Below are 228,618 nucleotides of genomic sequence, written 5' to 3' on the forward strand. Positions count from 1 at the left end.
GCAGCAATGGAGTTGATGCGGTCCAAGACTGTCGCGGATGGCATCGCGGCGGCGGAGCTTTTCATTGCCCCCTCCCAGAACCTGACGCTTGTCGATGGTGACAACATCGCGCTCAAAACGATCGGTCGGGCGCCAAAACGCGACCCCTTGCACCAAAGCCGGGGACGTATGCCAAGCCCGGGATGGATCGCCGCAAACCGGTGGCAAGGAACGCTTCCATTCTCGGCCAATCCCGGTTTCGTAGCCCCGTCCGGCGGTATTCTGGGCAACACGAACAACAAAACGGTGGACCGGCCCTTTCCCAATCACGTGTCCTACGTCTGGGGCGACACTCAGCGGGTGCAGCGCTGGCAGCGATTGATGCAAGGCAGGCAGGTCCACACCCGCGACAGCTTTATCGAGGCGCAGCTGGACACCGTCAGCTTCACCGCGCGGTCCCTGTTACCCCTGATCGGCGCGGAACTTTGGTTCACCGGAGAAGCCGCGCCAGACGGCACACCGGAGCGCCAGCGCCAGCGCGCGCTTCAGCTTCTTGCCGACTGGTCCGGTAAAATGAACGAACATCTGCCGGAGCCGCTCATCTACTCCGCATGGCTTCGCAAATTGCAGGACCGGCTGATCCGGGACGAACTGGGCCCTCTGACCAATGAATTTACCCATGTCGAACCGTTGTTCATCGAACGGGTGTTTCGCGATGTCGAAGGTGCGGCGGCATGGTGCGATGTGTTCCAGTCGGCGCCTGTGGAGACATGCGCGGACATGGCGCGGCTCGCGCTTGATGACGCGCTCGTGGAAATTGACGAACAGTACGGCACAGCCCTTGAGGCCCTGCGCTGGGGCGATGCCCATCAGGCGACCCATGACCATCCGGTTCTGGGCGACGTGCCACTGCTGCGGTATTTCGTGAATATCAGGCAATCGACTTCGGGCGGCGATCAGACATTGCTGCGCGGCCGTATCAAGGGGTCAGGGCCCAATCCATACCAGAACGTGCACGGTGCCGGATATCGTGGGGTTTACGACTTCGCCGATCCTGACAGTTCCGTTTTTGTGACATCGACCGGACAGTCGGGCCATTTCCTGTCGCGCCACTACGACGATATGGCAACCCTGTGGCGACGTGGCGAATATATTCCGATGTCGCTTGACGAAGAACTCGCGCGCGCGGCTTCGGTCGGTGTGACGTTGCTGATCCCGGCCCCCTGATATGGCGAGCGGAAAGGGCCAGCGCGTCATCGTGTTCAACAAACCCTACGGTGTGTTGTCGCAATTCACCGACAAGGGAACCGAAGGCTCCCCGCGCCCGACCCTGTCCGCATATATTGACGAGCCGGGATTTTATCCCGCCGGTCGTTTGGACCGGGACAGCGAGGGGCTGATGGTGCTGACAGACCACGGCCCGCTGCAGGCCCGTATCAGCAATCCGAAGTACAAACTCGCCAAGACCTATCTCGTCCAAGTAGAGGGCGCGGTAGACGACACGGCGCTGGAGGCGTTGCGCAAGGGTGTGATGCTGAAGGACGGGATGACGAAACCTGCGAAAGCAGAGAAGGTCGCTGCTCCGGATGATCTGTGGCCACGCGATCCACCCGTCCGCTTCCGCAAAACGGTTCCTGACCGCTGGCTGCGCATCACGATTTCGGAAGGCCGCAACCGGCAAGTCCGTCGGATGACCGCCCACGTGGGCCTGCCCACACTGCGGCTGATCCGTGTTCAGGTCGGCGATTGGCAGCTGAACCAATTGCGCCCCGGCGCGTGGCGGTTTGCCAGCGCATCGGGTGCCTAGGCAACGGCGCGCGTTATGGCGACACCCGCCGTGGTCGCGACCGCGGTCAGCAAGGTTCCCCACACCAGATCCGTCACCACCATTGACGTCGTCCAGTCCTTGAGGATCGCAAGGTTTGTGAATTCATAGGTGCCATATGCCACGCCGCCCATCAGCAACGCATTGCCGAACACCCACCACAGGCTGTGATTGGCGGTGATTGCGGGCCATGAAACGAACCAAAGAAGCACGCCCACAAAGAATGCGTAAAAGACGAAGGCGGGCAGCACTTTGAAATTGTCCCGCATCAAGGGCCCGATATCGCGCTCGAATATGGGTTTGACGATGTAGCTGAGGCCGACAAAATCGATCGCCAGAAAGACCGCAAAGGTCGACAGATACAGGATAGGAAGCGTCATGTGCCGGGCCTCGCGTGCGTTGCTAGCTTATGTGTCGGGCGTTTTGCCGCCCCCGGATCAGAGCCGTTGAAACGCGGCTTCCTGTTCCGATGACCACCGTACAGTGAGGGCAAATCCGCTCTCTGTCTGCTCTTCGCGCAAGACGATATCCTGCTCGAACAACCAGGCGCGTTTGCGCCCATCGGCAAAGTCCAGTTCTAGATCCGCTTCACGCAAGGCCCCCTGCAACGCGGCCGCAACCGTCTGCTGCAGAACGTCCAGACCCTCACCGGTGATCGCGGAAATGGCCATCACATCATCTTCGCGTGCCGCACGTTCGCGCAAGGCTTTTGCCCGCTCGTCTGGAACAAGGTCGAGTTTGTTCCAGACCTCGAAGCTGCGGGTGTCCTCAGGCACGCCCAGTGACGTCAGGATTTCGCGGACATCGCGGGCTTGTTCTTCGGTTTCCTCGTGGCTGATGTCGCGGACATGCAGGATAATATCAGCGGCAAGCACTTCCTCGAGTGTGGCGCGAAAGGCAGCCACCAATTCTGTCGGCAGATCCGAGATGAACCCCACCGTATCGCTCAGAATGATCTCGGGACCATACGGCAGCTCCAGACTGCGCATCGTGGGATCGAGTGTCGCAAAAAGCATGTCCTTCGCCATCACTTCCGCACCGGTCAGGCGGTTGAACAGCGTCGATTTGCCGGCGTTGGTATAGCCGACCAGCGCCACGATCGGAAACGGCACTTTCGCCCTTGCCGCACGGTGAAGCGCACGTGTTTTGACCACTTTCTCGAGCTGGCGGCGCAGGCGAACAAGCTGTTCGTCAATGGCACGGCGGTCCGCCTCGATCTGGGTTTCGCCGGGGCCGCCCACAAAGCCCAAACCACCGCGCTGCCGCTCGAGGTGGGTCCACGCACGCACCAAACGTGTGCGTTGATAATTGAGGGCCGCCATTTCGACTTGCAGCACGCCCTCACGGGTGGCGGCACGGTCGCTGAAAATTTCCAGGATCAATCCCGTTCGGTCGAGAAGTTTCACCTTCCAGATTTTTTCGAGATTGCGCTGTTGAACAGGTGTCACCGGGCCGTCGACCAACACCAGTTCGATCTCCTGATCCTCGATCAGCTGGCGCGTGTCCTCGATCTTGCCCTTGCCGAACAACTGGCCTGCACTGACCTGGCGCAGTTGTACGACATTGCCGCCAATGACCTCGAGACCGGGCAGCGCTTCTGCAAGCGCCATCGCTTCGGCCAGAGCCGGTTCCGCATCCCGCCGGTCGGGATCAGTACGGATATCTGGATGCAGTACCCACGCCCGCGTCGTGCGCGGACCGTCGGTTTCATCAATCTGGAATTGCGCTTTGCTCAAGAAGCGTCTTCGCCCTCATACAAGCTGATCGGCTGGCTTGGCATGATGGTCGAAATCGCGTGCTTGTAGACAAGTTGCGATTGGCCGTCGCGGCGCAGCAGAACGCAGAAATTATCGAACCAGGTGATCACGCCTTGCAGCTTGACCCCGTTGATCAGGAAAATCGTGACCGGAACCTTGGTCTTACGTACGTGGTTCAGGAACGCATCCTGAAGATTCTGTCTGTCAGACGCCATAGTTTGTTCTTTCCATTTTTATCGGCCCGGGCAGTACCGCCCGGTTGAAATCCGACTATGCAGACGGGAATTAAAAGATTCCAGCCCCTATTTCAGGGCGGTACCGATTCAAAAGGCGATCACGTGTCACGCGCGCCACAGGTCGGGCGTCAGCAGTGCGATGATGGCCAAAGTTTCCAGTCTGCCGACCACCATAGCGCCGCAAAGGATCATTTTGGCCCATGTGCCCAGTTCGATCAGCGCAACGGGTGCTTCGCCGGCGACCTGCGTCAGCGGACCTGTTGTCGACAACATGGCGATGGAAAGAATGATCGCTTCTTCGAAACTTGATCCTGTTGCCGCCAGTGCAAGGGTTACGGCCGTCATGGACAAGGCAAAGAGCATGAAAAATATCCACGCGATGAAGGCACCGCCTGATTGCAATCGCCGCCCCGCCACGCCTGCGCCGCTGACCGAATTGGGATGCACCAACTGTTCCATCTCGCGCAGTCCATTGCGGTAGAGCGCAAAAACACGCAGCAGTTTGACGCCTCCGGCCGTTGTGGCCACGCCGCCCCCCATAAGCGCGAGGGCCATCAGGATGAGGCCGGGGTTGCCAAGGCCAGACCAGTTTTGCGCATCGGCCCAGGAGGACGAGACGAAACCCGTCGTCGTGACGAACGACAAGACGGTGAAAACACCGCCCCAAAGGGCCAGCAGCGCGTCCAGAAATCCGGTATCGGACACCACATCAAGTGTTGCGATCCAGTGGCGGATAAAAAGCAGCAGCGGCACGCCGACAATGATCGCAAGACCGATGCGGAATTCCGGATCGGTGCGCAGGCCGCCTTGGGTGGCGGTGACGGTGTCGGTCGAAAACGTCAGCCGTGACAGTGCAAACAACATGAACATCGCCATCAGAATCTCACCGACCAACCCGCCCGACACGCCATCGGTCACGGACAACGGTGTGATGCCCGATGTGGCCATGACGCTCATCGCGTGACACAGGGCGATGAACGACTGCTCTCCGCTGAAGACAAGCACGATCCACAGGACGAGCGTGAGCCCACAATAGAGCGGCGCAAGCGTGTTTATCCCGCGCCACAACCGCTCCCTAGACCCCAGCGGCGCCATCAGATTGTTCAGCTTGGATTCGCGGCGCCCCGGTTCGGCCTGTGCTGTCACCTCGAACCCGCCCAGATGCAGCGGGGCAAGGATGGCGACCGCGGCCACCCACATCAAAAGCCCCCCCATCCAACCGACCTGCGCGCGCCACAGATGCAGCGTCGCACCCAGCCTTTCGGGATCGGCGAACATCGTGGCCCCGGTGGTCGTCATCGCGCTGACCATCTCGAAATAGGCATGGATGAAACGCGTTGTGGGCAAGGCCTCGATGAAGGGCACCGCGAGGAAAAAGGGCAGAAAAACGAAGGCGGAAAACAACGACAAAAGCGGGCCCAGCGTCCCGTGGCGCGGCCGGCGACCGGCGTGCGCAATGGAGATCATAAGCGTGGTGACAACACCCAGAAGCCCGGCATAGAAGAAGGCCTGTGACGCATCATGCTCTCCTATGTAGGCCCCGAATCCGGCCGGTACGACCATCGAAACCGACATCGCACCGAACAGGATCAGGAACAGCGGCAGCTGCTTTATTTCCCGTCTGATATAGCTTTGGCGGCGCAAATGCGACCCCTTTCGTGCGGGCAGTCAGCTAGAAAAAGTCGATCGAAACCTGCATCAACTGCTCGAGTTGCTCGACATCCTTGGTCAGGGTGAAAACGGCGATCACATCGCCTTCGTCAATGCGCGTATCGCCCATGGGACGGATAACCTTGCTTCCTTTCTTGATCGCGCCCACCAGCGCGCCTTCAGGAAACTCGATCTCGTTGATTTTGCGCCCCGCGATGGGCGAAGTCGACAGCACTTCGGCCTCGATCACTTCGGCCTCCGCATCGCCGATGGAATAGACGGACCGCACCCGCCCATGGCGGATGTGGCGCAGGATCGAGCTGACGGTGGTGGCCCGCGGGTTGATGTAGGCGTCAATGCCCAAGGGCGTCATCAAAGGGACCAGCGTCGGATCATTGATCAACGCGATGACATAGTCGCAGCCTTCTGCCTTTGCCCGGACACAGGCCAGCATGTTTGTCTTGTCGTCGTCTGTCACCGCCAGCATGGCGTCTGCGCGGCTGATCCCCGCTTCGGCAAGCAGCGCGGCGTCCAGCCCATCGCCGTTCAGCACAATCGTCCGTTCAAGCGCTTCGGCGGCACGTTCGGCGCAAATCCGGTTCTTTTCGATCACCTTGGCCCTGATACGGCGGGTCCCGCCTTCCATTGCAAGGGCCACATCCAGACCGACATTGCCGCCCCCGACCAGCACAACGCGGTCCTGAGACGATGTTTTCTTGCCAAAAATTTCCATCGTCCGGCTGATGTCATCGCGGTGGGCAAAGACATAGCAATCGTCGCCCGCAAAAAGCTGGTCCTTGGGTTCCGGCGCAAACAGGGTTCCGTCGCGCCGAACCCCGACCACCACCGCACGCAACGTTGAAAACAGGTCGGTCAGTTGGCGCAGCGGTGTATTCAGGACAGGACAGTCTTCGTCCAGCGTTATCCCCAGCAGCTGTGCGCCGCCGTCCATAAAGACTTCGGTATCGAAGGTGGCGGGCGCGGAAAGGCGTTGAAGCGCCGCTGTTGCCACTTCCTTTTCGGGGCTGATCACAACGTCGATGGGCATGTGATCGCGGCGGTAGAGATCGGAGTAGATCGCGTCGAGATAGGATTGCGACCGCAGCCGGGCGATCTTGCGGTTGATGCCAAAAACCGAATGCGCCACCTGACAGGTCACCATGTTGACTTCGTCCGAATGGGTGGCCGCGATAATCATTTCGGCATCGCGGGCGCCAGCGCGGTCGAGCACGTCCGGATAGCTGGCAAAGCCCGCGACGCCCTGCACATCCAGTGTGTCCGTGGCGCGCCGCACCAAATCGGGATTGTTGTCGACCACTGTGACGTCGTTGCGCTCACCCGCCAGATGTCGGGCAATCTGCCAACCCACCTGGCCCGCGCCGCAGATGATGATTTTCATGTCTATCTGTCCCCGTGCGCGCCCGAAGGCCGTTGAGGTCAGGGATGCCAGAAGGCCCGCGGAGGGTCAAATAAATTGTATTTTTACCAAACGGATGCGACACTCGCATCATGCAAAGCAAGTCCCTGTTCGCGATCATCTTTATCGGTGTTGTGGCTGCCTGTGCGCCGCTCGACACCTATTACAAACCCGGCGTAACCGTGGCGACATTGAACCGCGATCAGACCGACTGCGCGGTGTCGGCACTTGCGTCGGTGCCGGTCTCGACGCAGGTGCGCCGAGAGCCTCCGATATACGTCCCTGCCCGCAAACGGTGCAATGCGCAGGGCGATTGCATCGTGCGCGGCGGATATCTTCTGCCGGGTGATCTGGTCTCGTACGATGCAAACGCGGGCTTACGACACCGTGTCACCGCGCAGTGCATGGCGGATCGGGGATACGGCCGCGTCAGCATTGACCCCTGTCCGGCACATATCGCGGACAAAGTACCCCCCCGGTGCGACAAGCACATTGCCAAGGCTGACCGAAAGCAGCTGTTTTGTGCGGGATGCAACGGGGGCGGTGCGGATCGTAAGCGTAGGGCGAAGCACAAGGTAGGAATATCGTATCCGCCAACGGATAATGCTGGTGCACACGTGTGCAAGTGTCTAGGTTTCGGCCAAACAGAACCCGTACAGGACCTCTCCCATGCAAGATGTGCAGGAAGCCAAAGCGCTGGTACGCGCGCATTATCAAGCACTCGACACGGCCCCGATTGACCATATTGCAGAAATACTTGGCCATAGGATGAGCGACGACTGCCTTTGGCGTGGCTTTCACCCGTTCAACGAGCGGACCAGTCCAAGCGCCGTTGCCGAAACATTCTGGTCGCCCGTTCGCCAATCACTCGCCCGTATGCAGCGCCGCGAGGATGTGTTTTTCGCAGCAAGCAACCACAACATGCCAGACGGCGATATCTGGGTTGTGTCCATGGGGCACTTGATGGGGCTGTTTGATGAAGCGCTGTTGGGTATACCGGCAACCCGCAAGATCGCGATGCTGCGCTACGCGGAGTTCAACCGGGTATCGGACGGAAAAATTGTAGAGACGGCAATGTATTGCGATCTTTTGCATTTGATGCGCCAAGCCGGGATTGTGAGGTTTCCCGATCAAACGGCGGCCCATTTGGTGCAGCCGGGGCCGAGACCGCATGACGGGCTTTTGTACGATGCCGAAGATCCCGCGGAAGGGGCGAAGACGCTGGCGGTGATTGACCGGATGATCTTTGCCGTCGATGCGGCGAACGAAAATCCCGATGCGCGCACGCCGCGCGACGAGATGCGCGAGAATTGGCACGACGACATGTTGTGGTGGGGGCCCGAAGGGATCGGGGCAACCTACACGATCGACCGCTATATCGAGCAGCACCAGGCCCCCTTTCGGCGCGGTATCGCGGACCGGAGTTTCAATGGGCACGTGGCCCGCCTCGCCGAGGGAAACTATGGTGGCTTTTTCGGCTGGCCCAATCTGACACTGACCAATGCAGCCGGGTTCATGGGGATTGCTGCAAACGCCGTCCGGGCGGACATGCGGGTCATCGATATCTATCGCCGCGAGGGGGACAAGTTGGCCGAGAACTGGATCTTCATCGACATGCTGCATTTTTTGAAGATGCAGGGTGTGGATGTGTTGGGCGAGCTTATGTGAAGGAGCGGCATTCGGGGGCCAGCCCCCGCCCCCGCCCTTTGGGTCGGGGACTCCCCCGGAGTATTTCACGCCAAATGAGAAAGCTTTCAGACTTCGTCAACGTGGGCAACGCGGGCGCCGGATTTCGCGGAGGTGACCACACCGAGGCTTTTGAGTTTTCTGTGCAGCGCCGAGCGTTCCATCCCGACAAAATTGGCTGTTCGGCTGATGTTGCCCCCGAAACGATTGATTTGCGTCAGCAGATATTCGCGCTCGAATGCTTCGCGGGCCTCGCGCAGTGGCAGGCTGGCCATCGCGCCTGACAGCACGACACGTCCTTCGGTATCGCCTGTTTCCTCTTCACCCGGCAGTTCGCGTGCTTCGATCGGCGCCGATCCCTCACCCAGGATGAGAACCCTTTCGACCAGATTTTTGAGCTGGCGCACGTTACCCGGCCAGACCATCGTCTGCATCAGCGCGGTTGCATCTTCGGTGATATCGCGTTGCGGCAGGCCTTGCGACTTATTGAATTCCGCAATGAAATGCTCCGCAAGAAGCGGGATGTCTTCGCGCCGTTCTGCCAAAGAAGGCACTGCAATGGGAACGACGTTGAGGCGGTGGTAGAGTTCCTGGCGGAAGCGTTCGTTTTCGATTTCGGCGTTCAGGTCGCGGTTCGTGCTTGAAATCACCCGCAGATCGACGCGCACCTTGTCGTTGCCCCCTACCCGGGTGAATTGCTGGTCGACCAGCACGCGCAGAATCTTCGACTGTGTGCCGAGGGGCATGTCTGCGACTTCGTCGAAATAGACAACGCCGCCGTGCGCCTGCTCCAGCAAGCCCGGCTCCACGCCACGATCGGGGGTTTCGCGGCCAAACAGCACTTCTTCCATACGGTCGGGCTCTACCCCCGCGCAATTCACCGTGACAAAGGGGGCCGAGGCGCGGTTGGAGTTTGTGTGGATATAGCGTGCCGCGACTTCCTTGCCTGCACCTGCAGGGCCGGTAAGCATCACCCGGCCGTTGGATTTGGTGACCTTGTCAAGCTGGCCGATCAGGGTACGGAACGCCGCGGAATTGCCTATCATGTCAGCGGGGCTGCCGTCGCGGCGTTTGAGCGTGATGTTCTCACGCCGCAGCCGCGACGTTTCCATCGCCCGTCTGATCACCACGAGCAGCTGATCGATATTGAAGGGTTTTTCGATGAAATCGTAAGCGCCCTGTTTGATGGCGGCGACGGCGATTTCGATATTTCCGTGCCCGGAAATGATGACGACCGGCACATCGGGGTTGTCCCGTTTCACCGCCTTGAGGATGTCGATGCCATCCATCTTGCTGTCCTTGAGCCAGATATCCAGCACCATCAAAGCGGGCGGTTCGGCGTTGACGGCCTGCATCGCGTCTTCGGAATTGCCCGCAAGCCGGGTGGCAAAACCTTCGTCTTCCAGAATATCCGAGATCAGCTCGCGGATATCGCGTTCGTCGTCGACAATCAGAATATCACTCATGCTCAGGGTCCTCTTTTTCATCGGTATGGGTCGGGTCCAGCGGCAATGTGACGACCGCCATGGCACCGTGGTGTGACTGCCCTTCGAAAACGGGGGCGTCGCTCAGAACAAGGGTTCCGCCGTGTTCTTCGATAATCTTCTTCACGATGGGCAGGCCGAGACCGGTCCCTTCGCTTCGGGTCGTAACGTAGGGCTCGAACAAGCGCGCGCGATCTTCGGGCAGGCCACATCCATTGTCGGCAATGGTGATCGTCGCCGCAGAGGGTGTGGCCTCCAGCCGTACCTTGACCTGTGGAACCAGATCAGCGGGGGCCTCTTTTTCTTTCAGGGTATCAATGGCTTCGCCCGCGTTCTTAATCAGATTGGTCAGGGCCTGAGAAATCATCGTGGCGTCGATTTCAGCCTCGAGCGGGGCATCGGGCAAATCGGCTTCTATCCTGATGTCCGGGCGACCGGTCTTTTGCAACAGCACCGCATCGCGCACCAGATGGACGAGATCATGTTGCTTGCGTTCGGGTTCCGGCATCCGCGCAAACTTGGAAAACTCGTCGACAATCCGGCGCAGATCACCGGTCTGGCGAATGATCACACCGGTCATCTGCTCCAGCTTGTCCGATTCCTCGCCCACCTTGCTCGCGAACTTGCGCTTGATCCGCTCTGCCGAGAGCTGGATCGGGGTGAGCGGGTTTTTAATCTCATGCGCGATACGGCGGGCAACGTCTCCCCATGCGGCCATGCGCTGCGCGGAGACAAGATCGGTCACGTCATCGAACGCAACCACATACCCTTCGAGCCGGCCATCCCCGCTCCGCCGGGTGGACATGCGAACCAGCAGGTTTTCCATACGGCCCTGACGGGACACTTTCACTTCTTCCTGCGCGGCTTCGGCGGGGCCTGACGTCAGGGTTTCAAACAGCGATCCGAACTCTGGCACAACAACCGACAACGCCAGCGATTGCTGGTCTTCTTCCCAATCCAGAAGCCGCATGGCGGACCGATTGACAAAGGTGACCCGACCTTCGGGGTCAAGCCCGACCACGCCGGAGGTTACAGAGCTGAGCACTGAATCGAACAACCGTCTGCGCCGTTCGATCTGGCGCGTATTGTCGAGCAACGCGTTGCGTTGGCCCTTGAGCTGTTTGGTCATCTGGTTGAAGTACCGGCCCAGCATTGCGATTTCGTCATCGCCGTCATCCTCGCGCACCTGCACATCGAGATTGCCGGAACCGACCTGTTGCGCCGCGCCGGTAAGACGGCCGACCGGGCCTGACAGCCGTTCGGCAAACCACAGGCCCAGCCACACGGCGGCAAGTATCAGGATGACCGCAAAGGCAAGATATACGAGCCCGAATTCGAACAGGAGGCGGCCGCGATCACGCTCGAGCTGCTGGTAGAGCAGAACGGTTTGCTTGGTTTCGTCCAGCAAGCTGAGAATTTCGCCGTCCACTTCCCGACTGATGAACAGGAACCTGTCCACGTAGCTGTCGAGCCGTATGAGCGCGCGAAACTCATTGGCGTCCCAGTCTTCGATGATCGTTACATCGCTGCCGCTGGTTTGCGCGATCTGCTCGGGCGTTGGCGCGTCATAGTTGAAGAGATACGACCGCTCGCCGCGTGCGCGAATTTCGGCTGTCCCGTCAATGAGATACGCTTCATTCAGCCCCCGCTGGACCTGCCGCTGACCCTCGGCGAGAAGCTCACTGTCGCTCAGTTCGATCCCCGCGCGGCGGCTGCGGTCAATGTAGCGTTGAAGACCCAGCGCGTCCACGCGCAGGCCGTTGCGCTCCTCGTTCTCATAGGCTTCGGCGGCCAAAAGCGAATTTCCGACCACGCCGCGCACCCTGTCGGAGAACCAGCCCTCCAGCCCGACATTGACCGTCAACCCGGCAAAAACGGCGACCGATACCGTGGGGATAAGCGCCATCAGGGCAAAAACCCCGGTCAGACGCAGGTGCAGACGCGACCCGGCAGATTTTGCACGTCTGGCCGCGATCAAGCGGGCAACCTGGCTGAGCACAAGCGCCGCGAGTAGAAGGATATAGACCAGATCGGCAAGCAGGATCAGACGCAGCAGTAGTGTGTTGCTGGATTCGCCCAAGGGGCCAAGCGCCATATAGGTCGCAAATGCCAGCAGCGGACCCAACACCACGAGCCCCAAGGTCGCCGCATTGCGCACCCGTCTTGCCCGCCGCATACGCACGAGCTTGAGTAACTGTGATCTGCCCGTTCGGGATGCCACCCCAACCGCCCTCACCTATGCGCTGTCCGGAGGACAGCTGACCGCCGCTTTATGTGGTCCTGATCGGGTTTGTCCCCCGATGGCCACGCTTATGTGGCAGTTTTACATCATTTTGCGGCCGCGTGTAACCTCTATTTCGAGGTCCGTAATCTTCTTGCGCAAGGTATTGCGGTTGATCCCGAGCAATTCGGCACATTTAGCCTGATTTCCGCTGGTTGCGGCGAGCGAAATTTCGATCAATGGCGCTTCTATTTCACGCAGGATACGCTGATAGAGCCCGGGCGGTGGCAGCATATTCCCGTGCAGATCAAAGTAACGCTTGAGATGCCGCTCCACACTTGCGCCCAGCTTTTCCGTATTGCCGTAAGCGACCAGAGGCTCGGCGGAAGGCTGCCCTCCGACGACCTGTTCGGCCTCGGCCTGCGTGATTTCGACGGCGCGGCTGGTGAGTGCGAGTTGGCGCATCGCGTGCTCGAGCTGGCGCACATTCCCGGGCCATGAATAGTTCGAAAAGATCTTGTCGGCCGGGGCAGACAGCGCCCTTGGTCCGGCGGCGTGAACATCGGATTTTTCCAGAAAATGCAGCGCCAGCAGCGGAATGTCCTCGACCCTGTCGCGCAAGGCGGGCACATGAAGCGTCGCACCGGACAAACGGTAATAAAGATCGCGCCGCAAGGGGCTGTCGACCTGATCGCCGCTCAAGTCCACCTGCGACGTGGCAACAAATCGCGGCGGATTGTCGTGATCTGCATCCATCATCCGCGTGATGCGCGCCTGTACCTCGTGACTGATGTCGCCTATCTCGTCGATCAGCAATGTACCGCCGCGCACCTTGGCCAAGACACGCGCGGGGCCGTCAATGTCCGACAGGTCCGCCTCGGTCACGGTTACAAAAGGCAGGCTGCGCCGGTCGGAAAGATCGTGAATGGCGCGGGCAATCAAGGACTTGCCCGTGCCGCTTTCGCCCCAGATCAACACCGGGATGTCGGTATTCATGACCCGCGCGATCACACGGTAGAGCGCCTGCATTACCGCGGTGCGGCCCACCATCGGCAGATCATCTTCGTCCTTTTCGGGCGCATTGCCAGATGGCGCGCGCGGCGTGCCCACACGTTCGAGCGCACGAGCCACCCGCTTCATCAACTCGGGCAGATCGAAAGGTTTGGGCAGATAATCGTAGGCCTGCGCTTCGGCTGCCTTGATCGCGGTCATGATCGTGTTTTGGGCCGATATGACGATCACGGGAAGGTCCGGCCGGTCTTCGGCGATTTTGGGCAGCATCTCCAATCCGTTGCCGTCCGGCATCATGACGTCCGAGATGACAACGTCACCCTTGCCCTCGCCGACCCACCGCATCAGCGTGGTCAGGCTCGACGTGGCGTGCACCTTGCACCCCGCGCGCGTCAGCGCCTGGGTAAGAACCGTGCGGATTGTGCGGTCATCGTCCGCAACCAGTACCGTGCCATCCATTTATCCGCTCTCCTTGTTGGCAGCCACGCGGGCCGCTTCTGTATTTGCATCTGCACGGGGCAGAGAAATCCGAAAAACCGTCTGGCCGGGAACGCTGTCGACCGAGATCCAGCCGCCATGCTCCGATATGATCTTGCTCACGAGGGCGAGACCCAGCCCGGTGCCGTTCTCGCGGCCTGACACGAAGGGATCGAACACGTCGCCCTTGATGTTTTCGGGCAAGCCCGGTCCGTCATCGATCACCTCGATCTGGAGCGGCAATGCCATGCCCTGCCCGTCCGCACGCCGCAGCCGGAAGGAGTGTTCGTAGTAGCTGTGCAGCCTGATCGTGCCGCCCCGACCGCCTGCCGCTTCGGAGGCGTTCTTCACAAGGTTGAGCACGACTTGCAGCAATTGATCCTTGTCACCGAGCGCCGCGGGCAAGGACGGGTCGTAGTCCTCGATGATCTTCATATGCGCGCCGAAACCCAGAAGGGCCGAACGGCGCGCGCGGTCCAGAACGTCGTGCAGATTGACCGCTTCGCGCACCGGCGTCGTCAGGTTACCGAATTGTTCAACTTGTTCGAGCAGCTTCACGATCCGCCTGCTTTCGGCAACAATCAGATCTGTCAGCTCAAGATCATCCTGACTGAGGTTCATGCTGAGCAACTGCGCCGCCCCCGTGATGCCGGCGAGCGGATTCTTGATCTCATGGGCGAGCATTTCTGCCATGCCTATGGCGGATTTCGCGGCAGATTTGACCGAATGGTTCTGTGTCATGCGCCCGGCCAGCTCACGCGGCGAGATCATCATGATCATGACCCCAGCCGCCCCCGAAAGCGGCGCAATCTGCAAGCCGCACTGGAGCGGGGCCCGCTGGCCGCTGCCGACATCCACATCGTTGACAAAAAGCGTGGTGCCGCGGGCGCGCGCCTTGGCAAACGCGTCTTCAAGCGGCGCGTCCACTGCGATGATGTCCCACACAGGCTGGCCGTAGACCGCCTTGTGCGAGGCGTTGAGAAACCCCTCGGCGGCGGCGTTCACGTCGGCGATGGTGTCATCGGGCGCGATCAGAACCGACGGCACGGGCAGCGATGCCCACAGGGGGCGCTCTTCGGTCAGGTTTCGGTCGGGGCGCTCGGTCATGCCACATGCCCCAGAGGGGCGGCACCAAACGCATCCGGAAGCCGTGCCAATACCTCGGCCGCGGTGCGCGCCGTGAGGACACCACGCCGTTGCACCGGATCTGTGCCCGCAGTGTCCATGTACCAGCCCAGATGCTTGCGGGCGACGCGCACCCCGAGATCGGTTCCATAGAACGACAGGATATGCTCATAATGACGCGCGACCATCGCGGCGAAGCCATCGCCGGTGGGCACCGTCGGCGCGGGTGTTGCGTAAAGGGCTTGCGCAATCTGGGCCAACAGCCAAGGCTGGCCCTGAACCGCCCGCCCGATCATCACACCCGCAGCCCCCGATTGCGCCAGAGCCGTGCGCGCGGTGTCGGCGTCGGTGATATCGCCATTTGCGATGACGGGAATGTCGACCGCGTCAACAACACCTTTGATCGCGGCCCAATCGGCCTTGCCCTTGTAGAACTGACACCGCGTGCGTCCGTGGATCGTGATCATCCGGATGCCGGCTTCTTCGGCACGCCGTGCGATGCCAGCTGCGTTCAGCATGTCGTTGTCCCACCCCAGTCGGGTCTTGAGAGTGACCGGCACATCGACAGCTTCCACGACCGCCTCGATGAGGCTCAGCGCGTGATCGGGCGTCTTCATCAACGCCGACCCGGACGCGCCTGACGTTACCTTTTTCGCGGGACACCCCATGTTGATGTCGATGATCCGCGCGCCCTGCCCCGCGATCCGCCGCGCGGCTTCCGCCATCGGAGCGGCCTCTCGGCCCGCGATCTGCACCGACGTACCTGCCACGCCTATTCCCAACTCTGCCTTCTCGCGCGTGCCGGGGCGTGCCGTCAGCAGCTCTTGGCTCGCGATCATCTCGGATACGACAAGCCCCGCGCCAAACTCGGCCACCAGCGCGCGGAACGGCAAATCCGTGATCCCGGCCATAGGCGCCAGAAACACGGGGGGCGTGAGATCAAGAGGCAAGGCGGAGGAGATATGCTTAATCCTTGTGCAGACCCCATTTGACTTAGCCATTTGCCCGCAGCAGTTCAACAAAATCGCGTCCCGTGCGGCGCTGTCACGCTGGTTGCTGCCTAAAAATTAGGCGCTCCGCTTGCCGATTGCACGCCGCATCCCGATTGCCTAAACATCGGGCAGGCATACGCAAAGGGTCAGCCATGCACGTTACAGCCATCATCGTCGCTGCAGGCAAGGGAACGCGCGCCGGCGGTCCTGTCGCCAAGCAATGGCAACCGCTCGCGGGCCAGCGGGTCATAGATCATACCCTGCGCGCGTTTCAGGATCACCCGGCAATCACCGATATCGTCATCGTTGTGTCGGATGCAGATTTCGACCGCGTTGCTGATATTGCGGATAATGATATTGCAATAGCGTCGGGTGGCGCCACCCGTACCGAATCCGTTCGCAACGGACTTGCGGCCTGCCCACAGGCGGATCTCGTATTGATTCATGACGGGGCGCGCCCTTGCGTGTCCGCCGATGTAATAAGCGGCGTCTGCGCGGCATTGGGCCAAGCCCAAGCCGCTGCCCCCGGCTTGCCCATCACGGATGCCCTGTGGCACGGCGCGGACGGTCATGTTGTGGGCACGCAAGACCGCAGCACCCTCTTTGCCGCGCAGACACCGCAAGGATTTGACCGGCGCGCCTTGCTCGCGGCCTACGCGCAAGCCGAGGGGCCCGCCGATGATGATGTCGCCATTGCCCGTGCCGCGGGAATGGCGGTTGCCATCACCGCTGGCGCCGCAGACAATATCAAGATTACAATGCCCGCAGATTTTGCCCGGGCGGCAAGAGTGTTGGAGAGCAGAATGGACATTCGGACAGGCAACGGGTTCGACGTGCATGCCTTCGGGCCGGGGGATTACGTAACGCTGTGCGGTGTCACGGTGCCGCATGATCGCGGGCTCGTCGGCCATTCGGATGCCGATGTCGGCTTGCACACCGTAACGGACGCGATTTACGGCGCGCTCGCTGCCGGTGATATCGGCACCCATTTCCCTCCGTCCGATCCGCAATGGAAAGGGGCCGCAAGCGATATTTTCCTGCGGCACGCCAAGGATATGGCCCGCGACCGCGGATTCACGTTGACCCATGTTGATTGCACCCTGATCTGCGAACAGCCCAAGATTGGGCCACATGCCGCCGCCATGCGCGACCGTCTGGCCGATATTCTGGGCGTCGCGCTCGACCGCGTGTCCGTTAAGGCCACGACATCCGAACGCCTTGGCTTCACGGGCCGCGAAGAAGGGATTGCCTGTCTTGCGACGGCGACTTTGGTGAAGTCATGACGCTGGCCCGGATGATCGCTACTTTGCTGGGCGCGGGATATATCCGCCCTGCCCCTGGCACGTGGGGGTCTCTCGTCGCATTGCCGTGGGCGTGGCTGGTGCACGTCATCGGCGGGTTTCCTTTGCTGGTGCTCGCCACGGTCGCTGCATTTTTCAAGGGATGGTGGGCAACCGCCAAGCTGACCGAAGGCAGCGACGATCACGATCCTTCCGAAATCGTGGTCGATGAACTGGTTGGCCAGTGGATCGCTCTCATGCCCCTGTCGCTGGCAAGTTGGCGCATGGGGATCGATATCACGGTGATGTGGCCGGGCTGGATTGCCGCATTTTTGCTGTTCAGGCTGTTCGACATCTGGAAGCCGTGGCTGGTCGGCCGGGCCGATCGACGCGGCGATGCGCTTGGCGTGATGCTGGACGACGTGATCGCGGGTGTCTTTGCCGCGATCGGTGTGCTGGTGCTGGCCGGACTTTACCATGCGCGCTGACATCCTGACGCGGGCGCGTGATCTGGGTGTCATGATCGCCACGGCAGAAAGCTGTACCGCGGGTATGGTCGCCGCAGCGCTTACCGATTTACCGGGATCTTCGGCGGCATTTGACAGAGGGTTCGTCACCTATACCAACGCTGCCAAAGAACAAATGCTCGGTGTTGAGAGCGCTACACTGGAGGCCGTCGGGGCCGTGTCGCCCGAAGTTGCCGCGGAAATGGCGCAAGGGGCGCTTGAAAGATCGAACGCGCAGCTGGCGGTGTCCCTGACCGGTATCGCCGGACCGGGCGGATCGGAGCATAAACCCGAAGGGCGCGTCTGCTTCGGAGTGGCAACCGGATCGGGAACAGCCACCACAACCGTGGACTTCGGTGCGCTGGGACGCGCGGAGGTCAGGGCTGCGGCACGCGATCACGCTCTGCGTCTGCTTTACGATGCACTTCACGAGATGCCTGAAAACTAAGCAAACGCACCTCAAATCTGACCAATTTGGCAGCAGTCGCCGATTTGCCCAAGATTCGAGCGTGCCGCGAAACATCGCTGCTTTATTCATCAACCGACCTGCGCTCTATCGCTCCGAAACAAAGGGGAGATAACCGATGAATGGTGCCGATTCTGCATGGATCATGACGGCCACAGCGCTTGTGCTGCTGATGACACTGCCGGGGCTTGCGCTCTTTTACGGAGGGCTGGTCAGGGCGCGCAATGTGCTCAGCGTATTCATGCACTGCTATGCAATTGCCTGTTTGATGAGCGTTCTGTGGTTCTTTGTGGGCTACTCGATCGCGTTCGGTCCCGGTGAAAGTGGCCTTTGGGGCGGTTTGGCCAAGGCGGGATTGAACGGTGTCACCGTCGACAGCCTGTCCGGCACCCTGCCCGAAGTACTGTTCTTTGCGTTCCAGATGACGTTTGCCATCATCACGCCCGCGCTGATTGTCGGTGCGTATGTCGAGCGTATCGGGTTCGGGTTTGTCCTGCTCTTCTCGGGGCTGTGGATGCTTTTGTGCTATGCACCGGTTGTACACTGGGTGTGGGGCGGCGGTATGCTCGCCGATGGCGGTATCTTTGGCGAAACCGGGGTGCGGGACTTTGCAGGGGGCATTGTCGTGCACGAAACAGCCGGCATCGCCGCACTGATCCTTGCCGTTTTTCTGGGCGCGCGGAAGAACCAGACGACACCACCGCACAGCCCGGGAATGGTCATGATGGGGGCTGCGCTTTTGTGGGTCGGTTGGTTCGGCTTTAATGGCGGTTCGCAATTGGCCGCGGACGGCGGCGCCGCGATGGCGATTACCGTGACGCACATTTCTGCCGCGACTGCGTCGCTGACCTGGGCGCTGTGGGAGAAGGTCAAGTTCGGTAAGGCATCGCTTGTCGGCATCGTGACCGGCACGATTGCCGGTCTTGCGTCGATCACGCCCGCGTCGGGTTATGTCGGCCCGTGGGAGGCGCTGTTGATCGGCACTGTTGCCGGCATCCTGTGTCAGGAGGCTGTTGTCCTGATCCGCAACAAGATCAAGATTGACGACACGCTCGATGTGATGGCGGTACACGGCGTTGGGGGTATCTTCGGCACGATCATGATCGCCGTGTTCGGTGCCGGAACCTACGTGGCACAGCTGGGGTCGCTGGCGATTGTGGGGGTTTATACAACAATCGTGACGGTCGTTCTGATCTTCGTCTGCCGGGCGATCACCCCGCTTCGCGTTAATGAAGAGACGGAAACGAGCGGGCTTGACCTGACCGTGCACGGTGAACGGGCCTACGACATGTCCAGCTGAGCCACCTTGCGGTAACCATGCCAGAGGGCGTCGCACCAGTTGCGGCGCCCTTTTTACGTCTTTGGATGGGCGGCAAAAAGCTCCGTGAGGGCCGATAGATCGTCACCCATCGAAGCCTCCCAAAGCGCCTCGGCAAGGTCATCCCCCAAAAGCCCGCAGCCTTTGGTTTGCAGCTTTGCCGCGCGTGTTTCGAGGCTCATTGGCGTGGCAAGATCATGCCGCAGCCGCCGCACTTCACCGCTGTCGAGCTGAAGCGTGACGCGGCTTTCCGTCTCTGCCAGCGTATCGTCCGGGATCACTTCGATCCTGTCGCGCAACGCCTTAACAGCGGCATCGCGGCAAATTGCGTCGGTAAAGCTGGTCTGCGCGCTGGTATCATGACCCAGAAGGAGCATCGCCGTCGTCTGGGCATAGCTGAATTTCGCCTCCAGCCCCGTCTTTGGTGCCGCGATATTGCAAACGGTCATCCACCGTGGGTGGGTGCGGATGCGGATGGCAGCCAAGCGTTCCGTCGAAACGGTACTTCCCGCCAAAGCTTCGAGTGTTGCGTGCAGCCCGTGACAACATGCGTGAAATTTATGGCTGATCTCTGAAATGGCCCAGTCTTTTCGGGGAAGCTTTACGTCTTGCCCTGCCCCGTGATGGGTAACTCCAAAGCCGTTCTCCCCCGCCAGCCCGTCATGTGCCGCTGTCATGCCGGCCTGCGCCCAAAGTGCAGCCTCCACGCCCGTGCGCGCGGCCAGTCCCGCATTCAACGGTTTGGCCATGGTGCCGAATTGGCCCTTGATGCCGGACGCCATCGAGGCGGCCAAACCAAGCGCGTGCCGGATCTGTATCGCGGGCAATCCCAGCAAGCGACAGGCCGCCAGTGTGGCCCCGAAGGCACCTGCGGTTGCCGTTTGATGATAGCCGATCTGGTAGTGTTCCCGCCCCAGCCAGACACCGACGAGGATCGACGCCTCGACGCCCACGACACCTGCGGCGACGACCTCGTCCAGCGACGCGTCAAGCGTTTCGCCCAAGGCAAAAACGGCAGGCAGTACCGCGACAGATGGATGGCCGATGTGGGCGAAATGGGTGTCATCATAATCCAGCGCGTGGCTGAGCGTGCCATTGACCAGCGCGCCACCCGCCGCGCCGATCCTGTTTCCCCCGAAAAGATGTGCGGGGCCTTCCTCCGTGCATTGCGCCGCGACGAAAGACCGGAACTCGGGCGTGTTAGCCCCCGCCATTCCGCAGGCTGCCCAGTCAAACACCGAAAGCCGCATCATCGCCAAGGCCGGTGCAGGCACATCGACGCCCGCAAAACCGATCAACCGTTTGGTCAGTCCCATCGCAATTCCGCCCCCGATCAGCCGTAAAGTTCTGCCGCGCGTTTTTCAAAGGCCCGCACCACGCGCAGCATGGCCTCGTTGAAAACCACCCCGATGATCCGCTGCAGAATCGCGTTCTTGAATTCGAAATCCACAAAAAAGCAGACTTCGCAGCCGCTCTCTACATCCGCGAAACTCCAGTTGGATTTCATGTATTTGAAGGGACCATCCAGATATTCCGTATCGATTTTCCGGTCATCGGGCCACAAGACGACGCGGCTGGTGAAACGCTCACGGAACACCTTGAACGAGATGACCAGATCGGCGTCCATCACACGGTGATCGCCCATATCGTCTTCGCGCTTGATGCGGGCCGCTGCGGTCCAGGGCAGAAATTTGGGATAGGATTCCACATCGGCGACCAGATCATACATCTGCTGGGCGGTGTAGGGCAGCACGCGGGTCTCTTGGTGGGTTGGCATTGATTTCCGTCTCTTGTCTGGTTAGCGCTGTAACAAAGACCGCGCTCCCGAACAATCAAGAGATGCCCATGCCCACGCGACCCTATGTCATAGACGAGATGATCTCGGCCAAATCCATCGCTGCGCGGATCGAGCACATGTGCCACGACATTCGCGCCGAATTCAGCGATACAGACAAGTTGATCGTTGTCGGCCTGCTGCGCGGATCGTTCGTTTTCATCGCGGATCTGGTTCGAGAGCTCGATCTGCCGATCGAAGTCGATTTTCTGGAGGCGTCAAGTTACGGCGACGGAATGGAAAGCAGCCGGGAAGTCCGCATTCTCAAGGACTTGCGCGGCGCAATTGAAGGACGCGATGTGCTTGTCGTCGAAGATATCGTAGACACCGGCCATACGCTGCACCACGTGACATCGCTTCTGCGGTCGCGCGGGCCTGCACGGCTCAAAACTGCTGCGTTGTTGGACAAACCGACCCGGCGGGAGGTCGATCTGCGAGCTGATTTCACCGGTTTCGATATTCCCGATGAATTTGTTGTGGGCTACGGAATCGATTTCGCACAGCGCAATCGCAATCTGCCCTTCATCGGCAAAGTCCGCTTTACCGGCGATGCTTGATATCCGTCACCTGTTGCGCATGAAGCGCTGGTCCCAGAGCCCGCCGTCGGCACGCCGGGTCAAGCTGGTGTTCGGGGTGGTGGCGGTTGCCCTGCTCATTATCGGTCTGGAAAAGTTGGGCCTATGGCCACAGTGGGCCACGGCCGAACGTTTGAACCGCCGTTTCTGAACGCTCCCGGTCAGGCGATGCCCAGCTTTGCGTTCCGCGCATCACGCAAGCGCGCAAAATCATCGCCCGCGTGGTAGCTTGACCGCGTGAGCGGTGTGGCCGACACCATCAGGAAGCCCTTGCCATAGGCCGCTTTTTCATAGGCTGCGAATTCATCGGGATGTACGAAACGATCGACGCGGTGGTGTTTGGGTGTGGGTTGCAGGTACTGTCCGATGGTCAGGAAATCGATATCGGCGGCGCGCATGTCATCCATGACCTGCACTACAGATTGGCGATCTTCGCCAAGCCCGACCATGATGCCGGATTTGGTGAACATCGACGGATCCAGTTCCTTGACCCGCTGAAGCAGACGCAAGCTATGGAAGTAGCGCGCACCCGGGCGGACTTCGGGGTACAGACCCGGCACGGTTTCGAGGTTGTGATTGAATACGTCTGGTCGTGCTTCGACAACCTTTTCAAGCGCTTCGGGGCCACATTTGATAAAGTCGGGCGTCAGAATCTCGATCGTGGTCTCAGGGCTGCGGTGCCGGATGGCACGGATGGTTTGGGCAAAATGCTCTGCTCCGCCGTCTTCGACGTCATCGCGGTCGACGCTGGTAATGACCACGTGGTTGAGGCCGAGTTTTTGCACTGCGTCAGCCACCCGACCCGGCTCAAAGGCATCGAGCGCTTCGGGGGGCTTGCCGGTCGCAATGTTGCAGAACGTGCAGGCGCGCGTGCAGACTTCCCCCATGATCATCATGGTCGCGTGCCCCTGACTCCAGCACTCGCCGACATTCGGGCAGCCGGCTTCCTCGCAGACAGTGACCAGTTTGTTGTCGCGCATGATCTTGGCGGTTTCGGCGTATCCCTTGCCGCCCGGTGCCTTGACCCGAATCCACGTAGGCTTTTTGGGCTGCGGATTGTCGGGCCTGCGGGCTTTTTCCGGGTGCCGCTGGTCGGGGATTTTCAGATCACGCATCAGCATACCTCTTGCGGTCAAAATAGCTTGGCTGCTGCCATACTTAGCCCCCTTGGCGTGCAAGGGAAACCCCGCGCGGCGCAATGCCGCCATGCGTATATGTGTGAAAAAAACCGGCACAGCCGGGAGGAAGCTGTGCCGGTCAAAGCCGGAATCTCGGTCGGTCAGCGGCGTCAGCCGATCATTTGCCCCGACTGGTCCTGGCAATCTTCATAATGTTTCTGCAGTCGGATAAGGCCGATCCGCAGCACGATCTTGCCCGATCGCGCCGACCATCCCAGCCGTTTTTCCGTTGTTTCGAGCCCTTCCAGATAACAACAGCAGCGCATGACGACGTCGGCGAGCCCCTCGCCCAGATCCTCGATTGCGGCACTTACACGCCGGCGCGCATCCAGCGCGGCGGCAGGCCCCGAAGTATCAACCGGCGTGCAATCGACACCCGCCAGAAGCATACGGTCCCAGTTCTGGCCCATCTTGGGACCCATCTGCGACAGTTCAAAATCTTCGCGCAGCCGTTCGCCCGCGTGGACCTGTGCCTCGGTCAGAAACAGCCGCCCGTCCTTGTCCCGGCGCCGTGCGAGGGCCGCCAGCGGGCTTTCGGCCATCGTGTATCGCACGCGGCGCGGGCTTGGCTTTTTCGCCGCTCCCATGAATTGCGCGGGTGCTTCGGAAAGGCCGGGGGGCACGTTTGCATGCGCGCTTTCGGTTTTGGCCATGATATCGGTGAGCGCGGCACGCCCGGCTGTCGTAATCCGGTAGCGCGTGATCTTGCCGCTGGTTTCCGCATGAATCCACGCCTTTAGCGCTAACGCCTCCGCGATGTGGCGATCCACGACACCGGTGCGGGTGGTCTCTCCCTGCGGCATGCTGCGGACGATCACGGCCTTTTCCATGTTCAGCGCAACGGCGAGCACGGCCCCCTTTTCACATAATCGACGCAGAACGCGGCTGGCTTCGGCCGTTAACGTATCGCTGTCGGGCGGATCGATCTGTTTGTCATCTCCACTGCTCATGGCGCGACCGTCCGCATCGTTGCCGGGGTCGGCATGTTCGAGTTTGCGGAGCGCACCGTCGACCAGAGGATCGTCGCGCATCGTTTCAATCCGGCGCACCTGACGCAGGATGGTAGACGCGTGGCAGCCCTGCGTTCTGGCAAGCTCCCGGATCGGCGTGCCGCCATCGGTGTGCAACAGATAGTTTTGCACCGGCGTCGGCACCCATTCAGGCCATTCGTCTTCCAACGATCCTTGAGAGGATCGATATAGTCCATTCTCAAAACCATTTACCATAGCCCCCATTTCCAGGTGTCCCTTCCCAGATTTCCAACACTCCCCCGAGATACAACCCTCACGGGAATTAGTTACCTATTTGTTAAAATTAACGACTGCACCAACTATTGTTTCCAAAATCTAAACAGTGGTGAATGCAGCGAACGGCCTTTGCAAAATAGGCGCAACACCCGTCTATTGGGGTGATTATCGACCATGTTGAATTCGTGAAACAGCCACCGCGCTGTTGCAAATATGAGGACCTGACATGCAAGATATTCATACGATGCTGGCCGAAATGCACCGTCCACGCCTGTTGATGCGGGCCGCCCGAATCGGCGCGCAGGACTACAGACGGACGGCCCACCTGCCCCGGTTGCTGGGATATGGCGTGCTGCCGCGGCCGGCTGCGGCATTAATGAAACTGATTGGAATTGAAGCGCAGCTGGAAACAGAGCGCGCGGAGGGTGACGCCAGCTATAGCCTGACGCGTCATGTCGATGTGCTGATCGCGATTGTTGGTGAAGCGCGCGACCTGCGCCATGCACAGGCCGCGTCTCACGTCGTGGTCCCGCTCAGGTAAAGCTGTCGGGCTCCGCAGCCTTGCGCTCTGCCACGAATGCGTTCAGCGCATCCAGAGTGGCGGGTTCCATCGCCGGTTGCTGGTAATCGTTGAGCATTTTCTCGACACGCAGGCTGGCGAGCGCCTGGGTGTCGCGCCCACCTTCGTCTTCCCACGTCTCGAATGGTTTGTAGTCGAGCAGATCGGATTTCCAGAACGCCTCTTTGAAATTGGCCTGCGTGTGGGCACAGCCCAGATAATGCCCGCCCGGCCCGACTTCGCGAATGGCATCCATCGCCTGCGCGTTCTCGTCCACTTCGACGCCGCGTGCCAGGTGATGCAGGGTGCCAAGTTGGTCCGCGTCCATCACGAACTTTTCGAACGAAGACACCAGTCCACCTTCCAGCCAGCCACAGCTGTGCAGCATGAAGTTCACACCGGCCAGTAGGCCCATGTTCAGACTATTTGCCGTTTCGTAAGCTGCCTGCGCATCCGGCAGCTTCGACCCGCAGAAGGAACCGGCTGAACGGTATGGCAGGTTGAGGCGGCGCGCCAATTGGCCCGCCCCGTATGTAATATGGCTCGCCTCGGGCGTTCCAAAAGTCGGTGCGCCCGAATTCATGTCAATCGATGTCACAAAAGCGCCCATGATCACCGGTGCGCCGGGGCGGATCAGCTGGCTGTATGCGATGCCAGCCAAGGCTTCGGCCAGAACTTGCGTCAACGTGCCGGCAATGGACACAGGCGCCATCGCGCCGCCGACGATAAAGGGCGAAATGATGCAGGCCTGATTGTTTTGCGCATACACCTCGAGCGCGCCCATCATCACATCGTCGAATGTCATCGGCGAGTTGATGTTGATGAGCGATGTCATCACGGTGTTTTCCTGCACGAACTCCTTGCCGAACAGAATTCCTGCCATGTCTACAGAATCCTGTGCGCGGCTCGGCTCGGTCACCGATCCCATGAAGGGCTTGTCGCTGAGCGTCATATGCGCGTGCAGCATATCGAGGTGGCGTTTGTTTACGGCCACGTCGGTCGGCTCACAAACAGTGCCGCCAGAATGGTGCAGCCATTTCGACATGTAGCCCAGCTTCACGAACTTGCGGAAATCGTCCATCGTGGCGTAGCGACGGCCGCCTGCGACGTCGCGGACGAATGGCGGGCCATAGACCGGCGCGAGCACCAGGTTGTTGCCGCCGATCTCAACATTGCGGAGCGGATTGCGGGCGTGCTGGGTGAATTGGGCCGGGGCCGTTTCGCACAATTTGCGCGCCAGACCACGCGGAATGCGTACCCGCTCGCCTTGCACATCTGCCCCGGCTTCGCGCCAGCGATCGAGGGCTTTGGGGTTGTCGAGAAAGTTCACGCCAACCTCTTCGAGAATGGTCTCGGCGTTTGTTTCGATGATCTGCAGAGCTTCTTCGGTCAGCACCTCGAAATTCGGGATATTCCGTTCGATGAATTTGGCAGTGTCGAATGAAACTGCGCTGCGGGCGGCGCGACGTGCGGCCCCGCCGCCACCGCGGGCGCGTCGTGCTGGTTGCGACATGGTATTTCCCCTCAAGATGCGTCTCTGGCCAGACAGATACCGCCACGTGCCGTTCGTCCGCCCGCTTTTTGCGCCCTCGGAGAGAGAAAAACGACATTCGCCCTTTGGTGTGTCCCATGGGTGCTTGCCTCATGTCAGGTGGCGGCATAATGAGTGCGCATGACAGATCAATCCCATGACCGCCTTCTCATCATCGACTTCGGCAGCCAGGTCACACAGCTGATTGCCCGGCGCTTGCGCGAGTTGAATGTGTATTGTGAAATCCATCCGTTCAACAATGTTGACGATGCCTTTCTGGCCAGCTTCGCGCCCAAAGCCGTCATTCTTTCGGGCGGGCCCGCGTCTGTGATTGACGAAGGATCGCCGCGCCCGCCACACAAGGTGTTCGATCTCAATGTACCGGTACTGGGTATCTGTTACGGCCAGCAGGTCATGATGGAAGTGCTCGGCGGCAAAGTGGAACGGGGCCATGGCACCGCGGAATTCGGTCGCGCCTATGTCACGCCGACCGACACGCGGCTGGAGCTGCTGCAGGGCTGGTTCGCCACCGAGCGGGAGCAGGTCTGGATGAGCCACGGCGATCACGTCAGCAAGATCGCGCCCGGTTTCGAGGTTTTCGGCACCTCGCCAAACGCGCCTTTCGCCATCACCGGCGATACCGAGCGCAATTTCTACGCCGTCCAGTTCCACCCCGAAGTGCATCACACTCCCAACGGGCTAAAGCTCTACGAAAACTTCGTCCGCATGGCCGGTTTCAAGGGCGACTGGACCATGGGCGCCTACCGCGAGGAAGCGATTGCCAAGATCCGCGAGCAGGTCGGCGACAAGAAGGTCATCTGCGGGCTGTCCGGTGGTGTCGATTCTTCCGTCGCGGCCGCATTGCTGCACGGAGCGATCGGTGACCAGCTCACTTGCGTTTTTGTCGACCACGGCCTTTTGCGCAAGAACGAAGCCGAGGAAGTCGTGGAGATGTTTCGCGACAACATGAACCTGCATGTCATCCATGCAGACGAAGCCGAATTGTTTCTGGGCGAGCTTGAGGGCCAATCCGACCCCGAGACCAAGCGCAAGATCATTGGGCGGCTCTTTATCGACGTGTTCCAGAAATACGCAAAAGAGATCGAAGGCGCGGATTTTCTCGCTCAAGGAACGCTCTACCCTGACGTGATCGAATCGGTCAGCTTTTCGGGTGGTCCTTCGGTGACCATCAAATCGCACCATAATGTCGGTGGCCTTCCCGAAAAGATGGGTCTGAAGCTCGTCGAGCCGCTGCGCGAGCTTTTCAAGGACGAGGTGCGCGTTCTGGGACGCGAACTGGGTCTGCCGCCCAGCTTTATCGGTCGTCATCCCTTTCCCGGTCCGGGTCTTGCGATCCGCTGCCCCGGCGAGATTACCCGCGCCAAGCTTGATATCTTGCGCGAAGCGGATGCGGTTTATATCGACCAGATCCGCAAGCACGGGCTTTATGACGATATCTGGCAGGCCTTCGTCGCGATCCTACCCGTGCGCACCGTCGGGGTGATGGGCGACGGCCGCACATATGACTATGCCTGTGCGCTGAGGGCGGTGACCTCTGTCGATGGTATGACGGCGGATTACTATCCGTTCAGCCATGAATTCCTCGGTGAAACGGCGACGCGCATCATCAACGAGGTCCCGGGCATCAACCGCGTGACCTATGACATCACGTCCAAACCACCCGGAACAATCGAGTGGGAATAGTGGCGCAGACCTAGACATGACCAACACTTTGAAGGCTGCCATGTGGATGACAGGCGCAATTGCGTCGTTTTCTTCTATGGCGGTCGCGGGCCGTGAATTGGGCGGTGACTACGACACGTTCGAGATCATGTTGTACCGGTCTGTTGTGGGCGTCGTGATCGTGGTGTCACTGATTACGCTGTCGGGGGGGTGGTCACGGGTTGGCCGGACCCAGATCGGCACCCATTTTCTGCGCAATCTGGCCCATTTCACCGGTCAGAACCTGTGGTTCTTTGCGGTAACGCTGATTCCGCTGGCGCAGGTTTTTGCGCTCGAGTTCACAACACCCCTCTGGGTTATCGTGCTGGCGCCGCTTGTGCTGGGCGAGCGGTTGACCCGGATGCGGGCCGTTGCGGGAGCGATGGGGTTTGTGGGTATCCTCATCGTGGCGCGCCCCGACCCCTCAAATCTGAACCTCGGCATCCTGACGGCGGCGGCCTCCGCTATTTTCTTTGCCTTCACGATCATGATGACCAAGCAGCTGACCAAGGGCAATTCGATCGCAACAATCCTTTTCTACCTGACCACGTTCCAACTGGCCTTCGGTCTTGTTGCGGCGGGGTATGATGGCGATATCGCCCTGCCCTCCGCACAGGCATGGCCCCTGCTCGGGTTGGTGGGTCTGGCCGGTCTGCTGGCACATTACTGCCTGACCAATGCACTGGCGATCGCACCCGCGACTGTTGTTGTCCCGCTTGATTTCGCCCGGTTGCCGGTGATCGCGGTTGTGGGGATGCTTCTTTATTCAGAACCGCTCGATCTGCTTGTTTTTGTAGGTGCGGCGGTGATTTTTGCCGGAAACTACCTCAACATCTGGTCCGAGACCCGAAAACCGGTGTCGCCTTAATACACTTTTTGCGAAAATCAATAACGTTACCCAGCGTTATTCTTGCATGCGCAACCGACCGCTTGCTTATTTGCTGACATTCAGCAGGCGGGAGGATCTGGGCCTGCGCGAAAAACGGGGACGGAAAATGACATCTACATTCAAAGCACGTGCCGCCTATCTCGGCACCGTGTGTGCAGCGTCGCTCTTCACGGTAACGGCCGCTTCGGCCGCGGGGCTTGACCGCTCCGGTCAGTCCGTGTCGTCGATCTTTAACGAGTCCGGCACAGTGAGCTTCACTTTTGCACATATCAATCCAAGCGTCACAGGCGAAGACGCCTTTGGCAACAGCTATGACGTCGGTCGCAGCTATGGCCAGACTTCGCTGGGCTATACGCAAAGCATCCAGGACGGTTTTGACCTCAGCGTCATCATTGATCAGCCTTACGGCGCGGACGTCAGCTATAACAACAGCCCGCTGACCAGCGCGCTGGGTGGCACCGGTGCCGATCTCGACAGCGAAGCGATCAGCGTCATCGGTCGCTACCGCTTCAACGAACGCGTCAGCGTTTTCGGTGGCATCAAGGCACAGCGGGTTGAATCCACCGTCGATCTGAACGGTCAGGCCTACGCAAGTGCGATCGGCACCGCCGGTGTCGCACGCGGTTTCAACGCCGGTTTGCCCGCCGGTGCACCAGCGCTGAGCACGACAGTCCTTGGCGGCGCGTTGCAGGGTAACACGGACGCCATCACGGCGATCGAAACGACCTATGGCGCGGGCACGACTGCGGCGCTTGGCGCACAGGTCAGCGGCGCGATTGACGGCTTCAACGCAACCGACGGCTACTCGTTCAAGGCAGATGCCGACACGCAACCGGGCTGGCTGATCGGGGCCGCGTATGAGATCCCCGAGATCGCGTTCCGCTTTGTTGCGACGTATCACGCGGAAATCGACCACGATGCGACCACAACAGAAAGCCTGCTGGGCAATGTCGTGGAAAGCGATGTCGAGTTCAAAACGCCACAATCGCTGAACCTCGAGCTGCAAACCGGCATCGCCGCCGATACGCTGCTGCTGGCCAGCTACCGCTGGACGGACAATTCCGAAATCGACGTTGTGCCGACTGTCCTTGGCAGCGATCTGGTCAACATTGACGACGGTCACCGCTTTACTCTGGGTGTCGGCCGCCGCTTTACCGAGCAGTGGTCCGGTTCGGTCGTGGCCTCTTTCGAGCCCAAGGGCGACGATGATCTGGTATCCCCGCTTGGCCCGACCAACGGTCTGTTCGGTCTGTCGCTTGGCGGTCGCTATGTTCAGGATAACATGACTGTCTCTGGTGGTGTGAACTACTCCTGGCTGGGCGATGCGTCCCCCGAAGTGGGTGGTCAAGGCGTTGCACGTTTTGAAGACAACCACTCGGTCGCGCTCGGCCTTCAGGTGAACTTCACGTTCTAAAGACCGCAAAATCCAGATAAAAGGCCCGTTTGACTTTTCAGGCGGGCCTTTTTGTTTTTACGCAAGAAACCGGATCGCCCTGTGACAATCGGGCTGATACGTCTTGGACATGACCGACAAGCGCGAACGCACCATTTCAATGACAGCTTGGCTTCTGCTGCTTTTGCTGGCCTTGATCTGGGGAGGATCGTTTCTGTCGATCCGTATCGCACTTGACGAAATACCACCCCTCTGGACGGTTGTGCACCGCGTGCTTTGGGCGGCCTTGGTCTTATGGGTTGCCGTGTGGTGGACGGGCGCGGCCCTCCCCAGGGGCAAACGTGTCTGGATCGGATTTGCCGGGATGGGTCTGCTCAACAATGTTATACCGTTCTCGCTCATGGCGTGGGGGCAGCTTTTCATTCCCACGGGTCTGACTTCGATCCTGAACGCCGCAACCGCTATTTTCGGTGTTGTCGTCGCGGCCGTGTTGCTGGCCGATGAGCGGCTGAGCGGTCGGAAAGCGCTTGGCGTCTTGCTCGGTTTCGCTGGAGTTGCCACCGCAATAGGGCTCCGCAATCTGTTGTCCTTCGATGTCACGTCACTGGCCCAGATCGCAGTGCTGGCGGGCACCCTGTCCTATGCGTTTGCCGGTGTTTGGGCGCGTCATTATTTGTCCGGACTCACCCCACAGGTCGCGGCTGCGGGTATGCTTACGGCCTCAAGTGTCGTTATGGTGCCGTTGGCAATGGCCGTCGAAGGGCCGCCCGATACCGACCTCGCCCTGCGTACGATCGGCGCGGTGGCCTACTACAGCCTTGTCGCGACTGCGGCGGCCTATCTGATCTACTACCGTGTTCTTGCACTGGCAGGCAGTGGCAATCTGTTGCTGGTCACACTTCTGATCGCGCCCGTCGCGATTGTTCTTGGGGCGGTGGTGCTTGGTGAAAGTCTTGCTCCGCAAGCCTATGGCGGATTTGCCCTGTTGGCGCTGGGGTTGATCGTGATCGACGGCCGGTTGATTGACCGGCTCCATTCGGGCCGCTAACACAAGTCCCAACGCAATCAGGAGCCCGATATCATGCTTTATCCCGACGCGGACAGCTGGCGCGCTGCCCCTCGTAAATCAGTGCTGTTCTTTGGCATGTCGGGCTTGGGTAAAACACATGTGTCCAAGATGCTCGTGCAGGGCGGTGACTGGTTTCACTACTCCATCGATTACCGCATCGGCACTGCCGGCATGTACCCGCATATCAAGGATAACCTGATCGCCGAGGCGATGAAGCAACCCTTTCTTGCGCAGATGCTGCGGGCCGACGCAATCTATCTCGAACCGAATGTCCACGATCACGATCTGGGTGCGGTCAGCGCCTATCTTGGCAAGCCCGGCGATCCCGGTCGCGGAGGGCTCGAGATGTCGGAATATACCCGTCGGCAGGCGCTGTTCAGAGACGCAGAGATTGCAGCACTCGTTGACACAGGACACTTCATGCAGCGTGCGCGCGAGCTTTATGGATACCCCCACTTCATTTGCGACACAGGCGGGTCTGTATGTGAGTGGATCGATCCCGAAAATGCGCAGGATCCTCTACTCGTCACGCTCAAAGAACAGTGTCTGCTGGTCTGGATCAAAGGGACCGATGCGCACACCGAAGAGCTGGTACGCCGCTTTGATCGCGCACCCAAGCCCATGGCCTACCAACCTGCATTCCTCGAGAAGGTCTGGGCGGATTATCTCGCGTTGCATGAGTGCGCCCCCGATGCGGTTGATCCCGATGCCTTTGTCCGCTGGGCGTATGCGCAGGCACTGGCACATCGCCAGCCCCGCTATGAAGCGATGGCCCGTCACGGCATCACGGTCACAGCCGAGGAAATCGGCGCCCTGTCGGGGCCTGAAGGGTTTGACGATATGATCGCCGCCAAGCTCTGAGTGGTAGACACGCGCTTGTGACGCATCGCTCCTCTTGAGCCGCACGCCCGCGCGCTTTATCTGTCTGTTTCCCGTACCGAAGACCAAGGCCACCCCATGCCCATAAAGATACCCGCCGCCCTGCCAGCCTACGACGTGCTCACGCGCGAGGGCGTAAGCGTGATGGACGAGGATCAGGCCGCGCGTCAGGATATCCGTCCCCTCAGGATTGCCCTGCTGAACCTGATGCCAAAGAAAATTCAGACAGAGAACCAGTTCGCCCGCCTGATCGGTGCCACGCCTTTGCAGATCGAACTGACACTCTTGCGGATGTCGGATCACCAGACCCGCAATACGGCAGCAGAGCATATGGAAAGCTTCTACCGGCCGGTTTCTGATGTCTGGAACGAGAAATTCGACGGTCTGATCATCACGGGTGCCCCGATCGAACATCTGCCGTTCGATGACGTCGACTATTACGCCGAACTGCGTCAGGTGATGGACTGGACCCAGACCAACGTCCAATCCACGTTTGGCGTCTGCTGGGGTGGGATGGCGATGATCAATCACTTCCACGGCGTCAAAAAGCATATGCTGGACGCCAAGGCATTCGGGTGTTTCCGTCACCAGAACCTTGCACCCGCCTCGCCCTATCTGAACGGGTTTTCGGACGACTGTGTGATCCCGGTGTCGCGGTGGACCGAAATACGGCAAGATGAAGTAGACGCGGCAGAGGGTCTGAAAACGCTGCTGGGCAGCGAAGAAGTAGGGCCCTGCCTGATCGAGGATCCCGCGCACCGCGCACTTTATATCTTCAATCACTTTGAATACGACCGCGACACGCTAAAACAAGAATATGACCGCGATATCGCTGCGGGCACGCCGATCAATGTGCCTGCGAATTATTACACAAACGATGATCCCGCCTTGCCACCCGTGAACCGCTGGCGCAGCCATGCGCATCTTCTCTACGGCAACTGGGTTCAGGAAATCTATCAGTCCACGCCCTATGACATTGAAAAAATCGGTTCGTAACTTGCTTGTCGTCGTCGCCATTGTTCTGACGCTGGTCGTGGTCATCCAGTGGCGCGCCGGTGCACGCGAAGCGCAGGCGAACGCGGCCTACCCGGCCCAAGGGCGGATCATCGATGTTGACGGGGTGCCCGTGCACGTCCTGACACAGGGCTCCGGTCCTGATCTGGTGCTGATCCACGGGGCCAGCGGCAACCTGCGGGACTTTACGATCGATTTCGCGGACCGCTTGTCGGACCGCTACCGTGTCATCATGTTTGACCGCCCGGGTCTGGGCTGGTCCGGCAGGCCATCAGATACGAAGGGCGCATGGAACGGCGCGTCGGAAACCCCGCTCGAACAAGCAGCCCTGTTGCAAGGCGCGGCCGATGCGATCGGCGTCGAAAGCCCCGTGGTGCTGGGTCACAGCTTCGGGGGTGCCGTTGCCCTGGGGTGGGCGCTTAACCGCCCCGAAGAAACGGCCGCACTTGTGATGGTATCGGCCGTTTCGAACCCATGGCCGGGAAAACTGGGTTGGTACTATACTGTGAATGGCACGTCATGGGGGGGCGCGTTGGTCGTTCCTCCGATTGTCGCCTTTGCCCCCCAAAGCGCGGTCAACAGCAGCATCGAGAGCATATTCGAGCCACAACCTGCGCCGGAAGGCTACGCGACTGACGTGGGCGCAGAGCTGACGCTCCGGCGCGCCACACTTCGGGCAAACACGCAACAGGTGAACCAGTTGCGCCCGCATATTGTGGACATGTCAAAACGGTATGCGGATCTCACCCTTCCGACAGAGATCGTACATGGCGACGCAGACACCATTGTGCCGCTCGAAATCCACTCCGATCCGCTCTCGCGGCAACTGCCAGCAGCGGCGCTGACCATTCTGCCGGGCATCGGCCATATGCCCCACCATGTGGCCGCGGATGCGGTGATCGAAGCCATCGACCGTGCGGCGGCGCGTGCGGGTTTGCGTTAATCCCCTTAACATCGCATATTGGCGGTGAAATCATCAACTTGGAGCCCGCGATGACCCTGCCCTTTGATGGTGCGATCAGTGCCTTTTACGAAGATACCGTGCCTCAGGATATTCGGGGCGCAATCGCCAATGGCGACAAGAATGACATCCTGTCCGACAGCTATCCGCATGAAACGCGGATGGGAAAAAAGAAATACGAGCGCGAAATGGAAGCCCTGCAGATCGAGCTGGTCAAACTGCAGGCGTGGGTGCGCGACAGCGGCACCCGGATTGCGATGGTGTTCGAGGGCCGGGACGGCGCGGGCAAAGGCGGCACGATCGGGCGGTTCCGCATGAACCTCAACCCCCGCGCAGCGCGCGTTGTCGCCCTGTCAAAACCGTCGGACGCCGAGCGCAGCCAATGGTATTTTCAGCGCTATATCAAGCACCTGCCTGCCGCGGGCGACATGGTTTTCTTTGACCGAAGCTGGTACAACCGGGGCGTCGTCGAACCGGTATTCGGTTTTTGCACACCCGAAGAAAACGCCCAGTTCTTCGCGCAGGTAAAACCGTTCGAGCGGATGCTCGTTGACGACGACATCCATCTTTTCAAATTCTGGCTCAATGTAGGGCGCGCCGAACAGCTGCGCCGGATGCTGGCCCGCGAAGCGGATCCGCTCAAGCAGTGGAAACTGAGCGGGATTGACGTGAAGGGTTTGCACAAATGGGACGCCTATACGGATGCCATCCGTGATACCTTGACCCGCAGCCATACCGAACACGCGCCCTGGACGATTGTGCGCTCCGATGACAAGCGGCGTGCACGGCTCAACGCGATACGCCATGTGCTGCACCGCTTCGATTATGACCGAAAGGACGCGGGCGCCATCGGTGAGGTTGACGAAGCCGTGTGCGGCGGGCCTGATATCTGGGATGCCTAAACGCGGCTATCACCACGGTAATCTGCGACAGGCGCTTGTTGACGCAGCACTTGCGTTGATCGAACAGAAAGGCCCTACCGGCTTCACCCTGTCTGAAGCAGCCAAGCAGGCGGGCGTGACACCTGCTGCAGTATATCGGCATTTCGAGGGTCGCGACGACTTGATCGCCGAAGCGGCGTTACAGGGCTACGACATCTTCGCGGACCTGATGGAGCACGCCTATCAATCCGGACAGCCCTCGGCACTGGCGGCGTTCGAAGCCACGGGGCGTGCCTATCTTGCTTTTGCGCGCCGCTATCCCGGCCACTACATCGCCATGTTCGAAAGTGGCATTTCGATCAATCGCTCTGCGGCCTTGGCAACGGTTGCAAACCGCGCAAACGGTGTGCTTGAAAAGGCGGCGACGGATCTGAGCCAGCATATTCCCGCGGAAAAACGGCCGCCGGCATCGATGTTTTCTGCCCATATCTGGGCCATGAGCCACGGCGTGGTCGAGCTGTTTGCGCGCAACTCGCCCGGTCGTGCATCGCCCTTCCCGCCCGAAGATCTTTTGGAATCCGGGATCGGTATCTATTTGCGCGGGCTCGGATTGATCGCGCCTGACGACTGAACAGAACCTTAGCCTGTCTGGTCCGCCAAACTGCGTGTCAGCGGCGTTATCTTTTCACCGGTATGCAGGGTGCTGGGCGGTTCGATCAAGACCACCCGGCATTCCGCGTCAGCGACCGGATTATGCGGCGTCCCCTTGGGGACGACATGAATGTCGCCGGGACCAAGGTGCACATCACCGTCCTCATATTGCATACGCAAATGTCCGGCCACGATCAGGAACATCTCATCGGCGTCATCGTGTTGATGCCAGACGAACTCCCCCTCTAGCTTGGCGACTTTGATCAGGTGGTTGTTGACCTGACCCACGACCTTCGGAGACCAATGCGCGTCAAGCGCTATATCCGCGGGGCGTATGACGGATTTGCCGGTTTCGCTCATCGTTGGCTCCGATTTTGTGACGGTGTGCAAATCACCCTAGGACAAACGAAAAGGCCGCACCAGATGATGCGGCCTTTGCAAAAACTGTAGGGCAGATTAACGCTTGGAGAACTGGAAGCTCTTACGCGCTTTGGCCTTACCGTATTTCTTACGCTCAACCACACGGCTGTCGCGGGTCAGGAAGCCTGCCGCTTTCAGCGCGCCGCGCAGCGAGGGATCGTAGAGCTGCAGAGCTTTGGAGATGCCATGCTTGACCGCACCGGCCTGTCCGGACAGACCGCCACCTTTGACGGTCGCATAGACGTCAAACTGACCTTCGGTGTTGGTGATCGAAAATGGCTGTGCCAGGATCATCTGCAGAACGGGACGGGCAAAATACGTGTTCTGTTCTTTGCCATTCACGGTTACCTTGCCGGAGCCGGGCTTGATCCAGACGCGCGCAATGGCGTCCTTACGCTTGCCGGTGGCATAGGAACGGCCCAGGTCGTCGCGCTGTGGCTCACGGTGGATCGTTTCGACCGCTGGTGTGCCCTGAACGCCGCCGATATCTTCGGTCACGACTTCTTTGAGATCGTCGAGTGTTTTGATTTCGTCAGCCATGCTCATGCACTCCGAGTGTTTTTGCTGTTCATGGATTTCACATCCAGAACTTCCGGCGCTTGCGCCTCATGTGGGTGGTCACCACCGGCGTATACACGCAGGTTGGTCATGATCTGGCGGCTCAGGCGGTTGCCGGGGAGCATACGCTTGACGGCTTGCGTGACAACGCGCTCGGGGTGGGCACCCTCGAGGATCTGGGCCTTGGTGCGCGATTTGATGCCGCCGGGGTGACCGGTGTGCCAGTAGAAGTTTTCTTCGCGCTTCTTGCCGGTCATCTGGATTTTCTCGGCATTGATCACGATGACATTGTCACCGCAATCCATGTGAGGCGTAAAAGAGGGCTTGTGCTTGCCCCGAAGACGTGTGGCTACGATCGACGCCAGACGGCCCAGCACGACGCCTTCGGCGTCAATGATGATCCATTTCTTGTCGATGTCTGCCGGTGTTGCAGAAAAGGTTTTCATGGACGAATTCCCGTTATCGAGTGGACGGGGACCAGCCCCGATGTGATGAGCGGGTTATATAGAAGCGGAATTGCGCGTCAAGCGGATCAACTCCGGTTAAATTGTTTGATAACAGTGGCTTAAAAATAAGGTATAATAATACCCCATCAATTTGCGCCGTTCAGCTCCGCCAAAGCTCGCAAATCACACGCCGATCTCTTCGGGCGGGTCGTCGAGCAAATCGCGCAGCCGTTCCATGGCCGCCTCGAAGCTGCGCAGCGACACACCGGCATTCACCGCAATACGCACCGCGTGAGGCGCATTTGCGTGACGGGCGGCGAACTCCTCGGCTGCACGCACGCGCACGCCGCGCACTTCCGCTTCCGAGCAGAACTTGCCCGCCCGCCAGCCGTCGGGGAGGTTGAGCCAAAAAAATGGCACATCCTCTCGCCAATGCAGATCGTATCGCCCCAGAATGTTGACCGCCGTCTTTACGTATGTGCTGACGCCGTTGCGACATCCGGCCATCACGTCGTCAATCTGCGGGTGATGCAGCAAAGCGGCCGTCAGATCTGTCATCGGTGTGGCCAGTCCGAAAAAGCCGTGCTCGGCTACACGTTGCAAGGCCGATGTCCGGTCACGCGGGCCAATGGCACAGCCCACCCGCAGCGCTGGCGTAATCGATTTGGACAATGACGTCAGATACCAGCCGCGCTCGGGCGCCAATTGGCGATAGCCCTCTGCCTCCGATTGCCCCATCCGGTAGCAATCGTCCTCGACAATCTGCAGATCGTGGCGCCGTGCCACCTCTACCAATTCGAGGCGACGTTCGAGGGGCGTGAAACCACAGGTGGGGCTGTGTACCTCTGGAGAGGTGCACAGGATCTGCGCCTCTGCATGGCGCTCGGCGAGCGTGGCGAGCGCGTCGGGTATGATTCCGTCGGCATCCATCGCAACAGGAACAACATCCGCGCGCAGTGCTTCGGCGGCGCGACGGAACCCCGGATAAGCCAGATCTTCGACGAAAATGACAGGCCGCCTGCCCTTCAGTATCGTTTGAAAAATCAGCATGATCGCGTTTTGCCCGCCGTGCGACAGCACGATGTCACGCTCTTCGATCGGACCGATCGGTGTGCCACGCAGGAACCGCACCATGCCGGTGCGCGCCTCCTTTGCGCCACGCCGTGACGGGTAATGCATCACGCCAGACGGCGGTTCGGTTCCGATATCGACCAGAAGCTTCTTGATGAGCTGTGATTGGCCCGCATTCGGCAGATGGGGCGAAAACAGGTTCACGGTATCGGTATCGCCGCCGGTCTTGTGAACGACGGAGTCGATCTCTATCAGGTTCAGCGGCTTTTCGGGAATGCGTTCGTCCGCCACAAATGTGCCTCGCCCGACCTCCGCTTCCAGCACGCCTTCATCGGTAAGAATTGTATAGGCCCGCGCGACAGTGCCTGGCGTCATCCCGAGTTTCCATCCCAGGTCGCGCACCGGAGGCAGCTTGTCACCGCTGAGCAGGACGCCCTCGTCAATGCCTTTCCGGATCGCTGCAACCACCGACTTGTACTTTGGCTTCAACATCGGATCGACGTCCGGCGACCAAATTGTATCCATTACAATATTTCCGTAGCTTGGCTCAAATTTGTATTGTACCCATTTTGTATGGCGCAGATGCCATATTGTGTCAATACAATTATTGGAAGGAGCTTTCCCATGACACACGCAGCGACCCACACGACCGATGCCCTCGCGGTTTTGAACGCACAGCGGACCCTTCCGCTGGTTGCGGTCATCAGTGTCAAGTTCGCGGCCTGCGTGACAAAATGGGCCACGCGCCGCCGTACGCGCCTTGCACTCGCACAGCTGGAGTACTGGCAGATGGCGGACGTGGGATTGACACCTGAAGACGCAATTACAGAGGCGTCCAAGGTGTTCTGGCGGGCGTAACTTCCCCGTGGCGTACGCCAGACCTCTTCACTTGGGCAGGGTTCATCCCCTGCCCTTTTTTGGTACAATTAGCATTGTACCCTTTTAGGTTTTGACGGGCGGGATGGCATAGGTCAGCGTGGCCTGCGCGACCGGCGCACTTGACCCTTCACTGAACAACAGGACGTGTGACACCGACAACTGCCGGCCCAGTTTCAGCAATTTCGCCTGCGCGATCAGATCCACCCCTGCTGCCGGTTTGCGCATGAAGTCGATCGAACAGTTTGTCGTCACCGCGAGCGCCTGTGGCCCGATCATCGCAAGCGTCACGAGATAGGCCGCAACATCTGCCAGTGCGAACATCGAAGGGCCGGACACCGTCCCGCCGGGGCGCAGGTGTTTGTGCTGCGTGCACAGACGCATGGTGATTTCGTGGGGCGCCACATGATCGATGGCGAAATCGTCGGCCACCTGCTGGAAAACGTCGCGCATAAACAGCGTCAATGCGTCGGCATCCATCAAGATTTCTTCGGATTGTGCCATAACTTGTCCTTCATGTCCGGTTGGCTCTACAGTTGCCGCGAGCGAGGGAGACGCGCAAGATGGCAATTCTTGAAATAACGCAACGGGATGCGGTCACGCATTTGACAATGAACAGCCCCGAGCGGCTGAACGCCTTGTCGGACGAGATGCTGGCCGCGCTCGACACGGCATTGGAGGGTATTTCCAACGATGCCGTCTGTCGCGTCGTCACAATTTCGGGCGCGGGCAAGGCATTCTGCGCGGGTCACGACCTGCGGCAGATGCAAGCCATGCGGCAGGCCGAAGACGGGGGCGCCGCGCAGTTCGCGGACCTGTTCGACAGATGCACCAACGTGATGTTGAAGATTCAGAAGATGCCGCAGCCTGTCATTGCGCAGGTCCACGGCATCGCCACGGCAGCCGGTTGCCAGCTGGTCGCGACTTGCGACATGGCGGTCGCCGCGCACGGGACGCGCTTTGGGGTGAATGGCGTCAATATCGGGCTGTTCTGCTCGACCCCGATGGTCGCGCTGACACGGGCAATTGCCCCCAAAAAGGCATTTGAAATGCTCACGACGGGCGATTTCATCGACGCACAACAAGCCGAAACGCTTGGCCTGATCAATACGTCATGCGCGCCAGAAGAACTGGCCAGCGAGACCGCGGCATTGGCCGACCGGATCGCGGGTAAGCTGGGAGCCGCCGTGCGGATCGGTAAGCGCGCGTTTTATGAACAGATGCACCGCACGATGGCAGACGCCTATGCCTATACCGGCGACATCATGGTCGAAAACCTGTCCTACCGCGATACCGACGAAGGTATGCAAGCCTTTGTAGAAAAGCGGAAACCCGACTGGCAACAGTAACTGTTTCCAATTCCGGTATTCTGTTTTTCGCAACTCCGCCTAGGCCGTTTGTTAATCATGCGTTAATCCTGCTCACGGTTTCGTGAGGAGTGTATTGTGTTCACCATCCGCCCGCTGGCCTTCGGGTTCGCACTGGTCGCGGGGACGACCCACGCCGGTCCCCTGCCCCAACCCGCCACAGATAACGACTTTCACACGCACACTCCGGGCCTTGTTGAGCTTGGTCGTGATTTGTTTTTCGACCCCATCCTGTCTGGCAACAAGAATATTGCCTGTGCCACCTGCCATCACCCCACGCTCGGCACCGGGGATGCCATGTCCCTGTCGATCGGCGAAGGGGGTGCGGGTCTGGGCAGCAAACGTCTAGCCATCGCAGAAAATGCGCCAAAGTCACGGATTCCGCGCAATGCACCGGCGCTCTTCAATCTCGGCGCCCGTGAATTCAGCGTGATGTTTCATGACGGGCGTGTCGCAACGGACCGCACAGCCATGTTCGGGATCCGGATGCCCGAAAACCGGACTTTGGAACGGCCGGTGATGTCGGCGCTTGCCGCACAAAATATTTTGCCGATCCTGTCACCGGACGAAATGTCCGGCCATCCGGGCGAGAACCCGATTGCAGATGCGGTTGCGGACGAACGGATCATGGGGAGCGATGGTGCTTGGGCGCTGCTCGCCGCGCGGGTTGCAGACATTCCCGAATACGCGGACCGCTTTGGCGCGGAAGGTGTGTCGAACATCCACATTACGGACATCGGCACGGCTTTGTCCGCCTATATCGGGGCGGAGTTTCGCGCGACTGACAGCCCTTTCGACAGGTATCTGCGCGGGGACGACGCGCTTGACCAACAGCAGCTTGCGGGGATGGACCTGTTTTACGGCAAGGCGCGGTGCAGCACATGCCACGCGGGCACCTTCCAGACAGACCATGATTTCTACGCCATCGGGATGCCGCAGCTGGGTCCGGGCAAAAACGCGCATGCGGCCTATGCCGATACCGGCCACGGAATGGTATCTGGCAATGCCGACGACATGTACCGGTTCCGAACGCCGACGTTGCGGAACGTGACGATGACCGGCCCCTACGGTCACAACGGTGCCTATTCCGATCTTGAGGCGATGGTGCGTCATCACCTCAGTCCCGTCGCCTCACTCGCCGCATATGACCGGACGGCGGCGCGGCTGGCAGAAGGAATCGCTGCAAACGACTGGGATGCGATGGACGATTTCGATGAGGTCATGCGGATTGCCGAGGCGGTCGAAATACCGGACGTGGCGCTCGAAAAGGCTGAAATTGACCAAATTATGGCATTCCTGAACAGCCTGACCGACCCGATTGTGGGAAAAACGGGTCTTGGCGTGCCGCAATCGGTTCCGTCCGGATTACCACTTGATCTGGTATCTCCTCCCTCTTAGCGCGAAATATCCTAAGATTTGATGCGAATTGACCCTGTGGTGTTTCCACAGGGTTTTTTGTTTCCAGAATGGTGCAGGATTGTTGCCAAATCGGGTGTTGGCAAATCGGGCACGAATGTGGCACATATGGGGCAAGGCGTAAGCGCCTTGATGATTTTGGGTCGCCGTTCCGCGTGGAAGGTCCCTCCAGGTCAGACTCTCAACTGACCGATCTTGCCCAGCCACGGCGACCCCAAAAATCACCCTCTCCTGACAATCCGCCGCACAGGCAGCGTTTGTGCACTGTTGCACCGCCGTTTAACCGCGGGTATCTGGCGGGCATGGATAAAACATTGCACATCGTCGGCGGCGGAATGGCCGGATCGGAAGCGGCCTGGCAGGCTGCAAACGCAGGCATCGACGTGGTGATCCACGAAATGCGCCCAAAGGTGGAAACATTTGCCCATCAGACCGGACTGCTGGGGGAAATGGTGTGCTCCAATTCGTTTCGGTCGGACGACGATGAACAAAACGCCGTCGGGCTTTTGCATTGGGAAATGCGCGCGGCCAACGGGCTGATCATGCAGACAGCTGAAAAACACCGCTTGCCTGCGGGCGGTGCGTTGGCCGTCGACCGTGATCCGTTTGCGCAATCGGTGACGGACGCGCTTATGGCGCACCCCAATATCAGTGTTGACTATACAGAGATTACGGATCTGCCCACCGAAGGCACATGGATTGTCGCGACCGGCCCTTTGACATCCTCCGCACTTGGTCAGGCCATTGCGACCGAGACGGGTGCCGAAGCGCTGGCCTTTTTCGACGCAATTGCACCGATTGTGTACTTCGACAGCATCGACATGTCGAAGGCGTGGATGCAATCGCGCTATGACAAGGGCGAAACCGAGGAAGAACGCACGGCATACCTTAACTGCCCCATGACCAAAGACCAGTATGAGGCCTTCATCGACGCGCTTGCCGCCGCGGAGAAGACCGAGTTTCACGAAGGTGAAACGGCGGGCTATTTCGACGGGTGCCTGCCCATTGAAGTTATGGCCGAACGCGGCCGTGAGACACTGCGCTTTGGCCCGATGAAGCCGGTCGGACTGACAAATCCGCACGCACCTGACGACAAACCGTATGCGGTCGTCCAGCTGCGGCGGGACAACAAATTGGGAACGCTCTACAATATCGTCGGCTTCCAGACCAAAATGAAGTACGGCGCGCAAGCGTATGTTTTCAAACAGATTCCGGGTCTCGAAAACGCGCGGTTTGCACGATTGGGCGGTATCCACCGCAATACGTTCCTGAATTCCCCTACGCTTCTTGATGAACAGATGCGTCTGCGCTCCCGGCCGAACATACGTTTTGCAGGCCAGATCACGGGTGTTGAAGGCTATGTCGAATCGGCAGCGATGGGTTTGCTGGCCGGTCGCTTGGCCGCTGCCGAGCTTAATGGCGAAACGCTTGAGCCCCCTGCCCACACAACGGCGACCGGCGCGCTCATCACGCATATTTCGGGCGGTGCGGATGCGAAAACGTTTCAGCCGATGAACGTGAATTTTGGCCTTTTTCCCCCTGTTGAAGGTTTGAAAAGCGGGCGGCGCGGCCGCAAGGACCGCTACAAGGCCTATACAGATCGGGCAAAGGCCGATTGGCAGGATTGGCTGGCGGGTTGATCGCTGGACAAGGTGCCGGTGGCCGCTAAAATGGCGCTATGAGCGAGAAATTTCTGGAAACAGTGTATGCGGCACGTGACAGCGATGCCACACGCGCAATCTACGATAGCTGGTCGAGCACCTACGAAGATGAGGTCGCATCGCATGGGTACGCCACACCTGACCGCTGCGCCGCCGCCCTTGCGCAATTCGTCGACGATCTGACCGCGCCGATCCTCGATATGGGGTGTGGGACGGGTCTTGCGGGTGTCGCACTGCGCAACGCGGGATTTCTGACAATCGACGGTGTCGATCTATCCGCCGACATGCTGGAAATAGCCCGCAGCAAGGGCATCTACCGTAACCTAAAGGTGATTGATGCCGAGGCGCGATTGACACCCGGCGCATACACCGCAATCGCGGCAGTCGGCGTCATCGGCGCGGGTGCTGCACCGGCGACACTGCTCAGCGATATCATGCACGCGCTGCCCTCCGGCGGGAAAAGCGTGTTTTCATTCAATGACCATACATTGGCTGATCCGGGTTTTGAGGCTGCGGTGAACGAATGGGTCGATTGCGGTGCCGCCTGTCTGCTTTTTCGGGAATACGGCGACCACCTCCCCGGAATTGACATAAAGTCCAACGTCTACGTGCTTGAAAAGGCGTGACATTCGTTACGCGTTTTGCACCGTCTCCGACGGGGCCGCTGCATTTGGGGCACGCGTATTCTGCCCTGACCGCTTTTGATCTGGCATCCGCAGCCAACGGGGAGTTTTTTCTCCGAATCGAAGACATCGACCAGAGCCGAGCGCGTTCGAGCTGGGAGCAGCAGATATACGAGGACCTGCACTGGCTGGGCCTTCGCTGGCCAACGCCGGTGATGCGGCAATCGGACAGAATGGCGCGTTACGAAGACGTTTTGCGCGATCTCCATGCGCGCGGTCTGCTTTACGCATGCCATTGTTCACGCCGCGATATTGCGGCGGCGGCATCGGCTCCGCAGGAAGGGGCACCTCTGCTTGGTCCCGACGGGATTGTCTATCCGGGAACCTGCCGTGACACGCCGCACCTGCCATTCGACCCCTCTTCTGCCTATCGGCTCGATCTGGCGGCGGCTTTTGACCAGATATCGGATAATCTGTGCTTCGAGGAGGCTGACCATGGTCCGGACGGACAAATCGGCACAATCACCGTAACCCGCGCCGACATGTTGCGCGATATCGGAGACCCGGTGCTCGCAAGGCGCGATATGGGAACGTCGTACCACCTGTCGGTCGTGGTCGATGATGCCGATCAGGGGATCACCGATGTTGTCCGTGGGCGCGATTTGTTCGAGGCGACGGCAATTCACGTGGTGTTACAACGGCTGCTGGATCTGCCGACACCGCGCTATCATCACCATGATCTTGTCCGGGACCCTGCAGGCAAGCGGCTTGCAAAGCGGGACGACGCGCGGGCCATCGCATTGCTGCGTGACGAGGGAGCCAGCGCGGCTGACATCCGCAAGATGGTCGGGCTTTAGCTGCCGATCTTTTCACCGTCAGGCGTCACAGTCGTATAAAAGCAGCTCCGCCGACCGGTGTGGCACGCGGCGCCGATCTGCTCCACTTGCATCAACAGACAATCGCGATCGCAATCTACTCTGAGTTCCCGAAGCGTTTGGACATGGCCAGAGGTTGCACCCTTGGCCCAGAATTCCTGACGCGACCTGCTCCAATACGTCACCTGATTTGTGCGCAGCGTCTCCATCAGGCTTTGTTCGTTCATCCACGCCATCATGAGAACTTCGCCCGTCGCGTGATCCTGCGCGATCGCGGGGATAAGTCCGGCGTCATTGTATTTCAGTGTCTTGGGGTCAAACGACATGGCCTAAAGTCTCACTCAAAAGTTTTTTGCATCCGCGCCTGCGGGGGTTATGTAAGGGACAGGACGACAGAGGGAAAGACATGTCGAACGACAGCGATCTCATCAAGCTCTATTCATCGCGGATTCTTGCGCTAGCGGCGGATATTCCGCATCTCGGCCGATTGGACGACCCCGATGCGACAGTAAACCGTCGCTCGCCGCTGTGCGGGTCGAGCGTGACCGTGGATGTGCGCGTGGATGGCGACCGGCTGGCCGAAATGGGTCAGGACGTGAAGGCTTGCGCGTTGGGTCAGGCAGCCGCCGCCGTCACGGCCCAAGCAGCGGTCGGCGCCGATCTGGCCCAGCTGCAAAAAGGTCGGGACCAACTGCGCGCGATGCTCAAAGGTAAGGGCGATGTGCCTGACGCGCCCTTCGCCGGGTTCGAAGTGCTGACCCCCGCGGTCGAGTACAAGAACCGCCATGCGTCGATATTGCTGAGCATCGAGGCCCTGACCGAAGCGGTAGAGGCCGCGCAAACGGCCAAGGCCATTTAGAACCAAAATTCACATCGGGGAAAAAAAGACGCCGCACATTCCGTGAGGAATGGCGGCGTGAGGGAAGCGTTGCTCATGTGGGACCCGAGCGATTGGAGCGGGCGGGCAAGCCCTTTGGTGTCAAAGACAGGCAGAAACTGACACCGGCATCAATTTGGGACAGATGCGAAACCAATCAGCGGCATGAGAGCGCAGGCAGAAAATCAGACAAGACCGGGGAGATGCAAACCAACGACCAGCATCACAACGAGTGCGGCTGCACCGGCAGCATCCTGCAGCAACGTATCGTGGGACCGCGTTGCGACAGACTTGAGCGTTTGGAAAAAGGTCATTGGTGTCTCCCGTTCTCTTGTTGCCCCTTTGTTCTCATATGATTAACGGCAGGTAAAGAACTTTTTAAGAACATTTGTGAACTTTTTGGAACAAAAGTGGCTAACCCACTGAGATTAAACGAATTGCCTCATCCTGCCGCATTAACCACAATAAGAGCCTTGCAGCCTGTCCGCGGTCCGAAGACAACTCGGGATCATCGTGCAGCAGTTTGCGCGCGTCCGATTGGGCGATTGCCATCAAACCGGCTTGCCGCTCCAGATCGGCAACCCTGAAGCGCGGCACGCCCGATTGCGCCGTTCCGATCAAATCACCTGTCCCGCGCATCTTCAGGTCCGTTTCTGCAATCACAAACCCGTCTTCGGTTTCCCGCAAGACCTCCAACCTCTGGCGCCCGGTATCGGTAAGCGGGTGCTGGTACATCAGCAGGCAGGTAGAGGCCGCAGACCCACGGCCGACGCGCCCCCGCAACTGGTGCAATTGAGCGAGACCGAAGCTTTCTGCCCGCTCGATCACCATGATCGATGCGTTGGAGACGTCGACGCCCACTTCGATCACTGTCGTGGCGACCAGCAATTTGGTTTGCGCCTGTTGGAATGCCGCCATTGCCGCATCTTTGTCTGCGGGCGGCATCTGGCCATGGACGAGGCCAACCACACCTTCGCCAAACACGGCCCGCAGTCTTTTGAACCGCTCTTCGGCAGCGATCAGATCGCTCACTTCCGATTCCTCGACGAGCGGACACACCCAGTAACACTGGCGCCCTTCGTCAATCGCCGCCCTCAGCCTATCGATCACCTCGTCCAGTCGATCGGTGCTGACCAGCGCTGTCTTGACCGGTTTGCGACCGGGCGGCTTTTCGTCCAGCACACTGACGTCCATATCGCCGTATTGGGCCAGCGCGAGACTGCGCGGGATCGGTGTCGCCGTCATCACCAACACGTCCGCCTGCCGGCCCTTGCGCCCCAATTCCAATCTCTGCCGCACCCCGAAACGGTGCTGCTCATCGACAACAGCCAACCGCAGATCCTGAAATACAACGCTTTCCTGAAATACCGCGTGCGTGCCCACAAGGATCTGGATATCGTCACGTTCCAGCGCGGCGAGTTTTGCCTGCCGTTCCGACCCTTTGTCGCGGCCGGTCAGGATTTCGAGCACGACACCCGCGGTTTCGGCAAGCGGTTGCAGCCCGGCCAGATGCTGGCGTGCAAGAATTTCGGTGGGGGCCATCAAGACGCCCTGCCCGCCCGCTTCGACGGCCCGCAGCAAGGCCATGAAAGCCACCAGCGTCTTGCCTGCGCCCACGTCCCCCTGAAGCAACCGGTTCATGCGCACGTCGCGTCCCATATCTGCCGCGATCTCGGAAATTGCCCGACGCTGCGCGCCGGTGGGCTCGTATGGCAAAGCGGCCAGCACACGGTTTTGCAAACGACCGTCACCGTCGGACCGGCGGCCCGGCTTGCGGCGCTCTACCTGTCGCGCGAGGGCAAGCGTAATTTGATGCGCCAACAGTTCGTCATAGGCCAGCCGTTCGCGCGCCGGTGCGGTCGCGGCAAGGTCGGCCAGGCTCTGTGGTGCATGCGCCTGGGTGACTGCGGATTGAAAATCGGGCCATTTCGCTTGTGCGATTTGCGTCGGCTCAATCCATTCTCCGAGCGCAGGCACACGCGACAATGCACCACGTGCCGCTTTGAACATGACCTTTTGCGTGATTCCGTGTGTCAGCGGGTAGACCGGCTCGAACTGCGGAATGTCTGACGCTTCGGCCTCTGGCACTGCAAAGTCCGGATGCACCATCTGAGGAATGCCGTCGAACAATTCGACCTTGCCCGACACCACGCGGCGGCTGCCCTCGGACAACTGGCGCTCCCAGAAATCGCCGCGCGCGTGAAAGAAAACCAATTGAAACGACGTCTGCGCATCCTCGACGTGGATACGATAAGCGCCGTTGCGGTTGGCGGGCTTGCGGTGCTTTCCGATGGTCACGGCGACGGTCAGGGTCGTCGGGAAATCGGCCCCCTGAACCGTTTCGATCAACGTGCGATCAACACCAGAATAGGGCAGCGTAAACAGCAGGTCGCGAGGCGCCAAGACGTGCAGATGTGCGAAGTTTTGCGCCGTTTTTGGGCCGATACCTTCGAGCGTTTCCAGTTTTCCAAAGAGCGGAAACAGGATTTCCGGCCGCGTGCTCATGCGTCCTTGATCAGGTCGAGCCAGCCGTCCTCGTCCAGCGTTTCAATGCCCAGTTCGGCAGCCTTTTTGGCTTTGGACCCTGCGCCGGGGCCTGCGACCAGTAAATCCGTCTTTGCACTGACGGAACCGGAAACTTTCGCACCCAGACGTTCGGCCCGCGCCTTGGCTTCGGCTCGGGTCATCTTTTCGAGCGTCCCTGTGAAGACCACGGTTTTGCCAGCGACAGGAGAGCCTGACGTGTCTACCCGCTGCGCCTCCTGAACATCAAGCTGCTCAACGAGCCGTTCGATGCTTTCGCGTTCCGCATCCTGCGCAAATGCATTTACCAGTGACCCCGCCATGACAGCGCCCACACCATCGATCGCAATCAGATCGTCCCAGGCCGGCCCATCGCAGCCCCGCGCGTCCTGCATTGCCTCGGCCAGGGCTGGCCAAGTGCCGTAATGCCGCGCCAGCAGGTTTGAAGCGGCTTCGCCCACATGCCTGATCCCCAACCCGAAAAGCAGACGCGCAATCGGTATCTTCCGTTTGTCCTCAATCGCGGCGAAGAGGGCCGACGCCGATTTCTCGCCCCAGCCCTCGCGGTTCTTGAGCTGCTGCAACCCGGAACTGTATCGTTCCTGCAGGGTGAATATGTCTGCTGGCTCCGCAATCCATCCGTCAGCATAGAATTGCTCGACCTGTTTCGACCCCAAGCCATCAATATCAAACGCCGCGCGCGAAACCAGATGCTTGAGCTTTTCGACCGCCTGTGCGGGGCAGATCAGCCCGCCGCTGCACCGACGCACGGCATCCCCCGGCTCACGTATCGCATCGCTTTGGCATTCGGGGCAGATTTCAGGAAACTTAAACTCCGTGGCCTCCACGGGACGTTTTGACAGATCGACATCGGCCACCTTGGGAATGACATCGCCCGCGCGGTACACTTGCACCCAATCGCCCACACGGATGTCTTTCCCGCCCCGGATTTCCGTGCCTTTGCTGTCGAAGCCGCGAATGTAGTCTTCATTGTGCAATGTCGCATTCGACACAACTACTCCGCCAACCGTGACCGGATGCAGACGCGCAACGGGAGACAGCGCACCGGTACGCCCGACCTGGATGTCGATGCCTTCAAGTCGCGTCCACGCAAGCTCCGCCGGAAACTTGTGCGCGATGGCCCAGCGGGGCGTGTTGGAGCGGAAGCCGAGACGCCTTTGCAGCTCTAGGTTGTCGACCTTATAGACGACCCCATCAATATCGTAGCCCAAAGTGGCTCTTTGGGATTCGATTCGCGCGTAGTGAGAAACCATTTCGGACGGTCCGTCGCACAGCGTCGTCAGCGGATTGATCGAGAATCCCAGATCACCCAATCTGTCGATCGCGCCCATCTGGGTGTCGGCCAGCGGGGCCGACAGATCGCCCCAGGCGTAGGCAAAAAATCGGAGCGGTCGTGCGCGTGTTATCTCAGCATCCAGTTGTCTGAGAGACCCGGCCGCGGCATTGCGCGGGTTGGCAAAAGGCTTGCCGCCCTGCGCAGTGTGACGCGCGTTCAGGGCGTCGAAATCGGCATGGCTCATATACACTTCGCCGCGCACTTCGAGAACCTCTGGTGCCGACTGAAGCTGGTGCGGAATATCCTCGATGGTTCGCGCATTTGCCAACACGTTTTCGCCCACTGTCCCGTCGCCACGGGTGGCGGCTTCGACAAGGATGCCATTCTCATAACGCAATGAGAGCGACAGACCGTCGATCTTTGGTTCCGCTGTGTAGGAGAGCGGGGCTGTTGGCTCCAGCCCGAGATATTTGCGTACGCTTGCATCAAATTCTGTGACGTCTTCATCGTCAAAGGCATTGGCCAAAGACAACATCGACACCCTGTGCGTGATCTTGCCGAAGCCCGTTGCCGGTGCCGCGCCAATCTGATCGGAAGGGCTGTCGCTTCTCTTGAGATCGGGAAAGCGCTTTTCTATCGCTGCGTTGCGCTTCTTCAACGCGTCATACTGTGCGTCGTCAATCTCGGGGGCATCATCCGTGTGATAAGCCTTGTTCGCCCGATCCAGTTTGCGCGCCAGGTCCGCCAGTGCCTGCTTTGCCTGCGTCACGCTAAGCGCATCGACATCCACCTTGGAAATATCACTGTCCGAAGCCACAAGACCCGCCTTTGGTTAGTCACGCCAAGGTTAGATAGGCGGCTCCCTACGGCAGGTCTAGCGATTTGAGCAACTTTTTGGCTCAGGCTGTTGCGGCAATCTTCATCTCGGCAGGTTCCGGATCGCGCAGGACGTATCCCCGGCCCCAGACCGTTTCGATATAGCTTTCGCCACCCGTGGCGGTCGACAGCTTCTTGCGCAATTTGCAAATGAACACATCGATGATCTTCAGCTCCGGTTCATCCATGCCGCCGTAGAGATGATTGAGAAACATCTCTTTGGTCAGGGTCGTCCCCTTACGCAGGCTCAGCAGTTCGAGCATCTGGTATTCCTTGCCTGTGAGGTGCACCGTTTTATTGTCGACGCTCACCGTTTTCGCATCGAGGTTTACGGAGATGCTTCCGGTATCGATAACCGATTGCGAATGACCCTTGGAGCGGCGGATGATCGCGTGAATGCGGGCAACCAGTTCTTCGCGGTGGAACGGTTTGGTGAGGTAGTCATCCGCCCCGAAACCGAATCCCTTGATCTTGTTTTCTGTATCGTCCGATCCCGACAAGATCAGGATAGGGGTTTCAATGCGGCTCAGCCGGAGTTGGCGCAAAACCTCGTGGCCATTCATGTCGGGCAGATCAAGGTCTAGCAAGATAAGGTCGTAATCATAGAGCCGCGCGAGGTCGATTCCCTCTTCGCCGAGATCCGTGGCATACACGTTTAGATTGGCATGGGTCAGCATCAACTCGATGCTTTTGGACGTGGTCGGATCATCTTCAACGAGTAGAACGCGCATTGGTATCTCCACCTGAGAGGGCATAACTGTGGACTTAAACGTGAACAAAAAAGGTTAACTACTCGTAAATGTTAGCAACCTTTCTACCACAACAACTTAAAGTTGTCGATATTTTTGAACCGCCGTCGCCTTTAAAGCCACTTCACCATAGGTTGAAACCGCGCGCACCCATTCGACGAACTCATCCTCGCTCAACTGGTATCGATCGAGCGCTTCCTGCTGGCTGATGAGGCCGTATAAAACGCCCCGCACAACCGCTGCCTTGCGCGACGCCACCCAGCGCCGCGTGTTGGGCGCGGGCAAATCAGCCTGCGTCATCACAGCACCGTTCCCAAGGGTAACGGCCCTTGGCCCGTCGACTTTCTTGAGATACATCTCACCCTTCCTGTTCTAACCTGTGTCGCTTATCGGCACAGAGGCTTAAGGACAGGTGAAGCGCCCCTTGTGAGTAATTCGGATTTTCCTATATTTCAGTCGAGTTTGCCGGAGAGACGAAATGGCCCTTGATCAATCACCACCGCTCAATTCGCTTGGCTTTGCCAAAGCGCCAGCCGACACGCGCGTGGTTGTGGCCATGTCCGGCGGCGTGGACAGTTCCGTCGTGGCTGCGATGCTCGCCGAGGAAGGCTACGATGTCGTCGGCGTGACGTTGCAGCTCTATGACCACGGGGCGGCGCTGGCCAAGAAGGGCGCGTGTTGCGCCGGGATCGACATTCACGATGCCCGCCGCGTGGCCGAAGATATGGGCTTTCCCCATTATGTTCTCGACTACGAAAACGTGTTCAAGGACGCCGTGATAGACGAATTTGCGGAAAGCTATCTGGGCGGTGCGACGCCGGTGCCCTGCATCCGGTGTAATGAAAGGGTCAAGTTCAAGGATCTGCTGGAGACAGCGAAGGATCTGGATGCCGACTGCATGGCGACCGGCCATTATATTCAGCGCAAAATGGGCGCTCGGGGACCGGAGTTGCACGCCGCGGCCGACGCCAACCGCGATCAAAGCTACTTTTTGTTCTCGACCACCCCGGAGCAGCTGGACTACTTGCGCTTTCCGCTTGGCCATCTGCGATCCAAAGACGCCACGCGCGAATTGGCCGAAAAATACGGGCTGCAAGTTGCCAATAAACCTGACAGCCAGGATATCTGCTTTGTCCCGAACGGCGATTATGCCTCGGTGATCCGTAAACTGCGGCCCGAAGCCGCGGATCCGGGGGCCATCGTGGACACCAACGGCACAGTTCTGGCGCAGCACGACGGTGTGATCAACTACACGATCGGCCAACGCCGCGGTCTCGGGATCGGCGGGCTCAGCGATCCTTTGTATGTGGTCAAGCTCGATGCCGAGCGAAAAGAAGTCGTTGTGGGCCCCAAACACATGCTTGCAACGCGTTCGGTGCCCGTGCGGGAAATCAACTGGCTTGGCGATGAACCGCTGAGCAGCCGCGATGAATGGCACATCACAGTGCGCGTCAGATCAACACGCCCGCCAGCCGAAGCGATCCTCCGCCCGATCAGCGATACCACCGGAACGGTCGAACTTCTGTCACCGGAAGAAGGCGTCAGCCCCGGTCAGGCGTGCGTCTTTTATGATCCTGACAGCAGCCGCATCTTCGGCGGTGGCTGGATTCACCGGGGCGATTAGACACCGGCCAGTTGATTTGCCGCGAGCCCGTCGATCACCGCGCGGGCCGCACGCAAACCGGGCGGTTCGCCCCCCTGACCCAGCCGCGCCATCGTCAGTTCGAGCGCGGCGCGCTGTGTGCCGGGATCGGCAATAACCGCGTCCATCGCATTCGCAATATTGTTCGGCGTACAGTCCTTGCCCAGACATTCCGGCACGGTGCGTGTGTCGCTGACCAGATTGACCAGCGTCACGGTATCTACCAGCAGCATACGGCCGATCAGAAAACGGCTGATCGGGCTCATATCGTAAGCGATGACCATTGGCGTATCGGTTGCGGCCAGTTCCAGCGACACGGTTCCGGACGCGGCGAGCGCAAAATCCGCAGCCGCGAAAGCCGCTCGTTTGACTGCAAGTCCGGTGGCATGGTCCGCTTCGTGCGGGTCGAGCACGACAGGTCTCCCCGGCCATTCGGCGGTAAGCCTGTGTACAGCGTCAGCCACCGGAGCCGCCGCAGGGACCACGATCCGCAGATCCCTGTGCCGAGCCAGAACTTCTTGCATGGCAGCGCCGAAAATCTCGCCCAAACGCGCGACTTCCGACCGGCGCGAACCGGGCAGAACCATGAGGATGGGCGCATCCCCTATGCCATGTGTCGTTCGGAATTCGCGCACTGCGGCCTTGTCAGCGATCGGTTCAGCGACGACCGGATGGCCGACAAAATCGCACCGCATGCCGTGCGCCCGCATATATGGGGGCTCAAAGGGCAAGAGCGCGAGGACCTGATCGATATGCCGCGCCATTCTGGCCGCGCGCTTGGGGCGCCATGCCCAAACGGTCGGTGCCACATAATGCACCGTCCGTATGCGACTGCGTTCCTTGACAATTTTCGCCACACGCAGGCTGAAATCGGGACTGTCAATTGTAATCAGAACGTCGGGTTGAAACGCGATCACCGCGTCCGCCGTTTGCGCAATGCGGCGTTTGAGATGAAAATATTTCGGCAGGATTTCCGCAATCCCCATGACGCTGAGCTCGGTCATGTCAAACAGGCTTCGAAGCCCTTCGGCGCTCATCATCGGGCCGCCGATGCCCTCGAAAGACACATCTGCCCGCAGCGACTTCAGCCCCGCCATCAGGGCCGCACCCAGCTTATCGCCCGAGGGCTCTCCGGCGAGGATGAATACGCGCAACGGCTGTGTCATTCGCCGGTACGGGCCCAAAGCACCAAACCATGTGCATCCGCACGCGCGGCGCATTGATCCGCATGCAAGACAAGCACATCGCCTGCGTCCACGACCACGCCGGCCAGACCGGCGGCGGCTGCCGCGTCCAGCGTTTCGGGCCCGATCGTCGGCATGTCGATCTTCATCGTCTGACCCTTCTTGGGCCCCTTGAACAGGATTGCCCGCGCCTCGCGCGCTGCACCGGGCAGCCCGGAGAGCATTTTATCGGTCCCGGATGCGGTTTCCATCGCCAGCACCCTTTCACCGCCTACGACACAGGCCTGCCCGACGTCCCGCGGTGACTGATCAAGGATATGTTGCGCTGCAATCTCAGCATCCGCCCGCATTCCGGCGTCGGGCCATTGATCGGAATAGACGCCCCCCTTGGCCACCAGATCGGGCGCCAGTTCGTGCGCTCCCCTCACTGAAAAACCGGTTTTCTCGAACAGCTGCAGGACCACCCGCAACGCGCCGTCATCCCCCAATTCAAGCGCTTGCATGAACATCGGCACCAAGGGCGCCGTTTCGGCATCAAGCTTGATCGGATCAAGCGCCGGTCGGTCAAGCCCACCGGCAAAGCATACCTCGGTCACGCCGCGCTCGCCGAGGGCGAGCAACAACGAGCCAAGTGTCTCGAGCCTGAAGGTCAGATCGACGTCAACGCCCGTGACATCAATACCCTCGTAGCCACAGACAATGGGCTGCTCTTGCAGAGCGGAAGCCACGAGCGCGGGCAAATCACCGCGTCCTGCAATCAGGGCCAGCGTCATTTCGGTGTCAGGAAATGACGACCGGTATCGGCCAGAACGAAATCGACGATTTCACTGACGTACGCGCTGTCGGTTTCCGCCCCCAGACGCGCAGCGCGGTCATTGAACGTGCCCTCGCCCTGCGCCAACATCTGGAACGCCGCACGCAATGCTGTGATGTCACTGCGCGCCACGCCCCGCCGTTTCAATCCAACGAGGTTCAGGCCATCAAGATCGCCCCGCGGCGCCTGTACAAGCCCGTACGGTATCACATCGTTTGTGACCATCGTCACCGCACCGATGATGGCGCCGCGTCCGATGCGCACCCATTGGTGAATGCCCGAAAGCCCGCCGATGATAACATCATCTTCGATCACACAGTGTCCGGCGACTGCCGCGCTGTTCACGACGATACAGTTGTTTCCGATCATCGCGTCATGCGCGATATGGCATCCCGCCATAAACAGACCGTCATCCCCCACACGCGTGAGCCCGCCGCCGCCTTCCGTGCCGCAGTTCATGGTTACGTGTTCGCGGATGCGGTTGCGTTTTCCGATTTCCAACCGGCTCGCTTCGCCCTTGAATTTCAGGTCTTGCGGGATTTCGCCCAGAACCGAAAAGGAAAAGACGGTCGTATCCTCACCGATTGTTGTCCGGCCCGTCACGACTACATGCGATTTCAGCGTAACGCCGGGGCCGATTTCAACATCCTGACCGATGACACAGAAAGGGCCGACAGTCGCGGTCGCATCTATCTTTGCACCTTCCTCGACCACGGCACTGGGGTGCACGCCTGCCATCACCCGTCCCCTTTGGGAAGATCGATCATCGCCATGAACTCCGCCTCTGCGGCCATTTCACCATCCACAGTCGCCACGCCCGTAAATTTCCAGATTTTCCCCCCGGGTTTGCCGCGCGCGGTTTTTACGTCCATCCGCAACACGTCACCGGGGATCACCTTGCGGCGGAATTTGCACTTGTCGATGGACATGAAGTAAATGAGCATCTCGGTGTCCATCTGGTCCAGTGCGACGCCGATCATCACACCCGCCGTTTGCGCCATTGCCTCGACAATGGTCACACCGGGCATGATCGGCGTGCCGGGAAAGTGGCCCTGAAAATGCGGCTCGTTCATGGTCACGTTCTTGAAACCCACAGCACTTTGATAGCCTTCAATCTCTTCGACCTTGTCCACCAGCAGGAAAGGATAGCGGTGAGGCAGGATGCGTTGGATTGTCTGTATATCGGCGCGCATGGAATCTTGGGTCATGGAACGTCCTTTGGATTTGTGTATGAAATTGCTAGCAAAGTGCCGTGATCGGGGCAAGCGAGCGCGGTCTAGTCCTGCGCATCGACGGGCGCATCGGGCGCCGGTGCCGCAGACGGACCCTCACCCAGCGTCTTGTCCAGTTCGGCAATCGCGTCGGACGTGATGTCAACGCTGTTCAGGCTGAGAAATACCGTGCGTTTTTCGAGAATGACGGCGGCTCCCGCTTCGATCATCAACCGCTCGAGAACCGGCGCTGCGGCCTGCAAGAAAACCCCCCGCTCTGTGTCGAGCCGTTGGTTGAGCGCCCTGCCCTTTGCAGCCTGTTCCTGTCGGGTGTCCTGTACACGCGCATCAAAGGCATCGGCAAGGGGGCGAAAATCCTCGGGAGCCATGGTTGCGCGGCGGTCGGTCAAATCCTGCTCTTCGGAGGCAAGTTGCGCTTCGATTTCACGGTTTTCACGGGCCAGATCGTTGCCCAACCGCTCCACTTCGTTTGCAACGCGCACGCCGAATGCCGATTCCAGAAACAGGCGTTCGCTGTCCACTGTCAGCACCGGGCTACGGACCACGGACCGCCCCTGCTCAAGCGGTTGCGTGATAGCCGGGGTGCCCAAAGACGCCCCGGCCATCACAAACGCGAGGACAGCTGCAAGCTGTCGCATCGGATCAGAACCGTGTCTGCAGCGTCACCTCGAAAGACTGTTCGCGGTCGAACTCTTCCTTGCGAACCGCATCCGAGATGTTGAACTGCAACGGACCAACGGGCGTATCCCAAAAGATCGACACACCGATCACATGACGGAAAGACCCGCTTTCGCCATCAACATCTGTGCCATTCAGGTTCACGTCGGACAGATCCCAAAGGTTGCCGACATCGTAGAACACACCACCCGTGACGCCGTATTCTTCGGGCAGGCCAAGCGGGAATTCCGCTTCGAACCGCGCCACGACATAAAGGTTGCCGCCCAAAGGATCATCTTCGATCGAGGCCGCATCCCGCGGGCCGATACCGCCCGGCTCAAAGCCGCGCAGCTGGTCCGAGCTGAGAACAAAGCGGTCTACGGCACGGTTGTTGCCGCCCTGCCAGGCAAGCGCGCCCCCCTCAAGGGAGGCCCGCAGGGTAAGTTCTTCGTTGAAGAATTTCTTCTCGCCGATCAGTTTGGCTTCGGTCTTTATAAATTCCTGATCGCCGCCGATGCCGCCAAAATCCTGGCTGAATTCGAAAAGCATCCCCGCAGTGGGATCAAGCCCTGTGCGCCGCGTGTCGAATGTGTAGGTGTAGCCGATGGACGAGGAAAACAGTTCGCCCGCATCGATATCATCCTGAATGATGGCACCGTTTTCTGCGGGGCTGCGTTCTTGCACCTCGATCTGCTCACCGGTGTAGCGCAGGGCCAGACGGCCATTCTCGCTGACGGGGAAAGACAGCGATGGTTCGATCACCAAACGCTCGCTGTCAAAGGTCGAGAATGACGAGTTCGTCTCGGCGTAGTCGAGCCGCAATGCAAAGCGCAGATCACGGCCCAAGAGCGACGGCTCGATAAACCGCAGGCCATAACGTTCGGCGTCTTTCGCGGTCGACAGGGTCAGCGCCAGCGTCTGACCGCGACCGATAAAGTTGGTTTCCTGGAAGGAAATCGCGAGGCCGAACCCATCGTTTGTTGAAAACGCACCACCGAAGTTGAGCGCGCCCGTGGGCTGTTCTTCCACATCGACATCGATCACGACCTGATCGGGATTAGAGCCTTCTCGGGTGTTGACTTCGGCATTAGCAAAGAAGCCGAGCGCGCGGATACGTTCGGCGCTCTGGCGGATTTCGCGTGGATTGAAGGGGTCACCTTCGACGCTGCGGAACTGTCTGCGGATCACCCGGTCGAGCGTCGTTGTATTGCCCTCGATATCGATGCGTTCGATAAAGATCCGCTGCCCGCGCGACAGCACGAACTCCACGTCCAGCGTCAAATCACGGTCATTTCGGGTTACACGGGGCTCGACGCGCAGGAAATCGACGCCATCGCGGATGGCCTGACGTTCCAGACGGCTGATATCGGTTTCGACCAAGGACGGTGAATAGACAACGCCCGGTTTGATCTTGATCAGGTCGCGGTACACGTCCCCGTCGACATTCGGCAATTCGGAATTGACCGTGATTTCGCCAAACTTGAATTGCTGGCCTTCCTGAATGTTGAAGCCGACAAAAACGCCGTCCCGCTCTTCGGCCAACTGCGCGTTAACCGAGTTGACGCGCATATCAACATAGCCACGCGACAGATAGAAATCGCGAAGGACCTGCTTGTCGAATTCGAGACGGTCTTCGACGAAAGTATCGCGGCGCACCAACGTGCGGAATAGGCCGGCCTGTTTGGTTTCAAGCACGCGGCGCAGGCGGCGGTCGGAATAGATACGGTTGCCGACAAAGCTCAGCCGCTCGATCTCGACGTTGTCACCTTCGAAGACCTCGAACACAAGATCCACACGGTTCTGGTTGCGGCGGATGATACGGGGTTGCACGCGGGCCGCCAGCCGACCATCTGCGGCATACGCCTCGGCGATGGCATTGGCATCCTTCTCCGCTTGGGCAGGATTGAAAACACGGCGTTCCGCGGATGAAATCACCGTTCCCAAGGCGTCGTCCTTGATGCGGCGGTTCCCTTCGAAACGGATGCGGTTGATCGTCGGCAGCTCGACCACGGTGATTTTCAACCGGCTGCCTTGCGGCTCAATCGCCACGGACTCGAACAAACCGGAGTTGTTCAGGCGCTGGAACGCATCGTTCAGCTGGCCCGCCGTAATGGTCTGACCCCGCGCGATCCCGGCCTGACTGAGAATAGCGCTGTCGCCGATCCGTGTGTTGCCTTCAATCTCGACCGTGTTGAAGCTGTATTGCTGCGCTAACGCTGGCTCCGGATACGCGATCCAGGCCGTCGATACCAACAGCGATAGGCCAAGTGCCCCGACCCCGCGTTGGATTGTTGAAAGACATGTCTGCTGACTGCGCGTGCGCTCGTTTGACCCCAGGCTCATGGTTTTTACCACTCTTATTACCACCGTTGCCCAACTGAGTACCTCTACGCGCTTTGCTTGTCAAAAGCGGAAATGATTGTTTGCATGAACGACAAAAGGCACGCACCGCAAAGGTACGCGCCAACTCCGACCACTGCGGCCCTATTTGGTTAGAGACTGCCCACAAACGCCCCGGCGCAGAGCGCGAGACCAATGGTGAACAGATACAATGCGCGGTCCCAGTTCAGGTCCATCAGGACGCTCAAACCACGATATCCTTTTACAATCGTCGACATAATGCGCTCCCTTCCAGACGGCTCGCTTTCAGTTGGAAGCAAGCTAGACCGCAAATGCGGCGATCACGGGGGCGAAATGTGGCGATAATGGGGCAATAGCCCCGCAGATCACGGACAGAACAGATCGTTGCTTAGCGCAAACAACATCAAGCCCAACACGATCATGATGCCCGCAGTCATCAAAACGCGCAGCGCGCGGTCGCTGGGCGGCTTGCCGGTTACGGCTTCATACGCGTAAAACGTCAGATGCCCACCGTCCAGCGCCGGGATCGGGAACAGGTTCAGCAAGCCTACTGCCGTGCTCAGGACTGCAATGAAATTGATAAAGCTGGTCGCGCCTTGGCTGGCCATCGCGCCGGAAACCTTGGCGATACCAACCGGTCCCGACATGTTGCATGTGCTGATCGCACCGGTGACCATGTGCCACAAACCTGACAACGACCCTTCGATGATCCGCCACATGTTTGCGACGCCGCTGCCAAGCGCTTCACCGATGCCGGGTGCTTCGGTCGCGGGTTCGATCGCGCCGCTCGACTGGATGCCGATGCGCAGCACGTTCTTGAAACCGCCGTCTGGTTGCGGCTCGTCCGTGGACTTTGGCACAAGCGTGAATTTCAGCATCTCTCCGGCGCGCCAGACGTCGAGCAAGAGCGGCGCGCCGCCGGAATGTTCCACCGCCTGTTTCAACTGATCGAACGCAAAGACCTCACTGCCGTCAATCGCAGTAATCACATCGCCCTGCTTCAGCCCGGCCTCATAGGCCGCTGAATTCGGCATCACCGCTCCGACCATTGCGGGCGACCAATACGGCCCCTGCACATCGACGCGGTCATCCTCGCGGTTGACGGTATAGGTCAGCGTTTTCTGCACCGGCAGACCGGTAATGAATTCAACGTAAGCGGCACCGTCGTCCTGCGCGGGGATAGGTGTCCCTTCGATGGCGACGATTTCATCGCCCGCCTGCAGCCCTTCGACAGTTTGCGGAAGCGGTTTGATCGCCTCAACGGTAAGCGGGTCACGGGCCGTTCCAAGGCTGAGCGCAATGCCCGCGAAGATCAGTATAGACAGGACAAAGTTAAACGCAGGGCCGGCCGCAACGGTCAGCGCACGCGCCCACAAAGGCGCACCATGCATGGTCGCTCTCAGCCGCGCCTCATCGGTCGCGATCTGCTCCATCGCCTCCGTGTCTTTGCCGGATGCCGCGTTGGCGTCGCCTGCGAACTTGACATATCCGCCAAACGGCAGCGCCGCGACCTGCCAGCGCGTGCCGTGCCTGTCCACGCGCGAAAACAGCACCGGACCAAACCCCAGACTGAAAACATCCGCCTTGATCCCGCACCAGCGGCCTACGATGTAGTGGCCGTATTCATGGATCGCCACGATGACCGACAGGGCCACAACAAAGGCGACCACGGTCCAGACGAAGCCGCCAAATTGCGGAATCAATGTTGTGAAATCCAATGCTCTACCCTGTTTATTGCTCGATGATGGCGCGTGCGGCCTTGCGTGCCAGATGGTCTATTTGCAGCACGTTATCAAGGGTCATGGTGGCATCAATATGACCATCTGACGCTTCCAGAGTGTCGAGTGTAGCGCGCACAACGTCCGCCATCGCCAGAAAACCGATCTGGCCCGCGATGAAGGCATCCAGCGCCGTTTCCTTGGCCGCGTTGAACACCGCGCCGGAAAGACCGCCACGTTCCATGACATCCCGCGCGATACCCAGTGCGGGCCAACGGCGCAAATCGGGCGCCCGAAACTCGAACGTGCCAATGGCCGCTAGATCGAGACGTTCAACCGGAATGTGCCTGCGGGTCGGGTGGTGAAGCGCGAACCCGATGGCATGGCGCATATCCGGCGGACCAACGTGCGCCATGAGCGCCCCGTCGTTGAACCCCACAAGAGCGTGGATCATGGACTGCGGATGGACTAGCGTTTCAATCTGCTCCGGCGAGACACCAAAAAACTCACGTGTTTCAATAAGTTCCATCGCCTTGTTAAACATGGACGCGGAATCGATCGTGATCCGCTGGCCCATATCCCAATTCGGATGGCTGGATGCTTGTTCGAGCGTCGCTTCAGCAAGCTGGTCCAGCGGCCAGTCGCGGAATGCGCCGCCTGACGCCGTGATAATTACCCGCTCGACCGCGGCAAGGTCTTCGCCGATGAGCGCCTGAAAAACTGCAGAATGTTCGCTGTCTACCGGCAGTATGGTCGCCCCGTGCGCCTTGCGTGTCGCCAGCAAAAGCTCGCCCGCACAAACCAGCGATTCCTTGTTGGCGAGCGCGAGTGTGGTCCCTTGCTCTAACGCCGCAAGACCCGGCGCCAAACCTGCCGCCCCCACGATTGCCGACATCGTCCAGTCCGCCGGGCGATGGGCCGCCTCTTCGATTGCGGCAGCACCCGCCGCAGCCTCGACCGAGGAGCCCGAGAGAGCATCGCGCAAATCGTCCAGCAGATCGTCCTCGGCGGTGACTGCAACTTGCGCGTTCAGCTCAATTGCGTCACGGGCCAGTTGTTCGATGTTGTGCGCGCCGGTCAGCGCCACGACATCGTATTCGTCCGGAGCCCGCCGGATCAGGTCGATCGTGTTTTGCCCGATAGAGCCCGTCGCTCCGAAAATGCTGACGCGGCGCATGGATCAGCCAAGCCCGAACGGAAACGCGATGAACTGCCCCATGATCAGCAAGAACACCGACGCCCCCAGCATGCCGTCGAACCGGTCCATGAGACCGCCGTGCCCGGGAATGAGGTTCGAGCTGTCCTTGACGCCCAGCTTCCGTTTCATGCCGCTTTCCGCCATGTCGCCCATCTGGCTCGCCATGGATACCGCGATCGACACGCCGATGAGCTGCGCGCCTGCGCCCGTGTTCATCGAAAACAAAAGACCGACAAGCGCGGCCCCAATCCAGCCGGCCGCGGTCCCCGACCACGTTTTTTTCGGGCTGACCTTTGGCCAGAACTTCGGCCCCCCAATCGCGCGCCCCGCGAAGTATCCGACAACATCCGTGGCCACCACGACCATGACCAGCCAAAGCATCCAACCGACACCCATGTCGTCGCGCACCTGCATCATGCCGTAACCCGACATCATGATCATGACCGTAAAGGCCATGAATATCGTGCGGTTGCGTTCCAGTTGCCCGAACCCGATTAACGCGGGCGCCATCAGGAGTGGCAGGGCGAAACCGACAGGGATATAAATGGCCAGCAGCACAACACCGCCGGCAAGCGCGCCAAGGCTCAACTGCGCGGTGGTTTCGCCGGGCCGTAGCATGCCGACGAGTTCCCAGATCATCATCGCGCAGATGAGTGCCACCAGCAGGTGAAACAGGTGCCCGCCAAACCAGATACCAACCGCACCAAGCACCAACATCGCTGCTCCCGATGCCATGCGCACCGTCAGATCAGACCATTTTTCCGAACCGTCCACAGGCCACTCCCTATTTCTTGACGCCACCGAACCGCCGATCGCGCACGCCGTAGGACGCACACAGGCGACCAAATTCTTCCTTGGTAAAATCCGGCCAGAGCGTGTCGATAAACTCGTACTCGGCATAGGCAGATTGCCACAACAGGAAGTTCGAGATCCGCGCCTCACCGCTCGTGCGGATCACCAGATCCGGATCAGGCAAAACGTATGTATCAAGATATTTCGGCAGCGTTTCTTCATCCACATCGGCGGGATCAAGTTTGCCGGTCGCCACGTCCTGGGCAAGCCGCTTGGTGGCGCGGGCCACTTCGTCACGCCCGCCGTAATTGAGGGCAATCGTGAGGTTTACCCGCGTGTTATGCGCCGTTGCTGCTTCAAGCTCGGTCATCAGTTTGACAAGCTTGTTATCGAGACGCACGCGGTCTCCGATGAACCTCACACGCGCGCCGAATTCGCTAAGGGAGCGCGTTTCTTTGGTGATGTAGCGTCTGAAAAGGCTCATCAACCCGGCAACTTCGACCTGGGTCCGCTTCCAGTTTTCCGTGGAGAAGGCAAATATGGTCAGGTACTCGACCCCGATCTCGGGGCAGCTTTCCACCACTTCGCGGACCCGTTTTGCGCCCGCGTGATGACCAAACAACCGCGGCCTGCCGCGTTGGGTGGCCCACCGCCCGTTGCCATCCATGATAATCGCCACGTGACGCGGGCCCCCTGACGGGGGCTCTGTGCTGGCCGTTTCTATGGTTTGCGGTTTCATACCTTGCCCTGCCCGGCCTTGATGTCTTGTCTGCACCTATCAGGTTGCCCGGCCACGCGCACCTCCCCAATTGTGCAGATATTTCTCAAACGGCGTGAAATCGCGCTTGCGCCTGTGGGGGCGGGCCGGACCGGTGCGCGGCCCCCTTCCCCCTTCACCACTTAGACCTGCATGATCTCGGCTTGTTTCGTCTCGAGCAATTCATCGATTGAGCCGATGTACTTGTTCGTCAGGTCCTGCACCTCGCCTTCCCACAGCTTCTGGTCGTCCTCGGACATGCCGTCGGCCTTGGCCTTCTTGATCTGGTCCATGCCGTCGCGGCGAATGTTGCGGATGCTGACACGGGCGTTTTCGGCGTAGCTTCCGGCGACCTTCGTCAACTGTGTGCGCCGTTCTTCGTTCAGCTCGGGGATCGGGAGCATGATAATGGTTCCGTTGAGCTGCGGATTGATCCCCAGACCGCTCTCGCGGATGGCCTTTTCAACCTTCCCGACAAGTCCCTTGTCCCAGACATTGATCGTCACCATGCGCGGTTCGGGGACGTTCACCGTACCGACCTGATTGATCGGCGTCATGGAGCCGTAGGCGTCTACCATGACAGGCTCCAGCATCGACGCGGACGCACGTCCCGTGCGCAAGGATGCGAATTCGGTCCGCAAGGACCCGATGGCCCCCGTCATGCGGCGTTCAATATCATCGGTGTCGAGCATAAAATCGTCAGACATGGGGAATGCACCCTTTTGGAATTTTCGTTTGACCGCGAGGTTTAGAGTATTGGCGCGCCCATGAAAAGAACGCTTTGCACACCGTGCACCGGGGCTGACCTGTCAGCCCTGAACGCGGGTGTACGTTCCCTGACCGGCGAGGATGCCGCGGAATCCACCCGGTTCGTCCAGCGAGAATACGATGATCGGCAGATTGTTATCGCGGGCAAGCGCGATCGCGGAGGCGTCCATGACGCCCAGACGTTTGGCAAGTACGTCGTCATAGCTCACCGTATCGTAGCGCACGGCATCGTCGTGCTTTGCCGGATCCTTGTCATAGACACCGTCGACCTTGGTGCCTTTGAAAATCGCCTCGCAGGACATCTCGTTGGCCCGCAATGTCGCGGCCGTGTCGGTGGTGAAATATGGGTTTCCGGTTCCGGCAGCAAAGATGCAGACCCGTTTCTTTTCGAGGTGGCGCACCGCGCGGCGACGGATGTAGGGCTCCGCCACCTCGTTCATCGTGATTGCCGAAATGACCCGTGTGTGAATGCCCAATCCCTCGAGCGATGACTGCATCGCCAGCGCGTTCATCACCGTTGCAAGCATGCCCATGTAATCGGCGGTCGTGCGCTCCATCCCCTGCGCGGAGCCCTGAAGGCCGCGAAAGATATTGCCGCCGCCGATGACCATGCAAATCTCGACGCCCATATCATGGACCGACTTCACCTCTTGCGCGATCCGTTCGACCGTTGGCGGGTTCAGTCCGAAGCCCTGATCGCCCATCAGCGCCTCTCCCGAAATTTTAAGCATCACACGGTTGAACGTGACTTGCGGCTCTTGCGTCATAGGGGCACCTTTCGGGGGAATTCTAATGGGGCTTTTGCTGCGGCGTAAAATGTCGCAAATGACCGGCTAGTTCAATGCACCGAAAGCCATGCGGAGAAAAGAAATGTCGAAGGCCGCGCAAGACGCCCTGATCGGCTCGATCCCGCCGGACCAGCCGGTGCTCATCGCCGGGCCGACCGCTTCCGGCAAATCGGCGCTTGCACTGCAAATCGCGCAGACCGCCGGTGGCGTGATCGTCAATGCGGACGCAAGTCAGGTCTATGGCTGCTGGCGTCTCATCTCGGCACGTCCCTCCCCGGAGGAAGAGGCGCTCGCGCCCCACGCGCTATACGGCCATATCGCTGACGATACCGCGTATTCTACGGGTCACTGGTTGCGCGAGGTCCGCGAAATCCTGCGACGGGGCAGTCGGCCGATCATCGTCGGCGGCACCGGTTTATACTTCAAGGCGCTGACAGAGGGCTTGGCGGATATTCCGGCCATCCCGCCCGACATAAGGAAGCAGGCGGATGAGATGCCGTTGGAGACCATGCTGTCAGAGCTGGACGCGCAGACCAAGGACGGCATCGACACCGCCAACCGCGCCCGCGTGCAACGCGGCTACGAAGTGTTGAAGGCGACCGGAAAGGGGCTGTCGCAGTGGCAGGCAGATACCGGTGCGCCGCTCTTGCCGCCCGACCGTTGCACCCGCATCGCACTCGGTGTCGATAGGGATTGGTTGAACACCCGTATCGCCCGTCGGTTCGATGCGATGCTTGATGCAGGCGCGCTGGGCGAAGTTGCCGCCGTTGCTGCGCGCTACAACCCCGCCCTGCCCGCGCACAAGGCCATTGGGGTCCCGGAGCTCATGGCGCACTTGCGCGGGGAGATGTCGCTTGATGCCGCACGGGACGCGGCGATCATCGCGACAAGGCAGTTCGCCAAACGGCAACGGACCTGGACACGGTCTAAAATGGCGGATTGGCACCTTTTCACCTGCCCCTGAGCAACGCGTCTTGCAATCAGACACTTGGCCATTTAGCACAAGTAAGCGGCGTAAAGCGCCCGATCAGGACATTTTACTTTCATTTTTGCGATGATGACAGACTCAAACCCTTTGGACCGCATGCTGCGCGTCCGCACGTTGAGCCAACTGACAGCCGGTCAGGATTGGCGGCTGAACCTTGCGCACGATCGCGAGGTGCACATGCTGTTGTGGCTGACCCGCGGTCAGGGACTGTTGATGCTCGACGGGCAGCGCCGCGGTCTGGGTCCCCACAATGCAGTGTTTGTGCCTGCAGGTTCGCTCTTTGCACTCGATCTGGGCCGTCAGAGTATTGGACAAGCCGTTCTGATCCCGGCGGCAACGCCTTTGCGTTTTCCACAAATTCCCTGCCACCTGCGGATACGCGATGCGCAGGTTCAGTCGGAATTGACGTCTTTCATCGAAGCCGCACAGCGCGAAGAACAACAGGATCGCCCTCTGGCGCAGGATGCAATGGAGGCGCATGTGGCGCTGATGTCTGTGTGGTTGCGCCGTGAAGCCGCAAAGGAAGAGCATGTGCCCCAACCCCGCAATGCCGGTGAGCGGCTGTCTTCGCGGTTTGCGGAGCAGGTCAGCCTGCAATACGCTTCGGGGCGAACAATGGGACAGTATGCGAAAGACCTTGGTGTTACGCCAACACATCTGACCCGCGCGGTGAAAGCGGCGACCGGCCGCACCGCTGCCGATATCCTGACCGAGCGGATCTTGTATGCCGCGCGGAGCCTGCTCGAGATGACGCCCCATCCGGCGCAAAACATCGCGCGGCATCTTGGTTTTGGAAGTGCGGCCTATTTCACCCGCTTCATCCAGCAGCACACCGGCCATCCACCCAGCATTTTGCGCCGCAACGCGCGTGCGCTCCAGCAGACATCGTCCAATCAGCCCCCCGCTTAACACCGTCCAAAGATTTCGGCGCGCGATCTCTTGCGCAAATAATGTCGCACACAATCTCTCAATAGTCCGTTTGCGACATTGACGGCGGCCCCCGCTTTATGCCTGATAGTGAAAATGTAAGCGGCGAACACGACCGCATGGCACAACGCAGCCCGCACAACCGGGCGCCGGGGGGAACACAGAACGCGGGAAATGGCCGCTACACGAATGCCGCGCAGCGGCGCGTGGCAGACAATCAACACAACGAGGGCTCGCGCCCGTATCAGCCGGGATCAACCCGGCCAGCCACCTACAGGGGCCACTATATATGGGAATTTTTCTCCTCAGACGTCTGGGAATGATGCTGCTGACAGCGCTGTGCCTGACCTTCATCGTTTTCTGGCTCACCAATCTGTATCCCAATCTGGAAAAGCTCGCCAAAACCCAGGGCAATTTCCGGATGAGCGACGAAGCGGTCGAAAGCTATCTTGGCAATCGCGGCTATCTCGAACCGCTGCCTGTCAAATTTGGCCAATGGCTGGGTGTCTTGCCCGGATGGGTGACAGAGACCGAAGATGGCAAAGTAACGGGCCGGTGTTTTTCCGAAAACACCCCCGAGGACGAGCGCGACAGGTTCTGCGGCGTCTTGCAGGGCGATTGGGGATATTCGACGGTCTTCAAGGACGACGTCAGCGACATCGTAAGCACACGGTTGGCGCAGACCGGCAAGCTGATGGGCTTTGTCCTGCTGCTGATGGTGCCCATGGCGTTGCTGATCGGGGTGCTTGCCGGGATGCGCGAGGGGTCCAAGCTGGACCGGTCCCTTTCGACGGTGTCGATTGTGACGACGGCGACGCCGGAATACGTCTCCGGTGTGATTTTCATCGCGGTTTTTGCCTCCTCTGCGTTCGGGCTGAAGTGGTTCAAAGGATCCGCAACATCGGCGATGGAGAATGCCACGTTCGAAAACTTCTTCCTGCCCGTCCTGACGATCTCGCTTTACGGGATGGGATATATCGCGCGGATGACGCGGGCGTCGATGACCGAAGTCATGACAGCGCAATACATCCGGACAGCGCGGCTCAAGGGCGTCAGCTTTCGCAATATCGTGCTCAAACACGCGCTCAGGAATGCGCTCATCGCGCCCTTCACGGTCATCATGTTGCAGATACCCTGGCTTCTCAACGGGGTTGTGATCGTCGAGACGCTCTTCAACTACAAAGGTTTCGGCTGGACGCTTGTTCAGGCCGCGGGCAACAACGACATCGAATTGCTTCTGGCTGTGTCAGTGGTCTCCGTCTTCGTTGTGTTGCTGACGCAGCTGATCTCCGACATCGGATACGTCATCCTCAACCCGCGTATTCGCATTTCCTGAAGGGGGACACGACATGGAACAACTGACCTGGACCGGCGTTCTTGCCCCTCTCAACATGGTACTCGCACTTGTGGTCGCGGTCTGGCTGATCGCCTTTGTTGCGCAAGTCATCGCGAGCTTCGTCGCGGCATCGGGGGGCCGTGAGATCAACGCGGACGGCACGATGGCTGGCGAAACCGGGCTTGCGGGGCTGATCGGCACTGTCGTGAGCTACAGTCTCTATGCCTTGATCGCCATACTGCTGGTGTATCTGATCGGCGGTATCTTTCTGGGAACATCGGCTGGCATCATTGGCGGTATGAGCCAGCAACTGTTGCCGGTCTGGGCCGCACTGCTTGGTCTTTTCATCGTCTCAATCACATTCAAACGCAAACTCGGCCTTTACGGAAAACTGTTCGACAGCACTGTGGGCATGATCGGTTTTGCGCTGGTCATGTTCTGGGTCTTCGCCGGGTTCTTCGGCGGCGTGCTCGATCTTGTCACGACGCATGACACGCTCAGCCAGTTTTCGGGCATGAAAAACAAAGTCCCGGGCACCCCGCTCAATGGTGCCGAGGAAGGCGACTATGCTTGGTTCCTGCTGGGCGGCGACAATCTGGCCCGCGACGTGTTCAGCAGGCTTTTTGCGGGGGCTTGGATCGTGGTTGTGATCGCGCCGATGGCCACGTTGTTTGCGTTCATGGTGGGGATAACACTGGGATTGCCCGCGGGATATTACGGCGGCAGGCTGGATACGTTTCTGTCGTTTCTGGCCAACCTGATCCTCGCCTTCCCGGTCATCTTGCTGTTTTTCCTGTTGGTCACGCCCGAAATCGTGCTGACTGGCATTCCCAACTACATGGCCGCGGTTCTGTTTTTCTTCCCCATCGTTTTTGTCGGCGTGCTTTTGAATTCACGCTATTACACCCAGCCGAGTTTTCGCACACCGCTGCTGATTGTGGTGCTGGGTGGCTTGGTCTGGGCCTATCTGTCGCTGATTTCGAACAAGGGCACGATCGTCAACAACGACAGCTATACCATCCCGGGCCTGCCGCAGATCCTCGACTGGATCCCGATGCCGCCCGAGATCCTCGTGGTGTTTGTTTCGGTCGTCTTCGTAAATTCGCCGACCGTGTTCCGGATCGTCAGGGGCCTCGCGCTCGACATCAAGACGCGGGACTATGTCGCGGCGGCGCAAACCCGCGGCGAAGGTCCGTGGTACATCATGCTGTGGGAAATCCTGCCCAATGCGCGTGGTCCGCTGATCGTCGATTTCTGTCTGCGCATCGGCTATACGACGATCCTATTGGGCACCTTGGGATTTTTCGGTCTTGGGCTGGAATCGGAGAGCCCGGATTGGGGCACCACGATCAACGCCGGTCGTCGCCTTTTGTCGATATATCCGCATGCGGCGATTGCGCCGGCGGTGTCACTGCTCACGCTGGTGCTGGGATTGAATTTGCTGGCCGATGGTCTGCGCGAGGAAAGTTTGCGCGACTAGGAACATCCCGGACCGAGGGGCCAGCCCCTCGGGCTCCCCGGAGTATTTACGGCCAAGAAAGATAGACGTTGGGAGACGAGATATGGATACGCAGAGCTATGACGGGCCGATCCTTGAAATCGACAAGCTTTCGATTTCGTTTTTCACGCGGTTGCGGGAAATTCCGGCGGTCATGGATTTTTCCGTCGCTGTAAAACCCGGAGAAGCCGTTGGTTTGGTTGGCGAGTCCGGTTGCGGGAAATCGACCGTCGCCTTAGGTGTAATGCAGGATCTTGGCAAGAACGGACGGATTGTCGGCGGCTCGATCAAGTTCAAGGGACGCGATCTGGGCGAGATGAGCGATGATGAGTTGCGTGATATTCGCGGGTCGGAGATCGCCATGATTTATCAGGAGCCCATGGCATCGCTGAACCCCGCGATGAAAATCGGACGCCAGTTGATGGAGGTGCCGATGATACATGCGGGGATGTCCCAGAAGGATGCCCACGCCCGTGCCCTTCAGGTTGTGACGGATGTGAAGCTGCCCGATCCTGCCCGCATACTCGAAGCCTATCCACACCAGTTGTCCGGCGGACAGCAACAGCGCATCGTGATCGCGATGGCGTTGATGAGCGAGCCGAGCCTGCTGATCCTTGATGAGCCGACGACCGCGTTGGACGTGACGGTAGAGGCCGCAGTCGTGGAACTGGTCAAGGATCTGGGCAAGAAATACGGCACTTCGATGCTTTTCATTTCCCACAACCTCGGCCTCGTACTTGAGACCTGCGACCGCATTTGCGTCATGTATTCGGGCGAGGCCGTCGAGCGTGGCAGCATCGAGGATGTGTTCGACGAGATGCAGCATCCCTATACGCAGGCTTTATTCCGGTCGATCCCCCTGCCCGGCGCAGACAAGAACGCGCGTCCGCTGGTCGCTATTCCCGGCAATTTCCCATTGCCGCACGAACGTCCCGAAGGATGTAACTTCGGCCCGAGATGTGACTATTTCGAGGCCGGGCGGTGCGACGCTGGTGCGATCGAGATGCGCGATGTGCCGGGCAACGAGCGTCACGCCACGCGCTGCGTCAAGTTTGACGAGATTGACTGGGCGGCTCCGCCACAAGTCGCGCAAGTCAAGACCAAGGGCGAGGTCGGTGACGTTGTCCTGAAAATGGATAAATTGAAGAAATACTATCAGGTGGCCGCAAACGCGATGTTCGGAGGCGGCGACACCAAGGTCGTCAAAGCCAACGAAGAGCTTTCGTTCGAGGCACGCGAAAGCGAAACCCTTGCTATTGTGGGCGAGTCCGGTTGCGGGAAGTCCACATTCGCCAAGGTGTTGATGGGGCTGGAGACGGCGACCGAAGGCCAAATCCTGCTGGACAATCAGAACATCGGCGATGTTCCGATCGAAAACAGGTCGACCAAGAACGTGGCGGATGTGCAGATGGTGTTCCAGAACCCGTTCGACACTTTGAACCCGTCGATGACAGTGGGCCGTCAGATCATCCGGGCGCTCGAGATTTTCAAGATCGGGAAGAACGAGGCGGAACGTCGTACGCGGATGCTCGAACTGCTCGATCTGGTCAAGCTGCCGCGCGAATTCGCCGATCGGATGCCACGCCAGCTTTCGGGCGGGCAAAAGCAGCGTGTGGGCATCGCCCGTGCGTTCGCGGGCGATGCGCGGATCGTTGTCGCCGATGAGCCGGTGTCCGCCCTCGATGTATCCGTGCAGGCCGCTGTCACCGACCTGCTGATGGAAATCCAGCGAAAGCAGAAAACGACGCTGCTGTTTATCAGCCATGACCTGTCGATCGTGCGGTATCTGTCGGACCGGGTCATGGTGATGTATCTGGGTCACGTGGTTGAGCTCGGGACGACCGATCAGGTCTTCTCTCCGCCCTACCACCCCTACACCGAAGCGTTGCTGTCGGCCGTGCCGATCGCGGACACGCGCGTGAAGAAAAAGCATATTGTGCTGGAGGGTGACATTCCGTCGGCGATGTCACCGCCGCCCGGCTGCCCGTTCCAGACACGTTGCCGGTGGAAGTCGCAGGTGCCGGGCAACAAGTGTGAAACCGATGTGCCACCTATTAAACGGGTGGCGGACGGGCATCAGATCAAATGCCACCTGAGCGATGACAAGCTGGACGGTATGGAGCCGGTTATTGAAGTCGGAAATGTTGCCGCCGAATAAACAGGTTGAACTGTTTGTGGTGCAGCCTGGATGGGCTGTCCCGCGGTTCACACGATCACTGCCTCAGAAGAGAGGCAATTCGATGAGTGCGGCGCCGATGACGGCGGGAAAATAGGCGGCCGCGCCGAAGAAGAATCCGGGGTACCGGTTGCGCAGCGGACAGGCCGCAATCGCCAGCACCGGACCCGCGACAAGCGCCAGAACAGCAGGCAGGCGGATCATTTCGTTATAGTCGAAACCGGGCCCCCACGGCAGCGCCGGGTTCTCCAGCCCCCCCGCAATCAGACCGGCGATCATGCCGAGGACCAACCCCAGCAGGATCGGTTTGAGATTGCCACGCGCAGTGGGCACTTCATGCGTGACGGGAGAGCTGAACATCGCCGTTGCCAGACCTTCGCCAGTGGCCATCGGGGCACGGCTGTTGGATGTCCGGTTGTTGATCCGCGCAATGCGGTCGTTGAAGATATCTCGGCTCACGCTTGGTCTCCCAGTGTTCGATGGAGACAATATCGGTGTCAATTCAGGCTGAAGTTGGGCATTGTTGCGCTACCGGCAGGGCATTCCCGTGATCCGAGCATGGTTAACGCCACGTCACTTGCCGTAACTGAGGTGAGATCGTATGCCATTGCCCGGCTATTTGCCCGCAATAATGCGAACGTAATTTTTCGTTTCACGGTACGGCGGGATGCCCCCGTATTTTTTGACCGCACCTGGCCCGGCGTTGTAAGCGGCAAGCGCCAGCCGCCAGCTGCCAAAGGTCTTGTACTGTTGGCTAAGATAGCGTGCGCCACCTTCCAGATTTTGTTCGGGGTCGCGCGGATTGACCCGCAAGACCGCGGCCGTGCCGGGCATGAGCTGTGCCAGACCGATCGCACCTGCGTGGCTGACCGCCTTGGAGTTCCAGCCGCTTTCCTGCTGCACAAGCCGCAAGAACAGATCTTCGGGGATGCCGTGCTTGCGTGCAGCCGCGCGTGCGACATTCAGATACGGTCCGCGGTACCGTCCACGCCATTTCTTGACAGGTGCTTCATCGGCGCCCCATTTGGAGGGGGTCACAACCTTTGGCGGCTGCAGGCGCGCCGAACTGTGGTATTGCTTTGACGCGCGGCTATCGAGCAGTTTTTTCTGGCTTGAAAACAGCTTGTTGCGGCTCTTGGACGAGAAGATGTCAGCTTGGGCAGGCGCGCCTGCCGCAAGGGCCAGAATGACCATACTTACCATTGCTCTGCGCATGATGTCCTTGCCCGCTGGTTCCGGTTTTGCGGAACTATATCAGACACAGCGGACCTGACTATCCCGAATGTCCAGTTTCCCCCCCGCCGTGGCAGTTAGGGCAATAAACATCCTGTTATCCGGCAATGGAGCAGGTATAACGTGGCGATGCGCCGCAGCGGATTCGGCGCCGACATCATGAACGACAGACGCACAAGGAGAGCAGCATGGCCGGCTCAGTGAACAAAGTGATCCTCATCGGCAATTTGGGGCGTGACCCTGAAGTGCGCAGCTTTCAAAATGGTGGCAAGGTCTGCAACCTGCGCATCGCGACCTCCGAGACGTGGAAAGACCGCAACACCGGCGAACGCAAGGAAAAGACCGAGTGGCACTCCGTTGCCATTTTTCAGGAAGGCCTTGTCCGGATTGCGGAGCAGTACCTGCGCAAAGGCAGCAAAGTGTATATCGAAGGCCAGTTGCAGACCCGCAAGTGGCAGGATCAATCCGGTGCAGACCGCTATTCCACCGAAGTTGTGCTTCAGGGGTACGGTGGTACGCTGACGATGCTCGACGGGCGTGATGGCCAAAGCGGCGGCGGTGGCGGCGGCTACGGTGGTGGCCAGGGCGGTGGTTACGATGACCGCGGTGCCGGTGGTGGCTACGATTCGGGTGGTGACTACGGCGGCGGTCAATCGTCGGGTGGCAACCAGGGTGGCGGCGGATCGCGCGATCTGGATGACGAAATTCCGTTCTGATCGCCAATCCGCGTGACGTTATCCGGCAATGTGCCCGAACTAAAAGTGTTGATGGTTGTTTTTGCGACCATCATTTTCGCTTATCTGGTCGTCTATCCGCGGATGGAGCCGAAGAGTTTCAGGCGCATGATGCATTATGATCTGGTTCTGTCGGCCCTGCTTATGGTGGCCGTGGGCAGCGTCTATTTCGGGCAAGGCATCGCATTTTCGCTGATCTTCATTCAGGCCCCGTGGTGGGTGTTTACGCTGGTCGCCGCGCTCCTGATCGAGCTGCCGTTCTGTTTGATGTTTTGCAAAAAACACGGGCTGTCACCGGAAGATATGAACGAAGACTAGCCGCGGGCGCTTTGCAATACGTCTTTCACCACATCGCGCGGCACATCTGACGTAATGAATGCCTGCCCGATCCCACGGGCAAGGATGAAGCGCAGCTGACCGTCGACGACTTTCTTGTCCTGCCCCATGAGGCCCACAAGCGCCTCGTCATCGGGAAGTGGGCCGTCGATGTCGGATAGATCCACCTTCATGCCCATGTCACGCAGATGCGCACGCACGCGACTGGGCTCCTCCTGCGGGCAAAGCCCCAACCGCATCGACACCTCGAATGCCAATGCACAACCGATTGCGACACCCTCCCCGTGCAGCAAACGGTCCGAGTAGCCGGTGGCCGCTTCGAGCGCATGACAGAACGTGTGTCCGAGGTTCAAGAGCGCACGGTCGCCCTGCTCTGTTTCGTCACGCATGACGATGTCCGCCTTCATCTGGACCGACCGTCTGACCGCAGCGACACGGGCCGCCATGTCTCCGGCCGCCAAAGCGGGGCCCATCTCTTCGAGCCAGTCGAAAAAATCGACGTCTCCCAGAAGGCCGTATTTCACGACCTCCCCGTAGCCCGCGAGAAAATCGCGCGGCTTCAATGTACCCAAAAGGGCGGTATCGGCCAAAACCATCGCGGGCTGGTGGAACGCGCCGACGAGGTTCTTGCCGTGGCTTGTGTTGATCCCTGTCTTGCCGCCAACCGAACTGTCGACCTGCGCCAGCAAAGATGTGGGGATTTGCACGAACCGGACACCGCGGCGCAGGATCGCAGCTGCAAACCCGACCAGATCGCCGATCACGCCACCGCCAAAGGCAATGACTACATCGCCCCGCTCGACCCGTTGGTCCAGCAACCACTCGACACTGCGGGTCAGTTCGCTCCAGCATTTTGTCGCCTCTCCGGCGGGCAGGCTCAGGGCCTGCATCTCGATCCCCGCCGCGGCGAGGCCCGCGCGCAAACGATCCAGATGGAGGCCCGCGACGGTTTCGTCGCTGATCACGGTCACGCGCTTGCGGCGCAGCAACGGCGCGATGTACTCCCCCGCCTCGTCCAGCAAATCAGGACCAATGTGGATGTCATAGGCACGGCCCGGCAGGCCCACATGCACCTTTTCACGCATCGTTTCTCTCCAACACATCGGCACGGGTGAGCAAAACATCAATGACACGGTCCGCCATCGCTTCGATCGACGTGTCGGGCACGCAGCGCACAGACAGATCGGAAAGCGCATAGATCGGTGTCCGCGTTTCATAAATTTCCGTCAACGTGGCCAACGGATCAGCCGTGCGTAGCAAGGGGCGCGTATCGCGATGTTTCACCCTGCTCCAAAGCAGCGACAGATCCGCATCCAACCAGAGTGCCACGCCCTGCCGTGTAATATTTTCGCGGTTCACCTGAGACAAATACGCGCCGCCTCCGGTGGACAGAATACCCGCCTGCGTTTCCAGAAGCCGCTTGATGATTTCGGTTTCGCGGGCGCGGAAAAACGGCTCCCCGTCGCGTTCGAAAATCTCGGGCACGGTCTGATTGGCGGCCGCTTCGATTTCCGCGTCACTGTCGAGGAATGGAACGCCCAGCTTGGCGGCAACAGCGCGTCCGACGGCGGTCTTGCCAGCACCCATCATCCCCACCAGGGCGACCGTCTTTTTCAGACGGAATCGGGAGGCATCGGCCATGGTTTGCTCAATTTCGCTCATTTGTTCCTGAATGACGTGATCTTACCGAAAAGGCCATATATAGTTTGTGCAAAATAACGACAAACCAGGCAGGCATACACTATGGGAAGACTATTCAAGCTTTTGGTAATCCTTGTGATTCTCGGATTTATCGGGCTTGTGGGCTATGCATATATCGGCCCGTTCCTTGGCGCCGACTTTGCGGCCCCGCAGATCGAGATGCGCGAAGCTGTTACATTGCAGGAGCAGTAGGTCCGTGCGGATTTCATATCTGGCGCTTGTAGCTGGATGGATTGCGTGTTCACCTCTGGCATCCGTCGCACAGGAGACGGCACTGCAACCGCTTTCCGTGATTGACTGGCTAGACGATCCTACACCGACCGCGCCAAGCCAACGCCCCATTGCCGCCCCACCGCGCGCCGAACCACCGGTCACCTCCAACGGGCTTGCACCCGATGTACAGGTGGCTCCTCTGGACGGTGAGCCGCCGCGCAACATCGGGCTTGTACCCGCGTCCGTGTCAGGCATGCAGCCGGACCTTTGGGCCGGCAGCGACGTGACGGATATCGTGCGGCGTATCGAAACGATGCCGGACCCCGAGTTGCCTGCGGCGCAGGCGTTGCTGTTCACGGTGCTCTTGGCAGAGGCGGCAGCGCCGGTGGGCGGCGCGACCGCACAGAACCGGCTGACGGCGGCGCGTGTGGACAAGCTGATGCAGCTGGGCGCAATCGATCCCGCGCGCGCGCTGATCGAACAGGCAGGCGCCGCCACAAGCCCGCTTTTGTTCGATCTGTGGATGCAGATCAGCCTGCTGACCGGTGACGAAGACACGCCGTGTGGCGCCCTGTCCCGCAGCCCGCGTCTGACGAAAAATACCCCGACGCAGATTTTCTGTGCGGCGCGCACCGGTGACTGGGACACAGCAGCCTTGACTTTCGAGACCGCAGGCGCACTGGGTCTTGCCCCCCGCGAAAAGCTCGCTCTGCTCGACCGCTTCCTGAACCCTGACCTGTTCGAGGACGCAAGCCCCCTGCCCGTGCCACGCCGTATCGATCCATTGGGTTTCCGCCTGTTCGAGACGATCGGCGAGCGGTTGCCGACAGGGCCCTTGCCGCGGCAATTCGCGGTCGCAGATCTGCGCGACCTCGCTGGATGGAAATCGCAACTCGAAGCGGGCGAACGGCTGACCCGTGCGGGCGCGCTGCCCGAAAACCTGCTGCTTGGCCTCTACACGGACCGAAAGCCCGCAGCGTCCGGCGGCATCTGGGATCGGGTGCGGGCCGTGCAGCGTTTTGAAACCGCGCTTCGGACCCAAAGCCCCGATGCCGTGGCCAAGACGTTGCCCCCTGTCTGGAAGGCCATGCAGAACGCAGGGCTTGATGTAACCTTCGCCAGCCTGTTTTCCGCCCCCTTGCAGGAAATTGCGCTCACCGGAACAGCCGCCGATATCCAACTGGTCGTGGGCCTGTTATCGCCGGATTACGAAACGGTCGCGACCACAGCGCCGGACGGGCGCCAGCCCTTCGCGCGCGCCCTTGCCCGCGGTGAAACCCTTGCCACACCGCCGCGCGGCGCATTGCAACGGGCTATCCACGATGCGTTCGCGAACCCCACACCGCGCCAAGACCTGCTGGCCATGCCACAACAAAGAAAGACCGGCATGGCAATGCTCGAAGCGTTGAATTTGCTGCACGAAGGGGGCCGCGGTGACAGTCGCAGCTTGCGCGACGCCCTGTCGACCCTGCGCGCGCTCGGGCTGGAGGACACCGCACGCAGGGCTGCGCTGCAAATATTGCTTTCCGGAGAACAGGCATGACCCGCGCCCCGTCCCGCTGGATCTCGAGCTTCCTCGAGGCACAAGCCGCCGAATTGGGCGCATCGCAAAATACGCTGCTGGCCTACGGGCGTGACTTAAAGGATTTCGACGGCTGGTTGGCCGAGCAGCACAAAGAGTTGTTGGATGTGGTCCGCAGCGATGTGGAGGACTACCTGATCTGGTGCGACGCACAGGGCCTGGCAAAATCCACCCGGGCGCGCCGGCTGTCTTCTATCAAACAGATTTACCGCTTCGCATTCGAGGAAGGCCTGCGCAGCGATAATCCGGCGATCCAGATCGCGGGCCCCGGTCAGGACAAGCGTCTGCCAAAGATACTCAGCGTCGAGGAAGTCGATGCGCTGCTGCAAGCCGCGCGTTCTCAGGGGCGCACGAAAGAAGACCGGCTGCGCAACACCTGCCTGATGGAGCTTCTATATGCCACCGGCATGCGCGTCACCGAATTGGTCAGCCTGCCCGTCAGCGCCACCAGAGGCGATCCGAGACTATTGTTGATCCTTGGTAAAGGGGGCAAGGAACGCATGGTGCCCCTGTCGCCAGACGCCCGCGAGGCCTTGGCTGTCTGGCTGCGCATGCGCGACGACCGCGAAGCAGCGCGTACGGCAAAACGTCTGCCTGCATCGCGGTTCCTGTTCCCGTCGCGTGGTACACTGGGCCACCTGACCCGGCACCGCTTCTATCTCCTGATCAAGGAAATTGCATTGGCGGCTGGCGTTGATCCGGGGCGCGTGACGCCCCATACACTGCGCCATGCGTTTGCGACGCACCTGTTGGCGGGAGGGGCAGATCTCAGGGCCATTCAGACGATGCTGGGGCACGCTGATGTGGCCACGACAGAAATCTACACGCACGTGCTGGAATCCCGCCTTGCGGAACTGGTCCTGGATCATCACCCTTTGTCCGACGATGTTGTCTGACCGCAAATCCCCTCAGTGGGTTTGAAAAAGCCACCGCGGCTGCACATTCCCCACCCTGAGGCGGCATTCCGTCTGCGCCGGTGCGCGCTGGCGTCGGGTCCTCTTGAATGCCTTCCCGCGACACCCCATAACACTTGCACGCGAGATGAAAGGTTTATCGTTCAATGGACACGGGCACGGTCGTTATCGACAGCGCATTCTGGATCAGTGCAAGCATCATTCTGTTTTTGCTTGTGCTTTCGGGTTTTTTCTCGGGCTCCGAAACGGCATTGACGGCCGCATCGCGCGGCAAACTGCGTGCGCAGGCCGACAAGGGATCGCGCGGCGCACAGCGTGCCCTGGCAATTACCGAAGACAACGAACGGCTGATCGGCTCGGTGCTGCTGGGCAATAATCTGGTAAACATCCTTGCCGCCTCGCTCGCAACCGCTTTGTTCACACGGCTCTTCGGAGAAAGTGGGGTCGCCCTTGCGACACTCGTGATGACCCTACTGGTTCTGGTATTCGCCGAAGTCCTTCCCAAGACCTACGCCATCACAAATTCCGAACGTGCAGCGGCACTGGTGTCGCGGCCCATCGGCATGGTGGTGCTGATCTTCGCACCGGTCGTCACCGCGGTGCGGTTTTTCGTGCGCAGGGTGCTGTCTCTCTTCGGCGTACAGATCGATCCCGACAGCAACATTCTTGCTGTTCGCGAGGAAATCGCCGGCGCCTTGCAACTCGGTCACTCGGAAGGTGTCGTCGAAAAAGAAGACCGTGACCGTATCCTTGGCGCGCTGGACCTGCGCGAGCGCGTCGTGGAAGAAGTCATGTTGCACCGTTCGGGCATCGAAATGATCAACGTCAGCGATGATCCGGCGGCCATACTCGACCAATGTCTGCAATCCAATCACACGCGCCTACCGGTATTCCGGGACGATCCGGAAAACATCATCGGTGTCATCCACGCCAAGGATCTGCTGCGTGCAATGTACAAGCTCATCGGGGGGCCGGAGGGTGACGCAAGCGCGCTCAAGGATTTCGATGTGCGCGATGTAGCGATGGAGCCGTACTTCGTACCCGAAACCTCTACCCTCGACGAGCAGATGCGCCAGTTCCTGCGGCGCCATACCCACTTTGCACTGGTGGTGGATGAGTACGGATCGCTCCAGGGTTTGATCACGCTGGAAGACATCCTCGAAGAGATTGTCGGCGAAATCACCGACGAATTCGATCCCGATGCGGAACAGGTTGTCGGTCGGACCGACGACGGGCAGTTGATCGTCGAAGGCGCCATGACAATTCGCGACCTGAACCGCGCAACCGATTGGCATCTGCCAGATGAAGAAGCCAATACCGTCGCCGGATTGGTTATCCATGAAGCGCAAATGATCCCGACCACCGGTCAGGTCTTCTCTTTCCACGGCTTCCGCTTCGAAGTCACCCAGCGCGAAGGCAACAGGATTACGGAACTCAAAGTCCGCAAACTCTGACGCCTCTTTCATCTTGCCGAAAAACTCCGGGGTCCGGGGCAGCGCCCCGGGGGGCCATCACATCCGCAAACGGGTGCCTTCCGGGTCAAATGGCGGCACCGCCAGCACGGTGGCCTTATGCGCACGGCCAAGCACCATCACTTCGACAACCTCGCCCGCCTCCACGTCGCGCACAAATCCCAATGCAAGGCTCATATCGACCCAATATCCATAGGCGCCCGAAGTCGTCCTGCCGACCCCCACACCATCCCGGAAAATCGGCTCCCCCCCGGTGGCATCCGCTTGCGACGCATCTGTCTGCGCTTTGTCGAGCGCGAGAACTACGAGCCGCTCCCGCGAAGGGCGGGCCATGGTTTCAACCGCGGCATCGCGGTTCAGAAACGGTTTGTCCGTCTTGCACAATCGCTCGAGCCCCACTTCCTGTGGCCAGTATTCGGGACTGTATTCGCGCCCCCATGATCCGTATCCTTTCTCAACGCGCAGCGACATCAAGGCGCGACTGCCGACCGGCCCAGCCCCGATACCCTCTCCCGCAGCCAACAGCGCATCCCACAGCGCCAGTTGATCCGATTGCGCGCAATGCAGCTCCCATCCCAGATCACCGGTAAACGATACCCGCAGCGCCAGACATTCGATCCCCGCAACCGTGATCCAGCGTGCGCGCGTAAAGCCGAAATCCGCGGTCGCGAGCGAGGTATCGGTCAATGGCTTTAGCAGATCACGGGCCTTTGGACCCGCGACATTGAACCCGCAATAGGCTCCCGTCATGCTTTCGAAAACTGTATCCTGCGGGAGTGGGAGGGACCGGAAAAATCTCTGATGGTACCGTTCGGCCATCCCGGAGCCGATGATCCAGAATGTATCTTCGGCCGTTCGCGTGACTGTAAAATCTCCCGCGATGCCGCCGCGCTTGCCAATAAGCGGCGTCAGGCAAGACCGCCCAACCTCGCGCGGCATCGTGTTGGCAAACAAGCCGTTCAACCACGCTTCGGCGCCCGGGCCTTTGCAGCGATATTTCGCGAAATTCGAGATATCGATGATGCCTGCCGCGCGGCGCAACATGCGCGCTTCGGCGCCAACGACGGGCCACCAGTCCTGACGCGTGAACCCCTCGGTCTTGTCCTGCTCGCCCACGCGATCCGCATAGTAGAGCGGATGCTCCCATCCGTAGTTCAACCCGAAAACCGCACCCCGGGCGCGCTGGGCGGCATAGACCGGTCTTGTGCGCGCGGGCCGCCCCGCGGACCGTTCTTCGCCCGGATAATGGATCTTGAATCGATTGGCGTATTGGTCCCCCACCCGCGCCTTGGTAAATGCCGCATCCGCCCAACTGCCGAACCGCGCCATGTCCCATGCAAACATGTCATATCGCGTCTCGCCCGACACGATCCAGTCCGCGGCCAACAACCCCATACCACCCGATTGGCTGAACCCGGGGATGATCCCGTTGCAGCAGAAATAGTTGGACATCTCGGGCACGGGCCCGAACAGCACGTTCGCGTCCGGGGTCCAGATCATCGGGCCGTTGATGACCCTCTTGACCCCGGCCATACCGACTGCGGGCACCCGATCAATGGCGCGGAGCATGTTTTCCTCGATACGCTCCAGATCGTCGGCAAAAAGCTCATGGCCAAACCCCTGCGGCGTGCCGTCCTCGGCCCAAAAACGCAGATCTTTCTCATACGCACCGACCAGCAGACCCTTGCCCTCCTGGCGCAGGTAATATTCACCATCGCGGTCCGCGACCGAAGGCAGACGCCGGTCCAACCCTTCAATCTCGGCAATGCTCTCCGTGACGAAATACTGATGCTCGGTAGGTTGCAAAGGCAACGTCAGACCTGCAAGTGCGGCGACCTCGCGCCCCCACAAGCCTGCTGCATTCACGACCCATTGGGTGTGAATGTCGCCTTTGGGTGTGCGCACGATCCACGTCCCGTCCTTTTGCGCTTCGGTCGCGGTGACCGGACAGAACCGTATGATCTCGGCACCGTTCTGGCGCGCACCCGCCGCATAGGCGTTTGTGACACCGGAGGGATCGACATTGCCGCCCGAAGGCTCGAACATGATGCAGCGGATACCGTCAAAATCGACAAGCGGATGCAGCGTTTCGGCCTCTTGCCTGCTCACTTCGTGAAATTTCAGCCCGTAGTAAGCCGCCTTCGCCGCCTGAAGCCGCAATTGGTGCTCTCTTGCTTCGGTCTGCGCCAGATAAAGGCTACCGGGCTGGAATACGCCGCAGCTTTGGCCGGTTTCTTCCTCGAGCGCGTTGTACAGATCCATCGTGTAATTCTGGATGCGCGTGATGTTGTTGTTATCGTGCAATCCGTGAATGTTGGCCGCTGCGTGCCAGGTTGATCCGCTGGTCAACTCGTCGCGTTCCAGAAGCACCACGTCCCGCCATCCGGCTTTGGTCAGGTGATACAGAATGGAGCATCCGATAACGCCGCCCCCGATGACGACAGCCTGAGCGTGGGTGCGCATGGTATTCTTCCCCGGAAAAAGGCACAATTTCCCTCAATCTGCCCCCGCCGCGCACCCGATGATGGGTCAATTCCGACACAATCCGTCGCACGTGAACCGTGCGGACCTCCTATTGGTCAACCGCCTCGCGCACATCCGTGTGGGCCGCTCCCGCCACACGCTCCGCATCCGGTTCGAACCGCATCTTTTCACGCGCACGGCGCAGCTCGATAATGGCGCGGTCCTTGGCCGCCGATCTGATCCCCTTATCGGGGTGTTCCATCAGGCCGGACAACACTTTTTGCAGATGTTGCTGGACCTCGACCATCAGAGCCCCGTCGCGTGACAGCGCGGCAAAACAATCCTCAAGCAGGTCACCGGGGTCGAGCGGGCTTACATACAGCCGGTCGAGACTGATATCGGGCGAAGAGGCCGTTTCATCCTTATAGGCGGACAGGATGCGCCCCATCCGCGTAATGACATCGATCGCGGTTCCCGGATCATTGATACCGGGTGACAGCGCCTTTGATCCGATTTCTGCCATGACAATCAATCCGAAGCGCGGATCCTGATCGAAAGTGCGCACATCCCCGATGATGATGTTCTTGCGCAGGTCGTCGGCGAGATCGTCGCTGTCTTTAGCTTCCTGTGGTCCTGTCACCGCAATCAGCGGCTCCCCGAGAAAGACAAAACTGCCGATGTTTTGCAGAAAATAGACGTCGACGTCGTAGTCATTGGCGGTCTCGTTCAGGGCTTCGGGAAGGATATGCTGCACATAGCCGCTCTCGCTTGCCAGAATGACGTGGGCGTCATCGGGCGCGTCTTCGCAAAGTGCATTGGCGCCCAGACAAGGGTTTTCCAGTCGCTCGGTAAACTGTATCAGGGCGGTATTCTCGACCTCGCGGGCGGTATCGATCAGGCTTCCGAAGCTTTGAAGGTGCAAAACCCAGCGCACCAGATAGACGACAATGACCGCCAGAACGAGCACCGTCATGCAGAACAGGACAAAGGCACTGTCGTCTTTGAAAATACCCGTTTCGCGCATGATGATTGCGGTCAGCGCGTAAACATAGGCTCCGATAAAAACCGCAAGAACGTTCTGTGTCGTACGGTCCTGTACGATCAAACGGTGCACCCGCGGGGTCCACTGTGAGCTTGTCGCGCGGCGCACAGATACCATGACGGTGATCGAGAACGTCGTGACGGCCAACATCGCATTCGCGATGATCAACAACAACCGGTCTGCAGATTCTCCATCGACCGAGCGCGCCCATTCCTGCGGGATATAGTGCCCGACAATCTGGGTAAAGACGAGCGCAACAACCGACATCAATCCCATGATGACGACCCGAACCCAAAGTTTGCGGAAGAACGGGCGGATTTTGCGCACCAGCGTGCGGGGTAGGAAATCTTTCAACTGCATTGGGCACGATCTAGCGCGTGAGTTGCCCTGTCAACGGTGGTGAGAAAAAGGATGCGTATTTGACCCTTTGTTATCGGGCGGGCAAGATATGGCATGAGCGATATTCCCCTTCTGTTTCTAGCCGCCGGTCAGTCACGGCGCATGCGCGGGCGCGACAAGTTGCTGGAACAAATCGATGGTATAGCTCTTCTGCGTCGGCAGGTGCTGCGTGCGCTTGAGAGCAGCGTTGGCCCGGCCTTTGTGGCGGTGCCAGACATTGACCATCCGCGCGCGCAGCTTCTGGCGGACTTGGACGTCGAGATCATTGCGGTTCCTGACGCGAGTAAGGGGATGAATGTGACCCTTTCGCGGGGATTATCGCAAATGCCCGATACATCGGGGGCCGTGATGGTCCTGCTTGCGGATATGCCGGATTTGACGGCCTCCGACCTCGTTGCCGTCAAACAGGCGTATGATGACAATCCCGAACACCTGATCTGGCGCGCTTCGACCGGGGACGGCAAACCGGGCCATCCGGTCATATTTGCCCGCCGCATCTGGCCGGAGTTGATGGCGCTTGAAGGGGACGCAGGCGGCCGCGAAGTCACCAATCGCTACGCTGCCGAAACATATCGCGTGGCGTTACCCGATGACCGGGCGCGGCTTGACCTTGATACGCCGGAGCAATGGAAAGACTGGCGTGCCGCGCACGCTACTTGACGATCAGCAAAGCCTCGTGACGTTTCGCGCTCTGGCGCGCGGCGGCGTATTTCGCGACACCTTCATGGGTGGCCAGTTCCGGAAATAATTCGTGCAGTTCCTGACGCTGCGCGTTCCCGATCCCAGCAAGGGAGTGAACACCCGGCTGAAAACTTTCCGACCACGTCCCGTCCGACAGGATCACCTCATGCTGGTCGAACATGATGTGGATATAGCTTGTGTCGACATTCTCCACCACATCCACGCCCTGAAGGCCGGTGAGATGCTTGGCGGCGACCAGCACTTCGCGTTCTTCAAAATATAATAGGGTCTTGTCGTTTGACACCAGCATCCTGTGGTTGGGCGAGACGGTCATATCGCGTTCCGGCTGGTCGTTGCCCAAGGCCCCTGCCCGGATACGCACAGGGCAAAGATGACGGCGGCCCGCGAAATCAGCGGCGGTCATATCCTTGCGCCCGACCCAACGGATGGTTTGCAACCCGTTGTCGCGGGTCACGACCTGATCGCCCGGGCGCAGGGTCTCGACCGCACGTTCACCCCGTGGCGTGGCAATCAGCGTGCCGGGTGTGAAACAGGGCACAACTTTTTCGATGTTCGTAAAGTCGATCTGGCCGGTTTCGGCACCGGTATCGTCAAAGATACGCACGGTGCCGTTCTCGCGGTTGTCCGCGTCCCGCTCGATCACATAGCTGCCGCCCTCTGGCACGGCATCATCCAGGTTGATGCGGTCAAAGTCGTCGCCTTCGCCTTCGCCCCCGTCGATGACATCGCCGACATTCACATTGTAAAACACATCCCGACCGGCCCCGCCGGACATCGTATCGGCCCCTGCGCCGCCATTGATGATGTCACCGCCATCGCCCCCTTCGATCAGATCGTCGCCGTCGCCCCCAAAGATGTCGTCATCTCCGGCACCGGTTACGATCGTGTCGTCGCCCGCTCCTGCGAAAACCTGGTCGCGGCCATCGCGCGTGCGAATGATATCGTTCCCGTCGCCCGCGACGACGGTGTCGTTTTCATCAGTGCCGTTGATCGTATCGGCGCCGGGTGTTCCGTTGAATACAGGCATGGCAGTACCTCTGGATTTTTCGCAGCGGCAGTGCTGCGGTCGTTTGGCCCTCACCAAACATGTCCAGAATAAGGCAAATGGACCAATGCCCCCAAACAATTCCTTAATTTTCGGTTAACGCCAGCATTCGCGGAAACCAGATGCCGCCGCTTTGCAGGATTGGTCAGTGGAGCGAAACAGTTACGCCACAATTCAAAAGCGGAGCCCGCATTGGGGCTCCGCTTCTGTCGCGCGCCGGGTCACTACGCCGACGCGCTCGCTGCATAACTCGTGGGCCCGAAGCGGGCTGCTCCCTAGAGGGTGATCAGCTTCGCTTCGTGCTTTTTCAAAGACCGGCGCGCAGAGGCATAGGCATCGATCCCGCTGCGTGTGGCCAATTCAGGGAACAATTCCAGAATTTCCTGCAAGGAAGCGTCACCGACACCGGCGAGCGACATGTCACCGGGCTGGAAGCTTTCGGTCCAGGTCCCGTCGGAGAGGATCACTTCGTGCTGATCGAACATGATGTGCACATAAGTGGTGCCCGATGTGTCGACCACATCGATACCGTCCATGTCCGTCAGATGCTTGGCAGCCACCAGCACCTCGCGCTCTTCGAAATACAACGCCGTCTTGTCGTTGGCGACAAGCACACGGTGCTGCGGCGACACCATCATGTCCCGTTCGGGCAAACCGTTGCCAAGCGCGCCCTGCTGGATCAGTACGGGACGCAGATGCGCCTTGGCGGCCAGTTCTTCGCCCGACATTTCACGCTGACCGACCCACCGGATTTCCTGCATGCCGTTGTCGCGTGTGATGACACGGTCGCCGACCTCCAGGTCTTCGACAGGGCGTTCGCCTTTCGGCGTCGCGATCAGCGTCCCCGGCGTGAAGCAAGGGATAATCTTTTCGATGTTGGAGAAGATCAGCTGGCCCGCTTCCATACCGTCGGCATCGTAGTACTGAACGATCCCGTTCTCTTCGTTGTCGGGATCGGCAGGGTCCGGCAGAATTTCGAGACGTCCGCCTTCCGGTGCGGAACCGGTCAGATCGAGACAATCCTCATCCACGCCGGATTCGGACCCGTCAACGATGTCTCCCGCATTCACGTTCGAGAAGTTGTCGCGATCGGCACCACCGATCATGGTATCGTCACCGGTGCCACCGTCAAAGACGTCATCACCCGATCCGCCGCGCAGCTCGTCATCGCCCGCGCCACCGCTCAGCGTGTCGTCCCCCAGCACACCGAGAAGCGTATCGTCACCGGCATCACCGCTCAGCTGGTCGTTGTCGGCTCCGCCATCCAGCAGATCGTCACCGTCACCGCCATGCAGGCTGTCGTCCTCGCGGTTGCCGCGCAGCGTGTCGTTTCCGGCGCCACCTTCGATGGTATCGTTGCCGCGTCCGCCCGACAGGCTGTCTGCGCCATCACCACCATCGATCGTATCGTCACCCGATCCACCATTCGCGGTGTCGTCGCCGATACCACCTGACAGGCTGTCGTTATCGTCGCCGCCGACCAGAAGGTCGTCGCCCTGCCCTCCGATCAGCGTGTCGTCGCCCGCGTCACCGCGCAGCGTGTCATCGTCGATCTCTCCATCGAGCAAATCATCGCCCGCGCCACCGATGAGCAGATCATCATCATCCGCACCGAAAATGACATCGTCGCCTGCGCCGCCGTCGACCGTATCACGGCCATTGCCGGGCACCGGATCGGGGCCAAGCGGGTTCGAGCCGTCATCCTCGATATCAAGCCCGTCCGGGATTTCATCGGGGTCATTGCCGGCAAAGATCGTGTCGTTACCCGCCCCACCCAGAATGTCATCATTGCCTTCGCCCCCGACAATCCGGTCGTCGCCGTCGTTGCCCTGCACTTCATCATCGTCGATGCCTGCGTTGATGACGTCGTTGCCATCGCCGCCCGTGATCGTGTCGCGGTCGTCTCCGGTGCGGATCGTGTCGCTGCCTGCGCCGCCGTCGACACTGTCGCGGTCATTGTCGGGCAGAGGATCGGGATCGAAGACACCCGGGAAACCGATGTCGGGCAGCACGTCGCCGTTGCCAGTGACGATTGAATCGTCACCGTCGCCGCCCGAAACCGTATCAGACCCGTCGCCACCCGTGATGGTGTCATCGCCGGCATCACCGTCGAGCACATCGTCGCCTGTCTCGCCGTTGATGTCGTCATTGCCTTCGCCGCCCGAGACCTCGTCGTTGCCCAGCCCTGCGCGGACTGTGTCGTCGCCGTCGCCCGCTTCGATAATGTCGTCCTGAGGCTCTTCGCCCGGCAGGAACGCGTCGCCCGCATCGACAAGATCACCTTCGGGGTCACCGACGTAGTCGACGTCGATCAGATCGCCATCTTCCGTTCCCGAAACAATGCCGTCGCGCACGGTGACCGCCACGACTGCATCGTCGGTCAGGGTGCCGTCAGAAAGCGTGTAGTTGATGACCGTATCGCCGCAGAAATCGGGATCGGGTGTGAAGGTGAGCGTGCCGTCGTCGTTGATCGTCACATCGCCATCGGGGCTTGTCGCCGCGGTCACGCTGAGCGGATCGCCGTCTGGGTCACTGTCGTTGTCGAGCACCGACACCGTCACGCTGTCACCTTTGTTCAGCGTGGCACTGTCGTCTTCTGCGACAGGCGCGTCATTCACCGGATCGACGGTCACTTCAACCTGCGCGCTGTCTTCCCCGCCGTTGCCGTCACTGATGGTATAATCGATCGTGGCCGTTCCGTTGAAATCGGGGTTCGGCGTGAAATCGATCGTGCCGTCGTCGTTGATCGTCACATCGCCGTCGGGGCTGGTGGCTGCGATCACGCTAAGCGGATCGCCGTCCACATCACTGTCGTTATCGAGCACCGTGATGGTGACGGTTGTGTCTTCGTCCGTCGTGTCCGCATCGTCTTCGGCAACGGGCGCGTCATTGACCGGATTGACAGTGACAGAAACCTGCGCGGTGTCTTCGCCGCCGTTGCCGTCAGTGATGGTATAATCAATCGTGGCCTCGCCGTTGAAATCGGCATCGGGCGTGAAGGTCACTGTCCCGTCGTCGTTAATGACAACATCGCCATCGGGAGAGGTCGCCGCGGTTACGGTCAATGCGTCCCCATCGGGGTCGCTGTCATTGCCGAGAATGTCGATGGTGACGGCGGTGTCTTCGTCGGTTTCGTCACTGTCATCGCGAGCAACCGGAGGCGCGTTCACCGCTTCCACGGCAACAGTCACGACTGCATCATCCGTGCCGCCATTGCGATCGCTGATGGTGTAATCGATCGTCGCATCGCCCGAGAAATCGGGGTTTGGCGTAAAGGTGATCGTGCCGTCATCGTTGATGACAACGTCGCCGTCCGCGCTGGTTGCGGACGTAACGCTCAGCGCGTCGCCGTCCACGTCGCTGTCGTTGTCCAGCACCGGGATCGTGACAGCCGTGTCGGAAGTTGTTTCATCGCTGTCGTCCACCGCAACCGGCGCATCGTTAACGGGTGCGACATCCACTGTGACGGTCGCGGTATCAGACCCACCGTTGCCGTCGGTGATGGTGTAATCGATCGTTGCAGAACCGTTGAAATCCGGCGCCGGTGTAAAGCTAAGCGTGCCATCGTCATTGATCGACACATCACCGTCGTCGCTGCTTGCAGCCGTAACGCTCAGTGCGTCGCCCTCGGGATCAGTGTCGTTTGTCAAAACGGGAATGATCACGGTGGTATCTTCGTCCGTCTCGGCCTCATCGTCGACCGCATTCGGTCCGGTGTTCTCGGGCAGGATCAGCTCTTCGATCTCGGTGAAGGTAAGCGTATCGATGACTTCGCCATCGTCGCCCAGAAATTCGATCGTGCCGGACGTTGAATCGCCGTCCTCATCGACCGTCTCGTCAACCACGCGCAGCGGGCCTGCATCCGACAGGTCAAGCACATCGCGGTCGTCACCGGTGGTACCACCGTCGACAACATCACCGCCCGTGCCGCCGGTGATCGTATCGCTATCGGCGCCACCGCTGATAACATCCGCACCTGTGCCGCCGACAAAGCTGTCGTCGCCGGTTCCCCCCAGAAGGCTGTCGTCACCGCTTCCGCCTTCAAGCGTGTCATCACCGCCTTCGCCAAGGATCGTATCATCGCCCGCGCCGCCCAGAAGGCTATCGTCGCCACCGGCGACCGGTTCAGGCGTTCCGGTTGTGAAGAAAACGTCCGTGATATTGATATCCGAACTGTCCTCGCCGCCTTGGGTATGTTTGATCACGACGCGTGAGACTGGACCCACGATGTCAACGTTCACTGCATAGATGCCGTTGTCGTCGTCAGCAAAACCGCCATCGGTGCTGCAGGCCGTATCGGGGCCGTTCACGCCATCGGTATCAACCAGCTGGATATTGGCACCACCGGTCAGCGTGACGGGAATGGCGTTGCCGTCCGCGTCAAATGCAGTGACCTGCACGATCCCCGAGCCGTCCACATCGTTGATATTGAAATCGACGTCCGTCACGCCCTGGTCAAAGGAAAGCTCGTAGCAGATTTCTTCGCCCTGCGCGCTGGTATCGCTTTCGGCAGAGCTGTTGGCGTCAACGGTTTCGTCGCCGCCCTCAATGCCCGCAGTCGTCTGGGTGTTTGTGGCAAAGCTCGTCGCGGTCTTGTCCGTATCGCCCACGATATTCAGCGTGACCGTGGCGTCGCCCGTCTGTTGGCTGGTCGATGTGATGTCTTCTCCGTCAGCGAGCCCGAGTGCGCTCCAGTTGAAGCTTTCGCGCGCACCTTCGCCGCCGGTATCGTTACCCTCCGCGAGCGTGCGGTCCCCGAAAATCAGATCATCGCCTGCGCCACCTTCGACGGTGTCATCCCCCGCACCTGCGTAAACATCGTCATCGCCTTCGAGCGATTGCACGAGGTCGTCGCCGCCGCGTGCGTCCACGATATCGTCATCTGCCGCTTCACCGGCGAGCACGGCATCGGCGGCATCAATCATGTCACCTTCGGGATCGCCCGTATATTCGAGATCGATGACATCCGCCGTGTCGTCGCCGCTTACAATCCCGTCCAGTTCAGCGTCGGCTGCCGGATCGTCGTACACCAGATCATCAATGGCTCCAGAGCCTTGCAGCACAACATCGAGCCGTCCCGTACCTTCGACGTCAAGCTCCACAACCAGTTGGCTGTTGTCGCCATTCGCGGGCACGAACTGTTCGGCGATCACGTCACCGGCATCATTGAAGAACACCAGCCGCGCGGGTTGCTCCAGATCGAGGAACGTCAGCGATTTGACCTCGACTTCACGCGTGAAATCAAAGCTGAACGTACCGCCCGATGCGTTGTCATCGGGATCGGTCGCATCGCTGTCTTCGGAAATGATCAGCACGTTCCCAAGATTGGACGTTGCCAAATCCTCGTCCTGGCCCGTCGGGTTGGACGTGTCAAAAATCATCGCTTCATCGGACCCGTTGCCATTCGCAACCGCCGATACGGCGACACCTTCATCCGCGAATTGATCGGTGACTGTCGTTCCGGCCGTCAGGTCATTGAAATTGATTGTTCTGATCATGTCGTAAACTCCTAAGCGTCGTTGCACGCGGCGCGCAACGCGGCCGAACTGGTTATTGTGTCAAACCTAAAAAATGCGAAGGAACAGCGGAAAAGGTGCGACACCTGCCGCCCGGCATCCGCATTCCGAAATTCGTTCTGTACGTTCAAACCGAACATCTTCGTCCCTACTCATTCACCCCGCAAAGTGCCGATATCGACAGGTCGGCAGCAGCGCGCACACATACACCTTGTAACCGGAGTGAGGAGATTGCCCTTAAGGCCGGATCTGCCAGTGGCAGTCCGTTCAAGTGCAGACGGTCGCAATAAATGCAGCCCGGCACCTCTCCTACACCGATCGATGCAGTCAATGTGCGGCCGCCCCCGTGACCTACGAAATCTTCGCCCCCCAGTTGGGCAAGGTCATTCATACTGAACCTGATATCGCCAACAAAGGGAAAAATGTCTGAAAAGTGTCAGAGTTTTGGCGGCCTGACTTTATGCGAAATCGTTAACCATTCTTAAAGACAATCTGCGCGGGAAGTTTGTTTCTGAATTGTCATTATTCAATTCCGGTCATCCGCGATGTATCGCTTTGTTTATAAATCCAAAACGCCATTTTCCGCACTATATCGGAAATAGGTTTGTTTCTGAATTAGAAACAATACGCGCCGCTTCTTCATCATTTGCCTCAATATCGGGCATGCGATCACATGTTCTTTAATCGGAACCAATACCGGTTTTCGCGACCGGAATGGTCATAATTCGACGAACAAATGCCACATTCCGGCGATTCGATACCCCCATACGGGGCAACGGGATCAATGTCGTCTTCATGATCGGATCGCAACTGCATGAAACGACGAGCGGCGCAACATGCAAAAGTTGCGTAAACGTGGTAAAGCTCAACTTGCCTTATATATCGACGCTTCTAATTCCAGTCCAAGTAAGACCGTCTCTTGCGGGACATGCGCCGCTTCTCGGCGCGCCCCCTCGTCTATCCAAACCGGAGGAACTTCCAATGGCCATTTCCCTTTACGTTAACGACAAACCCGTCGAGCTGGACATCGATCCGGACACGCCCTTGTTGTGGGCCCTGCGCGATGAACTGCGTCTGACCGGAACCAAATTTGGCTGCGGGATTGCTCAATGCGGTGCGTGCACCGTGATGCTGAACGGCCAGACACGGCGCGCATGCGTCACCCCTGTTGGCACATTGGACGGCGCCGATGTGCGCACGATTGAGGCGCTTGAGGGTCCCGCCGCCGAAGCCGTCAAGGCGGCGTGGGTCGATTTGAACGTACCGCAGTGCGGTTATTGCCAATCCGGACAGGTCGTGACCGCCACCGCACTTCTGGAGTTCGAGCCGAAGCCGACCGATGAGGACATCGACAACGCGATGGCCGGAAACATCTGCCGCTGCGCCACCTACGCGCGCATTCGCAAAGCCGTGCGCCAGGCTTCTGACGCGCTGGAGGGATAAGCCATGCACACGATTGTTAAAGCCGCATTCGCACCCAAAACGAACCGTCGCGCCTTTCTTGCCGGATCTGCCGGCCTGATGCTGGCGATGCACCTGCCGGGCAAAGGCCGCGCGCAGACTTCGCCCGAAAAGATGGTCGATGGGCAATTCGCGCCAAATGCCTTTGTGCGTATCGACCCCGACAGCACCGTAACCGTTCTGGTCAAACACATCGAAATCGGTCAGGGCGCCAACACGGGTCTGCCCATTCTCGTGGCCGAAGAGCTTGACGCGGACTGGAGCCAGATGCGGGCCGAACAGGCCCCCGCAAATGCGGTCGTCTATGCCAATGCCGCGTTCGGCATACAGGGCACCGGCGGTTCCACAGGATTGTCCTCAAGCTATATGCAGATGCGACAGGCAGGGGCCGCCGCCCGTGCGATGCTGGTGTCTGCCGCCGCACAGCAGTGGGGCGTGAATGCCGCCGAGATTACCGTCGAGAAAGGCACCGTGGCACACGCAGGTTCCGGCCAATCCGCCAGCTTTGGTGATTTGGCCACCGCTGCCGCAGAGATCCCTGTCCCCGTCGACGTCGCGTTGAAAGACCCGAAGGACTTCAAACTGGTCGGCGGTGAAGGCGTCACCCGGCTCGACAGTCTGGAAAAATCCACCGGGCAAGCGACGTTCACCATCGATGTATACCGCGATGACATGCAGGTTGTGGCGATGGTCCACCCGCCGAAATTCGGTGCAAAATTAGCATCTTACGACGATGCCGATGCCCTTGCCGTTAAAGGCGTCGCTGCCGTGCGGCAGGTCCCGTCTGGCATCGCGGTTTACGCCGAAAACACCTTTGCCGCATTGAAAGGCCGCGACGCGGTTTCAGTCACATGGGATGAAACGGAGGCTGAGACCCGCTCCACGGCGGAAATGGAATCCGAATTTGCCGAAGCCGCCCGTGCCCCCGCCAGGGTATTCGAGGAATTGGGCGATGTCGACAAGGCGTTCGAGGATGCAGAGCAAGTCATCGAAGCGGATTATATCTTTCCGTATCTCGCGCATGCCTCGCTTGAACCGCTCGACGGCGTGATCGAATTGCGCGACGGCGCGGCCGAAGTGTGGTCCGGCATGCAAATTCCAACCACCAGCCAAGGCACGATGGCCGGCGTTCTGGGCATGCAACCGGCGGATATCGCCATCAATACGATGTACACAGGTGGCAGTTTCGGTCGCCGTGCAACGCCCGATAACCACCTTGCGGCCGAACTCGCCGAAGTTGCCAAAGCCGCCGGCAACGGCACCTACAAGCTCATGTGGACCCGTGAAAACGACATGATGGGCGGTCACTACCGTCCCCTGACGGTGCACCATATGAAAGCGGGGCTCGACGCGCAGGGCAATATCACCGGTTGGCTCAACACGGTTGCCAACCAGTCGATCATTGCGGGCAGCGCCTTTGAGGCGATGATGCAGGACGGGCTTGATCCGACTGCCTATGAGGGGTCAAACCACCTGCCCTATAATCTGCCCGCCACGCGGATGAGCTGGGCCGAGATGAAGAACCCTGTGCCAATTTTGTGGTGGCGGTCTGTAGGACACACCCACACCGCATACGCGGTCGAGACGTTCCTTGACCGTTTGCTGGTCACTGCGGGCCGTGATCCCGTTCAGGGTCGGCTGGATCTGATGAAAGACGACCGGCCGCGCGACAGGGCCGTTCTTGAGCGGGTGGCCGAAATGGCAAACTGGTCCGGATCGGGCAACGGCGATACACGACTTGGCGTCGCGGTCGTGCGCAGCTTCGGGTCCTATGTGGCGCAAATTGCCGAAGTGGAGAACCGGGACGGCATGCCGCATGTGCGCAAGGTCTGGTGCGCGGTCGATTGCGGCGTCGCGGTCACACCCGACGTGATCCGCGCCCAGATGGAGGGCGGCATCGGCTTCGGGCTTGGAAGTGTGCTCTTTGACGAAATCACCTTTGATGAGGGCGGCGTAGTGCAACAGAAGAACTACGATACCTACCGGATGTTGCGTCTGCCCGAGATGCCGCAGATCGAGGTGTCGATCATCGACAGCACCGTTGATCCGACGGGGGTGGGGGAGCCGGGCACACCGCCCATCGCGCCTGCGGTGGCGAACGCATGGCGCGCGCTGACCGGCGACATGCCCTACCGCTTGCCTTTCAATTCCGCTTCGGTCTGAGGAAATTGCAGATGATCCGTACACTCGCTATCGCAGCCAGCCTCTGCGCGCTGCCCACCGCCTTTTTCGCACAGACCCTCGCCACGGAGCTTGCCGATCCCGCGTCCTTTGACGCGATCGAGGACGACGACGCACGCGCTGCCGCCCTGTTCGAGGAAATGGCCAAAGTCATCACGCACCCGCGGTGCATGAATTGCCATCCTGTGGGCAACGGTCCGCTGCAAGGTGACAACATGACAGCGCACCAGCCGCCCGTGGTGCGTGGTCCCGCCGACATGGGCGCGATCGGCATGCAATGCACGACCTGTCACGGTGCGGAAAACGTGTCGTACTCGGGTGCCGAGGGGTCCATACCGGGCCACACGCCGTGGGCGCTGGCCCCCCTGTCCATGGGCTGGACCGGACTGACGGTTGCCGAAATCTGTGCGCAGATCAAGGATCCGGCGCGCAATGGTGATCGTTCCCTCGCCGACATCCACGAGCACAATGCCGAAGACGGACTGGTCGGCTGGGCGTGGGAACCCGGTGATGGACGCACCCCCGCCCCCGGCACGCAAGAACAGTTCGGCGCGCTCACGCAGGCATGGATCGACGCTGGCGCCGCCTGCCCCAGCTGAATACAGCCACCTCCGGCAGGGCATAATTCCTGCCGGAGCCCATCACCCGAATGCGGCGGCGTACTCGACCGGGTGCACACCGAAACGGCGCATGAACGCACGCCGCATCCGTTGCATGTCACCAAAACCGCTTTGTGCCGCGACCCGCTTGAGCGGAACACCGTCCAAAAGCAGACCGCGCGCGTGATCGATCCGCACCTTTTCCACGAACTGCGCAGGGGATTGGGACAGCTCTTTGTTGAAATGGCGGGCCAGTGTCCGTGCGTTCATGCCGGCCTGCGTCGCCATATCACTCATGCGCCATGGCTGCGCAGGGTCGGCGACAATCCGTTCGATCAAGCGCGCCAGCGTTGCATCGCCTGTGAATTGCGCGGTCAAATGCATGGCATACTGGCTTTGACCGCCAGTCCGCCGAAGCTGCACCACCAACTCGCGTGCCACTTGCAGCGCGACATCGACACCACAGTCCGACCGGATCATCGAAAGCGCCAGATCAATGCCGGTACTGACACCCGCCGACGTGTAGATCCTGTCGTTACGGGTACAGATACGGTCGAGATCCCACAGAACCGACGGATACCGCGCAGTGTCGGCTGCCCGTGACCAATGGGTTGTGGCAGGCAAGCCATCAAGCACGCCAGCGCTCGCAAGCACCAGCGCGCCCGAACAGATACTGATGATCCGCGCCGGCGACTCCACTTGAACGATTGCCTCCAACACCCTGCAATTATTCAATAATGCGTCCACGCCAATGCCGCCCGGTACCAGCAAATCATCACGCGGCGAAATTTCATCAAGGGCAGCATCTGCCCGAAGTCCGAGCCCGCAGCAGCTTGTCACGGGCCGTCCATCGACGGACACAAACCGCAAAATGTAATGTTTCTTTTCCCGCCATATTGCGCTGTGAAAAGCCTGCACCGGTCCGGCAACGTCGAGACTGTTGACGCCATCGAAGAGCAGAACGTTGATGCGACGCGGTCGAAGATGTGTGTCCATTTTTGACGCCAGATTGACATATCGGACATCCTTGATCCGCGATAGGGTCAACTCTGTCAACCTTATCGAGAGCCATTTCATGCAACAGCCGACCGCGATCCACCCTCTCAACTTTATCGGCTTGATCACGGCGAACACGGTGCTGGGCTCTGCCATGCCGATGCTGATCATTCTGGGCGGACTTGCCGGGCTGATGCTCGCGCCGACAACGGCGCTTGCCACCCTGCCCGCGTCGCTCCAGACCCTTGCCGGTCTTTTCGCGGCCGCTCCGTTTTCGCTGCTGATGGGCAGGCTGGGACGGCGCAGCGGATTTGCAATTGGTGCGCTTTGTGCAACTGGCGGGTCGGTCCTTGCCGTCTGGGCGCTGATGAATGGTAGTTTCTGGGCGCTTTGTGTGGCGCATCTGGCTTTCGGGGCGGCGATTGCAAGCTACCAGTTCTTCCGCTTTGCCGCGGCCGAGGTCGTGACCGCAAGCTGGCAGCCGGTGGCGATCTCCCTTATGCTGACCTCCGGTTTGATTGCGGCTTTCGCGGGTCCGCAGCTTTTTATCGTTACCCGCGACTCCTTGGCACCCGTGCCGCTCGCCGGTGCCTATGCGGCGATCGGAGTTTTGTCGCTCGTCGGGGTGATCCCGCTTTTGATCGTGCGAGTCCCCCCGCCGGTGGTCACCCCGCCGCAGACCATCGCCGAGCGACTGGCCGGTCTGGTCATCCTGCGGCGCCCGGCTGTGCGCAACGCGGTGGTATTGGGCGCGGTATCGCAAGGGGTGATGGTGTTCTTGATGGTTCCGACACCGCTTGCGATGATCGGCTGCGGTTTGTCCGACGTCATGGCCGGCGACGTGATCCGCTGGCATGTCGTGGCCATGTTTGCGCCGAGCTTTGTGACCGGCTTCATCATCCGTAAATTTGGTGCCCAGCGTGTTGCGCTGACGGGGCTGATGCTCTTGGCGATTGCTGCGGCGGCGGCGATGGCCGGGCTGATGCCGATCCATTTCTACCTGTCGCTCATCCTCTTGGGGGTTGGATGGAACTTCGGTTTCATCGGGGCCACGACGCTTCTGACCGCAGCCGTGGCCGACACCGAAAAACCGATGGTCCAGGGTGTGAATGATACCGTTATTGCGCTGGTATCCACGCTTTGCGCCTTTGCGGCCGGCGCGTTGGTTGCTGGTCTGGGATGGACAATCCTCGCCGCGGTTGCGCTTGGCCTCGTGCTGGCTGGCGCTATCGCATCGGTCCGTACTTCGGAACACACCGTTGGCTAGCTTGGCACCGACACCACCAAAACGCGAATTTTCACGATCACCCCATTACGATAAGAGGTTGTTAACGCTACTTAATAATTTCTAGGCGCGCCTGTGCAAATAAACTATTCTCGCGATAAGTGTGGGGTGGGAATGTTCGTATGGTGGCACCGGTATTGTCGAACCAAGATGCAAATATATCGGCAGACGAAACGGAGACACTGCGCACGCTGAACGCGTTCGCCGTTGACCTGATTTCGATCCCGAACGTTGATGATCTGTTCTGGCATGTGGCGCAGAACGTCGTGGGCCGCCTGAATTTCCTCGATTGCGTGATCTATCGTGCGTCAGAAGACCAGACTGAGCTGGTTCAGGTCGCCGCACTGGGGGAAAAAAACCCGTTCGGGCGCAGCATTCTCAATCCGCTCAAAATTCCGTTTGGCGAAGGCATCACCGGAAAAGTCGCGCAAAGCCGCGAAGCCATCATCATCGAAGATCTGAAGAGCGACGACGACTACATTCCCGACACGCAGCTCGCCCGCTCGGAGATTTGCGTGCCGTTGGTGTGCCGCAACCGCGTGGTCGGCGTCATTGACAGCGAACACCCCATGCCCCGCGCCTTCGGCGAGGCGGAACTGGAGGTTCTGCAGACCATCGCCGCCATGACCAGCGCGAAACTTGAGTTGCTGGCGGAGGCGGAACGCTCTGCGCAGCGCTACACTGACATGGTCGCATCCCATGCCCGTCTGAGCGAAGAAATCACCAACCGCAAAGCGCTCGAGGAAGAATTGCACAATGCGCGCAAACTCGAAGCGATCGGCCGTTTGACGGGTAAATTTGCGCATGAGTTCAACAATCTGCTTACGGTCGTATCGGGAAATCTGGAATTGCTCGAAGATGCGGTCACGGACCCGGACGCAGTGCAAAGCTGGCAGGACGCCACACAGGCCGCATCGCGGGGAAGCAAGCTGATACAGGATATGCTCACCTTCTCGCGGCGCACCCGTCTGACACCGCAAACAGCCAACCTCAACGAGGTCATTGCAATGACGGTGTCGCAGATCAGCGGACAAACAGGTCAGAGTTTTGACCTGCAGCTCTCGGAAGAGCCGTGTTTTGCCGATGTCGACACCTCGATTTTCGAGGACGCCCTTCAGAACCTCATTGCAAACGCGCAAGACGCGATGCCGCAAGGAGGACGTATTCAGGTGCGCACCGAGAACATCCGGCACAGGTTGAACGACAGGCGCCCTGTTGTCAGCGACTTGTCACTGGGCGACTACGTGCGGGTCTGTGTCACGGATGACGGCGTCGGCATTCCCGCGCAGGAAGTCGCCACGATATTCGATCCCTTCTATTCGACCAAAGCCGTGGGTGCGGGCTCCGGACTTGGTCTTTCCATGACACTGGGCTTTGTCCAGCAGTCCGGCGGCACGATCGAAGTACATACTCAGGAAGGAAAGGGAACCGCGATCTGCCTCTACTTCCCCTCCGTCACACCCAAAGCAACGATTTATTAACCACGAACCGTGCAGAAATAAGAACGGGTAACTGGGGGGATGAGTATGTTGAAACTCAAGACGATTACTGACGAAGAATCCGGACCTTTTCCACTCATTTCAGTGCGCGGATTGTTGTCGGGAAACAGATCCGAATTCATGGCCGCAGCAGACGCAATGGGCTATGCGGCACGGACGAGCGGATTTTTCAGAATATGCGATCACGGCATCGACGCGGACCTGATCGAGGCGACCTACCGGGAGGCGAAACGGTTCTTCGCCCAGTCTGACGAGGACAAGCAGCGGTACTATATCGGCAAGAGCACCAATCATCGGGGCTATGTTCCGTTCACCGAAAAGGGAGATTACCCCGACGAGGTACATCGCAGTTACGAAGCCTTCGACATGGGGCTGGATCTGCCCCACAACGACCCTGATTATATCGCGGGCAACCGTGTTCTGGGACCGAATGTCTGGCCTGACCTGCCGGGGTTCAAACAGGTGGTCGGTGGCTATTACGGTCGCGTTTCCGCATTGGGGCGGCTGATCTGTTCGGGGCTCGAGGCGCATTTGCAATTGCCGCGCGGCGCAATGACCGGACAGATGACCAAGCCGATTTCGCAACTGCGCCTGCTGCACTACGTCCGCCAGAAGCAGACGATCAACCACCAGTCGGTCAATATGGGCGCGCATACCGATTATGAATGTCTGACCCTGTTGCATACACGCAATGAAGGGCTGCAGGTCATGACAAAACAGGACCAGTGGGTGGACGTTCCTCTGGACCGCAGCGCGCTCGTCGTGAATATTGGCGATATGCTAGAGGCATGGAGCAATGGGCAATTTCGCTCGACGCCGCACCGTGTTCTCAATCTGAGCCCCGAGCGGTATTCCCTGCCCTATTTTGTGGCAACCAATTACGACACAGTCATCAAGCCATTTGAGCAAACATTGAAGCAAGGCCAATCAAGCATGTATAAACCTATCAGAGCGGGCGCACATCTGGAGCGGATGTTGATGCGCGATTTTCCGTATCTGCGCCACCAGAGCGAAACACAGTCTGCGAAAGCTGCTGCCGGTATCCAGAACCCGTTCGAGCAAAGGCTGACCGCCGGTCATTCCTGAAACATGCCAACTGTCGATACAATAATTGCCGTCCTCGTGGCCGGGCTGTTGCTGAGCGCGACACCCGGCCCGTCAATGTTCTATGTCCTGTCGCGCAGTGTTGGCCAAAGCCGCGCGGCGGGTCTGGCCTCCGCCCTCGGTCTGGCGCTGGGCGGAATGGTTCTGGCTGTTGCGACTGCCGTCGGTCTGGGTGCGCTCTTTCGTGAATTTCCCGGATTGGTCACCACCCTGCGATACGTCGGATCGGCCTACCTGATCTGGCTGGGCATCGGGATCGTGCGCGATTCAATGGTTGATGTGACCCAAGACCTTCACATCACCGCCGTGCGCAAACGGCCGTTTTTAGGTATTGTCTGGCAGGGCGTTCTTGTCGAATTGCTCAATCCCAAAACGGTACTTTTTTTCGCGGCGTTCCTGCCGCCCTTTGTCGACAACAGTGCCGGAACGTTGTCGAGCACGGACATACAGCTGCAATTGCTGGTGTTGGGCTTGCTTGTCCCGCTGACCGCAATCCCTTCGGATATTCTCGTGGCATTCATGGGGGGCAGCATGATCAAGAGCTACCGCGCCAACCCTGCCTTGCGCAAAGCGTTCGGATGGATCGGCGGTCTGTGCCTAATCGCGATCGCCATCAATCTGCACACCGGTTTCATCTGAAATCACGGCAAAAGCGAGATCAAAAAATTGGTGTTGCGGAGATGATCCTCTGGATCATTGGTACCCAAGGCCGGACTCGAACCGGCACGCCTCGCGGCGGGGGATTTTGAATCCCCTGCGTCTACCATTCCGCCACTTGGGCACTGGGTGTGAATTAACGCGACTGACCGCGGGGGGCAAGCGCAAACTGGCACGCAGACCTCTTGACCCCACAGTCGCTTCATGGTGTGCCTGCAAGGGACCAAACCGGCGAAAGGCGCGACATGATCCAACGGCTCTACGACTGGACGCTGAGCTTGGCGCACCACCCCCACGCCCTTTGGGTGCTGGCGTTTATCGCCTTCATCGAAAGCTCCGTTTTTCCCATTCCACCTGACATTTTGATGATCCCGATGATCATCGCCCGCCCGAACCGCGCCTTTCTGATCGCGGGTGTCGCCTTGGTCGCGTCGGTCCTCGGGGGGCTCTTGGGGTATGCGATCGGCGCGCTCGCTTTCGAGGCCATCGGCCAGCCGATCCTTACTGCGCTGGGCAAGACTGACGCCATGTCCGAATTCGCCACGCGGTTCAACGATCTGGGTTTCTGGGCGGTGCTGACCGCGGGGGTAACGCCATTCCCCTACAAAGTCATCACCATCATGTCCGGTTGGACGGCCATGCCGCTTGCGACGTTCATCGCCACCTCCATTCTGGCGCGTGGTCTGCGGTTTTTCATCGTCGCGGGCCTTCTGTGGTATTTCGGCGCTCCGATCCGCGCTTTCATCGAAAAACGGTTGGGCCTGATGTTTACGCTCGCAATCGCATTGCTTGTGGGCGGCTTTTTCCTGGTGAAATTTCTATGAACGCGCGCACATACATACTGGCCGCGACATGCGGTTCTGCGGCTATATTGCTCGGCGCATTTGCATTTCAACATCTCGGGGGCCTGCCACCCTGCAAACTGTGTATCTGGCAGCGTTGGCCACATGCAGTTGCAGTTGCGATTGGCTGCGTCGTCCTGCTCAGTGGACAGATCAGGCTCGCGTGGCTAAGCGCCCTTGCGGCCCTGAGCACCGCCGGGATCGGCTTTTACCATGTCGGCGTCGAACAAGGATGGTGGGAAGGACCGTCAAGCTGCACGTCAACGGGCGTGGGCGGGTTGAGCGCCCAGGAGTTGATGGATCAGATCATGGCAGCGCCCCTCGTCCGCTGCGACGACATCGCCTGGCAATTTATCGGCATCTCGATGGCGGGCTGGAACGCGATACTCTCGCTGGCACTGGCCGCCATATGGATCACGGCGGCGCGGACACGCTAGGCCTGCTTTGACGTACTGAGCAGCAGGCTGGTTTCGCTGGCCACCACCCCGTCCAGCTTGCGCACCCGGTCCAGCGCGGTGTCCAGCGCGACGAGCGTGGTGGTGCCAAGCTCCACGATCAAATCCCAGCGCCCGTTGGTGGAGTGCACGGCGCGGACCTCGGCCATCTGGCCGAGCTGGCGCTTGATCCGCGCCGCGCCGCGCCCTTCGATACCGATCATCATCAGCGCCCGCACGGGATCCTGCGCGACATCCGCCGCCGTGATGACGCTGAAACCCACGATGTCTCCACGGGTCGTAAGGCGATCCAGCCGGGATCGGACGGTCGCCCGCGACAAGCCAAGCCGCAGACCAAGGTCCGACAGCGACGCGCGCGCATCATGGCGCAGCGCCGCAACAAGCTGATGATCCACATCGTCCATTATGATGACCCAAATTGATCAATCTGCCACCAAATTGCGCAAACTGCCCGCTATTTTTACGCCCATTCCGGCGCCTATAGCTAGGGAAATATCGATGAAGGAGCGTGCAATGGCGCAAAATTGTATTCTGATCGGGGCGCCGCTGGACAGTGGCAAGCGGCGGCGCGGGTGTCTGATGGGGCCGGATGCCTACCGCACAGCGGGATTGGCAGAGGCGCTCGAGGATCTGGGCCATACCGTGAGCGACCGCGGCAATTTGCGCCCTGACCCGGTGGATGGCGACAGTCATCCGCGGCTTTACAAACTGGCCGAAACGATTGCATGGACCCGAACGCTGGCCGATGCTGTGGCGCAGACCATGACCGAGGGCCTGCCGATCACCATGGGCGGCGATCACGCGTTGGCAGCCGGTACCGTCTTGGGCGCGATGCGCTACGCAAGGTCGGTCGACCGGCCGCTGTTTGTCCTGTGGCTGGACGCGCACAGCGATTTTCACACCCTCGAAAGCACGGACAGTGGGAACCTGCACGGCACACCGCTGGGCTACGTCACGGGGCGTCCGGGGTTCGACGGCTGGCCGGACCTGCCCGCACCTGTTGCACATGACAACATTGCAATAATCGGCCTGAGGTCTGTCGATCCGGCAGAACGGGACGCATTGCAGCAGACCACGATCCAGCGCGTCGACATGCGCGAGATTGACGAGACCGGCATCGCGACCCCGCTCGCCAAATTCCTGTCACGGGTGACCGAAGCCAACGGTCTCTTGCACGTCTCGCTCGACGTGGATTTCCTCGATCCCTCGGTTGCGCCCGCTGTCGGGACCACGGTCCCCGGAGGGGCGACAGTGCGCGAAGGCCATTTGGTCATGGAAATGCTCCACGACAGCGGGCTGATGACATCGCTTGATCTGGTCGAACTCAATCCGTTTCTCGATGAACGCGGGCGCACTGCGCAATTGATGGTCGATCTTGCCGCGTCGGCCCTTGGGCGCCGTGTGTTCGACCGCCCGACACGTGCCTACTGATGCAAAGGACCACAGCATGACAACCCAACCTTCACACAAGGCGCTGGTGCCTTTCGTCTCCGTTGACCACATGATGAAGCTCATCCACCGGATCGGCATCGAAAAGATGTTGTCCGGGATCACCGACTATATCGAGGAAGACTTCAAGCGCTGGCAGCTGTTCGACAAAACCCCGCGCGTGGCAAGCCATTCCGAAGTCGGGGTAATTGAGCTGATGCCAACCTCCGACGGCGAGGTTTACGGCTTCAAATACGTCAACGGGCATCCCGACAACACCAAGGGCGGTCTGCAAACCGTCACGGCCTTCGGGCTCTTGTCCGATGTCGCGACGGGCTATCCCGTTTTGTTGTCGGAGATGACCATTCTTACGGCGCTGCGGACGGCGGCAACATCCGCCTTGGTGGCCCGCACCCTCGCCCCGAGCGGCAGCAAGGTCATGGCGATGATCGGCAATGGCGCACAGTCCGAATTTCAATCGATTGCGATGAAGGCTGTCGTTGGCATCGAGGAGGTCCGCCTTTTCGACATTGATCCGGCGGCGACGCGCAAATGCGCGGAAAACCTGCGGGGCTCGGGGCTGCGCGTGGTAGAATGCCGCTCGTCAGAAGAGGCGATCTTGGGCGCACAGATCATCACCACCTGCACCGCGGATAAACAGTACGCCACGATCCTGACCGATAACATGATCGGATCGGGGGTCCACATCAACGCGATCGGCGGAGACTGCCCCGGCAAAACGGAGCTGGCGCCCGCGATCCTGCATCGGTCAACCATCTTTGTGGAATACCCCGAGCAGACGCGCATCGAGGGCGAGATACAGCAGCTTGCCGCTGATCACCCCGTCACCGAAATGTGGGAAGTATTCACCGGCGCTACCCCGGGCCGCTCGTCCGCCGAGCAGATTACCCTCTTCGACAGCGTCGGATTTGCGACCGAAGATTTTTCGGCGCTCCGTTATGTGCTCGATGCCGTTGCGGAACACGATATTTCGATCCCGCTGGACCTGTTGGCCGACCCTGATGATCCGCGTGATCTTTTCGGGATGGTGCAACGCGCAGGCTAGGAGCACCTAGAGCCGCGGTGGGTGTTTTGTCACATCCACCGCGTACAACCAGTCGAATGCGCCCAGCATCCGACCCGGCGCCAGCCGACTTGCCATCCGTAACCCGGTGTGTGCCGCAAATCGAAATGGGCCCGTGCGCAGGTGGTATCGCCACGCATTCGCTTCGGCGGCAGCGATCACGCGGCTTACGCGTGGGCGGCGCAGTTTTTCGTAAGCCGGCAACGCCTCGTCCCGGTCCATCGTTGCCAGATGCGCCGCCAGCACCCAAGCATCCTCCAGCGCCATGTTCGCCCCTTGGGCCAGAAACGGGAGTGTCGGGTGCGCGGCATCTCCTAACAGGGCAATGCCCTCGCGTTGCCAATGCGTAGCAACCGGATGCAGGTGAAGCCCCCATAGCGATGTGTGGCGCACTTCGGCAATCAACTGCGCCGCCGTTCCCTTGAACCCGGCGAATGCCTTACGGAGATTTTTCGGATCATCCGCTTCCGCCCAGCCCTCGGGCGCCCATGTATCGCGTTCCTCGACCGCGACCAGATTAACCAACTCCCCCCCCCGGATCGGGTAGCTGACCAGATGTCGCCGCGGCCCCATTGTGACGCGGACCTCGGCGGGGTGCTGTACCGAATTCGGGACCGTCGCCCGCCACGCAACCTGACCGCTGAAATGCGGCTCTGTCCGGCCATTGAGTACGGGACGGGCGCGTGAGTGGATACCATCTGCGGCAATGATTACTTCGGCGCGGCGGATTGCGCCATCGCGAAGACGCAGTTTGGGCAGCGGTCCCGGTTCGATCGTGGTGACCTCGCTGCCCAATTCGATCGTGACATTCGCTTCGCGAGCGGCCTGCGCCAGTGTCCCGACAAGATCGGCGCGATGGGCGAAAAGATAGGTCTGGCCGTCCGGCAATCGGGTCAGGTCAAGCCGCGCCACATCACGGTCTGCGGCATTATGGGCCCGCATGACGACCGCGCGTGCTTCAACAGCGCCGCGGGCCCGCAAGCGGCCCTCAAGCCCCAGCGCACGCAAGACAGCCAGACCGTTGGGCGACACCTGCAAACCTGCGCCGACTTCGGTCAGCGCGGGGCTTTGTTCGAGCAATGTCACCGCAACCCCCTGACGCGCCAGCGCAGTGGCAACGGCAAGCCCGCCGACGCCTCCTCCGACTACGATGGCATTGTTGATGCCCATGGATCATGCCCCAAAAAGAAACGCCGCAGCTGTTGCTACGGCGTTAAAGCTATTGCGGTGCGGGTGCAAAGCAAACCGTGCCTTGCGACCCAGCATCAATCGTCGCGGTGCACTTTTTCGCGGCGCTCGTGACGCTCTTGCGCTTCGAGGCTCATGGTCGCAATCGGGCGCGCGTCCAGACGTTTGAGCGAGATCGGATCGCCTGTCACCATGCAGTATCCGAATTCACCTTCGTCAATGCGGCGCAGGGCGGCGTCGATCTTGCCGACCAGCTTGCGGGCGCGGTCACGTGTGCGCAGTTCCAGCGCGCGGTCCGTTTCCTCGGAAGCCCGATCGGTCACATCAGGAATGTTGCGGGTCCCATCCTGCAACGTCTCGATGGTATCGCGGCTGCCAGCGAGCAGTTCGGACTTCCAGTCCAAAAGCTTGCGGCGAAAATACTCGACCTGGCGATCATTCATGAAAGGTTCATCTTCTGCGGGACGATAATCATCCGGCACAAACTGCTCTTGCTTCATAATTTTCATCCCCTCAACGGATTCAACCACTGACATGTCAGCACATCTCCCTCCGACATTTCCCTGACGCTGGGTCTAACGGACACGTCGCGGATTGTCACTACACAATCATGCGCTATGGTAAAGTTATCGAAAATCAACTCAATAACGTAGAAGGTTGTTCTATAAATGAAATTTCAGGGTACGGCCGATTACGTTGCCACCGAGGACCTCAAAATCGCGGTGAATGCGGCGGTCACGCTAGAACGGCCTTTGCTCGTCAAAGGCGAGCCCGGCACAGGCAAGACCGAACTGGCGCGGCAAGTCTCGTCGGCCTTGGGACTGCCGATGATTGAGTGGAACATCAAGTCCACAACCAGAGCCCAGCAAGGGCTCTATGAATACGATGCCGTCAGCCGCCTGCGCGACAGCCAGCTGGGCGAAGAGCGGGTGCACGATGTCAAGAACTACATCCGCAAGGGCAAGCTTTGGGAAGCCTTCGAGGCCGAGCAGAAGGTTGTGCTGTTGATCGACGAGATCGACAAGGCCGATATCGAATTCCCCAACGATCTGCTGCAGGAACTCGATAAGATGGAGTTCTTCGTCTATGAGACCGGCGAGACAATTCGCGCGGCCGTGCGCCCGATCGTCATCATCACCTCGAACAACGAAAAAGAGCTTCCCGACGCTTTTCTGCGGCGTTGTTTCTTCCACTATATCCAATTCCCCGAGATGGACACGCTCAAGAAAATCGTGGAAGTGCACCACCCCGGCATCAAGGCCGATCTTCTGACCACCGCCCTGACCCAGTTCTATGCGATCCGCGACCAACAGGGCCTCAAGAAGAAGCCGTCAACATCCGAGGTGATCGATTGGCTCAAACTTCTTCTGGCGGAAGATCTGGATGCGGCCGACCTCAAGGCGGATGGGGCGTCGGCCCTGCCCAAATTGCACGGCGCATTGCTCAAGAACGAACAGGACGTCCACCTTTTTGAACGGCTTGCCTTCATGGCGCGGGGACAACGCTAGACGCACCGTAATACCGGGGGCGCGGATAACATGTTGCGCCCCCGGCGCGACACCTGACTGTGTCATTTCTGCGATCATGCCAGCCGGCTGCCCCATTCCGTAAAATTTGCCACGATTTTGCCTTAATTGCTCCCTACCCAGAACAGGTTGAGGGGCAAAAAGATCTCTGACAAAGCTCAAAAAGGGCAGGCAGGCAGATATGACAACCGAAACCGCACCCCGCGTGCACGATGGCGATGTGCGTTTAAGAACGCTCCGTAATTCGTTGCAATATATGGATAAATACCCGTGAAGGCGCGTATCGCTCTGGCGCTTTCCATCCTGCTGAACGCCTGTACGCCTTCGAGTGAGGGGGATGTTTCGCGTCGCGTCGCCTTTGTTGACACGACCCTTCCGCCGTCTCATTCATTCAGCGCTGCCCCCCTGCAGGGCCCCATCCGCGCGAACAACGATCTTGCGCTCGATTTCATCGAACTCAGTTTCAAGCTGGAAAGCGGTCGTGATCTGCCTGTGTTCACGCGTTTCGAAGGGCCCATCAGCATTGCCGTCACCGGCAGCCCTCCTCCAACGCTGCAACCTGATCTGACGCGGCTTATCGGTCGACTGCGCCGCGAGGCACGCATCGACATCTCACAGACAAGCACCCTACCCGCCAACATCGTTATCGAGGCGGTTCCGCGCAAAGCCATCCGCAAGGTCCTGCCACAAGCCGCCTGTTTTGTGGCGCCGAACGTCGGTTCCCTGAAGGAATATCGCCAATCGCGGCGCAAGAGCAAAAGCAACTGGACCCAGCTGCGCCGTCGCGACCGACTGGCCATTTTCCTGCCCAATGACGTCAGCCCGCAGGAAGTCCGCGATTGTCTGCATGAAGAAGTGGCACAAGCGCTGGGACCCCTGAACGATCTGTACAGGCTGCCCGACTCCGTCTTTAACGATGACAATGTCCATACGGTGCTGACCAGCTTCGACATGCTGATGTTGCGCGCCTATTACGCGCCCGAGCTTCACAACGGGATGAGCCGCGGACAGGTTGCCGCCACCCTTCCCCACGTGCTGCGCCGGATCAACCCCGCCGGCGAACGGGCCGCTGCGTATTACGCGACCCGCACCCCGCAACCTTGGAAACGCGCGATTGAAGCGGCTTTGGGGCCTGCATCGAACGCGTCCGAGCGTCGGATCGGAGCGCAGAATGCGGTCAAGATCGCAGCGGCAATGGGCTGGACCGACCAACGTCGCGCGTTTTCCCACTATGCGATGGGCCGCGTGCTTCAACGCGATGATCCTGAATCCGCCCACAAACATTATGTCACCGCGGGCAAGTTCTACGCCCAAACCCCCGGCACACGGTTGCACCGTGCCTACGTCGCAACGCAGCTTTCTGCCTACGCGGTGAGCAAGGGCGACGGGGAAGCCGCACTGCGGCTCATTGCCCCACACGTCGAGACGGCCCGCCTGAATGAAAACGCGGCATTGCTGTCCACCCTTCTTTTGCTCCGCGCCGAGGCACTTGATCTGGAAAACCGGCCCGCCGAGGCGCAGGCCGTTCGACTGGACAGTCTGGCGTGGGCGCGGTACGGGTTTGGCTCTGACTGGGCCGTGCGGGCCAAGCAGCGCGAAATCGCGTCGCTCAATCCGCTGAAACTGTAAGGCCCGCAACCACTTGGGGGTCTTTCGATGATCGTAATCGGCTTTGCAGTGATCGGCGCAATCTACGGCGGTTTGACGGCGCGCAAACGCAAGGGCAACCGCAAGGATGTCGCTCAATACGCAGCCGGCTTCGGTCTCGCTTTTATGATCGTTGGTATGTTCTTGACTGTGATCATCGACCGCGTCGCCAGCTGATGTTTCTGCCCTTCTTCGACCAACTGCGCCGCCACAAGGTTCCGGTATCGCTGCGCGAGTTTCTGGCCTTTCTGGAAGGCCTCAAGGCGGGTCTGGCGACCTATGATGTCGATGCGTTCTACTACCTTGCACGGGTGTCGATGGTAAAAGACGAACGCCACATAGACAGGTTTGACCAAGCCTTTGCGTCGGCGTTTAAAGGCATTGAAAACATCACCCTGGACGACGTTCTTGAAGCGGTTGATATCCCGCGGGACTGGCTCGAGAAGATGGCCGAGAAGCACCTGAGCGCCGAAGAAAAGGCCCAGATCGATGCCTTGGGCGGCTTTGACAAGTTGATGGAAACCTTGCGTGAGCGGCTGGCCGAGCAGAAAGACCGCCATCAGGGGGGCAACAAATGGATCGGCACCGCCGGCACCTCCCCTTTTGGCGCGTACGGCTACAACTCCGAAGGTGTGCGGATCGGCCAGAACGAAAGCCGCCACCAGCGGGCGGTCAAGGTCTGGGACAAGAGAGAGTTCCGCAATCTCGACGACACAGTCGAGCTTGGGACGCGCAACATCAAAGTCGCGCTGAAAAGGTTGCGCCGCTGGGCGCGGGATGGTGCGAACGAGGAGCTTGATCTCGGAGGGACGATCCGCGCAACGGCGGAGCATGGGTACCTCGACGTCAAAACCCGCCCCGAACGCCGAAACGCGGTTAAGGTCCTGTTGTTTCTGGATGTCGGCGGGTCGATGGATCCGCACATCAAGGTGGTTGAGGAACTGTTCTCCGCCGCCCGCGCTGAATTCAAACACCTCGAGTATTTCTACTTCCACAACTGTCTGTATGAAGGTGTCTGGCGGGACAATCGTCGGCGCTGGGACGCGCAAATCCCGACCCACGAGGTTTTGCGCACCTACGGGCCGGACTATCGCTGCATCTTTGTCGGGGACGCTTCCATGTCGCCCTATGAGATCGCCTATCCCGGCGGAGCGAATGAACATTGGAACGCCGAAAGCGGCGCTACGTGGTTGGGCCGTGCGCGAGATCAGTGGCAGAGCAATCTGTGGATCAATCCCGTGCCCGAGAAGTACTGGCCCTACACCCAGTCTATCGGGATGATACAGGACGTGTTCGGAGCCGAAGCAATGGTGCCCATGACGCTTGAAGGATTGAGCCGCGGCATGAAGACTTTAACGCGCTGATCGTTCGCAAGCCCTTGCTGGCGTGGTATTTGCGCCCATATTGGGTTCATGTTCAAGCTTCTGCCGATCCTTCTCGCCGTGGTCTACGGATATGCCATGTTCCGGTTTTCGGTGTGGCGCACGGGGCGTGAGCTTGACGAGAAATCTACGGAGCTGGTCGATCCTGCGCTGAAAGACATGAGCGACCGGATGGCCCGCGCGCTCGATCTGCCCCGGATCAAGGTGCATATCTACGAGATTGAACCGGTAAACGGTTTGGCGGCCCCGGATGGACGCATTTTCATCACCCGCGGGTTCTATAACAAATTCCGTGCTGGAGAGGTCACCGCTGAAGAGCTAGCCTCGGTCATTGCGCATGAGCTGGGGCATGTCGCACTTGGCCATTCCCGTCGCCGCATGATCGATTTTTCTGGACAGAACGCGATGCGCATGGCGCTTGGCATGGTGCTCAGCCGCTTGATACCGGGCATCGGGATATGGATCGCGAACATGCTGACAACATTGCTGGCGGCAAAACTGTCGCGCGGCGATGAATACGAAGCGGATGCCTATGCGGCTGCCTTGCTGCATAAATCCGGTATCGGTATCGCCCCCCAGATTTCGCTGTTTCGCAAATTGGATGCCTTGACCAAATCAGGCAGCGTACCGGCCGCCGCATGGTTGATGAGCCATCCGAAAACCGATGAGCGCATCGCGGCGTTGACCGCTCTGGAGGCCAAATGGAGCGGCTAGCTTGTGAGCGCTTTTGCCAACCGTGGCAGGCGCGCTTTTTTCAGCAGCGCGCGCATCTCCCACGGATCACCTGACAACCGCCGGGCTTCCGCCAAAACGTCTTGGGCTACGCGGGCGACCACATTCGGTGACCCCTCAAAGCAGCCCAGCAGGAACGCGTCGGGATCGACACGTGAAAGCCCTTCTTCGGCGAGGATGTTGCGCGGAAAATCCTTTGCATTCATCGTCACGATGCCATCTGCCGATCCTGCAATCGCGGCGGCGAGCACGTGTACGTCATTGCGATCGGGAAGCCACAAACGCGCTTCAAGTCCCGGCTGGGGCGCGACGATAGCATTAGACCAACGCGTCGCAAGTAGTGCGATCTCGCCGCGCGCCTGCGCCTCGCCCGTGGGTCCGATCTTGCGCGCGGCCAAAGCCCATTCTTCGAGTATGCGGGCAGACCACAGCGGCTTGAATACCCCTGCTCCTGCCACGCCCAGAAGCATCTCGCGCATGACCGTCGGATAGATCACACAGGCATCGAGCAGCATTCTCATGTTAGAGGTGGAAAAACAGTGACTTGAGATATCCCGTTTCGGCAAGCTGTGGCAATTGCGGATGGTCAGGGCCCGCGAAACCGGAATGTATCAACTGTGCACGCCGCCCTGCGCGACCGATCCCGCGTACGCTTGCCGTTCGGAACTGCGTCAGGTCTGCCGCGTGTGAACAGGAACATAGCCCCAGAATACCACCTTCGGCGACCAAAGGTGCCGCAAGCCGAGCGATCCGTTCGTACGCGCGCAGCCCCGCCTCGAGCGCGGGTTTCGCGGGGGCAAAGGCCGGAGGGTCACAAATGACGACATCAAATTGCGCGCCTTCACCGGCGAGTTCTGCAAGCGTGTCGAATGCATCCCCCTGACGTGTTTCGACCTTGTCCGAGACCCCCATCGCCTCTGCGCCCTTTGCGGCAAGCTGGAGCGCGGGGGCCGACCCGTCAACGCACAGCGCCGATGCCGCGCCGGCCGCCACAGATGCCAGCGCAAAGCCCCCGACGTGCGAAAACACGTCCAACACCCGCGCGCCGCCGGCAAGATTGGCGGCAAAGGCATGATTGGGGCGCTGGTCATAGAAGAGGCCGGTTTTTTGCCCCCCCGTAAGATCCGCCATGTAGATCGCACCATTCATCGGGACCTGCACCGGGCCGTCGGGTGCGACCCCTTCCAGAACGCCGGACTGGTCATCAAGCCCTTCAAGGCTGCGGGTGCGGCCGCCCGCGTTTTTCAACACGTTGCTACAGCCTGTCGCATCGACGAGCGCTTGCGTCAGCGGGCCGATCATAGCGTCGGACCATGCGGCATTGGGCTGGATCACACAGGTGTCGCCGAAACGGTCGATGATCACCCCGGGCAAACCGTCGCCTTCCGCATGGATGAGCCTGTAGTAAGGCGCATCATAAAGACGTTCGCGCAGTGCCAAAGCGCGTTGCAAGCGCCGGGCAATCCATGCTGTGTCGATTTCGGCCTTCGGGTCCTGATCCATCATGCGCGCGATGATCTTGGAGGCGGGATTGACCGTCACCACGCCGAGCGGCTGGCGGGCCTCATCTTCGAGCACGGCAAGCGTGCCGGGGCTCAGGTTTTTCGTCCGGCGGTCGACGACAAGTTCATTCGCATAGACCCACGGCGCGCCATGCCGGATGGCACGGGCGTTTGCCTTGGGGCGCAGGCGGACGGTGGGTAGCGGGTGAGATACGGAAAAGGGCGCTGTCATAGCGCCCTTCCCTAGTCGGTTTTAAACTGGAGCGGAAGGTCAGATTTTGTTGACTGCCTGAAAGAAACCGAGATTGGCGTTCTCGTAGCCTTCGGGGCGGATCAGTTCCTGCCGGATCACTTCACCCAAGTGCTGGCTGATGCGGACCTTCTGGGTCAGCCCGCGTGCTTCGGCGGTGATCGCCTGCTGGCCGCCGAACGCATCCAGATCGGCCTGCACCACATGAGGTTCCGACAGCGCCTGCCCCGTCTTGGCATCCCGCATCACCATCGCGAAGCGGATCGAATGCACGCCGCCCACGGTATAGCGGGCTTTCTCGGTAAGCGCGTGGAAGCGCTCGACACGGATGTCCAAAATGACCGGGATATCCCCATCGAACTGGGCCGTGCCTGCCCTGAGCGCGTCATGAAAAATCTGCGCGACCTGTGCATGACGATCGCCGATCGGGTCTTCGCGCCAGACGATATCGCCGGTGGGATAGTAGCGGTTCGCCTCTGACACGCGCAAACTGCGTGGGACGGTAACCTTGACCTGACTTACGTTGATCAGCTCGGCAATTTCCTGCGGCAACGCCTGGTTCCTGCCAATATCATCGGTCGTCGCGATGCGGCTGACCCGCGCTAGGTTGCGCTTGCCTTGCGTGTCGATGGGGCCCGCGGTTTGCGCAAATGCAACCGGTTCGGCCTGCGGCGCGCCGAACGGTGCGTTGCGGCTGACGTTATCTGTTGCACCACATGCCGACAGCGCGGCTGCAAATGCAAAACCAGTGGCAAATTTGAAAAGTTTCATGTCGGTCTCCTTCGGACGCTCCGCGCCCTGTCGTGGTTTCACCGACCGGAATGACGCCTGATTAAGGCGCATTTGAGACAAGTTTAGGCTAATGAGGCGGCATTTGCGCGACACTGGGCAGTCCGTGCATGGCGTGTGTCGGTCTCAATCGCGCGGTCTGCTGCGCCATCCCCCGCGGCGACGCGGCGTTGGCATGCTGTGCAGACCCTCACGCAGCACATCGGTCATCGGGTGCCCGTCGCCGTCGCCCGCATGCACCGCCAGCAGGCGCCGTATCGCGGCTTTGACGTCGTTATCCATGCCAAGGCTCAGAGCCCAATCCAGAAAGATGCTGCGACATTCCGCGGCGGTGATCCCGTCGATCCGGTAGGCCTCATAGATCAAGCCCTTCGGGTCATCTGCATTACGCTTGTCTGTGGTCACGTCGATCATCCTGCGTTCAGTCCGGCAGCAATAATCGCCGCGGCTGCGTCGTAACTCTGCGTCAAACGCGGCTCAAGGCCATCGTGGATGTCGTTTTCAACCTCGCCTGCGATGGTCGACGTCAAAAACCGCACTGCGGCTTCGCCCACCGCATCGGGCTGCAGCGGTGTCGGCGACAGCAGGCGCGTCGCGGCCTGCACCGCCCACACCTGATCATATGCGGCGAGCAAGCTGCCGGCCTGCGCCTCCGAGATCAACGCGATATCCCTTGCCGCAAGAATTCCCGATGGAATATCGCGGCGCGTCTGCCCGCTGATCAACAAAGCGGCTTGCGCGAAAAGTTCGATATCCTGCAACCGCCCGGGTCCGATTTTCGCATCCAAAGGACCATCGGGCGATTTCGAAACTGCAATGCGGTCCCGCATCTGCGCTGTCTCGACGAGGATCTTCTCGCGGGTCTCCGACTGTGCCAGCACGCTCTGCCGCACCTCTTCGACCTGATCGGCCAACGCGTCCGGGCCAGTGATGACTTCGGCCCGCGTAAGCGCAAGATGCTCCCATACCCATGCCTGTGTCTGCTGGTAATTTCGGAAACTCTCGATGCTGGTCGCCACCGGTCCCTTGTTGCCCGAGGGGCGCAGCCTCAGATCGACTTCATACAGGCGACCCTGCGACATTGGCGCACTCAGGGCCGTGATCATGGCCTGCGTCAATCGGGCGTAATACTGCCGTGTTGCAAGCGGTTTGCGTCCGTCAGACATGTCCACGCCGTCCGGGTCGTAGATGACAATCATATCAAGATCGGACTGTGCAGTCAGCTTGCCTGCTCCGAGCGATCCCATCCCAAGGATGACGGCACCGTTTCCGGGTGGTGGACCGTGACGCCTTGCAAACTGCGCGGTCACGACCGGCCATAGCGCCTGTAAAACAGCACGGGCAAGATCGCTGTATTGACTGCCTGCGGTGGCGCCATCCACAAGACCGCGCAGATGGTGCACCCCGATGCGGAAATGCCATTCGCGTGCCCAACTGCGCGTCGCGTCCAGCTGGGTTTCATAATCGTCGATCTGGGTCAGCCGCTGGGCCAGCATTTCCTGCAGTCCCGCCTGACCCGGCCAGTCCGTAAAGAAATCGCCCCCGATGACGGCATCAAGCACCTGCGCATGGCGCGAAAGATACCCCGCCAGTGACGGCGATACGGTCACAATGTCGATCAAGAGATCGGCCAGGTGGGCATTTGCCCGTAGCAGCGAGAAAAGCTGCACCCCCGCAGGCAATCCCGCGAGGAAACCGTCAAACGCAAGCAGCGCTTCGTTGGGCTTTGCAGCCCCTGCAAGACGGGCCAGCAGATCGGGCCGCAGTTGTTCGAACAGTTCTGCCGCACGCGGGGCGCGCAAGGCGGGATACCCCGGCCAGCGCGACAAGACCGCTTCGTCAAAGCTGTGGCCTTCAGCGGTGGCCCCCGCTTGCTTTTGATCCGCAAAGAAGCCTTCGGTGATCTCGTGCACCGCACTCAGCCGCTCGCGAAGTTCACGCTCAAATGCGGCGGTGTCCATGTCCATCATCGCGGCGATCCGCGCGATCCCCTCGGGCGATTTTGGCAGGTTGTGCGTCTGCGCGTCCTGCACCATCTGGATCCGGTGTTCGACCGTGCGGTGAAACGTGTAGTGATCGGACAATGCGTGCCGCGCCGCTTCATCGACCCATCCCTTGGCGGCGAGTACCTTCAAACCCTCCTTGGTACCGCGCACCCGCAAATCCTCGTCACGCCCCCCCGCGATAAGCTGGCGGGTCTGCGTGAAAAATTCGATCTCCCGGATACCGCCGCGGCCCAGTTTCATATTGTGACCCGGCAAGGTGATCGGCCCGCCCAGCCCCTTGTGCTCGCGAATGGCCAGACGCATGTCGTGGGCGTCCTGAATGGCCGCAAAGTCGAGATGCCGACGCCAGACAAAGGGGCGCATGGTTTCGAGAAACGCGGTGCCCACGGCAATGTCACCGGCGCAAGCGCGCGCCTTGATATAGGCGGCCCGTTCCCACGTTCGACCGAGGCTTTCGTAATACCTCTCGGCGGCTTCAACGCCAAGACAGACAGGCGTGACGGCAGGATCGGGCCGCAGGCGCAAATCGGTTCGAAAGACATACCCGTCGGCGGTGATTTCGCTCAGCGTGGCGGCCATGGCGCGGACTGCCTTGATCAAGCCTGCGCGGATCTCGTGGAAATCGGCCACATCGAACCGCGCCTCATCAAACAGGCAGATCAGATCAATGTCCGAGGAATAGTTGAGCTCTCGTGCCCCCATCTTACCCATGGCCAACACGACCGTTCCGCCCGCGGTCTGCGCGTCCTCTTCGCGCAACCCCGGCAGCTTGCCCCGCTTTATCTGCGCCAGCACGCCCGCGCGCAACGCCGCGTGGCTCGCGGCATCGGCCAGATCGGTCAGCGCGCCGGTGACATCTTCGAGCGTCCAGGCCCCGCCAAGATCACAAAGCGCGCTCAACAAAGCCACACGCCGTTTCGCGCGGCGCAGATCGGCTCCAAGCGTTTCTCCCTCGCCGGCGGCCACCTGCGCGATTTGCGCAGTCAGCGCCGCCCGTGGCGCTTCGACCGCGCCCGCGAGCCACTCCGCTTCCTTCGTGACGAGCGCGCCAAGATAGGGTGCGCGGCTGGTTGCGCCATCAATAAGCGGACGCAAAGATGCGTCGAAAGGTGCGGACAAATCGGTGTTCAGCGCGTCGGGATCAACCCGAGGAACGCGCGTGAGCAAGGCGCAAAGCGGTTTTTCTGTCATCAAACCAGCTTTGCGCGTGCAGCGAAGGCCGTCAACCGCGCAATTTCGACCCAATAACCAATTGAAAGAAAATGGCATTTCAAATAAATGTAAATATCTTTCACATTTCTACTTGCAAGCGCGGCCCCTGATGCCAATCTTAGAGATGTGAAAGGGATTTACATTGACGCCTTTCACCGGCCGATGAGGCGCCATGGGGGCGCTGCGCCGCCACCGAGAGGGAAAGACAGATATGACAAGCATTTCACAAACCGCACCGATGTCATCCGGTCAGGGCTGGTTTTCGCGCAGCGAAGCCTGGCTCGATGCCCGTGGCAAGGGTGCATGGATCGCGACCATGGTCGTGGGGTTCATCTTTTTCTGGCCCGTCGGGCTCGCCCTTCTGGCCTATATGATCTGGAGCAAACGCATGTTTTCAAACGTGAAGTCTCGCCGCATGGCAACCCGCACACCCTACATGGGCCGCCCGACCGGCAACAGCGCCTTTGACAGCTACAAAGCCGATACGCTGCGCCGCCTGCAAGAAGAGCAGGAAAACTTCGAAGCCTTCCTCGAGCGGCTGCGTGAAGCAAAGGACAAATCGGAGTTTGACGCCTTCATGCAGGAGCGCGAAAAGCGCACCGGCACAGACGACAAGGCCGAAGCCTGATTACCAGCCCCCCGCCCGATCCTTTCGGACGGGGGGCATCACACCAGTTGAATGAGATGACCATGACACCCGATCCCGATACAGACGCCCATTTCTACGATGGCACCCCGACCAAGCGGTTGATTGCATGGCTCATCGATATGGCCGTGATCGCCTGTTTCACGTTGCTGGCAGTTATCCTGACGGCCTTTACCGGGCTGTTCATCCTGCCGATCCTGTTTTTGTGCATCTCGTTCGCCTACCGTGTGATCACCATCGCCAATGGATCGGCGACATGGGGGATGCGGCTGGTGTCGCTGGAACTGCGCACGCATGATGATCAGAGATTCGATCTTGGCTATGCCCTCCTACATACGCTGGGCTACACCATTTCGGTCGCGATGCCGCTGTTGCAGCTGATTTCGGTCGTTTTGATGTGCACCACGGAACGGCGGCAGGGTCTGACCGATCTGGTGATGGGCACCGTTGCGCTGAACCGCCGCAGCTGATCGGCGGCCTGCGGGCTTTCACCCGAAAATGGGGGGTTGGCGGGCTGTTTTGGGCGCGGTAGGTTCTCACAGTTACAGCCGGGAAACCTGATGCGCCACACGCTCCCCATTGCACCGCAGTTCTATGTAACTGCGCCACAGCCCTGCCCTTATCTCGAGGGCCGGATGGAGCGAAAGCTGTTCACAGCCCTGCAGGGCGAAAACGCATCGCAGTTGAACGACAGCCTGTCGGCGCAAGGCTTCAGACGCAGCCAGAATGTGCTTTACCGGCCGTCGTGCACAGAATGCGCGGCGTGCCTTTCGGCACGGATCGATGTCTCGCGCTTTCAACCGACGAAGAGCCAGCGGCGCACGATCAACCGAAACGCCAATCTGACGCGACGAGCCACATCCCCTTGGGCCACCGAAGAGCAATACGACCTTTTCCGCAGCTACTTGGACAGTCGCCATGCCGATGGCGGGATGGCCGATATGGATGTTTTCGAATTCGCCGCGATGATCGAAGAGACGCCGATCCGCAGCCGCGTGATTGAATATACCGACAACGACACGAATGAACTTGTCGGTGTGTGCCTGACGGACGTGTTGGCCGATGGCGTGTCGATGGTCTACAGTTTTTACAGCCCCGACCGCCCGAAGGATGGTTTGGGCAACTTTATGATCCTTGATCACATCGACATCGCCCGCAGCGCGGGTTTGCCGTATGTGTACCTCGGCTATTGGGTGCCCGGCAGCCCGAAGATGGGGTACAAGGCGAAGTTCTCCGGACTGGAAGTGTACATGGGCGGCGCGTGGCAAAAAATGCGTGATCCCGAGGGATTTGCGGCCGACAAACACCCGCTGAGCAACGATCCGATTGCAGAGCAGGTCGCAAACATCTCCCTGCCCGATATGGCGCCGACACGCCGCCGCTAGGCTGACGTTCTTCTTTTTTACCACCACACAAAAATTGGCCGCCCCCGTTGGGGAGCGGCCAGTTTCATTTCACATGTCCTATTGCCCGCTTTAGTTGGGGATAAGGTCTGGAATGATGGTCACGATCGACGGGAAGAACCACAAGATAGCCAGACCCGCGACCTGGATCAGCACGAAGGGAATGATCCCCCGATAGATATGCTGTGTCGTCACCGAGGCCGGCGCGACCCCGCGCAGATAGAACAGGGCAAAGCCGAAGGGCGGTGTCAGGAACGATGTCTGAAGGTTCACCGCGATCATGATCGTCACCCATTTGGGATCGAAAGATCCGCCGTAGATCACAGGCCCCACGATCGGCACCACGATGTAGATGATCTCGAGGAAATCGAGCACGAACCCGAGGACAAACAAGACAACCATAACAATCAGGAAGACCGTCAATTCATTATCGAAGGACTTCAGGAACTGCTGGATGTAATGCTCGCCGCCAAAGCTGATGACAACGAGGTTGAGCAGCTGCGAGCCGATCAGGATGGTAAAGACCATCGACGTCACCTTGGCGGTTTCGCGCACCACCGGCGTCAAAACGCCGGATGTATACAGGATCCAGCAGCTGAACAGCAGGCCGAATACGGCATAGAGGAATGCACCGTAGGCGGCGAAGAAAGCGATCCAGCTCTCGAACGTGACGCCTTCCTGATTGATGCGCAGATCGAAATTCACCCCCAGCAGGATGCAGATGATAATGGCCAGCGTCGACCAGATGATCACCTTCGGCGACCGGTCCTGATCCTTCAGCTTGCGGTAAGCCGCGAGCATGATCGCCCCACCTGCCCCGAGCGCCGCAGCGGGTGTCGGGTTGGTGATACCGCCGAGGATCGATCCCAGCACGGCCACGATCAGCACAAGCGGAGGAAAGACGACACGGATCAACTCATTCCGTGCGCAGAGTTTGGTCCCGTAGAACACACCGTACATGATCAGCATGAACGGAATGAACATCAGCACGACAGTCATGCCCGGCGATGTCAGCGGGCTCACGAGTAGGATATCGACAAGGATCGCCAGTACAACGCCAATGCCCCCCACGATCAGCGGACGCGCGTCGGAAGACGGCGACACGCCGCGTGCGGTCGTAAGGATCAGGCCAAGCAGCACCAGAAGGATGGCGATGCCCGTGCCGATGGGCGCGGCTTCGGCAACCTTCATGGTCCGCGCGAGCTCAAGGTCCTCCTCGGACAACCGTTCGGACGCCTGCAGGCCTCCGGCGGCGTCAATCTCCTCTTGCTGGGCGACAGCCACATCCCAAGCGTCCTGACCGTGCAGTTCGATCATCGAGGCTTTGCATTCCTCGCCGACCGTCGTGCGCAGCGACGCATTTTCCCCGATGTCCGAAAAGCTCGATACACGTACATCCTGGCTGCCCACGACACCGAGGTTGCCCAAGATGATCGTGCCGACAATGATCAGAACCGGCGCACCTGCAAACCATGTAAAGGCTTCGCCGCGGGTGACAGGTTCGGCATTCGTGGCGCCCATCGGGACGGCCGGTGCCTTGTCGGGGTTCAAAAGCGCGTAGCCAAAGGCATAGAGCGCGTAGAGTAGCGCCAGCATGATACCGGGCAGCAATGCCGCCTGAAACAGCGTGCCGACGGAAACAACCGCAGGCTCGCCCAGATAAGTCAGCGCGTCGGTACAGCCCGCCGCCGTCGCACGTTCTTCCTGCGCGGCGGAATACAGATCCCCTGCAAGTGTTCCCAACAGAACGATTACGATCGACGGTGGGATAATCTGGCCCAGTGTCCCCGACGCCGCGATCACGCCCGTGGCGATCTCGGGAGAATAGTTGTTGCGCAGCATCGTCGGCAGCGCGAGCAGCCCCATGGTGACAACGGTGGCCCCGACGATACCGGTCGAGGCTGCGAGAAACGCCCCCACCACCACGATCGACACGGCAAGACCGCCGGGAAGCGGGCCGAACACCCGCGCCATCGTTGTCAGCAGGTCGTTTGCGATTTTCGACCGCTCCAGCGTGATGCCCATCAGCACGAACATCAGCACGGCCAAAAGCGTCTCGATGGACTGGCCCGCCAAAACCCGTTCATTCATGCGGTTCACGATGAACGAAACGTTGCGGTTCATCGCCTCTTCCCAGCCCGCGGGGAAAACCGGTTCAGCGATCCTTGGCAGATCGGGATACCTGAATAGGGATATGGCGTCCTGTTTGATACCGGAATTGACCAGATCACGGTACGCCTGACTGCCGGTATCGATGGCCTGGTGGATCAGTAATCCTGCACTGTCCATCGCGGCAATGATACCGAAGGAAATGATGCCCGCGCCACCGATGGCAAACGCCACCGGAAATCCGGATAGGATGCCTCCGAAAAGGCACACGAATACGATAATCAGGCCAACTTCGACCCCGTCGAGACCAAAAAACATCTCAGACTTCTCCTAAATTAGTGTGTGCCTTCGTAGGCTTCTTCACCTTCGCCCAGCGTGTCGCGGTCGAGGTATTTGTTCTCGGATTCTTCGCCTTCGCGGAATTCGCACCATGAACGGTAGAACACGGCCAATGCCTGCAGCATCACCATGACGCAGAAGAGGCACAGCAAGACCTTGAAGATGAAATAGCCGTTGAAGCCGTTTGGCGAGAAACCGATGGTTTCGACGTTCCATTTCAACAGGCGTGACTTGCGCAGCAGCAGCTCCAGCCGGTCCGAAGCAGACGGGTTTGGCGTGACCAGATGGCGCCACATGAAGAACCAGCCGTAAAGCCATGTTACAATTGCAAAAGGCAGCATGAAGAACAGCGCACCGAACATGTCGACGATTTTCTTGGTGCGGAATTTTGCGCCCGCATAGAACAGATCGACACGCACGTGCCCACCTTGAATGAACGTGTAGGCCACGCACATGCACACCACGAGCGCGTTGAAAAGTTTGAGTTCTTCGGCGTACCAGCTGATGTCGAATTGCAGCGGGATGCCGAAGCCGATCGCGATATCGGGCCGCGTAAAAATCCGCTGCATGAACACGATCACGATTTGCTGGATGACCATGATCAGACCGGCCCAGGCAAAAAAGCGACCCGCGCCATTCCCGATCGCTTCGAGCACGCGCACACAGCCCCACATGAAGGCCCGTTTCCAGATCCCGAAACCGGTGATCACCAGAACGATAAGTAACATGGCGAAGAAGAATTCGACCGATCCGCCGTAATAGATGAAACGCATCAGGGATTCTTTATTTCCCCAATCGAGCCACAGTCCCGGCTGCACGATGGCGGCGGGAATGTTGTATGCCGCTTCCAGCAGGTTGCCGGTCACGAACTGGATGAACCCAGAATCCTGGAACTTGTCGAGACAGCTGAGGTCTGCTCCTTCAGCTGCGCGGAAAAATCCCGAACATTGCACGTCGTCTGCCATCTGTCCCCCCTCGCCGGTGCCTCATCGGCACCTGATGCGCCCCGGATGGGGCGGCCCGTTGTCGTGATATGCGTCAGGGGCCGCACGTGGCGGCCCCTGAACTGATCTGCTTGGGCGCTTAGCCCGCGTTGCGTACCCGCTCACGCTGTTCGACATAGAATGCGTCGGATTTCGACAGCCATTCGGCCGAAGATGTGAGCGACGCTTCAAAGCTTTCGCGTGTTTTCGCAAACAGCTCGTCACCCATGTTTTCATCCATGACTTCTGCGGATGCGGCACCGAAGGCATCCCATACGTCATCGGAGAACTGCATGGTTTTCACACCTTGCTGCTGCAGACGCGACAGAGCGGCACCGTTGTTGGCCAGTGTCTGGGCCAGCTGAACGTGCGTTGTTGCCATGCATGCGTACTCGATGATCTTCTGGTGTGCGGGAGACAGGTCGTTGAAGACGTCGAGGTTGACAGCTGCGGCCAGACCCGAACCCGGCTCGTGGAAACCAGCGGTGTAGTAGACCTTCGCCACTTCCTGGAAGCCGGCGCGTTCGTCTGCGAACGGGCCAACCCACTCCAGACCGTCCAGCGCACCCGAGGACAGCGCCTGATAAAGCTCACCACCGGGGATGTTCTGAACGGATGCGCCCAGTTTGCCCAGCACCTTGCCACCCAGACCCGGCATGCGGAATTTCAGGCCGTTGAAGTCGGCAGCGGAGCCGATTTCGTTGCGGAACCAACCGCCCGACTGGGACCCGGAGTTCCCGGCCAGGAAGGATTTCAGGTTGAAGATTTCACCCAGTTCGTTGTGCAGCTCATGGCCGCCACCGTGGTGATACCAGTTTGTCAGCTCTTGCGCTGTGCCGCCGAATGGAACGGCTGTGTAATAGGCATACGCAGGGTGCTGGCCGATGAAGTAATAGTCGGCCGAGTGATACATATCTGCCTGACCCGAGGACACGGCGTCAAATACTTCGAACGCACCAACCAGCTCGCCGGGGGCTTTCTTCTCGATGGTCAGGGTGCCATCGGACATCTCGTTTACCATCGTGTTGAGGTAAGATGCCGCATCATCCAGAACGGCGAAGCCGCGGGGCCAGGATGTGACCATTGTCAGGGTCTGGTGACCGGCCGCGTAAGCCGGTGCCGCGAGTGTTGTTGCTGCAGCGGCCGAACCGCCCAGGGCAGATGTCTTCAAAAATGAACGACGATCCATAGTGATTTCCTCCCGGAATTTGCGCCTGCGTGGCATTTCCTCCGCACGCAGGTCGTTTCAAGTGTCGCTACGGTAACGAGCCGTTCGGGATTGGAAATACCCACTACTGCGCAGTGAACGCTAACAATATGATTTTAGGCGAACAAAATTAGCCCGCGCGGCACTCGCCAACGCCTTTCAGGGCCACCGGGCCCCCGTTTTGCCCCTATAGGTTGTGAAATTCGTCCCTCCTTTGCAATCGTGGCGATTCATCGTATCGACATCGGATGCGACTGCTGCGCTCCTACATCTCGTTTTCCTACGCCCAGAAACTGACCCTTCTGGCGAGCGTTCCATTGGTTCTGGCCGTTGCGGCGATTGCGGTTCTTGTTGCCGCACAATCGCGGGCTCTGGCCGACCGCGAGATCAATGCGCTTGAGACACAGCTGATCGAGGCCAAGAAGGCCGAGTTGCGCAATTACGTCACGCAGGCGCGCAACGGCTTCTATTTCATCTATGGGCCTGCAGCCCCCAATGATGTCGGGGCCAAGGAAAGGGTCGCCCAGATCCTGTCGGCGATGATCTACGGCGAGGAAGGCCAGTTTTTCGTCTACGACTACGACGGAAACGCGATTGTCAGCCCGCGCGAAACCGAACGCATCGGCGGCAATTTTACCGGCGAAGCTGACGCGCAGGGCACGCCCGTCGTCGACCGGTTGATCGAGATCGCGCGCGACGGCGCAGGTTATCACACCTATATGTGGCCCAAGCCCTCGACCGGCGAAATCGCCCAGAAGATTTCCTATGTGACGTCCTTCCCGTCCTGGCAGTGGGCGGTCGGCACGGGCGTATTCATCGACGATGTGCTGGCCACCGTCGCGACCGCCCGCGCGGACGTCGAAGAACGCGTGCAGCGCACATTCATCTATATCGGCGCGATCACCCTCGCCGCTTTGCTGTTGGTCTTTGGCACGGGCATGGGGCTCAACCTGCGCGAACGGCGGCTTGCCGACGCGAAGCTGAAAAAGCTCACGCAAAGGGTGTTCGATGCGCAGGAGGAAGAGCGCGGCCGCGTTGCACGCGAATTGCATGACGGGATCAGCCAGATTCTTGTCGGTGTGCGCTACGCGTTGGACAATGCCCGAAGGCGTCTGGAACGGGGCGACCCCAAGGCAAAGGAACCGCTTGGCAAAGGCATCGCATCGCTGAGCGAGGCCATTTCCGAAGTGCGCAGGATCAGCCGCGATCTGCGCCCCGGTGTGCTTGACGATCTGGGGCTCGGTCCGGCACTCAAGACGCTCGCCGAGGAGTTCGAAGCGCGCACTGGTATCACTGTGAGCTATTCAACGGTGGTGTTTCGCAACCGTCTGGACAACAACTCGAAGATTGCCCTTTACCGCATTGCCCAGGAAGCCCTGACGAATATCGAACGCCACGCGGCCGCCACGCATGTCACCGTCGATCTGCGCGGACACCGCCGCGGCGCCACGCTATCGATTACCGACAATGGCCGCGGCTTTGAGCCCCGGCGCGGCACCGCGGGGCTGGGCCTGCGAAACATGCAGGAACGGATCGATCAGCTGGGCGGAAGCTTGCATCTGAGGCCACAACTTGGCAAAGGCACGCAAATCGAGGCTTCAGTGCCACTGACCCACATGCTGCCCCCCGAAACCGACGGGGCAAATGAAACGCGAAAGGCCCTTACATGAGCCTCCCCTACCGCATCGTGATCGTCGACGATCACCCCATGGTCGCCGAAGGAATACAGTCGATCCTCGAAAGCTACGATGATGTCAATGTCGTCGGCACCCTGACAAACGGCCGCGCGGTGATCGACCAGTTGGATACGCTCGACCCCGATGTCATCCTGATGGATCTGAACATGCCCGAAATCGGCGGGCTGTCTGCCACGGAGATAGTGTTGGAAAAACGCCCCGGTACGCGGATCGTGATCCTGTCGATGCATGACAATCCCGAATATATTTCCTCCGCGCTCAGCCACGGGGCGATGGGATATATCCTCAAGGACGTACCCACGGACGAAATAAAGCAGGCGATCGACACGGTCATGTCGGGAGAGCGTTACCTATGTACCGGTGCGAAAGGATCGCTCGCGCCGAAAGAGGGCGGCACGCGCGAGGCATTGACCGGGCGCGAACAGACGATCCTGCTCCAGCTCGCACAAGGACAAAGCAACAAGGCCGTGGCCCTGACGCTCGATATCTCCGTACGCACCGTCGAAACGCATCGCAAGAATATCAAGCGCAAGCTGGGCATTTCTTCGACGGCCGGTCTGACGCGGTATGCTTTGGAACACGGCGTTCTACAGGGAACAGGCGCAGATTTTTGACATGCAAAAGCCCCGGCCAGACTGGCACGGGGCTTTGGGTCAAACTGTGTTGATCAGTTATCCGTCGTTTTGTGGCGGTTGGATGTCGATCCCGGGCACGGTGAATGTGCTTTCTTCCATCGTCACGTCGATGTCGGGTGTTTCGACAGTCACCTCTTCCTGCGTCAGATTGATCTCGCCAACTTCGGCGTCAAACGCGGGCATTTGGCCCTCTTCGACATCGATATTCACATCGGGCAACCGGGCCTCTTGGGTCTGGTCGATGTCGATCATGTAGACACCTGCCGCGATAACCACTGCGCCAAGTGCGATTGCTGCGATTGTACCTGCGGTTTTCATAACGTCTCCTAAAATATTGCGCGACACCGGATGTTTAGGTCGCTGTTGGGGGACGAACGGCTTGGATCACAAAAATGTTCCAAGCCAATTTCAAACAATTTTATTGAAACCTTACAGTTCAGCGCGTCGGAACACCTGAATTTCACGCAAGTTTCGCGATGCGACAGCTTGACGCAAGATAATTCCGCAAATTTCCCGCTCTCGGACATAAAAAGAGAAGGATTGGCTGTTGACGCCCCCGAGCACGCTGAATAATGTCCCCACATGATCTTGAGGAGCTTTAGGACCATGATGGACCTAGTCGTCATTGTAGGACACACGCGCATGGACCGGTAACGGTACACCATATTCGAACCCATGCGCCCCCGACCAAAATCGGGGGCTTTTTTATGCGCCCAGCACTGCTCGACCCGCTGCCCGAAATCAGACGTAGAAATGGCCCCGAATGGCCGCAGGCAAATTGCCGCAAAAGAGGACGACACGACAATGACACGCCAGATGACCGGAGCGAAGATGATCGTTCAAGCCCTGATTGATCAGGGTGTCGATACCGTATTTGGGTATCCCGGCGGGGCCGTCCTACCGATTTACGACGAGATTTTTCAGCAAAACCACATCAAGCATATTCTCGTGCGCCACGAGCAGGGTGCGGTTCACGCCGCAGAAGGCTATGCCCGCTCGACAGGCAAACCCGGTGTGGTGCTGGTCACCTCCGGCCCCGGTGCGACCAACGCGGTCACAGGCCTGACCGATGCTCTTCTGGACAGCATTCCGATTGTTGTTCTCACTGGACAAGTGCCGACCTTCATGATCGGATCTGACGCGTTTCAGGAAGCGGACACCGTGGGCATCACGCGCCCCTGTACCAAGCATAACTGGTTGGTCAAGGAGACGGACAAGCTTTCGGGCGTCATCCACGAAGCATTCCACATCGCCACGAACGGGCGTCCCGGCCCCGTTCTGGTCGATATCCCCAAGGACGTGCAATTCGCCAATGGCACGTATGAGCCAAAGAAACCTTCGGCGTCACATTACCAGCCGCAGCTCAAGGGCGACATGGAAGCGATCACCGAACTGGTCGAAGCAATTGAGAAAGCGAAGCGCCCAGTATTCTATACCGGCGGTGGTGTCATCAACTCCGGTCCCGGCGCCAGCCAGCTCTTGCGCGAACTGGTCGAGGCGACGGGCTTTCCCATCACGTCCACGCTCATGGGTCTGGGCTGCTATCCCGCATCGGGTGGCAAATGGCTGGGAATGCTGGGCATGCACGGCACCTACGAGGCCAACATGTGCATGCACGACTGCGACCTGATGATCAACATAGGTGCCCGCTTTGATGACCGCATCACCGGTGTGGTCGAGAAATTCAGCCCCAATTCGACCAAGGCACATATCGATATCGATCCGTCATCGATCAACAAGGTCATTCGCGTCGATATCCCGATCATGGGCGATGTGGGCCATGTGCTCGAAGACCTGCTCAAGGTCTGGAAATCGCGGGGCCGCAAGACAAACACCGAAGCGGTTGTGAAATGGTGGCGCCAGATCGAAGAGTGGCGCGCGGTCGACTGCCTGAAGTTCACCCAGAAAGGCAACACGATCAAACCACAACACGCGCTGGCCCGGCTCGAGGCGCTGACCAAGGACCACGACCGCTATATCTGCACCGAGGTCGGCCAGCACCAGATGTGGGCCGCGCAGTATATCGGCTTTGAAGATCCCAATCGCTGGATGACGTCCGGTGGTCTGGGCACGATGGGCTACGGCTTTCCGGCCTCCATCGGCGTGCAGATGGCCCACCCCGAAAGCCTTGTGATCAACGTGGCCGGCGAAGCGTCCTGGCTGATGAACATGCAGGAAATGGGCACTGCCGTGCAGTACAATCTGCCGGTCAAGCAGTTCATTCTGAACAACGAACGGCTCGGCATGGTGCGCCAGTGGCAGGAATTGCTGCACGGTGAGCGGTATTCACAGTCGTGGTCCGAGGCCCTGCCCGATTTCGTCAAGCTGGCCGAAGCCTTCGGGGCCAAAGGCATCCTGTGTCAGGACCCCGCCGATCTTGATGATGCAATCATGGAAATGATCAATCACGACGGTCCCGTGATCTTCGATTGTCTGGTGGAAAAGCACGAAAACTGCTTCCCGATGATCCCCTCGGGCAAAGCCCACAATGAAATGATCATGGGTGAAGTCGATACATCAACCGCCATCGATGCCGAGGGCAAGGTGCTTGTCTAGACGCGCGGCCCCTGTCCTCGCGCTGGCTGCCCTGACGCTATCACCGGCAGTCGGCGGCGCAGTCCGCCGCGGCGCTGATGGCAAAAACCGCCCTTTCGCCGTGGTACGTCACGGCGCGCCCCACGTCGGTGGCTCCTCGCTCACCCCTTTTTCTGAAAGGCCCCCACATGTCCGCACTAAACCTTAAAAAAGGCTCCACCAGCCATTCCGCCTACAACTTGCGCCCGACGTTCTCGGACACGGTTGAAAGGCACACGCTTGCCGTTCTGGTCGAAAACGAACCCGGCGTTCTGGCCCGCGTGATTGGTTTGTTCTCGGGACGCGGCTACAATATCGACAGTCTAACGGTCGCCGAAGTGGACCACACCGGTCATCTGAGCCGTGTCACCATCGTCACTTCCGGCACACCGCAGATCATCGAACAGATCAAGGCACAGCTGGGGCGCATCATCTCGGTGCGTGAAGTCCATGACCTGACGGTCGAGGGTGCGAGCGTGGAACGGGAACTGGCGATGCTTAAGGTGACGGGCACCGGCGAAAAGAGGGTTGAGGCCTTGCGGCTGGCCGACATTTTTCGCGCAAATGTGGTCGACAGCACGCTGGAGAGCTTCGTGTTCGAAATTACCGGTGCACCTGACAAGATCGACGCGTTTGCCGATCTCATGCGTCCGCTCGGGCTGGCCGAAATCGCCCGCACCGGCGTTGCCGCCCTGTCGCGCGGGGACTGATACCGGCGCGACCTTCAGCGGCTATGGCGATAGGGCGAAAGGCGCATATCTGGGATGGCGCAAGCCCTTGTGACGCCCTTCACAGAAACGGATCGGGCAGGTCGGGATACACACCCCTGCTGATCAACCTTCGCTAGACTACACGCCCGGTCGGTACATCAACAGCCACCGACAACTGCGGTAATGTAACGCCAGCGTGGGGATGCTCTCGGCCCGCCCTCCGGATACGAAAAAAGGCGGCTCATACAGAGCCGCCTCTTTTCTACAAATCCAATTCGGATCAATCTTCTTCTTCGTAGTCGCGGTCCACGTCTTCCCGCTCGACCTCGTCAATATCGCCACTGCCGTCGCGATCATACTGGGTGAAGCGGGCGTCATTGTACTCGCCCTCGTCGACAGACCTGTCGCCATTTGCGTCCATTGCAGCGAAATCACCCTTCAGTTTGACGCCGGCGTCGAATTCTTCCCGGCTGTATTTGCCGTCGCCGTCGCTGTCCCAGTCCTCTTCCGCCAGTGCGGGGGCCGCGATGGCCAAAGCTGCGGTTGTGGCGGTGATGCTCAATAGTGTCTTGAAAGACATGTCTTGCTCCTTCGTTATCTTAAGTGCACGTTTCGTGCGTCATTCGGTAAACGCGCCGACCCGCGCAGCGTTCCAAATTTCCACCCACGCGCCCCGACCGACCGGCACCATTCCGCCAATACCGCCGCCGCCCGAAGGACCCAACTGTGCCCAAGTTGGATAGAAACAAGTGAAATGAGAAACGCCGATGACAATCCGCGGAACTATTCATCGAATGTCGATACCGGCGTTCGGCCGCTTTTGACGGAGCCGAACCGGGGGCGTGGTTCGGCTGACCTTTGTGGTCTCAGATCGCGACTACAGCAGCGGCCGCCTCTTAATGGCTCGTACGACCGCGGCGAAATGGCAGTATCCGCGCCGTCGCAGGCTGCTTTGACGCCTCTTGTCGCAGCTGATCCGGCAGGTCCGGGTGCCCTTGCCGGTCGATCAACCTTGGATTGATCGCGCGCCGCAGCTTTGGCGCCTGCTCTATGTCGAATTGCACCATATCGCCTGCGCCAAATCCCTCTGCGCTTGGGCCTTCGGGATTGTAGAAAGCAAGGTCGCCATGGTCTTCGCACCAGAAAACCGCCTTGCGATGTGACGTATCACTCCAAAGTACAACACCGTACATGCCAGCCTCCTTGGCTCGTTGTTTGTCTTACCTCTATCTTACAGCGCGGTGCGGCAGAGGTGATCGCGATATTTGCCTGTGCATGCAGTCGTTTGTGTCGATTGCAGCAAAAACTGACGCGTATTGGCATCAGACGAGCGGTTTGAATGCAGAGCAATATCTGCTAAGTTATTAATAATAAATATATTTTAACAAGCCTAGGTTGTTTGGATGACACGATTATGACTTCATCAGTTTACAGATCTCCCGTCGCCCTGCGCGACATGTTCAGCGCAAATCTACGCACGCTTGTGCGGGGCCAACGCTCCATATCGCAGTTGTCGCGGCAGCTGGGCATCAACCGGACGCAATTCAACAGATACCTCTCTGGCGAGAGTTTTCCCCGCCCCGATGTTCTCGCACGGATCTGCGATTTTTTCGACATTGATGCGAGGGTCCTGCTGGAACCGATCGACAGTATCCGGAACACACCCCCCGCCCGGCCCCGCTCTTTTCTGGGTGATTTTGTGGGCGCAGGCATTGAATTCATTGCGGAAGAGCATTTCCCCACAGGGTTCTACAGAACCAGCCGCCGGAGTTTCGAAGCGCCGGATCGGTTTGTTCTTGGCCTTGTCCACGTCTGCCGCGAAGGCGCGTCGACCTACGTACGTGGCTACGACAACGCGCAGGCGATGGCACAGGCCGGATTGCCGCACTCGCCTCATGCGCGTGAATTTCGGGGCGCTGTGGCCGAACAGGACGAAGGACTGACCATCTTGGCTACACGGCGCGGGGCGCTTGGTGGCACCATGAGCTATCTGCGCAGGGTGGCGTCATTCGAAAACAACTACTGGTTGGGCTACGCGGCGCGCACGGTGCCCGAAGGGACACGGGGCATTCGGGTGACCCGTCTGGTCCATGAATTTCTGGGCACGCGAATCGCCAATGCGATCGCCGCACGACGTACAGGGGGCCTTATGGCTGTATCCGAGCTCCCCGAGTTCCATCACAGGTTGCTTCAACCCAGCCACGCCTTTCGCTGAGCACTGCGGACGTCGCACAGGGGAAAGTCGGGTCGGTGACAGGCCGTCATCAAGCCCCTAGCCATGGTAGTCGTAATCATCTGCGAGGAGAGTGCCATGACCGTTTTCACTGATCTGACCCGTGTCCGGAACCCGATTTCTTCAGCCAACGGATTGCCGAACGCGCATTATATCGATCCGGATATTTTCACCGAAGAGCGCGATGCCGTTCTGTTCGACAACTGGTCCGGTCTGGCGGTCACGGCGGATGTTCCGGAGATCGGTGATGCAAAGCCTTTCACCTTTTTGGGCATGCCTCTGCTGCTGCTGCGTGACAAGGCCGGTGCGGTCCGCGTTTTCCAGAACATTTGCCGCCACCGTGGCATGATCCTTGTGGCGGAACCGCGCAAGATCGAAGGCGCGATCCGCTGCCCCTATCATTCGTGGTGTTATGGCACAGACGGACGGCTGGTCAGCACGCCGCACGTTGGCGGCCCGGGGCACAACACACACAAAGGCATCGACCGCGACACGCTGGGTTTGATCGAAGTGCGCAGCCATGTGTGGATGAACGTCGTCTGGATAAATGTCTCGGGTACTGCTGCGCCATTCGAGGAGGCGAATGCCGACCTGATCGCACGGTGGGCCGAATTTGACGTACCGCTCCATCACGGCGGTGCAGACAGCGCGTTCAGGCTCGATCTGGCCTGCAACTGGAAACTCGCTGTCGAAAATTACTGCGAAAGCTATCACTTGCCTTGGGTGCATCCCGGCCTGAACAGCTATTCCCGACTGGAGGATCACTACCATATCGAAAGCGCCGGTCACTTTTCCGGTCAGGGCACATGGGTGTACCGGCAATTGATCGACGACGCGGGCAACCGGTTTCCCGATTTTAAGGGTCTGAGCGATAAATGGGATACCGCCGCGGAATACATCTCCGCCTTTCCGAACGTGCTGCTGGGCGTGCACCGCGATCATGCGTTTGTCATCATCCTGACCCCGGACGGGCCGGAGCGCACGGTCGAAAACATCCACCTGTTTTACGCGGACGCACAAACAGACGCGGACCTGCGCGCCCGTAATACGGCACAGTGGAAAGAGGTTTTCCGCGAGGATATCTTTGTTGTTGAAGGGATGCAGCGCGGCCGCCATGCCAGCGGGTTCGACGGGGGCCGCTTTTCGCCAGCGATGGATGGCCCGACGCATCTTTTCCACGATTGGGTCGCCGCACAGCTAGAGCGTCGCCGCGCTGCAGAATGAAAGAAGCGCAGCTTGATGATGCGCTGATCGCAGCCCATGCAGCGGATGATGCGGACGCCTTGATCACGCTTTACACCCGTGCGGCGGATGGGGCGCAGGATGAAGACAGGGCGTGCTTTTATCTGACCCACGCAATGGTTTTCGCGCTCGAAGCGGGAGATGCGCGGGCGCAGACGCTACGCGCGCGCCTCGTTTCCTGCGGGCGTGAAATCGCGCAGTCCGGCGTAGACATGCCATGACGCGTGCCCCAGCCAAGGCAAAACCAGCATCAGCCCCACAAAGCCCGGCACCATCGCCAGCAAAAGCATCACGGCGATAAACGCGGCCCATCCCAGCATGGACAAAGGATGCTCAATCACCATCCCGACGCTGCGGATCATCGCGGTGACGTAATCCACATCTCGGTCGAGCAGCATCGGCAGCCCCAGAACGCAGATCGCAAACAGCAAAAGCGCAAAGCCACCGCCAACGAATGATCCCATGCCCAGCATCGCCAAGCCGTCGGTAGAGATGAAAACGTCGAGTGAGCTCATGACGTTTGTCATCGGTTTAAGCCCTAGAAACAGCGCAAATATCATGTGGCCGAGGAAAAACCAGAACAGCAGCATGAACATCATCAGCGCACAAAGCCAAGGCAGCTGCCGCGTCCGTTCTTCCCAGAGGACAGACAGAACCTGACCGACCGAAGGTGTTTCTCCACGCGCCCGCAGGCGTGACACTTCGTAGGTTCCGAGCGCCGCAAAGGGCGCAACCAGCGGAAACCCGAAAACCCCGAGCACCAGCCAGAACGTGTGACCGGCCCAGACCGTTAGACCGACAAGCGCCCACCCCGCCAGAACGCACAGCCCCGCGGCAAGAAGCCCAAAGGCCGGTGCTGCGCGAAAGTCGCGTGCGCCATCGGTCAGGGCTTCCTTAAAAAGCGCAAGGTCGGGTTGGCCGAAGGCGGGCGCTCCGTGCTCTTTGGGGGCTGTTTTGATCATGTCAGACCTCCGGTGGTCGCGTCTGGGGCCACAGCGTTTCGACGTGCCATTGCTGTGCGAGTTGCAACAACCGCGCATTGCTCCCACGCGGGCCGATCAATTGCAGGCCGCCGGGCAGGCCATCGTCGTTGAAACCGCACGGGATATTGACGACGGGCAGCCCGATCAGGCTGGCCGGTATGACCACCTGCATCCACCTATGATACGTGTCCATCGCGCGTCCGGCAATCCGCTTTGGAAAATCGAGAGTTCCGTCTAAGGGCCAGAGCTGCGCCGAGGGCAAAACCATGACATCGATTTTCTGGAAAAGCGCGGTCGCCGCGCGCATCCAGTCGGAGCGTATTTCGGAGGCCTGCTGGATCTGTCTGGCCCCGAGCGCCACGCCCCTGCCCACTTCCCATTGTGCAGCCTCTTTCAGCGCGTCTCTGCGGGCAGGATCGTCATAGATGTCGGCTAAGCCGCCAGCGACGGCAAAGGACCGCAGATCGCACCATGACTGCCACATCGCATCGGCATCGAAGGGGGCCTTCAATGCCGCGACGTGATGGCCCATCGATTCAAGCTGGCGCAGGGCGTTTTCGGAAAACGTCATGATGCCTTCTTCAACCGCAAAAGCACCGCCCCAATCCCCTGCCCACCCGATACGCAGCGCGCCGGGGTCTTCCGCGATCGTTGGCGCGCAGGCATGAGAATGTTGGCATAAAGGCAGTCGTGGATCGGGTCCGGTCATCGTATCGAGCAGCATGGCAAGATCGGTCGGGCTGCGGGCCATCGGCCCCGCCGTGGAAAGCTGGTGCAGAAACATGTCGCCTTCGGGGGATGGCGGTACCGTTCCCCAGGACGGGCGCATGCCATAGACGTTGTTCCAACCGGCGGGGTTCCGCAGACTGCCCATCATATCGGACCCGTCCGCAACGCTCAGCATGCGGGTGGCCAATGCGGCGGCTGCGCCCCCCGATGATCCCCCCGCACTGCGGCTGGGATCAAAAGGGTTTCGCGTACGACCGTGCACAGGATTGTACGTATGGCTGCCCAATCCGAATTCCGGTGTGTTGGTCTTTCCGATCACGATGGCACCGGCGGCGCGCAGCCTCGCCACCATCAAATCATCGCTCTGCGCAATCTGGCCCGCAAACAGGGGCGATCCTTGCGATGTGGGCAGACCGGCCGCATTCGCAAGATCCTTGATCGCGATGGGGATTCCGTGGAGCCATCCCTCCCTTTCGGCCGCGTCCGCCGCCCGTGCCTGCGCCAGCAGAGCATCGGGATCTTGCAGGCTCACGATCGCATTCACGACAGGGTTGATGGCATCGATCCGGGCGAGTGTCGCCTGCATCAGATCGTGGGCGGAAAATTGACGGCGGGCCAAAGCATCAGCCTGCGCATGTGCGTCTAGATCGAGTATATCCATCCCGCATGCAACCACGGCATGGCCATGGGTTGCAACGCCTTGGGATGATTTAGTCGCCTTGCGCTTCCGCGCGGCTCTTGCCGGATACCGCCAGCGCCAGCGTAGCCCCCATTAATCCGTCCAGATCACCATCGAGCACTCCCTTGGTGTCTGACGTCTCATAATTGGTACGCAGGTCTTTGACCATCTGGTAGGGTTGTAGCACGTAGGAACGGATCTGGTTGCCCCACCCTGCGTCGCCCGCGCTTTCGTGTGCTTCGTTCACCAAGGCGGACCGTTTGTCCAATTCCATCTGGTAAAGGCGCGATTTCAGCGCTTTCATCGCAATGTCGCGGTTCTGGTGCTGCGACTTTTCGGAACTGGTCACCACGATGCCGGTGGGGTGGTGGGTGATGCGTACGGCCGAGTCGGTGGTGTTAACGTGCTGGCCGCCTGCCCCCGAAGACCGGTAGGTATCGATACGAATATCTGCCGGGTTCACTTCGATTTCGATATTGTCGTCCACCACCGGATACACCTTAACGGAGGTGAACGATGTGTGCCGCTTGGCCGCAGAGTCAAAGGGTGAAATACGCACAAGTCGGTGCACGCCGCTTTCGGACTTCAGCCAGCCGTAGGCGTTGTGGCCGTTGATCTTGTATGTCGCCGATTTGATGCCCGCCTCTTCGCCGGCACTTTCGGACTGCAGTTCGACCTTATACCCCTTCTTCTCGGCCCAGCGGACGTACATCCGCGCCAACATGGAGGCCCAGTCACACGATTCAGTACCACCCGCGCCGGAATTGATCTCGAGGAAGGTGTCGTTGCTGTCCGCTTCGCCATCCAGCAGCGCTTCCAGCTCCTTTTGCGCCGCGGTTTCGGCAAGCGCGGTAAGCGCCGCCTCGGCCTCGGCTACGACTTCCTCGTCCTCTTCCATCTCGCCCAGTTCGATCAGGTCGATGTTGTCTTGCAGATCGGTTTTTATGCCGTCGTAGGTGCCCATCGCGTCAACCAGCGCCTGACGCTCGCGCATCAGCTTCTGGGCCGCTTCCGGATCGTCCCACAGATTTGGGTCCTCGACACGGGCGTTGAATTCTTCAAGCCGGTAGGGGGCCGTTTCCACGTTGAGCCGCTGGGCGAGCAGCTCCAACGACTTCTGGATTTTATCGACTGTATTTTGTGCTTCTGCGCGCATTCTCAAGGCCTTCCCTATCGGTCCTTGACGCATAAACCACGGGGCGCAAAGGCTCAAGCGGAAGGGACGTGCGATCGAGACACGCCGGGGCGCCGACGCGCCCCACCCCTCAGTACAATCCGCCGGAGCTGAGCGTGCCGAAACCCGCTTTCGGGCCGACCACCGCTTTTTTGCCGGTCGAGGTTGTCACCTGCCGCGCGCCTCCGCCGCCAAGCTCTTCGACCAGTGGCAAATCCGATCCCATCGCAAAACCGCCGTCGAAGGTAATGCCAAAGTTGATGAATTCGCCTTCGCGGAAACACTCGGACACAACATTGTTGCCCGAGGCGCCAGCACTCAGGCGGGCACCGCTGAAGCGGTCGATCTTGATGAACTCGCAGCCCTCGGGAACCGAAAACTTGCCGCCGCCGTATTTCTCCACTGCCTTCGCCATAAAACGCTGGAACACCGGACCGCACATGCCACCACCCGATGCACCGCGCCCCAGGCTGCGGGGTTGGTCATAGCCGATATAGCAGCCCGCGACGATGTTGCTGGTGAACCCGACGAACCAAACATCCTTGGCGTCGTTCGTGGTGCCCGTCTTGCCCGCCGTGGGAACGGGCAGGTTGACGGTCTTGCGGGCCGTCCCACGATCGACGACGCCGCGCATCATGGACGTCAGCTGATAGGCCGTGATCGGATCCATCACGCGTTCGCGGTTTGACACGATCTTCGGCGCTTCGCCGGGGGCGAGGCTGCCCAGTTCACAATCCGTGCAGGTGCGCTTGTCGTGTTTGTAAACGGTACGGCCATAGCGGTCCTGCACCCGGTCGACCAAGGTCGGCTGCACCCGTTCGCCCCCGTTCGCGAACATCGCATAGGCCGCGACCATCTGGTACAACGTCGTCTCCTGCGAACCCAGAGCGTTGGCCAGCACCGGCGACAGGTTTTCGTACACCCCGAAGCGCTCGGCGTAGTCCCCCACAACGTCCATCCCCACTTCCTGCGCCAAACGGATTGTCATGAGGTTGCGCGACTGTTCGATGCCCGTACGCAGTGGCGTAGGCCCGTAGTAGCGGTTCGAAGCGTTCTTGGGGCGCCATACACCCTGCGGCGTGTTTATTTCGATGGGCGCGTCGACAACGATGGTGGCCGGTGTATAGCCGCTGTCGAGTGCTGACGCGAAGACGAAGGGCTTGAAGCTCGATCCCGGCTGGCGCTTTGCCTGAGTGGCACGGTTGAACACGGATGCCTGATAGCTGAAGCCCCCCTGCATCGCGATCACGCGGCCGGTGTTCACGTCCATCGCGACAAAGCCGCCCTGCACCGCAGGCACCTGTCGCAGGGTCCACCGAATAAAGCTGCCGTCGGCGTCTGTTACCATGCGGCGCACCAGCACGACATCGCCGACATCGACCAGATCACCGCGGGCGCCCAGCTTTCCGTCAGAACCGCGCGCGCGGGCCCATTCCATGTCCTTTGGCGGTACCCAGTTGCTGCCCTCGGCGGTTTCGACATTTTCGATGCCCAAACGTGCACCCTGCCCTGACACTTCGAGCACAACAGCCGGATACCATTGCGTTTCAAGGAAGATATCGCGGGGAACACGCAAATCCGCGAGCGCCGCACGCCAGCTTTCCTCGCTCTGCAGCGCTTCGGCGGGCAAGGTCTGCCCCGTACCGCGCCAAACGCCCTGCCCGCGATCGTATTGTTCAAGCTGACGCCGCAACGCGTCTGCCGCTATCGGCTGCATTTCGTTGTCGATCGTCGCGCGGACCGTCAGACCACCGGTGAAAAACTCGCCTTCGCCGAAATCCTCGGAAAGCTGGCGACGGATTTCATCGGTAAAGTAGTCGCGCGGAGGAAGGTCAGCCTTGAAGCTTTCAAAGTCACCATTCTGAACGGAGCGCAGCGGTGCTGCGACTTCTTTCTGGTAAGCCGCTTCCGTGATGAACCCGTTTTCCTTCATTTCCCGCAGCACGAAATTGCGCCGGTTCATCAGACGGTCCTTGCGACGCACGGGGTGATAATCCGACGGCGCCTTGGGCAGGCTCGCCAGAAATGCCGCTTCGTGCGGGGCCAGGTCGCCAAGGGTCTTGTTGAAATACGTCTGGCTGGCCGCGGCCACGCCATAGGAGTTCTGGCCAAGAAAAATCTCGTTGAGGTACAGCTCGAGGATCTTTTCCTTCGACAGGGTCTCTTCGAGACGCGCGGCAAGGATGATCTCCTTGATCTTGCGTTCTGCGCGGCGATCCCCCGAAAGCAGGAAGTTTTTCATCACCTGCTGCGTAATCGTCGACGCGCCGCGCACGTCGCGCCCGCGCGATTTCACCGCATCATACGCGGCTGCACCAATCCCGCGCAGGTCATATCCGTCATGTTCGTAGAAATTCTTGTCTTCCGCGCTGATGAAAGCCTGCTTCACCAGTTCAGGAATCGTGTCGGCGGGGGCGAACAGGCGCCTCTCGGTGGCAAATTCGTCGATCAGCTTGCCCTGCCCCGAATAGATCCGGCTGATGGTCGGAGGGGTATACTGCGCAAGGGATTCGTGGCTGGGAAGATCACGCCCGTACATCCAAAAGATTGCACCGATCGTCAGCGCAGCCGCGGCCACGCCCATCGTTATCGTGGTAAAGATGCCGCCGAAGAAAGACAGGATAAATCGAAACACGCGCGCGATCCTTGAAAACTGGAAGTTTTTCTAACCGTCCTATACGCCCCTGCGGGGCTATCGTCAAAACCTGACGGGCCGTCGCGGGGCGATTTACCGCCGAATATTGCAGGTTTTTGCGACCGCGGGTGCAGGTCTTACTGTCGCACCAGCGGCCGCAGGGCCAGATCGTCGTCGCGCCACCTGACCAAGGCTTCGGCCATGCCCTGCACCATGCCCTGTCGCCACACCGGATCACGCAAATTCGCTAGATCACGATCCGAGCTCAGAAAACCGATCTCGACCAGAACACTGGGAATATCCGCGGACTTGAGGACCGAAAAACCCGCCTGTCGCAACGGGCGGCGGTTCATCGGCCCGCCCGCTTGCGCCATGCCCGCGCTCAGGCTTTGCGCCAATGCCACCGACCGCGGCTCCGTTTCCTGACGTGCAAGATCGAGCAGCACACTCGCCACCTGATCGTCCGATCCCGTCAGGTCTGCGCCGGCAATGATGTCGGACCGGTCGTGGCGTGCCGCCAGATGCTCGGTTGCGGCATCGCTGGCCTCGTCGGACAAGGTATAGACGGTCGCTCCTTTCGCGCCGCCCTGGCTCAGACTGTCGGCATGCAGAGATATGAACACATCGCCGCGCATCCGGTGGGCGATGGCCACCCGCGCCTCGAGCGAGACAAACACATCCTCCTCACGCGTCAGCACAACCTCGACGCCCAGACGGCGCAATGCATCCGCCAGAGACCGCGCAAAGGCCAGCATCAGGTCTTTTTCGTTGGTTTGGCCCCGCTCCGCGCCCGGATCGATGCCCCCGTGACCGGGGTCCAGTACGACGACGAATGCGTCGTCATCCACGCGTGGCGCGGCCGGTGTTTTCAGAAACGCAGGCATCCAACCGGGATCGTCGGGCGCGCCACTGGCCGCTGCAAAAGCATCCGCATCCGCCTTGCGCAGCGAGATTTCAAGCGTCGCGCGGCCCGTGTCGCGCACCACCGGCATCGAGATTTCCCGTGGCAGCATCGGACCGTCAAGCTCGGCGACAAGCCGCGACCAACCGGGACGATACGCACCAAACCTCACGGCCGTCACGTTGCCCGGTTGGGCAAGCAGATCGGCCGATTGAACCCCGCCAAAATCGACTTCACGAAAATCCACAACCAAGCGTGGCGGATCATTCAGCGTGAAAACGCGAAACGGCACCCCCTGGCTGAGGTGCAGCGCGATGTCGGTGCTCCCGAACCAACCGTCCTCGATTGCGCTCGCGTCAGCATCGACACGGGCCAGCGCGGACAATTGTTGCGCCTGTACGGCACAAACGGCCCAGAGGACGCACAGAATGCTGAGGCAAAACGATTTCATAACTGCTCTTGGTCGCTGCTCTGATTTGGACCTTTGGCGGAGGTTACCACCGCGCCGCCAAGCAATCTAGCGTGATTGGCGTGCGTTCATGAAGGTTTGAAGCCGGGCCAGACCTTCCTTGATGTCCTGCGTGGCGCGGGCATAGGAAAACCGCAATGTGGTGAGCCCGCGCACGGAATCGAAATCTAGCCCGGGTGTGACGGCGACACCGGCCTTTTCCAGAATTTCCGCGGCGAATGCGCGGCTGTCATTGGTCAGGTCACTTACATCGGCATAAACATAAAAGGCCCCGTCGGGCGGCGCGATGGAGGTGAAACCCGCCCGTGGCAACCCTTCGAGCATCAAGCCGCGGTTGGTGCGGTAGACCTCCATGTTCGCCTCAAGCTCATCGGTGCAATCCATGGCCGCGAGCGCGGCGACCTGACTGACGTGCGGCGCACAAATGAACATGTTCTGGGCAATACGCTCGACCACACGGACCTGATCATGCGGCACGACCATCCAGCCCACGCGCCATCCGGTCATCGAGAAATACTTGGAAAAGCTGTTGATGACATAGGCTTCATCGCTGACTTGAAGCGCGCTGACCGCCTTTTTCTCGTATTCGATGCCGTGGTAAATTTCGTCCGAGATGAATGATGCACCGGCCTCTGCGCAGGCGCTCATGATGTCGGTCATCGCGGCGCGGTCGAGCATGGTGCCCGTCGGATTGGCTGGTGACGCCACCAGCAAGCCACGCAAGGCCTGGCCCGCAAGATCGGCGGCAACGGGCTGGAAACGATTGGCCGGATCGGTTTGTAAATCGACAGGCTGCATACCCAGAGCGCGCAGGATCTGGCGGTAGCTGGGATAACCCGGTGCGCCGATGCCTACCCTGTCGCCGCTGTCAAACAATGCCGTGAAACTGAGCAGAAAACCCGCCGAAGAGCCGGACGTCACGACAACGCGGGCGGGATCCAGATCGATATCGTACCATTCACCGTACATTTGAGCGATCCGCGCCCGCAAAGCAGGCAGACCCAGCGCAACGGTATACCCCAGCGGCCCTTCCTGCATCGACCGGCCGATTTCCGCCAAGGCGCCTTGCGGCGCACCGGTGCCGGGCTGGCCCACTTCCATATGGATGATGTTCCGCCCTGCGGCTTCTGCCGCGGCGGCGGCCTGCATGACATCCATCACAATGAAGGGATCGACCTGGGACCGGGTTGAATTTCGCACGCCGTAGCTCCTTAATGGTATCATGAGCTTTCACCGCATCCCCCTCGCAAGGTCAATCCCCGCCCTCGCGCTGAGCCTTCTTGTCGCGTTGCCTACAAACGCTGCGGGTCTGCTGCGCGACGCGGATATGGAATACGCCCTCAAGCAGATATCTGCCCCCATATTGCGCGCGGCCGGACTGAACCCGAACCGGGTAAAGGTGCTGGTGGTCGATGAGGGCAGCCTGAACGCCTTTGTCGTCAGCAATGACGCGATCTTTGTGCACCGCGGGCTTATTACCAAGCTGGGCGACGCTACCCAACTTCAAGGCGTGATCGCCCACGAAGCCGCCCATATCGCCAACGGCCATATTGCGCGGCGCATGAACAATATCGCCAACGCGCGCACGCTTGCTGGCCTTGGTGCAGCCATCGCCGTTGCCGCCGCTGCTGCAGGTGGGGGTCAAGCCGCGGGCGGCATTGCCCTCGGTACCCAGTCATCGGTTCAGCGTGCGCTTCTGGGCCATACGCGCGCGGAAGAAGCGTCTGCCGATCAATCGGCCGTGCGCTACATGAAAGCGGCTGGCGCCAATCCGTCCGGTATGCTCGACACGCTCAAGATATTTGAGGGTCAGGAGGCCCTGTCTGCCGCCCGGCAAGACCCCTACACACGATCCCATCCGCTCAGCCGGGACCGTATCCGGGCGTTGCGCGGTATCGTGGCAAGCTATGGCGAATCCGCTCCGGATCCGGCAGCGCGCTATTGGTTTTCACGGCTGCGGGGAAAATTGTCGGCCTACACCCGTGCCCCGGGCTGGACCCTGCGCCGTGCGGGCGACAGCGGGTACCGCGATGTGGCGCTGTTGCGCCAAGCGGTGGCCCACCACCGCAACTCGCGCACCAAAAAGGCGCTTGCAGCCATTGATCAGGCAATCGCGCTGCGCCCGACCGATCCGTTCCTGCACGATCAGCGGGGCCAGATACTGCTTGAGACGCGAAATTTTGCCGCAGCACAGAACGCCTATGGCCGGGCGGTGAAACTGTCGCCGAACGATCCTTTGCTGTTGTCAGGCTACGGCCGCGCATTGCTTGCTTCAGGATCGCCTGCCAAGGCCTTGCCTGTACTCGAAAAATCAAGATGGCAGGATGCGCGTGACGGCATCATGCTGCGGGATCTGGCGACGGCATATGCCAAAACGGGCCAGACCGGCATGGCCGCTGTCACCACGGCCGAAAGATATGCCCTGCGCGGACGCTTGAAAGATGCCGGCATTCACGCCAAACGTGCTGTTGACCTTCTACCGCGCGGCTCCGGCCCGTGGTCCCGCGCACAGGATGTGCTGATTGCATCCGAACGCGCCGCAAAGAAACGAAAGTGAATTGATGAAAAAGCTGATCGCCACAACCGCCCTTCTCTCCTGTGTCTCCCTTTCGACGCAGGCACAGTCGCTGAAGCCGATGACCGACGAAGAGCGCGCGCTTTTCCGTGCCGAGGTTCGCTCCTACTTGATGCAGAACCCCGAAGTCATCATGGAAGCGATTGACGTTCTGCGCGCCAACGAAGCGCAAGCCCAGGCGCAGGCTGATCTGACACTTGTCAGTGACAACGCCGCAGCGATATTCGACGACGGGTATTCATGGGTCGGCGGCAACCCGGACGGCGATATTACACTGGTCGAATTTCTCGATTACCGTTGCGGGTATTGCAAACGTGCCCATGACGAGGTGGCAGAGTTGCTGGAGAGCGATGGCAATATCCGCCTGATTGTCAAAGAGCTTCCGATCCTCGGTGAAGCATCCGTGCTCGCGTCCCGCTTTGCGGTCGCGGTCAAGCAGGTCGCTGGCGATGACAGCTATAAAGCCATCAATGACGCGCTGATGTCCTTTAACGGCGACATTTCCATGCCCCAGTTGCGCCGCCTCGGCAGCACTTTCGGGCTCGATATGGACGCCATCGAAACGCGTATGGACAGCGAGGAAGTCACCGCAGAGATCGCCCAGACACGCGCGCTTGCCCAACTGCTCAACATTACCGGCACACCGACGTTCGTCATGCAGGACGAACTTCTGCGCGGCTATCTTCCGTTAGAACAGATGCAGGCGATCGTGGCACAAAAGCGCGGATGAAAAGCGCAGGCCGCACTACCCGCTTGGCCGTCTAGGGGCTCTCTATGACGCATATTCCGGGGTTCGAATTCCACGAGACGCCCGTTGACGGACACGTCGTGGCCTACGCCCGTGGGGGCAGCGGCGTGCCCGTTTTGCTCTTGCACGGCTTTCCCCAAACCCACGCCATGTGGCACGCCATCGCGCCGCAACTGGCGCAAAAATTCACCGTTATCGCGCCTGATTTGCGCGGTTACGGCGCCAGCGCAAAGCCCGAAGGCACAGAGAACTACAGCTTCAGGAACATGGCAGCGGGTCCATTGGGGCTGATGCGGCAATTGGGGTTTGACCGGTTCCACCTTGTGGGCCACGACCGGGGCGCGCGGACGGCGCACCGTATGGCGCTCGATGCGCCGGATGCCCCGCTATCGCTTTGCCTGATGGACATTGTGCCCACACATCTGCTTTTGGATGATCTCTCCCGGCAAGTGGCGCAGGCGTATTATCACTGGTTCTTCCTCGCCCAACCGCATCCCCTTCCCGAAACGATGATCGGCCATGATCCCGATGCATTTTTCAACAGCTGCCTGATGGGATGGGGCGCGACACAGACCGACAGCTTTGACAGCAAGGCGCTCGCGGCCTATCGGGCGGCGTGGCGGGACCCCGATACAATCCGGGGTATGTGTGCCGATTACCGTGCGGCCTTGCGCTATGACTTCGATCAGGATGCCGCCGATCTCGGGCGCAAAATCGACCAGCCTTCTTTGGTGCTTTATGGTGCCGAAGGCGTGATGGGTCTGGCCTACGACGTTGGCGCGACCTGGGCTGACCGATTGTCAAACATGCAGGTCAAGGCGCTGCCGGGCGGTCATTTTTTCCCCGATCAATACCCTGATGAAACGGCTCGTGCCCTGCTGGACTTTCTGGTCTAAATCACGCCGTTGAATCGTTCGGGAAGCAGATACTGCGTGCCGAAGTTTGGGCGATTGAACTCGTAAAATCCTGTCTCGCCACGCGGTTTGAAGGATCGGTGCATCCGTTTGCGGATCCAGCGCAAATCAAAACCTTCTTCCATGCGCAGGTCTACAAACTGCTCAAATGTCGCGCGGTCTTCGCCACGGGCTTCCGCAAACCAATGTCTGCCGATGGACGCGTCCTTGACCGTGCCACCCACCTCGGCCGTCACGACATTGCGGCGGTCCATCGCTAGCGCGTACTGGTCGAAATCGCAGAATTTGAGGTGCATCAGGTACAGCGCGTCCGGTGTGTAAAGTTTCGGGTACTGCGCAAAATGCCCACCTCGTGACAGCTTTGCCGGAGCTGAAATGATGCAGGGTTTCGAATAATGCGGCGCGGGTCGTACATGGCGCCGCGGGCCCAGGATCGCGCCATCGATAGGCTGGTCCTCAATGTCGATCCGGTGAATGACCTCCAGCCCGAGCGGCGTCAGAATACGGTTGTCAGGCGTTTGGGCCAGAAAGTCGAGCAGGCCGGTGTCTGCCTCGGGATCAACGACAACAAGCTCGTCCACGTCCCCGACGATCACATGGCGGAAGTATTTGCGCAGACCGCCAACGAGATTATTCAGCAATTTCCAGCGTTTGATGTCAAAATTCTTGTGCGGGTCTCCGGGGATGCCGATGATATTGCATCCCTCCGCCAGCTTTGCCACTTCTGCGCCGCGTCCGTGGTTGATGATATAGCAGTTCTCGCGGCCGAATGCGTCGCCGTAGTGGCGCAACCACGCCTTCAGAAAGAACGCGTCATCGCGCACCATTGTCACAGCTGCTGCCGTCTGCATGCCTGTCCCTGCCCTGTCGTCTGTTATTGGTCTTTTGCGTTCACAGCATAGCCTAACGGATGTACCAATAGAATCAGAAATTTGCAGGCAGGAGCCGCCCCTTTTGATCCCCCCCGACTTTGCAGAGACCGGTTTTCACGCACAGCGCCTGCCCGATACGGCGATTTCCCGGTTCCAGGTACTGGGTGAGCGTTCTTCGGGGACGAACTTTGTCAAACGCCTCATCGGGAAGAATTCCGCCCTGAAACCTACCGAAGCATTGGGATGGAAACACGGGTTTCCCCACGCAACCGGCATTGCGCCCACGCTTGGTGTTATCCTGATGGTCCGGCGGGCCGACAGCTGGGCGTTGTCGATGCACAAAAAGCCGTGGCATACCACCGCGCAGATGCAGTCACTAGAGTTCGGGGATTTCATACGCGCCCCGTGGGACACGCGCGTTGATCATCCGCGTTATTTCAAAGGAGCGGGCGACGCTGGCACCGTTGGCCAGATTCTCCAGCACGATCGGCACCCGCTGACGGGCGCGCGGTTTGACAACATCTTCGCCCTGCGCCGCGCAAAGCTGCAAGGTCTGCTTGGCTACCTCAATCGCCACTGCAACGTCATCCTGCTGGCCGCTGAAACAGCGCAAGCCGCACCCGAGGCAACGCTGGATGCGGTCATGCAGGTCTGGGACCAGCCCACCCGGACCAAGGCTTTTTCCCCTGTCTACAAACGCTTGGGCGCGCGTTTTGATCCTGCCGTCAGTCCCCGCCCGAGAACCCCGAAAAAGATGGGCAATTCAGGGATGAAGTTCCTCCGCGCGCAGCTCGATCTCGATCTTGAGGCGGCGCTAGGCTACGACTACGCGGGATAAAGTGCGGCAATTAATCGAAACGACAAAATGAAAAAGGGCCCACCGAAGTGAACCCTTTTCAAGCAGCGGTGGCGCGGTTGACGGGGCTCGAACCCGCGACCCCCGGCGTGACAGGCCGGTACTCTAACCATCTGAGCTACAACCGCCCGCTGCGTCGCTGCATCGTGTGTTGCAGCGCGTTTGAGCGGAATAGGCGATGGTTCTGCATGCGTCAAGCGCTTAAAGCGTGCGATCGGCATTTCTTTAACGGCATCGTGCAACTGCACTTTTCGTGCAACGCGGCGATTGTCCTTGATCCAAAAACAACAGGCCGATCGGAGCAGGATTGACCCGGTGAGCAACATAAAGATGTAAGAAAAATGGCGCGGTTGACGGGGCTCGAACCCGCGACCCCCGGCGTGACAGGCCGGTACTCTAACCAGCTGAGCTACAACCGCGCATCTATGGCTCCCTTCTGGCGAAGGAATGGTGGGTCGTGAGAGGCTCGAACTCCCGACATCTTCGGTGTAAACGAAGCGCTCTACCAACTGAGCTAACGACCCGGTGCGCGTCTGATAGCCCAAGGTCGCGCGACAGTTCAAGCGCTTTTTGTAAGTCTTTTCTGTTTTCCGTTTTCGACATGAAACACCACACCCTGACCACCCCCGACGACGCGCAGTGCATCGACGTTTTTGTTTTGCAAAACAATGCGTAACATCCTGCTGGTCAATCCATGGGTCACCAGAACCGCGGGATGTTCCAGCCCTTGCAGAAATCGGCGGCAGCGCGCTTCGAGTGCTGCAAACCCCTCACCGCCCGGTGCTCTTTCATACAGGTCAAAACCATCGCGCACCGCGTATCTTTTGATGAGAGGGTCCCGCAATTCTCCGGCCCAATCGCCCACGCCGATCTCGCTCAGGGCGGTGTCGGTGTGAATGGTATCGACGACACCGTTCAACGCCAAAGACGCCGTATGGAAGGCACGCCCCTGCGGGCTGCTGTAAGCCTCGTAGTCACTAAGCTCGAGACCGGACAAAATATCATTCTGCAGCCGCGCCTGCGCCCTGCCCCGCACGGTCAGCGGAGAATCGTATCGTCCTTGCAAACGCCCCTGCGCATTCCATGACGTTTCGCCGTGACGCAGGATATAGACGGGTGGATATTGGCTCATGAAGACCTGTCTGAAAACCGGATCGCGGCAACGCTGCGCGACACGTTCAGATGGCGCTGTCGCACCCCAAAAGGCAACGAAAAAACTGCGCTTAACGTCCGACCGATATAATGGCCGGGCGTCTGAAAGACACGTTCCGGACAGCCCGCCACACTCGGTGCATCCCCATTGACCGGAGCCATACGATGAAAAACCTATTTACCCCCGAAAACGCGGCGATGCTTTTGATCGATCACCAGGTCGGCACGATGAAACTTGCCCGCAGCATCGACCGCGCAGAGCTTATCGCGAACACACGTGCCCTGTGCCGTACGGCCGCAGAAACAGGGATGCCTCTTGTTCTGACGAGCAGTCAGGAGACGCATTTTCAGGGGATGTTGATCGACGATCTCAACGAAATCGCCCCAGAGGCCTATGCCGCGCGTGTCAAACGCCCCGGCGTTGTGGATGCCTGGATGTATGACGACTTCAAGGATGCCGTCTTGGCGACGGGACGCAAAAAGCTGATCATGGCGGGGCTGACCAATGATGTTTGCACCGTTTATCCTGCCATCAGCGCGGTGGAAGACGGATTTGAAGTGCAGGTCGTCGTCGACGCGGGCGGCTCCCCCACGCAGGTCGCGGATGAGATGGCCTGCGCCCGGATGTCGGCGAACGGCGTTGTCCTCACCTCGACCAACCAGATCATGGCCGAGTTGGCGACCGATTGGTCAGCCCCCGCAGGAGCCGCCATCCAAGGCATCATGTACGAAGAAATTCTGAAGCCCCTGGTCGAAGAAGACTGAGCTTGCCGTGGGGGAATGTGGTGGGTGATAAGAGATTTGAACTCCTGACATCTTCGATGTGAACGAAGCGCTCTACCACTGAGCTAATCACCCGTGGCGGTGGGAGTATCAAGCATCGGGCCGCCGCGCAAGAGGGCGGCGGCCTTCGTCGGCGGTTATTCTGCGACCTTGATCGCAGGCGCATCCATAGGCGGCTTGGCATCTTTCTGGCGCAGCTTAAGGACCATAGCGCGGCCGTCGCTAAGCTCTTTTGCCCGCTGGATTTTCAATCTGCCAAGGGGTTGCAGGACCATCTCGCGGTTCTCGCTCAGTGCCTCGCCAAGCACGGACAGCATCGCCTCGACGACCGGTTTGGCGTCCTTCTTCTTGATGCCCGAACGCTCCACCACAAGGTTGATCAGTTCTTTCTTGCGCAACTCCTGCCCCATCACCACAAGCGACAGCTTGTTTACCACGGCCGCTTCCACTGGCGCTGCTGCGGGCGCAGCTGCGCTGTCGGCACGCACGGGCGTTGGCGTTTCCGGAGGGGACACTTTGGTGGTTGCTTTCTTTGACGCGGGTTTGCGCGTCGGCGCCTTGCGGCTCGTCTTGGGTTTTGTGCTTGTTGTCATCTCTACACCTGCTCTGGTTTTTGTTGTTGCCTTCAGACTAGCGGGCATCGCGCAAAAAAGCCAATAATCCGTTCCGTAAAATACCTTTTGCCCTGCGGCATGCAAAAAGCCCCGATCAATTGACCGGGGCTTTTCAATATCGATCAGGCGGAACGCCGGTTAGTGCGCCGTGGCGCTATCACCTGCGCCCATACGTGCAGCAAGTGCCGCGGCAGCTGCCGCTTCCTCCGCCGCCTCGTCCCATTCAACAGCCTCGGGCTTGGAGACCAACGCGTGCTCTAACACTTCAGAGACATGGCTGACAGGAATGATGGTCAGACCCTCTTTCACGTTGTCCGGAATATCCGGCAGATCTTTTTCGTTGTCCTGTGGGATCAGGACAGTCTTGATCCCGCCACGCAGAGCCGCGAGCAGTTTTTCCTTCAATCCACCGATCGGCATGGCATTACCGCGCAGGGACACTTCCCCCGTCATTGCAATATCCTTGCGCACGGGGATCTTGGTCAGCACCGACACGATGGAGGTTACCATCGCCAGACCCGCGGATGGACCATCCTTGGGCGTCGCACCGTCGGGCACGTGAACGTGAATGTCCAACGTGTCGAATTGCGGTGGTTTCACCCCGATCTGCGGGCTGATGGAACGGACGTAGGAGCTTGCCGCATCGATGGATTCCTTCATCACATCGCCCAGCTTGCCCGTTGTCTTCATTCGCCCCTTACCCGGCAGGCGCAGCGCCTCGATGTGCAACAGCTCCCCACCGACAGACGTGTAGGCAAGACCCGTCACAACACCGATCTGATCGTCCTTTTCGGCCAGACCGTAGCGATGCTTTTGCACCCCGAGGAACTCATCGAGGTTGTCGCCGGTCACTGTCACACTCTCGGTTTCCTTGCGCACGATCTTCGTCAGTGCCTTACGGGCGACTTTCGCAATCTCGCGCTCGAGGTTCCGCACGCCCGCCTCGCGGGTGTAGTAGCGGATCATCCCCGTCAGGGCGCTGTCCTCAATGCTGAATTCCTTGGCTTTCAGACCGTGGTTCTTGATCTGTTTGGACACAAGATGCTGCTTTGCAATCTCGCGCTTTTCGTCCTCGGTGTAGCCAGACAGCGGAATAATCTCCATCCGGTCCAGAAGCGGCCCGGGCATGTTGTAGCTGTTCGAGGTCGTCAGGAACATCACGTTCGACAGGTCGTATTCCACTTCGAGATAGTGGTCGACGAACGTCGAGTTCTGTTCCGGATCAAGCACTTCAAGCATCGCCGACGCCGGATCGCCCCGGAAATCCTGACCCATCTTGTCGATCTCGTCGAGCAGGATAAGCGGATTGGTCGTCTTTGCCTTTTTCAGCGCCTGAATGATCTTGCCCGGCATCGAACCGATATAGGTCCGACGGTGACCGCGGATTTCGCTTTCATCGCGTACACCACCCAGCGAGATGCGGATGAATTCGCGCCCCGTGGCCTTGGCGACACTTTTGCCCAAGGATGTCTTACCCACACCCGGAGGGCCGACGAGACACATGATGGGCCCCTTCAGCTTGGACGAGCGTTGCTGCACGGCGAGGTATTCGACAATGCGTTCCTTGACCTTGTCCAGACCGTAGTGATCGGCATCCAGAATGTCCTGGGCGCGGCCCAGATCCTTCTTGACGCGCGACTTGGTGCCCCACGGGATCGACAGCATCCAGTCAAGATAGTTGCGCACAACGGTGGCTTCGGCCGACATCGGCGACATGTTCTTGAGCTTCTTGATCTCGGCGTCCGCCTTTTCGCGGGCTTCCTTGCTCAGTTTGGTCTCGGCGATCTTCTCTTCAAGCTCGACAACTTCATTCTTGCCGTCCTCGCCGTCGCCCAGCTCGTTCTGAATGGCCTTCATTTGCTCATTCAGATAGTATTCGCGCTGGGTCTTCTCCATCTGGGATTTGACGCGCGTCTTGATCTTCTTCTCGACCTGTAGCACGGACATTTCGCCCTGCATCAAACCATAGACTTTTTCAAGCCGTTCCGAGACAGACAGCGTTTCGAGCAGATCTTGCTTTTGCTCGACCTCGATGCCCAGATGACCGGCCACCAGATCGACCAGCCGTGCAGGATCGGACGCGTCCGAAACCGCGCTCAGTGCTTCTTCGGGGACGTTCTTCTTGACCTTGGCATAGCGGGCGAACTCTTCCCCAACCGACCGCAGCAGCGCCTGTGTGGTGGCCGCATCGCCGGGCATTTCGGTCAGATACTCGGCGCGCGCTTCAAAGAAGCTGTCATTGTCGAGATATTCGGTAATCCGCACCCGCGCCTGCCCTTCGACAAGCACCTTCACGGTGCCATCGGGCAGCTTCAGCAGTTGCAGCACGTTGGCCAGCACCCCAGCCTTGTAAATGCCGTCGCTTTCGGGATCATCAATGCCCGGATCGATCTGGCTCGACAGAAGAATTTGCTTGTCGTCCGCCATTACTTCCTCGAGCGCCCTGACGGATTTGTCACGGCCGACGAACAAAGGCACAATCATGTGCGGGAATACGACGATATCGCGGAGCGGAAGGACCGGATAGCTCGCGTTAAGAGGCTCTTGCATGCTCTTTTCCTTATTCTGGCAAGACGGTGCTGGTCCCTGTGTAGGCAACCGTTGACCGTCTCCTGTTATGGACAGGGTATTTGGGCACCCTGACCGCCTGTTTCAATGGTTAACGCCGCCTCGCTTTCGGGGCTTTGTCCTAACATGGCGCGAAGCCCGCACCTCGGCAACCGAAGAACCCGGCGGTTTTGAGCGAAACGCGCCCTCCTGACGATGTGTCGCACATACGCCTTTGTGTAACCCGTTGTAATTGCACGCTTCACCAAAAGCGTTACCGAATACGATTATCGATACTTTCTTCGTAACATAATTATTGATCGCATCGATCCGATCCTGTATTCTGGCAAAAAGCAGATCATCCGCGATGATCGCACGTCCCTTTCACGAAGGAACTGACCACATGTACGCCCAGATGATCAAATCCGAAGCAACACAGGATGACCCCGAAAAACTGGCGGCATTTCAGGCGCGTATCGATGACAACCAGAAGATCGAGCCGAAGGAATGGATGCCCGAAGGATACCGCAAAACGCTGATCCGGCAGATCGGACAACATGCACATTCGGAAATCGTAGGCCAGTTGCCGGAAGGCAATTGGATTACCCGCGCTCCGACGCTCGAACGCAAGGCAATCCTGCTGGCGAAGGTTCAGGACGAGGCCGGTCACGGTCTCTATCTGTACTGCGCGGCCGAAACCCTTGGGGTGACGCGCGACGCGCTGTTCGAGGCCCTTCAGGAAGGCAGAATGAAATATTCCTCGATCTTCAACTACCCCACTCTGACGTGGGCTGATATGGGCGCAGTCGGCTGGCTGGTCGATGGAGCTGCAATTATGAACCAGGTGCCGTTACAGCGCACATCCTATGGCCCCTACGCCCGTGCGATGGTCCGCATCTGCAAGGAAGAATCGTTCCACCAGAGGCAGGGTTTCGACATCATGATGAAGATGGCGCAGGGCTCGTCTGCGCAAAAGCGGATGGCACAGGATGCGCTTAACCGGTTCTGGTATCCATCGCTGATGATGTTCGGTCCATCGGACAAGGACTCGGTCCATTCCGCGCAATCGATGGCGTGGAAAATCAAGATGAACACCAACGACGAGCTGCGACAGAAGTTCGTCGACCAAACGGTGCCGCAGGCTGAGTATCTGGGGCTGAGCGGGCCCGACGAGACGCTGTCTTGGAACGACGCCAAAGGCGGTTACGATTTCGCCGAACCGGACTGGAACGAGTTCTTCGAGGTGCTGAAAGGGAACGGGCCGTGCAACCACGACCGTTTGAACGCCCGCAAACAAGCGTGGGAAGACGGCGCATGGGTGCGCGACGGCATGCTGGCACATGCGGCCAAAAAACGCGCAGCACAGGTCGCGGCAGAATGAGTTCTGGTCTGAGCATCAAGGGAGAGCGGCAATGACGAAACCGGAATGGCCCCTGTTCGAAATCTTTATCCGTGGTCAGCATGGGCTGTCCCATCGTCATGTCGGCAGCCTGCACGCGTCCGACGCGGAAATGGCGATCAGGAATGCACGCGATGTATATACCCGCCGCGCCGAAGGTGTTTCCATCTGGGTGGTCGAGGCCGCGTCGATCCACGCGTCCGCTCCGGGCGACAAGGACGCGCTTTACGATCCGGCAAACGACAAGGTGTACCGCCATCCGACGTTTTTCGATGTGCCCGATGAAGTGGGCCATATGTGATGGATGCCTCCCTTTTCGAAGGTCTGCTGAGGCTGGGTGACAACACGCTCGTTCTGGGCCATCGCCTGTCGGAATGGTGCGGCAAGGCGCCCGCGCTGGAGGAAGACATCGCGCTGGCCAACACGGCGCTGGACCTGATCGGCCAGACGCAGATGTGGCTTGGCTATGCCGCGGAAGTCGAGGGCGCCGACAGGACCGCGGACGATCTGGCGTTTTTGCGTGATGCGTGGGATTTCAGGAACCTTTTGCTGGTGGAACGGCCCAATGTCGACTTCGGGCACACGATCCTGCGGCAATTCTTTTTCGATGCGTGGCATAAGCCGATGCTGACCGCCTGCACGCAAAGCAGCGATCCGCGCGTTGCCGAAATCGCCGCGAAAGCAGTCAAGGAGGTCAGCTATCACCTCGATCGGTCGAGCGAGATCGTGATCGCTCTGGGCGATGGCACGGCAGAAAGCCACCAACGCATGCAGGATGCACTCGACGTCTTGTGGCCCTACGCAGGTGAAGTTTTCGTGGCGGACGCCATAGATATCGATCTGGCGGAACGTGGCTTGATGCCGGCAGCCGGCGATGTGAAACCCCACTGGGACGCCACGGTCGCCCGGATCCTCCACACGGCGACCTTGCGTATTCCCGAGGACAGTTTTGCGCACAGCGGCGGTCGGAGCGGACGCCAGCACAGCGAACACCTTGGCCACATGCTGACGCAGATGCAGTGGCTGCAACGGGCCTATCCCGGAGCGCAATGGTGACACGACCGGACACCCAGACCGTGTGGCAATGGCTCGACGAAGTACCGGACCCGGAAATCCCTGTCATTTCGGTTGTCGATCTCGGGATCATACGTGACGTGACATGGGACGGCGATACGCTGGAAGTGGCGATCACACCGACGTATTCCGGCTGCCCGGCAACATCCGTAATCCGCATGGATGTCGAAGCTGCCCTGCGCGCGAAGGGTCTTGACCGCATCCGCTTGCGCCAGCAGATATCGCCCCCCTGGACGACCGACTGGCTGAGCCAGAAGGGCAAGGCGCGGCTGGAACGCTACGGTATCGCGCCGCCGTCTCCGTCCGGCGGCCCCGACAGGTGCCCGCAATGCGGCTCCGCAGAGGTCGAGCGGGTGAGCCAATTCGGCTCCACCCCGTGCAAGGCGCATTGGCGCTGCCTCGATTGCCTTGAACCCTTTGACTACTTCAAATGTATCTGACGAGACACCGATGGCCCGTTTCCACCCTTTGACTGTCACCGACGTGCGCAAAACGATCCGCGACGCGGTCGTTGTCAGCCTGTCACCGCCCGGCGGGGTGAATTTCGATTTCGTGCAGGGCCAGTATCTGACGTTCCGCCGCCGTTTTGATGATCGGGAATTGCGGCGCAGCTATTCGATCTGTTCGGGCCGCGATGACGGCGTGCTTCAGGTGGGGATCAAACGTGTCGAAGGTGGCGCCTTTTCGACATGGGCCAACGACGCATTGAAACCGGGCGACACCGTGGAGGCGATGGTGCCTGCCGGCCGGTTTCACACCGCGCTCGATCCGGCAGCGGCGCGCCACTATCTGGGTTTTGCGGGGGGCTCCGGCATCACGCCGGTCCTGTCGCTACTCAGGACGACGCTCGCCCGTGAACCCCTGTCCCGTTTCACCCTGATCTACGCCAACCGCGCCGTCAGCACGATCATGTTCCGCGAGGAACTCGAGGATCTGAAGAACAGCTTCATGGGCCGGGTCAACATCATCCACGTCCTTGAAGATGATGCGCAGGACATCGATCTGTTTGCGGGCCGCGTGGATGCCGAAAAATGCGCACGCCTTTTTAGCAGTTGGATCGACATTGCGTCCGTGGATACGGCGTTCATTTGCGGGCCCGAACCTATGATGATCGAAATCGCGCAGGCGTTGCGCGATCACGGATTGTCCGATGACCAGATCAAATTCGAACTTTTCGCGTCGGCCCAGCCCGGCCGCGCCGCCGCTCCGCCCAAACCGACACGATTGGCCACGCACGGCGATGGCGTGAAGGCGACCGTGACGCTTGATGGGGCAACCCGCTGCTTTGCGCTGCCGCCAGATACATCGCTTCTGGACGGTGCGCTCGCGAATGCCTTGGATGCGCCGTTTGCCTGCAAGGCCGGCGTCTGTTCCACATGCCGCGCCAAGGTGACTGCGGGCGAGGTCGAAATGCGCACCAACCACGCGCTCGAAGACTACGAAGTGGCGCAGGGCTACGTGCTGACGTGCCAGTGCTATCCTCTCTCGGAACAGGTGAGTTTTGACTATGACCAGTAGGCCGTGACATGAGCGACACGATGAGCACAGACGCCTATCTGGCACGAGGCGGTCGTTTGACGACCCCCGAGAACGTTCCCCCTCGCTACCGCGCGGAATTGCTCCGCCTGATGGCGATCTTCGTGGACAGCCAGCTCGCTGGCGCTGCCGGATTTGCGACACGGATCAATGCCGGCCCCGGTGTGACCGAACGCATTGCCGCAGCTCGCATCGTGCTGGAGAAAAACCATCACGCTGCGCAAGTTCTTAAAATCATGGCCGAATTCGGCGTAGATACCACACGCTATTTTCAACACCACCCGTGGGATGACAGATTGCCGCGCGAGGCACCCATCGGTGCTGCACGCATGCATTCCGATATGCGCCTGCCGGTGTTCAACGCGCCCTTGGGTGACTGGGCCGATGCGATAACGATGAACCTGCTCACGGGTCTTGCGGCGAATACATTGTTGATTGATTACCGCGGCATGTCCTACCAACCGCTGGCTGAAGCGTTTCGAGATATTGAACCGGTCGAGCGGCGGCACACGGAACTGGCCGCGGAAGGTCTGGCCGTACTGCACAAAGAAGGCGCGGCACTCCAAACCGCCGTAGATTACTGGTGGCCAAGGGTTCGGGCGGGATTTGGCGGCGCCGACACGGGCCGCGATGACCGCTTGCGCCGCTTTGGCCTGCGCCGCGCCACGAATGCCGAACTCTGCGATCAATGGATAGACGCCGCGCGCCAGGCATTGGCACCTTTTCACCTGCACGCCCCCAAAACCTGATCGGACCTCGCGATGCCCATTCTTGATGTACCTTCTTATGCCGCAGGAAACTGGATCGCGCCGGATACTGATGCCCGCACCATCGCCTCTGCGATCACAGGTGACACGATCGCCCGCGCAGGCAGCGCTGCCTTGGATACGGGCGCGATGCATCGCCACGCGCGCGACGTCGGCGGCCCTGCCCTGCGGGCGCTGACATTTCACGACCGCGCGCGCATGCTCAAAGCGCTTGCATTGCATCTGCAGGCCCACAAACAAGTGCTCTACGATCTCTCTTTCGACACGGGCGCAACCCAGTCGGATCATGCTTTTGACATCGACGGCGGCATTGGCACCATGTTCGTTTACGCGGCCAAAGGCAGGCGCGAAATGCCCGATGCGCGGATCTATCTGGATGGTGCGCTCGAGCCGCTCTCGCGCGACGGTAGCTTCTCCGGCCAACACGTCTGTGTCCCGCTTCAGGGGGCGGGCGTGCACATAAATGCCTACAACTTTCCGGTCTGGGGCATGTTGGAAAAATTCGCGCCCACCTTTCTTGCCGGTGTGCCGTCGATCGTGAAACCCGCGACCGCCACATGCTATGTCACGCAGGCCTGTGTCGCATTGATGGTGGAAAGTGGCATCCTGCCGGACGGCGCGCTGCAAATGATCGCGGGCGGCACGGGCGATCTTCTGCAAAGGCTCGACGCGCAGGATGTGGTCAGCTTCACCGGCTCTGCCGAGACAGCGCTGGGCCTGCGCAGCACCCCGCATCTGTTGCGCAATGCCGTACGGTTCGTGGCCGAGCAGGACAGTCTCAATGCGTCGGTTCTGGGGCCTGATGTTTCGCCCGGTAGCGCCGAATTCGACCTTTTCATCCGCGAAGCGCACCGCGAGATGACCACCAAAGCAGGTCAGAAATGCACCGCCATCCGCCGGATCATCGCACCGCAGCGCCATGTGGACGCCGTAATCGACGCTTTGTCGCAAAAACTGTTACAGACCAAGATCGGAGATCCCCGCGACCCCGAGACCGGCATGGGCGCCCTCGTCAGCCTCGATCAACGCCGCGACGTGCTTGAAAAGGCCGCAATGATCGGATCGCAAGCGCAGCTTGTCTGCGGTGATCGCGACGGTTCTGTGGGCAATGGCATCGACACCAAACGCGGTGCGTTCCTGTCGCCGATGCTCTTTCACTGCACCGATCCGGACGACGCGCCCCATGTGCACGATACCGAAGCTTTCGGGCCCGTCAGCACCGTCATGCCGTACCGCGACACGGATCACGCCATCGCTCTTCTAAACCGGGGAAAAGGGTCACTGGTGGCCTCGATCATCACGAACGATACGCAAGTCGCCCGCGATGTCGTTGCGGGGGCTGCGGCGTGGCACGGTCGGCTTTACTTCAACAACGCCGACAGCATGGCGGCATCGACCGGCCACGGCGCGCCGATGCCGCATATGGTCCACGGTGGTCCGGGACGTGCGGGCGGTGGAGAGGAATTGGGCGGCGTACGCGGCGTCCTGAATTATATGCAGCGGACGGCGGTTCAGGGCGGCCCCGACATCCTGACCGCCATCGGTGACTGCTGGGTGCCCGGAGCGACAGTGCACCGCGAAAAGGCACACCCGTTCACGCGCAGTTTTCATGCGCTTCAACTTGGAGAGACATTCGAGAGCGGTTCACGTGAAGTGACGCTCGACGATATTGAAACCTTTGCGCATTTCACCGGGGATACCTTCTATGCGCATATGGACGAGGACGCCGCCCGCGCCAATCCGTTCTTTCCCGGCCGCGTGGCCCACGGGTATCTTCTGATCAGCTTTGCCGCCGGATTGTTCGTGCAGCCCGATCCCGGCCCGGTGCTGGCCAATACCGGTCTGGACGCTTTGCGGTTCATGAAACCGGTCAGCCCCGGGGATCACGTGCAAGTGCAACTGACCGTGAAGAAAAAGACACCGCGCAACGCGGAATACGGCGAAGTCCGCTGGCATGTCTCGCTCACCAATCAGGACGCCGAGCAGGTCGCCGAATACGAGCTTTTGACGATGGTCAGCTACAGCTAGAGCGGATCGATATCGCCCTGTGCGCGGGTGGCATGGAAATCGCGCTGCCACGCATCGAATGTCCCCGCCGCAATTGTCGTGCGCATCGCGGCCATGATGTCCTGATAATAGTGCAGGTTATGCCAGGTCAGCAGCATCGAACTGATGATCTCCTGACTGCGGAACACATGGTGCAGATAGGCACGGCTGTAGTGGCGACAGGCCGGACAGCCGCAGTTTTCGTCCAGTGGCCGTGGATCATCCATATGGCGCGCGTTCTTGATGTTGAGAACGCCCAGACGCGTGAATACCTGCCCCGTGCGCCCGGACCGCGACGGCAAGACACAATCCATCATATCGATCCCGCGGGCCACGGCCCCAACGATGTCATCGGGCTTGCCCACCCCCATAAGGTACCGCGGTTTGTCCTGCGGCAGCTGGTCCGGCGCGTAGTCGAGGCAACCGAACATCGCCTCCTGCCCCTCTCCGACGGCCAAACCGCCCACGGCGTAGCCTTCGAACCCGATGTCGCGCAGCGCATCCGCACTTTCGCGGCGCAGGTCCTGTTCCAGCCCGCCCTGTTGTATCCCGAAAAGCGCATGGCCCGGCCTGTCGCCGAATGCGTCACGCGACCGCTGCGCCCACCGCATCGACAATTCCATGCTTTGCGCAATGCGGTCGCGGTCGGCCGGCAAGGCGGGGCACTCGTCAAAACACATGACGATATCGCTGCCCAGCAGGCGCTGGATTTCCATCGATCTCTCGGGGGTGATTTCGTGCTTGGATCCGTCAATGTGGCTTTTGAAGGTGACACCCTTCTCGGTAAGCTTGCGCAAAGCGGCGAGGCTCATCACCTGAAAGCCGCCGGAGTCTGTCAGGATCGGACCGTCCCAGTTCATGAACTTGTGCAGCCCGCCGAGCCGGTCGATACGCTCCGCCGTGGGCCGCAACATCAAATGGTAGGTGTTGCCCAAAAGGATGTCGGCCCCGGTCGACCTGACACTATCGGGCATCATTGCCTTGACGGTTGCGGCGGTGCCGACGGGCATGAAAGCGGGTGTCCGGATGTCGCCCCGCGTGGTCTTGATCACACCGGTGCGCGCGCGCCCGTCCTGAGCCTGTTTTTCAAAGGAAAAATCGCGCATCATCCGCCTCTTTCGCTGTTCTCCGCGCTGACCTACAGCAAGCCGCTACATCTTGCAATCACGCCAAATTGAACCCATATCTTGTATGAGATAGCGCTTTGAGGAGTACGATTAGTGCCTATTGAAGAATTGATACTGAATGCCATCCAGAGCAATCTGGTGTTTCTCCTGCTGGCTGCGCTTTTGGCGACGTTGGTGTTCAAGGCCGTCAAGATCGTCCCGCAATCTGAGCAGCATGTCGTCGAACGCTTCGGCAGGCTGCGCTCGGTGCTGGGGCCGGGCATCAACATGATCACCCCCTTCATCGACAAGGTTGCGCACCGCATCTCAATCCTCGAACGCCAACTCCCCACAGCGAGCCAGGATGCGATCACCCGCGATAACGTTCTGGTGCAGGTGGACACATCCGTTTTCTACCGGATCATCGAGCCGGAAAAGACGGTCTACCGTATCCGCGATATCGATAACGCGATCGCCACGACCGTCGCCGGTATCGTACGGGCCGAAATCGGCAAGATGGATCTGGACGAAGTGCAGGCGAACCGCTCGGCGCTCATCGCGACGATCAAAACCAACGTCGAGGATGCAGTCGAAAACTGGGGGATCGAGGTGACGCGCGCCGAAATTCTCGATGTGAACCTAGATGCGGCGACCCGCGCGGCCATGATGCAACAGCTGAACGCAGAACGCGCGCGCCGCGCCCAGGTGACCGAAGCCGAAGGCTCGAAACGCGCGGTCGAGCTGGCTGCTGACGCAGAGCTTTACGCCTCCGAGCAGACGGCAAAGGCGCGCCGCGTGCTTGCGGATGCCGAAGCATATGCCACGCAGGTCGTGGCGGATGCGATCAACGAAAACGGACTGGAAGCGGCGCAATACCAGATTGCTTTGAAGCAGGTCGAGGCTGTCAGCGTCATGGGAGCCGGTGAGGGCAACCAGACGGTCATCGTCCCCACGGAAGCACTCGCGGCCTTTGGCGATGCGTTCAAACTGCTCAAGGGAGGTCGGGCATGATTGCTGCCGAAGGCATCCTGAACATCTGGTGGGTCTGGGTCTGTGTGGCCCTGGCGCTTGGCCTGCTTGAGCTTTTTGCGCCGGGCGCGATTTTCCTCGGGTTCGGTCTGGCCGCACTTGCCATGGCAGGTGTCACCGCTTTGGGCCTCGTCAGCAACCCCGCGGCGTTGCTGGCTCTTTTTGCCGGTCTGGCGCTGGTGGCGTGGATCATTCTGAAGTTTGTCTTTCGTCGGCAATCCAGTGGTGCACGTGTGGTAACCCGCGATATCAACGAAGGTTGAAAAATAGCGCAGGGTGCGTCCCTTTACGCCCCTGCCCGCAATCCCTATATAAAAACTCAGGAACAGCTGAGACGAGGCGCAGATGACCGAACAGACCCCAATGGAAGGCACCCCGCTGATTGCCCCTTCCACCACAGATCACCCGCTCTATGAACAGGTGGTCGATGCCTGCCGGTCCGTCTATGACCCGGAAATTCCGGTAAATATCTACGAATTGGGCCTGATTTACACCATCGACATCAATGACCAGAACGAGGTGGACATCAAGATGTCGCTGACGGCACCGGGCTGTCCTGTCGCGGGCGAAATGCCCGGCTGGGTCGCCGATGCTGTCGAACCCATCGCAGGCGTCAAGCAGGTCGACGTGGCCCTCGTCTGGGAACCCCCGTGGGGCATGGACATGATGTCGGACGAAGCGCGTCTGGAACTGGGCTTTATGTAAGCCGCCCCCTGATTTGATTTAATACGGGTCGCTCTGCCGGGCGGCCCGTTTTGCATTTCTTGCCACGCGGTCGACGGGCTGGCAGACTGACGCCAACAAAGAACACGAGGCAGACATGCAGGACTGGGCCGTCTTTACGGGTGATATTGTCAAATCCACCGCCATGTCGCCGGATGCGCTGGACGCGGTGTTCGCCGCGCTCGCGCGTGCCGCGGCGCAGATCGGCAAGTGGCAGGGCACGACCGTGCCATTCGCGCGGTTCCGCGGCGATGGGTGGCAGATGGCGGTTGATCCGAAATACGCGCTGCGCGGCGCCCTTCTCGTGCGCGCTCTTGTCAGGGCGACGGGCAAAAATCACGACACACGCATCGGTATCGGTATCGGCGCAGGAACGGTCACCGAGGGTGATGTCACCGCGGCGGACGGACCGGCCTTCGTGGCATCGGGTCACGCGCTCGACACGATGAACCGCCACGCCCATTTGTCCGCGCCCGGCGCAAATGCTCCCCTGCGCGCAGCGGCCCCTCTGGCCGACCGGATCGCACAAGGCTGGACGCCCAAGCAGGCCGAGGTTGCCGCGGCCCTCCTCGCCCCCTCTCCGCCGACGCAAACCGCGCTCGCGGAACAGCTGGGGCGAAGCAGGCAGATGGTGCAAAAGCAGGCCGAAGGGGCAGCGCTCAGCGATCTCATCGAAGCGTGTGAAGTGGTCGAAGCGCAATGAAGCATCGAATGGTTGCAACGGAAAATAGCAACCAAAAACCATTGCAATTCGGGAAAGCCACCCCATGAATATCCTGCTCATGCCCCTCCCTACGATCGAATTGCTGATCGCGCTGGTGACCGCCCATCTGCTGGCCGATTTCGTGTTTCAGACAACGCATATGGTGCTCAATAAACAGCGCCCGCTAATCCTGCTGATGCATGGGCTGCACGTTTTCGCACTAACCGCCCTTCTGTCCGGGGGGGCGATGCTGCTGGCGCTGGGCGTCGCCCTCAGCCATGTGATCATCGATGCGGTAAAGGTCCATCTGGCTCCCGACACCCTGCGGACCTACCTGCTGGATCAGGCGGCACATTTCGCCGTGCTGCTCGGCGCGGTGGTCTGGCTGCCTCTTTGGCTGCTCGAGCCCCTCTGGCCCCCCTTGTCGGCAGACATGATACAGATTGCGCTGGTCGTCAGTGGCCTTATCACCGCCAGTCTGGCCGGCGGTCCCGCTGTAGGGCATCTGATGGTGCGCTTCAAGGCGCACGCACAACCCGACGGGCTTGAATACGCAGGCCGGATCATTGGCGTGATGGAGCGCGGATTGATATTCCTGATGGTGATGATCGGCGAGCCTTCCGCAATCGGTTTTCTGATCGCGGCAAAATCGATCCTCCGGTTCGATACCGTGTCCCGCGACCAGCGGCTGAGTGAGTATGTGATTATCGGCACATTGGCATCTTTCGGTTGGGCCCTCGCTGCCAGCTTTGCCACGATGGCCACATTGGCCGCACTGGGCTACTAGCCCCTCTTGAGCTTACCCCCCCGCGCCCTTATCTTGACCTCAAAGGAGCACCACACATGTTCGGCATTCCAGGCAAGCAGGCCGTCACCATCACCCCGAAAGCAGCGGGCCAGATTTCCAAGCTGATGACCAGCGCAGGCCATGCCGGTTTGCGCATCGGCGTCAAAAAAGGCGGATGCGCGGGTATGGAATATACGATGGAATATGTGGATACGCCCGATCCGAACGACGAAGTTGTCGAACAGGACGGCGCGCGTGTGATGATCGCTCCGATGGCGCAAATGTTCCTTTTCGGTACAGAAATCGACTATGAAACGACACTTCTGGAATCCGGTTTCAAATTTAAAAACCCCAACGTGACCGAGGCATGTGGCTGCGGCGAGTCGATCAAGTTCGACTAATACCCCCCTTCGGCCCCCAGAGCACCTCGATTGTGCGTCCGGTCGCAGAGTGCTAGGCACACGAAAGCAAGCACTCAAAAACGGGGATCACATGCGACGCAAACTTGCCGCCGGCAACTGGAAAATGAACGGCCTGCGCGCCGATCTGACCGAGCTCGACACCCTTCACAAGGACCTGCCCGACCTCGGGCCGACCGAGGTCGCAATCTGCGTACCGGCGACACTGCTGCACGCCGCGGCGACAGCGACGGGCGAAAGCGCTATTGCCATCGGTGCCCAAGACTGCGCGCCGCAGCAAAAAGGCGCCCACACCGGAGACATCTCCGCTCCGATGATCCGGGATACAGGTGCGACATTCGTCATCATCGGCCATTCCGAAAGACGCGATGACCACGGCGAAACCGACGCGGATATCGCGGACAAGGCTGCCGCGGCATGGGCCGCGGGTCTCACCGCGATCATCTGCTGCGGCGAAAGCCTTGCAACCCGCGAGGCAGGCACGACGCTCGATCATATCGCCACCCAACTCACAGGCTCCCTGCCCGACGGGGTGACCGCGCAGAACACGGTCATCGCCTACGAACCCATCTGGGCCATCGGCACGGGGCACGTCCCGACACAAGAGCAGATCGCCGAAGTTCACGATTTCATCCGCGCACAGCTCGACGACCGTTTCGGCGCAAAGGTCGCGGACAATATCGCCCTGCTCTACGGCGGCTCCGTCAAAGGCAGCAATGCCACTGAAATCTTCGCGGCAGAAAATGTCGACGGTGCACTCGTCGGGGGCGCATCGCTCAAGGCATCGGACTTTCTGCCGATCGTGGCGGCGCTTGCCAACAGCTAGGCCAGACCGCCCCTTCATCTTGCCCTTTAAACTCAATCCCGAACGCACCACGGGCGCGGCACCTGCGATGGTCCGCGCCCGTTAGTCTTTCATGCTTCCCGGATCAGTTGGTGATGATTTCGGGGCCCATCATCAACGTCGGCAACCACGTGGAGATGATCGGGATATACGTCACCATGATAAGGAACACGAACAGCACCGCGAGAAACGGCAATGCCGCACGCACCACTTTCATCATCGGCATGTTCGCCACGCCGGATGTGACAAACAGGTTCAGACCGACGGGTGGGGTAATCATCCCGATTTCCATGTTGACCACCATGATGATGCCCAGATGGATCGGGTCGATGCCCAACTCTATCGCGATCGGAAAGACCAACGGCGCCACGATGACCAACAGGCCCGAGGGCTCCATGAACTGCCCCCCGATCAACAGGATCACATTCACAATGACCAGAAACATCACCGGCCCAAAACCGGCATTCAGCATTGCAGCAGAAATCTGCTGCGGGATCTGCTCATCGGTCAGCACGTGCTTGAGGATCAACGCGTTCGCGATGATAAACATCAACGTCACCGTCAACTTGCCTGCATCGAACAGCGTATTCTTCGTGTCGCGGTGAAAGAAGACGGTCACCAGTGCCTTGGGTTTCTCGAGCAGGTTCAGGTTGCGTCCCTCACCCGCGACATGAAGCGGGCCCATGTCTCGGTACACGAAGGTCGCGATCAGAAAGGCATAGACCGCCGCAACCGCCGCCGCTTCGGTCGGCGTAAAGATACCGCCGTAAATACCGCCAAGGATGATGACGATCAGAAACAATCCCCATCCTGCCTCTTTGCCCGAAGCCCAGACTTCCCCCCAACCCAACCAATCGCCTTTTGGCAGGTCCTTCACCTTGGCGATGATGTAGATCGTCAGCATCAGCATCGTGCCCGCCATCAGACCCGGGATCACACCGGCCAGAAACATCCGGCCGACCGAAACATCCGTCGCAGAGGCATAGACCACCATCACGATCGACGGCGGGATCAGAATGCCCAGCGTGCCCGCGTTTGCGATCACGCCTGCCGCGAATTCCTTGGAATAGCCGACCTGCCGCATTCCCGCGATCACGATTGACCCGATGGCCACCACGGTTGCAGGCGATGACCCCGACAGCGCGGCAAACAGCATACAGGCAAACACACCGGCAATGGCCAGCCCGCCCGGAAGGTGCCCGACAAGCGCGATGGAAAACCGGATAATCCGTTTGGCCACACCGCCCGTGGACATGAACGATGACGCCAGAATGAAGAACGGGATCGCCAGCAGCGTGTAGTGCCCCGCCATCGCCTGAAAGAAGGTCTGCGCGATAGAGGCCATCGACGTGTCGCTCAGCACCAGCAGAAAGACGATGGAGGACAGGCCAAGCGATACGGCAATCGGAACGCCGATCAGCATCAGACCGACTACCATCGAGAAAAGAACAACAACTTCCATGACTTATCGCTCCGCGTTCATGTGCTTGACGTCATCGATGGCGTCTTCGGCTTCGTGGCTGACAATCAGGGATTTCTGGCGACCCTGCACAACTTTGATCAAAGCCTGAACAAACCGCAGCAGCAAAAGTGCGGCACCGAACGGCAGCATCGCGTAGGGCAGAAAACGCGGCAGCTTTTCGTAGGCCTCGCCCTCGTTCATGATGGGTTCGATAAACCGCAGCCAGTCGGGAATGGGAATGTCGATGACCTCGTACCAGGCCTGATCACGACTGTTTTCGAAACCCGTGGGGAAAAAGCGCCCGGACGTGGCATCGAGCCCTGCAAATGGTGCCCAGTAGTCCCACGCGCCCTTGAACAAAAGCCCCGCGTAGATCACGCAGATCACACCGGCCAGAACCGCGAGCACCCTGCGCGGCCCATCGGAAAAAAGATTGATGACGGCATCCACACCGAGGTGGGCCGTGACCTTCACCGCATAGCTCATCCCGAACAGAACCAGCCATGCAAACAGAAAGGTCACCATTTCAAGGCCCCAGATCAGGCCGGTGTTAAAGCCGTATCGCAGCACCACGTTGATAAAGGTGATGATTGTCATCAGCCCGAGGATAAGCGCGATGGCCGTTTCCTCGATTTCACTGATGATCCGCGACAAGCCGGTCTCTTCGCGTTCGTGCGACGCCATGCGGGTGTCCCCCCGTTGTCGAGATGTTGGATAAAGGATCGCCTGCCCCCGGTCGTGCCGGGAGCAGGCGTGCCAGTCACACTTAGTGTTTGGCGTTGATCGCCTGTGCGGCGTCAATGTTTTCCTGGCCTACGTCGCCCTGAAACTGCTCCCAAACGGGTTTCATAACGCTGACCCATTCGGCGCGCTGTGCGTCATCAAGTTGACGTACGACACCACCGGCATCGATGATCGCCTGCTTGGCTTCCGCGTTCACAGCTGTGGATTCAGCGTTGCGGGCCGCTGTGACTTCTTCGACAATCGTCGCCAGCTGGTCACGCACGTCGGCATCCAGGCTGTCCCACCAATCGGTCGAGGTCACCAGCATGTAGTCGATGATGCCGTGGTTGGTTTCGGTGACACCGTCCTGAACTTCGAAGAACTTCTTGCCATAGATGTTCGACCAGGTGTTTTCCTGACCATCCACAACACCGGTCTGCAGCGCGCCGTAAACTTCGGAGAAAGCCATCGGTTGGGGTGAGCCACCGATCGCGGCCATCTGCGCCTTGAGCACATCGGAGTTCTGGACGCGGAACTTCAGGCCATCGGCGTCACTGGGCGACATGAGCGCCTTGTTGGCGGACATCTGCTTCATGCCATTGTGCCAGAATGCCAGACCCAGCAGACCGCGGCGGGTCATCGATTCTTTCATCGCCTGACCTGTTTCGGAGTTCTGGAATTCATCAACCGCGTCGATGTTTTTGAACATGAAAGGCAGATCGAAGATGCGGAATTGCTTGGTGAACTGCTCGAACTTCGACAGCGACGGCGCGGCCATCTGCACGTCACCCTGCAACAGCGCCTCAAGCACCTGGTCATCATTGTAGAGCGTGGAGTTCGGGAACACTTCCATGCACGCCTTGCCGTTCATCTCTTCGTTGACACGGCTTTCCAGCAAGGAAGCAGCAATGCCTTTGGGGTGCTTATCGGTGTTCGTCACGTGGCTCAGCTTGATGACGATTTCGCCATCATCGCAAGCGGCAGCGACTGCGCCAGCGGATACGGACAGGGCCAATGCGGCCATGGTGAGAAATTTCATGGTGTCTCCTCCCAGAGAGTTGGTGATTGGCGGCGTTTGCGCCGCGCTGATGCAAGTGTGCGGTGCTTCACACGGCCAATCAACACGCATGATCGGCTTCAAAACGATTTTGTATAACTGTTTTATTTCAACGCACTACGCGGTTTTATTCCGGAGCCCGCCCGACAATCGTGCGAAATTCCGCACGACCGGATGCACGGGTTGTGCGAAAATCCGCACACATTACGCAGGCGCGAGTCAGTCGCGGAATTCGTCGGGGCGCACACCATAACGCGTGCATTTATCGTAGAACGTCTTGCGCGGGAGTTTGAGCGCACGGGCGGCTTCCGATGCCTGACCACCGGCACGGCGCAGGGCGTTTTCCAGCAAGGTCTGCTCGACCTGCGCCATCTGCTCGGCGAGGCCAAGATGTGCATCGGGGGTCGGTCCTGTGTCGCCCATCCCGACCACAAACCGCATCGCTTCCGTCATCAGCGCACGCGCGTTGCCCGGCCATTCCCGGGCCATCAGGGCCGCTTCGATTTCCGGCGTTATTTCGGGTGGTTTCTGGCCAGACTGCTCCGCCGCCTGGCTGACATAATGCCGAAACAACACAGGAATGTCTTCGGGACGCTCAGCGAGCGCGGGTATGCGCACAGGGCTGACATCGAGCCGGTAATACAGGTCTGCATGGAACAGACCGCTGTCGGCCTGCTCCTGAATGTCCTGCGTGGTTCCGGCGATGATGCGGGTGCTGGCGGGGGTCTGCGTAGCCTCGGCGAGGGCCAGTTGGCTTTGCGCAGGCAGGCGGCTGATCTCGTCTAAAAATAGGCTGCCCCCGTCCCCATCACGCAAGGCCTGCGCCAACCCGTCTGGATCGAGCCCCGCAGCGGCGCGTTTGATAAAGGGCCGCTTTGATCGCAGGGAGCTGAGATGGATCACCTCGGCCACTTTGGAAATGCCGCTGCCCGGCGCGCCCGAGATCAGCACATCCGCATCAAGCTGCGCCACGCGCCGTACACGCTCGCGCAGCCGCTGCGCCAGCGCAGAATTGCCGTAAAGCATCCGCGCAGCCGGATCACCCGATTCAACCAGATAGCGCAGCTTGCGGTTTTCCAGCACAAGCGCGCGCGTCTTGAGCGCCCGTTCAACAACGGCGATCAAATCCTTGGCAGCACAAGGTTTTTCCAGAAAATCAAACGCGCCTTTTGCCATTGCCTGTACGGCCATCGGGATATCGCCTTCCCCCGTCAGCAAAATCACCGGTAAATCGGCGTCTACGTCGTGGCTGTGCGACAGCAGGTGGAAACCGTCCCGCCCCGGCATGCGAATGTCCGATACGATCACACCCGCAAAATCAGGCGCGATATGATCCCGCGCGACGACAAATGATCCTGTCGGAATGCAGGTCAGATCGGCAAGTTCGAGCGTCTGCGACAGCGCCTCCCGAATGGCGGGATCATCATCAACCAAAAGCACATTGCGGGTCACGCGGCCATCTCCTCGGTCATCGGCAGCAGGCTGACAGTAAATTCAGCGCCCGTGCCGATGTTGGCACCGCGGATTTCCCCCCCCAGACTGTGAACGATGGCATAGCTGATCGACAGCCCCAGTCCCAGCCCCTTGGCTGCGCCGACTTCCTTGGTCGAATAAAACGGGTCGAACATCTGTTCCGGCGCATTGATGCCCGGTCCGCAGTCAGCCACCGAAACAGTTACGCGTTCGCCGGTCTCGACAATGATCCGCAACGCACGCTCAGATTGGTCCGCCATCGCATCAAGCGCATTTGTAACCAGATTGACGAAAACCTGCCCGAGCCGCACTTCGCCGCCGCGCACCCAGACCGGATGGATGGGCGCGGTATAATCCAGCGTCACACCCATCTCTTCGCGGCGGGTCTTGGTCATATCCAGCACCGCCTCGAGCACGGCGCCAATCTCGACCCGCGTCTGCTGCACCGTTTCCTGTTTCGAAAAAGCGCGCAGGTTCTTGATGATGCGTCCCATGCGGCGGGCCATATCCGCAATCCGAACCAGATTTTCGCCCGCTTTGCCCGTGTTGCCCCGTTCCAGAAACTGGACCCCATTTTCCGCGAAGGACCGGATCGCCATGAGCGGCTGGTTCAACTCGTGACTGATGCCCGCGCTCATCTGGCCCAAGGCGGACAGTTTGCTGGCCTGCACCAATTCGCTCTGCGCCTGCGCCAGCGCGTCCTGTGCCTCTTCCCGCTCTGCGGCTTCACGGCGCAGCTCTGCGTTGATTTCGCGCAAAGCCCGTGTGCGTTTGATAACCCGCGCTTCAAGCTCCGCATTGGCCCGCGCGAGGGTACGCCGCCTTTCCGTGGCGAGAAACAGCAAAGCGCCAAACGCGAGAAGCAACGCCGCCACCGCCGCCGCCTGGCTCAGAGCAAGGCTGCGCACCGGTGCCACATCAAGCAGCGCCTCGCCCCGCATCCCGATGACCGGCACGTCCTGCGCAAGATGCAATGCCTCACCGGGCAGATAGCGCCCCCAGCCCAGACGCCAGATTTCGAACCCGCCTTGCATCCGCACGTCGAAATCGGTTTGCGCCCCGTCGGGCGGCTGTAGTCCCGGTGCGCCGTCGGGACGCTGCCAATACAGCAGCTCGGATCTGTTTGACACCTGAACGCGGCCTTGCCCGTCGGTGAAAAAGACCGCCGGCGTATCGCCTCGCCAGCTGTAATCGATGCCGCGCAGGTCGGTGGACACCAGCAAGGCGCCCAAGACCCCGCCGCCGCTTCCGAATACGGGGGCCGCATTGAAATAACTGCGCCCCCCAATGCTGCCGTATCCGCGACCCAGCGCACCGTTCAGGGCACGCTGCACGTAGGATTGCGCACCCAAAGCGCCCTGCCCGTTCGCGGCTGAGGCCAGCACATCGCCCGATCGCGCGATCACCATGACATCGAGCGCTGCAGTCTGGTCTGCGACCTCGCGCAGCAAAGCTGTATCCGCGACCACGGGCCCGCCACGGCGCAGGATATCGACCACCTGCGGGTGATCGGCCATCACCACCGCCAAGTCGCGGTAGCGTTGCAACTGTCCCACCAGCCGGTCGCTCGCCAGAGCAAGATCGGCCTCACCGCGCGCGGCCAGCTGGCGCATGCCCTGCTCCGACGCCACGCGCCACACCACCGCCGTCGCAGCAGCCACGGCAAGCGCAAAAAGCACGACAATCGTGCCCCGTCTGATCATTCCATCCTTCATAGAAGCACAGACTACGCAGCCGCTCTTGCAAATGCCAGTCCGGCAGGTTTTTGATGCGCGGATGAAGAGAGTTTCCCAATCCCCGCTCGATCCGGCCTTTGTGCAGAACCCCTATCCTTTCTACGCCAGCGCCCGCAGCGCCGGCCCCGTAGTGTATTGGGAGGACTACAACATGCTGGCAGCTTTTGACGGCAGGACGGTGGCAGCGCTGCTGCGGGACCGGCGTCTGGGCCGGGAAGTTCCCGCGGATCAACGCCGCCCGGTTGCGGATCATTTAACGGATTTCGACCGCGTGGAGCGTGTGTCCATGCTCGAACTCGAGCCACCAACCCATACCCGGTTGCGCAGCCTTGTTTTGCGGGCCTTTACCAGCCGCCGCATCAAAGGGCTTGAGCCGGATATTCACGCCATCTGCCATGAGCTGCTCGACGCGATGCCCGCAAACGCCGAGGTCGATCTGATCACGGCCTATTGCACGCAGTTGCCCGTGCGCATCATCGCGCGCCTGCTCGGCGTCCCCGAAAACATGTCCGACCAGCTGTTGGCGTGGTCAAACGATATGGTGGCGATGTATCAGGCGGGCCGGGACCGGCGGATCGAAGAAGCCGCCAACACGGCCGCTGCCGAATTCACCACGTTTCTGCGCGCCTATATTGACGCCCGCCGCGACGATCCCCGCGACGATCTGATCACGAGCCTTATCGCCGCCGAGCAGGACGGCGAAAAACTCGACCTCGATGAATTGATCGGAACCTGTATCTTGCTGCTCAATGCCGGTCATGAGGCGACGGTCCACAGTTTGGGCAACGCGGTGAAATGCCTGCTGGATCACAACACGCCGCGCGATGCGCTCGGCCCTGACCATATCGCTGCCACGTGCGAAGAACTTTTGCGGTTCACCCCGCCGCTGCATATGTTCGACCGGATCGCCTACGAAGACATTCAGCTGGGCGATGTGACCTTGCGCAAAGGCGACAGGATTGGTCTGGTTCTTGCGGCGGCAGGGCGCGATCCGGCGCTTTTTGACAATGCGGACCGGTTTGACCCCACCCGCGACGCCAAGGCCCATGTCGCTTTCGGCGGTGGTCTGCATTTTTGTGTCGGCGCACCGTTGGCACGGATGGAGATGCATATTGCGCTGCCCGCTTTGTTTGACCGCTTTCCCGGTCTGACCCTCACGCAGAGGCCAAAATTCGCCAACACCTACCACTTTCACAAGCTCGACAGGCTGATGGTGCAGACCAAATCGTTGTAGGCTGGCAACCTCGTCTGCGTAATCGGCCCGGCCTGCGGCCTGCATCATCGGAGGGCATCACGCGCGTGTTCACCGGATTACAGCGGCAGCATCGTGGTTGATTTGATCTGCTCCATCGACAACAGCGCTGTCACGTTGTGCACTTTCACTTCTGAAATCAGCGCCTGGTAGAACCGGTCGTAGGCGCGCGCGTTTTCGACGCGGACCTTCAGTATATAATCAATGTCGCCTGCAAGCCTGTGGGCCTCCTGCACCTCGGCGCGGTCCTGAAGCGCCTTGAGGAACCGCTTTTGCCAGTCCGCCTCATGCTCTGACGTACGTATCAGGACGAAAAAGCACGCCTCGAACCCCAGCGCGTCCGCATCCAGCACAACTGTCTGCTGGCCGATCACTTCAGCTTCGCGCAGTTTGCGAATCCGGTTCCACACGGGCGTCTTGGAGGACCCGACCGCCCGCGCAATATCGTCCAGCGATTGGCTGGCGTCGCGCTGCAGTTCCGCCAGTATTTTCCGGTCTGTGTTGTCTATCCGGACGCTCATTCCAATTCTCCGTTGTTTGGAGACCGCACGTTCCTTTCGGCCTCCCTGATGGAACATACGTTCTTATCTGTACGCCGGTCTAGCGCAATATGGGAATATTTTCCTATATTGAACCTCAAGCAACAAAGGACCGCGACAGATGGACCATTTCCCGATTTTCCTCTCCACACGTGGCCAGCGTATTGTCGTGTCGGGTGGCGGTGATGCCGCATTGGCTAAATTGCGGCTGCTGATGAAGTCCGAAGCCAAGATTTCGGTCTACGCTGCAGACCCGGCGCCGGAAATCGAGCAATGGCATCACGAGGGGCGTCTGTCGCTGGTGGCGCGGCCCATGGATTACGGGGATCCGATCTGTGCGCGGCTTTTTTATGGCGCGAACGAGGACGAAGCCGAAGATGCCCGCACGGCCGGCATCGCACTGTCATGTGGCGCTCTGGTCAATGTGGTCGACAATCTCGCCGACAGCCAGTTTATCACACCCGCCATCGTTGACCGCGACCCGGTCACCATCGCGATCGGCACCGAAGGCGCAGCGCCCGTGCTGGCGCGTGCCATCAAGGCCGATCTGGAAGAGCGCCTGCCCCAGTCGCTGGGCGTGTTGGCGCGTATAGGCAAGACCTTTCGAAAAGCATCCTATGCCCTGCCCTTCGGCCGTGCCCGTCGCGATTTCTGGCGCGATTATTATTTCAACGCAGGACCCAAGGCGATTGCCGATGGCGAAACGGCCGTGCGCCCCGCGCTGGACGCGCTGCTAGGGGATCATCTCAACCGGACCCAACGGGCGGGGCATGTTGCCTTTGTCGGCGGTGGTCCGGGTGATCCGGAGCTGTTGACGCTCAAGGCACGCCGCGCGCTCGATGAAGCCGATGTCGTGATCTACGACCGTCTGATCACGCCAGAGATCCTCGAACTTGCCCGCCGAGAAGCCGTGATGATCGATGTCGGCAAGGAAGGCTTTGGCCCCTCGACCCCACAGGAACACATCAATGATTTGCTGGTTGAGCATGCGGCAAGCGGCGCACAGGTGGTGCGTTTGAAATCGGGCGACAGCACCGTTTTTGGCCGTCTGGATGAAGAGATTGACGCCGTCGACGCGCACGGCATCGGGTGGCATATCGTTCCGGGTATCACGTCCGCCTCTGCTGCGGTGGCGGCCATTGGTCAAAGCCTGACGCGACGGGGCCGCAATGCGTCGGTGCGGTTCCTGACAGGCCATGACACCAAGGGCTTCGCCGACCACGATTGGAAAACACTGGCCCGTCCCGGCGAAGTCGCCGCCATCTACATGGGTAAGAAGTCCTCGCGGTTCATTCAGGGCCGCCTGATCATGCACGGCGCGGACCGGCAAACGCCTGTCACCCTCATCGAGAACGCATCGCGCCCCGATCAACGGGTGCTCGAAACCACGCTCGACGCGCTGCCCGCAGCGTTGGAAGCGGCAGAGATGACCGGCCCCGCACTCACCTTTCTCGGTCTCGCGCCCCGCGCGGCCTTGGCCCTCGCCCCCACGATCCCGAACCAGGAGTTCGCATAATGCCCAAAGCTTTCAAACCCTCCGTCATCACGGCCAATGCCCTTCTGGAAGGCGACGTTGTCTACATGGGTGCCGATGAGTGGGTGCGTGACCTGAGCGATGCCGAGGTCATCACCGACGAGGCCGTCGCCGATCTGCGCATGATCGAGACGTCCGCGCAATCGGATCTCGTGGTCGGCGTTTATCTGGCCGAGGTCGACATGACGCAGGGCGCCCCGGCCCCCACCCATTTTCGCGAAGCTTTCCGGGCCAAAGGCCCGTCCAACTATGCGCACGGCAAACAGGAGAGCCTGTAATGTACAGCTACACCGACTTTGACGCCAAATTTCTGGCCGAACGCAACGCACAGTTCCGCCAGCAGGTCGAACGCCGCATCGACGGATCGCTGACCGAGGATGAATTCAAACCACTGCGTTTGATGAACGGTCTCTATTTGCAACTGCACGCCTATATGCTGCGCGTCGCGATCCCCTACGGCACGCTGAACGGCGGCCAGATGCGCGCCCTGGCCGAGATCGCCGACAAATGGGATAAAGGCTACGGCCATTTCACCACCCGCCAGAACATCCAGTATAACTGGCCGGAACTGCGCGACGTACCCGACATGCTCGACGCACTGGCCGAAGTGAACCTGCATGCGATCCAGACCTCCGGCAACACCATCCGCAATGTAACGGCGGACCATTTCGCGGGCGCCGCCGCAGACGAGGTCGCCGATCCCCGCCCGATTGCAGAACTGATCCGCCAATGGTCGACCGACCACCCCGAATTCCAGTTCCTGCCGCGCAAGTTCAAGGTGGCCGTGTCCGGATCACAGCATGACCGTGCCGTGATCAAGGCGCATGACATCGGTTTGCGCATCGTCGAGCGCGATGGTGTGCAGGGGTTCGAGGTGATCGTCGGCGGGGGCCTTGGGCGCACGCCAATGATCGGCAAGGTACTCTATGATTTCGTCGCCGCCGAAGACCTGCTTCCGACCCTCGAAGCGATTGTGAGCGTCTACAACCTGCTGGGACGGCGCGACAATAAATACAAGGCACGTATCAAGATCACGGTCCATGAGAACGGGATCGAGGATATCCGCGCGCGGGTCGATGCCCGCTACAAGCTGATCCGTCCGCAGTTTACCGGTGTCGACCAGCAGATGCTGGCGCGGATCGAGGCGGATTTTGCTCTTCCTGCCTTCAAGACGCAGTCACTGGCCGCCTATGAAAGCGCCTATACCAACGATCCGGTATTTCGCAGCTGGGCCGATACCAACCTCGCCGATCACCGGGCGCCGGGTTACGCGATCGTGTCGATCAGCCTCAAGGCCCACGGCGCGACGCCGGGCGATGCAACATCGGAGCAGATGCGCGAAATGGCGGCATTGGCCGAAGAATTCGGCCATAACGAGTTGCGCATCAGCCACGAGCAGAATGTTATCCTGCCCCACGTGCACCGCGCCGATCTGCCTGCCCTGCACGCGCGGTTGAAATCCGCCGGTCTGGCCACGGCGAATATCGGTTTGATCAGCGATATCATCGCCTGTCCCGGTATGGATTACTGTGCGCTCGCGACCGCCCGTTCCATCCCAATCGCGCAGGAAATCGCGACCCGTTTCGACGCGCTGAAGCTGGAGCACGATGTCGGCCCGCTGAAGATCAAGATTTCGGGCTGTATCAACGCCTGCGGTCACCACCATGTGGGCCACATCGGTATCCTCGGGCTGGACCGCGCGGGTGTCGAGAACTACCAGATCACGCTGGGAGGTGACGGCACAGAAGACGCAACCATCGGCGAGCGCGCGGGTCCGGGCTTCAGCGCGGATGACATCGTTCCGGCCATCGAGCGGTTGGTATATGCCTATCTCGACTTGCGTCAGGACGCGGGCGAGACGTTCCTGCAAACCTATCGCAGACTGGGTCTGGCGCCGTTCAAAGCGGCTCTCTACCCCGAGGCAAAAGCCGATGCCGCTTGATCACGCCGGCGCTTTGGCCGAGCAGGTCGACGCGCTCAACACCCAGCTCAAGCACCATGCCGCCGTCGATGTGTTGCGCACCGCGTTTGATGCAGCGCCCAACCTGGCCCTGGTCAGCAGCTTTGGTGCAGAAAGCGTAGTCTTGTTGCACCTTGCGTCCCGCGTAAAGGCAGATGTGCCGGTGATCTTTATCGATACGATGTTGTTGTTTCCCGAAACGCTGAATTACCAGCGCGAAGTGGCCCGCACGCTGGGTCTGCGGCGGGTGCAGGTCCTGCGTGCCGATACGGCCACCACGGATCCAGACGACACATTGCACCAGCGCGATCCGGACGCCTGTTGCGATCTGCGCAAAACGCAGGTCCTAAATACGGCGCTGGCCGATTTTGACGGCTGGATCACGGGCCGTAAACGTTACCAGTCCGGGCGGCGCGCCGATCTTCCCGCCTTTGAGGTCGAAGCCGAAACCGGTCGGATCAAGGTCAATCCGCTGGCGCATTGGACGCCCGAAGACGTGCAGACCTATATGGTGGAAAACAACCTTCCCCGTCACCCGCTGGTTGCACGGGGGTATCCGTCCATTGGGTGCGCGCCCTGCACCACACCGGTGGCTGCGGGCGAAGACCCGCGATCAGGGCGCTGGCGCGGTCAGCAAAAAGATGAATGCGGCATCCATTTCGTGAACGGAAAGATGGTGCGAACAGGAGCGACGATATGAGTGTAATTATAAACGACACCGGTTTTGTGTCCGACGACTGGACACAGGGCTACTGCGCCGAAGGGGCGGCCAACGATTGCGTGGCCCTCGACCTGCCGTCCGACACGAACCCCGAAGAGGTCGCACTGACCCCGGCGTTGCGGATGATCCGCGTTGATTTCCCCTCTTCTGCCGATGGCCGCGGTTTCACCATCGCGCGCGCCTTGCGCCTGCGGGGCTACACCGGTCGGCTGCGCGCCCGCGGGCATGTGCTGTCGGATCAATATGCGATGGCGCGACGCTCGGGCTTTGACGAGGTGGAAATCGACGACGCCCTTGCCGCCCGACAGCCTGAAGATCAGTGGCAATTCCGCGCCGATTGGCAGGCGCATGATTATCAGGACCGTCTGCGCGGCTGACCGCCACCGCCCGCTTTCCAAAAAACCGCTGTTCTTTGCAAAAGGGACGGCCTAAAACCGTTGGTACAGAAACAATGACCGAAGCCTCCCCCGTGACAACCGCCACAGCCAAAGCCGTCCCTACCCTGCCCGACGCACAGACCGTCACGCAGGTGAAACACTGGACGGACCGTCTGTTTTCATTCCGTGTGACCCGCCCCGCCTCATTGCGGTTTCGGTCGGGTGAATTCGTGATGATTGGCCTCATGGGCGATCCGCATCCCGAAACAGGCAAACAAAAGCCGTTGCTGCGGGCCTATTCCATCGCCAGCCCCGCGTGGGATGACGAGCTTGAGTTCTACTCCATCAAGGTGCAGGACGGTCCGCTGACGTCCAAGCTGCAGCATATCCAGCCGGGTGACGAGATTATCCTGCGGCCCAAGCCCGTTGGCACCCTCGTCCACGACGCCTTGCTGCCCGGCAAGCGCATCTGGTTTTTCGCAACCGGAACCGGATTTGCACCCTTTGCCTCGCTCCTGCGTGAACCGGAAACCTATGACAACTACGACGAGGTCATCATCACGCATACCTGCCGTGATGTTGCCGAGCTTGAATACGGCCGCCAATTGATCGAGGACATCAAGAATGACGAGCTGATGCAAGAACTCATCGGCGCGGAAAACCTTGCGAAGATCCGCTATTATCCGACGACGACCCGCGAACAAAGCCCGAAGATGGGCCGCATAACCACGCTGCTGGAAGACGGCACCGTGTTCAAGGATCTCGGCATCGACAAGATCTCCGCAGATACAGACCGCGCCATGGTGTGTGGCTCGATGGGGCTGAATACCGACATCAAGCAAATCCTCGAAGGCTTCGGTCTTGAAGAGGGTGCGAATTCCGATCCCAAACATTACGTCGTCGAAAAAGCCTTTGTCGGCTGAGAATATACACGTTGAGACAGCGGGGCGTACAACACCAGGGTGCGCCCCTTTTTCGTTGCGGGGTTTGACAAAGGCGCAGGCCCCGTGCCCCATCACCCGATGAGCTATATCAGGGGACATTGGCAACTGTTTGCCATTCTGGCCGTGGTGTTTGCCCTCTGGCAAACGCCCGTGGTTCTGCCATTGAAGATCTTCGTCGTATTCCTGCACGAACTGGCGCACGGGCTGGCGGCCATATTGACTGGAGGCCGGATCGAGGCAATCTCGATTTCGGTGGATCAGGGCGGGTATGCGGTCACCCGTGGGGGCAGCGGTTTTGCGATCCTGTCCGCGGGTTATCTGGGCTCGCTGTTGCTTGGCGCCGCTTTGCTGGTATCAGCCTTGCGCAGCGATGCCGACAAGATCGTGCTCGGCGCGCTGGGTATGGTGATGCTGATCGTTTGCGCGCTTTATATCCGTGACGGTTTTGCCCTGTTGTTCTGTTTGGGGGTTGGTTTTGCGTTGATCGGAATGGCCGGCGCACTGTCACATGACATCTGCGATCTGGTCTTGCGGGTCATTGGCCTGTCGAGCCTGATTTACGTCCCCTACGATATTTTCGACGATACGATCCGGCGATCAAGCCTTCCCTCGGATGCGCGGATGCTGGCGGAGGCCGTCGGCGGCACCGCGCAACTGTGGGGTGGCATCTGGCTCGTGCTTAGCGGGTTGGTGATCTATTGGTGTTTGCGACACGGCATCGGTGCGCATAGCAATCTGTGGCCGCGCACGCCCTCTGCATGAAAAAGCCGCGCCCGTAACAGGCGCGGCTTTCTCGGGTTTTCATCTGGAATAGGTCAGAGACCCATAGCTTCGCGGATGTTCTCCAGCGCCGCCTTGAGCAGGTCGGGATTGTCCCGCGCGGCTTGCAAACCGCTGGTCAACGCCGTCTTTTGCAATGCACCCAGATCGCTTTCGTCGATCATGGTCGCGACCTTGTCCATGTCAAAGCCGTCAACCGTCAGCAGGTCCGCCGCCGATGTCGCCTCTGTGGTGGTGTCCACGGTCACTTCCTCTGTCCCGTCGGTCGCAGCTTCCGCGGCCTCGTCGACGTCGCCTGCGGTGACATCTGTCGCGCCTTCGGCGGCATCCTCAGTTGCCTCAACTGCGTCAGTTGCTGCATCTTCAGTGGCCTCGGCTGCATCAGCAGCGGCGTCTTCGGTCGCTTCGGCTGCGTCCGCTGCTGCGTCCTCGGTCGCTTCCGCCGCTTCTGCTGCCGCTTCCTCGGTCGCTTCAACTGCATCTGCTGCAGCGTCTTCTGTCGCTTCAGCCGCGTCTACCGCAGCGTCCTCGGTCGCTTCCGCCGCTTCTGCTGCTGCATCCTCGGTCGCTTCTGCCGCGTCTACCGCCGCGTCTTCTGTCGCTTCAGCTGCGTCTGCTGCCGCATCCCCGGTCGCTTCCACCGCGTCCTCGGTTGCCTCGACTGCTTCCGTTGCTGCATCTTCCGTCGCTTCTGCAGCGTCTGTCGCAACTTCTTCGGTGTTGGCCGCTGCGTCTTCGGCGGCTTCCTCGGTCGCGTTCAATGCGCCATCGACGGCATCCGCGGCATCATCGGCAAGTTCCGACGCAGCATCGGCCGCGTCATTGGCTGTTTCCGCTACCGCATCCACCGCGTCGCCTGCCGCATCTGCAACGGCATCTGCGGCATTCGCGGTTGCATCCGCTACCGCTTCACCGGCATCCGCAGCAGCGTCTACTGCATCGGCGGCAACTTCGCTCGTGGCTTCGGCAGCTGTTGTGGCGGTTTCGGACACATCGGCTGCGATTTCCTGCACGCTACGGCCCGAATAAAGCATGTAAGCGCCCAAGGCGATCACCGCGGCAATCACGATCCAGACAAGATTTTTCATTGATAATTCCCCTCATTTTCATCCAGCCCGCCTACTTCTGTGTGACTTGGCCGGTTGGATGCTCAAATGCGCCTGCACATCCGCAGGATCAAGGGGAAAACGTGGCAACAGACAACAGGGTTCCGTATTTTTTTCAACTTGAAGGAAGGGACTTAGAAGTCTATTTTGCAATCTCGATACAGAGCTCACAATCAAAGGACGTATATCATCGCTCGCAGACCACACAACGCGCCGCCCCAACGTGACACCGGCCCGCGCGTCAACGAGAACATTCGCTCATCCGAAATCCGCCTGATCGGCGCCGAGGGTGAAAATGTCGGCGTCGTCAGCCCCGCACGTGCCATGGACATGGCAGAAGAAGCCGGACTTGACCTGGTTGAGATTTCTCCCAACGCCAATCCGCCCGTTTGCAAGATCATGGATTTCGGCAAGTTCAAGTACGAACAGCAAAAGCGGGAATCCGAAGCGCGCAAGAAGCAGAAGATCATCGAGATCAAGGAGGTCAAGTTCCGTCCGAACACCGACACGAACGATTACGATGTTAAAATGCGCAACGTATACAAGTTTCTCGAGAACGGCGATAAGGTGAAGGTCACCCTTCGGTTCCGTGGGCGTGAGATGGCGCACCAGAATCTGGGGCGCGAATTGCTTGAACGTGTTGCCGAAGACACCAAGGAACACGGCCGCGTCGAAAACTTCCCCAAGATGGAAGGCCGCCAGATGGTGATGCTGATCGGCCCGTTGCCGAACAAGGCCTAACCCGCGCATCGTTTAGATAAGTAGCCCCCGCCGGATCATCCGTCGGGGGCTCTTTTTTTTTGCTCAGTTTCCGTTTGATGCCTGTCTCAAAAGGGTCGTGATGTTGCGGACCACCGCGCGGCGGTTCGCAGGCTCCGCATCGGATGTGTCCACTTTCAGTGCACTCTCGCCGTACCCTTGCGTGATCATGTTTTCCGGCGGCACATCAAAATACTCGCTAAGCGCCAGCGCCACCGTTTCGGCCCTGCGGTCCGATAGCGCGAGGTTGTAGGTGGCATCCCCTACCGCATCGGTATGGCCTTCGATCAGGAACACAGTGCGCGGATCCTCGCGGACCAGTTCGGCCAGAGCATTCCCAATGCGCGACAGGCTCCTGGCTTGCTCGGGCTGGATCGCCGCAGAGCCGCTCGCAAACCGTACGGCGTCAAGCTCGATCTGCGGCGCAAGCGCACGGACCTGTTCGATCTCGCGTACCTGCCGCAGCGAGAACACACGATCCTGTGCGCGCGCCTGTTCGGCGATAAGCGCGGCACGCAGGTCCTCTTCGCTTGTGGTGCCAGCACTCTGGGCCTCTGCGACCGGCGCATCGGGCAGCGTGCTTACATCAACTTCGGCAATCTCTTGCGTGTCGTCGAACAACAGGATTTCCTGACCATCGGGCGTGATGCTCAGCCGACGCAGGACTGTTCCGTCCGCGGCGCGAATTGTCACAATACGGCTGTCATCCTCACGCGTCACAGTGGTCCGGGTTGATCCGTCGTTGAACGTCTCGGTGCGGACCGCGTTGCCCGGTTGACGCAGCAGCGCGTCATCGTCCTTGAGCACCCGCAACTGGCCATCACGTTGCACGACGACCCGGTCGCCCGACCGGCTGACCACTTCGTCTCCGTTATCGAGAAGTTGACCAACTGCGACGGCCCCCAGACCCAGCAGGAGCGCCTTTTCGAATTTGCTCAACCCGTCATCGTCGTCGGAGCCGCTCGCCTCTTCGGTTCCGGTGGCTGTCGTCTCGAACTCCTCGCTCGATGCGCGCACGTCCTCTTCGGTCAGCGTCTCTTCCTGAACATCGGCAGTATTTTCGCCGGCATCGGCATCGGCCGCCGCCGCGGCTGCTGCGGGTTGCTCTTCCGCTGCGGTTGCGGATTGTTCCGGCGCTTGCTCATCGGTGACCTCCGTTGAAGCTGTCTCATCCGCGGGAGCCGTATCGGTATCAGCGCCGGTGTCGGCAATCGCGTTTTCCCCTGCGTTTTCTTCCTGACCGGCAGTTTCTACTTCGTCCGCCACATCTGCATCGGTATTGTCGCCTTCTGCCACCGCTTCTGCATCAGAGGCCTGAGCTTCAGCATCTTGCTCCGCGGCGCCCTCTGCGGCCACATTTTCATCTTCTGTCTCGGTTGCTTCTTCAGCCGCGGCTTCTTCCTGCACGTCCGCTTCGGGCTCGGCAGTTCCAGCGGCGGTATCCGTCTCGGCCCCGTTGGTCTCGGCCTCTGTCGTGCCTGCCTCCGGCTCAACCCCATCGGCTGTCTCAGCTTCTGCAGCCTCGCCTTCGGCCTCCGCCTCAACTTCTGCTTCGCCCTCGGCCTCCGTCTCTACGTCTTCAACCTCAGCGGCATCCTGCGATTCACCATCTGCCTCTGCTTCCGCCTCTGTCTCAGCGGTGTCTTCAGCCTCCGCTTCTACCTCAACATCGGCTTCTGTCTCAGCATCGGCCGCCGTTTCTACTTCAGCCTCAACCTCCGTCTCAGCATCTCTCTCGACTTCAGCTTCTACCTCAGCCTCAGCTTCCACCTCTTCGGCGGCCGCAGCGGCTTCCTTTTCCAGGAGCGCTTCTGCATCCGCCGCGGTCTCGAGTACGACGCCGTCGGGCAGCACGCACGGGAAGCTGCGCGCTTCGGCATCGTCGGCACAGGCCTCCTGCGCTGCGGCGCTCACCGGCAGGCTCATCGCCAACGCAACGCTCAGCGCGGTCGAGGATTTGAGAAATTGTCTCATGGAATGCATCCTTCGTGTTCGAGGCCGCGATGCGGTGATCGCACGGGCCGTACCGCACAACGTACGGAACACAACGGAGTTCCACCTGCATACGCAAATGCCGCGCGGTTCGGCATGAACCCGCGCGGCATTTCCAAAAGTCAAAAGCGTCTTAGCCGAGGGCCGCGACCGCCCGCTTCGTCATCACACCGACCAGATGCGCACGGTAGGCACCCGACCCATGCAGGTCGCTGATCATTCCGTCCGCCGGCACACTCAAACCGGCGACCGCATCGGCGGAGAAATTTCCGCTCAGCGCCTGCTCGGCCTCAGTCCACCGGAACACGCCGTTCTCAGAGGCACCAGTCACGGCAACCCGCACACCATCGGCAAATTTTGCCACAAATACCGCGACGAGCGGAAAGCGGGACGCAGGCTGGATGTGCTTTTCGTAATGCGCCGATTGCGGAATCGGGAATTTTACCTCCGTGACGATTTCGCCCTCATCCAGCGCCGTTTCGAACATCCCCTGAAAATAATCATCCGCCGCAATTTCGCGCGCATTTGTCACCACAGTCGCCCCCGAGCCAAGCACGGCGGCCGGATAGCACGCAGAGGGATCGTTATTGGCGATTGAGCCACCGATTGTACCGCGATTGCGTACTGCCGGGTCACCGATCCGGGCCGCAAGCCCGGCCAATCCCGGATAGCTGGAGGCCGCTTCTCTGGCGACGGTCGCGTGCACGGTGCCGCCACCGATACACAAACGGCCCTCGTCGTCTGTACATACCCCCTTCATCTCGTCGATCGCACTCAACGATACGAGCTTGGAAGGTTGCGCCAGCCGCGCCTTCAGCGTCGGGATCAGCGTCTGCCCCCCGCTCAGCGGTTGGGCCTCTTCCGCCCCGAGCGCATTAACGGCATCCGCAATACTCTTGGGCTGTTCCACATCAAAATTATACATCTCGTCTTCCTTTCCGTCAGCGATCGCACTTGGCTTATGCACGCGACCGGCTGCTTCATCTTGCCTTTAAACTCACGGGCGCTTGCGCCCTCCAGACGCAGGCGTCGGGGAAAGCCACCTGCGGCCTCCCCGACACGCTCTCACCCGTTCATCGCTTCCCAGACACGTGCGGGGCTGACAGGCATGTCGATATGCTCGACGTTCTTGCCCCCCGACCGCATCGCATCCAGCACCGCGTTGACCACCGCAGGAGGGGATCCGATCGCCCCCGCTTCGCCGCATCCCTTCACCCCGAGCGGGTTGTGGGTACACGGCGTCTGACACGAATGGTCCACGTCATAAAACGGCAGGTCGGACGCCCGCGGCATCGCGTAATCCATGTAGGACGCGCTCAGCAGCTGGCCGTTTTCGTCATAGGCACAGTTTTCCAGCAGCGCCTGGCCGATGCCCTGCGCCAGACCACCGTGCACCTGACCGGTCACGATCATCGGATTGACGATATTGCCGAAATCATCCGCCGCCGAGAACCGTTCGATGGTGACCAGCCCCGTTTCAGGATCGAGTTCAACTTCGCAGGCATAGGCGCCGGACGGGTAGGTAAAGTTCGCCGGATCGTAGAAGGCGGTTTCTTCCAGACCGGGCTCGATGTCCTCGAGCGGATAGTTGTGCGGCACATAGGCGGCGAGCGTGACGTCCCCCCAGGCAACCGATTTATCTGTACCTGCAACGGTGAACGCGCCGTCCTTCAGTTCGACATCGCCCTCCGAAGCTTCCAGAAGATGCGACGCCACCTTCTTGGCTTTCGCAATGATCTTTTCGGTCGCGCGCACCATGGCAGAGCCACCAACCGCAAGCGAACGCGAGCCATAGGTCCCCATGCCCATCGGCACTTTGGACGTGTCGCCGTGCACGATCTCGACCATGCTCTCGTCAATCCCGATCATTTCGGCGACGACCTGGGCAAAGGAGGTCTCGTGACCCTGTCCATGGCTGTGGCTTCCGGTCATAACAACCAGACCGCCCGTGGCGTTCACCCGCACGGTGCAGCTTTCGTAAAGACCCGCGCGTGCGCCCAGTTGCCCCACAAGGTTCGATGGCGCGATACCACAGGCCTCGATGTAGCAATTGACGCCAAAGCCGCGCAGTTTGCCCTTGGCCTCGGACTCCTTGCGGCGCGCTTCGAACCCGCCGACGTCCGCCATCTCCTCGAGCTTGTCCATTGTCGCGACGTAATCACCGGTGTCGTATTCCACCGCCACGGGCGTGGCATAGGGGAATTCGGTCACGAAGTTCTGACGACGCAATTTGATCGGATCGACGCCCAACTCATGCGCGGCCTTATCGACCAGACGCTCAAGCTGATAGGTCGCTTCAGGCCGTCCGGCACCGCGGTAGGCATCGACCGGCACGGTATTGGTAAAGACCGCCTTGACGTTCACGTAAATCAGCGGCGTCTTGTAGTTGCCCGCCATCAACGTGCCGTGCAACCACGTGGGCACCGAGGGTGCGAAAGTCGACAGATACGCGCCCATATTGGCGTAGGTGTCCGTGCGGATGGCGGTAAAGTTGTTGTCCGCATCCAGCGCCAGTTCGATCTTGGTCACGTGGTCGCGGCCGTGCGCGTCCGAGATGAACGCCTCCGAGCGGCTCGACGTCCATTTGACAGGACGGTTGCATGCCTTGGCGGCGAATGTGACGAACGCCTCTTCCTGATAATGGAAAATCTTGGTGCCGAAACCGCCGCCGACGTCCGGTGCCACAACGCGCAGCTTGTGCTCGGGGATGCCAAGCACGAATGCGCCCATCAGCAAACGGATGACATGCGGGTTCTGGCTGGTGGTGTAGAGCGTGTGATCATCGGTCCCGCGGGCGTAATCGCCGACCGCGACGCGCGGCTCCATCGGGTTGGCCACCAACCGGTTGTTGGTCAGCTCGAGCGTGGTGACATGGGCCGCGTCCTCGAATGCCTTGTTCACCGCGTCCTTGTTTTCCTCGACAAAACCCCAGTCGTAGCAAAGGTTGCTCGTCAGATCGTCGTGGACCTTGGTCGCGCCGTCCTTGACCGCTTCCTTCATGTCGACGACAGCAGGCGATTCATCGATATCGACGACAATCGCTTCCGCCGCGTCCCGGGCTTGCTCCAGCGTTTCCGCCACGACGGCGGCGATGGGTTCGCCCACATGGCGCACCTTGCCCTGGGCCAGAACGGGGTGGCCCGGTTCCTGCATCGGATCGCCGTGACGATCGGTCACCTGCCAGCCGCAGGGGATGGAGCCGACCCCTTCGAAATCAGCGCCCGTAAACACCTTGACGACACCGGGCATGCCACTTGCCTCGGACGTGTCGACGGATGTCAACGTGCCGTGTGCCACGTCGGAGCGCAGGAAGAACACATGCGCCTGTCCGTTGATGTTGATGTCATCCGTGTAATTTCCTTCTCCGGTCAAAAACCGGACGTCTTCGCGCCGCTTGCTGCTGGCGCCGATACCACTGTCCTTTGGCATTGTGTCTTTCCTCCCTGGGGGATGCAGCCTGTGCTGCATCTGACCGCGTGATGCCCCGCCTGTTGTACTGGTGCCGCTAAAGGGCATGCCTGGCGTTTTCGGGCCTGTTGTGATGGATGGCGCCGCGAGGATGCCGCGGGGCCGCGTCTTGTTTACTCGGCGGCGATTGCGCCGACGTCCTGACCGGACGCGGCCATGATCGCCTTGACGATGTTATGATAGCCGGTGCAGCGGCAGATGTTCCCATCGAGATAATGGCGCACTTCGGCCTCCGTGGGCTTGGGGTTGTCCTTCAGCAGCGCAGCTGCGGACATCACCATGCCCGGCGTGCAAAACCCGCATTGCAGCCCGTGATGGTCCTGAAACGCCTGCTGGATCGTGTTGAGCGTGCCGTCCGGCGCCGCCTGCCCCTCGATCGTGGCAACGTCGGCCCCGTCCGCCTCAACCGCGAACATCGAGCAGGCCTTGACCGCTTCGCCGTTCACGTGCACGACGCAAGCGCCGCACTGGCTGGTGTCACAGCCGACGTGAGTGCCGGTAAGCCCCATATCTTCGCGCAAAAATTGTACCAACAGAGTGCGTCCTTCGACATCGCCCGATGCGGGCTTGCCGTTCACGGTCATTGTCACCTTGGTCATTGATGTCCTCCCAGACAAAGTGTTCTTTTTGGTCCCTGCGTTCAGCATGCACAGAAGTCACGGCAAACGGGAACGTTTTTCTTCTGAAATCAAAACTGCCCCAAATCCCGATCAGGTGGGATAGGACTTTGGTGGTACCCCGCGCGGCTGCGGCCGGGTCGGGATCTCCTTGAGCAGCCCCCCCACCCCCATGCCCGCGATATCGGCGGCCGTTACAGGCACCCCGCAGACGACCCGGCTCAGCACCCAATCCGCACCATTAAGAGCAGGCGAACGTGCGCATCCCGGCAGTCCGATGACGGCCCTGCCCTGAAGATCGCCTAGAAACAGCAGGTTTCCCGGATCAACGGGCATGCCGAAGCGCGACACTTGCCCGCCCGCCTGCAACAATGCAGCCGGGGCCACATCGGCAATATCGCTGGTGGCAGACCCCGTCAGGATCAGGATCAATGCGCCCCGCGCCCCCGCAATCGCCTGCGCCAGCGTGGTCTGATCATGCGGTACCATCACAGTTTCGACCAATCCGACGCCAAGCGCCGAAAGCCGGTCCTCGATCGCACGTTTGCCCTTGTCGCCTGCACCGCCCGGGATTTCCGTGATGATCAGCGTCGCATCCGGCAAAACCGGCGCGCGCAGGTTCAGCGCGTCTGTTGCGAGCGCGCAGGCAGCCTCGACCGCGGCGCGGGGCACGGCGTAGGATATCATCTTGATCGTCGCAACCATCCCGCCCGATGCCATTTGCTGAAACGGCGGCACGGTGGCAATCGTGAGCATTGGATCAATCGCGTTTATCGCCTCGATGGCGGCAACATCCAGATCGACGACACCCGGTTCATCCGCGATCAGATTGACCCGTCCGGTGAAGGCCGCGGACCTGCGCAAGCCGACCGCTTGCGCAAGCAGTGCATCGGCCAGCAGATCGGCGGCCACATCCTCGCCCATATCGTCGGGGTCAAGCTGCGCCACGATCACCTGAGCAATGCCAGCGGCACATAACGCCGCGACATCATCGCCGCCCAGCACGACACCTTTGCGCAAGCGCCCATCCGGCAGTGCGACCGAATGGGCCAGCACGGCGCCCTCCGCCTCCGCCGTGGCAACGGGACCGAACCTCATGGCTTGCGCAACGTGTCGATCATTTGGGCGAGGATCGACACCGCAATCTCGGACGGACCGGCCGCCCCGATGTTCAAACCGACAGGACCGTGTATGCGCTCGACATCGGACTGTGCGAAACCGGCCTGCTCCAGCCGTTCCAATCGGGCGGCATGGGTCCGCTTGGAACCCAAAGCGCCGATATAAAATGCGCGCGACGCTAGTCCGACATGAAGGGCGGGATCATCCAGTTTGGGATCATGCGTCAGAAGAACAAGCGCTGTGCGCGCATCCACACCGACCGCATCAAGCGCGGCATCGGGCCAATCATTAACGACGCGTGCATCGGGAAAACGCGCCTGCGATCCGAATGCTTCGCGCGGATCGATCACCGTCGCATCGAAGCCCGCGATCTGGGCTATCGGAACAAGCGCCTGCGCGATGTGAACCGCCCCTACGATGATCAGCCGCAAAGGCGGATTGTGGATGGCAACAAAGGATTTGCCGTCGTCCTCGATGCCCGAACGGTCCATGCGAAACCGGTCGTCGTACCCCGCTTCGAGCAGGGCACGGTCCTGCCCGTCGAGCGCAACACGATATGCAATCTGGCGCCGCGCGGCGCGGTGCGCCACGAGCTCCTCGAGCATATCTTGCGGCAATCCGCCGTCGCCGACAGGTTCGACCAGCACGCGGATCGTGCCGCCGCAGGCCAGCCCGACGGCAAAGGCATCACCGTCGCTCACCCCGTACTCGAGCACCTTGACGGCGCCTTCCTCCAGCGCCTCGAGCGCCTCGAGCACAACCGCGCCCTCGACGCAGCCGCCCGACACAGAACCCTCCATCGCGCCATCGCCGGACACGACCATTTGTGAGCCAACGCGGCGCGGCGCGGAGCCCCATGTGTCAATCACCGTGGCCAAAGCAGCGCCTTTGCCCGCGAGGACCCATTCCAGCGCCTTTTCCGGCGCACCGTCGATGGTTGTCTCAACAGTCATGGCGGTATCCTTTCGAGGGCGTAGCGAGGCCGCAAGATGACCCGCGACGCGGTCAGCGTCTATCAATCATTGGTCGTAGGCAAGGGACGAACGCACTCACTTGCACCTTGCCCCCACCGCCACTACATCTTGTGCAAAGACACAGACCAATCCCGGAGATCCCCCATGCCGATGCAAGCCCAGGAAATCGAAGATCTGCTGCGGGCCAGCTTTCCTGACGCGAAAATCGTCGTTGAAGGCAACGATGGTGTGCATATGGCTGCGATGGTTGTCGACGAAAGCTTTCGCGGGAAAAACCGGGTCCAGCAGCAACGCGCGGTCTATGCGGCCCTGAAAGGCAAAATGGATGGCGCAAACGGCGAATTGCATGCGCTGGCCCTGACAACAAAGGTACCTGAATGATGATGATTTTGGCATTCGTGACAACCGGACTTCTGGTGGCAGCGGCCATCAAGGCATCCACCCCCAAGGCGCGCCGCGCCGTGGCGACAGCAAGGACACAAAAATGAGCGACCCAAAGACCCAGATCCAGGAACAGATCAGCACGAATGACGTGGTCCTGTTCATGAAAGGCACCAAGGAAATGCCCCAATGCGGATTTTCAAGCCGCGTCGCGGGTGTGCTGAATTACATGGGCGTGTCGTTTTCCGACGTGAACGTGCTGGCGGACGAAGGTGTGCGCCAAGGAATCAAGGATTTTTCCGATTGGCCGACGATTCCACAACTCTACGTCAAGGGGGAGTTCGTGGGTGGCTGTGACATCATCACCGAGATGACCCTGTCGGGCGAGCTCGATACCTTGTTCGAGGAAAAAGGCGTCGGTTTTGACAAGGAAGCGGCGGACAAGATCCGCGAAGCCAACGGCTGAGGCACTTTCCACGTACTGATACGGAAAAACCGCCGCTTCGGATGTACCGGAGCGGCGGTTTTTTTCGGCCTAAATGCGCAAAGGCACCCTAGCCTCCCGCTTTTTCGTCCACCTCGGCAGCAAGCGCCTCGGCCCGTGCGGCGATTTCGGCCAATGTGTCGGTCACGGATTGCGGCACCACAGGCACCTCGATGCGTTCGGGTTCAACAACCGTATTGCGCAGCCCTTCCAATTCGGCCTCGCGTTCCGCAAGCTGGGCGCGCACATCGGCAATCTTGTCCTCGACGCTCGCGGTCTTGTCGGCCAGCATCAGACCCGCCATTAGCAACATCCGCGCCTCGGGCATCCGCCCCACCTGATCCGACAGCACCTGTGCCTCGTCGTCCAGCATCTTGGCCGCGGCATGCAGATACGATTCTTCGCCGTCCTGACAGGCGACATCGAACTGGCGCCCGCCGATGGATATCTTGACCTCTGGCATCAGCTTGCCTCCTCGGAATCACCTTCGCCGGCCCGCTCGATCAGGGGCTGCAACCGCGACAGAATGACGTCGGCTTCTGCCACATCCGCCGCCCGCGCCGCGCGCAGGCCTTCGAGCTCGGCCAGCATGGCCTTGTTGATCAGATGCGGCTCGCCCACACCTTCGGTGTTTGCTTCGCGCAGGGCCGCGCAGGCATCTGTCAATTGGCTGTTGGCACGGCGCACGCGCTGCAACTCAATGTCCAGCTGCGCCATACGTCCCTCCGCTTCCTCGATCTGCGCCCGTAGATCGGTGGCTTCGGCTTCGGATTTCTCACGCAGGCTGCGCACTCTTTCCTGCAACTGCGCGTTAGCGGTCTTTTCGTCCTCGAGTGCCTGAAGCGTATCGCCGTCGGCGGCCGGTGGTTCCGCAGGTGCCCCCTGCAGCCTTTCCAGCCCGTAGGCCACCTGATCCATTGCCGCAGTGATCCGTCGCTGCAGCTCGTCTATATCGCTCATGCGTTCATCATCCTATCTGCTCGGCCCGTCCCGGGGCGAATCATCGCATCCGGTCTTAGCAGCATCATCCTACCCAAAGCATCCCGCAAATGCTGCCCCCGTTCAAGATCAGCAACTTGGCGCGCGCTCTTCACGCGGAACACGGCACGGCAGCATAGCGGCGCGGGCGCCGGTGCTTGATCTTTGGGTCGGGGCTGATATTGACGCGGGCAACACCTGCTATGGCCTAATCTCAAAGGAGCCGCACACCGTGGATCTCAAAGCACTCGCCGCCGCCAATCCCGAACACTGGTCCAAGGCAAACGCCATCCGCGCGCTGACGCTGGATGCCGTGACTGCCGCCAATTCCGGCCACTCCGGCATGCCCATCGGGATGGCCGATGTGGCAACGGTTCTGTTCGGCCGTCACCTGAAATTCGACGCCGCACAGCCCACTTGGCCCGACCGCGACCGCTTTATCCTGTCGGCAGGCCACGGTTCGATGCTGATCTACTCTTTGTTACATCTCGTCGGCGACGCACAGTTCCCCATCGAAGAGATCAAGAACTTCCGCCAATTGGGCGCGCGTACCGCGGGCCACCCCGAAAACTTCCTTGCCGACGCGATCGAGACGACGACCGGCCCGCTGGGTCAGGGGATTGCGAACTCCGTGGGCTTTGCCATGGCCGAAGAGATCCAGCGCGCGACGTATGGGGCAAAGGTCGTTGATCACCATACCTATGTCATTGCCGGTGACGGGTGCCTGATGGAGGGCGTCAGCCAGGAAGCGATCACAATCGCGGGTCGTCACAAGCTGAGTAAGCTCATCGTGCTGTGGGACAACAACAACATCACGATCGACGGTCCTGTGTCTTTGTCCGATACAACGGATCAACCCGGACGCTTCCGCGCGGCGGGCTGGGATGTGCAGGAAATTGACGGACATGACCCCGATGCCATCGATGCCGCGATTGCAGCAGCCAAGAAAACCGACACCCCCTCGATGATCGCCTGCAAGACCCACATCGCCTTGGGCCACGCGGCTCAGGATACCTCCAAGGGCCACGGCGCACTGACCAACGCCGAGCAGAATACGGCCGCAAAAGAAGTGTGGGGCTGGAAGGCAGGACCGTTCGAGATTCCGTCGGATATCAAATCCGCCTGGGAAGACATCGGCAAACGCGGTGTGACCGCCCGGCAGGAATGGGAAGAACGCTTTGACAAGATGCCCCGTTCGAAGCGCGAGACGTTCAACCGCGCCCTCGCACTCGATGCGCCCAAGAAACTGAGCGCCACCATCAAGGCGTTCAAAAAGCAGATGTCGGAGAGCGCACCGAAACTTGCAACGCGTGCGTCTTCCGAGAAAGTGCTCGAGGTCATCAACCCCGTGATGCCGGAGACTGTCGGCGGATCGGCCGACCTGACGGGGTCCAACAACACCAAGACATCTGATCTGGGCGTTTTCGACATCGACAACCGCGCGGGTCGCTATGTCTACTGGGGCATCCGCGAACACGGGATGGCCAGCGCGATGAACGGTATGGTGCTGCACGGCGGCGTGCGGCCTTACTCGGGCACGTTCATGTGCTTTACCGATTACGCCCGCCCCGCCATGCGCCTGTCTGCGTTGATGAAGCAACCTGTTGTCTATGTCATGACCCATGACAGCATCGGTCTGGGCGAAGATGGTCCGACCCACCAACCGGTCGAACATCTTGCGATTTCGCGTGCCACGCCAAACACGCTGGTGTTCCGCCCCGCCGACACGATCGAAACCGCGGAAAGCTGGGAAATTGCACTGACGCAGAAGGCGACACCGTCCGTGTTGTCACTGACCCGTCAGGGCCTGCCCACCGTGCGCACCGAGCATAAGACCAAGAACATGGTCGCTCAGGGCGGCTATACGCTGGTCGATGCCGAGGGCAAACGTCAGGTCATCCTGATTGCCACAGGCTCCGAAGTGGCCGTGGCCCTCGAGGCGCGCGACATCCTGCAAGCCGACGGCATCGGTACGCGCGTCGTGTCCCTGCCCTGCATGGAGCTTTTCGCCCAGCAGGACGAGGCCTACAGAAAGCGGGTGCTGCCCGGTGGCGCGGTCCGCGTCGGTATCGAGGCCGGTTGCCGTCAGGGGTGGGATCAGTGGCTGCTCGGCGAACGCGGCAAGTTCGGCAAGGCGGATTTCGTCGGCATGGACAGCTTCGGCGCTTCCGCTCCGGCAGAGGAATTGTTCGAGAAATACGGAATCACCGGCGCGAATGTGGCCGCCAAGGCAAAGGCCCTTCTGGGGTAAGATTCGCGACATGCGGGAAGTGATCGGGGCGAAGACGCATGTCTTCGCCCCTTTTTGTTAAGAAAATTATGAGCGGAAAACCGCCCGATAGGCCGAATTGCGCCCATTTTGCCATATTTTGAGCGATCTTCGGCCACAACTCCATTTTAGCGTTAACTAAATTTGCACCTTTCGGGCACTAGCCTAGGTTGAAGTGTGACGGCAGCGTGAGAGTTCTGGCATGGCATACCTACTAACAGCAATAACAACCGGCGGCGTTGCCGCGATCCTTAGCCTGCTTGCGGGCGCCGGAGCGGGCGAGATTTTTCTCAACTACGTCATCTACGGACATCTTGGCATGGCCGTAATGGCCACAGCCCTGCTTGCGCGCCAGTACCTGCCCAAGGCAGATACTGACTGACGTTCAGGCGTGTGCGGTCTTGCCGCGGTGGAATACGGCACGCCAGATTGGCGTGACGACCTTTTCACCGAGGGGGATCAACACCATGCCAAGCGCCAGACCGAACACGCCATCAATCGCAGCCTTGGTAAACCATTCCGCAAACCCTTCGAGGGCCGCGGGCACAGCATGACCGACCGCATAGGCGGCATCATGGATCAGATGCCCCAGTGCACCGAAGCCCAACTCTTCAAGACCATGAACGATGATCGAACCGCCCACCCAGAGCATTGCGGCGGTGCCCACAATCGTGAGTAATTTCAGAAATCCGGGCATGCCCTTGACCAGACCACGCCCGACGGCGCGGGTCGCGGACAGCCGCCCGCCATTTGCCATCGCAAGGCCGAGATCGTCCATCTTTACGATCAGGGCAACGGATCCGTAGACCGCCACCGTGATCAGAATGGCGACGGCGGCCAACGTGGCCGCTTCCATCCAGAAGTTGCTTTCCGGAATGGCGGACAGCGCGATGGTCATGATTTCGGCTGACAGGATGAAATCTGTCTTGATCGCGCCTTTCGCCTTTTCTTCCTCCAGCTTTGACGGGTCATCCGGCACGGTCTTGTCACCGGGGTGATCTTCGTGCCCGTGGCTCCAGCCCAGAACATGGGCAACTTTCTCCGCCCCCTCGAAACAGAGATACGCACCCCCCAGCATCAGCAGGGGCGCAATAAGCCAGGGCGCAAATGCCGACAGGGCAAGTCCGGCAGGCAACAAGAACACCAATTTGTTGCGCAGCGATCCTTTGGTGATCCGCCAGATGATCGGCAATTCGCGATCGGCTTCAAAGCCTTGCACGTATTTCGGGGTCACGGCGGCGTCGTCGATCACGGCGCCGGCCGCCTTGGCGCTGGCTTTGGTCGCCTGGCCGATGACATCGTCAATCGACGAGGCCGCCACTTTGGCAATGGCTGCCACATCGTCGAGTAGAGCAATCAAACCGCTCATATTGTTCTCCTTTGCGTTGCGCCAAAGCTAGGTCGTCGCGCCCAGATTGCCAATTTGTCGCACGCGGGCCACGCCGTTACCGCTAACCGATTGATTTAACGCTAACATATGGGCGCTAACATCGCTTTGCGGCTGGCACACCCACACCGCACCTGTCTATAGCAGGCACAAAGTCAGGCATTACGGAGCATCCCATGACCATCAAAGTCGGCATCAACGGTTTCGGCAGGATCGGCCGTTGCACCCTGTCGCACATCGCCCAATCGGGCCGTGATGACATCGAAGTGGTCAAACTGAACGCGACGGGGCCGCTGGAAACCGCCGCGCATCTGATCAAATACGACAGCGTGCATGGCCGCTTTCCCGGCACCGTCAGCGTGGGCGATGGTACGCTCAATCTGGGCCAACGCGATATCGAGGTCATGTCGACCTACAAGATGGATGAACTGGACTGGACCGGCTGCGACGTTGTCCTGGAATGTACCGGCAACTTCAACGATGGCGTTCTGGCCAGCCAGCACATCGAACAGGGCGCACGCAAGGTCCTGCTGTCGGCACCGGGCAAGAATGTCGACCGCACAATCGTTTTCGGGGTCAACGATGACCAGCTTCTGGCCAGCGATACCATGATCTCCAACGGATCTTGCACGACAAACTGCCTGGCCCCTCTGGCGCGCGTGATGCACGAAGCGGTGGGCATCGAGAGCGGCCTGATGACGACCATCCATAGCTATACCGGCGACCAGCCAACGCTGGACCGGCGCCACGACGATCTGTACCGCGCGCGCGCGGCCGCGATGGCCCTGATCCCGACCTCCACAGGCGCTGCCAAGGCTCTGGGCGAGGTGCTGCCAGCGCTCAAGGGCAAACTTGATGGCACGGCAATGCGTGTGCCTACCCCGAATGTCAGCGCCGTAGACTTGACCTTTACCGCGTCGCGCGATGTCACCGTCGAAGAAATCAACGCTGCCGCCAAGGCCGCCGCTGGCGGGTACATGTCACGGGTCATGGCCTACGATCCGGACCAGAAAGTTTCGATTGATTTCAATCACACCGAGGAAAGCTGCATCTTTGCGCCGGACCAGACGATTGTGGTCGCAGACCGCACCGTGCGTGTTCTGGCCTGGTACGACAATGAATGGGCGTTTTCCGTACGGATGGCCGATGTGGCCGTGGCGATGGGTCGGCTCTAGACTTCTGATACCGGCCTGCCCTAGATGGGGGCGGGTCGGGCACACAGGAGATTGCGATGACAAACCGGATTGCACTGGTGCTTGGGTTTTTCATCCTGCTTGCCATCTTCATCGACGGCTATTTCTATGGCACGGAACACCTGATTTTTCTGGGCAAGAAGCTGTCGGAACTGATCGAATGGATTGCTTTCTGGCGCTAGGACGCGGCGCTATCGGTTGACAGCTGCGCGCCTTTGCCCATCTTGATCGCATAATTTGATCAAATTATGGGTGACCCCATGACCACCACTCTTGGCATCAACGGTTTTGGACGCATCGGGCGTGGCATTTTGCGCGCACTGTTGGCGCGTGGCGGGGATGATCTGCGGGTGGTGGCGATCAACGACCCTGCCCCGACGGCGACGCTCGCCCACCTGCTGGAGTTCGACAGCGTCCACGGCCGGCTGGGTCATCGGGTTGAGGTGGAAGGCGAATGCATTGAACCCGGTACGGGCCCCATCCGCATGAGCCATTTGGAAAGGCCAGAAGCCCTGAACTGGGCAGATGTCGATATCGCGCTTGAATGTACCGGCCGTTTCACTGCCCCCCCGGACGCCAGCCGGCATTTGCGCAATGGCAGTGACAAGGTGTTGCTGTCAGCCCCCGCAAAGGGCGAGATGAAGGCCATTGTCGTCGGCGTGAATGACAACACGATCACGGCCGATGATGTCATTCTCTCAAACGCGTCCTGCACGACAAATGGCCTTGCACCGCTTGTGCACCGGCTTGATGAGGCCTTCGGCGTGGTGCGCGGGCACATGACCACCGTGCACAGCTATACCGGAAATCAGCCTCTCCACGATGCGCCGCATGACGATCTGCACCGCGGGCGTGCCGCCGGATTGTCCATGATCCCCACCACGACGGGCGCCGCCCGGACGATGGGGCTGATTCTGCCGCACCTTAAGGGCGCAATTACCGGAACCGCCATCAGGGTGCCCGCGCCCAACGTGTCCTGCATCGATCTGGTTGTTGAGCTGCGCCGCCCCATGACCCCGCAGGATATCAACGATGAAATGGCCCGCGCGGCCCTGCAGATGCCCTCGGTCTTCGGATTGACGGACCGGCCCCTTGTGTCCATCGATTTCAATCACGACCCCAGAAGCCTGATTTTTGCGACCGACCAGACATCGGTGCAGCAGGGCACGCTGGCCCGTGTGCTGGCGTGGTACGACAATGAATGGGGATTTTCCAACCGGATGTTGGATGTGGCAACGCTGATGGGGCGGGCGCGTTAAAAGGTATCAGATCAGGCTTTGCTCGTGTCCCGCGCCCGGTGCCGTGGGAGAAATGGACCATCCGAAGCGGGACAGCTTCGGTCACTCCCCCATCGGCAAGGGCGCCAGATGCCACTTTGGATCAAGATACAGTGACAGGTGCCACTGGCCTGCAGGTCCAGCCCCCGGCCCTGCCATTCAGTCGAAACGCGCGCGCAGCTCGTCGTTGACGCGGGGCGGGACAAATTTGCTGACATCGCCGCCCAAGCGCGCGATTTCTTTGACCAGCTTGCTCGCAATCGCCTGATGCTGGGCTTCGGCCATGAGAAAAACCGTCTCGATGGAGGTATCGAGCTGCCGGTTCATCCCGACCATCTGGTACTCGTACTCAAAGTCGGCCACCGCCCGCAGGCCGCGGATGATCAGGCCCGCACCCACATCGCGGGCGCAGTCGATCAACAGGTTCTCGAACGGATGGGCGACGATCTCGATCCCGATTTCGCGGGCCAGCGCCTCGCATTCGGCCTCGATCAGGGCGACCCTTTCCTCGAGCGTGAAGAGCGGACCTTTGTCCCGGTTGATCGCGACACCGATGACCAGTTTGTCGACCAGCGTTCCCGCACGGCGAATGATATCGATGTGACCCAATGTGATAGGATCGAAGGTGCCGGGATAGAGGCCAACGCGCATGAGGCGGTCCTTTCAACGTCTCGTAATTGCGCGCAGGCAATCATGCCACCGCTTTGGATGCAAGCGATGCATGTGTCTGACGCAGTGTCAGTGGCCGCGGATCATGCCCTCGAGCGCGTCCTTTTCCATCGCCAGTTCGGACAGACGCGCCTTGACGACATCGCCGAGCGAAATCAGCCCGACCAGTTTGCCCTCGTGCAGAACGGGCATGTGACGGAACCGGCCTTCGGTCATCTGCGACATCACCTGTTCTGCGGTCGTATCGCGGCTGCAGGTGATCAGCTTGCGGGTCATGATGCCAGTGACCTGATCGGTCAGGCACGCGGCCCCCTGCTTTCCCAGTTCGCGCACGATATCGCGTTCCGACAGGATACCGTCGGGTGTTTCACCATTTGCAGATATGACAATCGTCCCGATACGCCGCTCGGACAGCATCGCCGTGGCCCCCGCGATCGTCAGATCGGGACCGGCGGTGACAACCTTGTCACTGTCCTTGGAATTGAGGATTTGCGACACCAACATTGATCATCCTCCTATGATGGCTGCTGAGGTCTCTTCAGCGTCCTCCACGACGGCCCTTCGTGTCAAGCGTGTGCTTCAAGTCGGCCGACTTCGGCGCGCACCCCGGCCGCCAGCGCGTCGGCAAACCGCGCGAGGCGCAGATTGCCTGCATCGTCGGCGTGCCGGATGAGGTAGAACGCGCGTGTGAGGCTGACGCTGTCTTGCAAAACCCGCGTGACACCGGGTGCGAATGGCAGGCTGAAGTCATGAACGACCCCCACGCCCGCGCCTTGCCGGATCATGTTCACCTGAACCGAAACGGAGTTTGATGCCAGCGGCACCCGCCCTGCCCCCAATGCGTCCAGATAATCGAGTTCGCGATCAAAAATCATGTCCGGAATATAGCCGACCAGCCGATGGGCGCCGAGATCGGCGGCAGTTTTCAAGGGCGGCGCCTTTTCCAGATAATCCTGGGCGGCGGCGAGATGCAGATGATACCGGGTGATCTGGCGCACCACCAACCGCCCCGCGGTCGGCGCGCTCACCCCGATGGCCATATCCGCTTCGCGACGTGACAGGTTGAACACCCGCGGTAATGCCACAATCTGGATATCGAGGTCGGGATTTTCCGCGGCGATACCGGCGCACACCTGTGGCAGGACGAAATTGGCACAGCCATCCGGCGCGCCGAGCCTGATCTGGCCGGAGAGCCCCTCGCCCGCATCCGACACCCCCGCAGTCGCGGAGCGCATCGCCTGTTCCGCTGCGGCGGCCCGCTCGAGCAACAGCGCACCTGCGGGCGTCAGCATATAACCCTGCGGTGATTTGACAAAAAGCGCCGCCTGCATGTCGGCCTCGAGCCGCGCCATGCGGCGCCCGAGGGTCGCCGGATCGAGCCGCAAGAGCTTGCCCGCACCAGACAGGCTTTGCTCGCGGGCGACGGCCAGAAACAGCCGCATGTCATCCCAGTTACGCAAGGAACCGCGCGTATCGTTGCGATGTGTATACGTTGGGCATCATATTGGTCCGATACTCCTCGCGCTTTGCAGAAATGCAAAACGATTTTGATACCTTGCCCCTACCAAGCGCGTTTTTGCAAGACTAAGCTGCGCGGGAACACTGATCAGGAGACTGCCATGCAAGAGCTTACCCATTACCTCAACGGCGAACATGTCAAAGGCACATCGGGCCGGTTTGCCGATGTGATGAACCCCGCAACAGGCGAAGTTCAGGCCAAGTGCCCGCTGGCGTCGAAGGAAGAGTTGCAGCAGGCCGTAGCCTATGCGCAGGCCGCCCAACCGGCATGGGCCGCAACGAACCCGCAGCGGCGCGCGCGGGTGATGATGAAGTTCGTCGACCTGCTGAACCGTGACATGGACAAGCTCGCCGAGGCATTGAGCCGCGAGCACGGAAAGACGTTGCCGGATGCGGCCGGTGACGTGCAACGCGGGCTGGAAGTTGTCGAATACTGCATCGGGGCCCCGCAACTGTTGAAAGGCGAATACACCGACAGCGCCGGTCCGGGCATCGACATGTATTCCATGCGGCAGGCCCTGGGCGTGACGGCGGGCATAACGCCTTTCAACTTTCCGGCGATGATACCGATGTGGATGTGCGCGCCTGCCATCGCATGCGGCAACGCCTTTATCCTCAAACCCTCCGAACGCGACCCTTCCGTGCCCCTGATGTTGGCGGAATTGCTGGAAGAAGCCGGTCTGCCCAAAGGCATCATGCAGGTGGTGAACGGGGACAAGGAAGCCGTTGATGCCATTTTGTACGACGAGGTGATCCAGTCGGTGGGGTTCGTCGGATCGACCCCGATTGCGGAGTATATCTATGCCACGGGCTGCGCACAGGGCAAGCGTGTCCAGTGTTTCGGTGGTGCCAAGAACCATATGATCATCATGCCCGATGCCGATATGGATCAGGCCGCGGACGCGCTCGTCGGGGCCGGCTATGGCGCGGCGGGAGAGCGGTGCATGGCGATCTCGGTTGCCGTTCCGGTCGGTGACGAGACCGCGGACAGATTGATCGAAAAGCTGGTGCCGCGGATCGAAAAGCTGAAGGTGGGCCCGTATACAGCCGGTAATGACGTGGACTACGGACCCGTTGTCACGGGTGCGGCCAAAGCCAATATCGAACGGCTGGTCCAGACGGGCATCGATCAGGGCGCGGAACTGGTCGTCGACGGGCGCGATTTCAAGCTACAGGGATACGAGGACGGATATTTCGTCGGGCCCCACCTCTTCGACCGTGCGACGAAGGACATGGATATCTATACGCAGGAAATCTTTGGGCCGGTCCTCACTTGCGTGCGGGCGCAGACCTACGAAGAAGCGCTCGGATTAGCGATGGACCACGAGTACGGCAACGGTACGGCAATCTTTACCCGTGACGGCGACGCGGCCCGCGATTTCGCCAACCGGATCAATATCGGCATGGTGGGCATCAATGTCCCCATCCCCGTGCCGCTTGCCTATCACACCTTTGGCGGCTGGAAGAAATCCGTATTCGGAGACTTGAACCAGCACGGCCCCGATGCGTTCAAATTCTACACCAGAACCAAAACCGTCACGGCACGCTGGCCTTCGGGGATCAAGGAAGGCGGCGAATTCTCAATTCCGGTCATGGAATAGCCCGCCCCCCGCAGGCGTTGGACCATGCAGCGCCTGCGGGATTGAGTTTAAGAGCAAGATGAAGCAAGGCTGCGCAGGCATGTGCGACACCAGCGGGGGTCGAATGGCTGCAAAACTCTCGCAAGGTTTTGCGACTAGAAGCCGGTGAATCATAGGGTCGGGAGAATGAAATGGACTTTGCGCTGAGCGAGGAACAGACGGCGATTTTTGATATGGCCTACGCATTCGGGCAGGACAACATCGCGCCCCATGCGCAGACCTGGGAGCGTGAGGGTACGATCCCTAAATCCCTTTGGCCGCAGATTGCCGAATTGGGTTTTGGTGGGCTTTACGTATCCGAAGAGGCGGGCGGTGCGGGTTTGAGCCGTCTCGATGCGACACTCGTGTTCGAAGCGCTCTCGATGGCCTGCCCTTCTGTCGCAGCGTTCCTGTCGATTCACAACATGTGCGCGAAAATGATCGACAGTTTTGCCGACGGCCCTTTCAAATCGCGTGTCATGGACGATGTTCTGAGCATGCGCACGGTTCTGAGTTATTGTCTGACCGAGCCGGGATCCGGTTCGGACGCGGCCGCGTTGAAGACCCGCGCTGACAGGACCAACGCGGGCTATACCCTGAACGGAACAAAGGCGTTCATTTCCGGTGGCGGGTATTCGGATGCCTATGTCTGTATGGTGCGCACGGATGACACCGGTGCGTCGGGTGTATCTGCGGTTTATGTCGAGGACGGCACGGCCGGTTTGTCCTTTGGCGGGCTTGAAGACAAGATGGGGTGGCGCAGCCAGCCCACGGCCCAGGTGCAGTTTGACGACTGTCACGTGGCGTCGAACAACCTGATCGGGGAAGAAGGTCAGGGTTTCAAATACGCGATGAAGGGTCTGGACGGCGGGCGGCTCAATATCGCGGCCTGCTCGCTGGGGGCTGCGCAGGCTGGGCTGAATGCCACGTTGGCCTATATGGGTGAGCGCAAGGCCTTCGGCAAATCGATCGACCAGTTCCAAGGGCTCCAGTTCAGGCTTGCCGATATGGAAATCGAATTGCAGGCCGCCCGCACTTTCCTGCGACAGGCTGCCTGGAAGCTGGATACCGGCGCGCCGGACGCCACAAAGTTCTGCGCGATGGCCAAGAAACTGGTCACCGAAACCGGCAGCAAGGTTGTCGATCAATGTCTGCAACTACATGGCGGCTATGGCTATCTGGCGGATTACGGCATTGAAAAACTGGTACGCGACCTGCGTGTGCACCAGATCCTCGAAGGGACCAACGAGATCATGCGTGTGATCGTCGCCCGCGACATGCTGGCGCAACGATGAGCGACATTCACATAAGGACCGAAGGGCGCGCCGGGCGGATTACCCTGCAAAGACCAGACGCGCTCAATGCGATGACCTATGATATGTGCCTCGCAATTGAGGCCGCGATGGACCGGTGGCGGTCCGATGCAGGGATCGACCTTGTGATGCTGGACGCCGAAGGGGATCGGGCGTTTTGCTCGGGCGGCGATATCGCGGAGCTGTACCGCACCGGCAAGCAGGGCGATTACGCCTATGGCCAGAAATTCTGGGCGGATGAATACCGGCTCAACCACAAGATTTTTCATTATCCCAAACCCGTGGTGAGCTTTCTGCAGGGGTTCACCATGGGCGGCGGTGTGGGTATCGGCTGCCATGGCTCACACAGGATCGTGGGCGAGAGCAGCCAGATCGCGATGCCGGAGTGCGGTATCGGTCTGATACCCGATGTCGGCGGGTCGCTGATGCTGGCGCTGGCGCCCGGCCGCTTGGGCGAATATCTCGGGACGACCGGCGCGCGCATGGGCGCGGGCGACGCGATTTATGCCGGCTTTGCCGACCTGTTCATCCCGGAAGACCAGTGGGAGACCGTCAAGGCTGCGCTGTTGGATGGCGGCGATATTGAGGCCGCCGTCGCCTCTTTTGCCCAAACCGCGCCGGACAGTCCCATGCGCGCGATGCAGAACGAAATAGACAGCCACTTCCACGGCGCATCGTTGGGTGACGTTCAGACCACCCTGCGCCACGACGAAAGTGATTTTGCCCGCAGTACCCTGAAGCTCATGACGCGCAACAGCCCGCTGTCGATGGCTTGCACCATCGAGGCCTTGCACCGGCTGCGTGGCCCTTCGCTGACCTTGGAGAAGGCGCTGGATCTGGAGTATCGCTTTACCGCCCGCGCCATGGAGCACGGCGATTTCATCGAAGGCATACGGGCCGCGATCATCGACAAGGACCGTTCGCCGAAATGGCAGTTCGCAGACCGCGATGTGCCCGGCGTCGCCGTTTCCAAAATGCTGCAGCCGTTGGGCAAGGCCGCGTTGACACTTTAATCAAAGGGAGGCCGCCGCGATGGGCAGCACGATCGGATTTATCGGACTTGGGAACATGGGCGCGCCGATGGCCGCAAATCTCGCGCAGGCAGGACATGACGTGCGCGGGTATGACGTTGCGGGCACCACGGCCGAGGGTGTTGCCCCCTGTGCCAGTATCGAGGACGCCGCCAAGGGTGCGGATTTTGTCATCACCATGCTGCCGAACGGCGAGATATTGCGGGATGTTGCAGCACAGCTGATCCCCGGAATGTCGAAGGGTGCCACGCTGATCGATTGCTCTACGGTCGATGTTGAAAGCGCGCGGAGTGTCGCTGCGGACGCCGGTGCGGCGGGGATCGGTTTTGTCGACGCTCCTGTATCGGGCGGGATCGGCGGTGCCGCTGCAGGGACCCTCACGTTTATGGCCGGTGGCGACGACGCCAGCTTTGCCGCGGCGGCGCCCCTGTTTGACGTCATGGGCCAAAAGGCCGTGCATTGCGGTGCAGCCGGAGCCGGTCAAGCGGCGAAAATCTGTAACAACATGATCCTTGGCATCACCATGATCGGCACCTGCGAAGCCTTTGCTCTGGCTGACAAGCTCGGCCTTGACCGCCAAAAGATGTTTGACGTGGTCAGCACGTCATCGGGTTATTCGTGGTCAATGAATGCCTACTGCCCTGCCCCCGGCGTCGGGCCCACGTCGCCCGCCGACAATGGATATGTGCCGGGGTTCGCGGCCGAGCTGATGCTCAAGGATCTCGGGCTGAGCCAGCAGGCGGCCGAAGCCGCAGATGCAGATACGCCGATGGGCGCGCTGGCCCGCGCCCTTTATGCGCAATTTGTCGAGAACGAGGACGGTTTGGGCAAGGATTTCAGCGCCATGCTGCCCCGTTTGATGCAGCGCGGTCGCAGCTGAGCCCCAACAAAGCCCAGCCACGATTGCCCCGAAAAGAAACAAAGCCCCGCCGATGAAAGCGGGGCTTTTTGCTATTCTGCAGCCAGTTTACGGGGGTTCAGCATCGGTTTGAGATACTTGCCCGTATAGCTTTCGGCCACTTCGGCCACCTGCTCCGGCGTTCCTGTTGCAACCACACGTCCGCCCCCGTCGCCGCCTTCGGGGCCGATGTCGATGATATGATCGGCTGTTTTAACGACATCGAGATTGTGTTCGATCACGACGACCGAATTCCCCTGATCCACCAATTCGTGCAAGACTTCCAACAACTTACGCACATCTTCGAAGTGCAGACCCGTGGTCGGCTCATCGAGGATATAGAGCGTGCGTCCGGTGGCGCGTTTGCTCAACTCCTTGGAAAGCTTTACGCGCTGCGCCTCGCCGCCCGACAGGGTCGTCGCCTGCTGGCCCACCTTGATATAACCGAGACCGACGCGCATCAATGCGTCCATCCTTTCGCGGATCGACGGAACGGCCGCAAAAAATTCCTGCGCATCTTCGACCGTCATATCAAGGACGTCGGCAATGCTCTTGCCCTTGAATTTGATTTCGAGCGTTTCGCGGTTGTAGCGTTTGCCTTTGCAAGTCTCACATTCGACATAGACGTCCGGAAGGAAGTGCATTTCGATCTTGATCACCCCATCGCCCTGACAGGCCTCGCAACGGCCCCCCTTGACGTTGAAGCTGAACCGCCCCGGTTTGTAGCCGCGCGCTTTCGCTTCCGGCAAACCCGCGAACCAGTCGCGGATCGGTGTGAACGCGCCGGTATAGGTCGCAGGGTTTGAGCGGGGTGTCCGCCCGATTGGACGCTGGTCGATGTCGATGACCTTGTCGAGATGCTCCAGACCCTTGATCGTTTCACACGGCGCAGGCGTCTGCCGCGCCCCGTTCAGGTTCATCGACGCGGTTTTGAACAATGTCTCGATCGTGAGGGTGGATTTACCGCCCCCCGAAACGCCGGTCACGCAGACAAATTTGCCAAGCGGGAATTCAGCGGTGACGTTCTGCAGATTGTTGCCCGTCGCCTTGACGACCTTGATCGCCTTCTTCTTGCCCGTGCGCCGCTTCGCAGGCACCGCGATCTCGCGCACACCGGTCAGATACTGCCCGGTGACCGACTTGTCGTTACCGGCGATTTGCGCGGGCGTGCCATGGGCCACAACCTGCCCTCCGTGAACGCCTGCCCCCGGACCGATGTCAAAGACATAATCCGCCTCGCGGATCGCCTCTTCGTCATGTTCGACGACAATGACGGTGTTGCCCTGGTCGCGCAGGTTCTTGAGCGTCAAAAGCAAGCGGTCGTTGTCGCGCTGGTGCAAACCGATGGACGGCTCGTCGAGGACATAAAGAACCCCTGTCAAACCGGAACCGATCTGGCTGGCCAGACGAATACGTTGGCTTTCGCCCCCGCTCAGGGTGCCGCTGGAGCGCGAAAGCGTCAGATATTCAAGGCCCACGTTGTTCAAAAAGCCCAGCCGCTCGCGGATTTCCTTGAGGATCGCGCGGGCGATTTCGTTCTTCTGCACCGTCAGGGCTTCGGGCACGGTTGTGCACCAGTCGAACGCCTCGCGGATGGACATCTCGACAACCTGTCCCACGTGCAGATCGGCGATCCGAACGGCAAGCGCCTCGGGGCGGAGCCGGTAGCCACCGCAGGTGCCGCAAGGCCGGTTGTTCTGGTAGCGTTCGAATTCTTCGCGGATCCAGTTGCTGTCCGTTTCGCGGTAGCGGCGTTCCATGTTGGGGATCACGCCTTCGAAGACGCGGCTCACCTCATAGACACGGCCACCTTCGTCATAGCGGAACTTGATCTCTTCCTTGCCCGAACCGTACAGGAAAACCTGCTGGATTTTCGGATCAAGGTCCTTCCACTTTGCATTCTGGTTGAACCCGAAATGCTTGGCGATGGCTTCGATGGTTTGTTTGAAATAAGGGCTCTTACCCTTGCGCCATGGGGCGAGCGCCCCGTCGTAGACTTTCAGGTTCTGATCCGGCACCACAAGGCGTTCGTCAAAAAACAACTCTTTTCCCAGACCATCACAGGACGGGCATGCCCCGAAAGGCGCGTTGAATGAAAACAGCCGCGGTTCAATTTCGGGAATCGTGAAACCGCTCACCGGGCAGGCGAATTTCTCAGAAAACGTATACCGCTCGGGATCGCCTTCGCTTGGTGCGGTTTCCAGAATGGCGATGCCATCCGCCAGATCAAGCGCGGTGCGCAGGCTGTCGGCCAGACGCGTCTCCAGACCTTCACGCACCACGATCCGGTCGACGACCACGTCGATGTCATGGCGGAACTTCTTGTCGAGCGTTGGCGGCTCGTCAAGTTCATAGAATTCGCCGTCAACCTTGACCCGCTGGAACCCCTGCTTGCGAAGTTCCAGAAACTCCTTGCGGTATTCGCCCTTCCTGTCGCGGATGATCGGGGCCAGCAGATAGGCGCGCGTGCCCTCTTCCATCGTCATGATCCGGTCGACCATGTCCTGCACCTGCTGCGCCTCGATGGGCTTTCCGGTCGCGGGCGAATACGGCGTGCCGACGCGGGCAAACAAGAGCCGCATGTAGTCGTAAATTTCCGTAACCGTGCCGACCGTGGAGCGCGGGTTTTTCGACGTTGTCTTCTGCTCGATCGAGATCGCGGGGGACAGCCCCGAGATGTGATCGACATCCGGCTTTTGCATCATGTCAAGGAACTGGCGCGCGTAAGCCGACAGGCTTTCAACGTACCGCCGCTGGCCTTCGGCATAGATGGTGTCGAACGCAAGGCTCGACTTGCCCGAACCGGACAAACCTGTGATCACCACCAGCTGATCGCGTGGAATATCCACATCGATGCTCTTGAGATTGTGCTCGCGCGCGCCGCGCACTTCGATGTTTTTCAGCTCAGCCATCACGGACCCCCAACTAGAGCGCTACACATAGGCGTTCTGCCCCGAAACTCCAATGCCAAAAGAAGAACAGGAAGTGAACACGGCAACATCCGCATCACCTGCGGCAGCCTGTCACGTGCACCCTCAGGATCGGCAATTGCCTTAATTCGGCCCATCTGGCGTCATAAACCTCTGCAATCGTGAACAATAATCATTTTAAGACGAGCATTGAACCGAAATGGAAACACTGGATCTCGCAGCACGGATTTTCACATCCAATCTGCTCATCAACGCCTTTCTTGTGCCCTTCACCATGTGCGCGATCGCTTACGTCTTTTTCAAGAAGCGCGACGAGTTCAGCTGGCATGCCATTCAGAACATCGTGGCGACGCTTTTCGTGGGTGGCTTCAATTTCGGCGTCGCCCTGTTTTTGTACAACGACATCAACGCCTTCGCTCAGCGCGCCTACAATGCTCTTTCGATCCCTACCCTGCCCGAGACATTCTGGAGCAGCACACCCCTTTGGATCGTGTGCATCATCGGGGTGATGGCCAAGGATTTCGTCGATTATTGGAACCACCGCTGGATGCACACGAAATGGGGCTGGCCGGCCCACGCGGCGCATCACTCGGACACCCATGTGAACGCCTTTACGGCCTACCGTGTGCATTTCCTGCAAACCGTTATCGTGACCAGCAGCTATATCCTGCCCCTGACATGGCTACAGATCCCCGAGGCCATCCCGGTGGTCGTCGTCCTGAGCACGGTGCACAACATGTACGTCCACATGGATCTCGAATTCGATCACGGTCCCTTCAAGCTGTTACTGGCATCGCCCGCTTTCCACCGCTGGCACCACGCGGATATTCCCGAAGCCTATGGCAAGAACATCGCCAATGTGATGCCGCTGTGGGATGCGCTTTTCGGGACGTATTACTATCCGGGTCTGTGCAAGGAAGAGATGGGCGCGTTGAAGACCGGCGTGCACGACAAAAATCCGGTCATGATCTACCTCTACCCGTTCATGGAATGGGGGCGCATGATCCGGGCACGGTTGCCGCGCAGACGGCTGGACGCGACCGCTGACACACCGCGCATGAATACGCCGGCCGAATAGCGGGCCGTCAGGCCAAGGGCGCACGCTTGCGCGCCAGCCAAAGATGGACGCACAGGCCCAACAGAAACGCGGCGCCCGCCAGCAGCGGCAGGCTCGCGTAGCCAAAGCTCAAGAGGGCCATCGCCATGACCGGAGTGCCGAGGGTGTTGCCCAGATTGCCCATCTGCGCCATGGCACCATTCGCCTGTGCCTGCCTTTCGGCGGTTGTGTTCAACTGCGGCACGGCCGCAAAGGTCGCCCCCTGGATCAAACCCATCGCTGCGGCCACGGCAAGACAGGCAACAGGATCCGCAGGCATCACCCACAGCCAGCCCATCGCGGCCGCAGACAGGCCAAAGCCGATCATGACAACGCGCACCGCCGTGAAGTGCCTGAGCAGCCAGACACCCAATGTCATGGAAACCGAGATGCTGACCAAAGGCATCGCGCCCATGATGAAGGCCCGTAAAGAAGCGTCCAGATAGGGTGGCAAGACCGTCAGGATCGACACGAAACAGAAGGTATAGAACAGCCAGCCCGCCGCGGGTGCCGCCAGTTGCGGTGACCGGTAAAGCGCCGCGTGACGTGCCACCAAAGCGCGTGCCGACGTACGCTCAGGACGATGCGATGTTTGCAGCCGGCGCAGATGACGCGCGAGGACAAGCGCAAATCCGGCCATGTAAACTCCGTGAGCGGCAAAGACCGCGCCCACACCGCCCACCCGTGCGAGGGGCTGCCCAAGCCACGCCAGAACCGCAAAGGCCACACCGAAAAACGTGCCCCAGAGGGTAAGGGCAAGTCCGCGCTGCCGTTCGGTCGCCACTTGGGCGATCAGCGTGGGCGCCGCCACCACAAGGCCGAGGTGGCTCAGCCCTTCGATCGCCCGCAAACCCAGCATAATGCCGAACGGTGGCAACATCGCCTGCGCAAGTGACACAGCCGCCCCCAGCCAGAGCGCCCCGATCAGGGTCGAAACATAGCCGACCCGCGCCACCAGAACGCCCGCAACAACCCCGAGGATGATGCCAAGCAGTCCAACCAGCGATACCAGCCATCCCAAAGCCGCGCCCGCTTGCGGATAGACTGCCCCGAGCTGGTCGTATGTCACGCTGAACTTGGCGTATTGCGCAGCCGCACCCAGACCCGCGCCCCACAGCGCCAATATGATCCCCCATGATCCGCGCATCAGCTTTTCTGTGCGATCGCCCAGGCACAGACCGGCATCATGGGGTCGTCGGTGATGTCATCCTTGCCCTCGATGTACTCGGGGGGCCATTGCACTTCGAGGTTGCGCGCGGCGACATGCCGATTGCCCCACTGGTGGCTTTCAATCAAATGCGCTTCGAAGCCGCCCTCGATCAGCAGGTTCTTCAGTCCACGCGCGGACCAGCGCGAATTGTCCATCGGCGCGGCGTGAAATGGCACGTAGAAAGGCACCGCGATCCAGAAGTGCCCGCCTTTTTTGAGCATCTGTCGCACGTGGCGCAACGCCGTGTAGGGGCGGTCAAGATGCTCCCACACCTGATTGGCGAGGATCAGGTCGAATTTGCGCGGCTTACCGGTTTCGGGGTCAAGATAGGGACCGGCACAAATGTCATATTCGGGATAGCGGAACTGCGTGTAGGCGCGGAAATCGAACTGCTCCCCGTAGTGGCCGGAAATCTCGGCCACACGCAGCTTTTTCGGCTCCAGCCGTTGTATCATCTTGCGCGAGGCGGGGCCCATGACGACCCGGTTCAGACTGACCATGAGCGGACTATGTCAGCGCGACAGGGGCAGGTCCAGCAGGTAAAACACGGGCGCCCGTCGCGACCTTGCAATGCGTCAAGCACCTGCAAGGTCGGGCTCACGTTTGCCAAATGCGCCTATGAAAGCAGTCGCGCGACAGCGCGGCCGCCGGATTACATGTGAATAACCTGTCCGTAGGCATCAAGCACGGCTTCGTGCATCATCTCGGACAGCGTGGGATGCGGGAATACCGTGTGCATCAGATCTTCCTCTGTCGTCTCCAGCTGGCGTCCGACGACGTAGCCCTGGATCAGTTCGGTCACCTCGGCACCGATCATATGCGCACCGAGCAGTTCGCCGGTCTTGGCGTCGAAAATAGTTTTGATCATCCCGTTTTCTTCGCCAAGCGCGATCGCCTTGCCGTTGCCGATGAACGGGAAGCGTCCGACTTTGATGTCGTATCCCAATTCCTTGGCCTTGGCCTCCGAATACCCAACGGACGCGACTTGCGGATGGCAATAGGTACAGCCCGCGATGGTTTCGGCCTTGACCGGGTGCACCGATTTGCCAGCCATGTGTTCCACAACCATAACGCCTTCATGGCTCGCCTTGTGCGCCAGCCACGGCGCGCCCGCGATGTCTCCGATGGCATAAAGCCCATCGACACCTGTGCGGCAGTATTCGTCTGTCACAACGTGGGTCCGGTCGATATTGACCCCCAGCTCCTCGAGCCCCAGACCCTCTACGTTACCCACGATACCGACCGCGGAAATGACGGTGTCGAATTCGTGTTTCTCGACCTTGCCGCCCACTTCGATATGCGCCGTCACCCTGTCTTTGGCCCGGTCGAGTTTCTTGACCATCGCCTTTTGCATGATCTTCATGCCCTGCTTTTCAAAGCTCTTCTTGGCAAAGGCGGAAATCTCCGCGTCCTCGACAGGCAGGACACGATCCATCACCTCGACCACGGTCGTGTCGGCACCCAAGGTGTTGTAGAAGCTCGCAAATTCGATGCCGATGGCGCCTGATCCGATGACGAGCAGTTTCTTCGGCATATGCGCCGGCTGCAGCGCATGCTTGTAGGTCCACACGAGTTTGCCATCGGCCTCGAGCCCCGGCAATTCGCGCGCCCGTGCACCCGTGGCCAGCACGATGTTCTTGGCTGTAAGGTTTTCGGTGCCCTTGTCCGTCTTGACGCTCACCTTGCCCCTGGACGGGATCGTCGCCTCTCCCATGACCACGGTGACCTTGTTCTTCTTCATCAGATGGCCGATGCCACCCGACAGCTGCCCCGCGACCTTGCGCGACCGCTTCACAACCGCGTCCAGATCGTAGTCGATGCCATCCGCTTTCAGACCGAATTCCTTGGCGCGGTGCATCAGGTGAAAGACTTCGGAGGACCGCAGCATGGCTTTTGTCGGGATGCAGCCCCAGTTGAGGCAGATGCCACCAAGGTGCTCGCGTTCGACGATACAGACCTTCATGCCCAGTTGCGCGCCACGGATCGCAGCGACATAGCCGCCCGGCCCCGCACCAATCACGATCAGGTCGTAGGATGTCTCAGCCATCGGTTCACCTCTCCCAAGTTCGGCAAAAAATATAGTTTACCGTTAAACTATACACCCTCAGGTCACAATGGCGAGAATCGAATGGCTGCTATGCGTGTCCCGGCCGAGCCGCGACACGCGCAATCTTCAGGCGGCGACGCCCTGCTGGAGTTGACGCACCGTCTGGCCGTAGCCGCCGGCTGCCTCATAGGCGCGCTCCGCGCCGGTATCGCAGCGGTCCAGCACGTCATTGCGGTGCGGGAAGCGACCGAACTGGCGGATCACCTCGCGGTGGGCCTTCGCATGCAAAAGCTGGCTTTCCCCGGTTTCCGGCATGCGTTCGCAAATCAGCCGGATGCACCGCTCCTGATCGCACAGGTTTTCCGAGTGCATCAGCGGCAAATAGAAAAACTGCCGCGCGGGTTCGTCGATCTTGAAGTCCCACCCTTTCTGGATGGCGAGCTTGGCCGCCGCCAGAGCGGCACCGTCGAGCATGAAGGCGGCGCCATCATCGCGGTGCATGTTACGCGAAAACTGGTCGGTCACGATCAGGTAAGCGAGTGTGCCGCTTGGGTAGGTCAGCCATAGGCCAAGCGCCCCGTCTGCGGCAGCTTGCCAGACTTCACCGAACTCGGACCGGATGCGCGCATCCAATGCCTCGTCCGTTGCATACCAGCCCTTCGGACCAATCTCGTCGAGCCAGAAGCTCAACACTTCATCGGGACCAACCATGACGCTCTCCTTTTTCAGCGCGGCCTCTCCACGCCAGTTAAGGATATATTAACCCTAGGTAAAACAAACAATTTGCAACAAAACCGACATAATCATCGCGCCCGCGTTCACTTTGCGGCCCGGTGTTTCCTTTCAGAGACGGTTTTATCCGTTTTGCTCGCTTTCGACGTCTTCCAGATCGCTTTCGATGGCGTATTCCTGCGCGATCTCCAGTGCGACGCTGGTCGCGGTCGGGCCAACGGCCACGTAACTACCCGTTTCATCCACCGGCACCGCATCGGCAACAATCGAGCGGAACAGCGCGTAGGCGACCATCGCGGCGAAAAGGACAGCCGTGAACAGGAAGAAGCCTGCGGGACCGACGCTTGTTCCCATGATCCAACCGGTGATGATCGGGCCAAGGATGGCCCCCAGCCCGTTGATGAATATCAATCCCCCCGACGCGGCAGTCATATCGTCATGTTCGAGAAAATCGTTCGTGTGGGCCAGAAGAAGCGAATAAAGCGGGTTTGACATGCCGCCCATGACGAATGCAGACACCAGCAGCATCGGAAAGTTTGCGCCGTAAAGCATGCCGATCACCGATCCCGCACCACCGATGACCGACACGGCGATGATCAGATACCGACGATCCATACGGTCCGAAATCCACCCGATCGGGTACTGCAGGATGACCGCGCCCACAAAGAAGGTCGCCACGAAGGTCGAAATCTGCGCAACGCTCAATCCCGCCTGTGCACCGTAAACCGACGACATGCCGAACTGCGCCGAGAATATGCCACCCAGCAGGAACATCCCCACCGCACCAAGGGGCGAAAACCCGACAAGCGCCCGAAGGCTCATCGGTTTGGTCGTATCGAATGCGGGCGTCGGGCTGATCGACAGAAGAATGGGGGTGATTGCAATGCTCACCAGAATTGACGGGATCACGAACAGCACAAAGCCGGAGGGATCCGCCGTGACCAGCAGCGCCTGCGCCAGAACGATGCCAAGCGTCTGCACGATCATATAGAGCGATAGTGCCTGGCCCCGGTTGGAATTGTCCGCCGCGTTGTTGAGCCAGCTTTCGGCCGTGACGTAAACGGCGGAAAAGCAAAAGCCGATCAGCACCCTGCCCGCAGTCCAGACGATGATGTTGGGAAACGTCGGATAGAGGATCATCACGGCCGAGATCAAAGACGCCAGCGCCGCGAAAACGCGCACGTGCCCCACGCGCCGGATCATCGTCGGCGCAAGCCGCGATCCGCCCAGAAAGCCCACGAAATACGCCGACATGACCACCGACATCATCAGCGTGTCGAAGCCTTCGATCTGGCCACGGATGCCCAGCAATGTGCCTTGCATGCCATTGCCAACCATCAAAAGGCTCATTCCCAGCAGCAGCGCCCAGGCGCTGGAGAGGACTTGGAACATGGCGCGTCTCCCGTCTTGATCGGAGTGATGTGTACCCCACCCCTAAATGCGGCGGGAAAGGATGGTCCCGCCTATTGACGACACCGGCGGTCGCTTACGCGCCCGGGATCAACAGCGACGCGTCGCCGTAGGAGAAAAACCGGTATTCCTGCGCGACAGCATGGTCGTATATCGCCCGCAGCCGGTCATGGCCGACCAATGCAGCGACAAGCATCATCAGCGTCGATTTCGGCAGATGGAAGTTTGTCATCAGCGCATCGGTCACGTTGAACCGGAAACCCGGTGTGATGAAGATGTCGGTATCGCCTTCCCAGGCTGTGATTGCACCGTCGCGGGCGGCCGTCTCGATCAACCGCAATGCCGTGGTGCCGACGGGGATCACCCGGCCACCGGCGGCGCGTGTGGCGGTAATTTCATCCGCCGCGGTCTGGCTCACCCTGCCCCATTCGCTATGCATCTTATGATCGCTGATATCGTCGACCTTGACCGGCAGGAACGTCCCCGCACCCACGTGCAAGGTCACATAGCTGAAGCTCACGCCCCTATCGGCAAGCGCATCGAGCAGCGGCTGATCGAAGTGCAACGATGCCGTCGGCGCAGCAACCGCGCCTTTGTTTTTGGCCCAGACGGTCTGGTAATCCTCGAGGTCCTTTGCGTCGGCTGGCCGTTTTGCGGCGATATAGGGGGGCAGCGGCATCGCGCCCGCGTCGTTCAGGGCCGTGTCAAAGTCATCCCCCGACAGATTGAACCGCAGCCGCGCCTGACCGTACTCCACAGCCTCCAACGCCGCAGACAGGCATTCGGAAAAGATGATCTCTTCTCCGATCCTTATTTTCTTCAGGGGCTTGATGAGTGCGGCCCAGGTTCCGTCCGCTTGCGGCTCCAGCAAGGTGGCCTCGATCCGGGCTGACACGGCGCCCTGCGCGCTGTCGCGGTGGCGCAATCCCGCCAGACGCGCTGGGATGACACGCGTATCGTTCAGCACCAGCCGATCGCCCGGACGCAACCAATCGGTCAGCTCATGCACGATGCTGTCGTGCAGGCCGTCACCGTCCGCCACAAGCAGGCGGGCCGCTGAACGCGGCTCGGCCGGACGCACCGCAATCAGGTTTTCGGGCAGGTCAAAATCAAAATCAGATAGCTTCATGGCCGCGCCCTATCGTTCCCGATCGTGCGGTTCAATCCTTTTTTGGCGGGTCTGTTGCCGGCTCGGCAGAACAGTGCTTTCACTCCCCTCTACGGCGGGCAATTCGGTCTGCGGACCGCGCAGGGCATCGCGCAGCGGACCGGGGGCCAGAGCCGATAGCGGGTTGACGAAAACATCCGGCGATTTGGCATTTCCCGTCAGCGTGTAGTTAAACCCGAACAGGCCTTCGCCCTTGCGCGAAAACAGCTGACCGATGCCATTGAGCAGGTATACCGGCGAAATGACGCCCTGCATGTTGATGCGTCCGGTGTCGGTCGCAAAGGTGCCATCCATCGACAGGCCGAGCGACGCACCTATTGCGCTTGCCCGGGCGAGCGTCATCCGGTTGGGCGTCAGCCGGAATTCGGCCTCGACCTCGTCAAAGTAGATCCCATCGCCGTTCATCTCGTTGATCAGGCCCACAACCGATACGGCATTGACCAGTGCCGCCATGGAGGGAGCGTCCTTGATCGATACCTCCGTTACGGTCAGCCGCCCATCGAAGGCGCCGCCGCTTCCGACCGGCAGCAAAAGCAGGTTCATCTTGCCGCCCACCGCCTGTTGCAAAACACCCGCAGACCGGAAGACGCCGCCCGCATCCTGGCTGGTGACCCGAATGGCCGAGCGTCCGTTTTGCGGCACGATGCGTCCCGAAATTTGCGTTCCGTCGTTCAGCCGCGCCTGAAACGGACCGTCCAGCCCTCCGCCGGTTTTGAAGATGCCCCGCATTTGCGACAGAAAGATCGTATCCGTGATCTGCAGCCGGTCGAGATTGATCTCCACCTGCTGTGCGCCGCCGCGTGAACCACCGCTGTTTGATGCGCCACCACCGAAGTCCGCGCGCCGCATGTCGAGCCTGCCGCCACGGATCACCACCCGAGGGGGCCGCCCCGCCCCCTGCCCGATAAGATCCACCGGTACATCAAGCCAGTCCCCCAATCGCAATCGCTCGATCCGGAACCTTTCCAGCCCGCCCCCCGCCGCGAGACTGATCCGACCGTTCACCGACAGCCCCGCCGCACTCAGGCGGATGCTGTCGACCTGTGGCGCCGATCCCAGCGTAACGGACATCGCCAGTTCACCGCCCCTGCCTGCGGGTTTTGACCAGCCGAGCGGAGGAATATTCAAACGCAGACCTTGCAGTTGGGACGTCAGGTTCAGGCGCGGCGCCTGTCCGCGTGCCAGATCGATGGTGAACGCAGCCGCCGTCTCACCCGAAAGGGTGCCGTCCGGCAAGGCGATGTCGAACGCCTGAAGGGCTGCGGGCGACACACGTGCGGTCCCGCGCACGGTGCTCGTGGCCGACCCTGCCCCTATGGGCTGACGCCATGTCGCGTCGAAAGGCAGACCATCCAGCCGCCCCGCCCCCGATAATGACACACCGTCGTTGTTGGCCGACAGCGTCATGCGATCACTGCTCAGACTGCGACCGGCGATAAGCGTGTCGCTTTGCAGATTGTCGATCCGCCCGACGACATCAAAGGTCACGTCAGCCGGAGATCCGCCTTTGCGCAGCGGGAACCCGATTGTGCCCTCGAGCACCGCCTCACCCTGCCCCAAATCCGGCGTCAGACCGCTGCGTTGCATGGCGCGGATCGGCTCACGGTCGAGCAACCACAACGCGGCCGTCAGGCTCGATCGGGTGCGCAGCCGCACCACCGCGGGCGCATCCGGTTTGACCGATACATCCGGAATAATGAAGGACGACGCCTCCATCGCGACGGTGCCGCCCGCTCCGGTCTCGACCTCGCCGCTGTCGACCGAAACGACAAATCGGTTCTGGGCAAGGTTGACCGTGCCCTCACCTTTGGTGATGGGGGGCATGTCGCGCAGGAATTTGACGGTCGCCTCATCGAAATCGAAGGCGAAATAGCTGACCGGTTTCTGTTTGGGTTCCAGCCGCAGCGCGAAATCGGCATCGCGGATACGCGCCTCCAACAGGTTGTCGGTCAACCAGCCCCGCGTTTTCGGCTTTGCGCCCAAAGGCCACAGCTCGAGAATCCGCTCGGGCGTGACCGCGTCGATCCGCGCATCAAAGGCCAGCGCCCAGCCATCGGACTGTGCAGTTAGATTGCCGAAACCCCGTGCGGTGTTGCCCCGGTCGGTGATGTCCAGCCTGCCGATCTCGAGCCGGAAAGGATCAAGCGTCAGCCGCGCGTCAACCTCGACGCGTTCCAGATCAACGGCCGTCGCATAGACATTTGCGGGATTTGCGGTCACGTCACTGAGCACGAACTGCCCGACCATGCTTTCCAGTTGCCCGGACCGCAGCCCTTTGAGCGTTGCAGTACCCTCCGCGCTTCCTGTCACCCAAGGGCTGACGACGGAAAGCTCGTCAAACTGCACAAGACCGCTGGCGGCATCATAGCTCATATACGCATGTGCAGATTCGAACGGGATCGGGGTCGTCTGTTCGTTGGGCTGCACAACGCCCTTGCCGATCTGCAAGGTTGCGCTGAGCGGCGCGAGCGTACCATTCGCGCGCACGCCACTGCGCACCGCGCCCGAAATCGGGGCGCGCACGATATCGAGAAACGCGAATGCCGGGCTTTGCTGGGCGATATCCGCGCCCGACGCCCCATCGATTGTCACGCCGAACTGCGCTTCCGGCGCGCCAATGGTGCTGGTGAAATTGGCGGCCAGTGTCGTCACCCCGGGGCTGTCGCCCAACACGGCCAAATCCGCAATGATAGACAGATCGTCGCCATCGCGTTCGGCAATGATGCGGCCCCCATCGAGCGTCCAGACCTTTTCGGCCCGCCGGTCGATGAATTGCAGTGTCAGCCCCCGCAGCGTCGCGCGGTCCAGCGACGCGAGCACGGGTGTGGCCAGCACGTCGTCGATCTGCTTGATCAGCGAGCCGAGGTTTTCGGCCCGTCGCGACGGCCCCGAAAGCGTCGTGCCGCCGGACAACTCGAACTGGCCATCCTCTGTGCGAACGATTGTCGCGAAAACGCCACGCAGGGACACCTGAGCGGGCTGCAACCGGCCCTCGGCAAGCGCTGCGACAGATGCCGCGATCTGCGCCTCGGAAAAGCGCATGATCTCACCGCCGCCTTCACTGAGCACGGAGACATCGCGCAACCGCAATCGCGGTTTCCAGCCTTCTTCGATCAGGAACTGCACATCGCCGAAATCGACCTGTGCGTTGGGCAATTCGCGCGCCAGCCGCGCCTCGATCCGCCGCTCCATCCATGCAGGCACGTCGCGCGGCCCGTCAAACAACCAGACCACGCCGAGGACCAGCAAAACAACGACCAGCACCAGCAACGACCACAGCGCATTCACAACCCCATGGGCCATATGACGCCGTTTGCGTATGCGCGGCTTTTGCGCGGGCGGCGGCACCTTGGGCTCTGCGCTTTGCTGGGTCATCGTCTTGACGGGGTGCCATTCATTGAGGCGGACCAAAACATCTCGGCCACGCTGTTTACCTTTGCCCTCACGCACCTACTATGACAGCAAGCCGCAGCGCTTCCAAGGCGGCGCTTGCGACAATCAGCCGATCGTGAAGGACACAGAATGCCAGATATTTCCCAGCCCGCCCCCGATTTTACCCTGCCCGTCACCGGCGGCGGTTCTGTCACCTTATCCGAGTTGAAGGGCGCGCCGGTGGTCCTGTTTTTCTATCCGCGCGATGACACGCCGGGCTGCACCAAGGAAAGCATCGGTTTTTCGGAACACCTCGAGGCATTCGAGGCCGCTGGCGCCAAGGTCTTCGGCATCTCCCGCGACAGCATGGCCAAACACGACCGGTTCGCGGCAAAGCATGGGCTTGCCGTGCCACTTCTGTCCGACGAAGAAGGAAATGTCACCGAAGACTACGGCGTCTGGGTCGAGAAAAACATGTACGGCAAGAAATCGATGGGTATCGAGCGGGCGACATATCTGGTCGACGCCCAAGGCAACGTCGCCCGTATCTGGCGCAAGGTCAAAGTGCCCGGTCACGTCGAAGAAGTGCTCGAGGCGGTGAAGGCGCTGTGAAGCCCCTTGCCCAGATGGCTGAGGACGTGCTGCGCACGGCCGACGGACGCGAGAAAACGGCGCTGAGCAGGTCCTACGCTGCACAGTGGCGTGCAGCGCGGGCAGAGGGTGGCACGCCCGAGATCGGGCATGCCGATCCACCGCTGCACCCCGCCCGCCCGGCAAAGCCCGAACTGCTCAGCCCGCGTGACGTGCCGCGCCGCCGCCCCGGTACGCCCGAGGGGCGCATCGCGCTTTTGCACGCCGTGGCGCACATCGAGCTGAACGCCGTCGACCTGCACTGGGATATCATTGCACGGTTTTCCGACGTGCCGATGCCCATCGGTTACTATGATGACTGGGTGAAGGCTGCGGATGAAGAATCCAAGCATTTCAATCTGATGTGCGATTGTCTTGAAGAGTTCGGCAGCCACTACGGCGCCCTGCCGGCGCATGCGGGCATGTGGCGCGCCGCCGAAGACACGGTCGATGATTTCATGGGCCGTCTGGCCGTGGTGCCGATGGTTCTCGAGGCGCGCGGGCTCGACGTGACACCGGGGATGATCAAGATATTCAAACAGGCCAAGGCCACATCTGCGGTCGAGGCGCTGGAGGTCATTTACGCCGAAGAGGTCCATCACGTGGCCTACGGATCGAAGTGGTTCCATTTCCTGTGCGGGCGTCACGAACTGGACCCGACCCAGAAGTTTCACGCCCTCGTCAGACAGTATTTTCACGGGGCGCTCAAACCGCCATTCAACGAAGAAAAGCGCGCCGAAGCCGGTATTCCACCCGATTTCTACTGGCCCCTCGCCGAGGGGGCGTAGGCCCGGGATTGTCAAGGCATTGGAATAGGCGGATTTTTGCCAAAATACATCGCTCATAGGCCCAGTTCAGCGCAACCGGGTCAGAAGGGTTGCCCGTACGCCCTGCGCTGGATATTGCAGTTGTGTTAACGGAACCGCGAGGGACACACGGTTCTGGCAAGTTGACGGGACAGAGGGAAATACAAGACGTGCGCACACAGCTCGCTATCAAGACTCATGCCATACTGGAAAAATACTTTCCCGAACGGCGCGTTTTTCTGAAATCCGACAACGACACACGTTTCATTCGCCTTCGACCAGGAACACAGCTCATCGCGCTTGCGGGTGCGTCTTTGCTGGTCGGTTGGGCCATTATCGCAACCGCCGTGATCCTGATGGACAGCATCGGATCGGGCAATTTCCGCGAACAGGCAAAGCGCGATCAGCGCACCTATCAGGCCCGGCTCAACGATCTGAGCGGCCAGCGTGACGCGCGTGCCGAAGAAGCGCTTGCCGCGCAGGAACGCTTCAACGCCGCACTGGCACAGATCTCGGTGATGCAATCGGAATTGCTGTCCTCCGAGACGCGCCGCCGCGAGCTGGAAACCGGTATTGACGTGATCCAGACGACCCTGCGCGATACGATGAAGCAGCGTGAAGAAGCGCGCACCCGTCTGGCCGCGATCGAAGAAGGTGGTGACGGCACGGTGCAGATCGCCGCGAGCAACGCCCCTGTCGATTTTCTCGCAGACGCGCTGGCCCGTACAGCAAAAGAACGCGATCAGGTGATCGAAGACGCGCAAGACGCGCTTTTGCAGGCCGACGAAATGGCCGCCAAGATCGCGCAGATGCAGGAACAGAACGACACGATTTTCCGCCAGCTTGAGGAAGCGATGAGCGTTTCTGTCGCGCCGCTGGACAAGATGTTCCGCTCTGCCGGCATGCCGACCGATCGCATCCTCGAGACGGTGCGCCGTGGGTACTCTGGTCAAGGTGGTCCGCTGACGCCTCTGAGCTTTACAACGCGGGGCGAGCCCCCCTCGCCCGATACACTGCGCGCGAACCGGTTGTTGAACCAGATGGACAAATTGAACCTCTACCGGATTGCCGCTTCCAAGGCGCCATTCTTCAATCCGGTGCAGGACAACTTCCGCTTTACCTCGAAATTCGGTTTCCGCCGCGATCCCAAGACAGGCGGACGCCGCATGCACCAGGGCGTTGATTTCGCCGCCGGACTGGGTACGCCGCTTTATGCTACCGCGGATGGTGTCGTCACCCATGCAGGTTGGGGGTCGGGCTATGGCCGTCTCGTCAAGATCCAGCATGAGTTCGGCATCGAAACCCGCTACGCACATATGTCAAAAATGCGCGTGAAGGTCGGACAAAGAGTGTCGCGCGGCCAGCGGATCGGTGATATGGGTGCATCAGGACGGGTCACCGGCGTGCATTTGCACTACGAAGTGCGCGTAGGTGGTAAGGCCGTCAACCCAATGATCTATATCAAGGCAGCTAACGATGTTTTCTAAGAGCAAAATCAACGATCCCGCGCCCGGTAGCAGCGATTCCCCTTCGTCGGCACCGACTTCTGCGGCGCCCGCGTCGCCCGCACCTGCGCCGAAATCGAACGAATTCAAGGCAAGCGCCCCCAAGGCCAAGCCACCCGCATCGATTCTGTCGTCGGACCTGCATGTCACCGGAAACATGAAGACGACCGGCGACATCCAGGTCGAGGGCACGGTGGAAGGCGATATTCGTGCGCACCTGCTGACCATCGGTGAAACGGCCACGATCAAGGGTGAAGTGATTGCCGATGACGTTGTCATCAACGGCCGTATCGTAGGGCGCGTGCGCGGTCTCAAGGTGCGTCTGACATCGACGGCCCGCGTCGAGGGTGACATCATCCACAAGACAATCGCGATCGAATCCGGTGCGCATTTCGAAGGGTCGGTCCAACGTCAGGACGATCCGTTGAACCCCGGCGCAAAGAGCGCCCCGGCGAAGGCCAACCCGGCCTCCTGATCCGGATCTCAAATTCCGAATTTTTAATTGCCGCAGGCCAAACGCCTGCGGCTTTTTTCGTTTTGCGACCAGCAGGTCATGGGAAGGGAACGCCAGATACAAAAAAGGCGCCCCTAGCGGGACGCCTCTTCCATCAATCATGTCGCAGTAATACTTACTCGACCACTGTCACTTTTTGCATCACATCGGGATCGCCGACAACTGCGCCGTTTCCACCTGTGCCGCGCTTGATCGCGTCGACGACGTCCTGTCCTTCGGTGACCTTGCCCACAACGGTGTACTGGCCGTTCAGGAAGGGCGCCTCATCAAACATGATGAAGAACTGGCTGTTGGCAGAATCGGGGTTTTGCGCCCGCGCCATGCCAACGACGCCTTTTTCATAGGCCACGTCAGAAAACTCGGCTGGCAGGTCCGGCATGTCCGATCCGCCCGTTCCGGCCCGACGCGTATCTGCGCCGACCTTGCCAAACTGAACGTCACCAGTTTGTGCCATGAAGCCGTCAATCACGCGGTGGAACACGACGCCGTCATACGCGCCCTGCTCTGCGAGCGTGGTGATGCGTTCCACGTGCTGGGGTGCCACGTCTTCCAACAGGTCAATCTTGACCGTGCCGTTTGCCTCGCCCGCGATTTCGATCTCCAGACCGGAAGCCAGTGCCCCGGTCCCGATCAAAGCCGACACAGCGGTTGCCATCCACAGATTACGCATCTGCGGCCACCTTGACGCTGATCATGCGATCAGGATCCGCAGGTGGTTCGCCGCGCGTCAGCGCATCCACATGCTCCATACCTTCAATGACCTGACCGTAGACGGTGTATTGACCGTTCAGGAAATCGTTGTCCTTGAAGTTAATGAAAAACTGGCTGTTGGCCGAGTTCGGGTTCGCGGAACGCGCCGCGCCCAGACTGCCACGGGCATGGGGGATCTTAGAAAATTCTGCGGGCAGATCGGGCTTGTCCGACCCACCGGTCCCCGCCATGCGCGGGTTGTAGTCTTTTTCCATGTTGGCGTGCTGCACATCGCCTGTCTGGGCCATGAAGCCGTCGATCACCCGGTGGAAGGCCACGTTGTCATAGGCGCCGGCGCGGGCGAGTTCCTTCATGCGGGCGGTATGTTCGGGTGCCACGTCGGGCAACAGCTGGATGGTGACGGTTCCGTCCTTGAGCTCCATCAGGATGGTGTTTTCTGGGTCTTTGATCTCGGCCATTGGGCGCTCCTGCGGTTAATCGTTACGCGTTACCTAAGCCGCGCGACGCAGATTGCCAAGCCACGCATTGACGCGGGGGGATATAACGGCAAAACAACGCGTGAAACTTGCTTTTTGAAAGGAATGACCATGGGCTGGAAATCGCTGGACGATATGGATCTGTTGGGCAAACGGGTCCTGGTGCGTGTCGATATCAATGTCCCCGTCGAGGACGGTCGTGTCACGGACACCACCCGCATCGACCGGATTGTTCCCACGGTGACCGATATCCTGCAAAAGGGTGGCAAACCGATGCTGCTGGCGCATTTTGGGCGCCCCAAGGGCAAAACCGTCCCTGACATGAGCCTGCGTCAGATCCTGCCCGCATTGCAGAACGCACTCGGTCAGGACATCACTTTTATCGAAACACTGGAAGCCGCCGAAGCAATGCAGGACACACCCACGCTGTCGCTGCTGGAAAACATCCGGTTCTATCCTGGCGAAGAAGCCAACGACCCGGACTTTGCGGCGCGTCTGGCCGACCTCGGCGATGTCTATTGCAACGATGCGTTTTCCGCCGCCCACCGCGCGCATGCGTCGACAGAAGCGATTGCTCGGGCCCTTCCCGCCTGTGCGGGACGTCTGATGCAAGCGGAGCTTTCCGCCCTCGAGGCCGCGCTCGCCGCGCCGGAACGTCCCGTCGGGGCCGTCGTGGGTGGCGCGAAGGTATCGACCAAGATCGCGCTGTTGGAAAATCTTGTCGGCAAGCTGGACCTTCTGGTGATCGGTGGCGGCATGGCCAACACGTTTCTTGCCGCGCAGGGCGCGCAACTGGGAGCGTCTTTGCAGGAGCCCGATTACTTCGACACGGCCAAGGACATCATGGCACAGGCCGAAAAATCCGGTTGCCGGGTGCTGTTGCCGGTTGACGGACTGGTGTCGAAAGCCTTCAAGAGCGGCGCCGATCACAAGGTCATTGCGTTGGACAACGGCACAAAGCTCGATGACGACCAGATGGTGCTTGATGCAGGCCCCGATACGATCGCGTTGGTCAAATCCGCCTTCGAAGGGCTCAAAACGCTGATCTGGAACGGCCCGATGGGGGCTTTCGAAATACCACCTTTCGACACCGCCACCGTTGCAGCAGCCCGGGCCGCGGCAGCGCAGACCAAAGCGGGCGCGCTCATCGCCGTAGCCGGCGGCGGTGATACCGTTGCCGCGTTGAACCAGGCCGGTGCAGCCGATGATTTCACCTATATCTCTACCGCGGGCGGTGCATTTCTGGAGTGGATGGAGGGCAAGGAACTGCCGGGTGTTGCAGCATTGCGCGCCTGACACCTCGGCACAGCTGCCGCAGGGTCAAAAAAGTGGATCGCCTTTGGTTAAAGGGGATTCACAGCACGAATCATCTATGCCATAACCGTCTCATGCCCCCGATCAAGAGGGGCCGTCAGAGGCAGACATCATGAGCAGACCGGCATTTGGCCCGCTGATTTTCTTCGCAATTGCGTTCGCACTGAGCCTGTATTTCACGTTTGCAGCCGTGCAGGGTGACTTTGGCCTCTTTCGCCGTGCCGAAATCCTTGCCGAAGCCGCTGATCTGCGCATCCAGCTCGACGCGGTCAACGCCGATGTCGCGCGGATGGAGAACCTCACGCGGCGACTTTCTGACGATTATCTCGATCTCGACCTGCTTGATGAGCGCACCCGCAAGGTGTTGGGTATGGTCCGCGCGGACGAAATCGTCATCCGCTGACCCACGCGTTTCATTCCGGCTTTCACCCGCCGCCGATCCCGAAAGACGTAGCGTCATCCGCTGCATAGCTGAGTTGCATCCGGTGCCATAGCAATGCGGAACCGAATCCGCTATAGGATGGTTTAGCATTAAACTATATCCGCGTACCGAGAGTGGGTGCGCTAGGGAGGAATGTACCATGGCAGCCAAAAAGGCGACCACCAAGGCCGCGGACAAGCCGAATGTTTCGGCTGACGAGTTGAAGGCCTATTACCGCGACATGCTGTTGATCCGCCGGTTCGAAGAAAAGGCAGGCCAGCTTTATGGCATGGGTCTGATCGGCGGCTTTTGTCACCTCTATATCGGTCAGGAAGCGGTTGTCGTGGGCCTTGAGGCTGCGGCGAAGGAAGGCGACAAGCGCGTCACCTCTTACCGCGACCACGGTCACATGCTGGCCTGCGGCATGGACCCCAACGGCGTGATGGCCGAGCTGACGGGCCGCGAAGGTGGCTACTCAAAAGGCAAGGGCGGCTCCATGCACATGTTCTCCAAGGAGAAGCATTTCTACGGCGGCCACGGCATCGTTGCGGCGCAGGTGCCGTTGGGTGCGGGCCTCGCGTTTTCCGACCAATACCGCGGCAACGATAACGTCACCTTCACCTATTTCGGCGACGGCGCGGCGAACCAGGGCCAAGTGTACGAGACGTTCAACATGGCCGCCCTGTGGAAACTGCCGTGCATCTTCGTAATCGAAAACAACCAATACGCCATGGGCACATCACAGCAACGCTCCACCTCCAGCGCAGAAATCTGGGAACGCGGCAAATCGTTCGGCATCCCGGGCGAGGCCGTTGACGGCATGGACGTTCTGGCGGTCAAGGCCGCAGGCGAGACGGCCGTTGCCCACTGCCGTGCAGGCAAAGGGCCCTACATTCTCGAGATCAAGACATACCGTTACCGCGGCCACTCGATGTCGGACCCCGCAAAGTACCGGACCCGCGAGGAAGTCCAGAAGATGCGCGACGAGCGCGACCCGATCGAAGCCGTGCGCAATCTGCTGCTGACCGGCAAGCATGCAAGCGAGGACGATTTGAAAGCGATCGACAAGGAAATCAAAGGCATCGTGAATGACAGTGCCGAATTTGCCAAAACATCGCCCGAACCGGCGCTCGAAGAGCTCTGGACCGATATTTACGCCGACGAAATCCCGCAGGAGGCTTGATCAATGGCAACCGAAATTCTGATGCCCGCCCTCAGCCCCACCATGGAAGAAGGCACCCTCGCGAAATGGCTGGTCAAGGAGGGCGACACCGTCAACTCCGGCGACATCATGGCCGAAATCGAAACCGACAAGGCGACGATGGAGTTCGAAGCCGTCGACGAAGGGACCATTGGCAAGATCCTGATCGAAGAGGGCACTGAGGGCGTGAAGGTCAACACTCCCATTGCCGTGCTGCTGGAAGAGGGCGAAGATGCCTCTGACATCGACAGCGCCGCGTCGCAACCCGCCTCCGCCCCTGCCCCCGCAGATCAGGCACAAAGCTCCGAAGACGCACCCGCCGCAGGCATGGCGCATCCGGAGCCGCAGGTCGACACATCGCCCGACTGGCCCGAAGGCACCACGTTCAAACAACAAACGGTGCGCGAGGCGCTGCGCGACGGCATGGCCGAAGAAATGCGCACCGACGAAAACGTCTTTGTCATGGGCGAAGAGGTTGCCGAATACCAAGGTGCCTACAAGATCACGCAGGGCATGTTGGACGAATTCGGCCCCAAGCGTGTTATCGACACCCCCATCACAGAACACGGATTTGCCGGGATCGGCGTCGGTGCAGCCTTTGGTGGCCTGAAACCGATCGTCGAGTTCATGACCTTCAACTTCGCCATGCAGGCGATTGACCAGATCATCAACTCCGCCGCCAAGACGCTTTACATGTCGGGCGGTCAGATGGGTGCGCCAATGGTTTTCCGCGGACCCAATGGTGCAGCCGCCCGCGTGGGCGCCCAGCACAGCCAGGATTACGCGGCATGGTACATGCAGGTGCCCGGCCTGAAGGTCGCGATGCCCTATGCCGCGTCGGATTACAAAGGCCTGATGAAAACAGCGATCCGCGATCCCAACCCCGTGATCTTCCTCGAAAACGAAATTCTCTACGGCCGCAGCTTTGACGTGCCCGAGATCGACGACTATACCGTCCCCTTCGGCAAGGCCCGCATTTGGCGTGAAGGCGATGATGTGACAATCGTCAGCTTTGGCATCGGAATGAGCTACGCGCTCGAAGCGGCAGAGAAGCTGGCCGAGGACGGCATCAACGCCGAGGTCATCGACCTGCGCACCCTGCGCCCCATGGACACGCCTGCGATCCTCAAATCCGTGATGAAGACGAACCGGTTGGTCACCGTCGAGGAGGGCTGGCCGCAAGGGTCCGTCGGCAACTACATCTCCTCTGTCGTGATGCAGGAGGCGTTCGATTATCTCGATGCGCCTGTCATCAACTGCACGGGCAAGGACGTGCCGATGCCCTACGCCGCTAATCTCGAAAAACTCGCGCTCGTCACCACCGACGAAGTGATCGAAGCCGTGAAAAAAGTCACCTACAAGTAAGGAGCGCGCAATGCCCACAGAAATTCTCATGCCCGCCCTGTCACCGACCATGGAAGAAGGCACGCTTGCCAAATGGCTGGTGAAAGAAGGTGACACGGTCAACTCGGGTGACTTGCTGGCCGAAATCGAAACGGACAAGGCCACGATGGAATTCGAGGCCGTCGATGAAGGTGTCGTCGGCAAGATCCTTATCGAAGAAGGCAGTGAAGGCGTGAAGGTCAACACCCCGATCGCGGTGCTGCTCGAAGAGGGCGAGGACGCCTCCGACATCGGTGACACATCTGCGCCCAAGCCCGACGCATCCGCGAACGCAGCCCCGGCCGAGGCATCCGAACAGACAGCCCCCGCTGAAGGATACGGACGCGGAGAGACGGCAGCCTCGCCTGCACCGGCTGCTCCGAAGGGAGCCGATGGCGCGCGCATATTTGCCTCCCCCCTCGCCCGCCGCATCGCGGCCGACAAGGGACTGGATCTGGCAGACATCAAGGGGTCGGGCCCGCGCGGGCGCATCGTGAAGGCCGACGTCGAAGGGCTCAGCAAATCCGACGCCCCGAAGGCCGACAAGGCTTCGGCACAGCAACCTGCCGCGGCCGCCGCACCCTCAGGTCCATCTGGCGACGCCATTGCGAAGATGTACGAAGGGCGCGACTACGAAGAAATCAAACTCGACGGCATGCGCAAGACGATCGCGGCACGCTTGACCGAAGCCAAGCAGACCGTGCCGCATTTCTACTTGCGCCGCGACATCCAACTCGACGCGCTTCTCGCGTTCCGCGGACAATTGAACAAACAACTCGAACCGCGTGGCGTCAAACTTTCGGTCAACGACTTTATCATAAAGGCCTGTGCGCTGGCGCTGCAGCAAGTACCCGATGCAAATGCCGTATGGGCCGGAGACAAAGTACTCAAACTCAAGCCTTCGGATGTCGCCGTCGCCGTCGCCATCGAGGGCGGGCTCTTCACGCCGGTTCTACAGGATGCCGACCAGAAGTCACTCAGCACCCTGTCTTCGCAGATGAAGGATCTCGCCAGCCGCGCGCGGGACCGCAAACTCGCCCCGCACGAATATCAGGGGGGCAGCTTTGCGATATCCAATCTCGGTATGTTCGGGATCGACAACTTCGATGCTGTCATCAACCCGCCGCACGGGGCCATACTTGCGGTCGGCGCTGGTGTGAAAAAGCCGGTCGTCGGCAAAGACGGAGAATTGGGCGTCGCGACCGTGATGTCCGTGACACTTTCGGTCGATCACCGCGTCATCGATGGCACTTTGGGTGCCGAGCTTCTCAACGCGATCAAGGACAATCTGGAAGCGCCGATGACGATGCTCGCCTGATCCTATCTTTCTTGGCTGGAAATACTCCGGGGGTCCGGGGGCTGGCCCCCGTATCCCATCGTAAAAAAGGCCGGAGCATCACTCCGGCCTTTGCCTAATCGACCACCTGCGGGCCTAGTCCTCCCAAGGCCCCAGCATGTGGTTCATCGAAATCGACGGCTGATCGCACCCCGCCTCGCCCACAATGCGCGCCGGAATACCTGCAACCGTCTTGCACGGCGGCACCGCCTCCAACACGACCGATCCCGCAGCGATCCGGCTGCAATGGCCGATTGTAATATTCCCGAGCACTTTGGCACCTGCGCCGATCAGAACACCGTCACCAATCTTGGGGTGCCGGTCTTCCTCCTCTTTGCCGGTGCCGCCCAGCGTGACAGAATGCAGCATCGACACGTTGTCGCCCACCACAGCTGTCTCGCCGATAACGATCGAATGGGCGTGGTCGATCATGATGCCCTTGC

Annotated in this window: 217 protein-coding genes and 5 tRNA genes (2 of these 222 running past the window's edge); 114 read left to right on the plus strand and 108 right to left on the minus strand. The window is 60.1% G+C overall.

Going from position 1 to position 228,618, the window contains the following annotated elements:
* Together K3756_RS08810 and K3756_RS08815 are read left to right on the plus strand one after the other, a co-directional pair.
* A protein-coding gene (locus K3756_RS08810) for a penicillin acylase family protein (protein ID WP_259993438.1) crosses the window boundary here: on the plus strand, positions 1-1,206 show its 3' portion. 1,260 nt of this gene lie to the left of the window's left edge; the window shows 1,206 of its 2,466 coding nt (coding positions 1,261-2,466); its start codon lies beyond the left edge, outside the window; it ends in the stop codon at positions 1,204-1,206.
* Between the two features lies 1 nt (position 1,207).
* Positions 1,208-1,786, plus strand: coding sequence for a pseudouridine synthase (locus tag K3756_RS08815; protein WP_259993439.1), 579 nt, complete (start codon positions 1,208-1,210; stop codon positions 1,784-1,786).
* Here K3756_RS08815 and K3756_RS08820 read toward each other — a convergent pair.
* From K3756_RS08820 to trkA, 5 genes are all read right to left on the minus strand, one after another.
* Positions 1,783-2,184: a DUF2177 family protein gene (locus tag K3756_RS08820; protein ID WP_259993440.1), complete on the minus strand. Its 402-nt coding sequence runs from the start codon at positions 2,182-2,184 to the stop codon at positions 1,783-1,785. The genes K3756_RS08815 and K3756_RS08820 overlap by 4 nt on opposite strands.
* Positions 2,185-2,241: 57 nt before the next feature.
* Positions 2,242-3,540, minus strand: coding sequence for a GTPase HflX (gene hflX, locus K3756_RS08825; RefSeq protein WP_259993441.1), 1,299 nt, complete (start codon positions 3,538-3,540; stop codon positions 2,242-2,244).
* Complete coding sequence (gene hfq, locus K3756_RS08830; RefSeq protein WP_007119530.1) at positions 3,537-3,776, minus strand: RNA chaperone Hfq; 240 nt, start codon at positions 3,774-3,776, stop codon at positions 3,537-3,539. Before hfq ends, hflX begins: the two co-directional genes overlap by 4 nt.
* Positions 3,777-3,902: 126 nt before the next feature.
* Positions 3,903-5,441, minus strand: a complete 1,539-nt coding sequence (locus K3756_RS08835) for a TrkH family potassium uptake protein (protein ID WP_259993442.1) — start codon at positions 5,439-5,441, stop codon at positions 3,903-3,905.
* A gap of 28 nt (positions 5,442-5,469) precedes the next feature.
* A complete protein-coding gene (gene trkA / locus K3756_RS08840; protein ID WP_259993443.1) occupies positions 5,470-6,846 on the minus strand; it encodes a Trk system potassium transporter TrkA in 1,377 nt (458 codons plus the stop codon).
* Between the two features lie 687 nt (positions 6,847-7,533).
* Here trkA and K3756_RS08845 point away from each other — a divergent pair.
* Positions 7,534-8,532, plus strand: coding sequence for an ester cyclase (locus tag K3756_RS08845; protein ID WP_259993444.1), 999 nt, complete (start codon positions 7,534-7,536; stop codon positions 8,530-8,532).
* Positions 8,533-8,618: 86 nt separating this feature from the next.
* On the opposite strand, the gene K3756_RS08850 is transcribed toward K3756_RS08845, so the two are convergent.
* The 5 genes from K3756_RS08850 to dusB form a co-directional block, all read right to left on the minus strand.
* Entirely contained in the window at positions 8,619-10,016 is a 1,398-nt protein-coding gene (locus K3756_RS08850) for a sigma-54 dependent transcriptional regulator (protein WP_259993445.1), read from the minus strand.
* Positions 10,009-12,210 carry a PAS domain-containing sensor histidine kinase gene (locus tag K3756_RS08855; RefSeq protein ID WP_259993446.1) on the minus strand — a complete coding sequence of 734 codons (2,202 nt, stop codon included), beginning with the start codon at positions 12,208-12,210 and terminating at the stop codon, positions 10,009-10,011. Before K3756_RS08855 ends, K3756_RS08850 begins: the two co-directional genes overlap by 8 nt.
* Positions 12,211-12,357: 147 nt before the next feature.
* Complete coding sequence (locus tag K3756_RS08860; protein ID WP_259993447.1) at positions 12,358-13,725, minus strand: sigma-54 dependent transcriptional regulator; 1,368 nt, start codon at positions 13,723-13,725, stop codon at positions 12,358-12,360.
* The gene (locus K3756_RS08865) at positions 13,726-14,850 is read right to left on the minus strand and encodes a nitrogen regulation protein NR(II) (RefSeq protein WP_259993448.1); all 1,125 of its coding nucleotides are present in this window, start codon (positions 14,848-14,850) and stop codon (positions 13,726-13,728) included. It lies immediately after the preceding gene.
* Entirely contained in the window at positions 14,847-15,869 is a 1,023-nt protein-coding gene (gene dusB, locus K3756_RS08870) for a tRNA dihydrouridine synthase DusB (RefSeq protein ID WP_259993449.1), read from the minus strand. The genes K3756_RS08865 and dusB overlap by 4 nt, the downstream gene beginning before the upstream one ends.
* Positions 15,870-16,012: 143 nt before the next feature.
* Between dusB and K3756_RS08875 the strand changes: the two genes are divergently transcribed.
* The 4 genes from K3756_RS08875 (at position 16,013) to K3756_RS08890 (ending at position 19,412) form a co-directional block, all read left to right on the plus strand.
* Positions 16,013-17,143: a bifunctional 2-C-methyl-D-erythritol 4-phosphate cytidylyltransferase/2-C-methyl-D-erythritol 2,4-cyclodiphosphate synthase gene (locus K3756_RS08875; protein WP_259993451.1), complete on the plus strand. Its 1,131-nt coding sequence runs from the start codon at positions 16,013-16,015 to the stop codon at positions 17,141-17,143.
* A complete protein-coding gene (locus K3756_RS08880; RefSeq protein WP_259993453.1) occupies positions 17,140-17,628 on the plus strand; it encodes a phosphatidylglycerophosphatase A in 489 nt (162 codons plus the stop codon). Before K3756_RS08875 ends, K3756_RS08880 begins: the two co-directional genes overlap by 4 nt.
* Positions 17,618-18,094: a CinA family protein gene (locus K3756_RS08885; protein ID WP_259993454.1), complete on the plus strand. Its 477-nt coding sequence runs from the start codon at positions 17,618-17,620 to the stop codon at positions 18,092-18,094. Before K3756_RS08880 ends, K3756_RS08885 begins: the two co-directional genes overlap by 11 nt.
* 136 nt (positions 18,095-18,230) lie before the next feature.
* Positions 18,231-19,412, plus strand: a complete 1,182-nt coding sequence (locus K3756_RS08890) for an ammonium transporter (protein ID WP_259993455.1) — start codon at positions 18,231-18,233, stop codon at positions 19,410-19,412.
* A gap of 53 nt (positions 19,413-19,465) precedes the next feature.
* On the opposite strand, the gene K3756_RS08895 is transcribed toward K3756_RS08890, so the two are convergent.
* Together K3756_RS08895 and K3756_RS08900 are read right to left on the minus strand one after the other, a co-directional pair.
* The gene (locus K3756_RS08895; RefSeq protein ID WP_259993458.1) at positions 19,466-20,746 is read right to left on the minus strand and encodes an MmgE/PrpD family protein; all 1,281 of its coding nucleotides are present in this window, start codon (positions 20,744-20,746) and stop codon (positions 19,466-19,468) included.
* A gap of 17 nt (positions 20,747-20,763) precedes the next feature.
* Positions 20,764-21,207 carry a type II toxin-antitoxin system RatA family toxin gene (locus tag K3756_RS08900; RefSeq protein WP_259986773.1) on the minus strand — a complete coding sequence of 148 codons (444 nt, stop codon included), beginning with the start codon at positions 21,205-21,207 and terminating at the stop codon, positions 20,764-20,766.
* Positions 21,208-21,275: 68 nt separating this feature from the next.
* Between K3756_RS08900 and hpt the strand changes: the two genes are divergently transcribed.
* Both hpt and K3756_RS08910 read left to right on the plus strand, forming a co-directional pair.
* Positions 21,276-21,821: a hypoxanthine phosphoribosyltransferase gene (gene hpt / locus K3756_RS08905; protein ID WP_259986774.1), complete on the plus strand. Its 546-nt coding sequence runs from the start codon at positions 21,276-21,278 to the stop codon at positions 21,819-21,821.
* Positions 21,814-21,990: a hypothetical protein gene (locus tag K3756_RS08910; protein ID WP_259986775.1), complete on the plus strand. Its 177-nt coding sequence runs from the start codon at positions 21,814-21,816 to the stop codon at positions 21,988-21,990. Before hpt ends, K3756_RS08910 begins: the two co-directional genes overlap by 8 nt.
* 10 nt (positions 21,991-22,000) lie before the next feature.
* Here the strand turns inward: K3756_RS08910 and lipA are convergent, their stop codons facing one another.
* Entirely contained in the window at positions 22,001-22,954 is a 954-nt protein-coding gene (gene lipA / locus K3756_RS08915; RefSeq protein ID WP_259986776.1) for a lipoyl synthase, read from the minus strand.
* Positions 22,955-23,127: 173 nt separating this feature from the next.
* Positions 23,128-24,195 carry a DUF6456 domain-containing protein gene (locus K3756_RS08920; protein ID WP_259986778.1) on the minus strand — a complete coding sequence of 356 codons (1,068 nt, stop codon included), beginning with the start codon at positions 24,193-24,195 and terminating at the stop codon, positions 23,128-23,130.
* A 295-nt stretch (positions 24,196-24,490) separates the two neighbouring features.
* On the opposite strand from K3756_RS08920, the gene K3756_RS08925 reads away from it, so the two are divergent.
* Positions 24,491-24,805, plus strand: a complete 315-nt coding sequence (locus tag K3756_RS08925) for a DUF6477 family protein (protein WP_259986779.1) — start codon at positions 24,491-24,493, stop codon at positions 24,803-24,805.
* On the opposite strand, the gene K3756_RS08930 is transcribed toward K3756_RS08925, so the two are convergent.
* Entirely contained in the window at positions 24,798-26,336 is a 1,539-nt protein-coding gene (locus K3756_RS08930; RefSeq protein ID WP_259986780.1) for a trimethylamine methyltransferase family protein, read from the minus strand. The genes K3756_RS08925 and K3756_RS08930 overlap by 8 nt on opposite strands.
* 159 nt (positions 26,337-26,495) lie before the next feature.
* On the opposite strand from K3756_RS08930, the gene guaA reads away from it, so the two are divergent.
* From guaA to K3756_RS08975, 9 genes are all read left to right on the plus strand, one after another.
* The gene (gene guaA, locus K3756_RS08935; RefSeq protein WP_259986781.1) at positions 26,496-28,058 is read left to right on the plus strand and encodes a glutamine-hydrolyzing GMP synthase; all 1,563 of its coding nucleotides are present in this window, start codon (positions 26,496-26,498) and stop codon (positions 28,056-28,058) included.
* Between the two features lie 16 nt (positions 28,059-28,074).
* Positions 28,075-28,944, plus strand: coding sequence for a DMT family transporter (locus K3756_RS08940; RefSeq protein WP_259986782.1), 870 nt, complete (start codon positions 28,075-28,077; stop codon positions 28,942-28,944).
* Positions 28,945-29,071: 127 nt separating this feature from the next.
* The gene (locus tag K3756_RS08945) at positions 29,072-30,379 is read left to right on the plus strand and encodes a hypothetical protein (protein ID WP_259986783.1); all 1,308 of its coding nucleotides are present in this window, start codon (positions 29,072-29,074) and stop codon (positions 30,377-30,379) included.
* A gap of 139 nt (positions 30,380-30,518) precedes the next feature.
* Entirely contained in the window at positions 30,519-31,406 is an 888-nt protein-coding gene (locus K3756_RS08950) for a DMT family transporter (protein ID WP_259986784.1), read from the plus strand.
* A 33-nt stretch (positions 31,407-31,439) separates the two neighbouring features.
* The gene (locus K3756_RS08955) at positions 31,440-32,288 is read left to right on the plus strand and encodes an ATPase (RefSeq protein WP_259986785.1); all 849 of its coding nucleotides are present in this window, start codon (positions 31,440-31,442) and stop codon (positions 32,286-32,288) included.
* A gap of 96 nt (positions 32,289-32,384) precedes the next feature.
* Complete coding sequence (gene metA, locus K3756_RS08960) at positions 32,385-33,302, plus strand: homoserine O-succinyltransferase (protein WP_259986786.1); 918 nt, start codon at positions 32,385-32,387, stop codon at positions 33,300-33,302.
* Positions 33,277-34,263 (plus strand): alpha/beta fold hydrolase, encoded by a 987-nt coding sequence (locus K3756_RS08965; protein WP_259986788.1) that lies wholly within the window; start codon positions 33,277-33,279, stop codon positions 34,261-34,263. The genes metA and K3756_RS08965 overlap by 26 nt, the downstream gene beginning before the upstream one ends.
* A 50-nt stretch (positions 34,264-34,313) precedes the next feature.
* A complete protein-coding gene (gene ppk2, locus K3756_RS08970) occupies positions 34,314-35,183 on the plus strand; it encodes a polyphosphate kinase 2 (protein WP_259986789.1) in 870 nt (289 codons plus the stop codon).
* A complete protein-coding gene (locus K3756_RS08975; RefSeq protein WP_259986790.1) occupies positions 35,176-35,793 on the plus strand; it encodes a TetR/AcrR family transcriptional regulator in 618 nt (205 codons plus the stop codon). Before ppk2 ends, K3756_RS08975 begins: the two co-directional genes overlap by 8 nt.
* An 8-nt stretch (positions 35,794-35,801) precedes the next feature.
* On the opposite strand, the gene K3756_RS08980 is transcribed toward K3756_RS08975, so the two are convergent.
* From K3756_RS08980 to K3756_RS08995, 4 genes are all read right to left on the minus strand, one after another.
* Complete coding sequence (locus K3756_RS08980) at positions 35,802-36,173, minus strand: cupin domain-containing protein (protein WP_259986791.1); 372 nt, start codon at positions 36,171-36,173, stop codon at positions 35,802-35,804.
* 96 nt (positions 36,174-36,269) lie between these two features.
* Entirely contained in the window at positions 36,270-36,773 is a 504-nt protein-coding gene (gene rpsI, locus K3756_RS08985; protein ID WP_259986792.1) for a 30S ribosomal protein S9, read from the minus strand.
* Positions 36,774-36,775: 2 nt separating this feature from the next.
* Positions 36,776-37,237 (minus strand): 50S ribosomal protein L13, encoded by a 462-nt coding sequence (gene rplM, locus K3756_RS08990; RefSeq protein WP_259986793.1) that lies wholly within the window; start codon positions 37,235-37,237, stop codon positions 36,776-36,778.
* Between the two features lie 183 nt (positions 37,238-37,420).
* Entirely contained in the window at positions 37,421-38,833 is a 1,413-nt protein-coding gene (locus K3756_RS08995; protein WP_259986794.1) for a PLP-dependent aminotransferase family protein, read from the minus strand.
* A 99-nt stretch (positions 38,834-38,932) separates the two neighbouring features.
* On the opposite strand from K3756_RS08995, the gene K3756_RS09000 reads away from it, so the two are divergent.
* Positions 38,933-39,166 carry a DUF1127 domain-containing protein gene (locus K3756_RS09000; RefSeq protein ID WP_259986795.1) on the plus strand — a complete coding sequence of 78 codons (234 nt, stop codon included), beginning with the start codon at positions 38,933-38,935 and terminating at the stop codon, positions 39,164-39,166.
* Positions 39,167-39,250: 84 nt separating this feature from the next.
* Here the strand turns inward: K3756_RS09000 and K3756_RS09005 are convergent, their stop codons facing one another.
* Positions 39,251-39,688: a PaaI family thioesterase gene (locus K3756_RS09005; RefSeq protein WP_259986798.1), complete on the minus strand. Its 438-nt coding sequence runs from the start codon at positions 39,686-39,688 to the stop codon at positions 39,251-39,253.
* A gap of 32 nt (positions 39,689-39,720) precedes the next feature.
* Between K3756_RS09005 and K3756_RS09010 the strand changes: the two genes are divergently transcribed.
* The 5 genes from K3756_RS09010 (at position 39,721) to gluQRS (ending at position 45,108) form a co-directional block, all read left to right on the plus strand.
* The gene (locus K3756_RS09010) at positions 39,721-40,533 is read left to right on the plus strand and encodes an enoyl-CoA hydratase (RefSeq protein WP_259986801.1); all 813 of its coding nucleotides are present in this window, start codon (positions 39,721-39,723) and stop codon (positions 40,531-40,533) included.
* A gap of 96 nt (positions 40,534-40,629) precedes the next feature.
* Positions 40,630-41,949, plus strand: a complete 1,320-nt coding sequence (locus K3756_RS09015; RefSeq protein WP_259986803.1) for a cytochrome-c peroxidase — start codon at positions 40,630-40,632, stop codon at positions 41,947-41,949.
* A 320-nt stretch (positions 41,950-42,269) separates the two neighbouring features.
* Positions 42,270-43,607: a methylenetetrahydrofolate--tRNA-(uracil(54)-C(5))-methyltransferase (FADH(2)-oxidizing) TrmFO gene (gene trmFO / locus K3756_RS09020; protein ID WP_259986805.1), complete on the plus strand. Its 1,338-nt coding sequence runs from the start codon at positions 42,270-42,272 to the stop codon at positions 43,605-43,607.
* Positions 43,608-43,645: 38 nt separating this feature from the next.
* Positions 43,646-44,254 carry a class I SAM-dependent methyltransferase gene (locus tag K3756_RS09025; RefSeq protein ID WP_259986807.1) on the plus strand — a complete coding sequence of 203 codons (609 nt, stop codon included), beginning with the start codon at positions 43,646-43,648 and terminating at the stop codon, positions 44,252-44,254.
* Entirely contained in the window at positions 44,251-45,108 is an 858-nt protein-coding gene (gluQRS, locus tag K3756_RS09030; protein ID WP_259986808.1) for a tRNA glutamyl-Q(34) synthetase GluQRS, read from the plus strand. The genes K3756_RS09025 and gluQRS overlap by 4 nt, the downstream gene beginning before the upstream one ends.
* Here gluQRS and hisI read toward each other — a convergent pair.
* Entirely contained in the window at positions 45,105-45,452 is a 348-nt protein-coding gene (hisI, locus tag K3756_RS09035; RefSeq protein ID WP_259986809.1) for a phosphoribosyl-AMP cyclohydrolase, read from the minus strand. The genes gluQRS and hisI overlap by 4 nt on opposite strands.
* Before the next feature lie 80 nt (positions 45,453-45,532).
* On the opposite strand from hisI, the gene K3756_RS09040 reads away from it, so the two are divergent.
* A complete protein-coding gene (locus tag K3756_RS09040; RefSeq protein ID WP_259986810.1) occupies positions 45,533-45,985 on the plus strand; it encodes an iron-sulfur cluster assembly scaffold protein in 453 nt (150 codons plus the stop codon).
* A 203-nt stretch (positions 45,986-46,188) separates the two neighbouring features.
* Here K3756_RS09040 and K3756_RS09045 read toward each other — a convergent pair whose 3' ends face one another.
* The 5 genes from K3756_RS09045 to K3756_RS09065 all read right to left on the minus strand — a co-directional run bounded on the left by K3756_RS09045 (position 46,189) and on the right by K3756_RS09065 (position 51,805).
* Positions 46,189-46,317 (minus strand): hypothetical protein, encoded by a 129-nt coding sequence (locus K3756_RS09045; RefSeq protein ID WP_259986811.1) that lies wholly within the window; start codon positions 46,315-46,317, stop codon positions 46,189-46,191.
* 100 nt (positions 46,318-46,417) lie between these two features.
* Entirely contained in the window at positions 46,418-48,508 is a 2,091-nt protein-coding gene (gene recG / locus K3756_RS09050) for an ATP-dependent DNA helicase RecG (RefSeq protein WP_259986812.1), read from the minus strand.
* Positions 48,505-50,592 (minus strand): NAD-dependent DNA ligase LigA, encoded by a 2,088-nt coding sequence (gene ligA, locus K3756_RS09055; RefSeq protein ID WP_409202437.1) that lies wholly within the window; start codon positions 50,590-50,592, stop codon positions 48,505-48,507. Before ligA ends, recG begins: the two co-directional genes overlap by 4 nt.
* A 130-nt stretch (positions 50,593-50,722) precedes the next feature.
* Positions 50,723-51,430 carry a response regulator transcription factor CtrA gene (gene ctrA / locus K3756_RS09060; protein WP_259986814.1) on the minus strand — a complete coding sequence of 236 codons (708 nt, stop codon included), beginning with the start codon at positions 51,428-51,430 and terminating at the stop codon, positions 50,723-50,725.
* 96 nt (positions 51,431-51,526) lie between these two features.
* Positions 51,527-51,805, minus strand: a complete 279-nt coding sequence (locus K3756_RS09065) for a DUF1153 domain-containing protein (protein ID WP_259986816.1) — start codon at positions 51,803-51,805, stop codon at positions 51,527-51,529.
* Between the two features lie 121 nt (positions 51,806-51,926).
* On the opposite strand from K3756_RS09065, the gene mnmA reads away from it, so the two are divergent.
* Positions 51,927-53,072, plus strand: a complete 1,146-nt coding sequence (mnmA, locus tag K3756_RS09070; protein ID WP_259986817.1) for a tRNA 2-thiouridine(34) synthase MnmA — start codon at positions 51,927-51,929, stop codon at positions 53,070-53,072.
* Here the strand turns inward: mnmA and lpxB are convergent.
* From lpxB to pyrH, 13 genes are all read right to left on the minus strand, one after another.
* On the minus strand, positions 53,069-54,256 hold the full coding sequence (lpxB, locus tag K3756_RS09075) for a lipid-A-disaccharide synthase (protein WP_259986818.1): 1,188 nt from the start codon (positions 54,254-54,256) through the stop codon (positions 53,069-53,071). The genes mnmA and lpxB overlap by 4 nt on opposite strands.
* Positions 54,253-55,047, minus strand: coding sequence for an LpxI family protein (locus K3756_RS09080; RefSeq protein ID WP_259986819.1), 795 nt, complete (start codon positions 55,045-55,047; stop codon positions 54,253-54,255). The genes lpxB and K3756_RS09080 overlap by 4 nt, the downstream gene beginning before the upstream one ends.
* On the minus strand, positions 55,044-55,826 hold the full coding sequence (gene lpxA / locus K3756_RS09085; RefSeq protein ID WP_259986820.1) for an acyl-ACP--UDP-N-acetylglucosamine O-acyltransferase: 783 nt from the start codon (positions 55,824-55,826) through the stop codon (positions 55,044-55,046). Before lpxA ends, K3756_RS09080 begins: the two co-directional genes overlap by 4 nt.
* On the minus strand, positions 55,826-56,296 hold the full coding sequence (gene fabZ / locus K3756_RS09090; protein ID WP_259986821.1) for a 3-hydroxyacyl-ACP dehydratase FabZ: 471 nt from the start codon (positions 56,294-56,296) through the stop codon (positions 55,826-55,828). The genes lpxA and fabZ overlap by 1 nt, the downstream gene beginning before the upstream one ends.
* 68 nt (positions 56,297-56,364) lie before the next feature.
* Positions 56,365-56,958: an OmpH family outer membrane protein gene (locus K3756_RS09095; RefSeq protein ID WP_259986822.1), complete on the minus strand. Its 594-nt coding sequence runs from the start codon at positions 56,956-56,958 to the stop codon at positions 56,365-56,367.
* Between the two features lie 4 nt (positions 56,959-56,962).
* Positions 56,963-59,320 (minus strand): outer membrane protein assembly factor BamA, encoded by a 2,358-nt coding sequence (gene bamA, locus K3756_RS09100; RefSeq protein WP_259986824.1) that lies wholly within the window; start codon positions 59,318-59,320, stop codon positions 56,963-56,965.
* Between the two features lie 149 nt (positions 59,321-59,469).
* On the minus strand, positions 59,470-59,595 hold the full coding sequence (locus tag K3756_RS09105) for a hypothetical protein (protein WP_259986826.1): 126 nt from the start codon (positions 59,593-59,595) through the stop codon (positions 59,470-59,472).
* Between the two features lie 108 nt (positions 59,596-59,703).
* Entirely contained in the window at positions 59,704-61,056 is a 1,353-nt protein-coding gene (gene rseP / locus K3756_RS09110) for an RIP metalloprotease RseP (RefSeq protein WP_259986828.1), read from the minus strand.
* A 13-nt stretch (positions 61,057-61,069) separates the two neighbouring features.
* Positions 61,070-62,233: a 1-deoxy-D-xylulose-5-phosphate reductoisomerase gene (gene dxr, locus K3756_RS09115; protein WP_259986830.1), complete on the minus strand. Its 1,164-nt coding sequence runs from the start codon at positions 62,231-62,233 to the stop codon at positions 61,070-61,072.
* A gap of 3 nt (positions 62,234-62,236) precedes the next feature.
* Positions 62,237-62,989: a phosphatidate cytidylyltransferase gene (locus K3756_RS09120; RefSeq protein WP_259993531.1), complete on the minus strand. Its 753-nt coding sequence runs from the start codon at positions 62,987-62,989 to the stop codon at positions 62,237-62,239.
* A 49-nt stretch (positions 62,990-63,038) separates the two neighbouring features.
* Positions 63,039-63,785 (minus strand): polyprenyl diphosphate synthase, encoded by a 747-nt coding sequence (uppS, locus tag K3756_RS09125; protein WP_259986832.1) that lies wholly within the window; start codon positions 63,783-63,785, stop codon positions 63,039-63,041.
* 161 nt (positions 63,786-63,946) lie between these two features.
* Positions 63,947-64,510 (minus strand): ribosome recycling factor, encoded by a 564-nt coding sequence (frr, locus tag K3756_RS09130; RefSeq protein ID WP_259986834.1) that lies wholly within the window; start codon positions 64,508-64,510, stop codon positions 63,947-63,949.
* 102 nt (positions 64,511-64,612) lie between these two features.
* Positions 64,613-65,338: a UMP kinase gene (gene pyrH, locus K3756_RS09135; protein WP_259986835.1), complete on the minus strand. Its 726-nt coding sequence runs from the start codon at positions 65,336-65,338 to the stop codon at positions 64,613-64,615.
* A 103-nt stretch (positions 65,339-65,441) separates the two neighbouring features.
* Here pyrH and miaA point away from each other — a divergent pair, with 103 nt between their 5' ends.
* The 5 genes from miaA (at position 65,442) to K3756_RS09160 (ending at position 72,266) form a co-directional block, all read left to right on the plus strand.
* The gene (gene miaA, locus K3756_RS09140; RefSeq protein WP_259986836.1) at positions 65,442-66,323 is read left to right on the plus strand and encodes a tRNA (adenosine(37)-N6)-dimethylallyltransferase MiaA; all 882 of its coding nucleotides are present in this window, start codon (positions 65,442-65,444) and stop codon (positions 66,321-66,323) included.
* A gap of 93 nt (positions 66,324-66,416) precedes the next feature.
* Positions 66,417-67,256: an AraC family transcriptional regulator gene (locus tag K3756_RS09145; protein ID WP_259986837.1), complete on the plus strand. Its 840-nt coding sequence runs from the start codon at positions 66,417-66,419 to the stop codon at positions 67,254-67,256.
* A 307-nt stretch (positions 67,257-67,563) separates the two neighbouring features.
* A complete protein-coding gene (locus tag K3756_RS09150; protein ID WP_259986838.1) occupies positions 67,564-68,610 on the plus strand; it encodes an ABC transporter permease in 1,047 nt (348 codons plus the stop codon).
* A 13-nt stretch (positions 68,611-68,623) separates the two neighbouring features.
* Entirely contained in the window at positions 68,624-70,090 is a 1,467-nt protein-coding gene (locus K3756_RS09155) for an ABC transporter permease (RefSeq protein WP_259986839.1), read from the plus strand.
* 82 nt (positions 70,091-70,172) lie between these two features.
* Positions 70,173-72,266: an ABC transporter ATP-binding protein gene (locus tag K3756_RS09160; protein ID WP_259986840.1), complete on the plus strand. Its 2,094-nt coding sequence runs from the start codon at positions 70,173-70,175 to the stop codon at positions 72,264-72,266.
* Positions 72,267-72,329: 63 nt separating this feature from the next.
* Here K3756_RS09160 and K3756_RS09165 read toward each other — a convergent pair whose 3' ends face one another.
* A complete protein-coding gene (locus tag K3756_RS09165) occupies positions 72,330-72,743 on the minus strand; it encodes a hypothetical protein (protein ID WP_259986841.1) in 414 nt (137 codons plus the stop codon).
* Between the two features lie 156 nt (positions 72,744-72,899).
* Positions 72,900-73,499 carry a lytic transglycosylase domain-containing protein gene (locus K3756_RS09170; protein ID WP_259986842.1) on the minus strand — a complete coding sequence of 200 codons (600 nt, stop codon included), beginning with the start codon at positions 73,497-73,499 and terminating at the stop codon, positions 72,900-72,902.
* A 206-nt stretch (positions 73,500-73,705) separates the two neighbouring features.
* Between K3756_RS09170 and ssb the strand changes: the two genes are divergently transcribed.
* Both ssb and K3756_RS09180 read left to right on the plus strand, forming a co-directional pair.
* Positions 73,706-74,233, plus strand: coding sequence for a single-stranded DNA-binding protein (gene ssb, locus K3756_RS09175; RefSeq protein WP_259986844.1), 528 nt, complete (start codon positions 73,706-73,708; stop codon positions 74,231-74,233).
* 51 nt (positions 74,234-74,284) lie between these two features.
* Complete coding sequence (locus tag K3756_RS09180; protein WP_259986846.1) at positions 74,285-74,569, plus strand: hypothetical protein; 285 nt, start codon at positions 74,285-74,287, stop codon at positions 74,567-74,569.
* On the opposite strand, the gene aroB is transcribed toward K3756_RS09180, so the two are convergent.
* Together aroB and K3756_RS09190 are read right to left on the minus strand one after the other, a co-directional pair.
* The gene (gene aroB / locus K3756_RS09185; protein WP_259986849.1) at positions 74,566-75,672 is read right to left on the minus strand and encodes a 3-dehydroquinate synthase; all 1,107 of its coding nucleotides are present in this window, start codon (positions 75,670-75,672) and stop codon (positions 74,566-74,568) included. The two genes, K3756_RS09180 and aroB, sit on opposite strands and share 4 nt — an antisense overlap.
* Entirely contained in the window at positions 75,665-76,249 is a 585-nt protein-coding gene (locus K3756_RS09190) for a shikimate kinase (RefSeq protein ID WP_259986851.1), read from the minus strand. The genes aroB and K3756_RS09190 overlap by 8 nt, the downstream gene beginning before the upstream one ends.
* A gap of 81 nt (positions 76,250-76,330) precedes the next feature.
* On the opposite strand from K3756_RS09190, the gene K3756_RS09195 reads away from it, so the two are divergent.
* The 4 genes from K3756_RS09195 (at position 76,331) to K3756_RS09210 (ending at position 80,451) form a co-directional block, all read left to right on the plus strand.
* Positions 76,331-76,480: a hypothetical protein gene (locus K3756_RS09195; protein ID WP_259986854.1), complete on the plus strand. Its 150-nt coding sequence runs from the start codon at positions 76,331-76,333 to the stop codon at positions 76,478-76,480.
* Between the two features lie 97 nt (positions 76,481-76,577).
* Positions 76,578-78,044: a hypothetical protein gene (locus K3756_RS09200; RefSeq protein ID WP_259986856.1), complete on the plus strand. Its 1,467-nt coding sequence runs from the start codon at positions 76,578-76,580 to the stop codon at positions 78,042-78,044.
* Positions 78,041-78,979, plus strand: coding sequence for a tyrosine recombinase (locus K3756_RS09205; RefSeq protein WP_259986858.1), 939 nt, complete (start codon positions 78,041-78,043; stop codon positions 78,977-78,979). The genes K3756_RS09200 and K3756_RS09205 overlap by 4 nt, the downstream gene beginning before the upstream one ends.
* 164 nt (positions 78,980-79,143) lie before the next feature.
* Positions 79,144-80,451: an HlyC/CorC family transporter gene (locus K3756_RS09210; protein ID WP_259986860.1), complete on the plus strand. Its 1,308-nt coding sequence runs from the start codon at positions 79,144-79,146 to the stop codon at positions 80,449-80,451.
* A gap of 57 nt (positions 80,452-80,508) precedes the next feature.
* Here the strand turns inward: K3756_RS09210 and K3756_RS09215 are convergent, their stop codons facing one another.
* Both K3756_RS09215 and K3756_RS09220 read right to left on the minus strand, forming a co-directional pair.
* Positions 80,509-82,932: an FAD-dependent oxidoreductase gene (locus K3756_RS09215; protein ID WP_259986862.1), complete on the minus strand. Its 2,424-nt coding sequence runs from the start codon at positions 82,930-82,932 to the stop codon at positions 80,509-80,511.
* A 109-nt stretch (positions 82,933-83,041) separates the two neighbouring features.
* Positions 83,042-84,334 carry a DUF2254 domain-containing protein gene (locus K3756_RS09220; RefSeq protein ID WP_259986863.1) on the minus strand — a complete coding sequence of 431 codons (1,293 nt, stop codon included), beginning with the start codon at positions 84,332-84,334 and terminating at the stop codon, positions 83,042-83,044.
* A 93-nt stretch (positions 84,335-84,427) separates the two neighbouring features.
* Between K3756_RS09220 and K3756_RS09225 the strand changes: the two genes are divergently transcribed.
* Complete coding sequence (locus K3756_RS09225; protein ID WP_259986864.1) at positions 84,428-85,033, plus strand: NTP transferase domain-containing protein; 606 nt, start codon at positions 84,428-84,430, stop codon at positions 85,031-85,033.
* Here the strand turns inward: K3756_RS09225 and K3756_RS09230 are convergent.
* Both K3756_RS09230 and K3756_RS09235 read right to left on the minus strand, forming a co-directional pair.
* Positions 85,026-86,102 (minus strand): Hint domain-containing protein, encoded by a 1,077-nt coding sequence (locus K3756_RS09230; RefSeq protein ID WP_259986865.1) that lies wholly within the window; start codon positions 86,100-86,102, stop codon positions 85,026-85,028. The two genes, K3756_RS09225 and K3756_RS09230, sit on opposite strands and share 8 nt — an antisense overlap.
* A gap of 293 nt (positions 86,103-86,395) precedes the next feature.
* The gene (locus K3756_RS09235; protein WP_311201694.1) at positions 86,396-91,618 is read right to left on the minus strand and encodes a cadherin-like domain-containing protein; all 5,223 of its coding nucleotides are present in this window, start codon (positions 91,616-91,618) and stop codon (positions 86,396-86,398) included.
* Between the two features lie 999 nt (positions 91,619-92,617).
* Between K3756_RS09235 and K3756_RS09250 the strand changes: the two genes are divergently transcribed.
* Genes K3756_RS09250 through K3756_RS09260 form a run of 3 tightly spaced genes read left to right on the plus strand, consistent with a single transcriptional unit; the run spans position 92,618 to position 95,877 of the window.
* On the plus strand, positions 92,618-93,079 hold the full coding sequence (locus tag K3756_RS09250) for a (2Fe-2S)-binding protein (RefSeq protein ID WP_259986866.1): 462 nt from the start codon (positions 92,618-92,620) through the stop codon (positions 93,077-93,079).
* A 3-nt stretch (positions 93,080-93,082) separates the two neighbouring features.
* A complete protein-coding gene (locus K3756_RS09255) occupies positions 93,083-95,260 on the plus strand; it encodes a xanthine dehydrogenase family protein molybdopterin-binding subunit (protein WP_259986867.1) in 2,178 nt (725 codons plus the stop codon).
* A 29-nt stretch (positions 95,261-95,289) separates the two neighbouring features.
* Positions 95,290-95,877 carry an Isoquinoline 1-oxidoreductase subunit gene (locus K3756_RS09260; protein ID WP_409202438.1) on the plus strand — a complete coding sequence of 196 codons (588 nt, stop codon included), beginning with the start codon at positions 95,290-95,292 and terminating at the stop codon, positions 95,875-95,877.
* 42 nt (positions 95,878-95,919) lie between these two features.
* Here the strand turns inward: K3756_RS09260 and K3756_RS09265 are convergent, their stop codons facing one another.
* Positions 95,920-96,873 (minus strand): GlxA family transcriptional regulator, encoded by a 954-nt coding sequence (locus K3756_RS09265; RefSeq protein ID WP_259986869.1) that lies wholly within the window; start codon positions 96,871-96,873, stop codon positions 95,920-95,922.
* 79 nt (positions 96,874-96,952) lie between these two features.
* Here K3756_RS09265 and K3756_RS09270 point away from each other — a divergent pair, with 79 nt between their 5' ends.
* From K3756_RS09270 to K3756_RS09285, 4 genes are all read left to right on the plus strand, one after another.
* Positions 96,953-98,140: an MFS transporter gene (locus K3756_RS09270; RefSeq protein WP_259986870.1), complete on the plus strand. Its 1,188-nt coding sequence runs from the start codon at positions 96,953-96,955 to the stop codon at positions 98,138-98,140.
* A gap of 140 nt (positions 98,141-98,280) precedes the next feature.
* Positions 98,281-99,639: an ATP-binding protein gene (locus K3756_RS09275; protein WP_259986872.1), complete on the plus strand. Its 1,359-nt coding sequence runs from the start codon at positions 98,281-98,283 to the stop codon at positions 99,637-99,639.
* A 45-nt stretch (positions 99,640-99,684) separates the two neighbouring features.
* On the plus strand, positions 99,685-100,743 hold the full coding sequence (locus K3756_RS09280; protein WP_259986873.1) for an isopenicillin N synthase family oxygenase: 1,059 nt from the start codon (positions 99,685-99,687) through the stop codon (positions 100,741-100,743).
* Positions 100,744-100,746: 3 nt separating this feature from the next.
* A complete protein-coding gene (locus K3756_RS09285; protein ID WP_259986875.1) occupies positions 100,747-101,400 on the plus strand; it encodes a LysE family translocator in 654 nt (217 codons plus the stop codon).
* A 58-nt stretch (positions 101,401-101,458) separates the two neighbouring features.
* Here K3756_RS09285 and K3756_RS09290 read toward each other — a convergent pair.
* Positions 101,459-101,542: transfer RNA gene (locus tag K3756_RS09290), tRNA-Leu, on the minus strand.
* Positions 101,543-101,663: 121 nt separating this feature from the next.
* Here K3756_RS09290 and K3756_RS09295 point away from each other — a divergent pair.
* Positions 101,664-102,242: a YqaA family protein gene (locus K3756_RS09295; protein ID WP_259986876.1), complete on the plus strand. Its 579-nt coding sequence runs from the start codon at positions 101,664-101,666 to the stop codon at positions 102,240-102,242.
* Positions 102,239-102,697, plus strand: a complete 459-nt coding sequence (locus K3756_RS09300) for a disulfide bond formation protein B (RefSeq protein WP_259986877.1) — start codon at positions 102,239-102,241, stop codon at positions 102,695-102,697. The genes K3756_RS09295 and K3756_RS09300 overlap by 4 nt, the downstream gene beginning before the upstream one ends.
* Here the strand turns inward: K3756_RS09300 and K3756_RS09305 are convergent.
* Positions 102,694-103,119, minus strand: a complete 426-nt coding sequence (locus tag K3756_RS09305; RefSeq protein ID WP_259986879.1) for an Lrp/AsnC family transcriptional regulator — start codon at positions 103,117-103,119, stop codon at positions 102,694-102,696. The two genes, K3756_RS09300 and K3756_RS09305, sit on opposite strands and share 4 nt — an antisense overlap.
* Positions 103,120-103,213: 94 nt before the next feature.
* Here K3756_RS09305 and rocF point away from each other — a divergent pair, with 94 nt between their 5' ends.
* Together rocF and K3756_RS09315 are read left to right on the plus strand one after the other, a co-directional pair.
* A complete protein-coding gene (gene rocF, locus K3756_RS09310; protein WP_259986880.1) occupies positions 103,214-104,146 on the plus strand; it encodes an arginase in 933 nt (310 codons plus the stop codon).
* A gap of 16 nt (positions 104,147-104,162) precedes the next feature.
* The gene (locus K3756_RS09315; protein ID WP_259986881.1) at positions 104,163-105,209 is read left to right on the plus strand and encodes an ornithine cyclodeaminase; all 1,047 of its coding nucleotides are present in this window, start codon (positions 104,163-104,165) and stop codon (positions 105,207-105,209) included.
* A 6-nt stretch (positions 105,210-105,215) separates the two neighbouring features.
* Here K3756_RS09315 and K3756_RS09320 read toward each other — a convergent pair whose 3' ends face one another.
* Together K3756_RS09320 and dksA are read right to left on the minus strand one after the other, a co-directional pair.
* On the minus strand, positions 105,216-106,397 hold the full coding sequence (locus tag K3756_RS09320) for an FAD-dependent monooxygenase (RefSeq protein WP_259986883.1): 1,182 nt from the start codon (positions 106,395-106,397) through the stop codon (positions 105,216-105,218).
* Positions 106,398-106,492: 95 nt separating this feature from the next.
* Entirely contained in the window at positions 106,493-106,915 is a 423-nt protein-coding gene (dksA, locus tag K3756_RS09325; protein ID WP_259986884.1) for an RNA polymerase-binding protein DksA, read from the minus strand.
* A gap of 168 nt (positions 106,916-107,083) precedes the next feature.
* Between dksA and K3756_RS09330 the strand changes: the two genes are divergently transcribed.
* The 5 genes from K3756_RS09330 to K3756_RS09350 all read left to right on the plus strand — a co-directional run bounded on the left by K3756_RS09330 (position 107,084) and on the right by K3756_RS09350 (position 111,684).
* Positions 107,084-107,923 carry a MoxR family ATPase gene (locus K3756_RS09330; RefSeq protein WP_259986885.1) on the plus strand — a complete coding sequence of 280 codons (840 nt, stop codon included), beginning with the start codon at positions 107,084-107,086 and terminating at the stop codon, positions 107,921-107,923.
* A gap of 288 nt (positions 107,924-108,211) precedes the next feature.
* Positions 108,212-109,570: a DUF2927 domain-containing protein gene (locus K3756_RS09335; RefSeq protein WP_259986886.1), complete on the plus strand. Its 1,359-nt coding sequence runs from the start codon at positions 108,212-108,214 to the stop codon at positions 109,568-109,570.
* Between the two features lie 27 nt (positions 109,571-109,597).
* The gene (locus K3756_RS09340; protein WP_259986887.1) at positions 109,598-109,765 is read left to right on the plus strand and encodes an apolipoprotein acyltransferase; all 168 of its coding nucleotides are present in this window, start codon (positions 109,598-109,600) and stop codon (positions 109,763-109,765) included.
* Positions 109,765-110,952, plus strand: coding sequence for a VWA domain-containing protein (locus tag K3756_RS09345; protein WP_259986888.1), 1,188 nt, complete (start codon positions 109,765-109,767; stop codon positions 110,950-110,952). The genes K3756_RS09340 and K3756_RS09345 overlap by 1 nt, the downstream gene beginning before the upstream one ends.
* Positions 110,953-111,000: 48 nt before the next feature.
* On the plus strand, positions 111,001-111,684 hold the full coding sequence (locus tag K3756_RS09350) for a M48 family metalloprotease (protein ID WP_259986889.1): 684 nt from the start codon (positions 111,001-111,003) through the stop codon (positions 111,682-111,684).
* On the opposite strand, the gene K3756_RS09355 is transcribed toward K3756_RS09350, so the two are convergent.
* The 5 genes from K3756_RS09355 to K3756_RS09375 all read right to left on the minus strand — a co-directional run bounded on the left by K3756_RS09355 (position 111,681) and on the right by K3756_RS09375 (position 117,440).
* On the minus strand, positions 111,681-112,223 hold the full coding sequence (locus K3756_RS09355) for an RSP_2648 family PIN domain-containing protein (RefSeq protein WP_259986890.1): 543 nt from the start codon (positions 112,221-112,223) through the stop codon (positions 111,681-111,683). The two genes, K3756_RS09350 and K3756_RS09355, sit on opposite strands and share 4 nt — an antisense overlap.
* A 1-nt stretch (position 112,224) precedes the next feature.
* Positions 112,225-113,436 carry an RSP_2647 family RNA methyltransferase gene (locus K3756_RS09360; RefSeq protein ID WP_259986891.1) on the minus strand — a complete coding sequence of 404 codons (1,212 nt, stop codon included), beginning with the start codon at positions 113,434-113,436 and terminating at the stop codon, positions 112,225-112,227.
* A 39-nt stretch (positions 113,437-113,475) separates the two neighbouring features.
* Complete coding sequence (locus tag K3756_RS09365; RefSeq protein WP_259986893.1) at positions 113,476-114,225, minus strand: DUF6778 family protein; 750 nt, start codon at positions 114,223-114,225, stop codon at positions 113,476-113,478.
* A gap of 144 nt (positions 114,226-114,369) precedes the next feature.
* A complete protein-coding gene (locus tag K3756_RS09370; RefSeq protein WP_259986895.1) occupies positions 114,370-114,648 on the minus strand; it encodes a hypothetical protein in 279 nt (92 codons plus the stop codon).
* Between the two features lie 5 nt (positions 114,649-114,653).
* Positions 114,654-117,440, minus strand: a complete 2,787-nt coding sequence (locus K3756_RS09375; RefSeq protein ID WP_259986897.1) for a glutamine-synthetase adenylyltransferase — start codon at positions 117,438-117,440, stop codon at positions 114,654-114,656.
* Positions 117,441-117,672: 232 nt separating this feature from the next.
* Between K3756_RS09375 and K3756_RS09380 the strand changes: the two genes are divergently transcribed.
* The 3 genes from K3756_RS09380 (at position 117,673) to K3756_RS09390 (ending at position 119,492) form a co-directional block, all read left to right on the plus strand.
* A complete protein-coding gene (locus tag K3756_RS09380; protein ID WP_259986898.1) occupies positions 117,673-118,089 on the plus strand; it encodes a DUF2852 domain-containing protein in 417 nt (138 codons plus the stop codon).
* Between the two features lie 56 nt (positions 118,090-118,145).
* Positions 118,146-118,577, plus strand: a complete 432-nt coding sequence (locus K3756_RS09385; protein ID WP_259986899.1) for an RDD family protein — start codon at positions 118,146-118,148, stop codon at positions 118,575-118,577.
* A gap of 90 nt (positions 118,578-118,667) precedes the next feature.
* Positions 118,668-119,492 carry an arginyltransferase gene (locus K3756_RS09390; RefSeq protein WP_259986900.1) on the plus strand — a complete coding sequence of 275 codons (825 nt, stop codon included), beginning with the start codon at positions 118,668-118,670 and terminating at the stop codon, positions 119,490-119,492.
* A 90-nt stretch (positions 119,493-119,582) separates the two neighbouring features.
* Here K3756_RS09390 and K3756_RS09395 read toward each other — a convergent pair whose 3' ends face one another.
* The 3 genes from K3756_RS09395 to K3756_RS09405 all read right to left on the minus strand — a co-directional run bounded on the left by K3756_RS09395 (position 119,583) and on the right by K3756_RS09405 (position 124,130).
* Positions 119,583-121,937: a TRAP transporter large permease subunit gene (locus K3756_RS09395; RefSeq protein WP_259986901.1), complete on the minus strand. Its 2,355-nt coding sequence runs from the start codon at positions 121,935-121,937 to the stop codon at positions 119,583-119,585.
* A gap of 17 nt (positions 121,938-121,954) precedes the next feature.
* Complete coding sequence (locus K3756_RS09400; protein WP_259986902.1) at positions 121,955-122,923, minus strand: TRAP transporter small permease subunit; 969 nt, start codon at positions 122,921-122,923, stop codon at positions 121,955-121,957.
* A gap of 118 nt (positions 122,924-123,041) precedes the next feature.
* Entirely contained in the window at positions 123,042-124,130 is a 1,089-nt protein-coding gene (locus tag K3756_RS09405; protein WP_259986903.1) for a TRAP transporter substrate-binding protein, read from the minus strand.
* A gap of 266 nt (positions 124,131-124,396) precedes the next feature.
* On the opposite strand from K3756_RS09405, the gene K3756_RS09410 reads away from it, so the two are divergent.
* A complete protein-coding gene (locus tag K3756_RS09410) occupies positions 124,397-125,818 on the plus strand; it encodes a cache domain-containing protein (RefSeq protein ID WP_259986905.1) in 1,422 nt (473 codons plus the stop codon).
* Positions 125,815-126,459: a response regulator transcription factor gene (locus tag K3756_RS09415; RefSeq protein ID WP_259986907.1), complete on the plus strand. Its 645-nt coding sequence runs from the start codon at positions 125,815-125,817 to the stop codon at positions 126,457-126,459. Before K3756_RS09410 ends, K3756_RS09415 begins: the two co-directional genes overlap by 4 nt.
* A gap of 57 nt (positions 126,460-126,516) precedes the next feature.
* On the opposite strand, the gene K3756_RS09420 is transcribed toward K3756_RS09415, so the two are convergent.
* On the minus strand, positions 126,517-126,798 hold the full coding sequence (locus K3756_RS09420) for a hypothetical protein (RefSeq protein ID WP_259986908.1): 282 nt from the start codon (positions 126,796-126,798) through the stop codon (positions 126,517-126,519).
* 486 nt (positions 126,799-127,284) lie between these two features.
* Between K3756_RS09420 and K3756_RS09425 the strand changes: the two genes are divergently transcribed.
* Both K3756_RS09425 and ilvN read left to right on the plus strand, forming a co-directional pair.
* Positions 127,285-129,036 carry an acetolactate synthase 3 large subunit gene (locus K3756_RS09425; protein WP_259986910.1) on the plus strand — a complete coding sequence of 584 codons (1,752 nt, stop codon included), beginning with the start codon at positions 127,285-127,287 and terminating at the stop codon, positions 129,034-129,036.
* A gap of 167 nt (positions 129,037-129,203) precedes the next feature.
* Entirely contained in the window at positions 129,204-129,764 is a 561-nt protein-coding gene (gene ilvN, locus K3756_RS09430; RefSeq protein WP_259986912.1) for an acetolactate synthase small subunit, read from the plus strand.
* A 280-nt stretch (positions 129,765-130,044) separates the two neighbouring features.
* Here ilvN and K3756_RS09435 read toward each other — a convergent pair whose 3' ends face one another.
* The gene (locus K3756_RS09435; RefSeq protein ID WP_259986914.1) at positions 130,045-130,344 is read right to left on the minus strand and encodes a hypothetical protein; all 300 of its coding nucleotides are present in this window, start codon (positions 130,342-130,344) and stop codon (positions 130,045-130,047) included.
* A 316-nt stretch (positions 130,345-130,660) separates the two neighbouring features.
* Positions 130,661-130,957 carry a cold shock domain-containing protein gene (locus K3756_RS09440; RefSeq protein ID WP_259986916.1) on the minus strand — a complete coding sequence of 99 codons (297 nt, stop codon included), beginning with the start codon at positions 130,955-130,957 and terminating at the stop codon, positions 130,661-130,663.
* A gap of 221 nt (positions 130,958-131,178) precedes the next feature.
* On the opposite strand from K3756_RS09440, the gene K3756_RS09445 reads away from it, so the two are divergent.
* The 3 genes from K3756_RS09445 to K3756_RS09455 all read left to right on the plus strand — a co-directional run bounded on the left by K3756_RS09445 (position 131,179) and on the right by K3756_RS09455 (position 133,460).
* The gene (locus tag K3756_RS09445) at positions 131,179-131,979 is read left to right on the plus strand and encodes a helix-turn-helix domain-containing protein (RefSeq protein WP_259986918.1); all 801 of its coding nucleotides are present in this window, start codon (positions 131,179-131,181) and stop codon (positions 131,977-131,979) included.
* 96 nt (positions 131,980-132,075) lie between these two features.
* Positions 132,076-133,221 carry an aromatic ring-hydroxylating dioxygenase subunit alpha gene (locus K3756_RS09450; RefSeq protein ID WP_259986919.1) on the plus strand — a complete coding sequence of 382 codons (1,146 nt, stop codon included), beginning with the start codon at positions 132,076-132,078 and terminating at the stop codon, positions 133,219-133,221.
* Positions 133,218-133,460, plus strand: coding sequence for a hypothetical protein (locus tag K3756_RS09455; RefSeq protein ID WP_259986920.1), 243 nt, complete (start codon positions 133,218-133,220; stop codon positions 133,458-133,460). Before K3756_RS09450 ends, K3756_RS09455 begins: the two co-directional genes overlap by 4 nt.
* Here the strand turns inward: K3756_RS09455 and K3756_RS09460 are convergent.
* The 6 genes from K3756_RS09460 to K3756_RS09485 form a co-directional block, all read right to left on the minus strand.
* Positions 133,398-134,201, minus strand: coding sequence for a DUF2189 domain-containing protein (locus tag K3756_RS09460; protein WP_259986921.1), 804 nt, complete (start codon positions 134,199-134,201; stop codon positions 133,398-133,400). The genes K3756_RS09455 and K3756_RS09460 overlap by 63 nt on opposite strands.
* A 1-nt stretch (position 134,202) precedes the next feature.
* Complete coding sequence (locus K3756_RS09465; RefSeq protein ID WP_259986922.1) at positions 134,203-135,612, minus strand: amidase; 1,410 nt, start codon at positions 135,610-135,612, stop codon at positions 134,203-134,205.
* Between the two features lie 49 nt (positions 135,613-135,661).
* Positions 135,662-136,786 carry a peptide chain release factor 2 gene (gene prfB / locus K3756_RS09470; protein WP_259986923.1) on the minus strand — a complete coding sequence of 375 codons (1,125 nt, stop codon included), beginning with the start codon at positions 136,784-136,786 and terminating at the stop codon, positions 135,662-135,664.
* Between the two features lie 109 nt (positions 136,787-136,895).
* Complete coding sequence (locus tag K3756_RS09475; protein WP_259986924.1) at positions 136,896-139,439, minus strand: penicillin-binding protein 1A; 2,544 nt, start codon at positions 139,437-139,439, stop codon at positions 136,896-136,898.
* A gap of 137 nt (positions 139,440-139,576) precedes the next feature.
* A complete protein-coding gene (locus K3756_RS09480) occupies positions 139,577-140,791 on the minus strand; it encodes an N-acetylmuramoyl-L-alanine amidase (RefSeq protein ID WP_259986926.1) in 1,215 nt (404 codons plus the stop codon).
* A 66-nt stretch (positions 140,792-140,857) separates the two neighbouring features.
* Positions 140,858-142,009, minus strand: a complete 1,152-nt coding sequence (locus K3756_RS09485) for a pyridoxal phosphate-dependent aminotransferase (RefSeq protein WP_259986928.1) — start codon at positions 142,007-142,009, stop codon at positions 140,858-140,860.
* A gap of 22 nt (positions 142,010-142,031) precedes the next feature.
* On the opposite strand from K3756_RS09485, the gene K3756_RS09490 reads away from it, so the two are divergent.
* From K3756_RS09490 to K3756_RS09500, 3 genes are read left to right on the plus strand one after another with little or no spacing between them, the layout of a single operon-like run.
* Positions 142,032-143,366, plus strand: a complete 1,335-nt coding sequence (locus K3756_RS09490) for a M48 family metalloprotease (RefSeq protein ID WP_259986929.1) — start codon at positions 142,032-142,034, stop codon at positions 143,364-143,366.
* Positions 143,367-143,370: 4 nt separating this feature from the next.
* A complete protein-coding gene (locus tag K3756_RS09495; protein WP_259986930.1) occupies positions 143,371-144,114 on the plus strand; it encodes a DsbA family protein in 744 nt (247 codons plus the stop codon).
* 44 nt (positions 144,115-144,158) lie between these two features.
* Positions 144,159-145,028 (plus strand): alpha/beta fold hydrolase, encoded by an 870-nt coding sequence (locus tag K3756_RS09500; RefSeq protein ID WP_259986932.1) that lies wholly within the window; start codon positions 144,159-144,161, stop codon positions 145,026-145,028.
* Here K3756_RS09500 and K3756_RS09505 read toward each other — a convergent pair.
* Positions 145,025-145,897: a glycosyltransferase family 2 protein gene (locus K3756_RS09505; protein ID WP_259986933.1), complete on the minus strand. Its 873-nt coding sequence runs from the start codon at positions 145,895-145,897 to the stop codon at positions 145,025-145,027. The two genes, K3756_RS09500 and K3756_RS09505, sit on opposite strands and share 4 nt — an antisense overlap.
* A gap of 103 nt (positions 145,898-146,000) precedes the next feature.
* Between K3756_RS09505 and K3756_RS09510 the strand changes: the two genes are divergently transcribed.
* Positions 146,001-146,756 (plus strand): hypothetical protein, encoded by a 756-nt coding sequence (locus tag K3756_RS09510; protein WP_259986934.1) that lies wholly within the window; start codon positions 146,001-146,003, stop codon positions 146,754-146,756.
* Positions 146,757-146,825: 69 nt separating this feature from the next.
* Here the strand turns inward: K3756_RS09510 and K3756_RS09515 are convergent.
* From K3756_RS09515 to K3756_RS09530, 4 genes are all read right to left on the minus strand, one after another.
* A tRNA-Asp gene (locus K3756_RS09515) sits at positions 146,826-146,902 on the minus strand.
* Between the two features lie 214 nt (positions 146,903-147,116).
* Positions 147,117-147,193: transfer RNA gene (locus tag K3756_RS09520), tRNA-Asp, on the minus strand.
* Positions 147,194-147,222: 29 nt separating this feature from the next.
* Positions 147,223-147,298, minus strand: a tRNA-Val gene (locus tag K3756_RS09525).
* Between the two features lie 35 nt (positions 147,299-147,333).
* A complete protein-coding gene (locus K3756_RS09530) occupies positions 147,334-147,906 on the minus strand; it encodes a histidine phosphatase family protein (protein ID WP_259986935.1) in 573 nt (190 codons plus the stop codon).
* 185 nt (positions 147,907-148,091) lie between these two features.
* Here K3756_RS09530 and K3756_RS09535 point away from each other — a divergent pair, with 185 nt between their 5' ends.
* A complete protein-coding gene (locus K3756_RS09535; protein ID WP_259986936.1) occupies positions 148,092-148,691 on the plus strand; it encodes an isochorismatase family protein in 600 nt (199 codons plus the stop codon).
* A gap of 18 nt (positions 148,692-148,709) precedes the next feature.
* Here K3756_RS09535 and K3756_RS09540 read toward each other — a convergent pair.
* From K3756_RS09540 to lon, 3 genes are all read right to left on the minus strand, one after another.
* Positions 148,710-148,784: transfer RNA gene (locus K3756_RS09540), tRNA-Val, on the minus strand.
* A 62-nt stretch (positions 148,785-148,846) separates the two neighbouring features.
* Positions 148,847-149,302: an HU family DNA-binding protein gene (locus K3756_RS09545; RefSeq protein WP_259986937.1), complete on the minus strand. Its 456-nt coding sequence runs from the start codon at positions 149,300-149,302 to the stop codon at positions 148,847-148,849.
* A gap of 159 nt (positions 149,303-149,461) precedes the next feature.
* A complete protein-coding gene (gene lon / locus K3756_RS09550) occupies positions 149,462-151,873 on the minus strand; it encodes an endopeptidase La (RefSeq protein ID WP_259986938.1) in 2,412 nt (803 codons plus the stop codon).
* 400 nt (positions 151,874-152,273) lie between these two features.
* Here lon and paaA point away from each other — a divergent pair, with 400 nt between their 5' ends.
* The 7 genes from paaA to paaZ are packed head-to-tail and all read left to right on the plus strand — an operon-like array spanning position 152,274 to position 158,674.
* Positions 152,274-153,251, plus strand: coding sequence for a 1,2-phenylacetyl-CoA epoxidase subunit PaaA (gene paaA / locus K3756_RS09555; protein ID WP_259986939.1), 978 nt, complete (start codon positions 152,274-152,276; stop codon positions 153,249-153,251).
* A gap of 31 nt (positions 153,252-153,282) precedes the next feature.
* Positions 153,283-153,570, plus strand: coding sequence for a 1,2-phenylacetyl-CoA epoxidase subunit PaaB (gene paaB / locus K3756_RS09560; RefSeq protein ID WP_259986940.1), 288 nt, complete (start codon positions 153,283-153,285; stop codon positions 153,568-153,570).
* Positions 153,570-154,325 (plus strand): 1,2-phenylacetyl-CoA epoxidase subunit PaaC, encoded by a 756-nt coding sequence (gene paaC, locus K3756_RS09565; RefSeq protein WP_259986941.1) that lies wholly within the window; start codon positions 153,570-153,572, stop codon positions 154,323-154,325. The genes paaB and paaC overlap by 1 nt, the downstream gene beginning before the upstream one ends.
* Complete coding sequence (paaD, locus tag K3756_RS09570) at positions 154,319-154,783, plus strand: 1,2-phenylacetyl-CoA epoxidase subunit PaaD (RefSeq protein ID WP_259986942.1); 465 nt, start codon at positions 154,319-154,321, stop codon at positions 154,781-154,783. The genes paaC and paaD overlap by 7 nt, the downstream gene beginning before the upstream one ends.
* A gap of 10 nt (positions 154,784-154,793) precedes the next feature.
* Positions 154,794-155,861: a 2Fe-2S iron-sulfur cluster-binding protein gene (locus K3756_RS09575; RefSeq protein ID WP_259986943.1), complete on the plus strand. Its 1,068-nt coding sequence runs from the start codon at positions 154,794-154,796 to the stop codon at positions 155,859-155,861.
* An 8-nt stretch (positions 155,862-155,869) separates the two neighbouring features.
* Positions 155,870-156,628, plus strand: a complete 759-nt coding sequence (locus K3756_RS09580) for a Phenylacetic acid catabolic protein (protein ID WP_259986945.1) — start codon at positions 155,870-155,872, stop codon at positions 156,626-156,628.
* Positions 156,629-156,640: 12 nt separating this feature from the next.
* Entirely contained in the window at positions 156,641-158,674 is a 2,034-nt protein-coding gene (gene paaZ, locus K3756_RS09585) for a phenylacetic acid degradation bifunctional protein PaaZ (protein ID WP_259986947.1), read from the plus strand.
* Here paaZ and tgt read toward each other — a convergent pair.
* The gene (gene tgt, locus K3756_RS09590) at positions 158,671-159,801 is read right to left on the minus strand and encodes a tRNA guanosine(34) transglycosylase Tgt (RefSeq protein WP_259986948.1); all 1,131 of its coding nucleotides are present in this window, start codon (positions 159,799-159,801) and stop codon (positions 158,671-158,673) included. The genes paaZ and tgt overlap by 4 nt on opposite strands.
* A 111-nt stretch (positions 159,802-159,912) precedes the next feature.
* Here tgt and K3756_RS09595 point away from each other — a divergent pair, with 111 nt between their 5' ends.
* The 7 genes from K3756_RS09595 (at position 159,913) to tpiA (ending at position 164,285) form a co-directional block, all read left to right on the plus strand.
* Positions 159,913-160,809 carry an SPFH domain-containing protein gene (locus tag K3756_RS09595; protein ID WP_259986949.1) on the plus strand — a complete coding sequence of 299 codons (897 nt, stop codon included), beginning with the start codon at positions 159,913-159,915 and terminating at the stop codon, positions 160,807-160,809.
* Positions 160,806-161,090: an NfeD family protein gene (locus K3756_RS09600; protein WP_259986950.1), complete on the plus strand. Its 285-nt coding sequence runs from the start codon at positions 160,806-160,808 to the stop codon at positions 161,088-161,090. The genes K3756_RS09595 and K3756_RS09600 overlap by 4 nt, the downstream gene beginning before the upstream one ends.
* Before the next feature lie 82 nt (positions 161,091-161,172).
* A complete protein-coding gene (locus tag K3756_RS09605) occupies positions 161,173-161,532 on the plus strand; it encodes an SUF system Fe-S cluster assembly protein (protein ID WP_259986951.1) in 360 nt (119 codons plus the stop codon).
* 115 nt (positions 161,533-161,647) lie between these two features.
* Positions 161,648-162,253, plus strand: a complete 606-nt coding sequence (locus tag K3756_RS09610; RefSeq protein ID WP_259986952.1) for a hypothetical protein — start codon at positions 161,648-161,650, stop codon at positions 162,251-162,253.
* Between the two features lie 64 nt (positions 162,254-162,317).
* Positions 162,318-163,040, plus strand: a complete 723-nt coding sequence (locus tag K3756_RS09615) for a DUF3307 domain-containing protein (RefSeq protein WP_259986953.1) — start codon at positions 162,318-162,320, stop codon at positions 163,038-163,040.
* A 56-nt stretch (positions 163,041-163,096) separates the two neighbouring features.
* A complete protein-coding gene (locus tag K3756_RS09620) occupies positions 163,097-163,441 on the plus strand; it encodes an iron-sulfur cluster assembly accessory protein (RefSeq protein WP_259986954.1) in 345 nt (114 codons plus the stop codon).
* 91 nt (positions 163,442-163,532) lie between these two features.
* Positions 163,533-164,285 carry a triose-phosphate isomerase gene (gene tpiA, locus K3756_RS09625; protein ID WP_259986955.1) on the plus strand — a complete coding sequence of 251 codons (753 nt, stop codon included), beginning with the start codon at positions 163,533-163,535 and terminating at the stop codon, positions 164,283-164,285.
* A gap of 103 nt (positions 164,286-164,388) precedes the next feature.
* On the opposite strand, the gene K3756_RS09630 is transcribed toward tpiA, so the two are convergent.
* The 5 genes from K3756_RS09630 to K3756_RS09650 form a co-directional block, all read right to left on the minus strand.
* Complete coding sequence (locus K3756_RS09630; RefSeq protein ID WP_259986957.1) at positions 164,389-165,765, minus strand: TRAP transporter large permease; 1,377 nt, start codon at positions 165,763-165,765, stop codon at positions 164,389-164,391.
* 3 nt (positions 165,766-165,768) lie between these two features.
* A complete protein-coding gene (locus tag K3756_RS09635; RefSeq protein WP_259986959.1) occupies positions 165,769-166,449 on the minus strand; it encodes a TRAP transporter small permease in 681 nt (226 codons plus the stop codon).
* Positions 166,450-166,531: 82 nt separating this feature from the next.
* Positions 166,532-167,527, minus strand: coding sequence for a DctP family TRAP transporter solute-binding subunit (locus K3756_RS09640; protein WP_259986960.1), 996 nt, complete (start codon positions 167,525-167,527; stop codon positions 166,532-166,534).
* A 237-nt stretch (positions 167,528-167,764) separates the two neighbouring features.
* Positions 167,765-168,997: a sigma-54 dependent transcriptional regulator gene (locus tag K3756_RS09645; protein ID WP_259986961.1), complete on the minus strand. Its 1,233-nt coding sequence runs from the start codon at positions 168,995-168,997 to the stop codon at positions 167,765-167,767.
* The gene (locus K3756_RS09650; protein WP_259986962.1) at positions 168,994-170,721 is read right to left on the minus strand and encodes an ATP-binding protein; all 1,728 of its coding nucleotides are present in this window, start codon (positions 170,719-170,721) and stop codon (positions 168,994-168,996) included. Before K3756_RS09650 ends, K3756_RS09645 begins: the two co-directional genes overlap by 4 nt.
* Positions 170,722-170,794: 73 nt before the next feature.
* On the opposite strand from K3756_RS09650, the gene K3756_RS09655 reads away from it, so the two are divergent.
* Positions 170,795-171,988, plus strand: a complete 1,194-nt coding sequence (locus tag K3756_RS09655; RefSeq protein ID WP_259986963.1) for a cytochrome P450 — start codon at positions 170,795-170,797, stop codon at positions 171,986-171,988.
* A 77-nt stretch (positions 171,989-172,065) separates the two neighbouring features.
* Here K3756_RS09655 and K3756_RS09660 read toward each other — a convergent pair whose 3' ends face one another.
* Positions 172,066-172,527 (minus strand): Lrp/AsnC family transcriptional regulator, encoded by a 462-nt coding sequence (locus K3756_RS09660; protein ID WP_259986964.1) that lies wholly within the window; start codon positions 172,525-172,527, stop codon positions 172,066-172,068.
* A 139-nt stretch (positions 172,528-172,666) separates the two neighbouring features.
* Between K3756_RS09660 and cysG the strand changes: the two genes are divergently transcribed.
* The 7 genes from cysG (at position 172,667) to K3756_RS09695 (ending at position 178,843) form a co-directional block, all read left to right on the plus strand.
* Positions 172,667-174,061 (plus strand): siroheme synthase CysG, encoded by a 1,395-nt coding sequence (gene cysG / locus K3756_RS09665; protein ID WP_259986965.1) that lies wholly within the window; start codon positions 172,667-172,669, stop codon positions 174,059-174,061.
* Complete coding sequence (locus tag K3756_RS09670) at positions 174,061-174,357, plus strand: DUF2849 domain-containing protein (RefSeq protein ID WP_259986966.1); 297 nt, start codon at positions 174,061-174,063, stop codon at positions 174,355-174,357. The genes cysG and K3756_RS09670 overlap by 1 nt, the downstream gene beginning before the upstream one ends.
* Positions 174,357-176,021: a nitrite/sulfite reductase gene (locus K3756_RS09675; protein WP_259986967.1), complete on the plus strand. Its 1,665-nt coding sequence runs from the start codon at positions 174,357-174,359 to the stop codon at positions 176,019-176,021. Before K3756_RS09670 ends, K3756_RS09675 begins: the two co-directional genes overlap by 1 nt.
* Complete coding sequence (locus K3756_RS09680; protein ID WP_259986968.1) at positions 176,011-176,739, plus strand: phosphoadenylyl-sulfate reductase; 729 nt, start codon at positions 176,011-176,013, stop codon at positions 176,737-176,739. Before K3756_RS09675 ends, K3756_RS09680 begins: the two co-directional genes overlap by 11 nt.
* A complete protein-coding gene (locus K3756_RS09685) occupies positions 176,736-177,137 on the plus strand; it encodes a DUF934 domain-containing protein (protein WP_259986970.1) in 402 nt (133 codons plus the stop codon). Before K3756_RS09680 ends, K3756_RS09685 begins: the two co-directional genes overlap by 4 nt.
* Before the next feature lie 74 nt (positions 177,138-177,211).
* The gene (locus K3756_RS09690) at positions 177,212-178,060 is read left to right on the plus strand and encodes a ferredoxin--NADP reductase (protein ID WP_259986972.1); all 849 of its coding nucleotides are present in this window, start codon (positions 177,212-177,214) and stop codon (positions 178,058-178,060) included.
* 84 nt (positions 178,061-178,144) lie between these two features.
* Positions 178,145-178,843 carry a M50 family metallopeptidase gene (locus K3756_RS09695; protein ID WP_259986974.1) on the plus strand — a complete coding sequence of 233 codons (699 nt, stop codon included), beginning with the start codon at positions 178,145-178,147 and terminating at the stop codon, positions 178,841-178,843.
* Positions 178,844-178,896: 53 nt separating this feature from the next.
* On the opposite strand, the gene K3756_RS09700 is transcribed toward K3756_RS09695, so the two are convergent.
* Positions 178,897-179,949 (minus strand): hypothetical protein, encoded by a 1,053-nt coding sequence (locus K3756_RS09700; protein ID WP_259986976.1) that lies wholly within the window; start codon positions 179,947-179,949, stop codon positions 178,897-178,899.
* 207 nt (positions 179,950-180,156) lie between these two features.
* Here K3756_RS09700 and infC point away from each other — a divergent pair, with 207 nt between their 5' ends.
* Complete coding sequence (gene infC, locus K3756_RS09705; protein WP_409202439.1) at positions 180,157-180,708, plus strand: translation initiation factor IF-3; 552 nt, start codon at positions 180,157-180,159, stop codon at positions 180,706-180,708.
* 63 nt (positions 180,709-180,771) lie between these two features.
* Here infC and K3756_RS09710 read toward each other — a convergent pair whose 3' ends face one another.
* From K3756_RS09710 to K3756_RS09735, 6 genes are all read right to left on the minus strand, one after another.
* Positions 180,772-182,700 carry an OmpA family protein gene (locus K3756_RS09710; protein WP_259986978.1) on the minus strand — a complete coding sequence of 643 codons (1,929 nt, stop codon included), beginning with the start codon at positions 182,698-182,700 and terminating at the stop codon, positions 180,772-180,774.
* A 151-nt stretch (positions 182,701-182,851) separates the two neighbouring features.
* On the minus strand, positions 182,852-183,643 hold the full coding sequence (locus K3756_RS09715) for a xanthine dehydrogenase family protein subunit M (RefSeq protein WP_259986979.1): 792 nt from the start codon (positions 183,641-183,643) through the stop codon (positions 182,852-182,854).
* Positions 183,644-183,783: 140 nt separating this feature from the next.
* Complete coding sequence (locus K3756_RS09720) at positions 183,784-186,147, minus strand: xanthine dehydrogenase family protein molybdopterin-binding subunit (RefSeq protein ID WP_259986980.1); 2,364 nt, start codon at positions 186,145-186,147, stop codon at positions 183,784-183,786.
* A gap of 152 nt (positions 186,148-186,299) precedes the next feature.
* Entirely contained in the window at positions 186,300-186,785 is a 486-nt protein-coding gene (locus tag K3756_RS09725) for a (2Fe-2S)-binding protein (protein ID WP_259986981.1), read from the minus strand.
* 111 nt (positions 186,786-186,896) lie between these two features.
* Positions 186,897-187,901, minus strand: coding sequence for a molybdopterin-binding protein (locus K3756_RS09730; protein WP_259986982.1), 1,005 nt, complete (start codon positions 187,899-187,901; stop codon positions 186,897-186,899).
* Entirely contained in the window at positions 187,898-188,875 is a 978-nt protein-coding gene (locus K3756_RS09735; protein WP_259986983.1) for an XdhC family protein, read from the minus strand. Before K3756_RS09735 ends, K3756_RS09730 begins: the two co-directional genes overlap by 4 nt.
* Before the next feature lie 165 nt (positions 188,876-189,040).
* On the opposite strand from K3756_RS09735, the gene K3756_RS09740 reads away from it, so the two are divergent.
* The gene (locus K3756_RS09740) at positions 189,041-189,277 is read left to right on the plus strand and encodes a BolA/IbaG family iron-sulfur metabolism protein (RefSeq protein WP_259986985.1); all 237 of its coding nucleotides are present in this window, start codon (positions 189,041-189,043) and stop codon (positions 189,275-189,277) included.
* A 103-nt stretch (positions 189,278-189,380) separates the two neighbouring features.
* Entirely contained in the window at positions 189,381-189,743 is a 363-nt protein-coding gene (gene grxD / locus K3756_RS09745) for a Grx4 family monothiol glutaredoxin (protein WP_259986986.1), read from the plus strand.
* Positions 189,744-189,831: 88 nt separating this feature from the next.
* On the opposite strand, the gene K3756_RS09750 is transcribed toward grxD, so the two are convergent.
* Together K3756_RS09750 and K3756_RS09755 are read right to left on the minus strand one after the other, a co-directional pair.
* A complete protein-coding gene (locus K3756_RS09750) occupies positions 189,832-190,224 on the minus strand; it encodes a cell division protein ZapA (protein WP_259986987.1) in 393 nt (130 codons plus the stop codon).
* The gene (locus K3756_RS09755) at positions 190,224-190,721 is read right to left on the minus strand and encodes a coiled-coil domain-containing protein 22 (protein ID WP_259986988.1); all 498 of its coding nucleotides are present in this window, start codon (positions 190,719-190,721) and stop codon (positions 190,224-190,226) included. Before K3756_RS09755 ends, K3756_RS09750 begins: the two co-directional genes overlap by 1 nt.
* A gap of 250 nt (positions 190,722-190,971) precedes the next feature.
* On the opposite strand from K3756_RS09755, the gene tkt reads away from it, so the two are divergent.
* Both tkt and K3756_RS09765 read left to right on the plus strand, forming a co-directional pair.
* Complete coding sequence (gene tkt / locus K3756_RS09760) at positions 190,972-192,990, plus strand: transketolase (protein ID WP_259986989.1); 2,019 nt, start codon at positions 190,972-190,974, stop codon at positions 192,988-192,990.
* 220 nt (positions 192,991-193,210) lie between these two features.
* Positions 193,211-193,390, plus strand: coding sequence for a hypothetical protein (locus tag K3756_RS09765; protein WP_259986990.1), 180 nt, complete (start codon positions 193,211-193,213; stop codon positions 193,388-193,390).
* Between the two features lie 3 nt (positions 193,391-193,393).
* Here K3756_RS09765 and K3756_RS09770 read toward each other — a convergent pair whose 3' ends face one another.
* The gene (locus K3756_RS09770) at positions 193,394-194,377 is read right to left on the minus strand and encodes a DUF808 domain-containing protein (protein WP_259986991.1); all 984 of its coding nucleotides are present in this window, start codon (positions 194,375-194,377) and stop codon (positions 193,394-193,396) included.
* 194 nt (positions 194,378-194,571) lie between these two features.
* Between K3756_RS09770 and gap the strand changes: the two genes are divergently transcribed.
* The 3 genes from gap (at position 194,572) to K3756_RS09785 (ending at position 196,847) form a co-directional block, all read left to right on the plus strand.
* A complete protein-coding gene (gene gap, locus K3756_RS09775) occupies positions 194,572-195,570 on the plus strand; it encodes a type I glyceraldehyde-3-phosphate dehydrogenase (RefSeq protein WP_259986992.1) in 999 nt (332 codons plus the stop codon).
* 56 nt (positions 195,571-195,626) lie between these two features.
* Positions 195,627-195,770: a hypothetical protein gene (locus K3756_RS09780; RefSeq protein WP_259986993.1), complete on the plus strand. Its 144-nt coding sequence runs from the start codon at positions 195,627-195,629 to the stop codon at positions 195,768-195,770.
* Between the two features lie 78 nt (positions 195,771-195,848).
* Complete coding sequence (locus K3756_RS09785; protein WP_259986995.1) at positions 195,849-196,847, plus strand: type I glyceraldehyde-3-phosphate dehydrogenase; 999 nt, start codon at positions 195,849-195,851, stop codon at positions 196,845-196,847.
* Between the two features lie 177 nt (positions 196,848-197,024).
* Here K3756_RS09785 and coaD read toward each other — a convergent pair whose 3' ends face one another.
* The 3 genes from coaD to K3756_RS09800 all read right to left on the minus strand — a co-directional run bounded on the left by coaD (position 197,025) and on the right by K3756_RS09800 (position 198,976).
* The gene (coaD, locus tag K3756_RS09790) at positions 197,025-197,516 is read right to left on the minus strand and encodes a pantetheine-phosphate adenylyltransferase (RefSeq protein ID WP_259986996.1); all 492 of its coding nucleotides are present in this window, start codon (positions 197,514-197,516) and stop codon (positions 197,025-197,027) included.
* A gap of 87 nt (positions 197,517-197,603) precedes the next feature.
* Positions 197,604-198,038 carry a CBS domain-containing protein gene (locus tag K3756_RS09795; RefSeq protein WP_259986997.1) on the minus strand — a complete coding sequence of 145 codons (435 nt, stop codon included), beginning with the start codon at positions 198,036-198,038 and terminating at the stop codon, positions 197,604-197,606.
* A 62-nt stretch (positions 198,039-198,100) separates the two neighbouring features.
* Complete coding sequence (locus K3756_RS09800) at positions 198,101-198,976, minus strand: LysR family transcriptional regulator (protein ID WP_259993533.1); 876 nt, start codon at positions 198,974-198,976, stop codon at positions 198,101-198,103.
* Between the two features lie 177 nt (positions 198,977-199,153).
* Here K3756_RS09800 and K3756_RS09805 point away from each other — a divergent pair, with 177 nt between their 5' ends.
* From K3756_RS09805 to mmsB, 4 genes are all read left to right on the plus strand, one after another.
* Positions 199,154-200,653 (plus strand): CoA-acylating methylmalonate-semialdehyde dehydrogenase, encoded by a 1,500-nt coding sequence (locus K3756_RS09805; RefSeq protein ID WP_259986998.1) that lies wholly within the window; start codon positions 199,154-199,156, stop codon positions 200,651-200,653.
* 170 nt (positions 200,654-200,823) lie between these two features.
* Entirely contained in the window at positions 200,824-201,966 is a 1,143-nt protein-coding gene (locus K3756_RS09810) for an acyl-CoA dehydrogenase family protein (protein WP_259986999.1), read from the plus strand.
* Positions 201,963-202,997 carry an enoyl-CoA hydratase/isomerase family protein gene (locus tag K3756_RS09815; RefSeq protein WP_259987000.1) on the plus strand — a complete coding sequence of 345 codons (1,035 nt, stop codon included), beginning with the start codon at positions 201,963-201,965 and terminating at the stop codon, positions 202,995-202,997. The genes K3756_RS09810 and K3756_RS09815 overlap by 4 nt, the downstream gene beginning before the upstream one ends.
* 19 nt (positions 202,998-203,016) lie before the next feature.
* The gene (mmsB, locus tag K3756_RS09820; RefSeq protein ID WP_259987001.1) at positions 203,017-203,895 is read left to right on the plus strand and encodes a 3-hydroxyisobutyrate dehydrogenase; all 879 of its coding nucleotides are present in this window, start codon (positions 203,017-203,019) and stop codon (positions 203,893-203,895) included.
* 71 nt (positions 203,896-203,966) lie between these two features.
* Here mmsB and uvrA read toward each other — a convergent pair whose 3' ends face one another.
* Entirely contained in the window at positions 203,967-206,825 is a 2,859-nt protein-coding gene (uvrA, locus tag K3756_RS09825; RefSeq protein ID WP_259987002.1) for an excinuclease ABC subunit UvrA, read from the minus strand.
* A gap of 217 nt (positions 206,826-207,042) precedes the next feature.
* Here uvrA and K3756_RS09830 point away from each other — a divergent pair, with 217 nt between their 5' ends.
* Complete coding sequence (locus K3756_RS09830) at positions 207,043-207,921, plus strand: sterol desaturase family protein (protein ID WP_259987004.1); 879 nt, start codon at positions 207,043-207,045, stop codon at positions 207,919-207,921.
* 7 nt (positions 207,922-207,928) lie between these two features.
* Here the strand turns inward: K3756_RS09830 and K3756_RS09835 are convergent, their stop codons facing one another.
* From K3756_RS09835 to K3756_RS09865, 7 genes are all read right to left on the minus strand, one after another.
* Entirely contained in the window at positions 207,929-209,086 is a 1,158-nt protein-coding gene (locus K3756_RS09835; protein ID WP_259987005.1) for an MFS transporter, read from the minus strand.
* Complete coding sequence (locus K3756_RS09840; RefSeq protein WP_259987006.1) at positions 209,086-209,649, minus strand: class I SAM-dependent methyltransferase; 564 nt, start codon at positions 209,647-209,649, stop codon at positions 209,086-209,088. Before K3756_RS09840 ends, K3756_RS09835 begins: the two co-directional genes overlap by 1 nt.
* A gap of 152 nt (positions 209,650-209,801) precedes the next feature.
* Entirely contained in the window at positions 209,802-211,196 is a 1,395-nt protein-coding gene (lpdA, locus tag K3756_RS09845) for a dihydrolipoyl dehydrogenase (RefSeq protein ID WP_259987007.1), read from the minus strand.
* 126 nt (positions 211,197-211,322) lie between these two features.
* The gene (locus tag K3756_RS09850; RefSeq protein ID WP_259987008.1) at positions 211,323-211,907 is read right to left on the minus strand and encodes a DUF924 family protein; all 585 of its coding nucleotides are present in this window, start codon (positions 211,905-211,907) and stop codon (positions 211,323-211,325) included.
* Between the two features lie 144 nt (positions 211,908-212,051).
* Positions 212,052-213,320 carry an MFS transporter gene (locus tag K3756_RS09855; protein WP_259987010.1) on the minus strand — a complete coding sequence of 423 codons (1,269 nt, stop codon included), beginning with the start codon at positions 213,318-213,320 and terminating at the stop codon, positions 212,052-212,054.
* 94 nt (positions 213,321-213,414) lie between these two features.
* The gene (gene queA / locus K3756_RS09860) at positions 213,415-214,467 is read right to left on the minus strand and encodes a tRNA preQ1(34) S-adenosylmethionine ribosyltransferase-isomerase QueA (protein WP_259987011.1); all 1,053 of its coding nucleotides are present in this window, start codon (positions 214,465-214,467) and stop codon (positions 213,415-213,417) included.
* A 9-nt stretch (positions 214,468-214,476) separates the two neighbouring features.
* Positions 214,477-217,881, minus strand: a complete 3,405-nt coding sequence (locus K3756_RS09865; RefSeq protein ID WP_259987012.1) for a DUF3971 domain-containing protein — start codon at positions 217,879-217,881, stop codon at positions 214,477-214,479.
* Positions 217,882-218,028: 147 nt separating this feature from the next.
* Between K3756_RS09865 and K3756_RS09870 the strand changes: the two genes are divergently transcribed.
* From K3756_RS09870 to K3756_RS09885, 4 genes are all read left to right on the plus strand, one after another.
* The gene (locus tag K3756_RS09870; RefSeq protein WP_259987013.1) at positions 218,029-218,490 is read left to right on the plus strand and encodes a peroxiredoxin; all 462 of its coding nucleotides are present in this window, start codon (positions 218,029-218,031) and stop codon (positions 218,488-218,490) included.
* Positions 218,487-219,296 carry a ferritin-like domain-containing protein gene (locus tag K3756_RS09875; RefSeq protein WP_259987014.1) on the plus strand — a complete coding sequence of 270 codons (810 nt, stop codon included), beginning with the start codon at positions 218,487-218,489 and terminating at the stop codon, positions 219,294-219,296. Before K3756_RS09870 ends, K3756_RS09875 begins: the two co-directional genes overlap by 4 nt.
* A 188-nt stretch (positions 219,297-219,484) precedes the next feature.
* Entirely contained in the window at positions 219,485-220,801 is a 1,317-nt protein-coding gene (locus tag K3756_RS09880; protein ID WP_259987017.1) for a M23 family metallopeptidase, read from the plus strand.
* A complete protein-coding gene (locus K3756_RS09885) occupies positions 220,791-221,294 on the plus strand; it encodes a polymer-forming cytoskeletal protein (RefSeq protein ID WP_259987019.1) in 504 nt (167 codons plus the stop codon). Before K3756_RS09880 ends, K3756_RS09885 begins: the two co-directional genes overlap by 11 nt.
* 154 nt (positions 221,295-221,448) lie before the next feature.
* Here K3756_RS09885 and K3756_RS09890 read toward each other — a convergent pair whose 3' ends face one another.
* Together K3756_RS09890 and K3756_RS09895 are read right to left on the minus strand one after the other, a co-directional pair.
* Positions 221,449-222,003, minus strand: a complete 555-nt coding sequence (locus tag K3756_RS09890; protein WP_259987020.1) for a peptidylprolyl isomerase — start codon at positions 222,001-222,003, stop codon at positions 221,449-221,451.
* Entirely contained in the window at positions 221,996-222,502 is a 507-nt protein-coding gene (locus K3756_RS09895) for a peptidylprolyl isomerase (protein ID WP_259987021.1), read from the minus strand. Before K3756_RS09895 ends, K3756_RS09890 begins: the two co-directional genes overlap by 8 nt.
* A 129-nt stretch (positions 222,503-222,631) precedes the next feature.
* Between K3756_RS09895 and K3756_RS09900 the strand changes: the two genes are divergently transcribed.
* From K3756_RS09900 to K3756_RS09920, 5 genes are all read left to right on the plus strand, one after another.
* Entirely contained in the window at positions 222,632-223,816 is a 1,185-nt protein-coding gene (locus K3756_RS09900) for a phosphoglycerate kinase (RefSeq protein ID WP_259987022.1), read from the plus strand.
* A gap of 130 nt (positions 223,817-223,946) precedes the next feature.
* On the plus strand, positions 223,947-224,237 hold the full coding sequence (locus K3756_RS09905; RefSeq protein ID WP_259987023.1) for a septum formation initiator family protein: 291 nt from the start codon (positions 223,947-223,949) through the stop codon (positions 224,235-224,237).
* A gap of 178 nt (positions 224,238-224,415) precedes the next feature.
* Positions 224,416-225,438, plus strand: coding sequence for a pyruvate dehydrogenase (acetyl-transferring) E1 component subunit alpha (pdhA, locus tag K3756_RS09910; protein WP_259987024.1), 1,023 nt, complete (start codon positions 224,416-224,418; stop codon positions 225,436-225,438).
* A gap of 3 nt (positions 225,439-225,441) precedes the next feature.
* Positions 225,442-226,821, plus strand: a complete 1,380-nt coding sequence (locus K3756_RS09915; RefSeq protein ID WP_259987025.1) for a pyruvate dehydrogenase complex E1 component subunit beta — start codon at positions 225,442-225,444, stop codon at positions 226,819-226,821.
* A 10-nt stretch (positions 226,822-226,831) separates the two neighbouring features.
* Complete coding sequence (locus tag K3756_RS09920) at positions 226,832-228,157, plus strand: pyruvate dehydrogenase complex dihydrolipoamide acetyltransferase (RefSeq protein WP_259987026.1); 1,326 nt, start codon at positions 226,832-226,834, stop codon at positions 228,155-228,157.
* A 114-nt stretch (positions 228,158-228,271) separates the two neighbouring features.
* On the opposite strand, the gene cysE is transcribed toward K3756_RS09920, so the two are convergent.
* Positions 228,272-228,618, minus strand: the end of a protein-coding gene (gene cysE, locus K3756_RS09925) for a serine O-acetyltransferase (RefSeq protein ID WP_259987027.1). The gene runs 466 nt beyond the window's last position; only the last 347 of its 813 coding nucleotides appear in the window; its start codon lies beyond the right edge, outside the window — the gene reads right to left on this strand; it ends in the stop codon at positions 228,272-228,274.

The sequence above is a fragment of the Sulfitobacter sp. S190 genome (assembly GCF_025141935.1).
In the GTDB taxonomy this organism is placed as follows: domain Bacteria; phylum Pseudomonadota; class Alphaproteobacteria; order Rhodobacterales; family Rhodobacteraceae; genus Sulfitobacter.

What these genes read in the sequence shown, in the direction of transcription:
- K3756_RS09680 (WP_259986968.1), top strand. Translation starts at nt 176,011, where the DNA reads ATGCCGCTTGATCACGCCGGCGCTTTGGCCGAGCAGGTCGACGCGCTC.
- K3756_RS09535 (WP_259986936.1), top strand. Translation starts at nt 148,092, where the DNA reads ATGAAAAACCTATTTACCCCCGAAAACGCGGCGATGCTTTTGATCGAT.
- uppS (WP_259986832.1), bottom strand. Translation starts at nt 63,785, where the DNA reads ATGAAACCGCAAACCATAGAAACGGCCAGCACAGAGCCCCCGTCAGGG.
- paaC (WP_259986941.1), top strand. Translation starts at nt 153,570, where the DNA reads ATGGATGCCTCCCTTTTCGAAGGTCTGCTGAGGCTGGGTGACAACACG.
- K3756_RS09815 (WP_259987000.1), top strand. Translation starts at nt 201,963, where the DNA reads ATGAGCGACATTCACATAAGGACCGAAGGGCGCGCCGGGCGGATTACC.
- K3756_RS09620 (WP_259986954.1), top strand. Translation starts at nt 163,097, where the DNA reads ATGTTCGGCATTCCAGGCAAGCAGGCCGTCACCATCACCCCGAAAGCA.
- K3756_RS08945 (WP_259986783.1), top strand. Translation starts at nt 29,072, where the DNA reads ATGACATCTACATTCAAAGCACGTGCCGCCTATCTCGGCACCGTGTGT.
- K3756_RS09725 (WP_259986981.1), bottom strand. Translation starts at nt 186,785, where the DNA reads ATGACCAAGGTGACAATGACCGTGAACGGCAAGCCCGCATCGGGCGAT.
- K3756_RS08995 (WP_259986794.1), bottom strand. Translation starts at nt 38,833, where the DNA reads ATGGATACAATTTGGTCGCCGGACGTCGATCCGATGTTGAAGCCAAAG.
- K3756_RS09500 (WP_259986932.1), top strand. Translation starts at nt 144,159, where the DNA reads ATGACGCATATTCCGGGGTTCGAATTCCACGAGACGCCCGTTGACGGA.
- uvrA (WP_259987002.1), bottom strand. Translation starts at nt 206,825, where the DNA reads ATGGCTGAGCTGAAAAACATCGAAGTGCGCGGCGCGCGCGAGCACAAT.
- K3756_RS09330 (WP_259986885.1), top strand. Translation starts at nt 107,084, where the DNA reads ATGAAATTTCAGGGTACGGCCGATTACGTTGCCACCGAGGACCTCAAA.
- K3756_RS09905 (WP_259987023.1), top strand. Translation starts at nt 223,947, where the DNA reads ATGAGCAGACCGGCATTTGGCCCGCTGATTTTCTTCGCAATTGCGTTC.
- K3756_RS09145 (WP_259986837.1), top strand. Translation starts at nt 66,417, where the DNA reads ATGACAGACTCAAACCCTTTGGACCGCATGCTGCGCGTCCGCACGTTG.
- K3756_RS09265 (WP_259986869.1), bottom strand. Translation starts at nt 96,873, where the DNA reads ATGGACACACATCTTCGACCGCGTCGCATCAACGTTCTGCTCTTCGAT.
- K3756_RS09830 (WP_259987004.1), top strand. Translation starts at nt 207,043, where the DNA reads ATGGAAACACTGGATCTCGCAGCACGGATTTTCACATCCAATCTGCTC.
- K3756_RS08885 (WP_259993454.1), top strand. Translation starts at nt 17,618, where the DNA reads ATGCGCGCTGACATCCTGACGCGGGCGCGTGATCTGGGTGTCATGATC.
- K3756_RS08950 (WP_259986784.1), top strand. Translation starts at nt 30,519, where the DNA reads ATGACAGCTTGGCTTCTGCTGCTTTTGCTGGCCTTGATCTGGGGAGGA.
- K3756_RS09040 (WP_259986810.1), top strand. Translation starts at nt 45,533, where the DNA reads ATGTCGAACGACAGCGATCTCATCAAGCTCTATTCATCGCGGATTCTT.
- K3756_RS09080 (WP_259986819.1), bottom strand. Translation starts at nt 55,047, where the DNA reads ATGACGCTGGCCCTGATTGCAGGACGCGGTGATTTGCCCGCGCTCGTG.
- K3756_RS09065 (WP_259986816.1), bottom strand. Translation starts at nt 51,805, where the DNA reads ATGTATCTCAAGAAAGTCGACGGGCCAAGGGCCGTTACCCTTGGGAAC.
- K3756_RS09190 (WP_259986851.1), bottom strand. Translation starts at nt 76,249, where the DNA reads ATGAGCGAAATTGAGCAAACCATGGCCGATGCCTCCCGATTCCGTCTG.
- coaD (WP_259986996.1), bottom strand. Translation starts at nt 197,516, where the DNA reads ATGCGCGTTGGCCTCTATCCCGGCACCTTCGATCCTATCACATTGGGT.
- K3756_RS09420 (WP_259986908.1), bottom strand. Translation starts at nt 126,798, where the DNA reads ATGAAAACCGCAGGTACAATCGCAGCAATCGCACTTGGCGCAGTGGTT.
- hfq (WP_007119530.1), bottom strand. Translation starts at nt 3,776, where the DNA reads ATGGCGTCTGACAGACAGAATCTTCAGGATGCGTTCCTGAACCACGTA.
- K3756_RS09455 (WP_259986920.1), top strand. Translation starts at nt 133,218, where the DNA reads ATGAAAGAAGCGCAGCTTGATGATGCGCTGATCGCAGCCCATGCAGCG.
- K3756_RS09675 (WP_259986967.1), top strand. Translation starts at nt 174,357, where the DNA reads ATGTACAGCTACACCGACTTTGACGCCAAATTTCTGGCCGAACGCAAC.
- gap (WP_259986992.1), top strand. Translation starts at nt 194,572, where the DNA reads ATGACCATCAAAGTCGGCATCAACGGTTTCGGCAGGATCGGCCGTTGC.
- K3756_RS09715 (WP_259986979.1), bottom strand. Translation starts at nt 183,643, where the DNA reads ATGTATAATTTTGATGTGGAACAGCCCAAGAGTATTGCGGATGCCGTT.
- K3756_RS09105 (WP_259986826.1), bottom strand. Translation starts at nt 59,595, where the DNA reads ATGTCGACGATTGTAAAAGGATATCGTGGTTTGAGCGTCCTGATGGAC.
- K3756_RS09360 (WP_259986891.1), bottom strand. Translation starts at nt 113,436, where the DNA reads ATGACAGCGCCCTTTTCCGTATCTCACCCGCTACCCACCGTCCGCCTG.
- paaD (WP_259986942.1), top strand. Translation starts at nt 154,319, where the DNA reads ATGGTGACACGACCGGACACCCAGACCGTGTGGCAATGGCTCGACGAA.
- K3756_RS09400 (WP_259986902.1), bottom strand. Translation starts at nt 122,923, where the DNA reads ATGGCAGACGACGTGCAATGTTCGGGATTTTTCCGCGCAGCTGAAGGA.
- K3756_RS08965 (WP_259986788.1), top strand. Translation starts at nt 33,277, where the DNA reads ATGACATTGAAAAAATCGGTTCGTAACTTGCTTGTCGTCGTCGCCATT.
- K3756_RS09365 (WP_259986893.1), bottom strand. Translation starts at nt 114,225, where the DNA reads ATGAAACTTTTCAAATTTGCCACTGGTTTTGCATTTGCAGCCGCGCTG.
- K3756_RS09230 (WP_259986865.1), bottom strand. Translation starts at nt 86,102, where the DNA reads ATGCCTGTATTCAACGGAACACCCGGCGCCGATACGATCAACGGCACT.
- K3756_RS09635 (WP_259986959.1), bottom strand. Translation starts at nt 166,449, where the DNA reads ATGGCGTCGCACGAACGCGAAGAGACCGGCTTGTCGCGGATCATCAGT.
- K3756_RS09890 (WP_259987020.1), bottom strand. Translation starts at nt 222,003, where the DNA reads ATGCGTAATCTGTGGATGGCAACCGCTGTGTCGGCTTTGATCGGGACC.
- K3756_RS08880 (WP_259993453.1), top strand. Translation starts at nt 17,140, where the DNA reads ATGACGCTGGCCCGGATGATCGCTACTTTGCTGGGCGCGGGATATATC.
- K3756_RS09300 (WP_259986877.1), top strand. Translation starts at nt 102,239, where the DNA reads ATGAACGCGCGCACATACATACTGGCCGCGACATGCGGTTCTGCGGCT.
- K3756_RS08955 (WP_259986785.1), top strand. Translation starts at nt 31,440, where the DNA reads ATGCTTTATCCCGACGCGGACAGCTGGCGCGCTGCCCCTCGTAAATCA.
- K3756_RS09415 (WP_259986907.1), top strand. Translation starts at nt 125,815, where the DNA reads ATGAGCCTCCCCTACCGCATCGTGATCGTCGACGATCACCCCATGGTC.
- rpsI (WP_259986792.1), bottom strand. Translation starts at nt 36,773, where the DNA reads ATGGCTGACGAAATCAAAACACTCGACGATCTCAAAGAAGTCGTGACC.
- K3756_RS08865 (WP_259993448.1), bottom strand. Translation starts at nt 14,850, where the DNA reads ATGACCGAGCGCCCCGACCGAAACCTGACCGAAGAGCGCCCCCTGTGG.
- K3756_RS09895 (WP_259987021.1), bottom strand. Translation starts at nt 222,502, where the DNA reads ATGGCCGAGATCAAAGACCCAGAAAACACCATCCTGATGGAGCTCAAG.
- K3756_RS09685 (WP_259986970.1), top strand. Translation starts at nt 176,736, where the DNA reads ATGAGTGTAATTATAAACGACACCGGTTTTGTGTCCGACGACTGGACA.
- K3756_RS08815 (WP_259993439.1), top strand. Translation starts at nt 1,208, where the DNA reads ATGGCGAGCGGAAAGGGCCAGCGCGTCATCGTGTTCAACAAACCCTAC.
- K3756_RS09885 (WP_259987019.1), top strand. Translation starts at nt 220,791, where the DNA reads ATGTTTTCTAAGAGCAAAATCAACGATCCCGCGCCCGGTAGCAGCGAT.
- K3756_RS08900 (WP_259986773.1), bottom strand. Translation starts at nt 21,207, where the DNA reads ATGCCAACCCACCAAGAGACCCGCGTGCTGCCCTACACCGCCCAGCAG.
- K3756_RS09805 (WP_259986998.1), top strand. Translation starts at nt 199,154, where the DNA reads ATGCAAGAGCTTACCCATTACCTCAACGGCGAACATGTCAAAGGCACA.
- aroB (WP_259986849.1), bottom strand. Translation starts at nt 75,672, where the DNA reads ATGCGTGAAAAGGTGCATGTGGGCCTGCCGGGCCGTGCCTATGACATC.
- fabZ (WP_259986821.1), bottom strand. Translation starts at nt 56,296, where the DNA reads ATGACCCAAGATTCCATGCGCGCCGATATACAGACAATCCAACGCATC.
- K3756_RS08910 (WP_259986775.1), top strand. Translation starts at nt 21,814, where the DNA reads ATGCTTGATATCCGTCACCTGTTGCGCATGAAGCGCTGGTCCCAGAGC.
- ssb (WP_259986844.1), top strand. Translation starts at nt 73,706, where the DNA reads ATGGCCGGCTCAGTGAACAAAGTGATCCTCATCGGCAATTTGGGGCGT.
- ilvN (WP_259986912.1), top strand. Translation starts at nt 129,204, where the DNA reads ATGTCCGCACTAAACCTTAAAAAAGGCTCCACCAGCCATTCCGCCTAC.
- K3756_RS09865 (WP_259987012.1), bottom strand. Translation starts at nt 217,881, where the DNA reads ATGACCCAGCAAAGCGCAGAGCCCAAGGTGCCGCCGCCCGCGCAAAAG.
- K3756_RS09255 (WP_259986867.1), top strand. Translation starts at nt 93,083, where the DNA reads ATGCACACGATTGTTAAAGCCGCATTCGCACCCAAAACGAACCGTCGC.
- K3756_RS09380 (WP_259986898.1), top strand. Translation starts at nt 117,673, where the DNA reads ATGACAAGCATTTCACAAACCGCACCGATGTCATCCGGTCAGGGCTGG.
- K3756_RS08925 (WP_259986779.1), top strand. Translation starts at nt 24,491, where the DNA reads ATGCAAGATATTCATACGATGCTGGCCGAAATGCACCGTCCACGCCTG.
- K3756_RS09445 (WP_259986918.1), top strand. Translation starts at nt 131,179, where the DNA reads ATGACTTCATCAGTTTACAGATCTCCCGTCGCCCTGCGCGACATGTTC.
- rocF (WP_259986880.1), top strand. Translation starts at nt 103,214, where the DNA reads ATGAAGGAGCGTGCAATGGCGCAAAATTGTATTCTGATCGGGGCGCCG.
- frr (WP_259986834.1), bottom strand. Translation starts at nt 64,510, where the DNA reads ATGTCTGACGATTTTATGCTCGACACCGATGATATTGAACGCCGCATG.
- K3756_RS09425 (WP_259986910.1), top strand. Translation starts at nt 127,285, where the DNA reads ATGACACGCCAGATGACCGGAGCGAAGATGATCGTTCAAGCCCTGATT.
- K3756_RS09490 (WP_259986929.1), top strand. Translation starts at nt 142,032, where the DNA reads ATGAGCTTTCACCGCATCCCCCTCGCAAGGTCAATCCCCGCCCTCGCG.
- dusB (WP_259993449.1), bottom strand. Translation starts at nt 15,869, where the DNA reads ATGGCTAAGTCAAATGGGGTCTGCACAAGGATTAAGCATATCTCCTCC.
- K3756_RS08895 (WP_259993458.1), bottom strand. Translation starts at nt 20,746, where the DNA reads ATGGGACTGACCAAACGGTTGATCGGTTTTGCGGGCGTCGATGTGCCT.
- K3756_RS09460 (WP_259986921.1), bottom strand. Translation starts at nt 134,201, where the DNA reads ATGATCAAAACAGCCCCCAAAGAGCACGGAGCGCCCGCCTTCGGCCAA.
- K3756_RS09275 (WP_259986872.1), top strand. Translation starts at nt 98,281, where the DNA reads ATGGTGGCACCGGTATTGTCGAACCAAGATGCAAATATATCGGCAGAC.
- K3756_RS08890 (WP_259993455.1), top strand. Translation starts at nt 18,231, where the DNA reads ATGAATGGTGCCGATTCTGCATGGATCATGACGGCCACAGCGCTTGTG.
- dksA (WP_259986884.1), bottom strand. Translation starts at nt 106,915, where the DNA reads ATGAAGCAAGAGCAGTTTGTGCCGGATGATTATCGTCCCGCAGAAGAT.
- K3756_RS09410 (WP_259986905.1), top strand. Translation starts at nt 124,397, where the DNA reads ATGCGACTGCTGCGCTCCTACATCTCGTTTTCCTACGCCCAGAAACTG.
- K3756_RS09280 (WP_259986873.1), top strand. Translation starts at nt 99,685, where the DNA reads ATGTTGAAACTCAAGACGATTACTGACGAAGAATCCGGACCTTTTCCA.
- K3756_RS09870 (WP_259987013.1), top strand. Translation starts at nt 218,029, where the DNA reads ATGCCAGATATTTCCCAGCCCGCCCCCGATTTTACCCTGCCCGTCACC.
- miaA (WP_259986836.1), top strand. Translation starts at nt 65,442, where the DNA reads ATGTCGAAGGCCGCGCAAGACGCCCTGATCGGCTCGATCCCGCCGGAC.
- K3756_RS09740 (WP_259986985.1), top strand. Translation starts at nt 189,041, where the DNA reads ATGCCGATGCAAGCCCAGGAAATCGAAGATCTGCTGCGGGCCAGCTTT.
- K3756_RS09205 (WP_259986858.1), top strand. Translation starts at nt 78,041, where the DNA reads ATGACCCGCGCCCCGTCCCGCTGGATCTCGAGCTTCCTCGAGGCACAA.
- K3756_RS09225 (WP_259986864.1), top strand. Translation starts at nt 84,428, where the DNA reads ATGAGCGATATTCCCCTTCTGTTTCTAGCCGCCGGTCAGTCACGGCGC.
- K3756_RS09605 (WP_259986951.1), top strand. Translation starts at nt 161,173, where the DNA reads ATGACCGAACAGACCCCAATGGAAGGCACCCCGCTGATTGCCCCTTCC.
- lpdA (WP_259987007.1), bottom strand. Translation starts at nt 211,196, where the DNA reads ATGGCTGAGACATCCTACGACCTGATCGTGATTGGTGCGGGGCCGGGC.
- tpiA (WP_259986955.1), top strand. Translation starts at nt 163,533, where the DNA reads ATGCGACGCAAACTTGCCGCCGGCAACTGGAAAATGAACGGCCTGCGC.
- K3756_RS09735 (WP_259986983.1), bottom strand. Translation starts at nt 188,875, where the DNA reads ATGACTGTTGAGACAACCATCGACGGTGCGCCGGAAAAGGCGCTGGAA.
- K3756_RS09630 (WP_259986957.1), bottom strand. Translation starts at nt 165,765, where the DNA reads ATGGAAGTTGTTGTTCTTTTCTCGATGGTAGTCGGTCTGATGCTGATC.
- K3756_RS09215 (WP_259986862.1), bottom strand. Translation starts at nt 82,932, where the DNA reads ATGCGCACCCACGCTCAGGCTGTCGTCATCGGGGGCGGCGTTATCGGA.
- K3756_RS09710 (WP_259986978.1), bottom strand. Translation starts at nt 182,700, where the DNA reads ATGAGACAATTTCTCAAATCCTCGACCGCGCTGAGCGTTGCGTTGGCG.
- K3756_RS09355 (WP_259986890.1), bottom strand. Translation starts at nt 112,223, where the DNA reads ATGAGAATGCTGCTCGATGCCTGTGTGATCTATCCGACGGTCATGCGC.
- K3756_RS08850 (WP_259993445.1), bottom strand. Translation starts at nt 10,016, where the DNA reads ATGAGTGATATTCTGATTGTCGACGACGAACGCGATATCCGCGAGCTG.
- K3756_RS09250 (WP_259986866.1), top strand. Translation starts at nt 92,618, where the DNA reads ATGGCCATTTCCCTTTACGTTAACGACAAACCCGTCGAGCTGGACATC.
- paaA (WP_259986939.1), top strand. Translation starts at nt 152,274, where the DNA reads ATGTACGCCCAGATGATCAAATCCGAAGCAACACAGGATGACCCCGAA.
- K3756_RS09800 (WP_259993533.1), bottom strand. Translation starts at nt 198,976, where the DNA reads ATGCGGCTGTTTCTGGCCGTCGCCCGCGAGCAAAGCCTGTCTGGTGCG.
- queA (WP_259987011.1), bottom strand. Translation starts at nt 214,467, where the DNA reads ATGAAGCTATCTGATTTTGATTTTGACCTGCCCGAAAACCTGATTGCG.
- K3756_RS09350 (WP_259986889.1), top strand. Translation starts at nt 111,001, where the DNA reads ATGTTCAAGCTTCTGCCGATCCTTCTCGCCGTGGTCTACGGATATGCC.
- K3756_RS09345 (WP_259986888.1), top strand. Translation starts at nt 109,765, where the DNA reads ATGTTTCTGCCCTTCTTCGACCAACTGCGCCGCCACAAGGTTCCGGTA.
- K3756_RS09150 (WP_259986838.1), top strand. Translation starts at nt 67,564, where the DNA reads ATGGGAATTTTTCTCCTCAGACGTCTGGGAATGATGCTGCTGACAGCG.
- K3756_RS08820 (WP_259993440.1), bottom strand. Translation starts at nt 2,184, where the DNA reads ATGACGCTTCCTATCCTGTATCTGTCGACCTTTGCGGTCTTTCTGGCG.
- lon (WP_259986938.1), bottom strand. Translation starts at nt 151,873, where the DNA reads ATGCAAGAGCCTCTTAACGCGAGCTATCCGGTCCTTCCGCTCCGCGAT.
- K3756_RS09465 (WP_259986922.1), bottom strand. Translation starts at nt 135,612, where the DNA reads ATGGATATACTCGATCTAGACGCACATGCGCAGGCTGATGCTTTGGCC.
- ctrA (WP_259986814.1), bottom strand. Translation starts at nt 51,430, where the DNA reads ATGCGCGTTCTACTCGTTGAAGATGATCCGACCACGTCCAAAAGCATC.
- trmFO (WP_259986805.1), top strand. Translation starts at nt 42,270, where the DNA reads ATGGATAAAACATTGCACATCGTCGGCGGCGGAATGGCCGGATCGGAA.
- recG (WP_259986812.1), bottom strand. Translation starts at nt 48,508, where the DNA reads ATGAGCACGCGGCCGGAAATCCTGTTTCCGCTCTTTGGAAAACTGGAA.
- K3756_RS08930 (WP_259986780.1), bottom strand. Translation starts at nt 26,336, where the DNA reads ATGTCGCAACCAGCACGACGCGCCCGCGGTGGCGGCGGGGCCGCACGT.
- K3756_RS09295 (WP_259986876.1), top strand. Translation starts at nt 101,664, where the DNA reads ATGATCCAACGGCTCTACGACTGGACGCTGAGCTTGGCGCACCACCCC.
- K3756_RS08975 (WP_259986790.1), top strand. Translation starts at nt 35,176, where the DNA reads ATGCCTAAACGCGGCTATCACCACGGTAATCTGCGACAGGCGCTTGTT.
- lpxB (WP_259986818.1), bottom strand. Translation starts at nt 54,256, where the DNA reads ATGACACAGCCGTTGCGCGTATTCATCCTCGCCGGAGAGCCCTCGGGC.
- K3756_RS09615 (WP_259986953.1), top strand. Translation starts at nt 162,318, where the DNA reads ATGAATATCCTGCTCATGCCCCTCCCTACGATCGAATTGCTGATCGCG.
- K3756_RS09385 (WP_259986899.1), top strand. Translation starts at nt 118,146, where the DNA reads ATGACCATGACACCCGATCCCGATACAGACGCCCATTTCTACGATGGC.
- K3756_RS09855 (WP_259987010.1), bottom strand. Translation starts at nt 213,320, where the DNA reads ATGTTCCAAGTCCTCTCCAGCGCCTGGGCGCTGCTGCTGGGAATGAGC.
- K3756_RS09180 (WP_259986846.1), top strand. Translation starts at nt 74,285, where the DNA reads ATGGTTGTTTTTGCGACCATCATTTTCGCTTATCTGGTCGTCTATCCG.
- K3756_RS09505 (WP_259986933.1), bottom strand. Translation starts at nt 145,897, where the DNA reads ATGCAGACGGCAGCAGCTGTGACAATGGTGCGCGATGACGCGTTCTTT.
- K3756_RS09495 (WP_259986930.1), top strand. Translation starts at nt 143,371, where the DNA reads ATGAAAAAGCTGATCGCCACAACCGCCCTTCTCTCCTGTGTCTCCCTT.
- lipA (WP_259986776.1), bottom strand. Translation starts at nt 22,954, where the DNA reads ATGCGTGATCTGAAAATCCCCGACCAGCGGCACCCGGAAAAAGCCCGC.
- K3756_RS09655 (WP_259986963.1), top strand. Translation starts at nt 170,795, where the DNA reads ATGAAGAGAGTTTCCCAATCCCCGCTCGATCCGGCCTTTGTGCAGAAC.
- K3756_RS09580 (WP_259986945.1), top strand. Translation starts at nt 155,870, where the DNA reads ATGAGCGACACGATGAGCACAGACGCCTATCTGGCACGAGGCGGTCGT.
- K3756_RS09575 (WP_259986943.1), top strand. Translation starts at nt 154,794, where the DNA reads ATGGCCCGTTTCCACCCTTTGACTGTCACCGACGTGCGCAAAACGATC.
- K3756_RS09765 (WP_259986990.1), top strand. Translation starts at nt 193,211, where the DNA reads ATGGCATACCTACTAACAGCAATAACAACCGGCGGCGTTGCCGCGATC.
- K3756_RS09810 (WP_259986999.1), top strand. Translation starts at nt 200,824, where the DNA reads ATGGACTTTGCGCTGAGCGAGGAACAGACGGCGATTTTTGATATGGCC.
- K3756_RS09670 (WP_259986966.1), top strand. Translation starts at nt 174,061, where the DNA reads ATGCCCAAAGCTTTCAAACCCTCCGTCATCACGGCCAATGCCCTTCTG.
- K3756_RS09235 (WP_311201694.1), bottom strand. Translation starts at nt 91,618, where the DNA reads ATGATCAGAACAATCAATTTCAATGACCTGACGGCCGGAACGACAGTC.
- K3756_RS09405 (WP_259986903.1), bottom strand. Translation starts at nt 124,130, where the DNA reads ATGGATCGTCGTTCATTTTTGAAGACATCTGCCCTGGGCGGTTCGGCC.
- K3756_RS09755 (WP_259986988.1), bottom strand. Translation starts at nt 190,721, where the DNA reads ATGAGCGATATAGACGAGCTGCAGCGACGGATCACTGCGGCAATGGAT.
- ppk2 (WP_259986789.1), top strand. Translation starts at nt 34,314, where the DNA reads ATGACCCTGCCCTTTGATGGTGCGATCAGTGCCTTTTACGAAGATACC.
- pyrH (WP_259986835.1), bottom strand. Translation starts at nt 65,338, where the DNA reads ATGACGCAAGAGCCGCAAGTCACGTTCAACCGTGTGATGCTTAAAATT.
- K3756_RS09610 (WP_259986952.1), top strand. Translation starts at nt 161,648, where the DNA reads ATGCAGGACTGGGCCGTCTTTACGGGTGATATTGTCAAATCCACCGCC.
- K3756_RS09270 (WP_259986870.1), top strand. Translation starts at nt 96,953, where the DNA reads ATGCAACAGCCGACCGCGATCCACCCTCTCAACTTTATCGGCTTGATC.
- K3756_RS09720 (WP_259986980.1), bottom strand. Translation starts at nt 186,147, where the DNA reads ATGCCAAAGGACAGTGGTATCGGCGCCAGCAGCAAGCGGCGCGAAGAC.
- paaZ (WP_259986947.1), top strand. Translation starts at nt 156,641, where the DNA reads ATGCCCATTCTTGATGTACCTTCTTATGCCGCAGGAAACTGGATCGCG.
- K3756_RS09640 (WP_259986960.1), bottom strand. Translation starts at nt 167,527, where the DNA reads ATGAAATTTCTCACCATGGCCGCATTGGCCCTGTCCGTATCCGCTGGC.
- K3756_RS09120 (WP_259993531.1), bottom strand. Translation starts at nt 62,989, where the DNA reads ATGGCATCGGGAGCAGCGATGTTGGTGCTTGGTGCGGTTGGTATCTGG.
- K3756_RS09320 (WP_259986883.1), bottom strand. Translation starts at nt 106,397, where the DNA reads ATGGGCATCAACAATGCCATCGTAGTCGGAGGAGGCGTCGGCGGGCTT.
- K3756_RS09850 (WP_259987008.1), bottom strand. Translation starts at nt 211,907, where the DNA reads ATGGTTGGTCCCGATGAAGTGTTGAGCTTCTGGCTCGACGAGATTGGT.
- K3756_RS09545 (WP_259986937.1), bottom strand. Translation starts at nt 149,302, where the DNA reads ATGACAACAAGCACAAAACCCAAGACGAGCCGCAAGGCGCCGACGCGC.
- K3756_RS09170 (WP_259986842.1), bottom strand. Translation starts at nt 73,499, where the DNA reads ATGCGCAGAGCAATGGTAAGTATGGTCATTCTGGCCCTTGCGGCAGGC.
- K3756_RS09155 (WP_259986839.1), top strand. Translation starts at nt 68,624, where the DNA reads ATGGAACAACTGACCTGGACCGGCGTTCTTGCCCCTCTCAACATGGTA.
- bamA (WP_259986824.1), bottom strand. Translation starts at nt 59,320, where the DNA reads ATGAGCCTGGGGTCAAACGAGCGCACGCGCAGTCAGCAGACATGTCTT.
- K3756_RS09045 (WP_259986811.1), bottom strand. Translation starts at nt 46,317, where the DNA reads ATGACCTTTTTCCAAACGCTCAAGTCTGTCGCAACGCGGTCCCACGAT.
- trkA (WP_259993443.1), bottom strand. Translation starts at nt 6,846, where the DNA reads ATGAAAATCATCATCTGCGGCGCGGGCCAGGTGGGTTGGCAGATTGCC.
- K3756_RS09025 (WP_259986807.1), top strand. Translation starts at nt 43,646, where the DNA reads ATGAGCGAGAAATTTCTGGAAACAGTGTATGCGGCACGTGACAGCGAT.
- K3756_RS09440 (WP_259986916.1), bottom strand. Translation starts at nt 130,957, where the DNA reads ATGTACGGTGTTGTACTTTGGAGTGATACGTCACATCGCAAGGCGGTT.
- grxD (WP_259986986.1), top strand. Translation starts at nt 189,381, where the DNA reads ATGAGCGACCCAAAGACCCAGATCCAGGAACAGATCAGCACGAATGAC.
- pdhA (WP_259987024.1), top strand. Translation starts at nt 224,416, where the DNA reads ATGGCAGCCAAAAAGGCGACCACCAAGGCCGCGGACAAGCCGAATGTT.
- K3756_RS09840 (WP_259987006.1), bottom strand. Translation starts at nt 209,649, where the DNA reads ATGGTCAGTCTGAACCGGGTCGTCATGGGCCCCGCCTCGCGCAAGATG.
- K3756_RS09160 (WP_259986840.1), top strand. Translation starts at nt 70,173, where the DNA reads ATGGATACGCAGAGCTATGACGGGCCGATCCTTGAAATCGACAAGCTT.
- K3756_RS09390 (WP_259986900.1), top strand. Translation starts at nt 118,668, where the DNA reads ATGCGCCACACGCTCCCCATTGCACCGCAGTTCTATGTAACTGCGCCA.
- K3756_RS09770 (WP_259986991.1), bottom strand. Translation starts at nt 194,377, where the DNA reads ATGAGCGGTTTGATTGCTCTACTCGACGATGTGGCAGCCATTGCCAAA.
- K3756_RS09730 (WP_259986982.1), bottom strand. Translation starts at nt 187,901, where the DNA reads ATGAGGTTCGGTCCCGTTGCCACGGCGGAGGCGGAGGGCGCCGTGCTG.
- mmsB (WP_259987001.1), top strand. Translation starts at nt 203,017, where the DNA reads ATGGGCAGCACGATCGGATTTATCGGACTTGGGAACATGGGCGCGCCG.
- paaB (WP_259986940.1), top strand. Translation starts at nt 153,283, where the DNA reads ATGACGAAACCGGAATGGCCCCTGTTCGAAATCTTTATCCGTGGTCAG.
- K3756_RS09600 (WP_259986950.1), top strand. Translation starts at nt 160,806, where the DNA reads ATGATTGCTGCCGAAGGCATCCTGAACATCTGGTGGGTCTGGGTCTGT.
- K3756_RS09660 (WP_259986964.1), bottom strand. Translation starts at nt 172,527, where the DNA reads ATGAGCGTCCGGATAGACAACACAGACCGGAAAATACTGGCGGAACTG.
- K3756_RS09395 (WP_259986901.1), bottom strand. Translation starts at nt 121,937, where the DNA reads ATGTTTTTTGGTCTCGACGGGGTCGAAGTTGGCCTGATTATCGTATTC.
- K3756_RS09900 (WP_259987022.1), top strand. Translation starts at nt 222,632, where the DNA reads ATGGGCTGGAAATCGCTGGACGATATGGATCTGTTGGGCAAACGGGTC.
- K3756_RS08855 (WP_259993446.1), bottom strand. Translation starts at nt 12,210, where the DNA reads ATGCGGCGGGCAAGACGGGTGCGCAATGCGGCGACCTTGGGGCTCGTG.
- K3756_RS09195 (WP_259986854.1), top strand. Translation starts at nt 76,331, where the DNA reads ATGGGAAGACTATTCAAGCTTTTGGTAATCCTTGTGATTCTCGGATTT.
- hisI (WP_259986809.1), bottom strand. Translation starts at nt 45,452, where the DNA reads ATGTCGTTTGACCCCAAGACACTGAAATACAATGACGCCGGACTTATC.
- K3756_RS09340 (WP_259986887.1), top strand. Translation starts at nt 109,598, where the DNA reads ATGATCGTAATCGGCTTTGCAGTGATCGGCGCAATCTACGGCGGTTTG.
- K3756_RS08845 (WP_259993444.1), top strand. Translation starts at nt 7,534, where the DNA reads ATGCAAGATGTGCAGGAAGCCAAAGCGCTGGTACGCGCGCATTATCAA.
- K3756_RS08875 (WP_259993451.1), top strand. Translation starts at nt 16,013, where the DNA reads ATGCACGTTACAGCCATCATCGTCGCTGCAGGCAAGGGAACGCGCGCC.
- hpt (WP_259986774.1), top strand. Translation starts at nt 21,276, where the DNA reads ATGCCCACGCGACCCTATGTCATAGACGAGATGATCTCGGCCAAATCC.
- K3756_RS09690 (WP_259986972.1), top strand. Translation starts at nt 177,212, where the DNA reads ATGACCGAAGCCTCCCCCGTGACAACCGCCACAGCCAAAGCCGTCCCT.
- K3756_RS09435 (WP_259986914.1), bottom strand. Translation starts at nt 130,344, where the DNA reads ATGTCTTTCAAGACACTATTGAGCATCACCGCCACAACCGCAGCTTTG.
- tgt (WP_259986948.1), bottom strand. Translation starts at nt 159,801, where the DNA reads ATGATGCGCGATTTTTCCTTTGAAAAACAGGCTCAGGACGGGCGCGCG.
- K3756_RS09095 (WP_259986822.1), bottom strand. Translation starts at nt 56,958, where the DNA reads ATGCGACAGCTTGCAGCTGTCCTCGCGTTTGTGATGGCCGGGGCGTCT.
- cysG (WP_259986965.1), top strand. Translation starts at nt 172,667, where the DNA reads ATGGACCATTTCCCGATTTTCCTCTCCACACGTGGCCAGCGTATTGTC.
- K3756_RS09780 (WP_259986993.1), top strand. Translation starts at nt 195,627, where the DNA reads ATGACAAACCGGATTGCACTGGTGCTTGGGTTTTTCATCCTGCTTGCC.
- K3756_RS09785 (WP_259986995.1), top strand. Translation starts at nt 195,849, where the DNA reads ATGACCACCACTCTTGGCATCAACGGTTTTGGACGCATCGGGCGTGGC.
- K3756_RS09835 (WP_259987005.1), bottom strand. Translation starts at nt 209,086, where the DNA reads ATGCGCGGATCATGGGGGATCATATTGGCGCTGTGGGGCGCGGGTCTG.
- K3756_RS09920 (WP_259987026.1), top strand. Translation starts at nt 226,832, where the DNA reads ATGCCCACAGAAATTCTCATGCCCGCCCTGTCACCGACCATGGAAGAA.
- K3756_RS09005 (WP_259986798.1), bottom strand. Translation starts at nt 39,688, where the DNA reads ATGGCACAATCCGAAGAAATCTTGATGGATGCCGACGCATTGACGCTG.
- K3756_RS09650 (WP_259986962.1), bottom strand. Translation starts at nt 170,721, where the DNA reads ATGATCAGACGGGGCACGATTGTCGTGCTTTTTGCGCTTGCCGTGGCT.
- K3756_RS09795 (WP_259986997.1), bottom strand. Translation starts at nt 198,038, where the DNA reads ATGTTGGTGTCGCAAATCCTCAATTCCAAGGACAGTGACAAGGTTGTC.
- prfB (WP_259986923.1), bottom strand. Translation starts at nt 136,786, where the DNA reads ATGCGCGCAGAAGCACAAAATACAGTCGATAAAATCCAGAAGTCGTTG.
- K3756_RS09000 (WP_259986795.1), top strand. Translation starts at nt 38,933, where the DNA reads ATGACACACGCAGCGACCCACACGACCGATGCCCTCGCGGTTTTGAAC.
- K3756_RS09530 (WP_259986935.1), bottom strand. Translation starts at nt 147,906, where the DNA reads ATGAGCCAATATCCACCCGTCTATATCCTGCGTCACGGCGAAACGTCA.
- K3756_RS09750 (WP_259986987.1), bottom strand. Translation starts at nt 190,224, where the DNA reads ATGCCAGAGGTCAAGATATCCATCGGCGGGCGCCAGTTCGATGTCGCC.
- K3756_RS09450 (WP_259986919.1), top strand. Translation starts at nt 132,076, where the DNA reads ATGACCGTTTTCACTGATCTGACCCGTGTCCGGAACCCGATTTCTTCA.
- guaA (WP_259986781.1), top strand. Translation starts at nt 26,496, where the DNA reads ATGACAGATCAATCCCATGACCGCCTTCTCATCATCGACTTCGGCAGC.
- K3756_RS09305 (WP_259986879.1), bottom strand. Translation starts at nt 103,119, where the DNA reads ATGGACGATGTGGATCATCAGCTTGTTGCGGCGCTGCGCCATGATGCG.
- K3756_RS09285 (WP_259986875.1), top strand. Translation starts at nt 100,747, where the DNA reads ATGCCAACTGTCGATACAATAATTGCCGTCCTCGTGGCCGGGCTGTTG.
- K3756_RS08860 (WP_259993447.1), bottom strand. Translation starts at nt 13,725, where the DNA reads ATGGATGGCACGGTACTGGTTGCGGACGATGACCGCACAATCCGCACG.
- K3756_RS09210 (WP_259986860.1), top strand. Translation starts at nt 79,144, where the DNA reads ATGGACACGGGCACGGTCGTTATCGACAGCGCATTCTGGATCAGTGCA.
- metA (WP_259986786.1), top strand. Translation starts at nt 32,385, where the DNA reads ATGCCCATAAAGATACCCGCCGCCCTGCCAGCCTACGACGTGCTCACG.
- mnmA (WP_259986817.1), top strand. Translation starts at nt 51,927, where the DNA reads ATGGCCCTTGATCAATCACCACCGCTCAATTCGCTTGGCTTTGCCAAA.
- K3756_RS09700 (WP_259986976.1), bottom strand. Translation starts at nt 179,949, where the DNA reads ATGAAAAATCTTGTCTGGATCGTGATTGCCGCGGTGATCGCCTTGGGC.
- lpxA (WP_259986820.1), bottom strand. Translation starts at nt 55,826, where the DNA reads ATGGCAGGCGTGCACCCCAGTGCCGTGGTCGAGGAAGGTGCAAAGATA.
- K3756_RS09220 (WP_259986863.1), bottom strand. Translation starts at nt 84,334, where the DNA reads ATGCAGTTGAAAGATTTCCTACCCCGCACGCTGGTGCGCAAAATCCGC.
- K3756_RS09375 (WP_259986897.1), bottom strand. Translation starts at nt 117,440, where the DNA reads ATGACAGAAAAACCGCTTTGCGCCTTGCTCACGCGCGTTCCTCGGGTT.
- K3756_RS08940 (WP_259986782.1), top strand. Translation starts at nt 28,075, where the DNA reads ATGACCAACACTTTGAAGGCTGCCATGTGGATGACAGGCGCAATTGCG.
- K3756_RS09480 (WP_259986926.1), bottom strand. Translation starts at nt 140,791, where the DNA reads ATGAAATCGTTTTGCCTCAGCATTCTGTGCGTCCTCTGGGCCGTTTGT.
- rplM (WP_259986793.1), bottom strand. Translation starts at nt 37,237, where the DNA reads ATGAAAACCTTTTCTGCAACACCGGCAGACATCGACAAGAAATGGATC.
- K3756_RS09915 (WP_259987025.1), top strand. Translation starts at nt 225,442, where the DNA reads ATGGCAACCGAAATTCTGATGCCCGCCCTCAGCCCCACCATGGAAGAA.
- K3756_RS08980 (WP_259986791.1), bottom strand. Translation starts at nt 36,173, where the DNA reads ATGAGCGAAACCGGCAAATCCGTCATACGCCCCGCGGATATAGCGCTT.
- K3756_RS09315 (WP_259986881.1), top strand. Translation starts at nt 104,163, where the DNA reads ATGACAACCCAACCTTCACACAAGGCGCTGGTGCCTTTCGTCTCCGTT.
- dxr (WP_259986830.1), bottom strand. Translation starts at nt 62,233, where the DNA reads ATGCGCCGCGTCAGCATTTTCGGAGCGACGGGCTCTATCGGGCAAAAC.